This window comes from Kitasatospora atroaurantiaca (assembly GCF_007828955.1).
Taxonomy (GTDB): Bacteria; Actinomycetota; Actinomycetes; order Streptomycetales; family Streptomycetaceae; genus Kitasatospora; species Kitasatospora atroaurantiaca.
The window spans coordinates 1,941,133-2,165,498 of record NZ_VIVR01000001.1 but is presented as its reverse complement, the minus strand read 5'-3'; the positions used below and the strand labels follow the sequence as shown (position 1 = coordinate 2,165,498).

217 protein-coding genes, 1 tRNA gene, 1 other RNA gene, 2 pseudogenes and 1 riboswitch (2 of these 222 only partly in view) are annotated in these 224,366 nt (G+C 70.4%); of the genes and pseudogenes, 147 read left to right on the top strand and 74 right to left on the bottom strand.

Features of this window, described 5'->3' with window-relative positions; all coding sequences use genetic code 11:
• From FB465_RS09805 to FB465_RS09785, 7 genes are all read left to right on the top strand, one after another.
• Positions 1 to 514, top strand: the 3' portion of a protein-coding gene (locus FB465_RS09805; protein WP_170290542.1) for a ParB/RepB/Spo0J family partition protein. Its footprint begins 563 nt before the window's first position; only the last 514 of its 1,077 coding nucleotides appear in the window; the start codon falls outside the window, past its left edge; its stop codon occupies positions 512 to 514.
• 182 nt (positions 515 to 696) lie between these two features.
• On the top strand, positions 697 to 1,113 hold the full coding sequence (locus tag FB465_RS09800) for a DUF488 family protein (RefSeq protein ID WP_145789513.1): 417 nt from the start codon (positions 697 to 699) through the stop codon (positions 1,111 to 1,113).
• On the top strand, positions 1,110 to 1,262 hold the full coding sequence (locus FB465_RS35690; protein WP_170290541.1) for a hypothetical protein: 153 nt from the start codon (positions 1,110 to 1,112) through the stop codon (positions 1,260 to 1,262). The genes FB465_RS09800 and FB465_RS35690 overlap by 4 nt, the downstream gene beginning before the upstream one ends.
• 121 nt (positions 1,263 to 1,383) lie before the next feature.
• Complete coding sequence (locus FB465_RS09795) at positions 1,384 to 2,724, top strand: GAF domain-containing protein (RefSeq protein ID WP_145789511.1); 1,341 nt, start codon at positions 1,384 to 1,386, stop codon at positions 2,722 to 2,724.
• Complete coding sequence (locus FB465_RS09790) at positions 2,721 to 3,632, top strand: ParB N-terminal domain-containing protein (protein ID WP_145789509.1); 912 nt, start codon at positions 2,721 to 2,723, stop codon at positions 3,630 to 3,632. Before FB465_RS09795 ends, FB465_RS09790 begins: the two co-directional genes overlap by 4 nt.
• Before the next feature lie 19 nt (positions 3,633 to 3,651).
• Positions 3,652 to 4,191, top strand: a complete 540-nt coding sequence (locus FB465_RS35685; RefSeq protein WP_170290540.1) for a hypothetical protein — start codon at positions 3,652 to 3,654, stop codon at positions 4,189 to 4,191.
• Positions 4,188 to 5,711 carry a phage terminase large subunit family protein gene (locus tag FB465_RS09785; protein WP_170290539.1) on the top strand — a complete coding sequence of 508 codons (1,524 nt, stop codon included), beginning with the start codon at positions 4,188 to 4,190 and terminating at the stop codon, positions 5,709 to 5,711. Before FB465_RS35685 ends, FB465_RS09785 begins: the two co-directional genes overlap by 4 nt.
• 7 nt (positions 5,712 to 5,718) lie before the next feature.
• On the opposite strand, the gene FB465_RS09780 is transcribed toward FB465_RS09785, so the two are convergent.
• From FB465_RS09780 to rplD, 4 genes and pseudogenes are all read right to left on the bottom strand, one after another.
• Positions 5,719 to 6,195 (bottom strand): hypothetical protein, encoded by a 477-nt coding sequence (locus tag FB465_RS09780; RefSeq protein ID WP_145789506.1) that lies wholly within the window; start codon positions 6,193 to 6,195, stop codon positions 5,719 to 5,721.
• Complete coding sequence (locus FB465_RS09775; RefSeq protein WP_145789504.1) at positions 6,192 to 6,587, bottom strand: hypothetical protein; 396 nt, start codon at positions 6,585 to 6,587, stop codon at positions 6,192 to 6,194. The genes FB465_RS09780 and FB465_RS09775 overlap by 4 nt, the downstream gene beginning before the upstream one ends.
• Before the next feature lie 623 nt (positions 6,588 to 7,210).
• A pseudogene (gene rplW, locus FB465_RS09770) lies at positions 7,211 to 7,528 on the bottom strand (50S ribosomal protein L23); the annotation flags it as partial.
• Positions 7,528 to 8,046 (bottom strand): 50S ribosomal protein L4, encoded by a 519-nt coding sequence (gene rplD / locus FB465_RS09765; protein WP_145789502.1) that lies wholly within the window; start codon positions 8,044 to 8,046, stop codon positions 7,528 to 7,530. The pseudogene rplW and the gene rplD, both read right to left, overlap by 1 nt.
• A gap of 252 nt (positions 8,047 to 8,298) precedes the next feature.
• On the opposite strand from rplD, the gene FB465_RS09760 reads away from it, so the two are divergent.
• On the top strand, positions 8,299 to 10,068 hold the full coding sequence (locus tag FB465_RS09760; RefSeq protein WP_145789501.1) for a hypothetical protein: 1,770 nt from the start codon (positions 8,299 to 8,301) through the stop codon (positions 10,066 to 10,068).
• A gap of 71 nt (positions 10,069 to 10,139) precedes the next feature.
• Here the strand turns inward: FB465_RS09760 and FB465_RS09755 are convergent, their stop codons facing one another.
• The gene (locus tag FB465_RS09755; protein WP_145789499.1) at positions 10,140 to 10,820 is read right to left on the bottom strand and encodes a hypothetical protein; all 681 of its coding nucleotides are present in this window, start codon (positions 10,818 to 10,820) and stop codon (positions 10,140 to 10,142) included.
• 671 nt (positions 10,821 to 11,491) lie between these two features.
• On the opposite strand from FB465_RS09755, the gene FB465_RS09750 reads away from it, so the two are divergent.
• From FB465_RS09750 to FB465_RS09715, 8 genes are all read left to right on the top strand, one after another.
• Entirely contained in the window at positions 11,492 to 12,925 is a 1,434-nt protein-coding gene (locus tag FB465_RS09750) for a serine/threonine-protein kinase (protein WP_145789497.1), read from the top strand.
• A 109-nt stretch (positions 12,926 to 13,034) separates the two neighbouring features.
• Positions 13,035 to 13,697: a hypothetical protein gene (locus tag FB465_RS09745; RefSeq protein WP_145789495.1), complete on the top strand. Its 663-nt coding sequence runs from the start codon at positions 13,035 to 13,037 to the stop codon at positions 13,695 to 13,697.
• A 120-nt stretch (positions 13,698 to 13,817) separates the two neighbouring features.
• Positions 13,818 to 14,237 (top strand): head decoration protein, encoded by a 420-nt coding sequence (locus FB465_RS09740; protein ID WP_145789494.1) that lies wholly within the window; start codon positions 13,818 to 13,820, stop codon positions 14,235 to 14,237.
• A gap of 13 nt (positions 14,238 to 14,250) precedes the next feature.
• Positions 14,251 to 15,300, top strand: coding sequence for a major capsid protein (locus FB465_RS09735; protein ID WP_145789492.1), 1,050 nt, complete (start codon positions 14,251 to 14,253; stop codon positions 15,298 to 15,300).
• A complete protein-coding gene (locus tag FB465_RS09730; RefSeq protein ID WP_145789490.1) occupies positions 15,300 to 15,506 on the top strand; it encodes a hypothetical protein in 207 nt (68 codons plus the stop codon). The genes FB465_RS09735 and FB465_RS09730 overlap by 1 nt, the downstream gene beginning before the upstream one ends.
• Positions 15,499 to 15,711: a hypothetical protein gene (locus FB465_RS09725; RefSeq protein WP_246192594.1), complete on the top strand. Its 213-nt coding sequence runs from the start codon at positions 15,499 to 15,501 to the stop codon at positions 15,709 to 15,711. Before FB465_RS09730 ends, FB465_RS09725 begins: the two co-directional genes overlap by 8 nt.
• 65 nt (positions 15,712 to 15,776) lie before the next feature.
• Positions 15,777 to 16,100 (top strand): hypothetical protein, encoded by a 324-nt coding sequence (locus tag FB465_RS09720; RefSeq protein ID WP_145789488.1) that lies wholly within the window; start codon positions 15,777 to 15,779, stop codon positions 16,098 to 16,100.
• Between the two features lie 51 nt (positions 16,101 to 16,151).
• Positions 16,152 to 16,922, top strand: coding sequence for a phage minor capsid protein (locus tag FB465_RS09715; RefSeq protein ID WP_246192593.1), 771 nt, complete (start codon positions 16,152 to 16,154; stop codon positions 16,920 to 16,922).
• Here the strand turns inward: FB465_RS09715 and FB465_RS09710 are convergent.
• Together FB465_RS09710 and FB465_RS09705 are read right to left on the bottom strand one after the other, a co-directional pair.
• Positions 16,906 to 17,466, bottom strand: a complete 561-nt coding sequence (locus FB465_RS09710; protein ID WP_145789484.1) for a GNAT family N-acetyltransferase — start codon at positions 17,464 to 17,466, stop codon at positions 16,906 to 16,908. The genes FB465_RS09715 and FB465_RS09710 overlap by 17 nt on opposite strands.
• A 22-nt stretch (positions 17,467 to 17,488) precedes the next feature.
• Positions 17,489 to 18,799, bottom strand: coding sequence for an NsdA family TPR-like regulatory protein (locus FB465_RS09705; RefSeq protein WP_484140824.1), 1,311 nt, complete (start codon positions 18,797 to 18,799; stop codon positions 17,489 to 17,491).
• A gap of 272 nt (positions 18,800 to 19,071) precedes the next feature.
• Here FB465_RS09705 and FB465_RS09700 point away from each other — a divergent pair, with 272 nt between their 5' ends.
• From FB465_RS09700 to FB465_RS09565, 28 genes are all read left to right on the top strand, one after another.
• Entirely contained in the window at positions 19,072 to 19,470 is a 399-nt protein-coding gene (locus FB465_RS09700) for an ATP-binding protein (protein ID WP_170290538.1), read from the top strand.
• A gap of 628 nt (positions 19,471 to 20,098) precedes the next feature.
• Positions 20,099 to 20,422, top strand: coding sequence for a hypothetical protein (locus FB465_RS09695; protein WP_145789479.1), 324 nt, complete (start codon positions 20,099 to 20,101; stop codon positions 20,420 to 20,422).
• 193 nt (positions 20,423 to 20,615) lie between these two features.
• A complete protein-coding gene (locus tag FB465_RS09690; protein WP_246192592.1) occupies positions 20,616 to 21,617 on the top strand; it encodes a thymidylate synthase in 1,002 nt (333 codons plus the stop codon).
• Positions 21,614 to 22,201: a nucleoside-diphosphate kinase gene (locus tag FB465_RS09685; RefSeq protein ID WP_170290537.1), complete on the top strand. Its 588-nt coding sequence runs from the start codon at positions 21,614 to 21,616 to the stop codon at positions 22,199 to 22,201. The genes FB465_RS09690 and FB465_RS09685 overlap by 4 nt, the downstream gene beginning before the upstream one ends.
• Positions 22,202 to 22,261: 60 nt before the next feature.
• Positions 22,262 to 23,437, top strand: coding sequence for a radical SAM protein (locus tag FB465_RS09680; protein ID WP_246192591.1), 1,176 nt, complete (start codon positions 22,262 to 22,264; stop codon positions 23,435 to 23,437).
• 7 nt (positions 23,438 to 23,444) lie between these two features.
• Entirely contained in the window at positions 23,445 to 24,059 is a 615-nt protein-coding gene (locus tag FB465_RS09675) for a 3'-5' exonuclease (RefSeq protein WP_145789476.1), read from the top strand.
• Positions 24,053 to 24,655 (top strand): P-loop NTPase family protein, encoded by a 603-nt coding sequence (locus tag FB465_RS09670; RefSeq protein WP_145789474.1) that lies wholly within the window; start codon positions 24,053 to 24,055, stop codon positions 24,653 to 24,655. The genes FB465_RS09675 and FB465_RS09670 overlap by 7 nt, the downstream gene beginning before the upstream one ends.
• On the top strand, positions 24,652 to 25,443 hold the full coding sequence (locus FB465_RS09665; protein ID WP_145789472.1) for an aldo/keto reductase: 792 nt from the start codon (positions 24,652 to 24,654) through the stop codon (positions 25,441 to 25,443). The genes FB465_RS09670 and FB465_RS09665 overlap by 4 nt, the downstream gene beginning before the upstream one ends.
• On the top strand, positions 25,443 to 26,459 hold the full coding sequence (locus tag FB465_RS09660) for a hypothetical protein (protein ID WP_145789470.1): 1,017 nt from the start codon (positions 25,443 to 25,445) through the stop codon (positions 26,457 to 26,459). Before FB465_RS09665 ends, FB465_RS09660 begins: the two co-directional genes overlap by 1 nt.
• Positions 26,460 to 26,532: 73 nt before the next feature.
• On the top strand, positions 26,533 to 27,024 hold the full coding sequence (locus FB465_RS09655) for an NUDIX domain-containing protein (protein ID WP_145789468.1): 492 nt from the start codon (positions 26,533 to 26,535) through the stop codon (positions 27,022 to 27,024).
• A 105-nt stretch (positions 27,025 to 27,129) separates the two neighbouring features.
• Positions 27,130 to 27,576 (top strand): DUF6093 family protein, encoded by a 447-nt coding sequence (locus FB465_RS09650; protein ID WP_145789467.1) that lies wholly within the window; start codon positions 27,130 to 27,132, stop codon positions 27,574 to 27,576.
• Positions 27,573 to 27,995: a DUF6093 family protein gene (locus tag FB465_RS09645; protein WP_145789465.1), complete on the top strand. Its 423-nt coding sequence runs from the start codon at positions 27,573 to 27,575 to the stop codon at positions 27,993 to 27,995. The genes FB465_RS09650 and FB465_RS09645 overlap by 4 nt, the downstream gene beginning before the upstream one ends.
• A 41-nt stretch (positions 27,996 to 28,036) precedes the next feature.
• On the top strand, positions 28,037 to 28,435 hold the full coding sequence (locus FB465_RS09640; protein ID WP_145789463.1) for a hypothetical protein: 399 nt from the start codon (positions 28,037 to 28,039) through the stop codon (positions 28,433 to 28,435).
• On the top strand, positions 28,435 to 28,866 hold the full coding sequence (locus FB465_RS09635; protein ID WP_145789461.1) for an HK97 gp10 family phage protein: 432 nt from the start codon (positions 28,435 to 28,437) through the stop codon (positions 28,864 to 28,866). The genes FB465_RS09640 and FB465_RS09635 overlap by 1 nt, the downstream gene beginning before the upstream one ends.
• Positions 28,863 to 29,129 (top strand): hypothetical protein, encoded by a 267-nt coding sequence (locus FB465_RS09630; protein WP_145789459.1) that lies wholly within the window; start codon positions 28,863 to 28,865, stop codon positions 29,127 to 29,129. Before FB465_RS09635 ends, FB465_RS09630 begins: the two co-directional genes overlap by 4 nt.
• 2 nt (positions 29,130 to 29,131) lie before the next feature.
• The gene (locus tag FB465_RS09625) at positions 29,132 to 29,569 is read left to right on the top strand and encodes a hypothetical protein (protein WP_145789458.1); all 438 of its coding nucleotides are present in this window, start codon (positions 29,132 to 29,134) and stop codon (positions 29,567 to 29,569) included.
• Between the two features lie 150 nt (positions 29,570 to 29,719).
• Complete coding sequence (locus FB465_RS09620) at positions 29,720 to 30,214, top strand: phage tail tube protein (RefSeq protein ID WP_145789456.1); 495 nt, start codon at positions 29,720 to 29,722, stop codon at positions 30,212 to 30,214.
• A gap of 11 nt (positions 30,215 to 30,225) precedes the next feature.
• A complete protein-coding gene (locus FB465_RS09615) occupies positions 30,226 to 30,834 on the top strand; it encodes a hypothetical protein (protein WP_145789454.1) in 609 nt (202 codons plus the stop codon).
• A 23-nt stretch (positions 30,835 to 30,857) separates the two neighbouring features.
• Positions 30,858 to 31,160, top strand: a complete 303-nt coding sequence (locus FB465_RS09610; protein ID WP_246192590.1) for a hypothetical protein — start codon at positions 30,858 to 30,860, stop codon at positions 31,158 to 31,160.
• 6 nt (positions 31,161 to 31,166) lie between these two features.
• Positions 31,167 to 35,366, top strand: a complete 4,200-nt coding sequence (locus FB465_RS09605) for a phage tail tape measure protein (protein ID WP_145789451.1) — start codon at positions 31,167 to 31,169, stop codon at positions 35,364 to 35,366.
• Positions 35,366 to 36,265, top strand: a complete 900-nt coding sequence (locus FB465_RS09600; protein ID WP_145789449.1) for a phage distal tail protein — start codon at positions 35,366 to 35,368, stop codon at positions 36,263 to 36,265. Before FB465_RS09605 ends, FB465_RS09600 begins: the two co-directional genes overlap by 1 nt.
• A gap of 10 nt (positions 36,266 to 36,275) precedes the next feature.
• Positions 36,276 to 37,205, top strand: coding sequence for a hypothetical protein (locus tag FB465_RS09595; protein ID WP_145789447.1), 930 nt, complete (start codon positions 36,276 to 36,278; stop codon positions 37,203 to 37,205).
• Complete coding sequence (locus tag FB465_RS09590; protein WP_145789446.1) at positions 37,205 to 38,275, top strand: hypothetical protein; 1,071 nt, start codon at positions 37,205 to 37,207, stop codon at positions 38,273 to 38,275. Before FB465_RS09595 ends, FB465_RS09590 begins: the two co-directional genes overlap by 1 nt.
• 14 nt (positions 38,276 to 38,289) lie before the next feature.
• On the top strand, positions 38,290 to 40,809 hold the full coding sequence (locus FB465_RS09585; protein ID WP_145789444.1) for a phage tail protein: 2,520 nt from the start codon (positions 38,290 to 38,292) through the stop codon (positions 40,807 to 40,809).
• A 64-nt stretch (positions 40,810 to 40,873) separates the two neighbouring features.
• Positions 40,874 to 41,233, top strand: coding sequence for a hypothetical protein (locus tag FB465_RS09580; protein ID WP_145789442.1), 360 nt, complete (start codon positions 40,874 to 40,876; stop codon positions 41,231 to 41,233).
• Positions 41,234 to 41,296: 63 nt separating this feature from the next.
• Positions 41,297 to 42,085, top strand: a complete 789-nt coding sequence (locus FB465_RS09575; protein WP_145789440.1) for a peptidoglycan recognition protein family protein — start codon at positions 41,297 to 41,299, stop codon at positions 42,083 to 42,085.
• A 44-nt stretch (positions 42,086 to 42,129) separates the two neighbouring features.
• Positions 42,130 to 43,176, top strand: a complete 1,047-nt coding sequence (locus FB465_RS09570; protein ID WP_170290536.1) for a peptidoglycan-binding protein — start codon at positions 42,130 to 42,132, stop codon at positions 43,174 to 43,176.
• 32 nt (positions 43,177 to 43,208) lie between these two features.
• The gene (locus FB465_RS09565) at positions 43,209 to 43,466 is read left to right on the top strand and encodes a hypothetical protein (RefSeq protein ID WP_211785747.1); all 258 of its coding nucleotides are present in this window, start codon (positions 43,209 to 43,211) and stop codon (positions 43,464 to 43,466) included.
• A 570-nt stretch (positions 43,467 to 44,036) separates the two neighbouring features.
• Here FB465_RS09565 and FB465_RS09560 read toward each other — a convergent pair.
• Positions 44,037 to 45,536: a hypothetical protein gene (locus tag FB465_RS09560; RefSeq protein ID WP_145789438.1), complete on the bottom strand. Its 1,500-nt coding sequence runs from the start codon at positions 45,534 to 45,536 to the stop codon at positions 44,037 to 44,039.
• A 277-nt stretch (positions 45,537 to 45,813) separates the two neighbouring features.
• Between FB465_RS09560 and FB465_RS09555 the strand changes: the two genes are divergently transcribed.
• From FB465_RS09555 to FB465_RS09490, 15 genes are all read left to right on the top strand, one after another.
• Positions 45,814 to 46,374, top strand: a complete 561-nt coding sequence (locus tag FB465_RS09555) for a hypothetical protein (RefSeq protein WP_145789436.1) — start codon at positions 45,814 to 45,816, stop codon at positions 46,372 to 46,374.
• Between the two features lie 95 nt (positions 46,375 to 46,469).
• Positions 46,470 to 46,685, top strand: a complete 216-nt coding sequence (locus FB465_RS09550; RefSeq protein ID WP_145789434.1) for a hypothetical protein — start codon at positions 46,470 to 46,472, stop codon at positions 46,683 to 46,685.
• Between the two features lie 75 nt (positions 46,686 to 46,760).
• Positions 46,761 to 47,108 (top strand): hypothetical protein, encoded by a 348-nt coding sequence (locus FB465_RS09545; protein ID WP_145789433.1) that lies wholly within the window; start codon positions 46,761 to 46,763, stop codon positions 47,106 to 47,108.
• Between the two features lie 25 nt (positions 47,109 to 47,133).
• Entirely contained in the window at positions 47,134 to 48,261 is a 1,128-nt protein-coding gene (locus FB465_RS09540) for an AAA family ATPase (RefSeq protein WP_145789431.1), read from the top strand.
• Positions 48,258 to 49,385 (top strand): hypothetical protein, encoded by a 1,128-nt coding sequence (locus FB465_RS09535; RefSeq protein WP_145789429.1) that lies wholly within the window; start codon positions 48,258 to 48,260, stop codon positions 49,383 to 49,385. The genes FB465_RS09540 and FB465_RS09535 overlap by 4 nt, the downstream gene beginning before the upstream one ends.
• A gap of 77 nt (positions 49,386 to 49,462) precedes the next feature.
• Positions 49,463 to 50,452: a helix-turn-helix domain-containing protein gene (locus FB465_RS09530; protein ID WP_145789427.1), complete on the top strand. Its 990-nt coding sequence runs from the start codon at positions 49,463 to 49,465 to the stop codon at positions 50,450 to 50,452.
• Between the two features lie 83 nt (positions 50,453 to 50,535).
• Positions 50,536 to 50,823 carry a hypothetical protein gene (locus tag FB465_RS09525; protein WP_145789425.1) on the top strand — a complete coding sequence of 96 codons (288 nt, stop codon included), beginning with the start codon at positions 50,536 to 50,538 and terminating at the stop codon, positions 50,821 to 50,823.
• 46 nt (positions 50,824 to 50,869) lie between these two features.
• Positions 50,870 to 51,523 (top strand): hypothetical protein, encoded by a 654-nt coding sequence (locus FB465_RS09520; protein ID WP_145789423.1) that lies wholly within the window; start codon positions 50,870 to 50,872, stop codon positions 51,521 to 51,523.
• A gap of 50 nt (positions 51,524 to 51,573) precedes the next feature.
• On the top strand, positions 51,574 to 52,266 hold the full coding sequence (locus tag FB465_RS09515; RefSeq protein ID WP_145789422.1) for a hypothetical protein: 693 nt from the start codon (positions 51,574 to 51,576) through the stop codon (positions 52,264 to 52,266).
• Positions 52,263 to 52,388 (top strand): hypothetical protein, encoded by a 126-nt coding sequence (locus FB465_RS37465; protein ID WP_281292332.1) that lies wholly within the window; start codon positions 52,263 to 52,265, stop codon positions 52,386 to 52,388. The genes FB465_RS09515 and FB465_RS37465 overlap by 4 nt, the downstream gene beginning before the upstream one ends.
• 52 nt (positions 52,389 to 52,440) lie before the next feature.
• Positions 52,441 to 52,812, top strand: coding sequence for a hypothetical protein (locus FB465_RS09510; RefSeq protein ID WP_145789420.1), 372 nt, complete (start codon positions 52,441 to 52,443; stop codon positions 52,810 to 52,812).
• Positions 52,813 to 52,872: 60 nt separating this feature from the next.
• Positions 52,873 to 54,354, top strand: coding sequence for a DNA cytosine methyltransferase (locus FB465_RS09505; protein WP_145789418.1), 1,482 nt, complete (start codon positions 52,873 to 52,875; stop codon positions 54,352 to 54,354).
• Positions 54,355 to 55,102: 748 nt separating this feature from the next.
• Positions 55,103 to 55,741, top strand: coding sequence for a hypothetical protein (locus FB465_RS09500; RefSeq protein WP_145789416.1), 639 nt, complete (start codon positions 55,103 to 55,105; stop codon positions 55,739 to 55,741).
• A 90-nt stretch (positions 55,742 to 55,831) separates the two neighbouring features.
• Positions 55,832 to 56,854, top strand: a complete 1,023-nt coding sequence (locus tag FB465_RS09495; RefSeq protein WP_145789415.1) for an N-6 DNA methylase — start codon at positions 55,832 to 55,834, stop codon at positions 56,852 to 56,854.
• A complete protein-coding gene (locus FB465_RS09490) occupies positions 56,851 to 57,330 on the top strand; it encodes a hypothetical protein (protein WP_145789413.1) in 480 nt (159 codons plus the stop codon). Before FB465_RS09495 ends, FB465_RS09490 begins: the two co-directional genes overlap by 4 nt.
• Before the next feature lie 554 nt (positions 57,331 to 57,884).
• Here the strand turns inward: FB465_RS09490 and FB465_RS09485 are convergent.
• Positions 57,885 to 58,724, bottom strand: coding sequence for a polysaccharide deacetylase family protein (locus tag FB465_RS09485; protein WP_145789412.1), 840 nt, complete (start codon positions 58,722 to 58,724; stop codon positions 57,885 to 57,887).
• A gap of 220 nt (positions 58,725 to 58,944) precedes the next feature.
• Between FB465_RS09485 and FB465_RS09480 the strand changes: the two genes are divergently transcribed.
• From FB465_RS09480 to FB465_RS09470, 3 genes are all read left to right on the top strand, one after another.
• Positions 58,945 to 59,499: a hypothetical protein gene (locus tag FB465_RS09480; RefSeq protein ID WP_145789410.1), complete on the top strand. Its 555-nt coding sequence runs from the start codon at positions 58,945 to 58,947 to the stop codon at positions 59,497 to 59,499.
• 105 nt (positions 59,500 to 59,604) lie between these two features.
• Positions 59,605 to 60,309: a class F sortase gene (locus FB465_RS09475; protein ID WP_145789408.1), complete on the top strand. Its 705-nt coding sequence runs from the start codon at positions 59,605 to 59,607 to the stop codon at positions 60,307 to 60,309.
• Between the two features lie 25 nt (positions 60,310 to 60,334).
• Entirely contained in the window at positions 60,335 to 61,228 is an 894-nt protein-coding gene (locus tag FB465_RS09470; RefSeq protein WP_145789406.1) for a 1-aminocyclopropane-1-carboxylate deaminase/D-cysteine desulfhydrase, read from the top strand.
• A gap of 20 nt (positions 61,229 to 61,248) precedes the next feature.
• Here the strand turns inward: FB465_RS09470 and FB465_RS09465 are convergent, their stop codons facing one another.
• Both FB465_RS09465 and FB465_RS09460 read right to left on the bottom strand, forming a co-directional pair.
• Positions 61,249 to 62,712 carry an LCP family protein gene (locus FB465_RS09465; RefSeq protein ID WP_145797244.1) on the bottom strand — a complete coding sequence of 488 codons (1,464 nt, stop codon included), beginning with the start codon at positions 62,710 to 62,712 and terminating at the stop codon, positions 61,249 to 61,251.
• Positions 62,713 to 62,869: 157 nt separating this feature from the next.
• A complete protein-coding gene (locus tag FB465_RS09460; RefSeq protein WP_211785746.1) occupies positions 62,870 to 63,340 on the bottom strand; it encodes a MarR family winged helix-turn-helix transcriptional regulator in 471 nt (156 codons plus the stop codon).
• A gap of 125 nt (positions 63,341 to 63,465) precedes the next feature.
• Between FB465_RS09460 and FB465_RS09455 the strand changes: the two genes are divergently transcribed.
• From FB465_RS09455 to FB465_RS09445, 3 genes are all read left to right on the top strand, one after another.
• Positions 63,466 to 64,491 carry an NADP-dependent oxidoreductase gene (locus FB465_RS09455; protein WP_145789405.1) on the top strand — a complete coding sequence of 342 codons (1,026 nt, stop codon included), beginning with the start codon at positions 63,466 to 63,468 and terminating at the stop codon, positions 64,489 to 64,491.
• Positions 64,492 to 64,532: 41 nt separating this feature from the next.
• Complete coding sequence (locus tag FB465_RS09450) at positions 64,533 to 64,961, top strand: organic hydroperoxide resistance protein (RefSeq protein WP_145789403.1); 429 nt, start codon at positions 64,533 to 64,535, stop codon at positions 64,959 to 64,961.
• A 388-nt stretch (positions 64,962 to 65,349) separates the two neighbouring features.
• Positions 65,350 to 65,844, top strand: coding sequence for a DUF3145 domain-containing protein (locus tag FB465_RS09445; RefSeq protein WP_145789401.1), 495 nt, complete (start codon positions 65,350 to 65,352; stop codon positions 65,842 to 65,844).
• Between the two features lie 115 nt (positions 65,845 to 65,959).
• Here FB465_RS09445 and fabF read toward each other — a convergent pair whose 3' ends face one another.
• The 5 genes from fabF to FB465_RS09420 form a co-directional block, all read right to left on the bottom strand.
• The gene (fabF, locus tag FB465_RS09440; protein WP_145789399.1) at positions 65,960 to 67,225 is read right to left on the bottom strand and encodes a beta-ketoacyl-ACP synthase II; all 1,266 of its coding nucleotides are present in this window, start codon (positions 67,223 to 67,225) and stop codon (positions 65,960 to 65,962) included.
• Positions 67,226 to 67,340: 115 nt separating this feature from the next.
• Positions 67,341 to 67,583 (bottom strand): acyl carrier protein, encoded by a 243-nt coding sequence (locus FB465_RS09435; RefSeq protein WP_100890366.1) that lies wholly within the window; start codon positions 67,581 to 67,583, stop codon positions 67,341 to 67,343.
• Between the two features lie 110 nt (positions 67,584 to 67,693).
• Complete coding sequence (locus FB465_RS09430; RefSeq protein ID WP_145789398.1) at positions 67,694 to 68,725, bottom strand: beta-ketoacyl-ACP synthase III; 1,032 nt, start codon at positions 68,723 to 68,725, stop codon at positions 67,694 to 67,696.
• Entirely contained in the window at positions 68,722 to 69,666 is a 945-nt protein-coding gene (locus FB465_RS09425; RefSeq protein WP_145789396.1) for an ACP S-malonyltransferase, read from the bottom strand. Before FB465_RS09425 ends, FB465_RS09430 begins: the two co-directional genes overlap by 4 nt.
• 90 nt (positions 69,667 to 69,756) lie before the next feature.
• A complete protein-coding gene (locus FB465_RS09420) occupies positions 69,757 to 70,953 on the bottom strand; it encodes a PucR family transcriptional regulator (RefSeq protein ID WP_145797242.1) in 1,197 nt (398 codons plus the stop codon).
• A 264-nt stretch (positions 70,954 to 71,217) separates the two neighbouring features.
• Between FB465_RS09420 and FB465_RS09415 the strand changes: the two genes are divergently transcribed.
• Positions 71,218 to 71,994, top strand: coding sequence for a pirin family protein (locus tag FB465_RS09415; RefSeq protein WP_145789394.1), 777 nt, complete (start codon positions 71,218 to 71,220; stop codon positions 71,992 to 71,994).
• A 187-nt stretch (positions 71,995 to 72,181) separates the two neighbouring features.
• Here FB465_RS09415 and FB465_RS09410 read toward each other — a convergent pair whose 3' ends face one another.
• Positions 72,182 to 73,015 (bottom strand): serine hydrolase domain-containing protein, encoded by an 834-nt coding sequence (locus FB465_RS09410; RefSeq protein WP_145789392.1) that lies wholly within the window; start codon positions 73,013 to 73,015, stop codon positions 72,182 to 72,184.
• Positions 73,016 to 73,122: 107 nt separating this feature from the next.
• Here FB465_RS09410 and FB465_RS09405 point away from each other — a divergent pair, with 107 nt between their 5' ends.
• Together FB465_RS09405 and FB465_RS09400 are read left to right on the top strand one after the other, a co-directional pair.
• Positions 73,123 to 73,587, top strand: a complete 465-nt coding sequence (locus FB465_RS09405; RefSeq protein ID WP_145789390.1) for a MerR family transcriptional regulator — start codon at positions 73,123 to 73,125, stop codon at positions 73,585 to 73,587.
• Positions 73,584 to 74,588 (top strand): aldo/keto reductase, encoded by a 1,005-nt coding sequence (locus FB465_RS09400; RefSeq protein WP_145789389.1) that lies wholly within the window; start codon positions 73,584 to 73,586, stop codon positions 74,586 to 74,588. The genes FB465_RS09405 and FB465_RS09400 overlap by 4 nt, the downstream gene beginning before the upstream one ends.
• Before the next feature lie 196 nt (positions 74,589 to 74,784).
• Here FB465_RS09400 and FB465_RS09395 read toward each other — a convergent pair whose 3' ends face one another.
• On the bottom strand, positions 74,785 to 75,363 hold the full coding sequence (locus FB465_RS09395; RefSeq protein WP_145789387.1) for a TIGR03086 family metal-binding protein: 579 nt from the start codon (positions 75,361 to 75,363) through the stop codon (positions 74,785 to 74,787).
• 92 nt (positions 75,364 to 75,455) lie between these two features.
• On the opposite strand from FB465_RS09395, the gene FB465_RS09390 reads away from it, so the two are divergent.
• Positions 75,456 to 76,454 carry a helix-turn-helix transcriptional regulator gene (locus tag FB465_RS09390; RefSeq protein ID WP_145789385.1) on the top strand — a complete coding sequence of 333 codons (999 nt, stop codon included), beginning with the start codon at positions 75,456 to 75,458 and terminating at the stop codon, positions 76,452 to 76,454.
• A 72-nt stretch (positions 76,455 to 76,526) separates the two neighbouring features.
• Here FB465_RS09390 and FB465_RS09385 read toward each other — a convergent pair whose 3' ends face one another.
• From FB465_RS09385 to FB465_RS09375, 3 genes are all read right to left on the bottom strand, one after another.
• Positions 76,527 to 77,714, bottom strand: coding sequence for an alpha/beta hydrolase (locus tag FB465_RS09385; protein WP_145789383.1), 1,188 nt, complete (start codon positions 77,712 to 77,714; stop codon positions 76,527 to 76,529).
• A gap of 130 nt (positions 77,715 to 77,844) precedes the next feature.
• On the bottom strand, positions 77,845 to 78,210 hold the full coding sequence (locus FB465_RS09380; RefSeq protein ID WP_145789381.1) for an MmcQ/YjbR family DNA-binding protein: 366 nt from the start codon (positions 78,208 to 78,210) through the stop codon (positions 77,845 to 77,847).
• A gap of 109 nt (positions 78,211 to 78,319) precedes the next feature.
• Positions 78,320 to 79,003, bottom strand: coding sequence for a TetR/AcrR family transcriptional regulator (locus FB465_RS09375; RefSeq protein WP_145789380.1), 684 nt, complete (start codon positions 79,001 to 79,003; stop codon positions 78,320 to 78,322).
• Positions 79,004 to 79,213: 210 nt separating this feature from the next.
• Here FB465_RS09375 and FB465_RS09370 point away from each other — a divergent pair, with 210 nt between their 5' ends.
• Positions 79,214 to 80,824, top strand: a complete 1,611-nt coding sequence (locus tag FB465_RS09370) for an MFS transporter (protein WP_145789378.1) — start codon at positions 79,214 to 79,216, stop codon at positions 80,822 to 80,824.
• Between the two features lie 154 nt (positions 80,825 to 80,978).
• Here FB465_RS09370 and FB465_RS35680 read toward each other — a convergent pair whose 3' ends face one another.
• Together FB465_RS35680 and aceE are read right to left on the bottom strand one after the other, a co-directional pair.
• A complete protein-coding gene (locus tag FB465_RS35680; protein WP_170290535.1) occupies positions 80,979 to 81,143 on the bottom strand; it encodes a hypothetical protein in 165 nt (54 codons plus the stop codon).
• 115 nt (positions 81,144 to 81,258) lie between these two features.
• The gene (aceE, locus tag FB465_RS09365) at positions 81,259 to 84,009 is read right to left on the bottom strand and encodes a pyruvate dehydrogenase (acetyl-transferring), homodimeric type (protein WP_145789376.1); all 2,751 of its coding nucleotides are present in this window, start codon (positions 84,007 to 84,009) and stop codon (positions 81,259 to 81,261) included.
• A gap of 526 nt (positions 84,010 to 84,535) precedes the next feature.
• Here aceE and FB465_RS09360 point away from each other — a divergent pair.
• The 5 genes from FB465_RS09360 to FB465_RS09340 all read left to right on the top strand — a co-directional run bounded on the left by FB465_RS09360 (position 84,536) and on the right by FB465_RS09340 (position 88,464).
• Entirely contained in the window at positions 84,536 to 84,976 is a 441-nt protein-coding gene (locus FB465_RS09360) for a DUF3052 domain-containing protein (protein ID WP_145789374.1), read from the top strand.
• A gap of 235 nt (positions 84,977 to 85,211) precedes the next feature.
• Positions 85,212 to 85,670: a peroxiredoxin gene (locus FB465_RS09355; RefSeq protein ID WP_145789372.1), complete on the top strand. Its 459-nt coding sequence runs from the start codon at positions 85,212 to 85,214 to the stop codon at positions 85,668 to 85,670.
• Positions 85,671 to 85,903: 233 nt separating this feature from the next.
• Positions 85,904 to 86,479, top strand: a complete 576-nt coding sequence (locus tag FB465_RS09350) for a TerD family protein (RefSeq protein WP_145789371.1) — start codon at positions 85,904 to 85,906, stop codon at positions 86,477 to 86,479.
• Between the two features lie 267 nt (positions 86,480 to 86,746).
• Positions 86,747 to 87,322: a TerD family protein gene (locus FB465_RS09345; protein WP_145789369.1), complete on the top strand. Its 576-nt coding sequence runs from the start codon at positions 86,747 to 86,749 to the stop codon at positions 87,320 to 87,322.
• 41 nt (positions 87,323 to 87,363) lie between these two features.
• The gene (locus tag FB465_RS09340; protein WP_145789368.1) at positions 87,364 to 88,464 is read left to right on the top strand and encodes a DUF475 domain-containing protein; all 1,101 of its coding nucleotides are present in this window, start codon (positions 87,364 to 87,366) and stop codon (positions 88,462 to 88,464) included.
• Between the two features lie 67 nt (positions 88,465 to 88,531).
• On the opposite strand, the gene FB465_RS09335 is transcribed toward FB465_RS09340, so the two are convergent.
• Complete coding sequence (locus FB465_RS09335) at positions 88,532 to 89,599, bottom strand: DUF2637 domain-containing protein (RefSeq protein WP_145789366.1); 1,068 nt, start codon at positions 89,597 to 89,599, stop codon at positions 88,532 to 88,534.
• Between the two features lie 446 nt (positions 89,600 to 90,045).
• Here FB465_RS09335 and FB465_RS09330 point away from each other — a divergent pair, with 446 nt between their 5' ends.
• Positions 90,046 to 90,789: a TerD family protein gene (locus FB465_RS09330; RefSeq protein WP_145797241.1), complete on the top strand. Its 744-nt coding sequence runs from the start codon at positions 90,046 to 90,048 to the stop codon at positions 90,787 to 90,789.
• Positions 90,790 to 90,937: 148 nt separating this feature from the next.
• Here the strand turns inward: FB465_RS09330 and FB465_RS09325 are convergent, their stop codons facing one another.
• The gene (locus FB465_RS09325) at positions 90,938 to 91,954 is read right to left on the bottom strand and encodes a TerD family protein (RefSeq protein ID WP_145789364.1); all 1,017 of its coding nucleotides are present in this window, start codon (positions 91,952 to 91,954) and stop codon (positions 90,938 to 90,940) included.
• A 369-nt stretch (positions 91,955 to 92,323) separates the two neighbouring features.
• Here FB465_RS09325 and FB465_RS09320 point away from each other — a divergent pair, with 369 nt between their 5' ends.
• The 3 genes and pseudogenes from FB465_RS09320 to FB465_RS09310 all read left to right on the top strand — a co-directional run bounded on the left by FB465_RS09320 (position 92,324) and on the right by FB465_RS09310 (position 96,978).
• On the top strand, positions 92,324 to 93,499 hold the full coding sequence (locus FB465_RS09320) for an HpcH/HpaI aldolase/citrate lyase family protein (RefSeq protein ID WP_145789363.1): 1,176 nt from the start codon (positions 92,324 to 92,326) through the stop codon (positions 93,497 to 93,499).
• Positions 93,500 to 93,593: 94 nt separating this feature from the next.
• A pseudogene (locus FB465_RS09315) lies at positions 93,594 to 96,133 on the top strand (phosphoribosyltransferase).
• Positions 96,133 to 96,978 (top strand): HAD family hydrolase, encoded by an 846-nt coding sequence (locus FB465_RS09310; RefSeq protein WP_145789361.1) that lies wholly within the window; start codon positions 96,133 to 96,135, stop codon positions 96,976 to 96,978. Before FB465_RS09315 ends, FB465_RS09310 begins: the two are co-directional and overlap by 1 nt.
• A 129-nt stretch (positions 96,979 to 97,107) precedes the next feature.
• On the opposite strand, the gene FB465_RS09305 is transcribed toward FB465_RS09310, so the two are convergent.
• The 3 genes from FB465_RS09305 to FB465_RS09295 form a co-directional block, all read right to left on the bottom strand.
• Positions 97,108 to 97,329 (bottom strand): FmdB family zinc ribbon protein, encoded by a 222-nt coding sequence (locus FB465_RS09305; protein ID WP_145789359.1) that lies wholly within the window; start codon positions 97,327 to 97,329, stop codon positions 97,108 to 97,110.
• A gap of 38 nt (positions 97,330 to 97,367) precedes the next feature.
• Positions 97,368 to 97,847 (bottom strand): DUF4442 domain-containing protein, encoded by a 480-nt coding sequence (locus FB465_RS09300; RefSeq protein WP_246192589.1) that lies wholly within the window; start codon positions 97,845 to 97,847, stop codon positions 97,368 to 97,370.
• An 87-nt stretch (positions 97,848 to 97,934) separates the two neighbouring features.
• Entirely contained in the window at positions 97,935 to 99,233 is a 1,299-nt protein-coding gene (locus FB465_RS09295; protein WP_145789358.1) for a coiled-coil domain-containing protein, read from the bottom strand.
• 133 nt (positions 99,234 to 99,366) lie between these two features.
• Between FB465_RS09295 and FB465_RS09290 the strand changes: the two genes are divergently transcribed.
• The 3 genes from FB465_RS09290 (at position 99,367) to FB465_RS37895 (ending at position 101,465) form a co-directional block, all read left to right on the top strand.
• Positions 99,367 to 99,441: transfer RNA gene (locus FB465_RS09290), tRNA-Val, on the top strand.
• Between the two features lie 550 nt (positions 99,442 to 99,991).
• Entirely contained in the window at positions 99,992 to 100,315 is a 324-nt protein-coding gene (locus FB465_RS09285) for a hypothetical protein (RefSeq protein WP_145789356.1), read from the top strand.
• A gap of 71 nt (positions 100,316 to 100,386) precedes the next feature.
• Positions 100,387 to 101,465, top strand: a protein-coding gene (locus FB465_RS37895; RefSeq protein ID WP_425461155.1) for an IS630 family transposase whose coding sequence is annotated in 2 segments (ribosomal slippage) — positions 100,387 to 100,888 and positions 100,888 to 101,465 — 1,080 coding nt in all. Because the reading frame shifts where the segments join, the coding sequence is not laid out codon by codon here.
• A 397-nt stretch (positions 101,466 to 101,862) separates the two neighbouring features.
• Here the strand turns inward: FB465_RS37895 and FB465_RS09270 are convergent.
• Both FB465_RS09270 and FB465_RS09265 read right to left on the bottom strand, forming a co-directional pair.
• Positions 101,863 to 102,093, bottom strand: coding sequence for a hypothetical protein (locus tag FB465_RS09270; RefSeq protein ID WP_145789352.1), 231 nt, complete (start codon positions 102,091 to 102,093; stop codon positions 101,863 to 101,865).
• Entirely contained in the window at positions 102,090 to 102,275 is a 186-nt protein-coding gene (locus FB465_RS09265; protein WP_145789350.1) for a hypothetical protein, read from the bottom strand. Before FB465_RS09265 ends, FB465_RS09270 begins: the two co-directional genes overlap by 4 nt.
• Before the next feature lie 208 nt (positions 102,276 to 102,483).
• Between FB465_RS09265 and FB465_RS09260 the strand changes: the two genes are divergently transcribed.
• Positions 102,484 to 103,761, top strand: a complete 1,278-nt coding sequence (locus tag FB465_RS09260) for an NsdA family TPR-like regulatory protein (protein WP_145789348.1) — start codon at positions 102,484 to 102,486, stop codon at positions 103,759 to 103,761.
• Here the strand turns inward: FB465_RS09260 and FB465_RS09255 are convergent.
• Positions 103,742 to 104,404 (bottom strand): HAD family hydrolase, encoded by a 663-nt coding sequence (locus tag FB465_RS09255; protein ID WP_145789346.1) that lies wholly within the window; start codon positions 104,402 to 104,404, stop codon positions 103,742 to 103,744. The two genes, FB465_RS09260 and FB465_RS09255, sit on opposite strands and share 20 nt — an antisense overlap.
• A 562-nt stretch (positions 104,405 to 104,966) precedes the next feature.
• Here FB465_RS09255 and FB465_RS09250 point away from each other — a divergent pair.
• Positions 104,967 to 105,737 carry a helix-turn-helix domain-containing protein gene (locus FB465_RS09250; protein ID WP_145789344.1) on the top strand — a complete coding sequence of 257 codons (771 nt, stop codon included), beginning with the start codon at positions 104,967 to 104,969 and terminating at the stop codon, positions 105,735 to 105,737.
• Positions 105,734 to 106,207, top strand: a complete 474-nt coding sequence (locus tag FB465_RS09245) for an NUDIX domain-containing protein (RefSeq protein WP_145789342.1) — start codon at positions 105,734 to 105,736, stop codon at positions 106,205 to 106,207. Before FB465_RS09250 ends, FB465_RS09245 begins: the two co-directional genes overlap by 4 nt.
• Here FB465_RS09245 and FB465_RS09240 read toward each other — a convergent pair.
• Together FB465_RS09240 and FB465_RS09235 are read right to left on the bottom strand one after the other, a co-directional pair.
• Positions 106,204 to 106,764: an HD domain-containing protein gene (locus FB465_RS09240; RefSeq protein WP_145789340.1), complete on the bottom strand. Its 561-nt coding sequence runs from the start codon at positions 106,762 to 106,764 to the stop codon at positions 106,204 to 106,206. The two genes, FB465_RS09245 and FB465_RS09240, sit on opposite strands and share 4 nt — an antisense overlap.
• Positions 106,765 to 106,766: 2 nt before the next feature.
• Positions 106,767 to 107,216 carry a GntR family transcriptional regulator gene (locus FB465_RS09235; RefSeq protein WP_145789338.1) on the bottom strand — a complete coding sequence of 150 codons (450 nt, stop codon included), beginning with the start codon at positions 107,214 to 107,216 and terminating at the stop codon, positions 106,767 to 106,769.
• Positions 107,217 to 107,640: 424 nt separating this feature from the next.
• On the opposite strand from FB465_RS09235, the gene FB465_RS09230 reads away from it, so the two are divergent.
• Together FB465_RS09230 and FB465_RS09225 are read left to right on the top strand one after the other, a co-directional pair.
• A complete protein-coding gene (locus FB465_RS09230) occupies positions 107,641 to 108,921 on the top strand; it encodes a hypothetical protein (RefSeq protein ID WP_211785745.1) in 1,281 nt (426 codons plus the stop codon).
• 116 nt (positions 108,922 to 109,037) lie between these two features.
• Positions 109,038 to 110,297 (top strand): SNIPE associated domain-containing protein, encoded by a 1,260-nt coding sequence (locus FB465_RS09225; protein WP_211785744.1) that lies wholly within the window; start codon positions 109,038 to 109,040, stop codon positions 110,295 to 110,297.
• A gap of 337 nt (positions 110,298 to 110,634) precedes the next feature.
• Here FB465_RS09225 and FB465_RS09220 read toward each other — a convergent pair whose 3' ends face one another.
• Together FB465_RS09220 and FB465_RS36820 are read right to left on the bottom strand one after the other, a co-directional pair.
• Positions 110,635 to 112,443, bottom strand: a complete 1,809-nt coding sequence (locus tag FB465_RS09220) for a tetratricopeptide repeat protein (protein ID WP_342791878.1) — start codon at positions 112,441 to 112,443, stop codon at positions 110,635 to 110,637.
• Positions 112,444 to 112,591: 148 nt separating this feature from the next.
• The gene (locus FB465_RS36820) at positions 112,592 to 113,866 is read right to left on the bottom strand and encodes a hypothetical protein (RefSeq protein WP_246192587.1); all 1,275 of its coding nucleotides are present in this window, start codon (positions 113,864 to 113,866) and stop codon (positions 112,592 to 112,594) included.
• A 342-nt stretch (positions 113,867 to 114,208) separates the two neighbouring features.
• Here FB465_RS36820 and FB465_RS09215 point away from each other — a divergent pair, with 342 nt between their 5' ends.
• From FB465_RS09215 to FB465_RS09170, 10 genes are all read left to right on the top strand, one after another.
• Positions 114,209 to 114,604: a hypothetical protein gene (locus FB465_RS09215; protein WP_145789335.1), complete on the top strand. Its 396-nt coding sequence runs from the start codon at positions 114,209 to 114,211 to the stop codon at positions 114,602 to 114,604.
• A 196-nt stretch (positions 114,605 to 114,800) separates the two neighbouring features.
• Positions 114,801 to 116,045: an IS701 family transposase gene (locus FB465_RS09210; protein ID WP_145797236.1), complete on the top strand. Its 1,245-nt coding sequence runs from the start codon at positions 114,801 to 114,803 to the stop codon at positions 116,043 to 116,045.
• A 149-nt stretch (positions 116,046 to 116,194) separates the two neighbouring features.
• The gene (locus FB465_RS09205; protein WP_145789333.1) at positions 116,195 to 117,601 is read left to right on the top strand and encodes an IS1380 family transposase; all 1,407 of its coding nucleotides are present in this window, start codon (positions 116,195 to 116,197) and stop codon (positions 117,599 to 117,601) included.
• A gap of 62 nt (positions 117,602 to 117,663) precedes the next feature.
• Positions 117,664 to 118,916, top strand: a protein-coding gene (locus FB465_RS09200) for an IS3 family transposase (protein WP_145786662.1) whose coding sequence is annotated in 2 segments (ribosomal slippage) — positions 117,664 to 117,946 and positions 117,946 to 118,916 — 1,254 coding nt in all. Because the reading frame shifts where the segments join, the coding sequence is not laid out codon by codon here.
• A gap of 1,594 nt (positions 118,917 to 120,510) precedes the next feature.
• The gene (locus tag FB465_RS09190) at positions 120,511 to 121,326 is read left to right on the top strand and encodes an uL30 family ribosomal protein (RefSeq protein WP_211785743.1); all 816 of its coding nucleotides are present in this window, start codon (positions 120,511 to 120,513) and stop codon (positions 121,324 to 121,326) included.
• A 29-nt stretch (positions 121,327 to 121,355) separates the two neighbouring features.
• A complete protein-coding gene (locus FB465_RS09185) occupies positions 121,356 to 121,787 on the top strand; it encodes a hypothetical protein (RefSeq protein WP_145789331.1) in 432 nt (143 codons plus the stop codon).
• A 1,448-nt stretch (positions 121,788 to 123,235) separates the two neighbouring features.
• On the top strand, positions 123,236 to 123,394 hold the full coding sequence (locus FB465_RS35675) for a hypothetical protein (RefSeq protein WP_170290534.1): 159 nt from the start codon (positions 123,236 to 123,238) through the stop codon (positions 123,392 to 123,394).
• Between the two features lie 111 nt (positions 123,395 to 123,505).
• Positions 123,506 to 124,246, top strand: a complete 741-nt coding sequence (locus FB465_RS09180; protein ID WP_246192586.1) for a GntR family transcriptional regulator — start codon at positions 123,506 to 123,508, stop codon at positions 124,244 to 124,246.
• A gap of 121 nt (positions 124,247 to 124,367) precedes the next feature.
• Positions 124,368 to 124,826, top strand: coding sequence for a glycine-rich domain-containing protein (locus tag FB465_RS09175; protein WP_145789328.1), 459 nt, complete (start codon positions 124,368 to 124,370; stop codon positions 124,824 to 124,826).
• 75 nt (positions 124,827 to 124,901) lie between these two features.
• Positions 124,902 to 125,540 carry a class I SAM-dependent methyltransferase gene (locus tag FB465_RS09170; protein ID WP_145789326.1) on the top strand — a complete coding sequence of 213 codons (639 nt, stop codon included), beginning with the start codon at positions 124,902 to 124,904 and terminating at the stop codon, positions 125,538 to 125,540.
• 166 nt (positions 125,541 to 125,706) lie between these two features.
• On the opposite strand, the gene FB465_RS09165 is transcribed toward FB465_RS09170, so the two are convergent.
• On the bottom strand, positions 125,707 to 126,471 hold the full coding sequence (locus FB465_RS09165; protein WP_145789324.1) for a LysR family substrate-binding domain-containing protein: 765 nt from the start codon (positions 126,469 to 126,471) through the stop codon (positions 125,707 to 125,709).
• Positions 126,472 to 126,529: 58 nt separating this feature from the next.
• Here FB465_RS09165 and FB465_RS09160 point away from each other — a divergent pair, with 58 nt between their 5' ends.
• From FB465_RS09160 to FB465_RS09150, 3 genes are all read left to right on the top strand, one after another.
• Entirely contained in the window at positions 126,530 to 126,934 is a 405-nt protein-coding gene (locus tag FB465_RS09160; RefSeq protein ID WP_145789322.1) for a DUF5997 family protein, read from the top strand.
• A gap of 274 nt (positions 126,935 to 127,208) precedes the next feature.
• Positions 127,209 to 127,559, top strand: a complete 351-nt coding sequence (locus FB465_RS09155) for a hypothetical protein (protein WP_246192585.1) — start codon at positions 127,209 to 127,211, stop codon at positions 127,557 to 127,559.
• Positions 127,556 to 127,816, top strand: coding sequence for a hypothetical protein (locus FB465_RS09150; protein ID WP_145789320.1), 261 nt, complete (start codon positions 127,556 to 127,558; stop codon positions 127,814 to 127,816). The genes FB465_RS09155 and FB465_RS09150 overlap by 4 nt, the downstream gene beginning before the upstream one ends.
• Here the strand turns inward: FB465_RS09150 and FB465_RS37890 are convergent.
• From FB465_RS37890 to FB465_RS09140, 3 genes are all read right to left on the bottom strand, one after another.
• Positions 127,753 to 128,166: a DUF6234 family protein gene (locus FB465_RS37890; RefSeq protein WP_425461154.1), complete on the bottom strand. Its 414-nt coding sequence runs from the start codon at positions 128,164 to 128,166 to the stop codon at positions 127,753 to 127,755. The genes FB465_RS09150 and FB465_RS37890 overlap by 64 nt on opposite strands.
• A 124-nt stretch (positions 128,167 to 128,290) precedes the next feature.
• Complete coding sequence (locus FB465_RS09145) at positions 128,291 to 129,262, bottom strand: 2-hydroxyacid dehydrogenase (protein ID WP_145789318.1); 972 nt, start codon at positions 129,260 to 129,262, stop codon at positions 128,291 to 128,293.
• On the bottom strand, positions 129,259 to 130,464 hold the full coding sequence (locus FB465_RS09140; RefSeq protein ID WP_145789316.1) for a lactate 2-monooxygenase: 1,206 nt from the start codon (positions 130,462 to 130,464) through the stop codon (positions 129,259 to 129,261). Before FB465_RS09140 ends, FB465_RS09145 begins: the two co-directional genes overlap by 4 nt.
• 165 nt (positions 130,465 to 130,629) lie before the next feature.
• On the opposite strand from FB465_RS09140, the gene FB465_RS09135 reads away from it, so the two are divergent.
• Together FB465_RS09135 and gcl are read left to right on the top strand one after the other, a co-directional pair.
• Entirely contained in the window at positions 130,630 to 131,838 is a 1,209-nt protein-coding gene (locus FB465_RS09135; protein ID WP_145789314.1) for a PucR family transcriptional regulator, read from the top strand.
• A 511-nt stretch (positions 131,839 to 132,349) separates the two neighbouring features.
• On the top strand, positions 132,350 to 134,137 hold the full coding sequence (gene gcl / locus FB465_RS09130; RefSeq protein WP_145789313.1) for a glyoxylate carboligase: 1,788 nt from the start codon (positions 132,350 to 132,352) through the stop codon (positions 134,135 to 134,137).
• Positions 134,138 to 134,203: 66 nt separating this feature from the next.
• Here gcl and FB465_RS09125 read toward each other — a convergent pair whose 3' ends face one another.
• From FB465_RS09125 to FB465_RS09115, 3 genes are read right to left on the bottom strand one after another with little or no spacing between them, the layout of a single operon-like run.
• A complete protein-coding gene (locus FB465_RS09125) occupies positions 134,204 to 134,467 on the bottom strand; it encodes a hypothetical protein (protein WP_145789311.1) in 264 nt (87 codons plus the stop codon).
• A 37-nt stretch (positions 134,468 to 134,504) separates the two neighbouring features.
• Positions 134,505 to 135,698, bottom strand: coding sequence for an alginate lyase family protein (locus FB465_RS09120; RefSeq protein WP_145789310.1), 1,194 nt, complete (start codon positions 135,696 to 135,698; stop codon positions 134,505 to 134,507).
• 19 nt (positions 135,699 to 135,717) lie between these two features.
• Positions 135,718 to 137,124 (bottom strand): chitinase, encoded by a 1,407-nt coding sequence (locus FB465_RS09115; RefSeq protein WP_145789308.1) that lies wholly within the window; start codon positions 137,122 to 137,124, stop codon positions 135,718 to 135,720.
• Positions 137,125 to 137,438: 314 nt separating this feature from the next.
• Here FB465_RS09115 and FB465_RS09110 point away from each other — a divergent pair, with 314 nt between their 5' ends.
• Complete coding sequence (locus FB465_RS09110; protein WP_145789306.1) at positions 137,439 to 139,331, top strand: ricin-type beta-trefoil lectin domain protein; 1,893 nt, start codon at positions 137,439 to 137,441, stop codon at positions 139,329 to 139,331.
• A 9-nt stretch (positions 139,332 to 139,340) separates the two neighbouring features.
• Here the strand turns inward: FB465_RS09110 and FB465_RS09105 are convergent, their stop codons facing one another.
• Both FB465_RS09105 and FB465_RS35670 read right to left on the bottom strand, forming a co-directional pair.
• The gene (locus tag FB465_RS09105) at positions 139,341 to 139,595 is read right to left on the bottom strand and encodes a DUF4190 domain-containing protein (protein ID WP_342791792.1); all 255 of its coding nucleotides are present in this window, start codon (positions 139,593 to 139,595) and stop codon (positions 139,341 to 139,343) included.
• Between the two features lie 27 nt (positions 139,596 to 139,622).
• The gene (locus tag FB465_RS35670; RefSeq protein ID WP_170290533.1) at positions 139,623 to 139,775 is read right to left on the bottom strand and encodes a hypothetical protein; all 153 of its coding nucleotides are present in this window, start codon (positions 139,773 to 139,775) and stop codon (positions 139,623 to 139,625) included.
• A gap of 114 nt (positions 139,776 to 139,889) precedes the next feature.
• On the opposite strand from FB465_RS35670, the gene FB465_RS09100 reads away from it, so the two are divergent.
• The 5 genes from FB465_RS09100 (at position 139,890) to FB465_RS09080 (ending at position 144,676) form a co-directional block, all read left to right on the top strand.
• A complete protein-coding gene (locus FB465_RS09100) occupies positions 139,890 to 140,510 on the top strand; it encodes a TetR family transcriptional regulator (protein ID WP_145789303.1) in 621 nt (206 codons plus the stop codon).
• 89 nt (positions 140,511 to 140,599) lie between these two features.
• On the top strand, positions 140,600 to 141,448 hold the full coding sequence (locus FB465_RS09095) for a S1 family peptidase (RefSeq protein ID WP_145789300.1): 849 nt from the start codon (positions 140,600 to 140,602) through the stop codon (positions 141,446 to 141,448).
• A 114-nt stretch (positions 141,449 to 141,562) separates the two neighbouring features.
• Positions 141,563 to 142,174, top strand: coding sequence for a TetR/AcrR family transcriptional regulator (locus FB465_RS09090; RefSeq protein ID WP_145789298.1), 612 nt, complete (start codon positions 141,563 to 141,565; stop codon positions 142,172 to 142,174).
• Positions 142,174 to 143,802, top strand: a complete 1,629-nt coding sequence (locus FB465_RS09085; protein WP_145789296.1) for an acyl-CoA dehydrogenase family protein — start codon at positions 142,174 to 142,176, stop codon at positions 143,800 to 143,802. Before FB465_RS09090 ends, FB465_RS09085 begins: the two co-directional genes overlap by 1 nt.
• Positions 143,795 to 144,676: an amidohydrolase family protein gene (locus FB465_RS09080; protein ID WP_145789294.1), complete on the top strand. Its 882-nt coding sequence runs from the start codon at positions 143,795 to 143,797 to the stop codon at positions 144,674 to 144,676. Before FB465_RS09085 ends, FB465_RS09080 begins: the two co-directional genes overlap by 8 nt.
• Before the next feature lie 155 nt (positions 144,677 to 144,831).
• On the opposite strand, the gene FB465_RS09075 is transcribed toward FB465_RS09080, so the two are convergent.
• Entirely contained in the window at positions 144,832 to 145,332 is a 501-nt protein-coding gene (locus FB465_RS09075; protein ID WP_145789293.1) for a DUF2269 family protein, read from the bottom strand.
• Between the two features lie 126 nt (positions 145,333 to 145,458).
• Complete coding sequence (locus tag FB465_RS09070) at positions 145,459 to 145,953, bottom strand: F0F1 ATP synthase subunit B family protein (RefSeq protein ID WP_145789291.1); 495 nt, start codon at positions 145,951 to 145,953, stop codon at positions 145,459 to 145,461.
• 168 nt (positions 145,954 to 146,121) lie between these two features.
• Between FB465_RS09070 and FB465_RS09065 the strand changes: the two genes are divergently transcribed.
• From FB465_RS09065 to FB465_RS09050, 4 genes are read left to right on the top strand one after another with little or no spacing between them, the layout of a single operon-like run.
• Positions 146,122 to 146,484: a CU044_2847 family protein gene (locus tag FB465_RS09065; RefSeq protein WP_145789289.1), complete on the top strand. Its 363-nt coding sequence runs from the start codon at positions 146,122 to 146,124 to the stop codon at positions 146,482 to 146,484.
• A 14-nt stretch (positions 146,485 to 146,498) separates the two neighbouring features.
• Positions 146,499 to 148,304, top strand: coding sequence for a VMAP-C domain-containing protein (locus tag FB465_RS09060; protein ID WP_145789287.1), 1,806 nt, complete (start codon positions 146,499 to 146,501; stop codon positions 148,302 to 148,304).
• A gap of 16 nt (positions 148,305 to 148,320) precedes the next feature.
• Positions 148,321 to 149,328, top strand: a complete 1,008-nt coding sequence (locus FB465_RS09055; RefSeq protein WP_145789285.1) for an AAA family ATPase — start codon at positions 148,321 to 148,323, stop codon at positions 149,326 to 149,328.
• Entirely contained in the window at positions 149,318 to 152,338 is a 3,021-nt protein-coding gene (locus FB465_RS09050) for a TIR-like protein FxsC (RefSeq protein ID WP_145789283.1), read from the top strand. Before FB465_RS09055 ends, FB465_RS09050 begins: the two co-directional genes overlap by 11 nt.
• A gap of 40 nt (positions 152,339 to 152,378) precedes the next feature.
• On the opposite strand, the gene kynU is transcribed toward FB465_RS09050, so the two are convergent.
• Both kynU and FB465_RS09040 read right to left on the bottom strand, forming a co-directional pair.
• Positions 152,379 to 153,611: a kynureninase gene (gene kynU, locus FB465_RS09045; RefSeq protein ID WP_145789281.1), complete on the bottom strand. Its 1,233-nt coding sequence runs from the start codon at positions 153,609 to 153,611 to the stop codon at positions 152,379 to 152,381.
• Complete coding sequence (locus FB465_RS09040) at positions 153,608 to 154,441, bottom strand: tryptophan 2,3-dioxygenase (RefSeq protein WP_145789279.1); 834 nt, start codon at positions 154,439 to 154,441, stop codon at positions 153,608 to 153,610. Before FB465_RS09040 ends, kynU begins: the two co-directional genes overlap by 4 nt.
• Before the next feature lie 187 nt (positions 154,442 to 154,628).
• Here FB465_RS09040 and FB465_RS09035 point away from each other — a divergent pair, with 187 nt between their 5' ends.
• Positions 154,629 to 155,063, top strand: a complete 435-nt coding sequence (locus tag FB465_RS09035) for an Lrp/AsnC family transcriptional regulator (protein ID WP_145789277.1) — start codon at positions 154,629 to 154,631, stop codon at positions 155,061 to 155,063.
• A 28-nt stretch (positions 155,064 to 155,091) separates the two neighbouring features.
• Here FB465_RS09035 and FB465_RS09030 read toward each other — a convergent pair whose 3' ends face one another.
• On the bottom strand, positions 155,092 to 155,418 hold the full coding sequence (locus FB465_RS09030) for a barstar family protein (protein ID WP_145789276.1): 327 nt from the start codon (positions 155,416 to 155,418) through the stop codon (positions 155,092 to 155,094).
• 114 nt (positions 155,419 to 155,532) lie between these two features.
• On the opposite strand from FB465_RS09030, the gene FB465_RS09025 reads away from it, so the two are divergent.
• Entirely contained in the window at positions 155,533 to 156,096 is a 564-nt protein-coding gene (locus FB465_RS09025) for a DoxX family protein (RefSeq protein WP_145797232.1), read from the top strand.
• 233 nt (positions 156,097 to 156,329) lie between these two features.
• Here the strand turns inward: FB465_RS09025 and FB465_RS09020 are convergent, their stop codons facing one another.
• Positions 156,330 to 157,085 (bottom strand): alpha/beta fold hydrolase, encoded by a 756-nt coding sequence (locus tag FB465_RS09020; protein WP_145789274.1) that lies wholly within the window; start codon positions 157,083 to 157,085, stop codon positions 156,330 to 156,332.
• A gap of 151 nt (positions 157,086 to 157,236) precedes the next feature.
• Here FB465_RS09020 and FB465_RS09015 point away from each other — a divergent pair, with 151 nt between their 5' ends.
• Positions 157,237 to 157,743, top strand: a complete 507-nt coding sequence (locus FB465_RS09015; RefSeq protein ID WP_145789272.1) for a hypothetical protein — start codon at positions 157,237 to 157,239, stop codon at positions 157,741 to 157,743.
• 364 nt (positions 157,744 to 158,107) lie between these two features.
• Entirely contained in the window at positions 158,108 to 159,877 is a 1,770-nt protein-coding gene (locus FB465_RS09010) for a glycosyl hydrolase family 18 protein (RefSeq protein ID WP_211785962.1), read from the top strand.
• A gap of 52 nt (positions 159,878 to 159,929) precedes the next feature.
• Here FB465_RS09010 and FB465_RS09005 read toward each other — a convergent pair whose 3' ends face one another.
• The gene (locus FB465_RS09005; RefSeq protein ID WP_145789269.1) at positions 159,930 to 160,490 is read right to left on the bottom strand and encodes a MarR family winged helix-turn-helix transcriptional regulator; all 561 of its coding nucleotides are present in this window, start codon (positions 160,488 to 160,490) and stop codon (positions 159,930 to 159,932) included.
• Between the two features lie 122 nt (positions 160,491 to 160,612).
• Here FB465_RS09005 and FB465_RS09000 point away from each other — a divergent pair, with 122 nt between their 5' ends.
• Positions 160,613 to 161,914, top strand: a complete 1,302-nt coding sequence (locus FB465_RS09000; RefSeq protein WP_246192583.1) for an MFS transporter — start codon at positions 160,613 to 160,615, stop codon at positions 161,912 to 161,914.
• Positions 161,915 to 161,999: 85 nt separating this feature from the next.
• Positions 162,000 to 163,379 (top strand): FAD-binding oxidoreductase, encoded by a 1,380-nt coding sequence (locus FB465_RS08995; protein ID WP_145789267.1) that lies wholly within the window; start codon positions 162,000 to 162,002, stop codon positions 163,377 to 163,379.
• A gap of 9 nt (positions 163,380 to 163,388) precedes the next feature.
• Here FB465_RS08995 and FB465_RS08990 read toward each other — a convergent pair whose 3' ends face one another.
• Positions 163,389 to 164,429 (bottom strand): DNA polymerase III subunit beta family protein, encoded by a 1,041-nt coding sequence (locus tag FB465_RS08990; protein WP_170290532.1) that lies wholly within the window; start codon positions 164,427 to 164,429, stop codon positions 163,389 to 163,391.
• 173 nt (positions 164,430 to 164,602) lie between these two features.
• On the opposite strand from FB465_RS08990, the gene FB465_RS08985 reads away from it, so the two are divergent.
• The 3 genes from FB465_RS08985 (at position 164,603) to FB465_RS08975 (ending at position 167,757) form a co-directional block, all read left to right on the top strand.
• Positions 164,603 to 166,219, top strand: coding sequence for a dolichyl-phosphate-mannose--protein mannosyltransferase (locus FB465_RS08985; protein WP_145789265.1), 1,617 nt, complete (start codon positions 164,603 to 164,605; stop codon positions 166,217 to 166,219).
• Positions 166,219 to 166,956, top strand: coding sequence for an ABC transporter permease (locus tag FB465_RS08980; protein WP_145797229.1), 738 nt, complete (start codon positions 166,219 to 166,221; stop codon positions 166,954 to 166,956). The genes FB465_RS08985 and FB465_RS08980 overlap by 1 nt, the downstream gene beginning before the upstream one ends.
• A gap of 216 nt (positions 166,957 to 167,172) precedes the next feature.
• Positions 167,173 to 167,757 (top strand): TMEM165/GDT1 family protein, encoded by a 585-nt coding sequence (locus tag FB465_RS08975; protein ID WP_145789264.1) that lies wholly within the window; start codon positions 167,173 to 167,175, stop codon positions 167,755 to 167,757.
• A gap of 7 nt (positions 167,758 to 167,764) precedes the next feature.
• Here FB465_RS08975 and FB465_RS08970 read toward each other — a convergent pair whose 3' ends face one another.
• Positions 167,765 to 168,649, bottom strand: coding sequence for a peptidoglycan-binding domain-containing protein (locus FB465_RS08970; protein ID WP_145789262.1), 885 nt, complete (start codon positions 168,647 to 168,649; stop codon positions 167,765 to 167,767).
• A gap of 269 nt (positions 168,650 to 168,918) precedes the next feature.
• Between FB465_RS08970 and FB465_RS08965 the strand changes: the two genes are divergently transcribed.
• Together FB465_RS08965 and FB465_RS08960 are read left to right on the top strand one after the other, a co-directional pair.
• Positions 168,919 to 170,985, top strand: coding sequence for an MFS transporter (locus FB465_RS08965; protein ID WP_145789260.1), 2,067 nt, complete (start codon positions 168,919 to 168,921; stop codon positions 170,983 to 170,985).
• A 69-nt stretch (positions 170,986 to 171,054) separates the two neighbouring features.
• A complete protein-coding gene (locus FB465_RS08960; RefSeq protein ID WP_145789259.1) occupies positions 171,055 to 171,744 on the top strand; it encodes a hypothetical protein in 690 nt (229 codons plus the stop codon).
• Here FB465_RS08960 and FB465_RS08955 read toward each other — a convergent pair.
• Entirely contained in the window at positions 171,741 to 172,646 is a 906-nt protein-coding gene (locus tag FB465_RS08955; protein WP_145789257.1) for a GNAT family N-acetyltransferase, read from the bottom strand. The two genes, FB465_RS08960 and FB465_RS08955, sit on opposite strands and share 4 nt — an antisense overlap.
• Positions 172,647 to 172,717: 71 nt before the next feature.
• On the opposite strand from FB465_RS08955, the gene FB465_RS08950 reads away from it, so the two are divergent.
• On the top strand, positions 172,718 to 173,071 hold the full coding sequence (locus FB465_RS08950) for an antibiotic biosynthesis monooxygenase family protein (RefSeq protein WP_145789256.1): 354 nt from the start codon (positions 172,718 to 172,720) through the stop codon (positions 173,069 to 173,071).
• Between the two features lie 31 nt (positions 173,072 to 173,102).
• On the opposite strand, the gene FB465_RS08945 is transcribed toward FB465_RS08950, so the two are convergent.
• The 6 genes from FB465_RS08945 to FB465_RS08920 form a co-directional block, all read right to left on the bottom strand.
• Complete coding sequence (locus FB465_RS08945; protein ID WP_145789255.1) at positions 173,103 to 173,951, bottom strand: ECF transporter S component; 849 nt, start codon at positions 173,949 to 173,951, stop codon at positions 173,103 to 173,105.
• Positions 173,948 to 175,558: an ABC transporter ATP-binding protein gene (locus FB465_RS08940; RefSeq protein WP_145789253.1), complete on the bottom strand. Its 1,611-nt coding sequence runs from the start codon at positions 175,556 to 175,558 to the stop codon at positions 173,948 to 173,950. Before FB465_RS08940 ends, FB465_RS08945 begins: the two co-directional genes overlap by 4 nt.
• Positions 175,555 to 176,652, bottom strand: a complete 1,098-nt coding sequence (locus FB465_RS08935; RefSeq protein ID WP_145789251.1) for a CbiQ family ECF transporter T component — start codon at positions 176,650 to 176,652, stop codon at positions 175,555 to 175,557. The genes FB465_RS08940 and FB465_RS08935 overlap by 4 nt, the downstream gene beginning before the upstream one ends.
• Before the next feature lie 16 nt (positions 176,653 to 176,668).
• Positions 176,669 to 177,316 (bottom strand): SCO2322 family protein, encoded by a 648-nt coding sequence (locus FB465_RS08930; protein WP_145789250.1) that lies wholly within the window; start codon positions 177,314 to 177,316, stop codon positions 176,669 to 176,671.
• The gene (locus tag FB465_RS08925; RefSeq protein WP_145789248.1) at positions 177,313 to 178,683 is read right to left on the bottom strand and encodes an SCO2321 family membrane protein; all 1,371 of its coding nucleotides are present in this window, start codon (positions 178,681 to 178,683) and stop codon (positions 177,313 to 177,315) included. The genes FB465_RS08930 and FB465_RS08925 overlap by 4 nt, the downstream gene beginning before the upstream one ends.
• Positions 178,684 to 178,769: 86 nt before the next feature.
• A riboswitch (cobalamin riboswitch) is annotated at positions 178,770 to 178,881 on the bottom strand.
• 119 nt (positions 178,882 to 179,000) lie between these two features.
• Positions 179,001 to 179,600, bottom strand: coding sequence for a TetR family transcriptional regulator (locus tag FB465_RS08920; RefSeq protein ID WP_145789246.1), 600 nt, complete (start codon positions 179,598 to 179,600; stop codon positions 179,001 to 179,003).
• 205 nt (positions 179,601 to 179,805) lie between these two features.
• On the opposite strand from FB465_RS08920, the gene FB465_RS08915 reads away from it, so the two are divergent.
• From FB465_RS08915 to FB465_RS08905, 3 genes are all read left to right on the top strand, one after another.
• The gene (locus FB465_RS08915; RefSeq protein WP_145789244.1) at positions 179,806 to 181,119 is read left to right on the top strand and encodes a glycosyltransferase family 4 protein; all 1,314 of its coding nucleotides are present in this window, start codon (positions 179,806 to 179,808) and stop codon (positions 181,117 to 181,119) included.
• 63 nt (positions 181,120 to 181,182) lie between these two features.
• Complete coding sequence (locus FB465_RS08910) at positions 181,183 to 181,917, top strand: class I SAM-dependent methyltransferase (RefSeq protein WP_145789242.1); 735 nt, start codon at positions 181,183 to 181,185, stop codon at positions 181,915 to 181,917.
• Complete coding sequence (locus FB465_RS08905) at positions 181,914 to 182,972, top strand: prenyltransferase (protein WP_246192582.1); 1,059 nt, start codon at positions 181,914 to 181,916, stop codon at positions 182,970 to 182,972. Before FB465_RS08910 ends, FB465_RS08905 begins: the two co-directional genes overlap by 4 nt.
• 71 nt (positions 182,973 to 183,043) lie before the next feature.
• On the opposite strand, the gene FB465_RS08900 is transcribed toward FB465_RS08905, so the two are convergent.
• From FB465_RS08900 to FB465_RS08880, 5 genes are all read right to left on the bottom strand, one after another.
• Positions 183,044 to 184,006, bottom strand: coding sequence for a DUF5336 domain-containing protein (locus FB465_RS08900; protein WP_145789241.1), 963 nt, complete (start codon positions 184,004 to 184,006; stop codon positions 183,044 to 183,046).
• A 131-nt stretch (positions 184,007 to 184,137) separates the two neighbouring features.
• The gene (locus FB465_RS08895) at positions 184,138 to 185,103 is read right to left on the bottom strand and encodes an N-acetylmuramoyl-L-alanine amidase (RefSeq protein ID WP_145789239.1); all 966 of its coding nucleotides are present in this window, start codon (positions 185,101 to 185,103) and stop codon (positions 184,138 to 184,140) included.
• A gap of 7 nt (positions 185,104 to 185,110) precedes the next feature.
• Entirely contained in the window at positions 185,111 to 186,418 is a 1,308-nt protein-coding gene (locus FB465_RS08890) for a hypothetical protein (RefSeq protein WP_145789237.1), read from the bottom strand.
• Between the two features lie 200 nt (positions 186,419 to 186,618).
• Positions 186,619 to 187,272 carry a class I SAM-dependent methyltransferase gene (locus tag FB465_RS08885; RefSeq protein WP_145789235.1) on the bottom strand — a complete coding sequence of 218 codons (654 nt, stop codon included), beginning with the start codon at positions 187,270 to 187,272 and terminating at the stop codon, positions 186,619 to 186,621.
• Positions 187,273 to 187,358: 86 nt separating this feature from the next.
• Positions 187,359 to 188,672 carry a M48 family metallopeptidase gene (locus tag FB465_RS08880; RefSeq protein WP_145789234.1) on the bottom strand — a complete coding sequence of 438 codons (1,314 nt, stop codon included), beginning with the start codon at positions 188,670 to 188,672 and terminating at the stop codon, positions 187,359 to 187,361.
• Between the two features lie 96 nt (positions 188,673 to 188,768).
• Here FB465_RS08880 and FB465_RS08875 point away from each other — a divergent pair, with 96 nt between their 5' ends.
• Positions 188,769 to 189,845 carry a Zn-dependent alcohol dehydrogenase gene (locus FB465_RS08875; protein ID WP_145789232.1) on the top strand — a complete coding sequence of 359 codons (1,077 nt, stop codon included), beginning with the start codon at positions 188,769 to 188,771 and terminating at the stop codon, positions 189,843 to 189,845.
• Positions 189,846 to 189,942: 97 nt separating this feature from the next.
• Here the strand turns inward: FB465_RS08875 and FB465_RS35665 are convergent, their stop codons facing one another.
• From FB465_RS35665 to lanL, 6 genes are all read right to left on the bottom strand, one after another.
• The gene (locus FB465_RS35665) at positions 189,943 to 190,098 is read right to left on the bottom strand and encodes a hypothetical protein (protein WP_170290531.1); all 156 of its coding nucleotides are present in this window, start codon (positions 190,096 to 190,098) and stop codon (positions 189,943 to 189,945) included.
• A gap of 164 nt (positions 190,099 to 190,262) precedes the next feature.
• A complete protein-coding gene (locus tag FB465_RS08870) occupies positions 190,263 to 192,071 on the bottom strand; it encodes an ATP-binding cassette domain-containing protein (protein WP_145789230.1) in 1,809 nt (602 codons plus the stop codon).
• Between the two features lie 95 nt (positions 192,072 to 192,166).
• Entirely contained in the window at positions 192,167 to 193,795 is a 1,629-nt protein-coding gene (locus tag FB465_RS08865) for an ATP-binding cassette domain-containing protein (protein ID WP_145789229.1), read from the bottom strand.
• 108 nt (positions 193,796 to 193,903) lie between these two features.
• On the bottom strand, positions 193,904 to 194,047 hold the full coding sequence (locus tag FB465_RS35660) for a VenA family class IV lanthipeptide (RefSeq protein ID WP_170290433.1): 144 nt from the start codon (positions 194,045 to 194,047) through the stop codon (positions 193,904 to 193,906).
• Positions 194,048 to 194,186: 139 nt separating this feature from the next.
• The gene (locus FB465_RS08860; protein WP_145789227.1) at positions 194,187 to 196,220 is read right to left on the bottom strand and encodes an alpha/beta hydrolase family protein; all 2,034 of its coding nucleotides are present in this window, start codon (positions 196,218 to 196,220) and stop codon (positions 194,187 to 194,189) included.
• Positions 196,221 to 196,270: 50 nt separating this feature from the next.
• The gene (lanL, locus tag FB465_RS08855) at positions 196,271 to 199,033 is read right to left on the bottom strand and encodes a class IV lanthionine synthetase LanL (RefSeq protein ID WP_170290530.1); all 2,763 of its coding nucleotides are present in this window, start codon (positions 199,031 to 199,033) and stop codon (positions 196,271 to 196,273) included.
• A gap of 487 nt (positions 199,034 to 199,520) precedes the next feature.
• Between lanL and FB465_RS08850 the strand changes: the two genes are divergently transcribed.
• The 3 genes from FB465_RS08850 (at position 199,521) to FB465_RS08840 (ending at position 202,345) form a co-directional block, all read left to right on the top strand.
• Complete coding sequence (locus tag FB465_RS08850; RefSeq protein ID WP_145789223.1) at positions 199,521 to 200,363, top strand: Nif3-like dinuclear metal center hexameric protein; 843 nt, start codon at positions 199,521 to 199,523, stop codon at positions 200,361 to 200,363.
• Positions 200,364 to 200,451: 88 nt separating this feature from the next.
• A complete protein-coding gene (locus FB465_RS08845) occupies positions 200,452 to 201,195 on the top strand; it encodes a zinc ribbon domain-containing protein (RefSeq protein ID WP_145789221.1) in 744 nt (247 codons plus the stop codon).
• 4 nt (positions 201,196 to 201,199) lie between these two features.
• Positions 201,200 to 202,345 carry a bifunctional RNase H/acid phosphatase gene (locus tag FB465_RS08840; protein WP_145789219.1) on the top strand — a complete coding sequence of 382 codons (1,146 nt, stop codon included), beginning with the start codon at positions 201,200 to 201,202 and terminating at the stop codon, positions 202,343 to 202,345.
• A gap of 164 nt (positions 202,346 to 202,509) precedes the next feature.
• On the opposite strand, the gene yaaA is transcribed toward FB465_RS08840, so the two are convergent.
• The 3 genes from yaaA to FB465_RS08825 form a co-directional block, all read right to left on the bottom strand.
• Positions 202,510 to 203,307 (bottom strand): peroxide stress protein YaaA, encoded by a 798-nt coding sequence (gene yaaA / locus FB465_RS08835; RefSeq protein ID WP_145789218.1) that lies wholly within the window; start codon positions 203,305 to 203,307, stop codon positions 202,510 to 202,512.
• A 90-nt stretch (positions 203,308 to 203,397) separates the two neighbouring features.
• A complete protein-coding gene (locus tag FB465_RS08830; protein WP_145789216.1) occupies positions 203,398 to 204,060 on the bottom strand; it encodes a class I SAM-dependent DNA methyltransferase in 663 nt (220 codons plus the stop codon).
• Positions 204,061 to 204,124: 64 nt separating this feature from the next.
• Entirely contained in the window at positions 204,125 to 204,667 is a 543-nt protein-coding gene (locus tag FB465_RS08825) for a DUF3995 domain-containing protein (RefSeq protein ID WP_145789214.1), read from the bottom strand.
• 94 nt (positions 204,668 to 204,761) lie between these two features.
• On the opposite strand from FB465_RS08825, the gene FB465_RS08820 reads away from it, so the two are divergent.
• From FB465_RS08820 to FB465_RS08745, 16 genes are all read left to right on the top strand, one after another.
• Positions 204,762 to 206,207, top strand: a complete 1,446-nt coding sequence (locus FB465_RS08820; protein WP_145789213.1) for an RNB domain-containing ribonuclease — start codon at positions 204,762 to 204,764, stop codon at positions 206,205 to 206,207.
• Between the two features lie 12 nt (positions 206,208 to 206,219).
• On the top strand, positions 206,220 to 207,668 hold the full coding sequence (locus FB465_RS08815; protein WP_211785742.1) for an MFS transporter: 1,449 nt from the start codon (positions 206,220 to 206,222) through the stop codon (positions 207,666 to 207,668).
• A 49-nt stretch (positions 207,669 to 207,717) separates the two neighbouring features.
• Positions 207,718 to 208,119: RNase P RNA component class A (gene rnpB, locus FB465_RS08810), an RNA gene on the top strand.
• A gap of 194 nt (positions 208,120 to 208,313) precedes the next feature.
• Complete coding sequence (locus FB465_RS08805) at positions 208,314 to 208,634, top strand: hypothetical protein (RefSeq protein WP_145789211.1); 321 nt, start codon at positions 208,314 to 208,316, stop codon at positions 208,632 to 208,634.
• Entirely contained in the window at positions 208,625 to 209,407 is a 783-nt protein-coding gene (locus FB465_RS08800; RefSeq protein ID WP_145789209.1) for a serine/threonine-protein kinase, read from the top strand. Before FB465_RS08805 ends, FB465_RS08800 begins: the two co-directional genes overlap by 10 nt.
• Positions 209,408 to 209,925: 518 nt before the next feature.
• Positions 209,926 to 210,468, top strand: a complete 543-nt coding sequence (locus tag FB465_RS08795) for a GNAT family N-acetyltransferase (RefSeq protein WP_145789207.1) — start codon at positions 209,926 to 209,928, stop codon at positions 210,466 to 210,468.
• Between the two features lie 823 nt (positions 210,469 to 211,291).
• The gene (locus FB465_RS08790) at positions 211,292 to 211,528 is read left to right on the top strand and encodes a hypothetical protein (RefSeq protein WP_145789205.1); all 237 of its coding nucleotides are present in this window, start codon (positions 211,292 to 211,294) and stop codon (positions 211,526 to 211,528) included.
• 291 nt (positions 211,529 to 211,819) lie between these two features.
• Positions 211,820 to 212,626, top strand: a complete 807-nt coding sequence (locus FB465_RS08785) for an HlyD family efflux transporter periplasmic adaptor subunit (protein WP_145797226.1) — start codon at positions 211,820 to 211,822, stop codon at positions 212,624 to 212,626.
• Positions 212,623 to 214,908 (top strand): NHLP family bacteriocin export ABC transporter peptidase/permease/ATPase subunit, encoded by a 2,286-nt coding sequence (locus FB465_RS08780; protein ID WP_145789203.1) that lies wholly within the window; start codon positions 212,623 to 212,625, stop codon positions 214,906 to 214,908. The genes FB465_RS08785 and FB465_RS08780 overlap by 4 nt, the downstream gene beginning before the upstream one ends.
• Before the next feature lies 1 nt (position 214,909).
• The gene (locus tag FB465_RS08775; protein WP_425461153.1) at positions 214,910 to 217,798 is read left to right on the top strand and encodes an NHLP bacteriocin export ABC transporter permease/ATPase subunit; all 2,889 of its coding nucleotides are present in this window, start codon (positions 214,910 to 214,912) and stop codon (positions 217,796 to 217,798) included.
• 135 nt (positions 217,799 to 217,933) lie between these two features.
• Complete coding sequence (locus FB465_RS08770) at positions 217,934 to 218,929, top strand: ABC transporter permease (protein WP_145789202.1); 996 nt, start codon at positions 217,934 to 217,936, stop codon at positions 218,927 to 218,929.
• Between the two features lie 43 nt (positions 218,930 to 218,972).
• Entirely contained in the window at positions 218,973 to 220,745 is a 1,773-nt protein-coding gene (locus FB465_RS08765) for an ABC transporter substrate-binding protein (RefSeq protein ID WP_145789200.1), read from the top strand.
• 89 nt (positions 220,746 to 220,834) lie between these two features.
• Complete coding sequence (locus FB465_RS08760) at positions 220,835 to 221,845, top strand: ABC transporter permease (protein WP_145789198.1); 1,011 nt, start codon at positions 220,835 to 220,837, stop codon at positions 221,843 to 221,845.
• On the top strand, positions 221,842 to 222,906 hold the full coding sequence (locus FB465_RS08755) for an ABC transporter ATP-binding protein (protein ID WP_145789196.1): 1,065 nt from the start codon (positions 221,842 to 221,844) through the stop codon (positions 222,904 to 222,906). The genes FB465_RS08760 and FB465_RS08755 overlap by 4 nt, the downstream gene beginning before the upstream one ends.
• 39 nt (positions 222,907 to 222,945) lie before the next feature.
• Entirely contained in the window at positions 222,946 to 223,941 is a 996-nt protein-coding gene (locus FB465_RS08750) for an ABC transporter ATP-binding protein (protein WP_145789194.1), read from the top strand.
• 166 nt (positions 223,942 to 224,107) lie between these two features.
• A protein-coding gene (locus tag FB465_RS08745; protein WP_145789192.1) for a hypothetical protein crosses the window boundary here: on the top strand, positions 224,108 to 224,366 show its beginning. It continues 1,163 nt past the right edge of the window; 259 of the gene's 1,422 nt are visible here — the first part of the coding sequence; the start codon lies at positions 224,108 to 224,110; the stop codon falls past the right edge of the window.

Below are 224,366 nucleotides of genomic sequence, written 5' to 3'. Positions count from 1 at the left end.
CGACGCAGCCAACTTTGCCCAGGGGCTGCGCATGGCCGAGCAGCAGACCTCGCTGATCACCGAGGAGGCCCCGTCGGTCGAGGATCAGGAGAAGAGGAAGAAGGAGAAGGCGAAGGCGGCGGACAAGCTCACCAGGGTCGAGGCGATCCTGCCCCTCCTGGAGGAGCTGACCAAGCACAAGCCGGAGGACCTGGCGACGATCCTCGGGACCGAGCTCGGCCGGTACGTGCGCGAGATCGACAGGCTGGTCAACCGGGCCACCCTCGCGCGCCGGATCCTGCGCCAGGCGAACGGTCTCGCCGAAGCCAGGGAGACGGTGGCGGCGACGGCCCGTAAGGCCACTGCGGCCGACATCGCCAAGCAGGAGCCTGAGGCCCCCGCGCAGGCTGCGGCCAGGGCCAACGCTCCCAAGTCCGTGGCGCCTCGGGTCCGCAAGCTGGCAGCTCCGGCCCCGAAGCCGCAGGCGCCTGGCACCAAGGCGCCCGCCAAGCCCGCTGAGCCGGTCAAGGCGTGACATCGGGAGGGCGGGCGGCTGCTGGCCGCCCGCCCTCCCCGGCTGTGACGGTTCGAAAATGCCAGGGAATTCCCGCAGGACTCGCTGGCGAATATTGCATGTGTGGGATGGCTGATTGAGTCGGCCGCCCATATGGCGGCGGGACTCCACCTCCCACGGGCCAGAAAGGAAGGGTCGGCGAGATGCTGACATTGTTCACCGCGCGGTTCCAGATGTTCCGCCCCGTTCAGGGGACTCCAGTGCGGATCACCAGGGGGGCGCCGAGGTTCAAGCTCCCCTACCAGCTCACTCACACCGTGCCGGAGCTGGCTCCGGCAGCGGCGTACTTCAACAGCCCTCGGCCCGCGTTCGCGGCGGCCTACCGGGCGGACCTCACCAGGCTGGGTGCTGGCCAGATCGCCGAACGCCTTGGGGGCATCGCCCAGCAGGCCGGCGATCACCGCCTGGTGCTCCTGTGCTTCGAAGACCTCGCCAAGCCGGAGCTGTGGTGCCACCGCCGGATCTTCGCCGACTGGTGGAGCGAGACCACCGGCGACCCGGTAAGGGAACTGGGCCCGATGGCCGGGCCGAGCCCGTACGAGCAGGGGACGCTCCTGTGAGCGAGCAGCCGAACTGGCTGCGGATGACGCCCGAGGACTTCGGCTACGAGCCCGAGGTGGCGGCGCGGCAGGAGTCGTTCCTGGTCGCCTCCGACGTGGATCGGTTCGGGACCATGCCGCTCCCTGAAGTAGCCCCTGAGGCTGCTTGAAGATAGGTTGCACGCTTCGATGTTGAATCGATGAAGTGTGCTAGGTTCCAGCACAGCGCCCGGTCCGGACCCGCCCTCCCGGACCGGGCGCTTTCACGTCCACCCACCCAGGAGGCTCGGCATGTTCCAGGGCACCATCCCCGGCCCGATGCGCTCCATCGTCCGCGAGACCGCGCAGCAGTGGCCGCAGGGGCCGGTCTACATCCCCTGCTGCGGCAACTTCACCATCGAACGGTCGCTGGCGAGCATGGGCTTCGCGCTCCACTCGTCCGACGTGTCCATCTACACCACTGCGATCGGACGATGGCTCACCGGCCAGCCCGCCGGCATCCGACTGCGCGAGGAGTCCCACGACCAGCTCGGGTGGCTCGCAGAGTCCATGGACGATGGCGTGGGCACCGTCGCAACCCTCATGCTCGGCACACGCTTCCTCGCGTCCGTTGACCGCGACGGCCTCTGGCATCAGCGCGTCGTGCGTTCCTACCGCGACCAATGGGAGACCAAGCACACCGAGACCATCGAGAAGCTGTCTCGCACCGAACTCCAACTTGCCTCCTACCAGGCCGAAGACGTCCGGTCCTGGCTCCAGACGGTCCCCAGCGACGCCCCCGTGTGCAGCTTCCCTCCCTTCTACGGCGGAGGCTACGAAAAGCTGTACGAGCCGCTCAACACCCACTTCGACTGGGATGCCCCCGAGTACGCGCCCCTGTCCGACGACGACGTGGTGAGCGTGCTCGGCGCCATCACCGACCGGCCGTACTGGCTCACCGCGTCCAACCACGACGTCGAGGAGCTGCGCCCACACCTGCGGGGAGTCATCAAGGCGACTCCTCGCGCTGCACCGTTCTACGTCTATGCCTCGAAGGCCCGGACCCGGATCGTCGCTCCCCGCCAGCCGATCGAGCCGGTCACAGTCCCCCGCCTTCGTCAGGGCGAGCAGATCGAAAGCCCCCTGACCCTCTCACTCCTCAAGCCGGGTCAGTTCAACGCGCTCCGGTCCCGGTACCTCAACCCTCACATCGCTCCAGGCGCCGCGAACCTCGCGGTCGCGGTCAAGGCCGGCGGCCGAGTCATCGGCGTGTTCGCGATGTCGCCCAGCAGCTACACGCCCGACGAGGTCTACCTTCTCTCGGACTTTGCCGTGGCACCCACCAGCTACCCCCGTCTGTCCAAGCTGATCGTCCTAGCCGCCACCAGCCAGGAAGCACAGCTCCTGTGCCAGCGCGCCTTCTCCCGCCGGGTCCGCGCCGTCGCCACCACCGCGTTCAGCAACAACCCCGTGTCTATGAAGTACCGCGGTCTCCTCAAGCTCACCAAGCGCAGCCCCGCGACCGACGACGCCTGGAAGTTCCAACTCCAATACCAGGGCCCGATGGGCGGCCACGACCTCGCCACCGCCTTCGCCACCTGGACCAAGAAGTGGGGCACCCCCACCACCAACACCCCGGAGACCGCGCCGTGACGGACCATCTCACCCCGCCCACCTACGTCGAGGGCGACCCCCGAGAGCTGACCCTTCTCGACATCAACGCCCGCTTCATGCCGCACGAGCAGTTCCGGCAGCTGGTCGAGAACATCAAGAGGGACGGCTGCCTCACCTCCACCCCGCTCGTGTGGAACGACGCCACCAGCGGGCGACGAATCGTCCTGTCCGGCAACCACCGCACGCTCGCGAGCATCGAAGCCGACCTGCGAACGATCGGCTGGTTGGAGATCACCGAGCCGTTGCCCAGGCAGCGCCAGATCGCCCTACAGCTGTCCCACAACGCGATCACCGGCCAGGACGACCCGGCGATCCTCAAGGAGCTGTACGACGAGCTGGAGTCCGTCGAGTGGCGGCAGTACACCGGCCTGGACGACAAGGCGCTCGACCTCCTGGAGAAGGTGGACGTCACGGGGCTCGGCGAAGCGAACCTGGACTTCGCGAGTGTCCAGATCATGTTCCTGCCCGATGAGCTGGAGCGCGCCGAAGCCGCCTTCGACGCGGCCCGCTCAACAGCCAGCGCCGACGCCCGCTGGCTGGCCGGCCTCACCCAGTACGAGCCGATGCTCGACGCCCTGGAGACCTCCCGCGCCGCCTACAAGATCGGCAACAGCGCGACCGCCCTCGGCGTCATCCTCGCCGTGTTCGAACGCCACCTGGCAGAGCTGGCCGACGGCTGGTTCGACGCCACCACGGGGGAGCCGACGCGGGGCGGCACCGCACCTGTCGAGAGCGTCCTCGGAGTCCGTGACCTGCCGGTGGAGACCGCCGCCGCGCTACGCCGCGCGATCAACCGCCTCGTCAAGGACGGCAGCGTGCCCGAAGCCGAGCCATGGCGAGCCCTCGACATCCTCGCCGCCGACCCCGGCGCAGCCGAACCCCAGTAGAGCGACCAGGAGGTGAGCGGTGGCCGCGAACACGGCCGAGCCCTGGGAGCGGCAGGAAGGCGAGTCGGCCCAGGCGTTCGAGGCGTTCGCCAAATATCGCGACATGGGGCCCGCGCGGAGTACAGCGAAAGTAGCGCGGGAGTTGGGTAAGTCCGGCAGCCTCATGGACCGCTGGTCACGCTCGTACGCCTGGGTGCTCCGAGCCACCTCATGGGACCGCGAGCAGGACCGCGTCTTCCTCGCCGAGCAGCGCCAGGCTCGCCGCGACCTGGCCCGCCGGCACGCCCGCCTCGCGCAGGCGTTCCTCTCCAAGGCCGTCGCCCGCCTCCAGACCCTCAGCCCCAGCGAGCTGTCACCCAGCGACCTCCTGCGCTACTTCCAGGTGGCCGCCGACATCGAACGCCGTGCCGTCGGAGAGGAACCAGCCTGGCTGCCGGACGACCCCGACACCGAAGCCCTCGATGTCGCCGAGCTCACCGACGAGGAGCGCCGCGCCCGCATGGACCAGCTGCGCCGCGAACTCGAGCGCCGCATCACCACGGAGGAGGACACCCCATGAGCCCCCGCCCCCGGAAGCCCACCGGTGGGCGGACCGGCTGGTCCCGTCGTCGAGGAGTCGAGGCCTTCGCCAACCCGTCGGTGATGAGCCTCCAACAGTTGCAAGCCGAAGTTGCAGCCCTGGTTCGCGCCGACGACATGTCGCGGCGTCGCTGGGCATGTGACCGGCCCGACTGCGATGGTCTTCCCCACGCCGGTTGGCTCCACAACCACGCCCGCGACTCCCAGCGCGTTCCGGTGTGGGCGTGGACGGTCTGGATGCTGCTGACCGGCCGAGGCTGGGGCAAGACCCGCACGGCCGCCGAGACGGTGAAGGAGTGGGCCAAGACCCCCGGACTGCAGATCGCCGTGGTCGCCAAGAACGCGACGCTCGTGAGGGACATCTGCTTCGACTCCCCGAAGTCGGGCCTACTGGCGATCATCCCGGCCGAGGACATCGCCCGGTACAACTCCAGCCTCGGCGAGACCACGATCCGACTGCGCAACGGCACCGTTATCAGGGGATTCGGCGCGGAGACGCCGGACAACCTGCGCGGCTGGGCGTTCGACAAGGCATGGTGCGACGAGTACGCAGCCTGGTCTCGGAACACCGCGCAGGACGTCTACGACATGCTGTGGTTCTGCCTGCGCGAGGCGGACACCCCGCAGATGCTGATCTCGACCACGCCCAAGCCGCTGCCGCACATCAAGCGCCTGGTCGAGCGTGGCCGACGCCAGGAGCAGCGCCACCAGGAGGGCGGAGACGCCCCGCGCGTCGTGCTCACCCGAGGGCACATGCGCGACAACGACGCCAACCTGTCCCCGGCCGCCCGAGCAGAGCTGGACGAGCAGTACGCCGGCACGCGACTCGGCCGACAGGAGCTGTCCGGCGAGCTGCTCGAAGACGTCGAAGGCGCGCTGTGGCAGGGCTGGATGCTGGAGGTCGAAGGGTTCCGGCAGCACAGGGAGAACCTTCCCGACATGGAACGGGTCGTTGTCGCCGTGGACCCGGCCACCAAGAGCCACGAGAACGCCGACCACACCGCCTTCACCGTGGCTGGCCGGGGCTGGCCGCTCACCACCGCCTACGGCGACAACCGGCCCCGCGGGTACGTCCTGCACGCCGAGCAGGACCGGTTCACGCCCACCGCCGCGATGCGCCGTGCCGCCGAGCTGTACCACGAGTACCAGGCCGACTGCGTCGTGATCGAGGCCAACAACGGCGGCGACTACCTCCCTGCCCTCCTACAGGAAGTCGACCCGCGCGTCAGCTGGCGGATCGTTCACGCCACCCGAGGCAAGCGAGCCCGAGCCGCCCCGGTGGCGCAGCTCTACGAGCAGTCCCGCGTCCACCATGTCGGTGCCGCCCGGCTGTTCGCCGAACTCGAGGAGCAGATGACGACGTTCGTCGGCCAAGGCGAGACCGAGGACTCGCCGGACCAGCTCGACTCGATGGTCTGGGCGCTGTGGGACCTGTTCCTCGACCCGACTATGCCGGTGCCGCGCTCTCAGGATGACAAGCGGCTCGCCGGCCGGCGTTAAGCAGAGGTCAAATACCCTGGATCGCGAAGTAGACAACGCCGACTAGATTAGCGAGAGATCCGACAACCAAGATAATATCCTTTCCGCGCTTCTGCTTTTGGGCTTCATATTGGCTGGGGTTGCCCCGGAAGTAAACCCAAAGAAATAGCAGCAGGCCGATAATGAGCGAGAAGCTGCAAACAAAGGCGGAGCGCCACGTGAAGGTAAAGGCAGAGACGGCGAATCCGATGATGGGGGAAACTACTACCCCGAAGGCTGTGGCCATATCGATGCCCCAGCCAACTAGATGCTTGAGTGATGGCGGCTGAAGGCTAACGGGAAGTTTTGAGATGTCATCGTCAGACAGCTGAGAAAGTCGCTGCCGCTCCCACCCAGAAGCCCGCGTGCTTGCTATCCCCGACCAAACAGATCCGCTGATGTTTAGGGCTAAACCGGCTGCGAAAGATGCAGCTGCGGCTAATGATGAGGTGTCCTCCGGGCTCATGTACATTCCACTCGCAGGATAAGATCTGCATAAATTTCGCTAAATATCTGCGCCGCAGGTGTAGAAACTTTAACCTTGACCTTTTGATACCCGGAGGGGGCTGCCGGGGCTCCGCCGTGGCTGATCTCCTCCTTAACGTGCACCGGCGGACGGTTGCCCACATATGGCGGGATGTCCAATCCCTTGCCCCATTGCTTTCCGGCTGTAAAGTGAAGTGGCCCAACGCCGTCACATAGGGCACTGAGCGTCACGCCCACCTCGATTGCGGCGTAGTTTGTCAAGAATACATGATGCAGGCATGTATTCCCGGCTTTCATCGACGTTCCGCTGCAGTCGATCTCGGTTGCGGTCTGAACTTCATAGAGCTTCGACGACTTTGCAGTTACCGTCATGTGAACCAACCCTCAGTGTTCAGCAGTCTTACGCGAGGGAATCGTTGCAGCAGTTTTGCGGCGTCATCGGTAATTAGCTCGGCAAACTGTGAAATTGCCTTGGTGCCTGTGCGAAATAAAAGGCTCTTTAGGCTCGACGCATCAAATGCTTCTGCAATTATCCCCAGTTGGCTCGGAATCCTGCCCCCGCCCTCTAGGTGCCTTGAGGTTTCCCAGGTGATTGCCAGCCGGGGGAAATTGAGCCGGGCAAATAGGATAGATTCAGGGTTCTTTTTGGTGAGGTCAAGTAGTGTTTCGGGGTTTAGCTGCCTGTGTTCATCGGCCCCGACAAGTAAAACAATGGCGGAGCTGGGGCGCACTCTTGCTTCGCCAATAATTGTTTGGTCGATAATGTGCGCGATCAGTTCGGTGCCGTAGCTCGTTGACCATAGGAATGAATAGCAATCCTCAAATCTCCCAACCGATACGAAATCGCCGTCGGATTTCTTTGAAGAATATGCGGTAGTTCGAGGAGTAAGTGACTGTTTCTTGAGTGTGGCGGGCATGGTGCTCTCCTCGATCTCGATTCTCCCCTCGAGCTCGCCCACAGCGGCAACAGCCTTGGCGGATGGTGACGGACCGGCCGAGACCGGACCACCGAAGATGTCGATGCGGTTACCCTCGGCCAGCGTCACGATGGCGCGCTTGGTGTCCATGCGCTTGCCAAAGCCCGTCTTGGACCGCTTGCGCTTGCCCCGACGGTTGAGCGTGTTGACAGCCTCGACCTTGACCGAGAAGACCGCCTCGACGGCCTGCTTGATCTGGGTCTTGTTGGCACCCGGCGACACGACGAACGTGTACTTGTTCTCGTCGAGAAGGCTGTAGCTCTTCTCGGAGATGACCGGCTTGATCAGGACGTCACGGGGGTCCATGAACGTCTTGCTCGTGATCTCTGCAGCCATCAGGCGGCGCTCCCTTCGAGCTCGCCCTCAGCGGCCACAGCCTTGGCGGACGCGGCGGGACCCGCCACGAAACGCTCGAAAGCAGCCTGGGTGAAGACCACGTCGTCGGAGACGAGCACGTCGGTGAGCGCACCGCGCAGGGCGGCGGCGATCATCTTCTTCGGGGTTCGCTGCGAGTAGTCGCGCGGCACGGGACCGTGCACGACGCCACCACCGGCGAACTGCGGCGCACGGGTCGAGCCCTGACGGGCGCGGCCGGTGCCCTTCTGGCGGTACGGCTTCTTGCCGCCGCCGCGGACCTCGCTGCGGGTCTTGGTCTTGTGGGTGCCCTGGCGGGCGGCAGCGAGCTGAGCGACGACGACCTGGTGCATCAGCGGGATGCTGACCTTGGCGTCGAAGATCTCAGCGGGCAGCGTAACGCTGCCGGCCTTGTCGCCCGAGGGCGACAGGATGTCAACAGCCGTAGTGCCCGCCTTCTTCGAAGCTTGATCCGCCGCGAACCGGGTGCTGGTGCCCATCTATGGGTAAGTCCTTCCGCTGAGCCGCCACTCACGCCAAGGGATATCGCTGCTCGTCGGTAGCAGCGCGGAGCCACACGTCGCGGCGTGGCGAGCCAGCAACGCACCATTTCCATCTTCACCTCGCATCACATCCAGTCGCACGTTGGAGGACCGCGATGGGCTTAGCGAGTGGGCAATTCCACCCAGACAGAGGCACTTGCGAGCCGTAAGCTACTGGCCGGCGTGGGGCCGACTGTCTGGAGGAGCACTGTGGGCCTGCACTCCCTCGTGATCGACGCCTGGAGCTGGCTGAACTACAAGGGCGCGATGAACGACCCCCGGCGCCCAGGTGTCGGCGCCTTCCCTGAGCTGGCTGCCGCCTGGCTGCCCGAGGATGACCTCCGTCGGCTCGCCGCATACAAGCTGCTCGCAGCCTACGACTCGAACCAGGCCGGCCAGCTCACTGCAGCCGCTGGCGACGACTCCGCGCTGGAGCGGCGCGAGCTCGGCGACGCGGCAAAGTTGGTGGACACCGCGCTTGGCTACCTGCTTGGCTCCGAGCAGCACATCGTCGTACCTGGCGCCGAGCACGCGGAAGACGATCAGCCGCCGCAGGGAGCAGCCGAGGCAGCCGCCGCGCAGGCCCGGTTGAGGCAGTGGGCGGAGGACGAGCTACTGGCCCTTCGCATGCAGCAAGCGGAACGCACAGCAGTTCTTAGCGGCGACGCGGTGTACGTGCTGGCGTGGGAGCCTGCCAAGGGGCGGCCGACGCTGCGCAGCTACGACCCAGGCTTCTACTTCCCGCAGTGGGACGACGACGAGGACACCGAGTTCCCGGCCCGTGTCCACCTCGCATGGGAACTCCCGGAGGTACCAGAGCAGGGCCTGAAGGCCAGGGTGCGACGGATCACCTGGGAGATCGGTCCAATTGAGGCCGCCGACCCTGGAACGGGCGGCCATCTGGTCCCGGCTGCTGGCGACATGATCGACCAGAGCGGTCGGCTCGTGCGTGCCTACCTGTGGGATCAGGAGCGGCTGTCGGCGGTGACCTGCTACCTGACCGACGCCGAGTGGAACCTGGACGATCTGCGGCGCGGCCAGTCCGTCTACAACCTGCCTCGGGCCAAGGCTCGGTTTCGTACCCGCCCCGACGGGCAAGTCCTCGACCGGCTGGACCTGCGGATCGACTTCATCCCGGTTATCCACCTGACCAACTCCATCCCGCACGCCGGTGACCGCTGGGGTCAGTCCATCCTTGGGAAGGTTCTCCAGGGGCTGGACGAGCTGGCGGCTACGGACTCAGATGCCGCGTCGGCGAGCGCCACGACGGGCACGCCGATCATCGGCCTGGCCGGTGCGCAGCTGCCCCGGGACCGTACGACGGGCCTCCCAGTACCGGTTGAGGTGCGCGCCGGTGCGGTGTGGCAGCTCGGCGAGAGCGGCCGGATGGATGCGCTCGACACCTCGCCCCAGCTGGCCGAACTTCGTGCACGCAGTGAGCACTTGATGGACCGTATCGCGTCATCGTCCAGGCTTACGGCCGCTGGCCTCGGCACGCTCGACCCGTCCAACGTGCCGTCGGGCTACACGCTCCAGCTTGCCCTTGGTCCGCTGGACTCCCTTGTTGCGTCGATGCGGCTCGCCCGCGAGCACAAGTACAAGCTGCTGCTTCGCTTCGTTCAGCGGCTGTTCCAGGCGGGGCAGGCCGAGGGCTGGCCGGGTGGCGAGACTGCTGTCGCCCGCATTGCCTGGGGCCCGCACACGCCGACGGACAGAGCGGCCGTACTGGACGAGGTGGTCAAGGCTACCGAGGCCGGAGTGCTCTCCCTGGAGACCGGCGTCCGGATGCTCATGGACGCCGGCTACCCAATCGAGGACGCCGCGGAGGAAGTACCGCGCATCCAGGCCCGCTCCTTTGACGCTGCGGCCCGGCTCGCCGACGCTACTGGCGACAATGGCGCGGTGCGGAGGTACCTAGGCATGCCGGACGCGGGGACGGAGATCCCCATGGTGTCGGGCCCAGGTAGGGCTGAGCCGTAGATTCTGCCTGCCGGGTTGGCGGGCTTAGCACCCAGTGGTGATGGTGACATACCGCTGGAGTACTAGTCCGATCATCTTTGCCGGCCGAACCAATACCCAAGTACTGTTCCCGCAATGCCGGTTATGGGTGCGATATACTGAGCGAATTCCTGAGGAGATACCCCAGCTGTACTCATGGCGTAGACCGGCATTAGGACAAGGGCTGCGACGACCAAGTAAAGCACGATGCCACGTGTTCGGTTGTCGGTATACTTGATCCTAGCCTCAAACTCCGCCCGCTTCAGGTCCAAATTGAACATCATTTCCCGGTGTTCTTGATCTGCCCTAGCTATACTTGCCTGGCGCTCTTGATCCGCCTTGGCGATATCCGCCTTCTGTTCGAGCTCCCGACGCTTGAGCTCAAACTCAGTTTCGGCTTGCTGTCTGCCTCGATCGATTAGGGCGCGAGCCTGCTTGCTCTCGTCTCGGCGCTGGCTCCAAGTGAGGAGAGTGTCGCTTGCGGCCCGGCCGGCGCCGGCGAGACTGGCAAGAAATTCACGGAATTCTGTATCGGCAAGTAGCTGGCGGAATCCGGCTTCTTCCATCGTAGACAACGGAGTGACCTCTTCGACCTGACCCGCCCCTGGGGACTCATCGGGGGCCGTGGTGCCATCCGGGCTGGAACTCATCGGGATGGCTGGGGAGTCAGGTTGCGACTCTGGAGGAGGCTCATGTTGGTCATTTTTTTCGATATCGTCCGTCATCTCAGCCACTTCCCTAATTCATTGGGCTGGGCGGTCGACGCGTCGTGTGTCCACGGCCTGAGCTTCTAAATTGGAGGAGGGCTGCTGCAATCCTCTGGGGGCTTCGAAGCATCTAGGTTATTCCCTGGGGTGCTTGATTGAGAATGGCAGGTGCTCCTCAGGATGGACGGTGTCGACCTGGAAGAAATGCTCAGGCACCAAATCAGCTCCTCTGGCGACTAGGTCAAATTCACTGGGGGAGGATCCTTCTCTGTCGAAACCGCCGACTTCTCCAGTAGCCCTCTTTGTGGCGTCGACGGCAACTCGGCACTGGTAGGGCCATGGGTGAGATAGGACCGCATACGGTGACAGACCACGCTGCCGCACTGGAGAAGGTGGTGCAGGCATCACAGCCGGGGTGCACCCGCTGGAGACCGGCGTGCGGGTGCTGATGGACGCCGGGTACCCAATCGAGGATGCCGCCGAAGAGGTGCGGCGCATCCAAGCCCGGTCATTCGACGCTGCGGCCAGGCTGGCTGACGCTACGGGTGACAACGGCCTGGTTCGGGACTACCTCGGGCTTCCCAAGCCTAGCCCGGAGATTCCAAGGCTGCCGCTCTATGCTGAGGTGGCTGAGTAGCGGCTTCCCGTGATCACGGGCCCAGGGCGCGAGCCGTCGGAAATCTTGGGACTCTTGAGTCATGGTCTCATTCCAAGGTCTGAGCGGCGCGCAGTGGTCGTACGATCCAAGGGCGCAGATCGGGGATCCCGGCGGGTTTGGGGAGGTATTCTGCGGTGCCAGCGCGGATGGTCTAGCGGTAGCCGTGAAGCGGGTCAAGCTGGTGTTGGGTAGCGAGGAAGAGCGGCGCCTCCGCGAGCGGGAGGTTGAGATCGACAAGCGGCTCGCCGTCACCCCTTCGGAGCATTTGATTCACCTGCTTGACATCGGGAGGGTAGATCAAGACCTGCTCCTGGTGATGCCTCTTGCGGCCCGTTCCCTGCGCGCAGCGATTCGGGCCGACAGTCTTGATCTTGAGGAGCGTATAGAGGCGATTCGCCAGGTCGCGCAAGGGCTGGTCGAGTTGGCCGCAGCCTCGGTAGTGCATCGAGATTTGAAGCCTGCGAATGTGCTGGAAGTTGATGGCGTATGGAAGCTGGCTGACTTTGGTATCGCTCGTGACCTCCTTGAGTCGACTGGTACGTATACGTGGGCTGGCGTGGGGACGTCGCCCTACAAGGCGCCAGAGCTTTGGCTGGGCGAACCTGCCGCCGTGAAAAGTGATTTGTACGCGTTAGGTATTCTGGCATTTGAAGTCTTGACCGGTGATCAGCCGTTCCGTGGAGCGGATGAAGCGGCGCTGAAGCGCGAGCACCTTCGGGAGGCGCCACCACCATTGCCTGACAGTGTTCCCGCTGCGATCGGTCGGCTGGTCTTGAGACTGCTTTCGAAGGAGCCCACAGGTCGACCGCAGGATGCGCGTGCCGTGATTGAGGCAATTGATGCTGGTGCGAGACGGCTACTTCCAGAACAAGAGCGGCTGCGAGAGGCTGCGTATGACGTGCAGCGGAAGTTCTCACAGGAGGATGCGGCTCGTGCCGCGCGGTCAGCCGCACAAGCACGTCAGGACGAGCACGTTGCACAGGGTCGGTCTGATCTTCGTCATCTTCTTGAAGATGCCGCAGAACTGGCGCGTGAAGCAGTGCCCGACGTGGAGTTCAGCATGTCGGAGGGCACGTGGAAGTTGCACCTTGGCCGAGCTCTGGTAGTAGGGGCCCTGTGGCCGCTAACTCGGGAGGTGCGGGCTGATGATCCACTCATTCTCATGGGTACTGTCTATGTCGCCCAGTCAGGCCAATATCCCACGTTTCACGGAAATCGGCTTCCAGCGGCAAATATCGTCTGCGAACTTATCGGGGAGAGGCTGCGATGGTCGCTACTTCGCTTCACTGCGACTGGGATGGCCCCCTACGCGTATGGCCCAACTGATCGTGCGCACGGTTTCGAGCCGGGTACCTTCGAAGCCCAGAGAGTCCACATGATTCATCCGGGTCCGCACGTCTGGCGGTTAGATCAGAAGCAGCTGACGCCTGAGGTGCTAGTTGAGCTCTTGTATGAGGCAATCAGCGACACGTGATTGTTGGGCATGGCTCCGGGTCAGCTCTTCGACTAGAGGAAGACGGGGCGAGGCAGGGCGTGGTTACACTGACCATTGGCGCGGGGGCGCTGCTTCGGAGGACGTCCGCATGGCCCACCACCCCCTGCCGCCTGTCGCGCCCGTTGGCGACCGCCGCGATGGACGCCCGATCTTCCCCATCCTCGGTGCCTCGCCTGACGACCCGTCGAACGAGCAGGACCCGACCGATCAGCCGCCGGCCGTGACGCAGGAGGCGCTGAGCAAGCTGCTCGCGCGCGAGAAGTCGCAGGGCGGCAGGGCGGCCCTCAAGAAGCTGGCCGGCGACCTCGGGTTCGCGGACACGGAGGCCCTGAGTGCCTACATCTCCGAGCGGCGTGCGGCCGACGACGCGGCGCTGACTGAGGTCCAGCGACGGGAGCAGGCTGCCGACCAGGCGCTTGCCGCCGCGAAGACGCGCGAGCAGGCAGCCGAGGCCGCTCTTTGCTCTGCTCGGCTGCGCGCTGCCCTCGCCGGGCAGGGCGCCACCGGTGACGACCTGGCGGACGCTGAGCGGCTGATCAGCCTGCCGGACGACGCCGACGACCAGGCCGTGTCGGACGCGGTCGCCGTACTGAAGGAGCGCCGCAAGGAGCTGTTCGGCCAGCCAGCCGCAGCGCCGCCCGCCCCCGGCGGTGCACCCGCCGGAGGCCCGCCCCCGCGGGGCGCTGGCGCGGCCACGCCCGGCTCGGTCGGACTGGCCATGGCCAAGCGGCGCGGCTACGTCACCGAGTAACTCGTCCTCCTGACCCGGCAGTTACCGGGACCGTCGGGACCACGCCCCTCCTTCGTGGACGGCACCACCGGCTGGTGAGTGCGAGACGTGCCATTCCGTCTTCCGTCCCGAGGAGGGGCTTTGACCATCCAGCCGATCAGCAGCTCGGCCAGCTACACGGCTGACCGCAGCTGGCTCGCGAGCCTGCACGGCACCGACAGCATCGAGACGATCACCCTCGATATGTCGAAGTTCAGCGCAGGCACCCACTACCAGGTGTCCACCGACACCACGCAGCCGTACAGCCGCGTCCTGTCCGGCGTGCCCGTCGGGAAGATCACCGCGTCCGGCCTGTACGGGCCGTTCAACCCGGCCGCCACCGACGGCACCCAGAACCTCGCCGGCCTCGTCTTCGCCGAGAGCCTGTTCGCCCCCGGCCAGCCGAGGGTGCCCGCCGCGCTGCTCTGGCACGGCGTGGTCAAGGCCGCCCGCGTGCCCGGCGGCATCGACACCACCAAGGTCACCGCCTCGGTGACCGGCCCGCAGATCCGCTTCATCTGAGAGGAGTTGACCGATGACCATCCAGGACCTCATCAAGGACGTGTCGGCTCACGACCTGACCGCCTTCGCCCGCGCCATCCCCAGCCCGCAGGACTTCCTCCTCACCCAGCAGGTGTTCCCGACGCTGGTCTCCCGCGAGGTGAAGTGGCGGATCAAGAACTCCGGCCGGTACGTCAGCACCGCGAAGTACCGCGCCTACGACGCGTCCGTGCCGTTCGCCGACCGCCAGGCGTGGGAGAACGCCCGCGAGGGCTTCCTTCCGCCCCTCGGCCAGAAGCTCGTGGTGGGCGAGCAGGAGCAGATCCTGCTGGAGCAGTCTCACGGCGCAGACCAGGACCGGCTGATCAACCTGCTGTACGACGACGTCGAGCGGCACGTCGAGGCGATCCGCTCCCGCCTGGAGCTCGCAGCTGGCGATGTCCTCCTGGACGGGAAGTTCACGCTGGCCGGTGAGAACGGACTGACGCTGGAGGTCGACTTCGGCGTGCCGGCGGGCAACATGCCGGTCGCACCGAAGCCGTGGTCCGATCCGACCAGCGATCCGATCGCCGACGAGCTCGCTTGGATCCAGTACCTGGACGACCTGGGCGCGCCCGAGCCGGAGATGGTGCTGACCTCCCGCAAGGCGTTCAGCTTCCTCGCGAAGAACAACAGCTACAGGGCCGCCTACTACGGCTCGGTGAATCCCTCCAACACCCCCACCGCGACCCTGACGCCCCAGCAGGTCAACACCGTCCGAGGCAACTACGGGCTCCCGCCGATCACCTTCTACAAGGCGCAGGTCCGGGTCGACGGAACCCCGACCAAGGTTCTGCCCGAGGACCGGTGGATCCTCCTGCCGCCGGACCGCACGAAATGGGGCCAGATGCAGTTCGGCATCACGGCCGAAGCCCTCGTTCTGTCGCGCGGCACCAACCCGGAGATCGACCGCGAGGACGCACCGGGCGTGATCATCACTCGAGGCGTGCAGGACGACCCGGTGCAGATCTGGACCAAGGGGTCGGCTGTCGGCATGCCCGTGCTGCACACCCCGGACGCCCACATCGTCGCGAAGGTCCTGTGATGGGCGCCCGCCTGGCCGCCGCGGTCCACCTCGACCACCCGGTCACCCACGAGCGGATCACCCTCCAGCCAGGAGATGAACCCGAGCCCAAGGTGGCCGCACTGATCACCCACCCCGACGCCTGGGAACCTGGCGGCGCGCTGGGGGAGCAGGAGCAGGGGGAGAGCACGGGCACTGCGGATGAGGAGCCTGCCGCCGATGCGTAGGTTCGTCCTGGACCGAGCGGTCGACGTATCCGGTGTCTCCGGCACCGGGCTGGTAGCCGAGGGCGTGCTCTTCAGCGCCGGAACCGCCGTGGTGCAGTGGCTCGGCGACCGGCCGTCCACGGTCGTGTGGCCGTCCCTGGAAATGGCCGAGTCCATCCACGGGCACGGCGGAGCCACCACTATCCGGTGGGTCGACCCCGAGTAGCCCGAATCAACGAGGCCCGGCACCCTGCGGTGCCGGGCTTCAGACACACCCGACAGGAGACACCCGTGGACGACACCGTTCGGGCCTGGCTGCTCGCCCAGCTCGGCCCCACCGACCTGACCGAACTCAGTGGCCGGTACGAGCGCCTGCGCAGCGCCCGCGCTGTCGCCCTGGAGGTGCTGTCCGAGCGCCGCGCGAGGCTGCTCGCCGAGCCGCTGCGCCTGGTGGTTGACGGTGTGGTCACCATGGACCAGACCGGCAACCTGACCGGCCTGGAGAGGCAGCTTGCCGGCATTCAGGCCAACCCCGGCCCGGACGATGCGGTGAACGGTGACACAGCGCCGCACCTGGCCGTCGCCGCCCTTGTGCCGACTCGCCGCGTTCGGTAGGCGGCCGTGCCCTACGACTGGCCGCCTCTGGTGCCCGGCGAGGCTGACCAGGTGGCCCGCCGAGTCGCCGCGGTCCTGGAGGACGCCTGGCAGCGCCTCAGCGCCCGCCAAGCCGCTGTGATCGCCGCCTTCGCCGACAACTGGCGGACGCCTCACGTCCTGGCAACTCTGGAGGAGTTCAAACAGGCGATCGAGGCTTTCCACAGGGCTGTGGACGACGAAGCGGTGCAGTTCGTCGGCCGCCAGCTGCCGCACCTGTACGAGCAGGGCGCGACGGCGGCTGCCTCAGTCTCCGGTAGCCGCTTTGTCTGGACACTGATCCACCGTGACGCCCTTCAGGCACTGGCCGCCGACTCCTACGGCGACTTCCTGCGTCGAAGCCAGGAGACTGGGCGGATGGCCGATGCCTTATACCGTGCTGCCCGCGCGGCCGCCCGACGCGAGGTCCCCCTTCTCGCGGCCGGGAACGTGACCGCGAGGCAGGCCGCCCGCGCGCTCGCCGACCGGCTGGCCGCCAGCAGCCACCTCGAGTACGTCATCTACCGCAACGGTGCCAGGGTGCCGGTCCGGGCTTGGGCCGAGGCCGCCACGCTTGCGAAAAGCGCGGTGGCCTACAACGCGGGCACTCTCAACCAGGCGCGGGAGAGCGGCGTCAAGTACGTCGAGGTCTTCGACGGGCCCGATTGCGGCTGGACGTCCCACACCGACCCGGATAAGGCGGCCCGGACGCTGCGCACCGTGGACGAGGCGGCCGAGTGGCCGATCTCTCATCCGCGGTGCCGCCGGGCATTCGGGCCGAGGCCTGCTATCGACTCGGAGTAGGTCGCAGGATCATGGCGTCGTACTCCGGGGATTCAGGAGCGTGCTTGATGCGCCCGCCGATCACCTCGTAGCCCCACCTGGGGTAGGCACTCCGGGCAGGCTCGTTGTCGAAGATGCACGTCAGTGCAGTCCACGGTTCTTCGCGGCCGGCGACCACCTCGTCATGCAGCTGTCGGCCGATCCCCTGGCCGGTGTACTTGGGGAGGACCATGAGCTCCCGGAGCCAGAAGACCTGGTCGGCCTCGGCCGCTGCGAGGACCTCCGCCGGCCTGGCCTCGCCGAGGCTGGTCCACCACGCCCGGTCGGCGGGAAGGGTGACCCCGTGCACGAGGCCCACCATCTCACCGGCCAGCCGAGCGGTGACGGTCTCGAAGCCGTTCATCTCCAGCGCGCCCTGGAGGCGCTCGGCGAAGGACTCGACGGAGAAGAACGGGTCGCCGATGTATGGGGGAACGTCGTAGACCACGGTGTAGACCGCCACGAGCTCATCGAGCACCTCCTTAGCTGCGGTACCCCGGTAGTGGTGCAGTTCAAGATCGGTCACGGGTAACTCTCCTTCGCATGAGTCAGGCGATGTTCGCGGTGAGAAGTTCTGCGGTGTGCCGCACCTCGGGGCTCTTGTGGAACGGGGCGAGGCTGTCCCGGACGAGTACGAGTTGTTGCCTGTTCCTGGTCGAAGTCATGCCTCCCTGGATGAGGCGCAGTGACTCCTGAGCAGCTGCCACTGTCCGATCGAGATCCCGGTCCTGCACGGCTGCGTAGGACAGGCGTGCCAGGCACATGCCCCGGTTCCGCGAGTGCTCAATGTCCTGGAGCGCGGAAGATCGTTCGAGCAGGCGTACCGACCGTTTGTGCTGCCCGAGGTCCAGGCGGCACATTCCCTCAAGGCACGTCAGCTCGGCTTCGTTGAGGAAACCCACCCAGTCCGGGTCGCGATCACTGGTGCCTCGGCCGAAGTGCTTCCAGGCACGCTTGATGGCGGTTGAGCAAGCCACCTCGTTGCCCATGTGCGCGTAGCCCTGGGCCTCGCGGATGGCCAGCAGTGCTGACACCCGGGCCGGGGCCTGCCACTCGGCGGCGTGACCCTGCGCGATCTGAGCGAATCGCACGGCCTCACGTGGCTTGCCCAGGTCGACGCTTTGTCTGGCCATGTTCGAGAGCGTCCGAGTGGCAAGGGTCGCGTTGCCTGCGAGCATCGCGGTGTTGAGGGCTTCGGAGAAGTAGACCCGTGCCTCGGCCTGCTGGTTCGCGTCGTAGCAGAACCAGCCCAGAGACGTTGTCAGTTCGCCAGCGAGACCCTGGAGCTCCTGTCCGACCGCATCGGTGTATGAGCCTTGGTCTATCAGGTGGTGAACCCACGAAAGGTGCGAGCGGGCAGACCGCCACAGCCGATCGCCGCCGAACCGCTGGTCGATGGCGTCGAGGTCGAGTGCTGTGGCGCGGAGGTCGTTGATCTCCTCGTGGCCGATCCGTAATTCTTGGTGGCCGGTCGGAGCGGAGTTGGTGGAGGACAGCCAGGGCAGGCCGAGAGCGGCGGCGCCGGCGGCGAGTGCTTCGCGACGGTTCACAGGCGGGATCATGACTTCTGAGTCGAGTGTTGGTCCACTCGGCTCGGCGCTGGAACCTCCTGGAAGCACGAAGCCCAGGTGCTCTGGCCCGCGGTTGAATGCGGCGCGTAGCGCCGTGGCGTAGTCGGGGCGAGGCCACGGGGGTGTGGGGGTCTCCCACCGCCGGTAAGTCCGGACACCGACCGTGAAGCTCTCGTCCTTGAGTGCGTCCTGACCTGCCAGGCTGATGCCTTCTGCGGCCTTCTCTTGGGAAAACCATCCCCGGGACACCCGTGCCGCATACAGGTGCTCGTTACCGGGCGCTCTCATCGTGACCCCCTGATGGCTCGTGAGATCTCCCACGGTAGAGGGATCGTGACGGGAAGTGGCCAGTTCACGGTGGGAACGTCATCGTCAGGGGGCCGTTGGGCCACTGAATGGCCGCTGAGTGGCCGCTTCGTGTCCTCGCCCGGCCGTCACCGGTCCGCAACCCTTAGGCCCTGCAAGCGAACCAGCCGGGGCGCGCCACGCCGCTCCTGACGATGGGAGCGACGCGCATGGTGGCCGTGAGACAGAGGCGGCAGTGTCTTCGGGTCTGGGAGATGACGTTTACCGCGTGGCCGGCCTCTGTCGGACTTGCTCGTCGTCAGGTGATGGCCCGGCTGGCCGATTGGGGACTTCAGGGCTCCAGAGCAGATGACCTGCTGATCATCTGCTCGGAGCTAGTGACGAACGCGATCGAACACGCCAGCGAGCCGGGGGGTGATGTCCAGGTTCGGCTACAGGAGGTCGACGGTGATTGCCGCCTCGAAGTGAGCGACCCGCGCCCGGACCTGCTGCCTCCCAGGCACCTCGTCGTGCGAGGTGAGAACGGCCGGGGCCTGCTACTGGTCCGGAGCCTGGCGGACGACATGGACGTGGCTACGACGAAGGGACGCAAGACGGTGTGGGCGAGGGTGCTGCTGCCCGCGGGCAGCGGCAGGCCGGAGGTGGCCGCGTGAAGGGCTTAGTGAGGAAGGCGCTGGGTCTGGGAGGTGGGCGTCGGCGGGCGCGGCCCGGAACCCGACCTCCAGGTCGGCCAGCGAGCAAGCCGCCAGCGAGTGCGCCCGCTGGCGGCCTGCCTCTCGGCCCTCCTTCCTCCAGACTCCGGACGCCAGAGCGGACGCGGACGGCCTTCTGGTGCCACGCGGTCGCCTACGGGTACGGTGCTGGTCGGCCGACCCTCTTTGGTTCGCAGCCCATGGCTGACGCTCGGCTGGCCGTTCGCTGGATGCAGATGCGCGTAACGCACCTCACCGAGCAGTTGGACCCTGATCACGCCGCCACGCCGGTCCTCTGGCTGACTGATCAGGATGGTCCGGAGATCGCGATGGACGCGCTTCGCTGGGGGGAGTCGTACTCGTTGGCTTTCTCGGACGACCAGGCGGTCTACGTGTTCACCGTGCAGCCTGGTACGGGTTCGGAGCCCGTGCTCCCAGGACGGGAGTCAGCGTGGCCGATGTAGTTCGGCGCGAAGCTGCGGCCGAGGTCCGCCTACGGGCCCAGTCCCTGCCAGGTGCGTACGAGTGGCCCGTTCCCACCACGACGACTGGCCTGCCGAGGTTCTGCCGGGCGCGGGCCGTGATGTACGTGGCGGCCGAACTCGACTGGTGGGGCGCCCTGGTGGAGGAGGATCCCGGCATCGGCGAGCTGGCCAGAGAGTGCAATGCCATGGCGCAGAGGGTGACTGATCGGCACGGCCACCGTCCTGAGGCTCTTGCCGCCAGCCAGCTTCTCGCGCGATGTGCCTCGTTCCTGGATTCAGCGGGCCGACTGCGCGGCGCTCTCCCGGCTGTGCAGCTTCAGCACCTTCGCGCAACATGCGCCGGGCTGGTCGTTGCACGGCTTCTTTTGACGGATGCCAATCCGGAAACCTTGTCCAACCGCCTCGCGGCTGCGCCGGCCGGTCCGTAGACCATCAGATGTCCCCGCCCCGATGCGTTCACCAGCAAGCTCGGCGCTCGCGTTGGCGGGTCTGAGGCGGGGCCGTCACTGGCCGTCGGCCTCACCCAGACGCCACCCCCGATCTGTGAAAGGCACACCGGCCGGGGGTGGCCCACCTTCCACCTCAACCCATCCCAGCAGCTCGAACGCCCAAGGAGGCATCGTGCTTGCGCCACCCATGTTCCCTTCGTTCGAACGGGCCTACATCGAGGTCCTGCGTCACGTCAGTGAGGACTACGAGTTCAGGAATGCCCCCCGTGGCAACACGAGCAGGGAGAGTCTGGGGCTCAGCTTCCAGCTGTCGGACCCCCGATCTCGGACCCCCTTCCTCAACTCGCGGAAGATCAACCCGATCTACCACTTCGCTGAGGCGCTGTGGTATCTCGGCGGGCGCAGCGACCTCGCCATGATCGGCTACTACGCACCGCGCCGGCACCGGGATTCCCACGATGGTGTGACCATCGACGGCTCGGCGTACGGCGCCCGGATCTTTCAGCAGCCCTACGAGCAAGCCGTGGAGCTACTGCAAGGAGAGAAGGACTCTAAGCGCGCGGTGCTCCCGGTGTTCCGCGCCGGAGAGCTGGCTGATCCGCAGAGCCCGGATGTGCCGTGCCTCCTCGCCCTACATCTGCTGCTCCGCGAAGGCCGCCTGCACATGGTCTGCTATATGCGGGCCAACGACGCGGACCGTGGGCTGATCGCCGACGTTTTCTCCTTCACGCTCATCCAGGAGTTCACCGCCTGCGTGCTCGGCGTCGACTTGGGCACCTACACCCACCACGTTGGGTCGATGCACATCGGTGAGCCCGACATGCCGCGCGTCGAGCAGGTCATCGCCGAAAGCATTGGGCGGAGGTCGGAGCTGCCGCGGTTCGCCCCGCCGGTGATGCCCACGGACACCGGGTGGCCGCAGATTCTCCAGGTCCTGGAACACGAGGAGGCGCTGCGTCTTAACCGGATCCAGTACACGCCCGAGGACATTGCCGTACTGGGGCTCGCCCCGTATTGGCAGCAGGTGGTCCTTCTGTTCGAGGTGCAGCGGCAGCTCGTCCACTGTGCGGCCGATCCCGTGGATCTGGCGCTGATCGCCGCGCTCTCCCCGGCGCTCCGCTGGCAGGTCACCCGCCGGTGGCCGGGACGCATGCCCGTGGAGGTGAGGCTGTGAAGCGGCGCCCTGCGCAGGCCGGCCAGGTCCTCGACGGCGTCGACTGGACCCGCTGGAGCGTGATCCTCCTCAAGCCCGACTGCGTGCGGCGGAACCTGACCGACACGGTGCTCAAGCGCATCGGAAGGTTCGCCGAGATCGTCCACACGCAGCTCGTAGTCGTCGAGGACTGGCAGGTCTTCGTCCACTACTGGGACATGCTTGTGGACCAGGATTGGTTCGACGTTGACGTGCCGGCGTGCCTGCGCCGCGCGTATGTGGGCCAGACGGTGATGGTGGCACTCGCCCGCGGTCCGGAGGGAATCGATACTCCAACCCGGCTGCGTGGCCTGCTCGGCCACTTCGATCCGGCCCAGGCCGCCAAGGGCACCATCCGCGCCGACTTCGGCGTGGACAGCCTTGAGGCAGCCCGCGCAGACCACCGCCTGATCGAGAACCTTGTGCACACCTCGGACGACGGCGCTGCGACGTGCCGCGACTTCGGAACATGGTTCGGCGCTGACCAGTTCGAGCGCCTGTTCCCGCGCGATGACACGGGCGCAGTCGGGCGCGCGCTCGTGCCGCAGCCCTCCCAGCCGACCTGACCGACAGCACGCAACGCGCTGGCACCACTTCACGACCCCACCCAGAGGAGACCGAAGACCGTGACCGCCGTCATCAGGGCCCGCCGGCCGCTCCCCATCCTGACCACCGAGCAGATCGCCACGCTCAAGCCGGAGCTGGCCGAGGTCATCGAGTACCGCAAGTCCGGCCTGTCGCTCAACCACATCATCGGCTGCCCGCTGGAATGCGGCTACTGCGTGCGGCACCTCTTCGACAACTTCGGCCTCAAGACGCCACGGGCGCTCATGAGCGACGAGGATGCCGTGCAGCTCCTCACCGGGCACCACTACTTCCGGGCGCACAAGACGCCGATCCAGCTGTTCAACCGGGCCACCGACCCGATGCTGCCCGTCGTCAAGCCGCACACCTTCAACGTCCTGCGGCTCCTGGACGAGCAGGGCCTGACCAACCACGTCTTGGTGATCACCAGGTGGCGGGTGACACCGGAGGACTGCGCGGTCCTCAACTCCTACCGCCACATCAAGCTGACCGTGCTGGTCACCCACTCCGGCATCGACCACCCCGGCATCGAGCCGGTGGACTCGGCGATCGCCGCCGCCAGCCTCAAGACGCTGTTCGAGCACGCCAAGACGTACCGGACCGTGCTGTACTGGCGGCCGATCGTGCCCGGTCTCAACGACTCGGACGCCCACATCGCACGCGCGCTGGAGCTGTCCCAGCACGCCCACGCCACCGTGTTCACCGGGCTGTTCTTCCGCGACGAGATCGCCGCGTACTACCGCGAGAACGGCCTGCCCGAGCCCTACCAGGACACCGCCCGGCGCAAGATCATGCCGGAGGAGTCCGAGCAGCGCATCCTCCGGGCGTTCCACCGGCCCGAGAACGCCGAACTGCCCTGGGGACCGCTCTTCCGCAAGACCAGCTGCGGTGTTGCCTACGCCCACGGAGAGGCGGACTACAACGGCCACTACGGCATCCGCGAGCTGTGCGACATCTGCCCCCTCGCGCAACTCAAGCTGTGCAAGGACGCCTGGCAGGCACCGGACTTGGCCACCGTCACCCGCGAGGCTCGTGCACTCGGCGCCGTCGGCGACATTGAGGTGACCGATCGCGCCATCATCGTGGAGGGCCTGAACGAACCGCCGCGCTACTCCCTCCAGCACGCGTTCGGCTACCAGGTCCACGACCGCACCAAGCCGCACCACTACCGCCGGCACGGCCGGGCCGACCTCGGGTGGCCCGCCCCTGCCGCCTAGGAGACCCGTGAACCTCAGCACCTGGCCCCGCCTGCTCGTAGTTGACGTTGAGGGCAACGGTGCCAACCCGCCCGACCTGGTCGAGATCGCCGTCGTCCCCATCGACGGCGGTCTCGTCCGGCCCGAGCAGATCAGGGCGACGCTGGTCCGCCCGCCGCAGCCCATCACCCGGTTCGCCACCGGCGTCCATCACCTCACCAACCAGGACGTGGCCAACGCGCCCACGTGGGACGGCATCGCGGCATCCGTCCAGGCCGACCTGGACGGGGTGTGGATCGCGGCGCACAACGCCAGCGTCGAGTACAGCGTCCTCACCCGGCACCTGCCCACCTGGCAGCCCGCCGGAGTGATCGACACCCTGCGCCTGGCCCGTGCGGCCCTGTCAGACGCCCCCGGTTACGGCCTGGACGCGCTGCTCCTCCACACCGGCCTGGACGTCAGCACCGTGCAGGGCAAGCGCCACCGCGCGGCCTACGACGCCCACGTGACCGCCCTGCTCCTCATGACCCTCGCAGACCACTACGCCACCTGGGACGACCTGATCCAGGTCGCCGTCCCGCCCAAGATGCCCGGAGCGCCCGCCGCCCCGGCTCCCGACCACGAGGAGCAAACCCTATGGTGAACCGACCTCCCGTCATGATCGGCTTCGCCGGTACCCACCACACCGGCAAGACGACCATCGCCCGCCGTGTCGAGATGGAGCTGCGCGCTGTCGGCCTCACGGTCACCCGAACCGGTGGCCTGGCCCGGCGCGCGGCCGAACTCGGCTTCCCCAAGATGCAGCGCCACACCGCCCACTCCACCGAGTGGATCATTGCCGCCAGCGCGGCCGCCGCCCTGGAGGCCAGCCACACCGCCGACGTGGTCCTCGTCGACCGCACTCCGCACGACGCCCTCGCCTACTACATCGCCGCCCAGCACCACCGCGGGGAGCAGCCCGAAGACGACGAGGTCCAGCCCTTGGCGGGCCTGGCCGACCTGCACGCCCGCCACCACGCCCTGCTACTCGCCACGGTTCTGGATCCGTCGATCCCGCTCGGTGAGCACCCCCGCAAGGACCCCGCCTACCTCGACACCGACTACCGGGCCGCCGTCGACCGCCACCTCCACGAGCTCCTGGCCGACAGGATGCTCCACCACATGCCCGTGCCCTCCACCGGCCACGACGCCGCAGTCCAGGCCGCCGTGACCGCCGCCCTCCAGGCGGCCGACGCATGAGCGGCAACCGCCCGGGCGGAACCATCACCATCGCGGGCAAGCAGGTCGCCCGGCTTGGCTTCGGCACCATGCGACTCACGGGCTCCGGAACGTGGGGAACCCCCGCCGACCAGACCACCGCGCTACGCCTCCTGCGTACCTGCGTCGCCGAGTTCGGCATCAACCACATCGACACCGCCGACGCCTACGGCCCCCACACCGTCGAAGAGCTCATCCGATGGGCCCTGCACCCCTACGACGACGACCTGCTGCTGGCCACCAAGGTCGGCATGGTCCGGCCCGCTCCGAACATCTGGAGCCCCCTAGGCCGACCCGACTACCTACGCGCAGCCGTGGAGGGATCTCTGCGCCGGCTGGCGACCGAACGCCTCGACCTCTGCTACCTCCACCGCATCGACCCCACCGTTCCCCTCGCCGACCAGGTCGCCGTACTCGACGCCCTCCGGGAGGAGGGCAAGATCGGAGCAATCGGCCTGTCCAAGGTCACGCCAAGGCAGATTGCCGAAGCCTCCACCTTCGTCCCGATCGCCGCTGTACAGAACGTCCTCAACATCGACGAGCCGGATGACCCCGCCGTGGCGTACTGCGCGCAGCACGGCATCCCCTACATCCCCTACCGACCCCTGAACGCTGGTCGGCATGCCGGGGACAGCGCGGGCAAGGCCCTGCGTTGGCTACTCGACCTCGGCGAGCACGTCGCCCCGATCCCAGGAACCAGCAACCCCGAACACCTGGCCGCTCTCGTCGCCGCAGTCACGGCTGATCACCCCGAAAGTGAGCAACGGTGATGCGGCTCGGGTTCAGCTTCTGGGGGTTCATCGGGCCCGGCATCACCGACACCCCGGACGGCGGCCGGTCCTGGCGCAAGACCCTCCTGAACGGACTTGCCACCAAGTTCCAGCTGACACTGCTCCAAGAGAACCGGGACCTGACCGAAGCGGCCGACGATCTGACCGGGCAATTCAGCTGGGATGCCGGGCTCCCGAACATCGACGCGCTGTTCCTGGAGTGGCGATGGCCGTTGCCCGGCCGCAATACCACCGCCTGCGGCAGCCCCGGACACACCTGCGACCTGCACCGCCAACAGGAACTCCTCGACCACTACACCCACAAGCTCGGCGTCCCCACCCTGATCTGGGACCTGGACCGCACGCTCGCCCCGAACGACCCGCTGCGCCGACACCCCGCCGTCCAGATCCTCGACGTAGCCCAACACCCGGCCGACGGTGCCCGAACGCTTCTCGTACCCGTCGCCGATCAAGCACTCGACCGCGCCGATCCCCGCGAGCTCGTGGCCGGGGAGCGCATTTGGCCACTCGTCTACGTCGGCAACCAGTACGGCCGCGACGCCGCGTTCGACCGCTACTTCGCGCCCGCCGCACGGATCCACCTGCACCAGGTCGTCGGGAAGTGGACTCACACGGAGGCATGGCCGCACGTCCACTTCGCCGGACGGAAGGGCTTCCCGGAGTCTCAGCGGGTCCACCGTCAAGCACTCACCACCGTGCTCCTGGCCCCAGAGCGATACGCCCGTACCGGAGCCATCAGCCAGCGCCTCTTCGAGGCTGTGCTGGCCGGATGCCTCCCATTCGGCCCAACGGAGATCCGCTCCATCGATCGATTCGTCCCGTCGGCGCTCCTGGTCTCCACCTCGGACGACGTCACCCGGCGGGTCGCCGATCTACGGGTCTCCTCGCTCGACTACAAGGCCGAGCTCCTTCACGACTGCATCCGCAGGCTCGATCCCTACCGCGCCTCCAAGCAGGTGGCCACAGTGGTCGACTGCCTGGAGACCGCACTCTGAGCAGCCGACCACAACCGAGTCCCGACCCTGTAGCGCCGAGCCGCACACTTCCAACCCCGAGAACGGACACCTGATGGCCGATCGCGTCCTCACCTCCACCGCCGCCGGCGTCTACATCCCTCGCACCGACGGCAAGGTCCTCCTGGTTCACCACGCCCGGTCCAACACGTGGGTAGTCCCTGGCGGGAAAGGCGAGAAGGAGACACCTTGGCAGTGTGCCGATCGTGAGGCCCGAGAGGAACTCGGCATCCCGGTTGCAATCGCGCGCCTGCTCACCGTCCACCACGTCACCGGCCGCAAGCCCCTGTACCGGGGAGCTGAGATGAACCCCGGCGCGTACCCGTGCCACATCTTCACCTTTCTCGGCAGCCTTCATCCCGGCGACGAGCACCAGATCAAGCTGCCAGCCGATGAGCTCCTTGCCTGGACCTGGTACGACCCTCAGGAGGCGGCGAACACGCCTGGCCTGATGGAAGAGACGAACGCCGCCAACCTCCTGGCCTGTCATAAGGCTTGGGCGGCAGGGGACGGCGGGGCCTACCTCGAGGACGGCCTTGCGCTGTAGCGCCTCCCCGTGGGCAGCAGTTCCCGTGGGCCGTCTACTCGCGGCCCACGGGAGTCTGACTCCGCTGTCCGCAAGGGTGTCGGACACCCTGCCTAGGCTCGAACCATGAGCACCCCCACCGACACTTCCGCTCAGAGCGGCATCCTGCCCAACTCCGTGATAGCCCTTGTTGAACGCAAGCTCCTGACCGACACCGTGCGCATCTTCCGGCCGGGGCCCATGGTCCTCGACCCCACAACGGGCCAGTACGTGCCTGGGCCGGACGTCATCGTGTACGAGGGCCCAGGGGCGCACCGGCCCGCAAGCGGCCCAGGGATCGTGCTGCGCCTGGAAGGACAGCCATACCGAGACGACGGTGACGCGCGCTACACCTTGTTCACACCGCTGTCAGCGCCCGTCGCAGCCATCGGCGACCGAGTGACGGTCGTCCACAGCGAGGACACGGCTGCCGTTGGGCGCGTCTGGAGGGTCCTCGACCCAGGTGAGACCGCCACCGTCGAAGTCGTGCGCGCGACCTGGATGCGTATCGACAAGGCGGGTGGGACGGCATGACCACTCCCGTTGACCTTGATGCCGTCCGCCAGCACCTGGAAAACACTGTGATGGTCGACCGCGTGCGGATCTCGCGCCCGACCGGGACTCCACAGCTGGATGTTGAGACCGGACTGTTGGGGCCGATTCCGGCTGACGTGGTCTGGGAGGGCAACGGGGCGGTGCTGTCCGCTCACGGACTGGCTGCGGTCGAGAACCTGGTTGGCGGCAAGTGGCTTGATGACACGGCTAGTTGGTACGGGCTCATCACGCCGCTGCATGCTCCCCTCCCGCAGCGCGGTGACCGTGTGGAGGTGGCAGTGTCGTCATCCAGTACCGGCGGGACGGCCGGTCGCGTGTGGCAGGCCCTCGATCCTGCCGAGGCGAGCACGGTCGAGGTTGCCCGCATCACCAGGCTCGATGAGATCACCCCGCCCTGACCTGCGCCGGGCCTGTCTGACACGGCTCCTAGGGTCGGATCATGACCCCCACCCTTTCCAATGACCCGAGCCCCGTCCGGATCGTGGCCGACGGACCAACCGCCCACCTGGAGATCGACGGCCGCGACTTGGCGTCGCAGGTTCAGGCATACACCCTGAGCCACCGTGCCGGACAGCTCCCGGAGTTGGCCCTCCTGCTCAAGCCGACCGCCTCCGACGAGTGGGCGGGTCTGGCACGCGTCAGCATCGGTGAGCCGCCGGACCCAGGTCCGGCGGCTGCCGCCTTCCTGAGCGCCATCGATGCGACGGAGTTGGAGCGTGCGGTCCTCAACCGGCATGACCTGATGGACGGCGGGCCAAGCGAGTACACGCGTGCCCTGCTCGTGCAGCTCCAGGAGTGGGCGGCAGGCAAGTGGGCGGCCCTGGATGAGGTCGGCTGATGACCACCAACCCGCACCCCAACGCACACCCTGCGGCCAGCGCGTACAGCAACGGTGCCGAGATCGCCGCACAGCTCGAAGGGCGAGCAGCCTCGCTGCTGCCTGCGGCCGTCTCCGTGGTGCGTCACCATGCGATGCTGCTGGAGACGGCCATCAAGGCCAACGCTTCCGGCAGGCCGGGCCCGAACGCACCGACGGGCGACTACCGGCGCAGCTGGACCAACGACGTGCGTGTCACCGCTGCCGGGGTCGAGGCGGTCGTCGGCACGAACAAGCCGCAGGCGCGCCGCCTCGAGTACGGCTTCGTGGGGCCCGACATCCTCGGCCGCATCTACCACCAGCCGCCGTACCCGCACGTGGGCCCGGCCGTTGAGCGGATCACGTCGCTGTTTGTCGCCGCGATGGGGCAGATCGCGGAGGGAAGTCGATGAGCCGGCTCACGGACGACATCCACGAGGCGGTCGCCCGAGTCCTCCAAGCACACGGCGCAGGCCTGCTCTCCCGTGCGGTGCTCGTGATCGAAGTCCTCGGTGAGCACGACGGGCAGCTCGGCCTCTACGTGGAGGCATCGCCGGCCGACATGCCTCTCTGGGACCGGGCTGGCATGATCCGCTACGCCGACATGGACCTGGCGAGCCGGATCACCGCTGACCGGCTGACGACGGGCGACGAAGTCGAAGAGGAGGACGAGTAACCATGCCTGTGCAGGGACGAGTTGTCTCTCTGGCCGTTCAGGCCGCACTCTCGGCAGCCACCGGCCGGAGCTGCGGATACGGCACCGCACCCACAGCCAGCGACAAGCCCACCGGCGTGACGATCCCGTACTGCGTCCTGTACCCGCTGGGCGGCACCAGCTCGGGGCCGCCGTTCGGCGATGGCGACGGTGACGGGCGGATGCTCTACCAGGTGACCAGCATCGGCACGACCGCCGAGCAGGCCGAGTGGATGAGCGACAAGGTCCGCACTGCGCTGCTCGCCCGGACGAAGAGCGGAGCGTTCGCCATCCCGATCCCGGTAGCCGGACACACTGTCATCGGCCGCGAGGTCGACAAGGAGGACGGCGTCACAGTCGTCAGCGGCGTATACAGTTACGTGCAGCGGATCATCCTGCACGTCACTACCCCAGACAGCTGATCTGCTGCTCACCATCTCACCGTGGAGACCCAAGCACGGACGCCCGGCCGCCGGCACGGGCTGACTCCTGACCGCCCCGACGGGCGGTGTCTCAGGGGACGGGTCTCCGGTGATTCCGGGTGGTCTGCGTCCCCGGATTGAGAGTCGAGCGTGGCATCCACGCAGCAGCGGTTCATGCGCCGGGGCATCACCCGGATCTACTTCCTCAAGACCATCGCGGCGCCCACCAACGTCCCGACCCGCGCCGAGCTCACCACCGGACCGGGCTCGACCGATCTGTCCAAGCAGGTCTCCGACGTTGAAGGCTGGAGCCTGGAGAACTCCCCGATCGAAACCCCAGACCTCGGCTCGAAGTTCAGCACCAGCATCCCCGGCGAGGACAAGGCCGCGAGCTCCAGCCTCACCTTCTACGAGGACCTGGTCAGCGAGGCCGTCGAGACCCTGCTGTCCAAGGACGTCACCGGCTACGTCGTCATCCTGCGCAAGGGCGACGTCCCGGCCAGCAAGAGCATGGACATCTTCCCCGTGCGCGTCGGCTCCCGAGCCCCGAGCTACAGCACCGGCACCGAGCCCGCGAAGTTCAAGGTGAGCTTCGCGATCACCGACGTACCCACTCTCGACGCTGCCGTTCCGGCCGCGAGCTGAGGGGCGAAGCGATGACGACCACGCACGAACCCCCGGCCGCCGCAGTGGCGCGGGACGCGCACTGGCGGGCCAAGATGGACCGGTTGCGGGCCCGTCGCCTGCCGGAGCGCGCCGTCAGCTTCTGCGACAACGACGACGCGAAGCGGGCCGTGTCGGAAGCGACGCTCAGCCTGGTGAAGGCTCGCTCCGACGCCCGCACCTCCGCGACCGTCGCCGGGATTCCGGAGACGAAGCAGGACGCCTGGCTGGAGTCGCAGCCGCAGGTCGTCATCGCTCAGTCCCTTCTCGCGACGGCCGAACACGCTCTCGCCGAGGCCACGTTCACCCTGACGTTCCGAGCCCTTCCCAGGCCGGCCTGGGAGCAGCTGCTGCGCGAGCACGCGCCCAGCGAGGACCAGGCCGACAAGGGCATGGAGTACGACGTCAACACCTTCCCGGCCGCACTGATCGCCGCGTGCCACGTCGAGCGGGACGAGACCGGCGCCGAGGTCGACGGGATGAGCGTGCAGGACGCCCAGGAACTGCTCGACGAGTGGTCGGACACGGACGCCAAGGTCCTGTTCACCGCCGCTCTGCTGCCCAACCAGACGATTCGGGCCGACCTGGGAAAAGGCTCGTAGCCGACCCGCAGTTCAGGTCGGAGATGGAACTGTGCGCGGCCTACGGCATCCCGCACTCCCAGCTAATGGGTGCCGGAACCGGCCGCTGGACGGCACTCGACCGGGCGAAAGCCCTCGCGTACCTCCACTTCACACGGGCGGTATGCGAGGGCTGCGGCACCCGGCCGTCGGAGTGGGACGAGGCCGCGGGCGGTGACCGGTTCGCGTACGTGGCGGAGTCGCATCGCTGCTCCGGCTGCGAGCTGATCGAGATGGAGCAGGAGCAGGTCCCCCAGGGGCCTGAGGCGCGCGGGGTGAAGATCGGGCTGCGGCCCAGAACGGAGTGATCAGGCGTGGCCAGCGCCTACACCCTGTACGTCCAGCTCCAGGCCGGATTGTCGGGCCTGACCACGGGCCTGCGCGGCGGAGCCCAGCAGCTCCGCCAGTTCGACGGGCAACTGTCGAATACCCGCGCCGAGTTGCAGCGCGTCGAGGCAGCTGCCGAGCGACTCGGCCAGGCCCAGGTCGCGGCAGCGGCGGCCGCCGTGCGATCCCAAGCAGAGGTGCAGGCAGCCGTCGAACGGTCGGCAGCTACGCAGACCACCGCCACAGCGGCGGCCGAGCGCGCAGGGCGTGCGCAGGCTGTCGCCGCATCGGCTGCCGCCCGCGCCCAGACTGAGCAGACCGCTGCCGTGGAGGCCACCACACGCGCTACCCGCGCGCAGGAGATCGCCCAGACCATGGCTGCTCGTGCCCAGGCCACCGCCGGAGCCGGAGCGGCAGCCGCCCAGCGGACCGCCGAAGCGGCCGCCGCCTCCGCCACCCGCGCGGCGGAAGCTCAGACCGCACAGGCGGCGCGGGCCGCCGCCGCACAGGAGACCGCCGCGCGTGCCGCCGTGCTCGCCGAACGAACCAACGTGAGCGCGGCTTCAGCCGCCGTCGCTGCGAGCCAGGCCCGAGCTGGCCAGGTCGCCGCCGAGGAGCAGGCAGCGCAGCGAACGGTCGCCGCCACAGCCGCCGTCACCCGCGCGCAGAACGAGGCGACCGCCGCCGCGCAGGCCGCCACGGCCGCGCGGATCTCCGGGTACCTGAAGGGCGGCCTGGTCCTCGGGGCGATCCTGGCCGCCGGCGTCGCGGGTTCCATCTCCTTGGAGAAGGAGATGGCCAACGTCCTGACCATCTCGCGGCAGATCGACGGCCGGAGCGTCGGCGCGTTCACGGACCAGATCATCCGCCTGTCCACTGAACTGCCTCAGAGCGCAAGGCAGTTGGCGGAGGGCCTGTACCAGATCGTCAGTACGGGCTTCGATGGCGCTGAGGCGATGACCATCCTGCGGGTGGCCGCGCAGGGCGCTTCGGCCGGACTCACGACTACCGAGGTCGCCGCTCGGGCCCTGCTCGGTGTCCTGAAGGCGTACGGCCTTCCGGCGTCGGCGGCGGCGGACGTCATGGACATCATGTTCCAGACGGTCAACAAGGGCGTGGTCTCGTTCGAGGAGCTCGCGCAGCAGCTCGGCGATGTGGTGCCTATGGCCGCTGCCGCCGGTGTGAGCTTCGCCGATCTGTCGTCGGCGCTTGCCGCGATCACCCTGGCGGGCATCCCCGCGGCGGAGTCCGCGACCGCGCTGAACATGTTGATGACCAGGCTCATGCGGCCGACAAAGGAGCTCAGTGACCTGACCAAGTCGCTGGGCTACGAGTCGGCGGCCAGCGCCGTCCAGCAGGACGGCCTGTACGTCGTCATGAACCGGATCAACGCTGTGACGCACGGCCAGGCCGAGGCGACCGCCGTTCTGTTCAAGGACATTCGGGCGGTGAGGGCCGCGCTCGCGCTGGCCGCCGCCGACGGCAAGAACTATGCGGATACCTACCAGGCCATCAACTTCGAGATCGAGCGCGCCGGAGCCACACAGCGGGCCTACGCGATCCAGATGGACACCACCAGCGGCCAGTGGGACCTGTTCAAGAACAAGGCTTCGGCGCTCGGTATGGACATCGCCCGCGTCCTGCTGCCGGTCCTCCAGGAACTGGCGCAGTACGCCGGGATCGTCGCCGGGGCGATCGGCGATCTGCCCGGCCCGGTGAAGGAGGCCGCCGGAGTCCTCATCGCGCTGTCCGCTGCCGCCATGATCGGGCGTGCCGGCCTCGCCCAGATCACCTCTCAGCTGGCCGCGTTCCGCGCTGCTTCCGCCGATGCAGCTGCTGGCGGCTCCGTGCTTCCCGCCGTGCTGCGCGGCACGAGCCTGGCCGTGTCCGGTCTGACCGGGCTGCTCGCGATTGGCGTGCTCGGCTACGCCGCCTACTCCGCCAGCAAGCAGAAGGCCAAGGCCGTCACGGACGACCTGGTCGCGGCCCTGCGGCGCGAGAAGGAGGAGCACGACACCGGCGCGGGTCTGCGGGCCCTTGCCGAGAGCCTGGCCAACTCGGACGACATGAAGAAGCTGAAGTCGGTCGGCCTTGAGCTCAACGAGGTCGTTGACGGGCTGGTGAGCGGCGGCGACAAGCTGGCCGCGCTCAACGAGAAGCTGGACATCGGCAAGGCCAAGTCGTGGGATCCGAACCTGGGGGCGTACGACACCAACTTCGACCAGGCGAAGAAGGTCCTCCAGGACCGCTCGAAGTCGTGGTCCGACGCGGTGAAGGCCGCAGCGGAGTACGCCGACGCGATGAACATCGTGAAGGCGAAGGTCGACGGTGCCGTGCAGGGTGCCGGGGGGCCGTGGTCCTTGGAGAAGCTGCTGCCGACCGACAAGGACGGTGCGCCGAAGTACTCCGAGAGCATGAAGGCGCTGGGCAAGGCGATCGGCGATATCGTCCAGCCGACCGAGGCATGGAAGGCGGCGCAGGATCGGGTCGCGGCGAGCAGCCGCACTGAAGCCCTTCAGATCGACCTGACCAAGACCAGCATCACGGGGTACATCGACAAGCTCGCCGAGCAGGCCAAGGCACACAAGTCTTTCGAGCAGGACCTGAACGAGCTGGCCACCCGCGGGTACGGGCCACTCGCCGAGCACTTCGCCAAGCTCGGGGATGCCTCGGCCGACATGGTGCACGACCTCGTGGGCAACCTGAAGGCCGGCAAGAAGGGCGCCGCCGAGCAGCTCACTGGGCTGGTCGATGTCACCCGCGCCGGTCTGGATGACTACCTCGCCGAGCTGCGCCGTCAGCTCCAGGCGCAGCGGGACTTCCAGCACAACCTGTCCGAGCTCGCCCTTGCCGGGTACGGCGACCTGACCAGCCACTTCGCGGAGCTGGGAGTCTCAGCCGCCCCGATGCTCGATGAGCTGGTGCGTCAGCTCAAGGACGGCAAGAGGAAGGTCGCGGACGAACTCCAGTCGATCGTGGTGGAGGACGCGGCCCGCAGCCAGAACACCTTCCAAGCCGGCCTGGAGCAGCTGCCAGGGATCGCCGCGAGGTACGGGGAGGCAACCGCCCGCGCGTGGGCAACGGCCGCTCAGACCAACGACGTGGCAGCGTTCGGGAAGATCCTCCAGCAGATGGCGGTCACCGACATGACCAAGGCCGTCCAGGACGGTACCGCTGCGTCGAAGACAGAGATGGCGACGGGCCTGGACCTGGTGACGCAGGTGGCGCAGGCCAAGGGCGTGGACGCCGCGCAGGGGTTCGCCCGGTCGCTGCTCGCGGGTGACATCGAGGGCGCGATGACGACCCTGCAGACGATCTGGGGCAGCAAGCAGCCGATCAACGCGCCGGACCTCAGCGCGGTCATCGGCGCGTTCAAGCAGGCCGGCACGAGCGCCAACGAGCAGTGGGCGGCGATGTTGAGCCTGATCGCCCAGGTCAGCAAGGAGAAGGGTGCGGCCGCTGCCCAGGCACTCACTCAGGCGCTTTTGAGTGGCGACATGGGCAAAGTCCAGGCCGCGCTGGACAGTATCGGCGCGTCCGTGCGGGCCATCCCCGGTTCGAAGACGATCTCGGTGAACATCGACGCTCCCAAGCGCGTGGATATCCCGCTGGTGCTGACTCCGCAGGGCGCAGCGAACTGGGGCCAGTCGGACAGTCCGTTCGCGGCGCGCAAGGCGGACGGAGGAATCCTGGAGTTCTTCGCCAGCGGCGGCATCCGTGGGCCCCGGATTCCGGAGAGCCACATCGCGGAGATCGTTCCGGGCGGAACCTGGCGGGTCTGGGCCGAACCGGAGACTCAGGGCGAGGCCTACGTGCCCCTGGCCGCCTCAAAGCGGGCTCGCTCCAAGGCGGTCTTGGCCGAGGTCGCGCACAGGTTCGGCGGCCAGGTCATCTACGGGCCGGACAAGGGCCGCCTTGGTACGACTCAGGCCTTCGCCGACGGTGGCGTGATCCGTCCGGCCGCCGACACGCATGCCGTCCGGCGCAGCGTCCCAACCGGCGGCGTGGTCAAGCTCGTTCCCGCGCGCCCGGCCGGGCCAGCCGTCGTGGTCGTCAAGGAGACCGGCCGCCCGCCGCTGGTCGGCTCCATGCCCGTGACCGTGACGGGCGCCGATGCCAGGCCCGAGGCGTTCGCAGACGCCGTGATGCGACGGCTTCGCGCCGTTCAACGAGGAGGGCAGCTCTGATGGCCGCCGTACTGGCCGATTGGCAGCTCGATGTGGCAGGTGTGGTCATCGGTCACGGCACCGACGTGCTGATCGAGGACATTCAGGGCCTCGGAACCGCACCGCTGCGCACCGGCGATGTGCCGATCCCCGGAGAGGATGGTGTGTTCGCCGGGGTCGATCTCCAGGAGGCCCGCACGGTGCGGATCCTCGCCGGGATCCGGGCTGCCGCGAATCCGGCTCTCGTGCTGGACCGCCTTGGTGCGCTCGTGCGCGCAGGGTCCGACGAAGCGATTCGCCTGACTGCAGGCCGCCTGGCCGTGCTGCGGGCCAAGCGGCCCGGCCAGGCTGCGCGCTGCCTGTTCGGGCGCGTGCGCCGCGTCGAGGCGTCCACAGTCGCCCGCGCCGTGCACGGTTGGATCCCGATCGAGATCGAGTTTCAGGCGACAGATCCGCTGTGGCAGGCCGACGCCGTCTCCGGCGTCACCCTGCCCCTCGACGTGTCCAGCGCGAAGGGCGGGTTCTCGGCGCCCCTCGTCGCACCGATCACCACCGGTGTCGCCAACCCGTCCGCCCGGCCCGGATGGCTGATCAGCGCCGGCGACCGGCCCGCGTGGCCGAGCATCCGCATCACCGGCCCGGTCACCAACGCACGCCTGTGGATCGTCGAGACCGGCCGCGCCCTGGAGCTGGCCCTCAGCCTCGGCGACGGCGAGTACGTCCAGATCGAGACCCGGCCGGGAACCCGGACCGTGCTGCGCAACGGCACGGGCAACGTTGCCGGCGCCCTCACATCGACCTCGCGGCTCGACCGGTTCCGTATTCCGCCCGGCCGCTCGGAGCTGCGCTGGACCGCCACGGACTACACCAACACCGCCCGTCTCGCTGTGACTTGGCGAGACGCCTACACCGCTCTGTGAGGAGAGAAGCATGACGCTCATCCAGCCGCCCATGATGGTCAACGGCGGCACCCACCCCGCCAGGGCCTTCCGAATGATGGTGCGGGACCTGGCTCGGGGCAGCCAGGGCGTGACCGAAGGCGGAGACCTCAAGGTCCGGCAGACATCGACGCCGGGCGCAGCCGTACGGATCGGCGACGGCTCGGCGATCGTGCGCGGAGCCACCTGGGGCCAGGGCTCCTACACGCAGTACAACGTCGGCGACCAGGTCGTGCCGATCGCCTCCACCGCCGGGGTCGGACGCAGCGACCTGGTGGTGCTGCGTGTCGAAGACCCCGAGTACGAGGGCAACCGCAACCCTGCGACCCAGGACATCGGCTACGTCCACGTCATCCCGAACGTCAGCGCCGGCACGACCACGCCCCCGGTCGGCATGACCGCGATCCCCCTGGCCAGGATCGACATCCCGCCGAACTGCGCGACGATCACCGACGCGATGGTGAGGGACCTGCGGCAGATCGCCAACCCGCGGCGCGACCGCAAGCTCTACACCATCAACGGCTTCCCGTACTCGCAGCTCCCGTCGCAGTCCGGGGTGTGGCAGGACGACTGGCCGCCGGGCGGCCGCGTGCTCACGGACGTTCCGGCATGGGCCACCAAGGCAAACCTCGTCGCCACCCTCACGGGCATCCGGGTGTTCGGCGAGACGTTCTTCGGGGTCCGCCTGGTGTGGGGCGGCTGGATCGGTACCGAGTACCAGGTCGACACCGACACGATCACCTACGTCTCGCGGACCTCCGTCATGGCCAGCGATTCCCCAGACCTCGCCCCGTGGTTCCGCGGCAAGACCCAGGAGCTGCGCCTGCAGGCGGGCCGCTACAACAACGCCAACGGCGGCGGTGACGTGTCCGGTTCGACGGCGCTGATCTTCGACGTCGAGTTCATCGAGGGCGTGGTCTGATGCCTTCCTACCGGTACATCCTTCAGCACGCGCTGACCGGCCAGATCCTCTCCTGGGACCTGCCGGTCACCGGAGTCGAGTTCGGGCCCGAGCTGAACGGACCCGGCGCGTTCCGAGGTGTCCTGGAACCGCGCCTCACCCAGCTGATCGCCCCGGACGCCGGCAACACGCTGCTGTTCGCCGAGCGGGACGACCAGCTGATGTGGGGCGGCATCGTCTGGCGGGCCGAACCGGCCGGGAGCCGGTACCCGATCGAGGCCGCCGGATTCAGCTCGTACCTGACCCGCCGCCGCGACCTGCACGGCGACCTGGCCGGGCGCGGCCCGTACATCGGCGCGGACCCGTCCAACGTGATCCGCGATGTGTGGGCGTACTGCCAGGAGCAGCCGGACGGCAACCTCGGTGTCAAGGTCGACACCGTCGCGACGCAGGTCAGCGTCGGCACCAGCGAGCAGCCGTACAGCACCAAGGCATGGGAAGCCCCCGCTCTGGCCGGTGTACTGCGGGACATGACGGCGCTCGACCAGGGCCCCGAGTTCACCGAGCGAGTCGCCTGGGCGGACGGGTTGCCGCAGCGCCGCGTGACCGTGGGCTGGCCCCGCCTCGGCACCCGCCGCAGCGACATCACCTTCGCCAGCGGCGTCAACGTGGTCTCGGCGGTGCCCGTGCTGTTCGACGCCGACACCTACGCCCAGGTCGTCGTCGGCCTTGGTGCGGGCGAGGGAAGTGCGAAGGTCCGCACCACCGATGCCGCCCGCAACAGCAGGCTGCGCCTCGAACAGGTCCTCGACGCCCCCGGCGAGAAGTCGGCGGACCGGCTCGCCGCCCGCGTCCGCACCGAGCGGGCCGGCCGCCAGCGCCTCGGCGAAGTCACCGAGATCACCGTCATGGACCATCCGGCCGCGCCGATCGGCTCCTGGCAGATCGGCGACGACGTCCGCGTGACCGTCCACGACCAGTGGGGCGACTGGGACGGCTGGTGCCGCATCACCTCCTGGACCCTTCGCCCGGCCAGCGACGGCGGCCAGGAAACCGCCACGCTGCGCCTGGCCCGCCCCTACACCACCTGACTTGGAGGACACCTATGCCCGACCCGATCGACCAGCTCGCCCAGCGAATCGCCGACATCGAACGCCTCAGCCAGGACACATCGCGCAGCTCCCGCCTCGCGTACTCGAGCATCGATGACGGGGCGCTGACCGTCACCGCTGACGGCAAGCTGCGGGCCATCATCGGCCAGCAGCCGGACGGCACCACCGCTGTCACCGTGGTCAACGGCCCGCCGCCGCCGACGCCCACCACCCCGGCCGCCATCTCCACACTGGGCGGTGTCTCCGTCATGTGGGACGGCACGTTCGCCGACCAGGGGGTGTGTCCGCTCGACTTCGCCCGCGTTGAGGTCCACGCCGCCCGGACCGCCGACGTCGCCCCGGACGCGACGACGCTGATCGGCACGATCGAGTCCCCGCAGGGCGGGCGGATCCTCGTCCCCACCACCGTGCCGGTAACGGTCATGCTGGTTGCCCGTTCCACCTCCGGCAAGGCGTCCGCGCCGTCCGGTACAGCCACCGCAGGCCCGGCCAAGGTGGTAGCCGAGGAGGTGATTGCCGGAATCATTGGCGAACTCCAGCTCGCCACCAACGCCGTGACGGACGCCAAGGTCGCCGTCGGGGCGATCAACAGCAAGGCCATCGCCGACGCGGCCATCACCGCCACCAAGATCGGCGCCGCCGCCGTGGTCGCAGGCAAGCTCGCCAGCAACGCGGTGACCGCAGGAACCATCGCCGCCGACGCGATCACCGCGCGGGAGATCGCCGCCGGAGCCATCACCGCTGCCGAGCTCGCGGTCGGCGCGGTCACAACGGCCAGCCTCGCCGCTGGGGCGGTGACCGCCGGAGAGATCGCCGCCGGAAGCATCACCGGCGACCGGCTCACCGCGAGCACGATCACCGCCAGCAGGATCGCCTCCAACGCCGTCGTCGCGGGGAAAATCGCCGCAGACGCTGTCACCGGCCGCGAGATCAAGGCCCTCTCGGTCACCGGGGACAAGATCGCCGCGAACACGATCACCGCCGGGCAGATCGCGGCGGGCGCGATCACCGCCGATGCCCTCGCGGTCGGCGTCGTGAACAACTACATCCCTGACGGGAGCTTCGAAGGCCCCGCCGGTGCGGCCCTCGCCGCCGGCGGCGGAGCGTCGTGGTCCATCGCCGCGACCGGTAGCGGCTCGGCGAAGTCCCTCAAGGTCGATGCCACCGCCGCGACCACCACCACCAAGTCCCTCGCCCTGGCCACGGTGCCCGCTCGGCCGGGCGACCAGCTGTTCCTGCGCTACGACTACCAGGCGTCCAGTGACTGGAAGGGCGGCGCGGTGAAGCTGTACGCCCGCTGGATGGACGCCGGTGGCGCCACCCTGGGCTACAGCGCCGCGCAGAGCACCACCCCGGTCCTCGGCGCGACCTGGCAGACCCTCGCCGCCACCGTCACCGCCCCCGCAGGCACCACCACGTGCCGCCTCTTCGTCGAGAGCTGGCAGGCCACCGCAGGCAGCATCCTCTTCGACAACGCCGAGGCCCGGCCCGTCCTCGGACAGGTACAGATCGCCGACGGCACAATCACCGCCGCCAAGCTCTCCGCCGACGCCATCACCGGCAAGACCATCACTGGCGGAACCATCACCGGCACCACGATCACCGGCGTCAACATCTCCGGCGCGACACTGGCCACCGCCGCCACCGGCAACCGAGTCGAGACCACCTCGGTGACCACAGGCGGCAGCGCCGTGGGCATGGTCCGGCTCTACTCCGGATCCGCCCAGGAACTCAACCCAGCCACCATCTCCAGCATCTACGACCCCACGCAGAACAGCAGCCTGCTCACTCTCCAGTCCGCCAAGCTCACCGACCCGCCCAAGACCGGCCTCATCGCGCCGCGGTCCGTGGTCATGTGGCCCCAGGCCGACATCAAGCTGTACTCCACCCCCGGCAAAGCGGTCGTCGACATCGACGCCGGCGAGACCAATGTCAACGGCCAGCTGTCGGTGCGGTACACCGTCGACGCCAACTCGCTGTACGCGCGCGGAACCAGCGGTCCGATGCGCCCGGACCTGCCGAACGGCAACGTGTACGCGGGCAGCAGCGAGTACGACCACATCCGGATCGGCAACGCCGAGATCATCGCCTGCAACAAGAATCAGTGGGCCGATCTCAAGCTGAACCAGAAGCTGACTGTCTCCCAGAGCAGCATCACCGCCGACGTGCCGATCTCGGTCACCGGATCGGGATGGCAGGACATCAACTTCCTCAACGGATGCTCGCAGCTGCTCGGCTGGCAGAACGTCTCCTATCGGCGCATGCCCGACGGCACCGTGGTGCTGCGCGGCATCGTCTTGGTTCCGTCCACCTTCACCAGCGGCGTCATCGGCACCATCGGTGACTCCAGTTGCCGGCCCAAGCTCGGCGAGGTCTTCCCTGCCGCCACCGACCGGAACGTGGGCGCGAACCTGTTCATCCAGCCCAACGGCAACATCGAACTGTGGAACGCGACAGGGGCGCTGGGAGACTGGGTCTCCCTCGCCCACACCCGCTGGTCATGCATCGACTGAGCATCCTGCGGCGCGGGGGCCGTAGGATGATCCCTGGCGCGGGGACGCCTACGTGGAGCTGCCCATGAGCGTCCCGCCGACCGCCGAGCCCACCCTGTGGGAGCTCCAGCGTGCGCTCACTCAGCTCCGCGAGGACCAGCGCGACGGCATCGCCCAGCTCAAGGACGATCTGCGGGCCGATCTTCAAGCACTGGCTGTCCGCCTCGAACAGGTCGTCACCAAGGACGTCTACCAGTCGGACCAGCGGCTCCTGGTCCAGCGCATCGAGGTCGTTGAGCGCGACCTCGAAGCGGAAGCGCGGGCCCGCGCGGACGCGGAAGCGAAGGCCGCGGTAACGCGAAGGTGGCTGATCGGTGTCTTCGTCGCGCCGATCGTCGTTGCAGCCCTCCAGCTGTGGCTCTTGTCCAGGGGCAACGGGCCGTAGCGCACCACCAGCAGCAAGGTTTCACCAACAGGCAGGCGCGGGGGAGAAGCAGGACGCGCAGCCTTGCAGTTCGTAACGCGTGAACAGTGGGGCGCCCGCGCCCCGAAGTCCGACTTCACCTACATCGACTCGACCCAGGGAGTGAAGGTCCACTACGAGGGCACCGAGGTGCCCTCCGGCCTCGCCGCGCCGGACCAGCACGGCCGCTGCCCCGGCCGCATGCGGGACCTCCAGGCGTCCCACCAGGCCAACACCACCGAGGGCTACATCGACATCGCGTACTCCGCGGTCGTCTGCCCTCACGGCACGGTGTTCGAGGGCCGAGGCGCGCACCACCTCCAGGCCGCCAACGGGCCCGGCCTGAACCGCCAGCACTACTCGGTGTGCGCGATGCTCGGCGACGAAGGCCTGACCGAGCCAACCGACGCGCAGCTCAACGGTATCCGCGACGCGATCGACTGGCTGCGCAGCGCCGGAAACGCCGGCGTCGAGATCCGGGGCCACCGCGACGGGTACGCCACGTCGTGCCCCGGCGAGCCGCTGTACCGGTGGGTGCAGGCCAGCGCGCCCCGCCCCGGCGGCACCGATCCGACTCCGGCCCCGGCCCCCTCGCCGGTCCAGGGGTACCCGACCTGGCCCGGCCGGTACCTGCGCAACTACTGCGAGGGCTCTGACGTGCGGACCTGGCAGCAGCGCATGGCCGAGCGCGGTTGGCGGATCACCGTGGACGGCGAGTACGGCCCCCAGTCGGAGCGCATCTGCCGGGCATTCCAGGCCGACAAGCAGCTCGACCAGGACGGCGTGGTCGGGCCAGCCACTTGGGCCGCCGCCTGGACCACCCCGATCACCTGAACCGTCCGACAGCAACAGGCGCGGGGGAGAAGCAGGAAGCGCCAATGCAACTCGTTACTCGGGACCAGCTCGGCTGGCCCTCGTCGGCCGCCCCTGACCAGGCGACCACCCTCGGAGTCAAAGTGCACTACGAGGGCACACCCGTCTCCACCGATCTCCAGGCCGACCACAGCCAGTGCGTGCAGGAGGTCAAGGACATCCGGGAGAGTCACCTCGCCAACCGGCAGGAGAACTACTCCGACATCGCCTACAACTACCTCGCGTGCGTCCACGGCGTGCTCTTTGAGGGCCGTGGCATTGGCAAGCGCACCGGCGCGAACGGCAACCAGGACCTCAACAGGGCGCACTACGCCATCTGCGGCCTCGTCGGCAGCGACGGCCTGACCGAGCCGACCCCCGAACTGCTCAGCGCGATCCGCGACGGCATCGACCTGCTCCAGGCGAATGGTGCGGGCGGTGAGATCAGGGGTCACCGCGACGGGTACGCCACGGACTGCCCCGGTGAGCCGCTGTACCGGTGGGTGCAGGCAGGAGCACCACGCCCCGGCAGCACCAGCACGCCGCAGCCGAGCGAGCCGCCCGCCGACCACCCGGCCCGCTACCAGGTGACCATCAACGGCCTCCAGTACGGGAACGGGGCGCACGGCGACCACGTCACCGCCGTCGGTCAGGCCCTCGTCTCGCAGGGCTTCGGCAGCCACTACCAGGTCGGGCCGAGCCCGGACTGGTCGGATGCCGACACCCTGAACTACCGCGACTTCCAGCTCAGCCTCGGCTACCAGGGCCAAGACGCCGACGGTGTGCCCGGAGAAAGCTCGCTGCGGCAGCTCCTCGGTTACCTGCCGGGCGGCGTCCCTGCCTTCCCCGGCCGCCAGTGGTTCCAGCCCGGAGCCCACAACGACTACGTCGCCCAGCTCGGCCGACAGCTGGTCGCCAGGGGATACGGCCAGCACTACCGCGTCGGCGCCGGCCCGGACTGGGGCGAAGCCGACCGTGCGAACGTCGCGGACTTCCAGCGCGCCCAGGGCTGGAGCGGCAGCGACGCCGACGGCTACCCCGGCCCGGAGACATGGCGCCGGCTCTGGTCCTGACCCCCACCAACACCCAGAAGGAGAACCCTCGCGTGAACGTGTACGTCTCCCTGCTGCGCACCGGCCTGCCGGCCCTGGTCGGCTGGCTCGTGTCGCTCGCCGCGCAGCACGGACTCGACCTCGATCCGTCCGCCCTGTCCGGCGTCCTCACCCCGCTCGTCGGCTTCGCCTACTACGCCGTCTTCCGCCTCGCCGAGGAGCACGTGAGCCCCCAGTTCGGCTGGCTGCTCGGCTACGCCCGGCCGCCGCAGTACGGGGTCGCCAAGGCGCAGCTGCCCGCCGCCCGCTGATCTCTGCTCGCGCCGCCGTCGCTGCTGCTCGAACGGTCGCCGCTCGGCACAGGCAGAACCGAGGGCTTCATCGCCCACGAGTAACCCGGCCTCCACGAGGACGTGCCGAAAGGGGTCGTAAGCCCACGTGGCCTCGGCGCCTGGAAAGAGTGAGGCCCCCGATCCTGCACTGGACGGGGGCCTCACGGGCCTCTTGGAAGACCACCGCTCACACTAGCAGCGGCTGTTGATGAGGATCCTTGGTTTCCCCACCCCGCACTCAGGTGCTCCCCAGACCTACTCACGCGATTCCCCACCGGCAGCGCACTGGGCTGCGGCCGAACGCCGCTCGGGAGGGGCCGCGCCCGATAGTCGGCCTGCTACATACGCTCTTGACTGGTCGGCGCGGCCCGCACACTGCCGCTGGCTCGACGGAGGGTCGTTCCGCCCCACACTGAACCTCCAAGAGGTGGACTGGGCGGAACGACCTTGGCGGAGGGTTCGCACTCCAGGGCGCGGGCCCTCCGCCGTACTCATACAGAGGTCCGCCGCCCAGAGGCGGGCCATGACCGCTCCGCTCGCCGCATCGCGTCAGGACTGCGGATGACCTGGGAAGGGGATGGCATTCCAGCCCTTCTCCAGGATCGGATTGTGCTCCAGAAACTCGTGCCGCGCGAGCAGTTGGAGCAGCGTCAGGGCGCCGTTCGGCGGGTTGTTGAGCAGGAGCTGGGACAAGCTGGTGTCGGTGATGGTGACGGCGTGCTCCAGCTCGAAGATGGAGGCCGTGGTGATGGGGATCGACTCGCCCGTTACCGGGTTCGGGGTGCGCTGGATCCCGGCGCGGAGCTCGGCAGTGTTGAGCAGGTGGAACGGCTCCATCGTGATCACCATGCCCCGCCGCGGCAGGTGAGCCGGGATCTGCTCGAACGCGGGGTTGCCCTCGGAGATGAGCTGGTCGGTCCTCTCGATCTGGGGGAACGCCTCGCCGGGCGTCTTGGCCAGCTTCTCGGCGTAGTTCTCCGCGCCGAGGCGTAGGCCGGCGTCGGGTCGGGCGGACTTGACCTCCACCAGCAGCACCAGGTCGGGGAAGACCACGATCCAGTCGACGGACTTGCCGCCGCTTCCCTTCGTCTCGCCCTCCCACTTGATCTCGGGGTGGACCGTCACGTTGTCGAGCAGGCCCAGCTGGCGCCCGACGTACGCCTCGAAGAGGTGTCCGAGGTCGGCGGTGAACTGCTTGCCGCGCGGCGTGCGCCCGCCTTCGCCGCCGGTGTAGTAGATGCCGAGCATGCTCGCCTTGGACAGGACGGCGGCCGGCACCGGGACCAGGTAGCCGTTGCCGAACCCGGCGACCAGCGGGGTCGTCCGCAGGGGATTGTGGCCGTAGCGGCGCAGGAGCGGATCCGGGGCGGCGCGGTGGGCTGCCCGGAGCCGGGCGGTGTCAGTCACAAAGTGGCGCTCCAGGATCGCGGTCGCGTCAGCGGATGACTGAAGGGAGGTGAAGGGCGAGTAGTCCGCCCAGGTGAGCATCAGGTCCGGGTTGAAGCGGCCGTTGAGCGCGGGGACACCGGTGACGGTCGCCCAGACGTAGCGGGCGAGGCCGACGTAGTCGGCCACCGAACACCCGAGCACGTCCTGCGCCCAGCCGGGGCCGATCGCCTTGAGGGGCTCCGGAGTGTCGGTCTGGGTGAAGATGGCGACCGTTCGGCTCAGCTCGGAGTACTCGTCCACCTGCCAGGTGAACTGCTGTCCGGACACCCGCAGCAGCAGGCGCGTCAGCTTCTCCTCCGGCGACTCCTGGTAGTAGGGGTCGTCCAGGGCGAGGTAGAAGCCGAGGATCTGCCCCAGGTCGCGGGGCTGCGCCGGAGCCCGGTTGATCTCTTGGCCGAGGGCGAGGGAGATCCAGGCGGCGTCGGCGAGGGCCCAGGGGCCGTATACGCCGAGCCCCTCGTACTCGCGAAGGTCACGAGGGTGCGGGAGGCGGGTACTGGTAGAGGCGATGAGCTCCACGAGCGAGCTCTGCGAGTGGCGTTGGATGCGCCGGATGTACTGGGAGTCCGGGACGCCGGACGCGGGGACAGACTGCGGCATAACCGATGATTCTTCCGGTTGGCCGGGCCGCCCGGCACCCGGTTTCTCCGGACCGGCCGAAAGCTTGCCCTCAGCGGCGCGGAGGCCGGCGGCGAGCTCGCGGCCCGGGAAGTCAGCCGCACCCGGGCCGCAGAGCAGGTGGCGGTCGTCTCCCCGGAGACCGGGTACCACTTCGACTTCCTGGACACGAGGCGCGATGCTCGCTGAATCTCCCCACTCAGTTTCGATGTCAGACACATAAGGTGGCTATCTCGTCTGGCACCCCAGGAGGACAGCGGTGGAGCGCGGTAAGCCGTACATCGTCGGCATGCAGGAGTTCGCGGCCATCTACGACGTTCAGTCGCAGATGATCCGCCAGTGGCTGCACCGCGGTGCGCTCGACGCCGAGACCGCGATCGTGGTGTCAGGACAGCTGTACTGGCCGCTTGGTTTCGCCGCCGGCTACGGCGAGACCACGCCCCGCCGGAAGACCCTCAACGAGGCGGCTCTGCAGGAGCTGGTGGAGCAGCAGGAACCCGGTTGGATGCCGCAGACCAAGGCAGAGTTGCCGGCCATCGTGGGACAGCAAGAGATCGTCGCTATGTTCGACCTGCCGTCACAGCCGACCCTGGTCATGGCGGTCGAAACGGGAAGATTCGTCGCCGCAGACTGGCGACTTGGGGGCTCCGGCGGCCTCTGGCTGCTCGACACCGTGCTGGAGACTGTGCCGGATTTGCAGGCCTCGGCGCGCACGCTGTCCTGGGTGCCGAACCCCGACGTTGTGGCGGCGCTCCGTGCCGGGCGCTACGAGGGCCCTGGGTCGGTCGTACTGTCCCGAGGGCGGGCTGCCAAGAAGTAGGACATTAGTGCCGTTAGTGTACTTAAGCCTTCTTTGCGACTAAGATATAAGTATCCCAATCGGGGCATTTAGATCAAATCGAGAGGAAGTGCTGAATGGCCGACATCGCGATCGAGGGTGCCGAGGCGGTGGTGGTGGTGAGCGCCTTTGAGCTCGACGCCATCGCCCATGCACTCAAGAGCCTCCTGTGTGCAGTTGGCGAGAATGCTCACCTGGCGCGCCTGACGGGGGAGATGGGGCTTGCTGCTGCCGCGCTGCCTGTCGCGCCTTGCCTGTGCGGGGATCTCCATCCCCTGTCCGACCCCTGCTGATTGGGATTGATCTTACGCACACTGTGGCCTCAAGATAGGTTGCACGTTTGATGGCGACCATCGAGGGGGTGGGGTGTGCGCGTTGCCCAGGACGAGATTCCGGGTCTGTGGATCGAAGAGATCCAGCAGCCCGAGGAGCAGTCCGACGCGTCAATCCAGCAGCAGTTCGAGGCCTTCCATGGCCTGAATCCATGGGTTCTGGATGCCCTGGAGGCGTTGACCGCCGACTGCGTGAACAACGGCTTCGCGCACGTCGGCATCGGGATGCTCTTCGAACTCCTGCGCTGGCGCTATGGCCTGCACACCCATGGCGACCCCTTCAAGCTCAACAACAACTTCCGCTCCCGGTATGCACGCCTCCTCATCGAGAGGCACCCGGAGTGGATCTCCGTGTTCGAGGTCCGCGCCCTGCGCGCCGCCTGAACACCAAACTCTTGGAGACCAACTCATGAGCGCAGCTGCGCCCAAAACGCCGGACAAGTCCGGCACCAGGCTCAAAACACGAAAGCCAACCGGCATCGTCCCCTGGCCGCTCGTCCTCATCGAGGGCGAGGAAGGGGCGGGCAAGACGTTCTCGGCCGCCGAGTTCAGCGCATCCGAGAAGATCGGCCAGATGTACTGGATCGACCTCGATGAGGGCTCGGCGGACGAGTACGCCGCGATCCCCGGTGCCGACTACCTGATCATCGAGCACGACGGCAGCTACCGGGACATCCTGGAGCAGATCGAGGCCGTGCACGCTGAGGCCCGGCGGGCGGCGCTCGCCGGGGAGCCGCCCGTCGTCCTGACCATCGACAGCGGGTCCGCCCTGTGGCGGATGCTGACCAACTGGACCCATGAGCGGGCACGGCGCACCCGCAAGAACAAGGCGCTGCTGCTGGCCGACCCAGACGCTGCGGTCGACATCGGCATGAACCTCTGGAACGACAGTGTGGAACGCTGGGCGCGGGTGATGTGGCTGCTGCGGACACTGCCGGGCATCGCCATCGTCCTCGCCCGCGGGAAGCAGATCAGCGCGCTGGACGATAACGGCACCCCGATCAAGGGGAAGACGGAATGGCGTGTCCAGGGCCACAAGGACCTCGGGTTCGACTCCACGGTTTGGGTCCGGCTGCGCCGGGACGAAGAGCCGCAGATCATCAAGGCCCGCTCGCTGCGGCTGAGGGTCGAGAAGAAGCGCCCGCTGCGCCTGCCGGAGTTCGCCATCGAGACCCTGGTCTTCGACATGCTCGGCTGCTCCCAGGACTCCCAGCCCAGGGTGATGCCCGCGCTCGCAGGCGACCGTGTGCAGCCGTGGCTGGAGAGGATCGCCATCGTCTCCGACCGCGACGAACTCGCGGGCATGTGGAGGTACATCGGTGGGTCGGATGTGAACCTGTCGAGGGACGAGGTCCTGACCGTGCGGGCCGAGATCGAGCGGCGAGCAGCCGAGATCGAGAACCCGCAGGAAGAGATGGGCGGTTCGCCGCGCACCGACGCGGAGAAGCTGCGCGCCGCCGCTGACCGGAAGTCGGCGGCGGACGCCGACCGCGACGCGCGGGCAGACGCCGCGTTCTCCGAGGCGGTGTCCGGATGAGCGTCCAGGACATCGAAGCCCCCTCCATCTGGAAGGCGGCCCACGGCGCCGACCGGCGCCGGCCTCGGTCGCGCCAGACCGAGCTGGGGGCGTCCGACACGGTGTGCTCCCGCCGTGCGGCGTACATCGTCACCGGAACGCCGCGCACCGACACCCACGAGGGCAAGGCCGCCATCCTCGGAACCTACATCCACGCCGGGCTGCTGGAGGACGCGCGGAAGGAGTTTGGCTGGCAGGTGGAGCGGACCGTGGTGGGCGACAACGTGCGAGGCCACGTGGATGTCGTCCAGTTGGACCAGGCAACCGCTGCCCGGCTGCCGAAGGCAATGCGCCCCATCGTTCCCGCACAAGTTGTCACGGTCGAGGACGTGAAGACGAAGTCCGTGCGCAAGTGGGACCAGGTGCTGAGGTACGGCGCCTCCAAGGCCGAGCTCCGGCAGGTCTACCTGTACGCCAGCATCCTGCGCGCGCACGGTTTCGCGGACGTGCAGGGGCAGAAGGCCCTGGCCAGGCTCGGGCCGATCGACGTCCAGCGCATCCGGTTCCGGTTCATCTGCCGGGACAACGGCGAGGAGCACGTGCAGGAGTTCGCCTTCGACGAGCTGGAGGCGAGTGCGGCACTGTGGTGGGTGGATCGCGTCCTCGAGGTCGGAGACCCGGACGAACTGTCGCGCGACCACGACGGGCCCGGCCTGTCGGCGGTGTGCGACTACTGCTCGTGGCTCACCGCGTGCTGGGGACAGGCCGCGCCGGGCGTCCCGGTCCAGACTCTGCTGGTCAGGGACGATGACGATCGGGCCCAGGCGCTGGCCGAGTACGTGAGCGGGCACGCGCAGGAGAGTGCGGGCGCGAAGGTGAAGAAGTTCGCGCGGGCCAAGCTCGACCAGACAGCGGCCGGCACCTACGGTCCCAACTCGTTGTCGTGGAGCGGAAAGAACCCGGTCAAGAAGCCCGACGTGCAGGCCATGGTCGACCTGTACGACGACGCCCGTGTGCCCGTGCCGATGGTGCCCGACGTGGACCAGATGATCGCCTTCCTCAAGCAAGAGGGGATCGGCATCCCGATGAAGGCGACGGGCGCCCTGACCGCCAGGTCCATCAACGTCCGTCCCGCCCGCACCTGACCTGACCCAGCGCATGACTCTGGGGCCCGCGCCGTGCGGGCCCCAGGGCTGCCCTGGATGCCATCCGAGAGGAACCTGTGAGCATCCACCTGCTTGTCGTTGCCGGATACCTGCCGAAGGAAGTGGTGAACCAGACACAGAAGCTGATCCTCATGAAGCTGGCCGACTCGGCGGACGACCAGACCCGCATTGCCGCGCCGGGCCTGGTCCGTCTGATGGCGTGGTCCGGCGTCGGCGAGAAGACGGTGGTGTCCGTCATCACCGAGCTGGTCGGCCTCGGCCTGGTCGAGCGCGTCAAGATCGGCAGGGCGGGCCAGCGCGCCGAGTACCGGATCTTCCCGCTCGGCGTTCCGCCGATCCCGAGCACGGAGGAGCTGGAGCAGTGGCGGGAAGAGGCAGCGAACGCGCCGAGGAACCCCCGGCTTGCCCGAGCGTCGGGCAACCGAAGCAGGCCGGCCGTACCAGCGCGGACACACCTCGACGTCCAGGCGCGAGCGACCAACCGAGTGGCTCCGGCTGCCCCGAAGCCGGGTAGCGAGCCAGGGTCGCCCGAAGGGAACCCTGCTTCGGGCGGATCGGGGAGGCGTCGGCGGCAACCTGCCGGGTTGCCGCAGGGGAACCCTGGAGATTCGGGCCGGGTTCCCGACGGGGAACCCGAGGGGTTCCCACAGGGAGACCCCGGGGGTTCCCCCAGGGAAACCCCTGTTCTTCCTGTTCCTTCCCTTTCTCTTCCTTACCCCCCTACCCCCGCAGCTGACGCCGCAGCTGACGCCGCAGGGGAGCCCGCTTCGCAGCCCGAGCAGCAGGAGGCGTCCGGCTGCCCGAAGCACCCGAGCCCGGCCGCCAACTGCCGTGGCTGCGGGACGAACGCTCGGGCCGAACGCGAGCGGAATCGCCGTGCGCTGGCCGACGCCGACCGGCGCAACGACGAGGAGTGGGTGCGGGCGTTCATGCGGGACCAGAGGGATCGTCGCCAGAGGATCGAGTCCGAGCCGACGCGGGTGGCCGAGGCCCTGGAGGAGGCCAAGAGGGTTGCTCGGGCCGCGCGAACCCGAGCCAATCCTTGATCCACAAACATTGACCCAGGTCGCTATGCGACTAAGATATAAGTAACGGATTCAACCGAATCCCCAACTCGCAGGAGGAAGATATGAGTTCCATTCGAGCTGCCGCCCGATACTGCGTGGAGGTGAAGACGGTCAGCTGTCCGTGCGGCGACTGCAAACCGGCCCTGCTGGCCAAGTCGCTGCCCCTGGCCGAAGCGGCGGCCGAACTCGCCCGAGCGGCCTACTCTCTGGCTGCCCTGCCGACCGACACCGTCTCGCTCGCCACCCGCGAGGGCCTGCCGGTGGCGACCTGCTCGCTCGGGGCGGACGTCATCGAAATCGGCTTGCTGGAGGCCGTCCGCACCTCCAGGGCCGTGATTACCTCGCTCTAAAGATAGGTGACACGGTTCAAGACGTTCTGACACTCTTGGAGACCTTATGGCGATCACCATGAACCTCGCCCCCCTACCCGACCACAACGGCGTCACCGATCCGCTGTGGCAGACCCTCTACGCCAACTACGCCCACGTGATCACCCCGCTGCGCCAGCGCGGCTGGGTCACCGACGTGGAGCTGTGCGGCGGGGCCTACTTCATACGCGTCACCCTCGGCGACGGCACCGAGCTGCACATCGGTAGCGCCGACGCCCTGCCCACCGACCCCCGCCGCGTCGACGAGTGGCTGGTCACCCGTCAGCCCGAGAACGAGGACAACAACGGCCCGATCACCGTCCTGTACGACTCCACTCCCGAGGGCGCGCACCGTCACCACGGTGGGCATGTCCGGCCGATGTTGGAGCGCGTCACCAGGCTGCAGGCCGCTCCCGCCGTGGACGAGGAGTACCAGCTCGTCACCACCGAGATCGGGCCCACCGGCAGCCGCACCGAGCACGGCCCGCGCGAGCCGCTGACCGCTGCCACCACGCGCTTCACCACCCGAGCCGAAGAGCTGTCCGCCCTGCTCTGGTCGCCCGTGTGGTCGCCCACTTGGTCCCCGGCATCGGAGCCGAAGCCGCAGCCCACGCAGCTCCTCACCGTGTGGGCCCTCGGCCCGGAGATCACCGTCCTGCAGATCGCCAGCGCCCGCCGCTGACACACCTCGCGCCGGGCCGCACGCGGCCCGGCGCACCTCTTGGAGACCTGATGAACCTCGCACCCATCCCCACCGGTCGGATCCACGACCCGACCTGGCGGCTCGTCCATGACCGGTACGACCGCCTGATCACACCACTGCGCGCCCGTGGCTACGTGGTGGACATCAAGAACGCTGCAAAGGCCAGCCGCCGGATCACAGCCGCCCTGCCCGACCGCAGCCGACTGACCATCACCGCCGGGACCGGGCTTCCGCTCCGCGCCGAGAACGTCATCAGCTGGCTCGTACAGCACGAACCGAAGGGCGAGCTCGCCACAGTCCTGGTCTACGACTCGACGCCGAGCGGGCTGGCCCATGCGGCCCAGTCCATCCTGTCGCCGCTGCTGATCGAGGTGGACGAGTACCTGGCCCGGTCCGGCATCGCCGAAGCCCCGCCCGCCGGACACCCGGTCTCGGTCTTCACCAGCGAGGCCGCCGACGCGCGGTTCGGCGCGACCGAACACCTCGGCCAGTACGCGGACTCCAGCGCCGCGGTCCTCGCGCACCAGCAGCACCAGGACAGCCTGAGTCGCGCCGGATGGGTCCGGCTGTGGACCCACCCCAGCGCCGACTGGCCCCGGAGCCTGTGGAGCCGAAACGCGAAGGTCCTTCACACCTGGATCGACTTGGCCGAGCTGAACCGGCCACGGCCCACCGAGCCCGCCACCCAGGCTGCCCACGACGTGGCCGAGGTGGCGCCGTGATCTCCCTCGGCTTACTCGCCGCTGGCGTCGTCGCGCTCGGCCTGCTCACCGCAGCGGCCATCGAACAGCTCGCATGGGAGCGCCGGACCGCCCGACCCGCCGCCCACCGCCGCCGCCCCTGAACAGTCCCCGGCCCGCCACACGGCGGGCCGGGGCCGACCTCGGAGACAGACCATGACCAACAGCACCCCATCCTGGGCGCTGGACCTGATCCGGCCGACCCCGACCCCTGCCGCGAACCCCCGGCTCGTGCGCCGCCGACTCGGCACGAAGACTCCGGCCAGCCCCGCAGCAGCCACGCCGCTCGCCCGCCACATGCAGGCCGCACAGCAGGCGCTGGCCGGCGCCATCAGCCGCGAGCGCGGCGCAGCCGAGCCCGGCCCCGCGTCGCAGGGATGCCCCTGCGCCTTCCCGCACCCCGACACCCGCGAGGCCCGGAATGACCTCGCCGCCGCCATCAGCGAGGCGCAGTGCCTCGGGAAGAGCGGACTGCACAGGCAACTCCTGCTGCTCGCCCGCGCCGACGGCTGCCCGTCGCTGCGCTGACCACCCTTCACGGCAGGCCGCCTTCAACCGGCGGGCCCGTCCAGCCTCTTGGAGCCCTTTGTGATCACCTTCACCGACCTGTTCTGCGGAGCAGGCGGCAGCAGTACCGGCCTGGTCGAGGCCGGATTCGAACTCGTCGTCGCCGTCAACCACTGGCGCACCGCCCTGGAGACCCACGCCGCGAACCACCGCCAGGCTGACCACCTTCTCGCCAACCTCGACGGCTTCGACATGCGGCGTCTGCCGAAGACCAACGTGCTGTGGGCGTCGCCGATCTGCACCGAGATTTCGCCCGCCGGCGGGCGCCGCCGGGTTCCCGAAGGCCAGCTGTCCCTTCTGGAGGATGGCCCCGTGGACCCCGAGGCGTTCATCCGGACGCGGGTGACGGCCACCGACGTGATTCGCGCCGTCGAGATCCACCGGTACGACGCAGTCCTGGTCGAGAACGTGGTCGAGTTCGCCACTGACTGGAGCCTGTTCGCCTGGTGGCTGGACGGCATGACGCTGCTCGGCTACAACCACCAGATCGTCTCGGCGAGTTCGGCGCACCTCGGCGGGCCGGGCAACATGCCGGCGCCGCAGTGGCGCGACCGGCTGTACATTTGCTTCACCCGCAAGGGCATCCCCATGCCCAATCTCCGGATCACTCCGCGCGCCCACTGCTTCGACTGCGGCACCGACGTGGACGCCGTCCAGACCTGGCGCAACGGCCGGACCATCGGCAAGTACCGCGTCCAGTACGACTACCGCTGCCCGAACACCACGTGCCGCCACGCGGTGGTGGAGCCGTACGTCCGTCCGGCCGCCGACGTCATCGACTGGTCCAACCTCGGACAGCGGATCGGTGACAGGCCCAAGCCGCTCGCCGACAAGACGATCGAGCGCATCCGCCGGGGCCTGGAGCTCTTCCCGGACCGGGCCTCGGTGCTCACCCTCAACCACGCCGGTCACGACGGCCGGGCGATGGCCGCTGGCGAACTCCCGATGCCCGTGCGCTGCGCCAAGCAGGGCGAGGGCTTGCTCGTCCCCGTCGGCGGCACCTGGGCCGACAGTCCCGAGAGTACGACGGCGCCCATGCGCACCCGGATGACGCGCGAGACCGAGGCACTGGTGACGGTACCGCCTTTCGTCGTGGACATGCGGCGCAACGGGTCGGCACGCTCCCTGGCCGAGCCGCTGTCCACGATCGCCACCGCCCGTCACCACGGCCTGACCGTTCCCGGCGCTACACGGCGAATCGCCCGCGAGCGGGCCCGGCACACCCTGGTGATTCCTTACCGCCGTGCCGCAGTCAGGACGGCTGCCGAGCCCGTGCACACGCTCTCCACCCGCGACTCCGTCGGGATCGCTTCCTTCGCGGAGGCGATAGAGGACTGCTACTTCCGGATGCTCCAGCCGGAGGAGCAGCTCGGGGCACAACGCTTCCCCGGCGAGTACATCGTCAAGGGCACCAAGGGTGAGCGCACCAAGCAGGCCGGGAACGCCGTGTCCGTCAACGCCGCAGCCCTCCTCGGCAGCCGCCTGATGGAGGTCCTGAGCTGACATCGGTGACCGCCGCCCGAAACGGCCGGACGGAACGCGCCCCGTGCTTCGGCGACCTGCGGTTCGCACCCGCAGATGGGCCAGCCACCGGCCGATTCGCCCTGCTCTCTGGCGTCTTCGAGCTGCTGGCCCTCTGTCAGGACTGCCCGTTCCGCGCTGAGTGCGTAGCTGAGGTCAAGCCGAGCCGGAGCGGATTCGACGGGGTCTGCGGCGGTCACCTGTGGCATGACGGCCGGGCTGTTGCCTCTGCGGCCGGCGTCGGCCCGGCGCCGGACGAGCCCCCGATGCGGGCTTCGTGCGGTCTCCCCGCAGGGGCCCGCGCGCACTCCCGGTACGGCGAGCGAGCCTGCACCGCCTGCCGCCAGGCGCAGCGCGACTACCAGCGTGGACGCCGCCGTCGCCTGGCAAGAGAAGCAGCGGAATCCCAGCGCGGGGAATAGCCAGAAATTCAGTTATAAAATTTCTCGGCATTTCTTGAATTGGAGGTAATTGCGACTAAGATATAAGTAAGGAATTCGACAGGATTCAGAAATCGACGAAAGGAAACGGAAATGGCCTGCCCGTGCGAGTGCAACCGAGGCGGATTCTGCGGCGGCTGCGGCCACGCCGGATGCGGCGGACGGCGTCCCCGCCCCCGCAAGCGCCGCTGACCAACCGGGTGGTGGCCCGGCCACGGCCGGGCCACCACCCACCTCCCTCCGCCCCGGCCAACCGGCCGGGGCGGAGCTATGAGCGAAGGAAGAACAACATGATCGACCGGATCAGCGCCGTCCAGCGCCTCGCTGAACAGCTCGACCTCCCCGCCGAAGCCGTCGCCATCGGCTACCGAATGGTTCGCGAAGCCCTCAAGGCTCACCGCCAGCACCACCACCCCAGCCTCAGCGTCGAGGCCTACCTGCGCCTGGCCTTCGCCGACGGCTACGCCGTCAACCTCATCGCCGCCGCATCCTTCCGGCTCCTGCGCCGCGACACCGACGCCGAAATCGTGGAAGCCATCCACCGCGCCGCGCACCCGAAGCCCGGCGCCCCGCACGTCGCGCCGTCTGCGGGGTGCGCCCCCCAGGACGCCAACTACCTCGAGGTCCGGACCGCAATCGCCATCCTCACCGCTGCCGGGCTGCCCGCGATCGAGGCACCGCGCGCAGGCGGCTTCCAGGTCGTCCCCGCAGGGCCCGAGCTGCCCCGCTGGGTCTTCATCGCCCGCGACCAAGAGCACGCAGCACGGACTGGCTTCGCTGGCGGCGCCGACGGCTACGAGCGGGTCCTGCGTTTCGCCGGATGGTTCACGCGGCCCGAGCCGGACACGGGCCTCCTCGGCGCCTGCCCACCAGAGCACATCCAGGCCGCACTGGACGCCCGCAACGAGGACCAGCACCGCCCCGCGTGATCCACCGCACCGCCACCCCGGCAGCCGGGGGACTGCGCGCTCGCAGCCCCCCGGCCGGCCGCCATGCCTGAACGCCAGAAAGGACCCACGATGAGCCTCCTGCCCGGCAGTGCACCGGTCGTCGTTCCCCGCCCTCTGCCCGCATGGGTCGAGGCGGCGCAGGAAGCCGCCGCCGCACCACCCAAGCCCAAGATTCGAACCGGCCAGCACCGCCGCGCCCCGTTCGCCGACCACCGACGCGCCGCCTCCCAAGTCGGGGAGCACGTCACCTCCGCCTGGTTCAGTGCCCGCGGCGGTTCCGACATCGGCATACCCATTGGCATCGTCGGAGCCCTCGCCATGATGGCCCCGGCAGACGAACACGGCCCCGACCTCGGGGACCAGGTCCTCGCACTCAACCCGGCAGAACTCACGGACCTGCTGCGCCACATTTGGCGCTCCTACTGGCTGCGCCGCCCCGACCTCATCGAACGCGCACTACCGCTCCACGACTGGCTCAACCACGGGGAAGCCGACAGCGATCTCCTGTACGCCGCCCACAAGACCGCGCACGCCGCGATCAACAGCGGACTGCTCGACATCACCGGGCACAAGGACCCCAGTCTCCGGTCCGACGCCGACGTTCTGTCCCGCCTCGTCATGGAAATGCGATCCAAGGCGCAGAGATCCGGGAGCGGCGAGTTCCACACACCCAACGCCGTATGCGACTTCATGGCCCGCATCCTGCTCGGCTCCCCGGAAGACCTCCGCCCCGGTCTGAGCATCCACGACCCTGCTGCTGGCAGCGGCAGCATGCTCCGCGCCGCAGCTCAGCACATCCGCGACGCCGGCCACCAGCCAGCCGACTTCCACTGGTTTGCCAACGACATCGACCCCATCGCCGTCGCCTGCTGTGCGGTCAACGCCATCGTGTGGGACCTCGGACCCAATGTCGTCATCGCCAAGGCCGACTCCCTCGCCGAGCCCAACTGGCCCTCCCGAGCCCGCGCCGAACGCGCCGAGATCATCGCCCACCGCAACCGCACTGTCGAACGGGCCGCCACCGAAGCCGCCTGGCGCCGTGCTGCCCGCCTCCTCGACACCCTCACCCAACCCCTGGAAAGGACCGCATGAGCACGACCACCGCCGACGAATTCGCGGCACAACTCGCCACCCAGCTGCCCGACTGGGTCAGGAGCACCGAGAACGCCGGACCGCCCGGCGCGACCTACCTCACCCACCCCGACGGACACCGCCTCGGACTGCGCCTCCAGCCCCACGGCCTCAGCCTCCAGACATGGATCACCGCAGGCCCGCTGCCCGACCTGCCCGCCAGCACCACCCCCGCCGAGGCCGCCAAGGCCCAGACCGCCCTCGACGCCCGGCTCCAGCCGGGCCGTACCTGGCACGCCGTCCTCCACCTCAAGTCGACCAAGGACCCGCACAAGACCCTGGCCACGCTCGCCACCAAGCACCTCCTCCGAGTGCTTGCGGTCAAGCCCCGGCGCGCCGCCAGCAGGCCCAATTGGCTCGAAGGTGAACCGCTCGCCCGAATTCAGCTCACCCGCGCCACGAAGCGCACCATCACCAAGAGGGAAGCTGCCCAGTGACCGACAACGCGTGACCTGACGGGCGACTAGACAGTAGGATCATCGGTCGACAAGCTCCTTGTCGCGGCCTCATCCCTTCGGGGGTGGGGCCGCGGCTCATTCGGTATGAAATTCCCTTGGTCGGCGGATTGGTTCGCAAGGTCGCTGCAGGTGGAGCGAGCCGGAGATTTCGCCAGGGGTGGTTTCAGGGTCCCGCTGGGAACATTCTGGGAACACGGCGATCGTGAGTGACCGTGACAAGTAGGAAGGAGGCGTGATGCTGGAAGAGCCCACATGCCCTTTGACCTGCGAAGAACGTGACAGATCGGGATGGCCGGGGTTGCATGGGGTCGCTGTCCCAAGGACTCATAATCCCTTGGTCGTGGGTTCGAGTCCCACCCGCCCCACCTATGAAAACAGGGGCTCACCTGCGAGAACTTTAGGGCAGGCAGAGCGCGGCGAAGCGCCGACACGCCGAGGTTCACCCGTCCGGGAACGCCCTGCGGACGTCCCGTTGACGAGTCCTTCGCGGGCGGTCGTCGAGGTGGCGGACCGCCCGGGACGTACGGCTCGGATCACCTGGGGGCGGTGAACTGGTAGCCGTCGTCGATGAGCATCGGCAGGTACGTCTGCAGGGCCGCGATGGTCTGCGAGCGGTCGCCGCCGCCGTCGTGGTTGAGGACGATCGAGCCGGGCCTGATGGCCTCCAGGACGCGTGTGGTGATCTTGGACGTGCCGGGGCGTGCCCAGTCCCGAGGGTCCACGGACCACCCCATCGGCCGCATGCCCAGCTCCGAGCAGGTGCGCAGGGTCACGGACGAGAAGTCGCCGCCGGGTGCCCGGAACCAGGTCAGCGGCTTGCCGGTGGCCTTCTGCAGGACCTCGGAGGTGCGCTCCAGCTCGTCGCGGACCTGGGCGTCCGGGAGGTTCCTGAGGTCCGGGTGGGTCCAGGTGTGGTTGGCGAGGTGGTGGCCCTCCTGGGCGATCTCGCGTACCAGGGCGGGGTGCTCGGCGGCGTTCTCGCCGACCAGGAAGAAGGTGGCCCTGACCCCGTGCTTCCGCAGGATCGCCAGCACGGCGGGCGTGTGGGTGGGGTCGGGTCCGTCGTCCAGGGTGAGGGCGACGAGCTTGTCGTGGGAGGCGAGGGAGTAGAGCGGATTGCTGATCCGGCGCTCAGCCGCGGGGGAGCTGAGGGCGGGGCTCGGCACGTTGACCGCCGGCGGCGATCCGGCGCGGGTGCCCGCAGGGGGCCCGGACGGGGTCGTGGCAGGGGGGACGGGACCGGGGGAGGGGGCCGCGCCCGGGCCGCCGGCACCGCCGGCGCCGGCATCGCCCTTGCTGGTGGACGGGGCGCCGCAGGCCGTGGCGGACAGCAGGGTCACCCCGGCCACGCTCAGTAGCAGCCTGCGGGACATGATCTGATGGCGTGACAGCATGACGTATCTGTCCCCGGAAGTGCGGCACCGGGCGATGTCGCGGGGAATCCTCCACCCGAAAGGCCCGGGGCCTCACCCGGATGGGATCCGAGCGGTGGCGGGTGAGCGGCCTCTGACCCACGGTGAGGGAGGCGCGTCCACGATCCGCGAGCTGACGATGGGTCGGCACTCGACCGGAGGCGCCGGAAGGATCACCCTCATGCGTGTTGAACGCTCTCTTCTCACCGGCGCCGCTGTCGCCGCCGTCCTGGCCCTCGGGGCCCCCGCCGCCTACGCGGACACCCCTCCCGCTCCGGCAGCTCCGGCAGCTCCGGCACCCGCCACCGACCAGCAGGTGTGGCAGGAGAACTCGGCCCCGACCGTCGACCAGCAGAAGGCGACGGACGACAAGGTGACCGACCAGAAGGTGACCGAGGAGAAGGTGACGGCGGAGAAGGAGGTCAAGAAGGAGGAGAAGCCCGCCGCGAAGAAGGAGGACAAGCCCGCCAAGGCCGAGGACAAGCCCGCGGCCAAGAGCGAGGAGAAGACCGCCAAGGCCGAGGACAAGCCCGCGGCCAAGAGCGAGGAGAAGACGGACGAGGCGGAGTCGTCCTGGCAGGACAACAAGAAGCCGCACGGTGGCGTCCACACCGGCGGTGGCGGCCTCGCCGTCTCCGGCGGCGGTCTGGCCAGCGGTGCGGCCCTGCTCGCGGGCGGCATCGGTGTCGGCGCGTACTCCCTCCGCCGTCGCCGGTCCGCGGACGGCGTGGCCTGAGTCCGGCCACCACTCATCGTCCTGTCGTGGCCGTCGCCCTCGGGCGCCGGCCACGGCGGGGTGTCCGGACAGCTGACCACCGTTCCGAGGAGAGGTATCGCCCCGATGAGCAATCAGACGTCGACACCGAGCGGGCCCGCGACCCAGGGGAGTCCGCGCATCTTCAAGTGGGCCATGGGGGCGGCGGCCCTGGGGCTGCTGGTGATGTACCAGTCCGTGGACGACTCCCCGGTGACGCCACCCCAGACCGCGGCCGTCGCCGGCGCGGCCGCCCCGGCGGCTCCGGCTGCTCCGGGGGTGACTCCCACCCGGCCCTCCCACTCCGCTCCGGCCGTCCCCACGCTGCCCCGGTCGAAGCCGACCCGGCTGAGGATCCCCCAGCTCTTCCTGGACGCGCCGTTCATGGAGCTCGGTCTCAATGCCGCCGGCTCGCTGGACGCCCCGCCGGCGGACAACCACAACCTCGTGGGCTGGTACCGGGGCGGCGCCTCGCCCGGTGAGCGCGGCAGCGCCGTCGTGGCCGGTCACGTCGACACCAAGACCGGCCCGGCCGTCTTCCTGATGCTCCACCTGCTGGCCCCGGGGAGCACCGTCGACATCACCCGCGCCGACGGCATCGTCGCGACCTTCGTGGTCGACTCGGTCCAGACCTTCCCCAAGAACAGCTTCCCGGACGCCCAGGTGTACGCCGACACGTCCGACGCCCAGCTGCGCCTGATCACCTGCGGCGGCGCGTACGACAAGAAGCTCAAGGACTACACGGACAACATCGTGGTCTTCGCCCACCTCCAGTCCTCCAAGGAGGCCTGACTCCCGGCTTCCGTATGCTGGACCGGTGCTCGTGCCCGCCGATCTGCCGACCCCGCTGGTGGCCGTCGCCGATCCCGTACTGGCGCGGGCCGGGGTCGAGCTGCGGCTGAAGCGGGACGATCTGGCGCATCCGACGGTGCCCGGGAACAAGTGGCGCAAGCTGGCGCCCAACCTGGAACGGGCCCTCGCCGAGGGGTGCACCCGGCTGGTCACCTTCGGCGGGGCGTACTCCACCCACGTCCGCGCGACGGCGGCGGCCGCGCAGGCGCTGGGGCTGGCCTGCGTCGGGGTGATCCGGGGCGAGGAGTTGGCGACGGCGCCGCGCAACTGGTCGCTGCGGGCGGCCGAGGCGGCCGGGATGGAGCTGGAGTTCGTCTCCCGCGCGGAGTTCCGGGCCGTCGCGACGGGGGAGTACCACGATCTGGAGCGGCGCTGGGGCCGCTGCCTGGTCCTGCCCGAGGGCGGCTCCAACGCGCTCGCCGTGGCCGGCGCGGCGGAGATCCCGCGCGAGATCCCGGACCTGGGCGAGCGCGACGTGGTCTGCTGCCCGGTCGGCACCGGCGGCACCCTGGCGGGGATCGCGGCGGGCCTGCCACCCGGCGGGCGGGCCATGGGGGTGGCCGTGCTGCGGGGTGAGGGCTACCTGGAAACCGAGGTGACGAAGCTTCACCACTCCGCGTACGGAAGGGAGTTCGCCAACTGGCGGATCCACCACGGGTACCACGGTGGCGGTTACGGGCGTGTGCCCGCCGAACTCGACTCCTTCGCCGCGGAGTTCGAGCAGCGCCACGGCATCGCCGTCGAGCGCCGGTACGTGGCGAAGATGCTGCACGCCGTGTACGGGCTGGCCGGGACGGCCGCCCTGCCGCCGGGCAGCCGGGCCACCGCCGTGGTCACCGGACTGCCCGACCCGGTGTGACCCCTGGGATCGGTCGCCGGTCAGCCGAAGGTCAGGTTGGAGCAGAGGTCGGTGTCGGCCTTGCGGGTGTTCTCCGCGATCGCGGTGGGGACGCCGGTGGGGAGGGCCGTGGGGGCGGGGGTGGAGCTCTCGTCCGAGGCGTAGTCCCGGCCCAGGGTGATGGTGACGCCGTCGCTGTTCGCGTCGGCCCGGACGTCTGCGCCCGGGAAGTACTGGGCGAGTTGCGCGGCGGCCGCCTGCAGGCCGGAGGCGTACCCGATCACGGTGGTGCGGCGGCTCGCGGTGTCGGTGCCGACGGTGACGTCCTCGTAGCCCTTGGCCCTGAGGGTCTCGGCGGCCTGCTTGGCGAGGCCGCCGGACCGGCTGCCGTTGACGACCAGAACGGGGACGGCGGTGGCGGGCGAGGCGGTGGCTGAGGGCGTCGGGCTCGTGGTCACCTGGCCGGTGCTCTGGCCGTCGAGCGTGCGGTCCCTGCGCAGCAGGTCCCACAGGGAGTCCACGTCGGGGTGGACCAGGGCGACCCGCTCGCCCGCGTAGCGCCAGGGCACGGTGACGAAGCTGATGTCGCCGAGCTTGATGTTCTGCAGCGACTGGGCGAAGTCGGCGAGCTTCAACGCGGTGCCCAGACCCGGGTCCACCGTCAGCGACTTGGTGGCCGCGTCGGCCAGCGGCAGCAGGGTGGTGGGGTTGAAGCCCTGGCCCTGGACCTTCTTGATGAGGGAGGAGAGGAAGGCCTGCTGGCGCTTGACCCGCCCGATGTCCGAACCGTCACCGAAGCCGTGGCGGGCTCGGACGTAGTCCAGCGCCTGCTGCCCGGAGAGGGTCTGCCGGCCCTTGGCGAGCTTTATGCCGTACGAGTCGACGTCGTTGGGGACGCAGACGTCCACGCCGTGTACGGCGTCCGTCATCGCCGCGAAGCCCTTGAAGTCGACCACGATGGTGTGGTCGACCCGCAGGCCGGTGAGCGCCTCGACGGTGTTCTGGGTGCAGGCGGGGTTGCCCTGGGGGTACTCGCCGATGGTGAAGGCGGAGTTGAACATCTGGCCGGTGTGCGGGCTGGTCCACTTGCCGCTGGGCAGCCTGCAGGCGGGGATGGTGACCAGGGTGTCGCGCGGGATCGAGACGCCGACGGCGTGCCGGTGGTCGCCGTACACGTGCAGCAGGATGGCGGTGTCGGAGTGGCCGACGCCCTCCTCGCCGCCGCCGAGGCTGCTGTTGCCGTTCTCCCGGGTGTCCGAGCCGAGCAGCAGGACGTTGACCGGGCGTCCACCGCCGGCGACGGGCGGGGCGGCCGGCGGGCGGCTGGTGGCGATGCCGCCGGGGTCGAAGATGCTGATGTTGCTGTCGAGGTGCCGGTAGAACCAGGCACCGGCACCGGCGGTGGCCAGCACCAGGACGGCGGCGGTCGCACCGGCGGCCCGGGCGAGGCGCGCCCGGCGGGGCGCGCGGGCACCCCTCGGGGGCCGGCGTTTCACGTCGGTCATCATCAGCGCTCTCTGTACGGCCGCCCGGAGATCCGGCTGGCTGGTGTGGCTCTCACCAGATAGACGGTTCGGCGAGGCGTACGGTTACACGCTTGCGTGATCCGGCAAGGGTGATCCTTGCCGCACTGACCGCGGCATGCGGCGAGCGGTGCTCGCGTCAGGCGTCGACGGCCTCCGAGCCCGCGCCCTCGAGCATCCGGCGCAGCAGGTCGCGCAGCTGCGTCCGCTCGTCCTCGGCGAGGGCGGCCAGCGGCTCGCGGGCGAAGTTCAGCGACTCGCGGAGCTCCTCAGTGGCGGCCTGGCCGGCGTCCGTGGGGGCGACCAGCTTGACCCTGCGGTCCTGCGGGTCGGCCTCCCGGGTGACGAAGCCGCGGGCCTCCAGGCGGTCGACGATGCCGGTGATGTTGGACGGCTCGCAGCTCAGCGTCTGGGCGATGTGCCGCATCGGCATCGGGCCGCGCCGCAGCAGCGCCAGCACCTTGGCCTGGGCCCCGGTGAGCGAGCGGGCGGCGGCCGCCTCCTCGTACTCGCGGTGGAACAGTGCGACCAGGCCCGCCATGAGGTCCACGACCTCGCGGGTGATCGCGTCGGCGGGCGGCGGGGCGATCGGGGTCGTCTGGGTCTCCATGCCAACCAGTCTAGCTGAACATTTGACAACGTGAACCTTTCATGTCCACGATTGCTTTAAAGGGTCAACCTTTCAGGTCGACCGGTAACCGTGGGGGACAGTCCCAGCCCCAGAGGAGCGCATCGATGTCAGAGCAGGCAACGCCCACCACCGCCCGCGAGTGGCACCTGGCCGCCAGGCCGGAGGGCTGGCCGAAGCCGGAGGACTTCGCCCTGGTCGCGGCCCCGGTCAGGCAGCCGGGCCCGGGCGAGATCCTGGTCCGCAATGAGTACCTGTCGGTGGACCCGTACATGCGGGGCCGGATGAACGACGTGAAGTCGTACGTCCCGCCGTTCCAGCTCGGTGCGGCGATGGACGGCGGCGCGGTCGGCTATGTGGTCGCCTCGCAGGCCGACGGATTCGAGGTCGGCGACGCCGTGCTGCACGGGCTCGGCTGGCGCGAGTACGCCACCCTCGACGCCAAGCACGCGGTGAAGGTCGACCCGAAGCTCGCCCCGCTCTCCTACTACCTGGGCGTTCTCGGCATGCCCGGCCTGACCGCGTACGCCGGTCTGCTGGAGGTCGCGAGCTTCAAGGAGGGCGACACCGTCTTCGTCTCCGGCGCGGCCGGTGCGGTCGGCTCGCTGGTCGGCCAGATCGCCAAGCTCAAGGGTGCCGCCCGGGTGATCGGCTCGGCCGGCTCGGCCGAGAAGGTGGCCAAGCTCGTCGAGGACTACGGCTTCGACGCCGCGTTCAACTACAAGGACGGACCGGTCCGCGAGCAGCTCGCCAAGGCCGCGCCGGAGGGCATCGACGTCTACTTCGACAACGTCGGCGGTGACCACCTCGAGGCCGCCATCGGTGCGCTCAACGTCCACGGCCGGGTGACCCTGTGCGGCGCCATCGCCCAGTACAACGACACCTCCGCCCCGGCCGGACCGCGCAACCTGGCGCTCGCCATCGGCAAGCGGCTGCGCCTGCAGGGCCTGCTGGTCCGCGACCACGCGGCGCTCCAGCCGCAGTTCGTGGCCGAGGTGGCCGGCTGGCTGAAGGACGGCAGCCTCCGCTACGACGAGACCGTCGTGGACGGCGTGGAGAACACCGCCGAGGCCTTCCTGGGCCTGCTGCGCGGCGACAACACCGGCAAGATGGTCGTCCGGCTCGCCTCCTGACCCTGCCTTCCAATTCCCTCACCACAGCCAGGAGTTACCTCATGTCGGGCAAGCCCACCAAGATCGCCTACACCGCCATAGCCACCGCCGAGGGAGGCCGCGACGGCCGCGTCGCCTCCTCCGACGGCCTGCTGGACGTCACCGTCCGCCCGCCCAGGGAGCTCGGCGGCAGCGGTGAGGGCACCAACCCCGAGCAGCTCTTCGCGGCCGGGTATGCGGCCTGCTTCCAGAGCGCGCTCTTCGTGGTCGCCCGTCGGGCGAAGGCGGACGTCACCGGCGCCGAGGTGACCGCCAAGGTCGGCATCGGCCCGAACGCGGCCGGCGGCTACGGCCTCGCGGTCGACCTCGCCGTCACGCTGCCCGCGCTGGACGCGGCGACGGCGCAGCAGCTGGTCGAGCAGGCGCACCAGGTCTGCCCGTACTCCAACGCCACCCGCGGCAACATCGACGTCGCACTCAGCCTGGTCTGACGCACCGTCGGATCGCACCGCTCCCATGGACTCCGGTCCGTGGGAGCGGTTTGCGTACGGGCGCGTGGCGGCGTGAACGCACCGGGTTCCGACGGGCCGTCACGCGGAGTCCGAGTGCGGGCGCTACCGTTGATCCCTCCCGGATGGGGCCGTTCGGGGGAGAGATCCGGGCGAGGGGTAGACCCCGCCTGGGATCCGGCTAGCATGGGGTGAAAGGTTGTCCGTTTTGCTCAACTTGATGACCTAATGTCGAATAAGTTGAGCTCCGCGGGGGCAGTAAGCCAGCAGACATTCAGGCAGGCAGTAGACAGCAGGCAGCAGGACACGACCGGCGACGGGCACGAGGCAGCTGGGGAAGGCGACCCTCGTCCACAGCCTGGAGGTCCCGGTGACGACACGTGGAGTCCTGTACATCCACTCCGCGCCCCGCGCGCTCTGCCCGCACGTCGAGTGGGCGGTGTCGGGCGTGCTCGGCGTGCGGGTCAGCCTCGACTGGATCCGCCAGCCGGCCGCGCCCGGCCACTGGCGGGCCGAGCTCTCCTGGCAGGGGGAGCCCGGTACCGCGTCCAAGCTCGCATCCGCCCTGCGCGGCTGGCAGTTGATCCGCTACGAGGTCACCAGCGAGCCCTGCGCCATCGCCGAGGGCGAGCGTTACAGCAGCACGCCCGCGCTCGGCATCTTCCACGCCGTGACCGGAATGCACGGCGACATCCTGATCCCGGAGGACCGGCTGCGGGCCGTACTGCTCCGGGCCAAGACCGAGGGCAGCGACCTGGAGGCCGACCTGGCCCGGCTGCTGGGCAAGCCGTGGGACGACGAGCTGGAGCCCTTCCGCTACGCGGGCGAGGGCGCGCCCGTCCGCTGGCTGCATCAGGTGGTCTGAGAACTCTGGCGCAACCGGCCAACCAGTAGGGGCGCGAGGAACTGTGCGATTCGGAAGGCTACGGCGCCGTGTCTTCCGTTTCGCGCAGTTCCCCGCGCCCCTACTGGTTCAACCGTCAGACGCTGCGGAACGCGAGCACCACGTTGTGGCCGCCGAAGCCGAACGAGTTGTTCAGCGCCGCGATCCGGCCCTCGGGCAGCTTGCGCGGCTCGCCGGTCACGATGTCGGCGTCCACCTCGTCGTCCAGGTCGTCGACGTTGATGGTCGGCGGGGCGAGGCGGTGGTGCAGGGCCAGCACGGTGGCCACGGTCTCGATGCCGCCCGCGCCGCCCAGCAGGTGGCCGGTCATCGACTTGGTGGCGGAGACCGCGATGTGATCCAGGTGCTCGCCGAGCTCCTTGCGGAGCGCCTTCAGTTCCGCGACGTCGCCCTGCGGGGTCGAGGTGGCGTGCGCGTTGACGTGCACCACCTCGGCCTTGTCCAGCTCGTTGAACTCGAAGAGGTGGGAGATGGCGCGGGCCACACCGGCGCCGGTCGGCTCCGGCTGGGCGATGTGGTGGGCGTCCGAGGACAGGCCCTGGCCGATGGCCTCGCAGTAGACGCGGGCGCCGCGGGCCGCGGCGTGCTCCGCCGACTCCAGCACGACCACGCCGGCGCCCTCGCCGAGCACGAAGCCGTCCCGGCCCTTGTCGTACGGGCGGGAGGCGCGCTCGGGCTCGTCGTTGTTCTTGGACATCGCCATCATGTTGGCGAAGGCGACGATCGGCAGCGGGTGGATCGCCGCCTCGGTGCCGCCGGCCACCACGACGTCGGCGCGGCCGGTACGGATCATCTCGATCGCGTAGCCGATCGCCTCGGCGCCGGAGGCACAGGCGGAGACGGGGGTGTGCACGCCCGCGCGAGCGCCGACCTCCAGGCCGACGTTGGCCGCCGGGGAGTTGGGCATCAGCATCGGGACGGTGTGCGGGGAGACCTTGCGGACGCCCTTCTCCTTCAGCACGTCGTACTGGTCGAGAAGAGTCGTCACCCCGCCGATGCCGGAGGCGATCACGGCGCCCAGGCGCTCGGGGGCGAGCTTGGAGGACTCGTCGGTGGCCGGGGTCTCGTACCCGGCGTCGGCCCAGGCCTCGCGGGCCGCGATCAGCGCGAACTGCGCCGAGCGGTCCAGCTTGCGGGCCAGCGGGCGGGGCAGGACGTCGCCCGGCTCCACGGCGGTGCGCGCGGCGATCCGGACGGGCAGGTCGGCGGCCCACTCCTCGGTCAGCGCGGCCACGCCGGAGCGGCCCTCGAGCAGGCCCTCCCAGAACGAGGCGGCGTCGCCGCCCAGCGGCGTGAAGGCGCCGATACCCGTGACGACCACGGTGCGGTTTTCAGCGGTCACTGGTTCTTCTTCTCTCACGTGTGGCAGGGAGGGTGCGGAGGGGCCGGAGGGGTTGGGCGGCCGGGGTACGGGAGGTACCCCGGCCGACCGGTCAGTCGGAGCGACTGACGAAGGGTCAGGCGTTGGCGAGGATGTAGTCCACGGCGTCGCCGACGGTCTTGAGGTTCTTGACCTCGTCGTCCGGGATCTTCACGTCGAAGCGCTCCTCGGCGGCCACGACGACCTCGACCATGGAGAGCGAGTCGACATCCAGGTCGTCGGTGAAGGACTTGTCGAGCTCGACGTCCTCGGCCGGGATACCGGCGATCTCGTTGACGATCTCAGCGAGACCTTCCAGGACCTCGTCCTTGGTAGCCATAGTGGCTGCTCCTCTTCACTGTGGGTTACCCACTGCCCGGCGGGCAGTCGGCAGGTTTTCTGTGCCGCGCCCGCGGGTGCGGGGCACGGTGGTGCAACGGGGGGTGATGCCTAGGGGAGAGTAACGACTGCTGCTGCGTAGACCAGACCCGCCCCGAAGCCGATGATCAGCGCGAGGTCCCCGCTCTTCGCTTCCCCGCTCTCCAGCATGCGCTCCATCGCCAGTGGGATGGAGGCGGCCGAGGTGTTGCCGGTCTCGGCGATGTCGCGTGCGACCGGCACCGAATCGGGCAGCTGCAGCTTCTTGATCATGGCATCGGTGATGCGCATGTTGGCCTGGTGCGGGATGAACGCACCGAGCTGGTCCGCGGTGATCCCGGCGGCGTCCAGCGCCTGCTGGGCCACCTTGGCCATCTCCCACACGGCCCAGCGGAAGACCGCCTGGCCCTCCATCCGCAGCGCGGGCCACTTGATCTCGCCGCCGACGCCGTTGACGGCGTCCTCCTTGGCGAAGGCGGTGTCCCAGGCCTGGGTCTGCGAGATGACGTCCTTCTGCGAACCGTCCGAGCCCCAGATCACCTTGCCGATGCCGGGGGTGTCCGACGGGCCGACCACGGCCGCGCCCGCGCCGTCGCCGAAGATGAAGGCCGTCGAACGGTCCGTCACATCGGTCAGGTCGCTGAGCCGCTCCACGCCGATCACCAGCACGTAGTCGGCGCTGCCGCCGCGCACCATGCCGTCCGCCAGGCTCAGGCCGTAGCCGAAGCCCGCGCAGGCGGCGGAGATGTCGAAGGCCGGGGCGGTCCCGCAGCCGAGCCGCTGGCCGATCTCGGTGGCGATGGCGGGGGTCTGCTTGAGGTGCGAGACGGTCGCGACGATCACGCCGCCGATCTGCTCCGGAGCGATGCCGGCCTGCGCGATCGCCTTGCCGGCCGCCTGCACCGACATCTCGGCGACGGTCTCCTCCGGTCCCGCCCAGCGGCGCTCGGCGATGCCGCTGCGCGTGCGGATCCACTCGTCGGAGGAGTCGATCCAGTTCAGCACCTCGGCGTTCGGGATCACCCGGACCGGGCGGTAGCCGCCCACGCCGTGGATCCGCGAGTACTGGGCACCGGAGGCAGGCCGGATCTGAGGAGTGCTCATACGTTCTGCTCCTGACCGCCGTGCTCCTCGACCAGCGCGCGCGCCTTGTCGAGGTCGGCGGGGGTCTTGAGGGCCAGCGTCGCCACACCCTTGAGGTTGCGCTTGACCAGGTTGGTGAGGGTGCCGGCCGGAGCCAGCTCGATCACGGCCGTCGCGCCGAGCTGCTGCAGCGTCTCCATGCACAGGTCCCAGCGGACCGGGTTGGACACCTGCGACACCAGACGGTCGAGCACCTCGGCGCCCGAGGCCACGACCTCGCCGTCCTTGTTGGAGACGTACGCGACCTGCGGGTCGGCCACGGTCAGGGTGGGCGCCAGCTTGGCGAGCCGCTCCACGCCCGGGGCCATGTGCTCGGTGTGGAACGCACCGGCCACCTTGAGCGGGATCACCCGGGAACCGGCCGGCGGGTCGGCCTTGAGCGCCGCCAGCTGCTCCAGGGTGCCGGCCGCGACGATCTGGCCACCGCCGTTGTTGTTGGCGGCCGTCAGACCGTGTTCGGCGAGCTTGGCCGCGACGACCTCGGGTTCCCCGCCGAGTACGGCGGTCATCCCGGTCGCGGTCACGGCGGCGGCCTCGGCCATCGCCAGGCTCCGCTCGCGGACGAAGGTCAGTGCCTCGTGTGCGCTGAGCACACCCGCACCGGCGGCCGCGGTGATCTCACCGACGCTGTGGCCGGCGACCGCGCCGACCAGCTTGCGGGCCGTGGCCTCGTCGGGGAACAGGGCCCGGGCGGTGAGCAGGCCCGCGGCGACCAGCAGCGGCTGGGCGACGGCGGTGTCCTTGATCTCCTCCTCGGACGCCTCGGTGCCGTAGTGGACCAGGTCGAGCCCGGCCACGGCGGACCAGCGCTTCAACCGGTCGGCGGCGCCGTCCAGCTCAAGCCAAGGGCTGAGGAATCCGGGGGTCTGGGCACCCTGTCCAGGGGCGACGATTACGAGCACGGTTCAACCCTCTCTCGCCGGACGCCCGGGGGCGGGTAGGCGACGGTAACGAAGAAAAGCACGCCGGATTGTGGAGTCCCTACAGGCCGGTCAACTCTGATCGGCGACCGATCCGAGACGGCCCAGCGCAAGCGCGATGCGCAGGGTGAAGGCCGAACGTACGTCGGATGGAGCATAGCCCGTGACGTCAGTCACACGTCGCAGCCGGTAGCGCACGGTGTTCGGGTGGACGAAGAGCATGCGCGCGGCGCCCTCCAGCGAGGAGGCCTGCTCCAGGTAGACACTCAGCGTCTCCAGGAGTGCCGACCCGGCCTCGTCGAGCGGTGTGTAGATCTCCTCCACCAGCTGACGCCGGGCCGCCTGGTCGCCGGCCAGGGCGCGCTCGGGCAGCAGATCGTCCGCCAGTACGGGGCGCGGGGCGTCCGGCCAGGCCGCGCAGGCCCTCAGGCCGGCCGCGGCGGCGTGTGCGGACCTGGTCGCCGAGAGCAGGTCGCCGACCGTCGGGCCGACCACCACCGGGCCTGGCGCGAACTGGCCGATCAGGGCGCGGGCCGCGTGCACCGGCTCCTTGTCGCCACCGACCACCACGACCAGACGCTTGCCCAGCACCCCGGTCAGCACGTGCAGCTTGGCGTACCTGGCGGCCCGTCGGATCGCCTCGACCACCAGCTCGCTGTCCCCGTCGGGGGCGCTGCCCATCACCACCCGGACCTGGCTCGGCTGGCCCCAGCCCAGGGCGGCGGCCCGGGAGAGCACTCCCTCGTCCGCGTCGCCCGAGAGCAGGCTGTTGACGACCAGCGCCTCCAGGCGGGCGTCCCAGGCGCCGCGCGCCTCGGCCGCCTGGGCGTACACCTGGGCGGTCGCGAAGGCGATCTCCCGGGCGTAGACCAGCACCGACTCGCGCATCCCGGCCTCGTCGCCCGGGGCGGCCACCTCCTCGATGGCCTCCTCCATCACCTCGATGGTGGTGCGGATCAGCTCGACCGTCTGACGCAGCGTGATGGCCCTGGTCAGCTCGCGCGGCGCGGTGCCGAAGACGTCCGTGCTGATCGCCTGCGGAGCCTCCGGGTGCCGGTACCACTCGGTGAAGGCGGCGATGCCGGCCTGCGCGACCAGGCCGATCCAGGAGCGGTGCTCCGGTGGCATCCGCCGGTACCAGCCCAGTTGGTCGTCCATCCGGGCGATCGCGGCCGAGGCCAGCTTGCCCGAGGACCTCTCCAGCCGCTTGAGCGTCGCGGCCCGCAGCTCGGCCCGCTCGGCAACGAGCTTGCGCTCCTGCGCCGTCAGGCGGCCGCCCCGGCTGGGGCGTGTCGCGTCCGGGGTCTTGCCCTCCCCTGTCGTCGCGGGCGCAGCCTTCGCGGGCGCAGGCTTAGCGGGCGCCGCCTTGGCAGGGGCGGCCTTCCCGGCTGCGGTCCTCTTGGCCGGGGTCTTCTTGTCGGGATTCGCTGAAGCGGCTGGCACAGGACAAGACTGCCTCACCGCGACGGGTGCTCGCGCACACCCCCGCCGGATCGGCCCGGTGGCCCCGGTCACACCGGCTACCGTGGAGCCGTGACCGACGCCGCCACCCGACCTCGCGCCGACCTGCGCCGAGCCCCCGAGCGTTACCGCTCCACCCCGGCCGAAGGCATCGAGACCAGACACGCCTTCTCCTTCTCGGGGCACTACGACCCCAAGAACACCCACTTCGGCGCGCTGCTCGCCTGCAACGAGGAGACCCTGGCGCCCGGCGCCGGCTTCGACGAGCACCGCCACCGGGACACCGAGATCCTCACCTGGGTCGTCGAGGGAGCCCTGGCCCACCGCGACAGCGACGGCCATGCGGGCGTGGTCAGGCCCGGGATGATCCAGCACCTCGGCGCGGGCTCCGGCGTAACCCACACGGAGCGCAACGTCGGCGGAGCCGAGGTGCCGGTCCGCTTCGTCCAGATGTGGCTGCAGCCGGACACCTTCGACGCCCCGCCCGTGTACGGGCTGCGCCGCGTCGAGCCCTCGGCCGACGGTCTGACACTGCTGGCCTCGGGCATGGAGCGTGACAGCGGGTCAGCGGCGCTGCGGCTGCGCCGGAGCGACGCCGCCCTGTACCTGGTCACGGCCGGCCCGTGGCAGCCGCTGCCCGCCCTGCCGGAGGCCCCGTACCGCTACGCCCACCTGGTGGCCGGATCGCTCGGCTACCGCACTGTCCCCGGCCCGCAGGGCGGCGGCCGCTCGATGGAGCCGGGCGACAGCGTCCGCGCCACCGGCCCGGCCTTCGCGGACCCGACGGCGGGGCCGGACGGCGCGGAGCTGCTGCTCTGGGAGATGCACTCGCCGGTCTCGTACGGCTGAGGGCCCCCGGTCTCGTACGGCTGAGGGCAACCACAGGAGGGGCGCGGGGAACTGCGCGATCAACCGTGCACCTACGTTGTGCCCTGGTCGCGCAGTTCCCCGCGCCCCGGGGGGTGCCCATGTGCGTACGGTGCGCCCCTGGGGGTGCCCATGTGCGTAGGGTGCGCCCCCATGGGCGTACGGTGCGTCAGCCGTGCAGTTCGGCGAGCACCGCGTCGGTGAAGAGGGGCCAGGCCTCGGCCGCCCAGGGGCCGAAGTCACGGTCCGTCAGGGCGATGCAGGCCGCGCCCGCCGCCGGGTCGACCCAGAGGAAGGTGCCGGACTGCCCGAAGTGGCCGAAGGTCTCCGGCGAGCTCCCGGCGCCCGTCCAGTGCGGGGACTTGTCGCCGCGGATCTCGAAGCCCAGGCCCCAGTCGTTCGGCCTGCGGTGGCCGAAGCCGGGCAGGACGCCGCTCAGGCCCGGGTACGCGACCTCGCGGGTGGCGGCGTGCACCGTGGACGGGTCCAGCAGCTTGGGAGCCTGGAGCTCCGCCGCGAACAGGGCCAGGTCGGCCACCGTGGAGAGGCCGCCCGCGCCCGCCGGGGAGCGGTGCGCGGTGTTGATCAGCGTCGCCCGCATCCTGAGCGGTTCGAACACCGCCTCCGCCGCGTACTGCGCGAAGTTGATGCCGGAGGCCTTGGTCAGGGTGTCGGCCAGCACGTCGAACCCGGCGTTGGAGTACAGCCGCCGGTTGCCGGGAGGCGCCATCACCCGGTGCTCGTCGAAGGCCAGCCCCGAGGTGTGCGCCAGGAGGTGCCGCACCGTCGAACCCTCCGGGCCCGCCGGGTCGTCCAGCTCGAAGACGCCCTCCTCGACCGCGACCAGCACGGCGTACGAGGTGAGCAGCTTGGTCACCGACGCCAGCGGGAACAGCCGCTCCTGCGGCCCGTTCTCACCCAGCAGGGCGCCGTCAGCCCCGCGCACCACGGCGGTCGCCGCGTTGGGCACCGGCCAGTCCTCGATCATCCGCAAGCTCTGCATGGGCCGACTCTAACGACTCCGGCCCGTCCGACCCGCGTGGGAGGCTTGCTTGGAGTGCGCTCTAACTCAGTAGCTTCGTAGTCGTCGCCGACCACCGGGGGTCCACCATGGCAACGCTCGCACCGATCTCAGTCGACCTGCTCACCTGCGGCGAGGCGTACCAAGCAGCGAGTTCGGACGCCGACCGGACCCCGCGGCACACCATCAGCGAGGTCGCCGCCGCGAGCGGTCTGACGGCCCACACGCTGCGCTGGTACGAACGGATCGGTCTGCTCGACCCGATCGACCGCTCCTACTCCGGCCAGCGCCGCTACAGCGACGCGGACCTGACCCGGCTGGCCTTCCTCGGCCGGCTGCGGCTGACCGGCATGCCGGTGGCCGACATGCTCCGGTACGTGGAGCTGGCCCGGGCCGGCGAGCAGACCTACGGCGACCGGCGCGACATCCTCGTCGCCCACCGCGAGGAGGTCCGGCAGAAGATCGCCGATCTGCACGCGACCCTCGCCGTCCTCGACTACAAGATCGACCTGTACTCACGAACCGCGAACGACAGGAAGAAGCAGAGCGCATGAGCCTCCCCACCGCCGTCCTCGGCAGCAACGGCCCCACCGTCGGCATCCAGGGCCTCGGCTGCATGGGCATGAGCGAGTTCTACGGCCCGACCGACACCGCCGAGGCGCTCGCCACCCTGGACGCCGCCCTCGACCTCGGCGTCACCCTCTTCGACACCGCTGACGTCTACGGCTCCGGCCACAACGAGGAGCTGATCGGCCCGTTCGTCCGGGCCAACCGCGACAAGGTCGTCCTGGCCACCAAGTTCGCCATCGAGCGCCGCGCCGACGACCCGGCCTACCGGGGCGTTCGCAACGACCCGGCGTACATCCGCAGCGCCGTGGACGCCTCGCTGCGCCGGCTCGGCGTGGACGTCATCGACCTGTACTACATGCACCGCCGCGACCCGGCCGTCCCGCTCGCCGACTCGGTCGGCGCGATGGCCGAACTGGTCCAGGCCGGCAAGGTGCGTCACCTCGGGCTCTCCGAGGTCACCGGGGACGAGCTGCGCGAGGCGTACGCGGTGCACCCGATCGCCGCGCTGCAGTCCGAGTGGTCGATCTTCTCCCGCGACGTCGAGCGCACCGCCGTCCCGGCCGCCGCCGAGCTCGGGGTCGCCTTCGTGCCGTACTCGCCGCTCGGGCGGGGCTTCCTGACGGGGTCGTTCGCGGCCGCCGAGGAGCTGACCGAGGGCGACTACCGGCGCAACCACCCGCAGTTCAGCGGGGCCAACGCGGCCGAGAACGCGGCGCTGGTCGCCCCGATCCAGAAGATCGCCGCCGGACGGGGCGCCACCGCAGCGCAGGTCGCGCTCGCCTGGGTGCAGCAGCGGGCCGAGGTGCACGGGCTGACGGTGGTGCCGATCCCGGGCACCCGTAAGCGCAGTCGGCTTGCCGAGAACACCGCTGCGGCGAGCCTGCGGCTGACCGCCGAGGAGCTGGCGGAGCTGGAGCCGATCGCCGGCCAGGTGGCGGGCACCCGGTACGCCGACATGAGCTTCACCTCGGCGGGCCGCGAGTAGCTCCGCAGGGGCGCGACCGTACCTGGTGCGCCGGCGCGAGTTGCACCCCGAAGCGCCGTGCGCAACGGGGTGCAACTGTTCGCCGCGAGGCGGTGACGGCGGCGTACCTTCCGTTTTCGCGCACGCAGTTGATCAGTAGAGCCCCGCGCCCTTATCGGCTCGCCCTCAGAATCGGCTCGTCAGAACTGGCTCGCCCTCAGACCTCGCGGCCGAGCCAGGCGGCGAGCCGGGTGTAGACATCGGCGTCCGCCGGGGCCGGCTGCACCGGGCCGAAGGGGACCTCTCCGCCCCGCGGGTCGGTCGGGAGGGTCTGCTCGGCGATGGCCAGCGCGACCTGGGCCAGGTGCTCGTCCAGCGCGGCCTCGGGGGCCACGACCTGGGCGATGTCCCACGAGTGGGTGGTCGCCTCCATGACGTAGCCACCCAGCGCGAAGCGGCCCGGCAGCTCGCCCCACGGCACCGAGGCGATCCGCTCCAGCTTCTCGTCATCGCTCCACGCGGTGGTGACGCGTACCCGGGCCCGGCCGAGCGCGGCCGGCCAGGCGTCGTCGGCGACGGGCTCGATCCAGGCCGGCACGTCCTCGCTGCGGCCGCCCTCGCCGACGTACGCGATCCGGTGGATCCCGCCCACGGTGTGGCTGAGCAGCGCCCGCAGGTCGTACTCGGTGCACGCGGTCGGCCGGGTCATCCGGTCCGGGGTGACGGCGGCGAACAGCTTCTCCAGCTGGTCGAGGGCGCGCTGGTAGACCGGGCGGGGGTCGAGGGTGGTGTCCATGGGAGCAACTCCTTGGCTGCGGAGGGGAATCCGTACGAGGAGCACTCTCCCGGCAATACCTGACATCCAGCGTCAGGATTTATTCTTCGGTGGTGAAAGCCGACCGTCTGCTCTCGATCCTGCTGCTGCTCCAGACCCGGGGTCAGGTCTCGGCCGTCGAACTCGCCGAGCGCCTTGAGGTCTCCGTCCGCACCATCTACCGGGACGTCGACGCCCTGTCGGCCGCCGGGGTGCCGGTCTGGGCCGAGCGCGGGCGGCACGGTGGGATCAACCTGCTGCCCGGCTACCGCACCGACGTCACCGGGCTGACCAGCGACGAGGCCCGTGCACTGTTCGTCCTCTCCTCCCAGGGGGCCCACGACGCTCTGGGTCTGGGCGGCGCCCTCGGCTCGGCGCTGCGCAAGGTGATGGCGGCCCTGCCGGCCCCGCACCGCCCGGCCGCCGAGCGAACCAGCGAACGCATCCTGGTCGACCCGGCCCGCTGGATGCGGGTGGAGGCCGATGCGGTGGACCTCGGCGAGCTGCAGCGCGCGGTCTTCGCCGACCAGCGGCTACGGCTGCGCTACCGGCACAGCGGCGCGGACGGGCCGAGCGAGTACACCGTCGACCCGTACGGGCTGGTGAGCAAGGCGGGCGTCTGGTACCTGGTGGCCGACCTCGAGGCCGAGCCCCGGCTGTTCCGGGTGGACCGCGTGCTGGCGGCGGTGGCCGAGGAGGAGCTGGTCAGACGCCGTGCGGGCCTGACGCTCGCGGAGGTCTGGACGGTCCTGCGGGAGCAGGTCGAGCGGCGGCCGGCAGAGGTGAGGGTCGTGGCCCGGGTGCGCCGGGGGCGGCTGGACATGTTCCTGCGCATCCATGCGGCCCTGCTGATCGAGACGCCGACGACCGTCGACGCCGAGTGGACGGAGGTGACGCTGGGCTTCCGCGCGGTTGCCGCGGCCCGGGCGCTGCTCGCTTTCGGCGCGGACGTGGAGGTGCTGTCGCCCGAGGAGGCCCGTACGGAGCTGGCCCGCGCCGCAGCAGAGGTTGGCAAGCTCTACCGTCGGCCAGTTGCACTGTCCAGGGGCGCGGGGAACTGCGCGCAGCGGTAGGGCACAGGTCAGTGCCTTCCGATCTCGCGCAGTTCCCCGCGCCCCTGTGTGGTTGCTCAGCTGCGCGGACTCTCAGGCCGTGGCCGGCGGGTGGCTCACGCTCTGGTAGCGGCCGAGGGCGATCGCGCCGAAGTTGTGCAGGCTGGAGGTGTTGGCCGCCAGGTAGCCGGTGTGGCCGACGGCGCCGGCCGAGGAGATCTCGACCGCGCCGAAGTCCGTCGTGGTCGGGTCGGCGCCGTGGCCGAGGCCGCCGACCTCCAGGTACGGGACGTTGCCGATCCAGTCGGTGGGGTTGCGGGTGGCCCAGACCCGGACGCCGTCGCCCAGCTCGCCCGTGCTCTGCACGCCCATGCCCGGGCTGCCGAAGACCACCACGTCGGTGGCCTGGCCGTCGTGGATCTCCGGTGCGGCGGTGCCGCACACCACCGAGCCGTACGAGTGGCAGAACAGGGCCGGCGGCGCCTCGGGGGCACTGGTGACGGCCAGCCCGGCGAGCAGTCGCTCCAGGCGTGGGGCGGCGACCTCGGCGAGGCGGGAGGTGACGGCGTCCGGGCCGAGGCCGGAGGGGGTGACGTACCCCGTCCAGGCGATCACGGCGGTGCGGGTGCCGGGGGACTGGCGGTGCTCCTCGGCGACCAGGGCGCGGGCCATCCCGGCGGGGGAGCGCAGGGGGTCGGCGGCCTGGTCGAAGTGGCCGAGGTCGGCGTCGGAGCCGGGTACCAGGACGGAGACGCGGTCGGCCTTCGCAAGGTCGCCGTACACCTCGCTGACCAGGCCCCGGCCGCGCGGGTCGAAGGCCAGGATCTGGCGGCCGCGGGCGAGCAGGTGCTCACTGTCGTCGGCGCGGGAGGTGGCCTCGGCGCGGGTGGTGGCGTCCAGCTTCTGGTCCGCCGCGCGGGCCCTGGCCCGGTCGCGCTCGGCGGCGATGGCCACCCGGTTGGCGCGGTAGCGGAGGTCGAGCGGCGCGCCGTCGAGGTTGCCGACCACCAGCGGGTACTCGGCGATCAGCTGCTCGGTCTGCTCGGGGGTGAGCGAGGTGAAGAAGGCCGCGACGGTACGGGCGTCGGCGGTGGCCGGGTCGGGCAGGCTGCGGCCGAGGGAGTGGTCCGCCACCCACTCGGCGCTGCCGGCGGGCGGCGTGGAGATGGCGACCTGTTCGTTGGCGGCGGCGGCCTGGGCGGCGGCGGCACCGGCGTCCACCAGCACCGCACCGGCAGCGAAGGCACCTATCAGCATGCGCTTGACCCGCCTGCGCTGCATGGCGTCAACTCCCTCGGACCCGTGACCGTCACAGCGGGCGCGGCCCGATGGTGGTACGACTGCCAACTACTCGTCAGCCAGCGTAGGCGCTCCGAGCAGGGGGCGTGCAGAGTCTAAACTGTGGGATGGCTCACACGGGGCCGGACCCCTTGATCTCGGCCGCGTCGAACTCCCTGACCAGCTTCTTCGGGGCGATGCTACGCCAGGCCTCGACCAGTAGATCATGAAGCTCGTCCGGATCGACCTTGGCCAGACTGACCAGCACCCAGCCGTGCCGGCCGACGTACGGGGCCACCGAGAAGATCTCCGGGGCGGCGGCGAGCAGCTCCGCCTGGTCCTCCTTCGAGGCCTTGACGCAGACCGCGCCGCTGTCGGGGGTGCCCATGGCGAAGATCTTCTCGCCGACCCGGAGTGTCACCTCCGTCTCCCAGGTGAGCCGCTCGGTGGCTCGGGGGAGGGCCAGGCCCATGGTCAGGAACTGATCGAACGTCACCATGGCGCCAGCGTAGGACCGCGCACTGACATTTGCGTCTGCCGGTAGGCGCACCGATCAGGATCGGGCGTCCCTGTGGTTGGCCCACTGCCGCACCTACTGGCGGAGCCCCTCAGCGCCAATCGCCCGCCAGGGCCGGGCCGAGCTGGTCGAAGTGTGACTCGATGATGGTGATCATGCCCTCCGGGCCGGCGTCGCCGACCGGGGCGTCGCCCGCGCTCCAGGAGAGGTGGGCCGAGCGCAGCACCCCGCCGAAGACCGCGGCCAGCACCTTGGGCCGCAGGTCCGCCGCCGGGTCCAGGCCCTCCCGTTCGGCGAGGATCCCGGCCACGATCCGCTCCTGCTCGGTGATCCGGCGCAGGTGGGCGGCCAGCAGTGTCGGGGTGTCCTCGATCAGCTGGAGGAGTTCCAGCGCGGCTGTGATGCTGCTGGAGCCGGTGGTCTCCCTGGCGGTGCCGAGCTCCCGCCAGGTCTGGACGATCGCGTTGCGCAGGGCCTGCAGCGGGTTCTCGGTGGCGGGGCGGGCGCCCAGGTTGGCGACGAAGTGGTCCTCGGCGTCGGCCAGGATCGCGAGCGCGACCTCGTCCTTGTTCGCGAAGTACCGGAAGAAGGTCCGCTGCGAGACGTCCACCGCGGCGGCGATCTCGTCGACCGTGGTGCGGGCGTAGCCCTGGCTGAGGAAGAGCTGGTGGGCGGCGTCCACCAGGGCGTCGCGGGTGCGCTGCTTCTTGCGCTCGCGCAGGCCGAGCACCCGGCAGCTCGGATCTGTGGCGGGGCGGGTGAGCTGCGCGGCCATGGTGGTGGGCCTTCCGACTGCCGGGGTTCCTGACCCCCTAACGATAGCGCTCTGACAAATGTCAGACATGGCCAGAAGTCAGAGTTTGCCGAATGTCAGCGACTGACATAATGTCCCTCGGTAGTGGCGCCCGTCAGGCCGGACGACTCGTGGGGACGGGTGGGCCGGGGCGCCACGACCACGTTCCCGAGCTCCCGGAAGGCCCTCCAGATGAGCCAGTCCGTCGTCAACAGCGAGAAGGCGGACGTACCGCCGCAGCGCAGCGCGCCGCCCACCGGCCGGCGCAGCCTGCAGGGCCACCCCTGGCTCACCCTGCTCACCGTCGCCGTGGGCGTGATGATGGTGGCGCTCGACGGCACCGTCGTGGCCATCGCGAACCCGGCCATCCAGACCGACCTCGGTGCCTCGCCCGCCGACATCCAGTGGGTGACCAGCGGCTACCTGCTGGCGCTCGCGGTGTTCCTGATCACCGCCGGCAAGATCGGCGACCGCTTCGGCCACAAGGCGACCTTCCTGGTCGGCGCGGCCGGGTTCGCCGCCACCTCGGCCGCGATCGGTTTTGCGACCAACATCCAGACCGTGATCGCCTTCCGCGTGCTGCAGGGTCTCTTCGGCGCGCTGCTGCAGCCCGCTGCGCTCGGTCTGCTGCGCGGCGCCTTCCCGGTCGAGAAGCTGAACATGGCGATCGGCATCTGGGCCGGCGTGATCGGCGCGTCCACGGCGGCCGGGCCGATCGTCGGCGGCCTGCTGGTCGAGCACGTCAGCTGGCAGTCGGTCTTCTTCATCAACGTGCCCGTCGGCCTGATCGCCCTGGCCCTGGGCCTGTGGATCCTGCGGGACGTACGGGCCGAGAACGCCGCCAAGTCCTTCGACATCCCCGGCATCGTGCTGCTGTCGGCCGCGATGTTCATGCTGGTCTGGGGCATCATCAAGGCTCCGGCCTGGGGCTGGGGCGACACCAGCACGCTGCTCTTCCTCGGCGGCGCGGTGGTCGCCATGGTGCTCTTCGCGCTCTGGCAGGGCAGGGCGAAGGAGCCGCTGGTCCCGCTCGGCCTGTTCCGCTCGGTGCCGCTCTCCGCGGGCACGCTGCTGATGGTGCTGATGGCCTTCGCGTTCTTCGGCGCGATCTTCTTCGTCACCTTCTACCTGCAGAACGTGCACGGGATGACGCCCGTCCAGGCCGGCGTCCACCTGCTGCCGATGACCGGCATGATGATCGTCGGCGCACCGGCGGCCGGTGCCGCGATCGGCAAGGTCGGCCCGCGCATCCCGATCGTGGTGGGCATGCTGCTCACCACCGTGGCGATGTACGGCATGTCCACCCTGGACACCGGCTCGGGCACCGGCGTGATGTCGCTCTGGTTCGTCCTGATGGGCCTGGGCATCAGCCCGGTCATGGTCGGTGCGACCGAGGTGATCGTCGGCAACGCCCCGCTGGAGCTCGCCGGGGTGGCCGGCGGTCTGCAGCAGGCCGCGATGCAGGTCGGCGGCAGCCTGGGCACCGCCGTGCTGGGCGCGGTGATGGCCGCCAAGGTCACCGACGTCCTGCCTGGCAACTGGGCCAAGGCGGGCCTGCCGCCGGTCGAGGGCGCCCAAGCCGAGGGCCTGAAGCAGGCCGCCCAGCTCGGCATCACCCCGCCCGCCCGGCCCGGCACCCCCGAACAGGTCGTCCACGGCATGGCCACGGCGGTGCACGACTCCTTCGTCAGCGGCATGTCGCTGGCCTTCGGAGTCGCCGCGGTGGTCGCCTTCGCCGCCGCCGTGCTCGCCCTGCTCACCAAGAAGGGCGAGACCGAGGCCGGCCCGGCCGTACACATCTGACCGGAGACCCGTAACGCCACTGCGACGGGCCGGCCACAGGGGCGCGGGGAACTGCGCGCAGCGGAAGGGCACTACTCGTACTCTCCGCCTCGCGCAGTTCCCCGCGCCCCTTGGGGTACCCGATCCCGATCGGTGCACCTACCGGCGGAGCCTCTCAGGTGTTCTGGCCCTGGTACTCCGTGGCCTCCTGCACGTAGCGGACCCGCTCCTCCAGCTCCAGGTCGGGGAAGTAGTCCTTGAGCCGGACTCCGGCCTCGACCGGGGGCAGGTGGAGCTCGGTGAGCAGGAACCTGGCCCTGGCGATGATCTCTTCCTTCATAGGGCGATCCTCGCCGCGAACAGACGCCAGGGCGCCCCGAGTTAGGCCGCTGGTAGGAAACAACGCGAAGGGCCGGACCCCCGATCGGGAGTCCGGCCCTTCGTCGTGCCTCAGGTCAGGCGTCGCCGCCGGCGGCGCCCGGGTCGGCCGCGGCCACGTCCAGCAGCTGGTAGCGGTCGATCGCGTCCTTCAGGGCGCTGCGGTCGATCTTGCCCTGCTTGGCGAGCTCGGTGAGCACGCCCAGGACCACCGACTGCGCGTCGATGTGGAAGAAGCGACGCGCGGCGCCACGGGTGTCGGCGAAGCCGAAGCCGTCCGCACCCAGCGACTGGTAGACGCCCGGCACCCAGCGCGAGATCTGGTCCGGCACCGCACGCATCCAGTCGGAGACGGCGACGAACGGGCCCTCGGCGCCCTGGAGCTTGGCAGTCACGTACGGGACGCGCTGCGGCTCCTCCGGGTGCAGCAGGTTGAACTCCTCGGCCTCCACCGCGTCGCGGCGCAGCTCGTTCCAGGAGGTCGCCGACCACACGTCGGCCTTGACGTTCCACTCCTCGGCGAGGATGCGCTGGGCCTCCAGGGCCCACGGCACCGCCACGCCCGAGGCGAGGATCTGGGCCGGGATCTGGCCCGCGGTGGCCGGCGCGTACCGGTGCAGACCCTTGAGGATGCCCTCGACGTCGACGTTCTCCGGCTCGGCCGGCATCTTGATCGGCTCGTTGTAGACCGTCATGTAGTAGAAGACGTCCTCGCCGTGCGGGTGCTCCGCCGTCGAGCCGTACATCCGCCGCAGACCGTCCTGGACGATGTGCGCGATCTCGAAGCCGTACGCGGGGTCGTACGCGACGACGCCCGGGTTGGTCGACGCGAGCAGCTGCGAGTGGCCGTCCGCGTGCTGCAGACCCTCACCGGTCAGCGTGGTGCGGCCGGCGGTGGCGCCGATCACGAAGCCGCGGGCCAGCTGGTCGGCCATCTGCCAGAACTGGTCGCCGGTGCGCTGGAACCCGAACATCGAGTAGAAGACGTAGACCGGGATCAGCGGCTCGCCGTGCGTCGCGTAGGACGAACCGGCGGCGATCAGCGAGGCGGTGCAGCCGGCCTCGGAGATGCCGTCGTGCAGCATCTGGCCGGTCGGGGACTCCTTGTAGGCGAGGAGCAGCTCGCGGTCGACCGACTCGTAGGTCTGGCCGAGCGGGTTGTAGATCTTCGCCGACGGGAACAGCGAGTCCATACCGAAGGTGCGGTACTCGTCGGGCGCGATCGGCACGAAGCGGTTGCCGATGCCCTTGTCCCGCATCAGGTCCTTGAGCACCCGGACGAACGCCATGGTGGTGGCGATGGTCTGGTTGCCGGAACCCTTCTTGACCGCCTTGTACGCGTCGTCGCCCGGGAGGACGAGCTGACGCGGCCGCACCTTGCGGGTCGGCACGTAGCCGCCCAGCTCCTTGCGGCGGTCGTGCATGTACTGGATCTCTTCGGAGTCGCGGCCCGGGTGGTAGTAGGGCGGGTAGCCCTCTTCGAGCTGCTTGTCCGTGATCGGGATGTGCAGGCGGTCGCGGAAGCGCTTCAGGTCCTCGACCGTCAGCTTCTTCATCTGGTGCGTCGCGTTGCGGCCCTCGAAGTTCGGGCCCAGCGTCCAGCCCTTGACGGTCTGCGCGAGGATGACGGTCGGCTGGCCCTTGTGCTCGCGGGCCGCCTTGAACGCCGCGTACACCTTGCGGTGGTCGTGGCCGCCGCGACCCAGGTGCTGGATCTGCTGGTCGGTCATGTCCTCGACCATCTTGCGCAGCCGCAGGTCGTCACCGAAGAAGTGCTCGCGGATGTACGCGCCGGTCTCGGTGGCGTAGGTCTGGAACTGGCCGTCCACCGTGGTGTTCAGCTTGTTGACCAGCACGCCGTCGCGGTCCTGGGCGAGCAGCGGGTCCCAGCTGCGGTCCCAGACCAGCTTGATGACGTTCCAGCCGGCGCCGCGGAACTGCGACTCCAGCTCCTGGATGATCTTGCCGTTGCCGCGGACCGGGCCGTCGAGGCGCTGCAGGTTGCAGTTGACGACGAAGGTCAGGTTGTCCAGGCCCTCGCGGGCGGCCAGGGAGAGCTGGCCGAGCGACTCGGGCTCGTCCATCTCGCCGTCGCCGAGGAAGGCGTACACGTGCGAGGACGAGGTGTCCTTGATGCCGCGGTGCTCCAGGTAGCGGTTCATCCGGGCCTGGTAGATCGCGCCGAGCGGGCCGAGGCCCATCGAGACGGTCGGGAACTCCCAGAAGTCCGGCATCAGCCGCGGGTGCGGGTAGCTGGAGAGGCCGTACGGGGCCTTCGACTTCTCCTGGCGGAACGCGTCGAGCTGCTGCTCGGACAGTCGGTCCAGGAGGAAGGCGCGGGCGTAGATACCGGGGGAGGCGTGGCCCTGGAAGAAGATCTGGTCGCCGGACTCGCCCTCGGCGTCCTTGCCCCGGAAGAAGTAGTTGAAGCCCACGTCGTAGAGCGACGCGGAGGATGCGAAGGTGGCGATGTGGCCACCGACGCCGATGCCGGGGCGCTGAGCCCGGGAGACCATCACGGCCGCGTTCCAGCGGGTCGCGTTGAGGACCTTGCGCTCGATCTCCTCGTTGCCGGGGAAGAAGGGCTCGTCCTTGGTGGCGATGGTGTTGACGTAGTCCGTGCTGCGCATCTCGGGCACGGCGACACGCTTCTCGCGGGCACGCTCGATCAGGCGGAGCATCAGGTAGCGGGCACGCTCGCGCCCCCGCTCGTCGATGGCCGCGTCAAGCGACTCCAGCCATTCCGCGGTCTCCTCGGGATCGAAGTCCGGGACCTGACTCGGAAGGCCGCCAATGATGATCGGGTTGCGATCGGATCCGGAAGCCACGCTGTTCCTTCACTGTCGGTCTAACTGAGGTGTGTCGCGCCGCCTCCATCGTGTACCGAAACTCGGAGAGCCGTCATCTCTACCGATGGGTAACCGTTCCGCCTGGTGGGCGGGCCGGTCAGGTGGCGTGCGACAGGCTCCGTTGCCTGGGCTGCGCACCACCGGGTGGTACGAAGAGGTGGTCCGACCTGTACCTGAATGTTTCAGGCTCCCTGCCGTCCGATTGCGGGCGGCCGGGTGAGGGCCAACAGGAGACTCTACGCCCGCCCTGGTGCCTGGTCCGAATGCCGTTCGTATCTCGGTCAGGTGTATGGCCTGGATATTCGTCGGCGCCACAGCATCATGGGGTCTTGCAGAAAAGGGCAAATCGGTGTGAGGTGTGACACATCGGTCGGCGTGTCCTCCTGCGACACGTCAACCTTTGGGTGGGATCGGGGGTCGGGTACTTGCGCGAACCGCCGGTCCCGTGTGGACTACGGCCACAGCCTCGGCATGGATGCCGAGCCGAATACTGGAGGTTATTCCCGTGAGCGCGACCGCGGACCCCGCGGACAAGTCCAACAACCCGGCGCACCGTCTCGGTTTCGAGAAGGACCAGATCGTCCAGGAGCTCGGGTTCGACGAAGACTGTGACCAGGACCTCCGCGAGGGCATCGAGGAGATCACCGGCACCGAGCTCGTCGACGAGGACTACGACGACGTCGCCGACGCCGTCCTGCTGTGGCACCGCGAGGAGGACGGGGATCTCACCGACGCTCTGGTCGACGCCCTGGAGTACCTGGCGGACGGCGGCCTGGTGTGGCTGCTGACCCCCAAGACGGGCCGTGACGGGCACGTCGAGGCGCACGAGATCGCCGACGCCGCCCGGACGGCCGGCCTCTCCCAGACCAGCTCGGTGGCCATCGCCAAGGACTGGGCGGGCACCCGCCTGGCCTCCCCGAAGGCGGCGAAGACCGGCAAGCGCTGAGCCGCCCACCGCTCTCTCCCCGGACCCCGCTGGAGCTTCCTCCAGCGGGGTCCGGCCGTTTCTCCACCCGGCCTGTAGGTGCCGCCGGGGAGACTGTTCACCCAGGGCGAAACCGGGCGGGTACGGGCCAGCCGGGCTCACCCGTACGGCGGAATCGCCCCGAACGGATGTAAGGATGCCCTCTAGTCGCGCGGCGCAGCGTGGGCCGCGGCACCCGGTTTAGGAAGGTCCCACCATGGCCATCGAGGTCGGCACCCAGGCTCCGGATTTCGAGCTCAAGAACCAGCACGGCGAGCTGGTCAAGCTCTCCGACTTCCAGGGCGAGAAGAACGTCGTCCTGGTCTTCTACCCGTTCGCCTTCACCGGTGTCTGCACCGGCGAGGTCTGCGCGATCCAGAAGGAGCTGCCCCGCCTCCAGAACGACTCGGTGCAGATCCTCGCGGTCTCCAACGACTCGCCCTTCACCCTCCGCGTCTTCGCCGACCAGGAGAACCTCGAGTACCCGCTGCTCTCCGACTTCTGGCCGCACGGCGAGGTCTCCAAGGCGTACGGCGTCTTCGACGAGGAGAAGGGCTGCGCGGTGCGCGGCACCTTCGTGATCGACAAGACCGGCGTGGTCCGCTGGTCGGTCGTCAACGGCCTCCCGGACGCGCGCGACGAGCAGGCCTACCTCGAGGCCGTCGAGGCGCTCTGAGCCCCGGTTGACGGCTTCCCTCGGCCCGGTGTGGGGCCAATCGCCGCGAGCCCCTTGTGGCTCGCAGCGAGCGGCGAATAGCAGCCACGCCGGGCCGAGTCACTGCCCGATGGGGGAACCCGGCACTACGATCGGGCCGTTGGCAGGAGACAGGAGTCCTTCCAAATGCGGAAGGCGACTGGGACCGCACCACCGGGGGCACCACGACGTGCCTCCCGAATCTTGGAGGACAAGTGGGTGTCAGCCTGAGCAAGGGCGGCAATGTCTCGCTCACCAAGGAGGCTCCCGGCCTGACCGCCGTGATCGTCGGCCTTGGCTGGGACGTCCGCACCACCACCGGCTCCGATTTCGACCTCGATGCCAGCGCCCTGCTCTGCAACGAGGCCGGCAAGGTCGGGTCGGACGGCAACTTCGTCTTCTTCAACAACCTCAAGAGCCCGGACGGTTCCGTCGAGCACACCGGTGACAACCTCACCGGTGAGGGCGAGGGCGACGACGAGCAGATCAAGGTCAACCTGGTCGGCGTGCCGGCCGAGGTGACCAAGATCGTCTTCCCGGTCTCGATCTACGACGCCGAGAACCGCCAGCAGAACTTCGGCCAGGTCCGCAACGCCTTCATCCGCGTGGTGAACCAGGCGGGCGGCGCCGAGATCGCCCGCTACGACCTCTCCGAGGACGCCTCCACCGAGACGGCGATGGTCTTCGGCGAGCTCTACCGCAACGGCGAGGAGTGGAAGTTCCGTGCCATCGGCCAGGGGTACGCCTCCGGCCTGCGCGGGATCGCCCAGGACTTCGGGGTCAATGTCTGACCCGATGCCCGGGTGAATAGTCTTGGGGCCGGGGCCGGCGGGAGCGTACAGCGCTCCCGCCGGCCCCGGTCTCTGCTGTGCTGCGGCACGGCCGGACACGCCGGCACGGAGTTCAGCAAGTTCAGCGGGTCAGTAGGGCCCGCAAGGGGCTGCGGGGGCATACACCTGTGGTGCGCCTGACCGCGGCACCGTGCGGTGCGCAGGAGACGCGTACCGCACCGACGCAGACGGAGCCCCGGCGACGGGGGAACTGGGAGGAAGTACAGCATGAGTGTCACGCTCGCGAAGGGCGGCAACGTCTCGCTCACCAAGGCCGCGCCGAACCTGACGCAGGTGCAGATCGGCCTGGGCTGGGACGCCCGCTCCACCACCGGAGCGCCCTTCGACCTCGACGCGAGCGCCCTGCTCTGCGGCGGGGGCCGGGTGCTGGGTGACGAGTACTTCGTGTTCTACAACAACCTCAAGAGCCCCGAGGGTTCGGTCGAGCACCAGGGTGACAACCTCACCGGTGACGGTGACGGTGACGACGAGGTGGTCGTGGTCAACCTCGACCTGGTGCCGGTGCAGGTCGACAAGGTCGTGTTCGCGGTCTCCATCTACGACGCCGAGGCCCGACTGCAGAACTTCGGCCAGGTCAGCAACGCCTACATCCGCGTGGTGAATCTCGGTGACAACCAGGAGATCGCCCGCTACGACCTCACCGAGGACGCCTCCACCGAGACGGCCATGATCTTCGGTGAGCTCTACCGCTACCAGGGCGAGTGGAAGTTCCGCGCGGTGGGCCAGGGTTACGCCTCCGGCCTGCGCGGCATCGCCCTGGACTTCGGGGTAAATGTACAGTAAAGCCCCGGCTATTCTCCTGAACTCGAAAGGTAACTGACTCCGTGTTCCTCCGCACATTCGGATGGTCCTTCGCCATCACGATAGTCGGCCTGATCGCCGCCGCCCTGATCTGGGGGGCCGAAGGTTTCGGCGTGGTGCTGATCCTGTCGATCCTTGAGATCTCCCTGTCGTTCGACAACGCGGTCGTCAACGCCACCGTCCTGAAGCGGATGAACGCGTTCTGGCAGAAGATCTTCCTCACCGTGGGCGTGCTGATCGCCGTCTTCGGTATGCGGCTGATCTTCCCGCTGCTGGTGGTCGGTCTGACGGCTCATCTCAACCCGGGCACCGTGATCGAGCTGGCCCTGGACTCCACCAAGACCTACAACGGTCACACCTACGGCGAGTACCTGGAGATGGCCAACCCGGCCATCGCGGCCTTCGGTGGCATCTTCCTCCTGATGATCTTCCTCGACTTCATATTCGAGGAGAAGGACTTCAACTGGCTGCGCTGGCTGGAGAAGCCGCTCGAGAAGATCGGCAAGCTCGACGCGCTCTCCTCGGTGATCGCCCTGGTCTCGCTGGCCCTGGCGGCCAACTTCTTCGCCGGTGAGCACGCCGAGACGGTGCTGCTGGCGGGTCTGATGGGCCTGGCCACCTACCTGGCCGTGAACGGTCTCTCCGGTGTCTTCGAGTCGGGTCTGGAGGAGCAGGAGGAGGCCGAGGAAGAGGCCCAGAAGACCGGCAAGTCCATCGTCCAGGTGGGCGGGAAGGCCGCGTTCTTCCTCTTCCTCTACTTGGAGGTGCTGGACGCCTCGTTCTCCTTCGACGGTGTGGTCGGCGCCTTCGCCATCTCCCAGGACATCTTCATGATCACCCTGGGTCTGGGCATCGGCGCGATGTACATCCGCTCGCTGACGGTCTACCTGGTCCGCAAGGGCACCCTGGACGACTACGTCTACCTGGAGCACGGCGCGCACTACGCGATCGGCGCGCTGGCGGTCATCCTGCTGGTCTCCATCAAGTACCACATCCCGGAGATCGTCACCGGCCTGATCGGGGTCGCCTTCATCGGCGCCGCGCTGGCCTCCTCGGTGGTCCGCAACAAGCGCGAGCAGGCGATCGAGGGCGAACCCGAGCTCGAAGCCAGCAACGTGAGCTGACGCGGCAACGCAGACGGCCCCTCCGCACTCGTGCGGAGGGGCCGTTGCCGTTCGGGGGCGCCGGTGGTCAGCCGAGCTGCTGCTCGATGGCGCGCAGCTTGCGCTCCAGCGAGTCCAGCTTGGGCATCGCCAGGGTGTCGTCGTCCGAGGACAGGTCGATGGTGGAGCTCATCGAGCTGCCCACGGCCGCACGGGGGCGGCGGCCGGCGTTCAGGGCGGCGGGTTCGAGCGCGGACGGGCCGACCTTGGCCATCGGATCCTCGGCTAGTGCAGGCTCCGTAGCGGACTGTCCGTCGCCGGAGCCGGCTGCGGTCAGCGCGGGCACCTGACGGCCACCGCGGGCCCGGGCCAGCATGCCGCCCTGGCGGGAGATCGCCTTCAGCTCGGCCCGCTCGCGGCGGTCGGCGCTGCGGGCGCGCATCTTGGCGTCCAGCTTGGCCTGCCGCTCGTCGCGCACCTCGTCCACCGCCTCGTCCAGGCTGCGCACGTTCTCCAGCAGCATCAGCGACCAGGCCGCGTACGTCTCACGGGGCGCGCGGATCCAGCGGACGATGCGGATCTGCGGCAGCGGGCGGGGGACCAGGCCCTGCTCGCGCAGGGCGGCCCGGCGGGTCTGCTTGAGCGCGCGGTCGAAGAGGATCGCGGCCGAGATCGACATGCCGGAGAAGAACTGCGGGGCGCCGTCGTGCGCACCGCCGCGCGGGGCGTGCACCCAGTTGAACCAGGCCGAGGCGACGGCGAAGACCCAGACCAGCAGACGGGAGCCGAGCGCCGCGTCACCGTGGCTGGCCTCGCGCACCGCGAGCACCGAGCAGAACATCGCCGCGCCGTCCAGGCCGAACGGGACGAGGTACTCCCAGCCGCCGGAGAGGCCCAGGTTCTCCGTGCCGAAACCGACCAGGCCGTGGAAGGAGAGCGCGGCCGCGACGCCCGCACACAGGAACAGCAGCACGTAGGAGGCGATCCCGTAGATCATCTCCTTGCGGCGCCGGCGCTCCTCGGTGCGCTCCCAGGAGTCGCCGGACTCTTCGGACTTGTTGTTCTTGAAGCGCAGGGTGGCCACCAGGATGGCGGTGAACAGCAGGGCTGCGCCGCCGATGACGGCCCAGACCAGCTGTATGGAGGAGAGGTTCATTGCGGGTTGGGCCTCGGCTTTCCGCAGTTCGGGGCAGCGGCGCGGGGCCGGAGGCCGGCCGGCGCCCGGGGCGCCGCCGTCGTCCACCTCGGCCGTTTGTACGGGCAGGGGGTGTGGTCGCAGTGCGGCACAGGGGTCAGTTCCCGCAGGATGCGTCGGGCCTGACGGTGCGTCGTTGCCACCGTGGGCGCCCGAGCGTACCCGTACGTGACGGAAGGTACACCTGTGCGGCTAGACGATATCGCGTCCGAGGGGACCGCATCGTACGGGAGGTGACTCTTGTTCTGCCACTACGACACGTAGGACCTCTGACGGCGCCTCGGTCGCCCGCTGACTGGGTATGGGGTTTTATGGCCCCCGGAGGTCCCTTGCCGGGCACGATGGGGCATGGCCGGCGGATCATGGGCCGTCGGTTCGGTGGGCAGGCTGCTTTGGGGGAGGACGCGATGGTCTCGGTCTGGGAGTTCCTGCGGGGGGAGCGGAACACCGTCGACTCGGGCGGTCAGCACAAGATCACGCTGACCAAGTCGCAGCCGCAGCACGCCATAACGGGCCACGCCGCCACCACCGGCTACCTGTACGTCAACCTGCACTGGACGACCCGGACGGCCGAGCAGTCCGGCCGCGGATCGCTCCGCCGGCTCCTCGACCCGCGGATCCTGCGGCCGATGGAGCCCGACTCCTACCAGCGCCCGCAGCTGAACGTCGACCTCGACCTGGCCTGCATGTACGAACTCACCGACGGCACGCGCGGGGTGGTGCAGCCGCTCGGGAAGTACTTCGGCGACCTGCAGCGCCCGCCGTACATCAAGCTCAGCGGTGACGACGTGTACGGAGCGCCCTCCGGCGAGACGATGTACATCAACCTGGAGAAGAAGGACCAGTTCAAGCGGCTGCTGATCTTCGTGTACATCTACGACGACACGCCCGCCTTCGACCGGACCCACGCGACGGTCACCATCGTGCCGCAGAGCGGCCCGCGGATCGAGATCCGGCTGGACGAGCGGGCGGCGGCGGCCCGTTCGTGTGCGGTGGTGCTGATCGAGAACACCGGGGACGGGCAGCTGACGGTGCGTCGCGAGGTGCGGTACGTACACGGGTTCCAGTCGGACCTGGACCGGCTGTACGGCTTCGGGATGCAGTGGCAGCGCGGCTACAAGACGCCGGCCGGGCCGGGCTCCGGCGACTAGCGGAGGCTCCGCCGGGGCGCAAGGCGCGTGATTGGGCATCCCAGGGGCGCGGGGAACTGCGCGAAGCGGGAGGCTGCAAGCCGTTGCCTTCCGGTCTCGCGCAGTTCCCCGCGCCCCTGTGGTGGGCCCTACCTACCGGCGGAGCCTCTCAGCGGGGCTGGAACTGCGGGCCCTGCGGGGGCAGCGCGAAGGGCGTCTGCTCGGGCTGCGGCTGCTGCGGGGGCCGGGCCGGCGGCGGGGGCGCCACGGGGGGCTGGGCGGGCTGCTGCGGGTAGCCGTAGCCCGTCGGGTACTGCTGCTGGGGCGGGTAGCCGTAGCCCTGCGGCTGCGGCGCCTGCGGGTAGCCGTACCCGGTCGGCTGCGGCTGCGGGTAGCCGTAGGTGGGTTGCGGGGCCTGCGGGGCCTGGGGGTAGCCGTACCCAGGCTGGGCCTGGGGCTGCGCGGGCACCGGCGGGGCGGTCGGCGGCGGCGGGGGCGGCGTCGTGGGCATCGGGACGGCGGGCGCCAGGGTGTACGTGCCCGGCTCCTCGCGCGGGTCGGGCCGGGCTGGTGCGGCCGGTGCGGGCTCGGCCTGGGCTTCGGCCGCGGGCTCGGAGCGCTCCGGTGCGGTGGCGGCCTCGTCCTCCACGGTGATGCCGAAGTCGGTGGCCAGCCCGACCAGACCGCTGGCGTAGCCCTGGCCGACCGCGCGGAACTTCCAGACCCCGCCCCTGCGGTACAGCTCCGCGGCGACCAGGGCGCTGACGTCGCCGGTGTCCGTGACGGTGAACTCGGCGATCGCCTCCGCCCCTTCGGCCGCGCCGACGTCGTGGAGCAGCACGCGCAGATCGGTGACGGCCGGGAACGAACCACCCTCCGCCGAACCGGCCACCACGACCCGGTCGACCTCGGGCGGCAGCTTGGCGAGGTCCACCTCGACCGCGTCGGAGACCAGGCCGCCGTCCGGCGTCCGCTGCTTGGGCAGATGGCGGACGACCCCCGAGGGGTGACGCGGCTGGTTGTAGAAGACGAAGTCGGCATCCGAACGGACCTTGCCGTCGGCGCCGACGAGCAGCGCCGAGGCGTCCACGTCCGGTGAGCCCGGAGCCGCGCTCCAGCGCAGCACGGCGCGCACGGCGGCGGCCGTCAGCGAGATGTTGGCGCCTTTGGCCATCACGTGCGTCATAGTGCATCATCCTGCCCGTTCGCCACCGCTTCGGACAATGCGGGTGGTCGCGGCCACTGCGCGGGGTGGGAAAGGACTGCTGCCGGACCCCGCGCACGGTTGTGTGACACGGGCGGTAACCTTCCGAGAATTCGATGTTTCAGGGCTTTGCCTGGCCGGATCCGACCGTACGATGGGCGGCCAACGGCTCAGAGAATCCGCCTCCCTCGGCGAACCGGCGTGCGACGCGACCCGGGGGGAGTCGCGGCCACCTTGCCGTTCGACCTCTCTCACCGGCCGTCCCCGTATTCCGCGAACCTTCGGGCCGGTTGGTCCGTCTATCCAGATGTCAGAAACCGCCGACTCCGCACCGACCCAAGGGAGAGCATCTTGCGCCACTTCGGCCACCTTGCCGACGACGTACGCGGCCGGCTCTTCCTTGAACAGCCCGCCGCCTTCGACCGGAACAGCGAGGCGGCCGTGCTCTCCACCGCCCTCGGCGCGACCCTCTACAGCCCCGCCACCAGGACCACCCTGCAGGCGGACATCCGGAAGCAGGCCGCGCGCGGCGTCGTCTCGATGGTCCTCTGCCTGGAGGACGCGATAGCCGACCACGAGGTGCCGGGCGGCGAGGCCAACCTGGTCGCGCAGCTCACCGAGCTGAACGCGGGGTCCGGCACGGAGGGCATCCCGCTGCTCTTCATCCGGGTCCGGACCCCCGGGCAGATCACCGACCTCACCCGGCGGCTCGGGCCCGCCGTCCGTCTGCTCACCGGCTTCGTCGTCCCCAAGTTCACCGAGGAGAGCGGCGGTTCCTTCCTGGAGGCGCTCACCGACGCCGAGGCCGCCTGCGGGCAGCGGCTGTTCGCGATGCCGGTGCTGGAGTCCCCCGAACTCGCCCACCTGGAGACCCGCCGGGAGCAGCTCTTCGGCATCTCCCGCCTGCTGGAGAAGTACCGCGAGCGGATCCTGGCCGTCCGACTGGGCGTCACCGACCTGTGCTCCGCGTACGGACTGCGCCGTTCGCCCGACCTGACCGCGTACGACGTGGCGCTGGTCGCGGGTGTCATCGGTGACGTGGTGAACGTGCTCGGCCGGGCCGACGGCAGCGGATACACCGTCACCGGGCCGGTCTGGGAGTACTTCCCCGTCCAGGAGCGGATGTTCAAGCCCCAGCTCCGCCGTACCCCCTTCATCGAGGCGCACCCGCCGGCCGAGGGCGTCCGCCGGAGGATCATCGAGCACGACCTCGACGGGCTGATCCGCGAGATCGAACTCGACCGCGCCAACGGGCTGCTCGGCAAGACCTGCATCCACCCCAGCCACGTCCCGGCCGTGCACGCCCTCTCGGTGGTCACGCACGAGGAGTACTCCGACGCCCGCGACATCCTGAACCAGCACCAGGGCGGCGGCGGGGTGCTGCGCTCCGCGTACACGAACAAGATGAACGAGGCCAAGCCGCACCGGGCCTGGGCGGAGCGCGTACTGCTGCGGGCCGAGGTGTTCGGCGTCGCGCGCGAGGAGGTCAGCTTCGCCGAGCTGCTGGGCGCCTGCCTGTGCGGGTGAGCTGCGGCGGTCCCGTACGGTCGTTCGAGGATGATGTAGTGCCGCACCAGCCGCACCGGCTGCCGCACCAGTCGCACCACCGAAAGCAGGAATCTTGACAGCTCAGCACGCTGAACCGACAGCCGACCGGGCGCCGGTACCGGCGCCCTGGACCGGCCAGTGGGTCACCGACCGGCTCGGGATACGGCTCACCGGCTCACCCGAGCTGCCGGAGCTGATCGGACTCGCGCTGCGCGAGAACAAGAAGCGCGCCCATCTGCTCGTCTCCCACGTGCTCGGCAAGCACATACCGCAGCTCCCGGTGGTGGTGCACGGCGCCGGGCTGGAGCTCGGCCGCCGGGTCCGCGAGCTGCTCGGCGCGGCGGACGCCGACCGGGCGGTCGTCCTCGGTTACGCGGAGACGGCCACTGCGCTCGGCCACAGCGTCGCCGACGGCCTCGGCGCGCCCTACCTGCACTCCACCCGCCGGCCGGTCGACGGGGTCTCCCCGGTCGGCGGCTTCGAGGAGGAGCACTCGCACGCCACCTCGCACCTGCTGCTCCCCGAGGACCCGGAGTTCCTGGCGGGCGACGGGCCGCTGGTGCTGGTCGACGACGAGTTCTCCACCGGCACCACCGTGCTCAACACCATCCGCGCCCTGCACGCCGACCACCCGCGCCCGCACTACGTGGTGGTCGCGCTGGTCGACCTGCGCACCGACGCAGACCGGGAGCGGCTGGCCAAGGCGGCCGCCGAACTCGGCGCCCGGGTGGACCTGATAGCCACCGCCGTCGGCGGAGTCGAGCTGCCCGCCGACGTACTGGCCCAGGCCCAGGAACTGATCGCGGCCGCCGAGCCCGCGCCCGCACTGCCCGACGGCCCGCTCGCGCCCGTGGCGCGTACCGGGGCGGCTTGGCCCGACGGCCTGCCCGACGGCGGCCGGCACGGCTTCACCGCCGACCACCGGGCCCGGCTCGAAGCGGCACTTCCCGAGCAGGCCGCGGAGCTGGCCGAGCTGCTGTCCGGCCGCCGCCGGGTGCTGGTGCTCGGCTTCGAGGAGCTGATGTACGCCCCGCTGCGGCTCGCCGGTGCGCTGGCCGAGGTGCTGGGTGAGGACCGGGTCCGCTTCTCCACCACCACGCGCTCGCCCGTGCTGGCGGTCGACCACCCCGGCTACGCGATCCGCACCCGGCTGGCCTTCCCGGCGCACGACGACCCGGCCGACGGCTCGACCGACCGCTTCGCCTACAACGTGGCACCCGGGGCCGACCCCGCCCGCCGCTTCGACGCCGTCGTCCTGGTGGTCGACGCTCTCGGGGACACCCCGTCCCTCCATGAGGGCGAGCAGGCACTGCTCCAGCAGCTGCGCCGGGTCACCGACCAGGTGGTGCTTGCCGTCCTCCCCTCGTACCGACCACGTTTCCCTCGCTGACGCCTGCCCGTTCGACCATTGGCTGCACCCCACCGAAGGCGATCATGACCACGAAGCCCAGCACTGCGACGACACCGCGCCCACTGCACGGCCCCGACTTCTCCTCCTACCGTGCGGACGACGTCACCTGGCTGCTCACCGACCTCTCCGGCGTCGAGCTGGAGGCCCCGACCGAGGAGCGCGAGGAGGCCGTCCAGTCCGGCGGCGCCCACTACGCCGAGTCGCTGCCGGTCGAGTACCAGCCGAGCCCCGAGTACCAGGAGCTGTTCCAGCAGGCGCTGACCGCCTCCGCCCGGCGGATCGCACTGGCCGTCGGCACGGTCGCGGAGACGCTGCGGCTCGAGCGCCTCGGGGACGGCGGTGAGCTGGTGCTCGCCTCGCTGGCGCGGGCCGGAACGCCGGTCGGCATCCTGATCCGCCGCTGGTTCGCCTTCGCGTACGGCGTCGACACCCCGCACTACGCGGTCTCGATCATCCGGGGCCGGGGCATCGACCCGGTCGCGCTGCGCCACCTGGCCGCCCACCACGACCCGGCCCAGGTGGTCTTCGTGGACGGCTGGACGGGCAAGGGCGCGATCACCCGCGAGCTGGCCGAGGCGCTGGCCGGTACGCCGTTCAACCCCGAGCTCGCGGTGCTCGCCGACCCGGGCGGCTGCGTGCGCACCTACGGCACCCGGGACGACTTCCTGATCCCCTCCGCCTGCCTCAACTCCACGGTCTCCGGCCTGATTTCGCGGACGGTGCTGCGGGCCGACCTGATCGGCCCGGACGACTTCCACGGCGCCAAGTTCTACCGCGAGCTGGCCGGGGCCGATGTCTCCGACGCCTTCGTCTCGGCCGTCGCCGGCCAGTTCGAGGCCGTCCGGGAGGAGGCGCTGGCCGCCGCTGCCGCGCTCGTCGCCCAGGACCGCACCCCGGACTGGGCCGGCTGGGCCGCGGTGGAGCGGATCAGCGCCGAGTACGGCATCGACAGCGTCAACCTGGTCAAGCCGGGTGTCGGCGAGACGACCCGGGTGATGCTCCGCCGCGTCCCCTGGCGCGTGCTGGCCCGACGCGGCGCGGGGGCCGACCTGGACCACGTCCGGCTGCTCGCGGCCCAGCGCGGGGTCCCCGTCGAGGAGGTGGACGATCTGCCGTACTCCTGCGTGGGCCTGATCCACCCCCGTTACAGCCGTGGCGCAACGGGCGCCGACGGCACCGCAGTGAAGGTGGAGGACAACTGATGACAGGTCAGTTCCTGGTCGCCAGCGACCTCGACCGCACGCTGATCTACTCCAACCGGGCACTCGCCCTGGACGTCCCCGACCGGCTGGCGCCCCGGCTGCTCTCGGTCGAGGTGCACGACGGCAAGGCGCTCTCCTTCATGACCGAGCAGGCCGCCGAACTCCTCGTCGAGCTGGTCGAGTCGGCGGTCTTCGTGCCCGCCACCACCCGGACCAGATCGCAGTACGAGCGGGTCAACCTGCCCGGCCCGACGGCCGGTTGGATACCCCGGTACGCGATCTGCGCCAACGGCGGCCAGCTGCTGGTGGACGGCGTGCCCGACCGGGACTGGCAGGCCGAGGTGCGGTCCCGCCTGACGGCCGGCAGCGTGCCGCTGGACGAGGTGGTCGAGCACCTGGCGATCACCGCGGACCCGGAGTGGACCCACAAGCGCCGCGTCGCCGACAGCCTCTTCGCCTACCTGGTGGTGGAGCGCGCCGAGCTGCCCGAGGGCTGGATCGAGGAGCTCACCGGCTGGTGCGCCGAGCGCGGCTGGACGGTCTCGCTGCAGGGCCGCAAGGTGTACGCGGTGCCCGCCCCGCTCAGCAAGAGCGCGGCCCTCGCCGAGGTCGAGCGCCGGACGGGCGCGGCGACGGTGTTCTCGGCGGGGGACTCGCTCCTCGACGCCGAGCTGCTGCTCGCCGCCGACCACGGCTGGCGCCCCGGCCACGGGGAGCTCGCGGACACCGACTGGAACGGGCCCGGGGTCACCGCGCTCACCCAGGTCGGGGTCGCGGCGGGGGAGGAGATCGTCCGTCAGATCCTGGAGCGGGTCCGGGCCGGGGTCCCCGCCCTCCGGAGCTAGAGGCTCCGATCAGGCTCGGGTACCCCAGGGGCGCGGGGAACTGCGCGACGCGGAAGGCTACGGCCTATTGTCTTCCGCGTCGCGCAGGTCCCCGCGCCCCTGGGGTTGGCCACCGACCTGGCGGACGCCTCAGCCGCAGCAGCCGCCCCCGCAGCACCCTCCGCCGCCTCCCGCGGCGGGCCGCGGGGCGGCCGCTGCGGAGGCGCCGCCCGTCACGGCGACGGTGGAGAGCAGCTTGACCGTGTCGGAGTGCCCCTCGGGGCAGACGGCCGGGTCGTTGGCCTGCGCCATGGCGCGGCGGAGCTCGAAGGTGGCGCCGCAGGAGCGGCAGCGGAAGTCGTAGCGTGGCATACCCGCAGCGTACCGAGCGGACGGCCCGGACGGCAGGATCAGGTGGCAGGCTGAGCCGGCCGCTTCTCCCGCACGTACACCTGCTTGCGCACCCGGGCGACCACGGAGCCGTCCGCCGCCAGCACCTCGGTGTCGAACCAGATCAGCGCCTTCTTGCCCTCCTGGGTCAGCTCGCGGATCTCGGCGAGCCGGTCGTCGGTCAGGACGAACTCCGCGAAGATGTCGCCGCGGCCCGGTGAGACGAACTCGATCTCGGCTGCCGCGTCCCAGACGACGTAGCCGCGGCCGAGGTTCTGCATGACCAGCAGCATCCAGAACGGGTCGGTCATCGCGAAGATCGAGCCGCCGAAGTGGGTCCCCACGTAGTTGCGGTTGAGGCGGCCGAGGCGCAGCCGCACCTTTGCCGAGCGGAAGTCGTCGGAGACGGCCAGGACGCGGATGCCCGCGAACAGGAACGGCGGCCAGAAGTTGATCCCGCGCCGGAAGGTGGAGGCGCTCATGGTGCGCTTACGTGCCATGAGAGGACTCTAGCAAGGTAGTTACTCGCCAGTAATGTAATGCGGGTCACATGCTCGGGTCGGCCCTGGGGGCGCCGGCGGGTGGCGTCAGTGGGTCCCGCGGATCATCGCCACCACCTGTGCCGCGGTCTCGCGGACCGCCGCCAGCTCGGTGAGGAAGTGCCAGTAGTCGGGGTGGCGGCCCGCCTCCTCCAGCGAGGCGACCGCCCGGTCCAGCCGGCCCACCGCGGCGTCCAACGGCGCGGCATGCCGGGGGTCCGGAGCCTGCCGTCCGGCCATCGCCAGCCGCTGGGCGTCGCGCAGTGCGAAGCGGGTCCGCTCGATCTCCCGGTGGGGGTCGTGCTCGACCTCGTTCAGCTGCCGCAGCCGCTCGTGCACCGCGGCCACCGAGCCGTCGGCGGTCTCCAGCAGCGCGCGTACGGTGCCGATGGCGGCCGTGGCATCCGGCCAGCGCTGCCCGTCGCGGGCCTTCGCCGCCTCGGTCAGCTTCTCCTGGGCGGCCCGTACGGCCTCGGCGGTCTGAGTCGGCACCCGCTGCAGGTCCTGCCAGCAGGCGGCGCTGAACCGGCGGCGCAGCTCGCTGAGGGCGGGCTCGACGGTGCCGGCGCGCGTCTCCAGGGCCTGGATCCTGGTCCGCAGACTGGCCACCCGGCGGTCGATCTCCCGCGCCTTCTCCGGGAGCTGCTCCGCCTGGGTCCGGATCGTGTCCGCGCGCTGCGCCACGTCCTCGGCGCGCCTGAGCGTCGCCGCGACGCCGTGGCGGCCCGCGCCCTCGTTGAGCCGGGTCAGTTCGGGCGCAAGCTCGGCGAGGCGGGCCGCCAGGTCGTCCGCCTGCAGCCCGGCCGCCCGGACGGCATCGAGCGCGGTGGTCGCGCCCAGCAGCGCGCGCTTCGCCTTCTCCACGGCCGGGGTGACGCGGATCAGCTGCGCCTCCGCGTGCTGCAGCAGCGGCTGCAGCCGGGTGAGGAAACCGTTCAGCTCGGCCTGCGCGGCCGCCAGCTGCCGCTGCGCCTGCTCAAGCTGCTGCCGCGCCTTGCCGGCCGTACCGGCGTCCAGCTCCAAGGCGTCCAGGTCATGCGCGTCCAGGGCCGCCAGATAGCCGACGCTCACCTCGTCGACCCGGGCCGAGATCTGCTGGAAGTCGGTGAGCGCCTGACGGGCGGTCCGGTCGTCCTCGGCCGCCCGCACGGTCTCCACCGCCAGCTGGACCTCGCGCTGGGCGGAGTCCAGCTCGTAGAACGCCTGCTGCGCGGCATCCCGGGCAGCCTTGGCCTCCGCCCGCAGGGTGTCGCTCCGCCGCCACCAGCCGCCCCGCCCGCCGCCACCGCCGGCCACCCTCACGCCACGCTCCCTGCTCAGCTCCCGCACGCCTGATCCACCGCCCATTCTTGCCGATCTCCCCACCCTCCCGGCACCCCTCCCACCCCACCGCCCGAAAGCCTGCGGCGGACCACCCACAGGACCAGGTAGTCTTGGCTCTCGTCGTACGCCGCCGGGGCTCTCCGGCGCGCCACGACGGGGGCGCATAGCTCAGCGGTAGAGCGCTGCCCTTACAAGGCAGATGTCGGCGGTTCGAAACCGTCTGCGCCCACCATCTGAACAGCTAGTTTCCGTGCAAAGGCCCAGGTCAGGGGATGATCCCCGGTCTGGGCCTTTGTCGTTCCTACGGTCTGCCTACGGTCTCGCTCGGTCTGCCTACGGGCCGCCCACAGAAGTTGATCTCCCGGATATCCCCCGGATGATCATGGAGTCTTCCCAGGTCAGTGCCCGCATGAACCCTGGTGGCCAACCGCGGGAGCGGATAGCCGCTGATGCTCGCTGGCCGGCCGTATCGATGGAGCCCGGCCAGTCGTTCGAAGGGGCGAGGGCGGAGCATAGGGGCTAACCCTGACTAACTGTCAGATTCTAGTAACTACTGGCTGAAGTCGGGCCTCTGTGGCATATTCAGTGATCCGCCTGGGGCGATGATCAACCCAGCGCCATGCTCACGTATTCGAACGTACAGCCGAATCGTGACGTGGCGCACGCGCTGGAGGGATTCCATGTCAGACATACGACGCATCCGATTCCAGGCCGTGCCGACCGAGTTCGTGGGGGACGGGACACTGCTCCGGGGTCGCCCTCGAGGGGATGAGCTCCTCGTCATGCTGCACGAGCGCCACATCTCCAAGGATCTCTGCGAGCAACTCAGCGAGTACCACAAGGACATCATCGGCAAGACTCTGACGCATGAGGACGAGGCCGCCGACGGGCTGAACCCCAGCGAGGGGCGGGTGATCACTAACGGCCGGTATGAGTTCGTCCCCGCTGTTGCCCTCCCCGCTGGCCGAAAGTGCTGGCCCGTCCACGGCGGGGAGGAGTTCATCTGGCAGATCCAGGCCGGCGAGATGACCGAGCAGCTCCGCCAGGCGCTCAACGCGTACATCGCTGAGTCCCTCGCCACGCGCCAGTGGGTGCAGCACTACTGACTTCGGCGCGTCAGGGTGAACTGTCCCGAAGCCCCTCATGGGCGTGGCTTGGTGGCTGTATCTGATGGTGTGTGAGGTATGCGGATGGGGGCGGGCTGACCGCTGAGGGACGGCTGCGCCGGGAGTCGGTGCGGATGCAGGCGGCCGAGCTGTTCGAGCAGAGGATCAAACCGTCGGAAGTGGCACGGCGTCTGCGGGTGAGCCGGAAGTCGGTCTACCACTGGCATGAGTTGTGGCGGGGCGGCGGTGTGCAGGCTCTGGCCTCTCGCGGCCCGGGCGGGTCGAGGTGCCGCTTGTCCCCGCGGTGCCTGGAGAAACTGGCCGCGTACCTGGAGGAGGGGCCGGCCGCGCACGGCTGGGTGGAGGACCAGGTGTGGACCGCGGCGCGGGTGGCCACGCTGATCGGCAGGAAGTTCCACGTCTCCTACAGCGTCTCCGGAACGACCAGGCTGATGCACCGGCTCGGCTTCAGCCCGCAGGTCCCCGGGCGTCGGGTCGCCGAGCGGGACGAGCAGGCCGTCACCGCGTGGAAGGAGGCGACCTGGGCGGAGGTAAAAGCGCGCGGGCGGCCTGCGGGGGTTACATCTGCTTCGAGGACGAGGCAGGCTTCACCCGCCGGCCGCCCAAAGGCCGCACCTGGGGCCGGCGAGGCCGCACCCCGGTCGTGACCGTCAGCGGCCGCCGCTCGGGACGCCTGTCCGTGGCCGGGCTGATCGCCATGCGGCCCGGCTCCCGCACCCGACTGTGCCACCGCCTGCGCACCCACCCCGCGGGCCAAGGCAAGCGCCGCAGCATGGGCGAGCGCGACTTCATCGCACTGATCGACGGCGTCCACCAGCTCGTCAAGGCACCGATCGTGCTGGTCTGGGACCGCCTGAACACCCACGTCTCCCACGCCATGCACGACTTGATCGTCGAGCGGAACTGGCTGACGGTGTTCCTGCTGCCCGCCTACTCGCCCGACCTCAACCCCGTCGAGTGGGTCTGGGCACACGTCAAACACAGCCTGGCCAACCTCGCCGTCATGGCCCTCGACCGACTCGAGGCCCTCGTACGCAACCGACTCAAGCGCCTGCAGTACCGGCCCGAAACCCTCGACGGCTTCATAGCCGGCACCGGCCTAACCCTCGACACCCCAACGTCACCCTGACAAGCCGAAGTCAGTAACCACGCCCGAGGTGTAGCACCGAGCCCCCGGCCGCCGAAATCGGCTCGGGGGCTCGGCTCATCCCCGCCATCCGCCTGGGAACGGTGCTGACGGGGAGCCGGGGCGGCCGCGCAGTACTTCGCTGTGCGGCTGGAACAAGGAGCGACTGGCCAGGCGCCCGGACTAGGCCGGACCACCATCGGCCGCATCGAGACCTCAGGACTGGGACTGCCTATCGACGCCTACAGCCGATGCCCTGTCGGGGCATGGCGGCTGTTCTGCGGCTAGCGGGCATCCCCGGTGCTGGGTGATGGCTTCGGCCCGGTCCTCGATCATCGCGACGAACTGGCCCAGGCCGTAGTCGCGGCAGTCGATGCAGTAGCCCCACGTCAGCTCGGGCTCAGGGGCGGTCACTGTCGCCCCTCGTCACGTACCTGTTGTTGCTGATCCATGCGAGGGCACTGTCGTCCATGCTGAAGAGGACGACGGCCGCTCGGCCTCTCTCGTCGGGCTGCTCGACCAGCTTGCCGGTCGCGGTGTCTCTGATCGCCCACGGGCCGGGGATCGGCGTTTTGCCGGGCCGCTCGCGCGGGGGCAGCCGCTCGATCTGGTACCGCTTGTCGGTGCTCACCGGTCGGTCACCAGGCAGGGTGTGCACAGCGCGGTGACGGTGTCCCGGACGACGCCGACGGACACCCGGGTGGTGATGGTCTCGCCGGGGTGCAGTGGCGCCTCGGTGGACTCGCAGTGGAGGCAGGCTCTGCCCTCGCGCTGGTCGTCTGTGAGCGTGTCGGCTTGCGCCTGGTGAGACATGAGGGTCCCCCGCTGTGAGTAGTCTGGTGGGCACCTTTCGCGGTGATGGGTTCATGGTCGACCTCGGCGCGGACGTCCTGAAGGTCTCGCAGAGGACGTTTACCGGACTTCTTGCGGACTTCTCTCGGAGTCATATGCCTGTGGGGTCCCTCAAAGGTCCGCTCTGGCACTACCGTTGAGGCAACGTCGGATCCTCTCGGAGGTCAATGTGCCTCGTCCCACCGGCAACACCGCACTGAAGGCCGCCCGGCAGACAGCCGGCCTCTCCTCTCAGCAGGCGTTCGCTGACGCCCTGAGCGCCGCGGCTCGCCAGCTCGGGATGGGTGAGGTCGTCGTCAGCACACGCCAGATCAGGCGGTGGGAGTCCGACAGTCCGCCCTGGCCGCAGGATGACTACCAGCGGCTCCTCACCCAGGTTCTGCACCTGCCGGTTGAGGAGCTCGGGTTCCGCGCCCCGTGGGACCGCACGCCGCCGGCGCCAGCTGCCCCGCGTCCTAGCGCGCGCGCCTCCCACATGCCGTCAGCTCTACGTTCTGCGCTGCCTCGGCCTGCTCAGTCATCACCGCTTCAGCCTGCAACCATCGGGGCCGACTACGCCATAGTCACGGAGGCTCACCGGCGCCTGTACTGGAGCGTCGCCCCCGCGACACTCGTCCAGGCCGTGGCGGAGCACGCCAACCTCGGCACCGCGCTCCTCGGCGAGACGTCCGGCGTCGCCCGACGCGTCCTCGCAGCAGCCCTCGCCGAAAGTCTGCTGCTGGCCGGCCGAATCCAGTTCTTCGACCTAAGGCAACCGGAGCAGGCCGACGCCACCTACCTTCGTGCACTCCAGGCAGCGGGCGAAGCCGACGACTCCCTGCTCGGCGCCGCCGTCCTCGCGCACACCGCGTTCATCCCCGGCTGGGCTGGACGCCGCGAGGACGCCACAGAGCGGATGGTGGCCGCCCGTACGTACGCGCGCCGAGGCCCTGCGAGTGCGGAGCTCCTGGCGTGGCTGGACGCCGTCGAAGCCGAGTGCCTCACGAGATGTGGCGACAACCGGGCGGCGCTAACCCTGCTCCGTCGCGCCGAGGACACGCTCACAGTCGGCAACGAGCACCGATCCCCCGACTGGCTCACCTGGTTCAGCCCAGTGCGTCTCGCGGCGTTCATGGGGAACACGGAGCTGAAAGCGGGCCACCTTCCGCAGGCCCGGGTAACCCTTCAGCGGGTGCTGGAGGAGATGCCAGGCACCGACGGCAAGCAGCGTGTTGTGGTCCTGGCCGATCTCGCGGCCGTTGAGGCCGCCTCCAGTCACCCTGCCGAGGCGTGCGAGCTGGCCGAGGCCGCCCTCGATCAGCTCGCCGCGACTTGGTACGCCACTGGGATGGAGCGCGTCCGGGATGTGCGTCGCGCGCTGGCCCAGTGGCAGAACTCGGAGGCTGTCCAGCGCCTCGACGACCGGCTGTACAGCTGGGGCGCTACCCTCAGCTCATTTCAGCGTTGAACTTGCCGATCAAGTCGGGCAGTTCGGCCAATGAGTCGATCCGGAAGGTGGCCAGCTCGTCAGCGGCCGGGTCCTGCTGCTGGATCCAGCCCCATGGGCCGCGGCGGATCAGCGCGGTGAGCATGCCCGCCTCGACGGCCGGGCGGATGTCATTGTCGAGGCGGTCGCCAACGTAGAGGATCTCTCCCGCAGCGGCCGGGGTGACCTCGGCGACGCGCTCGAAGAACAGCAGGTCGGGCTTGCTCGCGCCCCAATCGTCGGAGGTGCCGATCAGGTCCACGTCGCCCGTGAAGAGGTCTCGCAGCAGCCCGCCCGCGCGCACTGTCTGGTTGCCGGCGATGCCAAGCCACAGGCCCTCCGCGCGGAGCCGGGCGAACGCGGGACGGACGTCCGAGTACAGGTCGTCCTCGCCGAACCACTCCGGCTTCCCGGCGGCGGCTCGCCGCTCGCGCTCCTCGTAGAGATCGAACCCCGGCCGGAACACCTGGAAGGTCTCGCGGTAGTCCCGGCCCTCGGCGATGACGGCCCCGAACTGCGCCACGAAGGTGTGCCGGGGTACCCCGAGCCAGTCCGCCCAGGTCCCATACTCGCGGGTCTCATCCACCAGGCACTCGCCGACATCGAACACCACTGCACGAATCATGTCCGCAGCCTAGCGAGGTGGGGACGTCCTGTTGGCGGCCGCCCGCGCTTTGCATTGTTCGAACATTTGAGCGAGCCTGGAGGTGTGACCTACTACTCGCCGCCCGCCCGCGAGCCCGGCGACGCACAGCCGCCAGGCCGAGACGACATGGGCGTGCCCGGCAGCCGCTCGGTCACAACGCGGCGGTCCGTCGTCATCCGGATCGAGGGCCGCTGGCAGGCCGGCGTGCTCAGCGAGTGGCGCTGGCTGACAGCTGGGTACTGGGTCGCCAACGTGCGCTGGCGCGACGACCCTCAGCTCAGAGCAGCCCAAAGAAGGGCTGCCAGTTCGCCAGCCTCGCCATGCGAGACATGTTGAACATGTCTCTTATGATGGCGATGAACAGACGCCCCGTCAAGTCCTTCGTTGTCTTCGTCGGAGATCCGCCCCGACTGCGCATCACTAGATTCGCGCGTCGGGGCATGTCGAGATACGGCGCCAGTGGACGGCCTTGGGCCTGCTTCGCTACGGTCAAGTCGTCCCGCATCGTCCAAGCGCCACCGCATCGTCCAGGGAGGGCGGTATGGCCAATGAGCGGCTTCGAGGAGCGATCCTGGCAAGCGGCCTGACGGTCGAGCAGCTCGCAGAGCGTCTCGGCGTCAGTGCGCGAACAGTGGAGCGGTGGGTCGAGGCCAAGGATCAGCGCAGGCCGTACCGACGCTTCCAGTACGCCCTCGCGAACCTCCTGCAACGTGACCTGTCGGACCTCTGGTCGGACGAGCAGACCACCAGCCAGACGGCCGAGGCAGGTCGTGCCGAGTTGGTCAGGCTCTACCCACACCGTGCTGTGGTGCCGAAGGAGTTGTGGACCGGGCTCTACTCGGGCGCCTCTCGACACTTCGACCTGGTCGTCTATGCGGGCTTCTGGCTCTCCGAAGACCCGCTCTTCTTCCGTCTGATCAGGGAGAAGGCGGACGCAGGCGTGCCCGTCCGAATGATGCTCGGCGACCCGGACTCACCTCAGGTTGCGCAGCGCGGCGAGGACGAAGGGATCGGTCCGGCGATGGCCGGGAAGATCCGTAACGCGCTGGCCAACTACGCGCCGATCTTCGGCGTGCCAGGGGTTGAGTTCCGCCTCCACTCGACCACGCTCTACAACTCGCTCTACCGAGCCGATGACGAGATGCTCGTCAACGGGCACGTCCACGGCGTTGGTGCGTACCTGGCGCCCGTATTGCACCTCTCGCAGGTGCCTGGCGGCGAACTGTTCAGCACGTACGCGGAGAGTATTGAGCGGATCTGGGAGGGTTCCCGAAGGATTACTTCCCCGAGGCTTGAAGGTGAGGCGGCATGAGCCGGATCGACTACATCAACGACCCCGACGCGCCGGCGGCGAACTCGGTGGTCCCGTCGGTTGTCGCCGTCGTCCAAGACGACGCCGGTCGGGTGCTGCTGATCCACAAGACGGACAATGGGCTGTGGGCGCTCCCCGGTGGTGGCCACGACATCGGCGAGTTCGTCGCCGACACGGTGGTGCGCGAGGTGCGTGAGGAGACCGGTGTCGACGTCGAGGTCGTGACGGTCACCGGGCTCTACACCGATCCGGGGCACCTCATGGCGTACGACGACGGTGAGGTCCGGCAGCAGTTCTCCATCTGCTTCCGGGCAAGACTGATCGGCGGAGACCTTCGGACGAGCGAGGAATCGAAAGAGGTCCGCTGGATGGATCCGGCGGACCTCGACGGCCTCGATATTCATCCATCCATGCGGCTCCGGATCCAGCACGCGCTCGACCCGGATCGCAGTCAGCCGTACATCGGTTAGGCCGCGGGGTCGGCCAGCGTCAACCTGTGCTCGACTCGCTGAGCCGCCGCGTGGATCTCCGGTTCCGCCCGGCGGATGAATCGCCCGACGATGCTGTCTGGCCCATACCGGCCCACGATTTCGGCGATCCTCGCCGGCGTCGTGGTGGAGGTTCCGTCCGGGGTGGTGGTCATGTCGCAGTAGATCAGCGCATCGACCAACCCGGGCTCCTCAATCGGGAACTCGGCTTCCAACTGCTCGCGCAGGCCCCGTTCCTCCGCTTCCAGCAACGCGCAGGAGTGGTGGGCGACGAGCCGTACGATCCGCTCGTCCACCCGCTCCACGTTGCGAAGGAACCGCGCGCCGTCAAGAGGGTGAAAGCCGGTGTCGGTGATGCGTGGGGAGTACCCGACATCGTGCAGCACGGCGGCGGCTTCGAGCAGCTCGGCGTCCGGCCCGAGGATCGGAGCCAGCGCGCGAGCCCGCCCAGCCACTCCCTGAGAGTGAGCCCAGCGGCGGGGAAGGTCGTCGGAGAGGAGTTCTTCAGCGAGGTCGTAGGCCCACACAGTGGCGTCCATTCCTAGGCGGTGGGTGGTGTGGTGCTCGGCAACGCGCGGACAAAGCGACCCTTGCCCTGCCGCACTTCCAGCACGCCGGCCCCTTCAAGCTGTGCCAGCGCGCGGCGTACGGTGCCCCGGGACGCTCCGGTCAGGTTGCAGAGGTCGCTCTCCGACGGGAACCCGTCGCCCGGCGCCAGACCTTCCTTCGCGATAACACCCGCGATCCGGTCGTAGACCGTGGGCGCCGCTTCCGCAGCTGCGACGGTCCGACGGGCACCCTGCTGGGAGCGGATCACGCCTTCGTCCGTCAGAACCTTGAGCGCACGCCCGACCGTGCTCCGAGCCACGCCGTACTGGGCCATCAGCTCGGCCTCGGACGGCAATGCGGTCAGTCCGGAACTGTCGCCGATCTCGGCACGCAATGCCTCGGCGATCTGTAGGTACGTGCCACGCGGACTGCGCTCACTCACTGAGCACCCCTCCTTCGTCCTATGTCCCCAGCCACGATGCAGGATGCCGTAGATCCAGATCCACTACGAGGGCCTGGTCAGTATGGCTGAGGTATGCGGAAGCCCGCCGACCTCGAAGCAACGAGTGGTCCGCCCCTGGAGGGTCGACCCAAAACCACCGTCGTCGGACCCGACACGCGCCCCAACGGAACCGACGCGCATTGGCCGCCCTCGGTACAGGCGCCCGATGAGGCGGAAGACTGGACTATTGCCAGCCCGTTCCACGTCCGGGCACGGGCGGCGGCGGCCTGGGTGGGTTGGCTACCTGCGTGGACCTGCGGCGACCTCTGTCTTCTACCCGGGGTTAACTTTTCAGCGGCAGTGATCATGGATACGGTGAAACTCACAACGTTGATCCTCGGTACCGGATCTTGTGGGGGATGTCATGGGCAGACGTCGCGGCTTCTTTGCTGAGATGAACTACCAGGCGCAGCAGGCGGGGAAGCGTCAACGTCAGCAGCAGGCCGCCGCCCACCGTGCTCAACTTGCAGCGCAGCGCCAAGCTGAACGAGCAGTGAAGGCATACGAGCGCGCGCGGGTGGCGGCAGCGCGAGCCTCCGCGGCCGAGAAGAAGGCGGCGGACCGTGAGGCTGCACGGCTCCACGTGGAGTCCAGGCTCGCCGAAGTCGAGTCAATGAACACCGATCTAGCCAGCGATTTTGCTGACATCGATGGTCTGCTCGCGTGGACTCTGGGCATAGACGACTATGTCGATCTTGAATCGCTAAAGATATCGAAAGTTCAGCATCCTCCTTTCATGCCTGGCGGCCTGGCTGTCCCTACGCCCAAGGTTGCGGAGCCGAACTACCCGCCTGAGCCCGTGTACCAGGCACCGACTACACCCAGCGGACTCTCGGCCATGTTCGGCGGCAAGAAGCGGCATCAGCAGGCCATCGAGGCGACCCAGGCCGCCTTTGAGAACGCGCATCGCGACTGGGAGCGCATCAGGGACGATCTCCGTGCTGGCTGCATCAAGAAAGTGGCCCTGCGCGAAAAGTTGGAAGCCAAGCGTGCAGCAGGGCTGACTGCTGCCGAGAATAAATACAAGCAGGAATGCGAAAAGCGTGAAGCCGAGGCGTCGGCTCACAATGCCAAGGTCGCCAAGCTCATCAATGACCTCGCCTTCGATGTCGAATCTGCCATTCAGGAGTACGTCGGTATCGTCCTTTCTAATTCCGTCTACCCCGAGGTCTTTCCGGTTGAGCACGACTACGCTTTCAATCTCGCGTCCCGCGAGCTTGTGCTGACGGTCAGCGTTCCAGAGCCCTCAGCTGTACCCTCAGTGAAGGGATACCGGTACGTAAAGACGAAGGATGAGATTGCCTCAACTGCTCTGCCTGTTCGCGAAAAGAAGGAACGGTACGCGAACGCGGCCTGGCAGGTCGCAGTTCGTAGTTTGCACGAAGTCTTCGAGGCCGACCGCGCCGGCAAAATCCACTCGATCGCACTGACGGTCAACGTCAACACGGTCGACCCTGCCACTGGCAGGCCAATCACCGTTCCCCTTGTTGTTGTCGCTGCGGACCGTGAGACCTTCAACAGCTTCGATCTGTCCAAAGTGGTCCCTCAGGCCACGTTGCAGCACCTTGGTGCTGCGATGTCGAAGTCGCCATTCGACCTAGTCCCGGCAGACACCGGTCGGGGCATCCGCGTTCGAGGTCAGTGATGATGCGGTTCAACCCACCGCCGGGGTGGCCCACTCCGCCCGAAGGCTGGACTCCACCACCAGGATGGAAGCCCGATCCGGCCTGGCCGGCCCCACCACCTGGTTGGGACCTTTTCGTGCCCACCGACGAGTCCGAGTCGGACAACGACGTCGATGAGTCCGGGACCGCGCCCCCCACCGAGGCCCTCAAGGGCCCGATGCAAGGGGCGCTGGGAGTTGTGGCAGACCAAGCATCTGCTGTTCCGCCGACTCCGCCGTCGTGCCCCGGAGTCGACCCCGCGCCACTGTTGGCCCGTATCGCCGATCTCGAAGCCGCGCTTGCCACCGCGCAAAGTGGCGTCGACGTGATCGAACTTAGCGACCAGCGCGCCCTGCAGGACGTCGGCATCTATCGGTACCACCATCCTCTGGAGAGTGCGGCGGCCTACAAGGATCGGCTCCGCAGCCTCGATGACCAGATCGATGACGTCATTAAGAGCGGTCACGCGATCCTCGCCGCCGACATGTTCACCTTCAGCGGCTCTCTGGCCCGAGGTCGGAAACTTGTCGGTGATCTGTCCAAGCTGATGCTGCGGGCTTACAACGCGGAGGCCGATAACTGCGTTCGCTCGCTTAGGTCGGGCAACGTGCGCACCGCGAAGAAGCGGCTGGAGTCGGCGGTCGCCGCGATTGAGAAGCTGGGGGCGATCATGGAGATGCGGATCAACCCTGATTATCACGCTCTGCGAGTCGCTGAGCTCGAGCTGACCGCCGACTTTCAGATGAAGGTACAAGAGGAGCGTGAACGCGCCCGCGAGGAGCGCCATCTTCTCCGCGAACAGCGCCGGGCTGAGCAGGAGTTGGCAGCCGAGAAGGAACGGCTTGAGAAAGAGCGAGCGCACTACATCAGCGTCCTGGAATCTCTCCGTGTCAAGGGCGACGACGCCGCCGTCACCGAACTGTCCCGCCGCCTCGCTGACATCGAAAAGGCCATCGAAGCAAACGATTACCGCCTCGCGAACATCCGCGCTGGCTACGTATATGTCATCTCCAACATCGGTGCTTTCGGCCCAAACATCGTAAAGATCGGAATGACCCGCCGCCTCGAACCGATGGACCGTGTCCGAGAGCTCGGCGACGCATCAGTGCCGTTCCGGTACGACGTCCATGCCCTGTTCTTCTCCGAGGATGCCGTGACGCTGGAGTCCGATCTACATAAGGCGTTTGCTGACCGACGCGTCAACTTCGTCAACCAGCGGCGAGAGTTCTTCTTTGCCACGCCATCAGAGGTCCGAGCACTGTTGGCAGACAGGGTAGGCGGCCTGCTTGAATTCACGGAGGAACCGGTGGCTCTCGAGTACTTCCAGAGTCGCAACCGCTGGCCACAGCAGAGCTGAATGGCTGTGGTTGCAAAACGCTGCGATACGTTCAGTGGGCTCTAAGGCTGGCTGGTGCCAGCCCGGGGGCAGCCTCTGTGGTCTCAGGCCAGCCTCTCCGCTGCCGTCCGCCACTGTCTCGTGCAGTGTGCCGACCTGGGCGTTGGCCGTTGACGGACGGTGATCGCGCAAACGCGTAATGCGTAGGTCGCGGGTTCGAATCCCGCAGGCGGCTCAAAGGAAACCCCCAGGTCGGGCCTCTGACCTGGGGGTTTGAGTCTTTGCTTACCATGGAATGCGCATAGTCGGCGGTCGGCCGCCGACCGATCAGCACCATTTTCCCGGCCTCCTACGTGGCCTATTCAGCCGCGTTCATCCTGGCGCGGACCTGCGCGACGAGCGGGTTCTCCGGGCCCAGGGCGGGCTCGATCCGGTCGAGGGCCGCCTGGTAGAGCGCGATCGCCTTCCGGCGTGCGCCGGCCTCCTGGTGGGTGTCCGCCAGGGTGAGTTGGGCGATCAGGACGTTCGGGTGGTCGCCGAGGGTCTGCTGCCAGTGGGCGAGGGCGGCTTCGTACAGCGGCACGGCCCGATCGGGTCGGCCGTCGGCTCGGCCGTCGGCTCGGTAGATCTCGGCCATGTACTGCCGTTGCTCGAGGGTGTCCGGGTGGGTGGCGCCGAGCTCCGTCTCGGCGAGCGCGACGCTGTGTTCCAGCAGTTCGGTCGCCCGGGCGAGGCCGCCCGACCTGCCGTGGGCGCGGGCCAGCATGGCGGTGCAGTGGAGTGTTTGCGGGTGGGTGCTGCCGAGTTCGGCCTCCAGTTGCGCGCGGACGTCCTCCAGGACGGCGACCGCCTGTGACGCGTTGCCGGACTCGAGCTGGGCGGCGGCCAGGTTCGTCCGGCCGGTGATGGTGTGCGGGTGGGTGGCGCCGAAGATGCGGCTGGCGTCCCGCACGGTGGCTTCGAGGAGCTCGACGGCGCGCCGGGCGTCGCCGACTGTGAGGTGCGCGGTGGCCAGGTTGCTCCGGCACACCGCGGTGTGCGGGTGGTCCTTGCCGAGCGACCGGATGCACCGTTCCAGCGTCGTCTCCGCGAGGGTGACGGCACGCGCCGGATTATCGGTCAGGCGCATTGCGTCGGCCAAGCCGATGCAGTTGGCCAGGGTGTCGGGGTGGGACTCGCCGAAGACCTGCTCGCACTGGGCGACGACGGTCTCGAACAGCGGGACGGCGCGGGCCGGGTCGCCCGCCGCGAGGTGAGCCTTCGCGAGGCCGCTCCGGGTGGCGAGGGTGTGGGGGTGGGTCTCTCCGAGCAGCGCGGCACGGTGCTCGAGCACGGCGTCGTAGTGGGCGATCGCCCGTCCGGTGTCGCCAGCGGCCTGGTACGCCTGCGCCAGCCCGTTCCTGGTGGTCAGGGTATGCGGGTGAGCGTCGCCGAGGAGGTGGGCGCTCTGCGCGGCCGCGGTCTCCAGCAGCGCGAGCGAACGGGGCGCGTTCCCGGCGTCCCGGTAGGCGCAGCCGAGGTTCGCGCGGACGGCGATGGTCTCCGGGTGTGCCTCGCCGTACACCTCATCGCTCCGGACCAGGGCCGCTTCGAGGTGCTGCGCCGCCCGGTCGGGGCGTCCGGCGACCGCGTAAGCGTAGGCGAGGTTGTTCCGGCTGGTGATGGTTCCGGGATCGCTGTCGCCGAGCGCCTGCTGCCGTTGGGCGAGGACGGCGGTGTACATCGGGATGGCGCGGTCCAGGTCGCCCGCGGCGAGGCAGGCCGCGGCCATGTTGTTCCGGCTGCTCAGCGTGCGCGGATGAGCCGGTCCCAGGGACCGCTCGTACTGCGCGAGGGTCGCTTGGTGCAGTGGGATGGCGCGGTCCAGGTCGCCGGCGGCCTGGTAGGTCGAGGCCAGTTCCTCGCAGCTGTCGAGGGTGTCGGGGTGGTCGTCGCCGAGCGCCTGCCGACGGCGGGCCAGCGTGGCCTCGTGGAGCGCGACGGCGCGGGTCAGATCGCCGGACTCACGGTAGGAGTTGGCGAGGTTGGAGGTGACCGTGAGCGTCCCCGGGTGCGAGTCTCCGAAGACCTGCGCGCACTGGGCGACCATCGGTTCGAGGATCGCGATGGACCGGCCGAAGTCCCTGGCTCCGTGGTAAGCGTGGGCCAGGTTCGCGCGGACCGTCATGGTGAGTTCGTGCTCGGTCCCGGCGAGTTCCGCGCAGCGGGCGAGGGCCGCGGTGAGCAGCGGAACGGCGCGGGCGTCGTGGCCGCGGTCGGTGAGGTAGCTCGCAGCGCTCGCGTACCGTCCGGCGGGAAAGGTGTCGGGGTGGCCGTCAGGAGTGGTGGCCGCGAGCGCGACGAGGTGCGGGAGGAGCCGCTCCCAGGCGGGGGATCGGCCGGAGCTCGGTGGTTCTCCCAGCGGGACGACCGCGGCGCACAGCAGCTGTTCGGCTTCCAGCCGGCCAGCCGGCCAGCCGGCCAGCCGGCACCGCGCCACCGAGGGTTGGCTGGTTCCGGAGGGTGGTCTGGACCAGTCGGTGGACGCTCACCGTGTCCTGGGTGAGGGAGACCATGCAGTAGGCGCGGAGGAGCCCGAGGGCCTCGTGCACGTCGTCGGTGTCGTCGTCGGCGGTCGGGGCCAGCAGGTCCACCGGGATGTCGTCGGGCGCCAGCCACGCCAACGTGGACAGGACGGACACTGCCAGCGGGTTGCGCTCGGTCAGGGTACTGATCGTGTGGCGCCAGATCCGGGCGACGGTGCGCTCGGGGTCATGACCGTCCGAGGCCTTGTCCAACTTGGCCGTCAGCTTGCGGCGGTAGCTCTCGATGCCGATCGTCGGGTTCTGTGCGAGGTAGGCACCGGCCTGCTCTAGCGCGATGGGGAGCCGCCCGAGGTCGGCGGCGAGGGCCCGGGCCTCCTGCAGCTGACGGGGGGTCGGCGCAGTCTCGCCGAGCACGTGCTGGCAGAGGAGTTCGCTCGCCTCGGCCAGGTCGAGGACGCCCAGGGCGAGCACCGGGACGGCGGCCGGCCAGCCGACCGCCCGCCGACTGGTGGCGATGACGCAGCCGTCCGGTGCGCTGGCGTAGGGCCGCAGGTCAGCCGGGTCCTCGACGTTGTCGAAGAGCAGCAGCCAACCAGGGTGCCACTGCAGCCACATCATCGCCCAGGCGGCGCGTTCCTCGATGGCGGCACGGCCGGCCCACGCGGGGATCAGCCGCAGGGCGAGGGCGGCCAGCGACTGCTCGATGTGGGCGGGCGAAGCCGCGTTGATCCACCACGCCACAGTGTGGTCGCGACGGTGCCAGTGAGCGTACGCGAGCGCCACGGTGCTCTTGCCGACGCCGCCGAGGCCCTGGACGGTGGCGGTCCCGGTGGCCCACTGACCGGGCTCCGCCGCGAACGCGCCCCGCAGCCTGGCCAGCGCGTCCGCGCGGCCGAGGCACAGCGGGAGCGGCGGCAGATTGCTGAGCCCCGCGGGCGCCTGCACGTCGCGCGCCGAGTTCAGCAGCTCGGCAGGCAGAACGGTGACCGGGCCGGTGATCGCCGTGCCGATGCGGTGGGCGGCAACTGACCCGGGCCCGGTCGCCTCGAAGGCGAAGTTCGTCATCGTGCGGTCCGCCGACCCCGGCCGCCGACGGTGGCCGCTGGCTGCTCCAGGCCGCTTCTGGGTGCGGTCCGGCCCGGACGGGGCCACCCCACCGACGACCTCCTGCGCGCGCTCTGGCTTGTGTGGGGGGCGCCCCAGGTGGACTCGTTCGGAGAGCTGATTAGAGTGAGCTGGGCGTTGTCTCCGGTGATTGCTGTGTCGATGGTTCTAGTACTCCAGCTGTAGATCTTGATCTTTCCGTCCTGTGGCCGCGGATCTTGGACGTGCCAGCGAGATTGGAGCGAGGTATCGCTTGGCAGGAGGCTATGCAAGCCGGTGTCGGCACTGCCGTAGGGTGGTCTGATGTTCGATCAGCTTGAGATCAGGGTGCTGCCGCCCGGGCGCCGGTTCGCCGCCCAGGTGCGGTTCTGGGTCAACGGCGAGGACGTCGTGGAGTGCGCCGTCGGCGAGGGAGGCCGTGGCCCGTACGCGGTCGAAGTGCTGTCTGCCGATGGCAGTCCCCTGCGTGCGACCGGCGAGCCGCGACGCGTGGAGCTGGGAGAGCCCGAGTGCACAGGCGGCTGTTGCGGTTTCCTGTCCGTGGTCGTGCAGCGGTTCGGGGGCGTCGTGCAGTGGTCGGACTGGGAGATTCCGCACATGGAGACGACGCGGCCGCTGGAGCTTCACTTCGACGCCGACGAGTACGACGCTGAACTGGCTCGCGCTGAGGCAGACCGATGGTGGCAGATCCACACGTAGCTCAGCATCGGCGCCGCACCCGGCCCGGCCGGGTGCGGCTTGCGCTGTCACAGGACACTTGCTGGGTTGAGGCCGGCCTGCGGACCGAGACGGCCACCGTTGATCATCGTGAGTTGTGTGGACAAACGAAGATCATCCGGTGGCCGTGGGCCACAGCGTAGACCCTGCCCGGTGGCAGTCGGTATTCGAGGGCCTGATGGCGCGGGTGGCGGGCCGGTTCGCCCGGGTCGAGCCGCGCCGTTGGGCACGGGCGTTCGTGCTGGGCTTGCTCGCGGACCTGCCGAGGAAGAACTGCTGGACGATCGCCGAGCACGTCGGCAATGCGAGTCCGGCCGGTATGCAGCACCTGCTCAGCCGGGCGTCGTGGGACGCGGACCAAGTCCGCGACGACATGCGGACCTTCGTCGTCGACCATCTCGGCGACGAGGACGCCGTGCTGGTCGTGGACGAAACCGGTGACCTGAAGAAGGGCACCCACAGCGTCGGGGTGCAGCGCCAGTACACCGGAACCGCGGGCCGGATCGAGAACTCCCAGGTCGCCGTCTACCTCGTCTACTCCGCCACGGCCGGGCACGCCGCCATCGACCGCCGCCTCTACATTCCCCGGTCCTGGACCCAGGACCCCGATCGCTGCCGCGCGGCCGGTATCCCCGACGAGCTGAGGTTCGCGACCAAGCCCGCCCTGGCCACCGAGATGATCGCCCAGGCCCTGGATGCTGGTGTCCCGGCACGATGGGTGGCCGGTGACGAGGTCTACGGCGGTGACCCGCACCTGAGCGTCGAGCTGGAGAGTCGTCAGATCGGCTACGTCCTGGCCGTCTCCCGCAAGCGGCCGATCCCCACCCGGGCAGGCGTCTTTCGGGCCGGCGTCCTCGCGCACGGCCTTCCGAAACGGGCCTGGCAGCGGCTGTCCGCCGGGGCGGGAGCCAAGGGCCACCGCTTCTACGACTGGGCCCAGGTCGACATCGACGCGCCGACGGCCGGCTCCGGTTACCGGTGGCTGCTGATCCGGCGAAACCGGCGCACCGGTGAACTCGCGTTCTACCGCTGCTACTCGGCCCGTCCCGTCCCGTTGAGCTCGCTGGTCGAGGTCGCAGGACGGCGATGGACCGTGGAGGAGACCTTCCAGGCCGCCAAGGGCCTGGCCGGACTGGACGAGCACCAGGTCCGGCGCTGGACGTCCTGGCACCGCTGGACCACCCTGGCCATGCTCGCGCACGCCTTCCTCGCGGTCACCGCCGCCATCGAACGGGCCAGCGGCCCGTCATCACCCGACCTCGCCCCGCTCACCTGCGGCGAGATCCGACGGCTGTTCGCCGGCCTACTCGTCCAGCCCGTCCGCGACCTCGGACACCAACTGCGGTGGTCGGCATGGCGCCGCAGACACCAAGCCCGCGCCCGCACCAGCCACTACCAGCGACAAGCCGCCCTACACCCATGAAGATCACGATCTACAGCCGGAGTACTAGCCTGCGCGTTTCATCCGGGGTCGCGTCCGGATCATGATCGGAAAAGCGAAAGTGCCTTCTGAGCTGCAACGATGAGGCTTGTCTAAGGTCCCAGTCGTACCAGCAGGAAGGCACTTTCTGCGTGCACACTACCCGGTCACGCCCCAAGCTCGTTGTCAGCGCCGACGGGCACGGGGTGGTCAACCACGCCGGCTCACGTCTGCTGGCGGATCTGGCCGACGCCACCTCGCTGACCAGCGCCTTCAGTGACGCTCTGCACCGGCTGCGGCCGCGCGGGACCGGGCACGATCCCGGCCGCGTCGCGGTGGACCTGACGGTGATGCTCGCCGACGGAGGCGAGGCGATCCGGGACCTGACCGTGCTGCGCGACCAGCGCGACGTGTTCGGCCCCGTCGCCTCCACCCCCACCGCCTGGCGAGTGCTCGCCGGCATCGACACCGCAGCCCTGAACGCACTGCGGACAGCCAGGGCAAAGACCCGCGAGGTCGCCTGGCTGCAAGCGGACGAGACCGGACACCCCATACCCGCATCACACGCAGGAGGGCGTGAACTACCGGGCCTGGTCCTGGACATCGACGCCACCCTGGTCACCTGCCACTCCGAGAAAGAACAGTCCGCCGCCACCTACAAACGCGGCTTCGGCTACCACCCGATGCTCTGCTTCCTCGACAACACCGGCGAGGCCCTCGCCGGCCTCCTGCGACCGGGCAACGCCGGAGCGAACACCGCCGCCGACCACATCACCGTCCTCGACCACGCCCTCGCCCAGATCCCCGACGCCCACCGCCACGGCACCCCGGTCCTCATCCGAGCCGACAGCGCGGGCAGCGCGAAAGCCTTCCTCGCCCACCTACGCACCCTGCGACAGCGCGGAATCCAGACCACCTTCTCCGTCGGGCACGCCGTCACCGAACAGATCCGCAAGGCCATCCGGGTCCTACCCGACCAGGTCTGGCACCCCGCGCTGGAACAGGACGGGACCCTTCGCTCCGGCGCCGAAGTCGCCGAGCTGTCCGGCCTGGTCGACCTCACCGGATACCCGGACGGCACCCGCATCATCGTCCGTCGCGAGCGTCCCCACCCAGGCGCCCAGCCGTCCCTGTTCGACCAGGACGAAGGCATGCGCCACCAGGTCTTCCTCACCGACACGCCCGTCGCCGGCGGCGGCTCGATCCAGTACCTGGAGGTCCGCCACCGGGCTCACGCCCGGGTCGAGGACCACATCCGCTGCGGCAAGACCACCGGCTTCGGTCGCTTCCCCTCCCGCCACTTCGCCATCAACCAGGTCTGGCTGGAGCTGTCCCTGACCGCGATCGACCTGCTGGCCTGGACGCGAACCCTGCTGCTGGACGGCGAGTTGGCCACCGCCGAGCCCAAGAAGCTCCGCTACCGCCTCCTACACACTGCCGCCCGGATCACGCGCGGAGCCCGCCGTCTACGCCTGCGGATCGCGGCCACCTGGCCCTGGCGCCACGAACTGACCGCGGCGTTCAGCCGCCTGGTGGCACTGCCCCGACCGGCCACCTGACAGACGAAGCAGTGAACCGTTCCGGGTTCGGTAGGGACTCGATCATTTGAGAGGATCGAGTCATGGCACGTCCTTCCCAGTACCCGCTTGAGCTGCGCCGTCGTGCAGTGCGGATGGTCGCCGAGGTGCGGCCCGACTACGACACCGAGTGGGCCGCGATGAAGGCGGTCGCCGCGAAGCTCGGCATCGGCACGACCGAGACGCTGCGCAAGTGGGTCCGCCAGGACGAGATCGATGCCGGCACCCGGCCGGGGACGACGACGGAGGAGTCCGCGCAGGTCAAGGCGATGAAGAAGGAGATCGCCGAACTGAAGCGGGCGAACGAGATCCTGAAGGCGGCGGCGAGTTTCTTCGCGGCCGAGCTCGACCGGCCACACACACGCTCGTAGCGTTCATCGACGAGCACCGGGACCGCTTCGGCGGAGTCGAGCCGATCTGCCGTGTCCTCACCGAGCACGACTGCAAGATCGCCCCGTCCACCTACTACGCCCACCACAAGCGCCGGCAGGCACCCTCGACCCGCACCGTTCGCGACACCGAGCTGAAGACCCTGATCCAGGAGGCATACGACGCCAACTACCGCGTCTACGGCGCGAGGAAGATCTGGCGGCACCTGAACCGCCAGGGCCATGCCGTGGCCCGCTGCACCGTCGAACGGCTGATGCGCGAGCTCGGCATCACCGGCGCCGTCCGAGGAAAGAAGGTGATCACCACGATCCCGGATCCCTCCGAGCCCAGGGCGCCGGACCTGGTCGACCGCGACTTCGTTGCGTCCGCACCGAACCGCTGCTGGGTCGCCGACTTCACCCACGTCGCCACGTTCTGCGGCGTCGTCTACGTCGCCTTCGTCGTGGACACCTTCTCCCGCCGCATCGTCGGCTGGTCCGCCTCGACCACGAAGCAGACCCGGCTCGTCCTGGACGCCCTGGACATGGGACTGTGGCAACGCGACCGAGACCAACACCCGCCCCTGCCAGGCGAGTTGGTTCATCACTCGGACGCGGGTTCGCAATATACGTCCTTCACGCTGGCCGAGCACTTGGAGAAGGCCGGCATCGCCGCATCGATCGGATCGGTCGGCGACGCGTACGACAACGCGCTGATGGAGTCCACGATCGGCCTGTTCAAAACCGAGGTGATCAAACCGCAGCGACCCTGGCGATCCCTCGCCCAGGTCGAGCTGGCCACCGCCGAATGGACCGACTGGTACAACCACACCCGGCTCCACGGTGAGATAGGGCACATCCCGCCCGCCGAATACGAAGCCAACCACTACCTCAGCACCACGAAACCCCAGGTCACAACCAACATCTGAGGTCTCTACCGAACCCGGAACGGTTCACAGCCCCTGACCACCCACGACCCGAGGACCCAGGAGCACCCGGCCATCGCGCCGGGCCCTCGGCATGCCCAACGTCCGACGGCAGCCCCACACAGAGATCACCCCAGATCAGCCGACGTGAACCGAAACACGGAGGCTAGATGCCATCGATCGATCGCCGGAAGAAGATATCCCACTGTGCCCGCAATCGGTCATCTAGGCAGCCCTATACCTCAATTGAAATCCAGCGACTTTCTGCGAAATTAAACGCTGGGTCGATGTCCGTCGCCGGTGATTGCAGTGGCGATGGTATGGGCCGCAATCGATCGGTCCCCGGATGCGGTGATATTGATATTGCTCACCGGAGTCGGCAGTAGATCCGCAAACGCGCCGAGCAAATCGGCGTCATCCCGTAGGGCGCGCCGGATCTGGTAACGAAGGGCGGCGGCAGCATCTGGGTCGCCACAGTCCTGTGTGGCATCTTCAAGTGCAGCTTGCAGAGAGCCCTGGTCTGTCTCTGCTCGGCGGTGCCACACCAGCTGTAGTATGCGCCGGCCCAAGTTAGCGGTCGCGCCAGCCGCGGCATTTTCTGCCTGAGTCAGTACGGCCCTGCCGTAGGCTCCGAGGGCCGCCGTTATGTACGGTCCAGCGTCATCGACGAGCTGAACGAGGTCCGCGGCCAAGTTAGCCTCCTGCTGCATCGCACATCTGCCATCACGCAGACTGTCCATGCTGAGAGTAGGTGATCTCACGAGGCTGAGCGAGGCGTTCGTTCATCTCTGTCCCTCCGCCCAAGATTGCTGTGAAGCTGGCTGGGGCGGCATTGATCACTCGGGGGCAACCCTGGTGAGCAGGGGCTGCTTGACAGGAGCGCGGGTTCGTCGGCTGTCTGAGACGTTCGCGGGACTGATGTCGGCTTACGGCGCTGACCTGGATCGATACGCGACTACGCGGGCAGGAACCGGATCTAAGCGGGGAAGGAGTGGGCGTGGGTACGAGTCTTGAGGTCCGGCGGGAGGACTCCAAAGCTGCGCGGGATGCGGCGGGGCGGGCGGAGGCGGTCTCAGTTGTGGTCTCAGTCCAGCCCGTCCGCCGCCGTCCGTCATCGTCTCGTCCAGTGTGCGGACCTGGGCGGCAGACGTCGGCGTATGGTGGCGGACGAAGATCGCGCAAACTCGTAATGCGTAGGTTTGCGGACGGGAGCCCGCCGGGCGGCTCGTCGTTTACAGGTAGCTGCCTGAGGGCTTCAAACTGGTAGCTGAGACTTCGGGGCTCCGGGCCTGCGCTACGTGCTACGAGTTTCGCTACTTGACCAAGTGGTTCGACGCGAGCCTGGTCTCGACGGAGCGCTGTGCCTGTCTGAGGGATCACGGCCGGCGGTTGGTGCATGACGAGGCACTTTGGGCTGCCCAATCCGCGCGAAACAGCCTGGGCTCAAGGCTCAGACACGAGCAAGTATAGGCCCGTCCCTCAACGGCCGCACGCCGCTCATGTTCCACCCCGAGAGTCTTCTTAGCTCAGAAGGGTAGAGCCACACTTTAGGTGTCTCCGACTGGCAAGCTCGATCGTTCCGTCGTGCAATGGTGTTATGGCCAACCACAACCATCCCAGCTACCTCCTGACAACGCCGGTAGAGAACGGCGCATGGGTGGAAACCAAAGTCGGCTCACGCATATATGTGAAGAACCAAGAATACTTCCAGTTCACTGTGCACGTCAGCATAGGTCGCGAAGCAATGGTCATACAAAACCGGCGTCCGAAAACGGAACATCAGCGCCGAGTCCTGGCGGGCATGGGACTGAGGCGAATCGGTGCGCGTCGAACAATGGACCAGCACCAGCCAGCTATCCGAGGAATGCTTCGCGCAGTACATCATCTAGTCGAAATTGACCCCTCAGGCGGGCCAGAAATACTGGTTCCATTCAACTACATATATGAGGTCGAGGATGGGACACTCACCGAGAAATTGACCTTTCCAGCTGGTCAGTACATAAAGATTACGCAAGGGCCGAAGGCGAATGCCATTGCATGGTCCACTGAACTGTCCCCGCACAAGGCGCTAGCCCAGGGGCTTAAACTACTGCCATCGCACCATTTCTCTGCGGAATCTACAGGAGAAGTTACTTGGAAATCCTCTGGTGAAATGGTGGCAGACTTGGCGCCCAACGTACTACGGAAAGCCAGCAAAAAAACGTCCAGGACTGCTTTTATGTGGCTCGGATTTGAAGCCATGGCGATTACTTGGCTCGCGGAAGAGCTCAACCACCACCATGCGCGCCAGTTGGGCATTATCAGCGCCGATCGCAACCTTGAGCCCTATTCGGACTTCATCACATCAACAGCCCAGACGGTTGTATCCAGGGGAATTCAGAGCATGACCCTCCTTCGGGCCATGCACAAATAATTGGCCCTAATCCAGCAGGGAGGGCAGCGATGAGAGAGAAGAAGTTTGGCATCGCTTCAGGGGTCAGCCTTAAAACGCGCATCGAGCACAGCGGAGGGATACGGCGTGTCTACTTTCGAATTCTGAAAACAGAAATGGGCCGCCATTATATTGAAGTCGTGAACCGCCGCCCGGAAAGAATTAGGCTCGTGATTGAGTCACGCTGCGAGCCTCCCGGGCCGCTGCGATACACAAACATAGCAAATCCGCCGTGGCGGCAGGCGTTTACCATCGATCCTGCAGGATGGCGGGGATTTGAGATCTGCGAACCCGTAGACGAGGAAATTCAAAACAATGGGCGCTCGCATGCTCCAGGAGGATCCCAGAAGGTGATCATAGATGTAATAGAAATTTGGTCAGATAGTTGGCGCCTGGATTCATCCGAACCCTGCCACATCTCAGTCCGCACTTTGAGGAACTGATGATCTCTATCGCGACGGAGCGGCTCGATAATCCGCCATCAAATCTCGCACTAGCTTCACCCTTCATTGTAGTTGCGACAATAGCTCTTCTGTCTTGGGCCCTTTCTAAGCTGATCGATAGAAGGGTTGAAGAAAACTTCTCCAAGCAATTGAAGGCAAATCCGGCCGAAACAGTTGCTTTGGTGGATTGGGCAATCGATGCAAGTCAAGCGGCCGCCTGCATCGCAGTCCCAATATTGGCACTAGAAAACCTAATTAGGATCAAGTCGCCTCCCGGTTGGGTGCCAGTATTCTACTATGCGTCCTCGGTCAGCAGTCTACTGTTGGCAATTTGGACAATTAACCGCAAGAAGCCCTTGGACTACATGTCGCGACTGTGGTTCCACCTCCCCCCGGCCGCAAGCTTCGGTTTTATTCTAAATGGTGCGGCATGTATAGTAGTTCTGAGGTTTGCATAGGGCAGCCTGAGGCTGGGAATTCAGTAGGCTGGCAACGACTTGTTTTCTTGGCATTGCCGACTCGTATGAGCGAGCCCCGCAGCACTCGCTCTGATTCCTCCCCACCGAGCGAGCCGGCCCGCTCGTAGCTGTATCGTTCCCGCTCGGCAGGCAGGGTTGGATGCAAGGGCCGTTCCCCGCGATCGATCTCTGGAGAAAGCCTGGAGATGATCTTGGGATCCAAGCTCCAAGGCGCCGACAGAGACCAACGTTCGCCAACACTCTGAGCTGCACCTTTGAGCTAGCTCCCAGGTCGGCCAGGCTTGAGGGCCTAATTCGGGACGAAGAGACCGCGGGTTCACGTCCGGGGTTCACGTCCGTGATGCACCGACTGGGAGGCATCTGCCTTGTGGGGGAGCGAGAGCTGAGTGCGCGTTCCTGCTGGTGGTTGGTGTCCACTGTCGAGGGGCGTGCCTCCGAGCATGTCTGCCTGGCAGGGGCCGGATGAGGTCCGCCATCTGGAGGGATCATGAGCAAGCATGAGGAGACCGCGACTCAAGGGGGCAAGGAGGCATTTGGGGACTGGGTCCGCTTCCATGACGTGACTGTGCCCGGACAGCATCCAGGTTGCCGTGGCCGAGCCGTTCTCGCGCTGGCTCTGGGCCCACTCTGACGAAGTGATCGCTGCCATCGCGGAAGCGATAGCCAAGAACAGTTGACCATCCAGGTTCCCCCGTCAGGGAAGGGGACGTGAGGCGGGATTGGTCCGGACTGCGGGTTGGTGTTGCGGCTGACACCACCGGCTGACATCAACATGCGCGCACAGGCGGTCATCTCAAACCTCGGACTGAGCGGGCGGCCGGGCCTCCGGCGACGCCGCGCAGCTCGATCGAGACCCCGGTCGAACTTACAAGGCAGATGTCGGCGGTTCGAAACCGTCTGCGCCCACCCTCCGCTCGGCGGAGATGACAGTAATGGCCCAGGTCAGGGATGTAATCCCGATCTGGGCCTTTGTCGTTCCTGCGGTCTGCCCACGGTATCGACGGAACGGTCATCGAGCGGGAGACCATCGCGAAGATCGAGGACGACTTCCCGGCCGCGCCGGCCGTCGTCCGGACGGTCGTGGCGGGCCTCGGGATCACAGAGGCCGACTTGACCTCTGGGCTGTAGCCGACGCAGTGGCTGCGGTGCGATGAGTATCCGCCCGGCGTGGCCTGACGTCGCCCTGATGGCGCCGTATGGTTCCTCCCTAGGGATCTCGCCTTGCGACCTGGAGGAACCGTGCCGACGCCGCCATACCGTCAGATCGCCGACGAGCTCAGGCGGCAGATCCTCAGCGGCGAGCTCGGAGCCGGCGAGAAGGTGCCGAGTGAGAATGCGCTCGCGCTCCAGCATGGGGTCGCGCCGGAGACCGCCCGGGCGGCTCTTGGAGTTCTGGCCGCCGAGGGATTGACGGAGGCCCGGCGCGGATCGGGTACGAGAGTCCGAGACTTCAAGCCGATCCTTCGGCGAGGGACTAAGCGGCTGGCCCAGTCCGGCTGGGGAGAGGGCCGTTCCATCTGGGAGGCCGACCTCGACGGCCGGCCGCTCACCACGGACCGCGTGACCGTCGAGGAGCTACCGTGCCCGGCGCACATCGCGCGAGCCCTTGACCTGGAGGCCGATGCCCCTGTGTGGGTGCGCGACAGGCGCTACCTGGTCGAGGACCAGCCGGTGATGCTGGCCACGTCCTACCTTCCCGCCGTCATCGTCGCGGGCTCGCCGATTACCGAGCCCGACACCGGGCCGGGCGGGACCTACGCACGCCTGGCCGATCTCGGGCACAAGCCGGTCCACTTCCGAGAGGTGGCCCGAGCTCGGATGCCGCTGCCCGATGAGGCGGAGGCGCTCGCACTGGGAAAGGGCACGCCTGTCGTGCTGATCGTGCGGTACGCCTACGCGGCCGGCGGCCTTCCGGTCGAGGTCAACGAGATGACTCTGGACGCCTCCCGGTACTTGATGGAGTGGGAGTTTCCCGCGTGACGCAAGGGGTTTGACTGGTAGTCACATAGGCGTTGACTTCCCTAAGGAACTTGGGCGAAAGTTCCTTAGGGAAGTTAATCGGCTTCTCGACAGGTCACCTGATACCTCAGGAGGCACCGCCTTGACCGTCACCACTGAGCGCGCCGCGGGCCGCTCCCTCATCACGCCGGTTTTGTTCGACCGGCTCACCCAGCGCATCACCACGGACCACCCGGACATCACGCAGGCCGATGCCGAGCGGATCCTCGACCAGGCGCTGGCTTTCCTCGCCACCTGCGCCACCAGCACCATCCCGCTCGGCCCGTCCGACATCGTGGACATCGGCTGGCACACGTTCCTGCTCTACACCGGCGAGTACGCCGACTTCTGCACGAAGGTGGCCGGCCGGTACATTCACCACGCCCCGGACGACCTCCCCGGGGCCCAGGAGCAGGGTGCCTCGCCGGCCGCCACCGTCTCCGCCATCCGCGCCGCCGGATACCGGATCGAATCCGACCTGTGGCCCAGCACGGCCGAGGACCGGAGCGACTGCAGCCAGTGCCACGCCGGTTGCCACGACAGCCCGAAGGCCGGCAAGTAGGTACGCACGGCGCTGTGTCCGGCCCCTATCGTGATTAGGGCCGGACACAGCGCCGCGTTCATCGGAGGGAAGAACGTGTCGATCGCAGAGATCACAGTCGCGTGGGAGCGCTACGCGCGGGATCGCACCCCACGCCGCGACCGAAACGCGGCCGGCGCGGCCAGCTGGTTCAACTGGACGTCACATCCCGACCACGGACCGGACGAGGCGGTCCTTGGCGACCTGCGCGGCCGGAGCGTGCTCGAGCTCGGCTCGGGCACGGGCTGCAACCTCGCCCACCTCGCCACGCTCGGCGCCCGATGCGTGGGCCTCGACGTTGCCCCCAGCCAGACTGCGAAGGCGATCGCGCGCTGGGGCCACCTACCCGGCCTGGAGTTCACGACCGGTGAAGCAGTCGATACTCTCGCCACCACGCCGGATCTGTTCGACGTGGTGTACTCCGTGTTCGGCGCCGTATGGTTCACGGATCCCGATGTGCTCCTCCCTCTCATGCGGCACGCGCTCGCTCCGGGCGGAGTCATCGCCTTCTCCCACACCGCGCCAGCTGACGCTGCGTCGCCATCACCCGACGCCTGTGTCCGCCGGTATGACCTGGATGGCCGGCAGTGGGTTGACCTGTTGGTCCGGCACGGCTTCGCCCGTGCGGAGTGGGATGTGATCGAGGGGCCTGGCGGGCGCGGGCCGCGGACCCTGCTGGTCCGGGCATTCGCCTGAGAACGGATGTAGCGCCCCCTGCCCGGGGTCGCTGGAGTAAAGGGCATCCCAGTCGGCGAGGGCGGTCTGGACAGCGGGGGCGAGCGGCGGCCACGGCTGGTCGTGGTCAGGCAGCGGCACCGCTGGCCTCCTCGTACCGGATGGTCCCGGGGAACCGGCCCGTGGGCTACGAGCGGCGGCGGGGTTTGCCGCGCTTGGCGCCCTTGGGGCCGCCGGAACCGCTCCGGGGGCTCTTGCCGGCCGACTTGCCGGGTGCGGGCTTCCGCTGTGCGCCGGCCGGCTCGGGGCGCTTGCGCTTCGGCTGCTGCGCCGGGGGCGTCGGCTGGGTCCGTGAGCTGTTGACCGTCCGGCCGCGGACGATGCCGATGAACTGCTCCACCAGTTCGGTGGTCTCGTCCTGCGGCCACGACAGTGCGACGCGCGACTCGGGGGTGTCGGAGACCGGCCGGTAGGTGAGGTCCCGGCGGTGGTGCAGGCGGGCGAGTGACTGGGGGACCACGAGAACTCCGATTCCCGCCGCCACCAGTTCGATGGCGTCCGCCGTCGTGGCGGGGCGCTCGAATGCCGGCCGCCCCGGCGGGCTCTCCCAGTCGAGGGTGTCGTCGAGGGGGTGCAGCACGATCTCGTCGGCGAGATCCTCGGCGGAGACCTCGTCCACCGCCGCCACGACGTGGTCCTTCGGGATCACGACGACCGTCGTCTCGGTGTAGAGCGGGATCGCGCTGAGGTCCGTGCGGTCGACCGGCAGCCGTACGAAACCCGCGTCCGCGCCGCCGTCCCGCAGCACGCCGAACGCCTCGGCGGCGGACACCGGGACGAGGGTCAGCGGGACGTCGGGCAGCCGCTCGTTCCAGATCCGCACCCACTTCGTGGGCGTCACGCCGGGGACATACGCGAGCCGGAACGAAGGGGTTACATCCGAGCCTGTCACCCCGCCAGGTTACCGGTCGTGGTCAGAGGTGGCGCACATGCTCGATACCCTTGGCACCATGACGTCGCACAAGACCCCCCAGACGATGAAGCCCGCTACCGCGGCGAAGAAGCTGGGCGTGTACCTCGAGGCCACCCCCGCTGAGTTCCAGGAGGGTCTCGTCTCGCGCGCGGAGTTGAGTGCGCTGCAGGCCGACCCGCCCGAGTGGCTGCTGGAGCTGCGGCGCAACGGCCCGCACCCCAGGCCCGTCGTCGCGGCGAAGCTGGGCGTCTCCATCGCCGGCCTCGCGCGTGGCGGAGTCACCGAGGCGCTCACCACTGAGCAGATCGACGCGCTGAAGGCGGAGAGCCCCGAGTGGCTGCAGCGGGAGCGCGCCACCCAGGCCGAGGTCCGGAAGGAAACGGTGCGCATCAAGGAGAAGAAGGCGGAGCGGGTCGATCAGCCCCGCCGCCCGCGTTCCTGACCTGCAGCTCCCGACGGTGCCGAGCTCCTCGACGGAGGCATCCCTCGTCAGCGGCCTCGGACGACTTGTCCGAGGCCGTTTGCGTGAGCACGAGGCTGGTGGCGGCCGATGCCGGGCTGGGGGCCACCCGCAGGCGCTGGTGCATCGCCTGGGCACCGGCTGGTAGGGCTGGCAACGCTGCGGACCAGACGTGAGTCAACGGGCGACGTGGGTGGGCTGTGCGACTGGCGCGCTGATGACGAGTAGCCTCACCGGAGACGAGAGGAGCGCCACCATGAGTCAGCCGATGCACGACGGAACCGAGCTCATTCCCCGCCCCGAGAAGACCCCGGCCGCGCTCAAGGCCGCGCTCACCGTCGTCGCCGCAGATCGCCTTCCCGAGATGGTGGAAGGGCAGACCAAGGCCATGGCGGAGGCCATCAAGGTCGGCAGCATCGGCCCCATCCAAGCGTTCCTGACGCACTGGGCCACCGTGGTGGAGATCGAGCGTATGCCGGAGGTGGCGAAGGCATACCATCGCGCGAATTACCTCGCCAACCATGCCGAGACCGTGGAGGAGTGCCGCAGGCACGCCGTCGCCGTCGCCGAGCTCTACCGCAGGGCCTTCGCGGTGGTGAACGGGTGAGCTGGAGTTGGGAGTACATCCCGAGTGAGGAGTACGTCACCAGCGGTGCGCCGGCTGACTTCCTCAAGGCTGTCGAGGAGAAGGCCGGCGAACTCGTCCGAGCCGCTGAGGCACTCTTCCTGGACGGCACCACCTATGAGGGAAGCGGCGAGCCTATGCAGTACATCGATGTTGCCGGAGGCTTCTTCGCGTACTACGTCGTCCCGCGCTTGGAACTCGTATTCATCTGCCAGGTGACGCCGCCGCTGGGACGGTGAGAGTCAGCCCTGACGTAAGCACCAAACCCGATGGCCAGGGCGGAGAAGGCCAGCACTGCCGCGGCCAGGACCTGGCTTGCGGCGGTGATCGGTGCCCGAGCACGGAACAGGCCGACCGCTGCGATACCGGCCACCACGGCGAGTACACCGAGCGCGAGGGCATGGCTGCCCATCGAGGGCGTCGACGCCGACGACTCGTCGTGCGAGGCCCATCCCGCCATGAGTGCCGAGAACCCGACGGCTGCAAGGAAGGCGGTCTCCAGGGCCAGGACCGCGCATGCCCCCAGCAGATCAAGGAACCAGGGGGCCCGTGCCGTGCGCGGCCGGGTGGGAAGAGAAGCCGAAGTCATGTACGTCAGACTCGCTGACCGGGAGCTGCCGACACCTGAGTACGGATACTCAGAACTGCTGCTCCACAACACCAGTTCTGCACACGGCGGTCCGTTTCCCACCCGGCGGCGAGGCCACGGGGGATCAGTCGATGACGTCGCGCGGGGGCTTGCCGTCCAGGTGGTCGGCGACGTTCTGGACGGCGGCCAGGGCGATCCGGATCAGGGTCTCCCGGGTCACCCCGGCGACGTGGGGCGAGAGCACGACGTTCGGCGCACGGAGCAGGCGCAGCCCCGCAGTTGGCGGTTCGGGGTCGAAGACGTCGATGCCCGCTCCGGCGAGGACGCCCGCCTCCAGGGCGTCGGCGAGGGCCTCCTGGTCGATCAGGGCGCCGCGGGCGGTGTTGATGACGAAGGCGGTGGGCTTGAGCAGGGCGAGGCGCTCCGCGTTCAGGAGGTGCCGGGTGCTCTCGGTGAGCGGTGCGTGCAGGGAGATGTAGTCGCTGGTGCGAAGGAGTTCGTCGAGTTCCACCCGTCGGGCGCCGAGGCGCTGCTCGACCTCGGCCGGCGCCGCCTGGGGGCCGGTGTACAGGACGGTCATCTCGAACGCGGCGGCCCGGCGGGCGACTTCCTCTCCGATGTGGCCCAGGCCGACGATGCCCAGGGTCTTGCCGGACAGCTCGGTGATGGACTGCTGGAGCCGGGGCAGTGCCCAGTCGCCCTCGGTGAGTGCGGTGTGGGCGGGGACCAACTGCTTGGCGAGCGCCAGCATCAGGGCGAAGGTCTGCTCGGCGACGTTCTGCTTCTCGGCGCCGCTGGAGCCGATGTTGCAGACCGTCACACCCTGCCGCCGGGCGGCCTCCAGGTCGACGTAGTCGAAGCCGTGGCTCGCGCACTGGACCAGTTCCAGACCGGGTGCGGCGGCGAGGTGCTCGGCGGTGACCGGACCGAGCCCGGTGATGATCACCTGGGCCTCCCGGAGAGCCTGCGGATCCTCCTCGGCGGTCTCCACGACGGTGACCCGGGCCCGCTCCTCGAAGAGGGAGGCGAGCGCCGCGCCGACCGTACGGCCGCCGACGTGGGGGGAGACGACGGCGAGGACGTTCTTCGGGGTCACAGGAGCTCCTGGGGGAGGGCGGCTAGGGCGTCGGGGGTGAGCCGGCCCGGCGAGGTGTGGCCGGACAGGGCGAGGGTGAGGTCGAATTCGGCAAGCAGGGAGCGGATCACGTGCTCGACCCCGGCCTGTCCGTCCAGGCCCAGCCCGTACGCGTACGGGCGGCCGAGCAGGACGGTACGGGCGCCGAGGGCGAGTGCCTTGAAGACGTCGTCGCCGGTCCGGATGCCGCTGTCGAAGAGCACGTCGAGCCGGTCGCCGACCGCCTTGACCACGCCCGGGAGCGCGTCGGCGGCGCCGATCGAGCCGTTGACCTGACGCCCGCCGTGGTTGGAGACCACCACGCCGTCCATGCCCGCGTCGGCCGCACGGCGCGCGTCGTCGGGGTGCAGGATCCCCTTGAGGACGATCGGTCCGTCCCAGTTCTCCCGCAGGAAGGCCAGGTCCTCCCAGGTCTTCCCGGGGTCGGCGAACATCTGGACGAAGTGCAGGACGGCGGCGTTGAGATCCTCGTGCACCGGCTTGGCCAGCCCCGCCTGGAACGCGGGGTCGCTGAAGTAGTTGGCCGTCCCGACGCCGCGCAGGAAGGGGAGGTAGGCCTGGTCGAGGTCGCGGGGCCGCCAGGCCAGCAGGGGGGTGTCCAGGGTGACGAACAGAGCGGTGAATCCTGCGGTCCTGGCGCGCTGCAGGAAGCTCCTTGTGACCTCGCGGTCCTTGGCCCAGTACAGCTGGAACCACCGCTCGCCGTCTCCCATCGCCGCGGCGACCTGCTCCATCGGCGTACTGGAGGCCGAGGAGAGGATGAAGGGGACGCCCTGCGCGGCGGCGGCCCGGGCGGCCGCTGGCTCGGCGTCCGGGTGCATGATCGACAGCACGCCGACCGGGGCCAGCGCGAGCGGAGCCGGCAGCCGGGTGCCCAGCACCTCCACCGAGAGGTCCCGCCGCCGGACGTCGCGCAGCATCTGCGGCACGATCTGCCACCGGTCGAGCGCGGCCCGGTTGGCCCGCTCGGTGCGGCCGTTGCCGGCGCTGCCCGCGACATAGCCGACGGGCCCGGGGCCGAGCCGCCGTTCGGCCGCCTCCTCCAGCCGGGTCAGATCGGTGGGCATCCGGGGGACCGCGCCGGTCATGCCGTTCAGATAGATCTCGTACTGGAAGGCCGCCCAGTCCTTGGCCGCCCAGTCCTTCGCCGGTTCCGTACTCATCGCAGACCACTCCTTCGGGGTACTGCCGCCGATCGTCTGTCCCCCGCATCCTGTCGAGTGTGACAATCGCAGTCCACGGTGCTGCGCACATCGCACCGCTGGATTCATCACCCTGTGACAAAGAGCTGCGAGAGAGACCTGCGACGGAGGCGAGGCGGGCCCGGGATGGGAAGGCGCGAACGCGAGCGGGTCCGGCAGGAACTCGCCGGGGATCCCGGCGTGGTCACGGTCATGGTCGAGGCGGTGCACGCCCAGGTGCCCGCGTACGCCGCGCTGGACGACAGCCGGCTGCCGGAGATCGGGTCCATCGCCGGCTGGGCGCTCGGACGGATCCTGGACTTCTGGGTCACCGACTCCGCCCTGGACGAGGCGGACCTGCGGCGGCTGCGCGGCATCGCCGCCGCCCGCGCCGCCGACGGCCGCCCGCTGCAGGCTGTGCTGCGCGCGTACCGGGTGGCGGCCGCCGCGATCGCCGAGGTGATCGAGGAGTGCCGGGGCAGGCAGGGGGCCGGGCGGCAGCTCGACGGCGCCGACATCTTCGCGCTGACCCGGGTGCTGCTGACCACCCTCGACACCATCTCCGAGGTGATGACCACCGCCTATGCGGCCGCCAGCGAGAGCCTGACCGGGGACCGGGCCAGGGCCTTGCAGAGCCTGCTGGACGACCTGATCGCCGGGCGGCAGGCCTCGGCGGCGGCGCTCGCCGACCGTTCCGGCCGGCTCGGCATCCAACTCCCCGACCCTTACTGCCTGTTGGTCGCCGAACCGAGTACGCAGGAGTCGGCGCCGGAGCTCTCCGCAGCCGAGCTGCTCGAGGCCCTGGCGCCCGCCCGTACCGACGGTGGCGCGACGGCCCTCGCCACCGTCCGGGGGCCGCGCCTCGTCCTGCTGCTGCCCGCGGCCGCCGCCGACCTGGCCCCGGCGGCCCTCCGTGCCCGGGCCCTGCGGGGCTGTGCCATCACCGGCGAGAGCCTCGACCGCATCGCCGCGGCCCACCGCCTCGCGACCGACGCCCTGGACACCGCGCCCGCCCACGCCCACCACCCGGACCGCGTGCTCACCGATGCGGACGCGCACGTCCTCGGCCTGCTCGCCGGTCGCGCCACCCTCACCCCCGACCGGATCGCCCGCATCGTCCTGGGCCCGCTCGCGGACCCGGCCCGGCGACACCTCCTCGACGCTCTCGCCGCCTACCTCGACGCCGGCACCGCCAGCGCCGGCGCCCGGAGCCTGCATCTGCACCCGCAGTCCATGCGCTACCGGCTGCGGCGGGTCCGCGAGCTCACCGGACGCGACCCGAGGGACCCGTGGCAGCGCCTCACCCTCGACATCGCCCGCACGCTCGGCCATCGCCTCGGCCTGCCGGAGAGCTGATCCGGTAACGGCGCGTCAGGTATTCGCGGCCCGCGGTTTCCGCTGATCCGGGACCCTTTCCGGAATTCCACCACGAACGCTCGGACTCCCGCGTCCGGAGGCGTACGACCCCCGCCCGCCCGGGGCCTCCGACCTGGGAGGTTGGCGGGGGACGGGCGTGAACAGCGGTTCCGTCGAATTTGCCCCGGTCCGTCGCGCGATTCCTTGAAGGATCGTCCGGTAGTGGCCGCAGCCCCGGATCGCCAGAGTTGGTCGAGAATTCACGGCCCGAAATCTGCTCTTCGTTCACGGAGCACAACGGCCGTACTTCCCGCACCCCGGTCCTCGGTCCGGCGCGGGCTGCCGCTCCACCCCCACCGGTCCGGATCCCTCTTGACGGGTGCGCGGGCGTCGGCTTACTTTGCTTTCGCATACCAAAACTATTCTTCCGCATCGTGGAATCGCTCGCATACGGCGAATCCTCGGGCGGACGAAGCCCCCGACCATCACGGGCCGACGCAGGAGTACCCCGATGCCTCGAATGACAGCCGCCCGCGCGGCAGTGGAGATCCTCAAGCGCGAAGGTGTTGAGGTTGCGTTCGGCGTGCCGGGCGCAGCGATCAACCCGTTCTACCGGGCCCTCAAGGAGGGTGGCGGCATCAAGCACACGCTGGCCCGCCACGTCGAGGGCGCCTCGCACATGGCGGAGGGCTACACCCGCGCCAAGGCCGGCAACATCGGTGTCTGCATCGGCACCTCCGGCCCGGCCGGCACCGACATGATCACCGGTCTCTACTCGGCGATCGCCGACTCGATCCCGATCCTCTGCATCACGGGCCAGGCACCGGTCTCGAAGCTCCACAAGGAGGACTTCCAGGCCGTCGACATCGCCTCGATCGCCAAGCCGGTCACCAAGAAGGCCACCACCGTGCTGGAGGCCGCGCAGGTCCCGGGCGTCTTCCAGGAGGCCTTCCACCTGATGCGCTCCGGCCGTCCCGGCCCGGTCCTCATCGACCTGCCGATCGACGTCCAGCTGACCGAGATCGAGTTCGACCCCGAGACCTACGAGCCGCTGCCGGTCTACAAGCCGTTCGCGACCCGCGCCCAGATCGAGAAGGCGATCCAGTTCCTGCTGGAGTCCGAGCGCCCGCTGATCGTCTCCGGCGGCGGCATCATCAACGCCGACGCCTCCGACCTGCTGGTCGAGTTCGCCGAGCTGACCGGCGTTCCGGTCATCTCCACCCTGATGGGCTGGGGCACCATCCCGGACGACCACGAGCTGAGCGCCGGCATGGTCGGCGTGCAGACCTCGCACCGCTACGGCAACGCGACCTTCCTGGAGTCGGACTTCGTCCTCGGCATCGGCAACCGCTGGGCCAACCGCCACACCGGTTACAACCTGGAGGCGTACACCAAGGGCCGGAAGTTCGTCCACGTCGACATCGAGCCGACCCAGATCGGCAAGATCTTCGCCCCGGACTTCGGCATCGCCTCCGACGCCAAGGCCGCGCTGGAGCTCCTCATCGAGGTCGCCAAGGAGCTCAAGGCCGAGGGCAAGCTGCCGGACTTCAGCGCCTGGGCCGCCTCCGCCCAGGAGCGCAAGGCAACCCTGCTGCGCCGCACGCACTTCGACAACATCCCGATGAAGCCGCAGCGCGTCTACGAGGAGATGAACAAGGCCTTCGGCCCGGAGACGCGTTACGTCACCACCATCGGCCTCTCCCAGATCGCCGGCGCGCAGATGCTGCACGTCTACAAGCCGCGCCACTGGATCAACTGCGGCCAGGCCGGCCCGCTCGGCTGGACCATCCCGGCCGCGATCGGTGCCGCCACCGCCGACCCGGGGACGCCGATCGTCGCCCTCTCCGGCGACTACGACTTCCAGTTCATGATCGAGGAGCTGGCGGTCGCCGCCCAGCACAAGGTCCCCTACGTCCACGTTCTCGTGAACAACGCCTACCTGGGTCTGATCCGCCAGGCGCAGATCGGCCTGGACATCAACTTCCAGGTCAACCTGGAGTTCGAGAACATCAACACCCCGGAGATCGGCGTCTACGGCGTCGACCACGTCAAGGTCGCGGAGGGTCTGGGCGTCAAGGCCATCCGCGTCACCGACCCGAACGAGCTGGGTGCCGCCTTCGAGGAGGCCAAGAAGCTCGCCGCCGAGTTCCAGGTCCCGGTCGTCGTCGAGGCCATCCTGGAGCGCATCACCAACATCTCGATGAGCAAGACGGTCGACATGAGCAACGTCACCGAGTTCGAGGAGCTCGCGACCGAGCCGGGCCACGCCCCGACCGCGATCAAGGCTCTCAAGGTCTGATCGGCCGAGCGCCGGCTGTGGCCCGGTAGCGCTTCAGGCGCTACCGGGCCACAGTCCGTCAGGGGGTCAGTCCACGGAGGCGGCCAGGTGCGGATCCGTGAGGATCCAGCGGAACTGGATGTCCGGCTCGTCCCGGCGCTCGAGGACCTTGCCGTCGACCAGCTTCAGCAGTTGGGCGTAGAGCGCGTCCCCGAGTGGGTTGGCCGACCAGAACACGTACTTGAACTCCCGGACGCCCGCGTCCTTCGGGAAGATCCCGAGCGCCTGGCCGAGCGCGAGCTGGGCGACGTCGACGTCGGCCCAGTCCTCGAGTGCGATACGCAGTTCCATCCGCCTGATCCTTCCAGTCGCCGGGCCGGGGGACCACTCAATTCGGGTTGTCCGCGTGGGTGAGGGTCTCCCAGGCGGTGAAGAGGTTGTTGGCGCCAGCCGGGCGTTGCTGTTCGGTCAGCCTCTGGGTGTTGTCCATGCCGTAACCGAGGCGGTGGTGAAGGGCGTTGAAGCCCACCTCGGTGACCGGGCCGAGACCCTTGTGCAGCGCTCCGCCGCAGAGCCAGGACGGGACGGCCGCGCCCAGCTCGTACGTGGCCTGGAGGCCCAGTGCGTGACGCAGCCGGTCGGCGACCTCCGGGTAGAGGTCCTGGCCCTGGATCCGGCTGGTCTCCGCCACGTGCGAGATCGCCGAGAGGCCGTAGCCGGTGTGGGTGAAGTCCCGGCAGGTCTCCTGGGTGAGGCCGTCGACGAAAGTGCTCTGGCCCTGCCAGTAGTTGACGATCTCGGCGCGGGTGTCGAGCCCGCTGCCGGGCGCGGTCCTCGGCAGGGCGCCGTCCGAGGCGAGGTAGATGTACGCGGGCACCCGGCCGCGGAACTTGGTCACCGCCTTGTCGTAGACCGTACGGTCGTCGAGGAAGACCGCGATGCCGATGGTGGCCTCGGTCATGCTCAGCTCCCAGTTGCCGTTGCTGTTGGAGCCGTTGACCACCTTCGGGAGGTAGACGTTGCGCAGCATCGTGCCGAAGCGGTTGACCTTGTCGCTGGGCCAGCCGGTGTAGGTGTAGCGGATGATCTCGGCGGCGCGCGGCCAGCTGGAGGCCGACCAGGCGGTCTGCAACGGGCCGTTGCTGTTGGTGTGGTCGGTGATGGTGGCGGACCAGGCGTCCATGATCTGGATCGCCTTGGCGGCGTAGCGGCTGTCCCGGGTGACGTACCACTCCAGTGCCAAGGTGTACGCGGCCAGTGCGTCCTCACGCTCGTCGGTGCAGCCGTAGTTGGGGTTGGAGTACGAGCCGCACTCGACCACCGCCCGTGGCTTGGGCGTTCGGCTGAGCGAGGCGTACTTGCTCGCGTGCATCTGGTCGTAGGCAGCCTTCCAGGGCTGCGCCCCGGCCTGGACCTTTGCCCGGACCAAGTCGAGTTGGGCGCGGCTGACCAGGACTCCCGGATGGGTGAAGGCGGTCGGTGCGGTCAGAGCGGCCTGGGCGGTGGGCACGGCCGTGAGGCCGGAGGTGAGGAGGGCGAGGAGTCCGGTCAGGGCCGGCAGGCGCCAGGTGCGGCGGTTCATGGGATCCTTCCGCTCGTGGTCAGGAGGGCAGGGCCCACTGTTGGTTGGGGCTTCCCGCGCAGTCCCAGATCTGCAGCCGGGTGCCGTTGGCCGAGCTGGGCCCGGTGGCGTCGAGGCAGCGGCCGGATGCCGGGTTGACCAGGGTGCCGCCGCTGCCGGGCTGCCACTTCTGGGCGCCGGTGCCGTTGCAGTCCCAGAGCTGGGTCGGGGTGCCGTTGGCGGTGCCCGCGCTGGTGACATCCAGGCACTTGCCGAGCGCCTGCAGCGAACCGTCCGCCGCCACCGTCCAGTTCTGGGCAGCCGTGCCGTTGCAGTCGTACAGCTGGATCGCCGTGCCGTTGGCGGTGCCGGCGGCCGCGACGTCGACGCACTTGCCGCCGTAACCGGTGATCCGGCCGGTCGGGCGTCCGGAGGAGCCGCCGGTGAGGGTGTTGAAGGTGCGGGAGAACTGGTACGGGCTCTGCGAGGTGCCGCTGCAGCTGCTGGAGAGGGTGCCGTTGCTCGCACACGCCTTGTCGCGGCCCAGTGCCCAGAACGCGAGCAGTTGGATGCCCTTGCTCGCCGCGAAGTTGGTCAGGGTGGTGGCGTTGGCGGTGGTGAAGACCTCGTTGGTGGAGTCGTTGACCCCGATCATCGGGGTGTTGCCCTCCATCGCCCAGAGCTGCTGGGAGGTCCGGCCCGTCCAGATCTGGCCGAGCTGGGTGTGCAGGGCGTTGGCGGCGTCGATCGCGGCCTGGCCCATGTCGAGGTTCGGGCCGTAGTCCATCGTCATGATGTTGACGGCCCCGACGTCCAGCCCGCGGCTCTTGGCGTTGTTCAGCAGGCTCAGGGAGTTGGACTCCAGGCCGGTGGGGTTGACCGGCAGGGTGTAGTGGACGGCGAGGCTGCGGCCGGCCGCCGCGTAGTCCTGCTGGAGCGAGGCCAGCGCCTGGTTGCGGCGGTCGTTGGCGGCGGTGTCGTTCAGGGCACCGCCCTCGATGTCCAGGTCGATGCTGGTGAGGTTGAGGGTGTCGACCACTCGCTTGTACTGGGCCTTGAGGGTGCTCACCGAGCCGCAGGCCTGGGCGAGTTCGGTGCCCGCGGCGCCGCCGAAGGAGGCGATCACGTCGCCGCCTGCGCTGCGCAGGCTGTTGACGGCCGACTGCCAACCAGCGTCCGAGATCGGTGTGTTGCCGTTGAAGGTGGCGTTGCAGCTGCCGTCGGCGATGACGAAGGCGAGGGTGAAGTACTTCAGCCCGGTGGCGGCGCGCGCGTCGGCCATGGCCGAGGGGGAGTTCCAGGTCTCGACGTAGGGCGCGGCGTAGTGGGCGGGGAAGCCGGGGCCGGGGTTGGCGGCGGCGGAGGCCTGTGGGGCTGTGGCGAGCAGTGCGCCCGAGGCGAGGGCCAGGGATGCGGCGAGGGCCGCCGCGTGGGGGAGGCGGGGCATGGGTGTCCTCCTGAAGGAACCGGCGTGGGGGTGAGAGGGCCCGCTCGGCAACGGAGTCAACCGGAGTTGTCGACGAGGAGTCAAGCGTTTGGTCTAAACCTTTCGAGCCTGTCATTCCGTCAACTTCCGAAATCTGTCTTGGCGACCCATAGGCCTGCGCCTTCATGAGTTGATGATGCCGTGACTTTCTTCAAGCCTTGACGGAACTCTCTTCCGGGAGTTGAATCTCACCGCGCCGCAGACCAACGGCCTTTCAGCGCCGCCTGTTTCGCGCGCATCCCCCACCCGAGGCAGATCCGAAAGGCGGAGCCGCCATGTCCTGGCCCCCACCTGCCCAGAGTCGCCCGCCCCTTCGACGGTTCGCCGCAGCCCTGCTCTCCGGCACGCTCGCCGCCACCGGCCTGCTGGCCGCCGCGCCCGCCGCCCACGCGGCCGGCGAACCGGTGGCCGTCTGGCTCACCACCACCGACGACGCCGGCGGACGCCATGTGACGCGTGGTCTGCAGCAGCAGGCGTCCGTCGCGTTCACCGCCGGTACGGGCGGCAGCGGCCAGCAGATCACCGTGGACGAGAACACCCGCTACCAGCAGTTCACCGGCGGCGGCGCCTCCTTCACCGACACCGCCGCCTGGCTGCTGAACAGCAGCGGCGCCCTGTCGGCGGCCACCCGGGACGCGACCATGAGCAAGCTGTTCTCGCCGACCGACGGCATCGGCCTCTCCTTCGTCCGTAACCCGATGGGCTCCTCCGACCTGGCGCGCTACGGCTACACGTACGACGACCTGCCCGCCGGCCAGACCGACCCGGGCCAGGCCGCCTTCTCGATGGCGCACGACCTCGCGGACGTCCTGCCGCTCACCCGGCAGGCCAGGCAGCTCAACCCCGGCCTGACCACGATGGCCAGCCCCTGGACGGCACCCGCCTGGATGAAGGACAGCGGCAGCCTCAACGGCGGCTGGCTGAAGGCGGAGGACTACGGCGCGTACGCGCAGTACTTCGTGAAGTACCTTCAGGCATACCAGGCGCAGGGCGTACCGGTGAACTACGTGACCGTGCAGAACGAGCCGACCTGTTGCGCCGGGTACCCCTCGATGAGCTGGAACGGCTCCGGGCTGGCGTACTTCACCAAGAACAACCTGCTGCCGGCCCTCGCCGGTGCCGGCCTATCCACCAAGGTGCTCGCGCTGGACTGGAACTGGGACCAGTACGCCGGCTACGCCGCTCCCGTGGTGGACGACCCGGCCATCCGCGACCACCCCAACTTCGGCGGTGTGGCCTGGCACGGCTACGGCGGCGACGTCTCGGCGCAGACCACCGTGCACAACCAGTACCCGGGCCTGGACGCCTTCGACACCGAGCACTCCGGCGGCACCTGGATCGGCAACCAGCAGCAGGAGGACATGCGCAACATCATCGACTACACCCGGAACTGGGGTAAGTCGGTGACCAAGTGGAGCCTCGCGGTGGACCAGAACATGGGCCCGCACTACGGCGGTTGCGGCACCTGCACCGGTCTGGTCACGGTGCACAACGGGGACAGTCGCTCGGGCCAGGTGGACTTCACCGTCGAGTACTACACGATGGGCCACCTCACCAAGTTCGTGCGGCCGGGTGCGTACCGGATCGACTCCACGGCCAACTCTTCGGTGCCGAACGTCGCCTGGCGTAACCCGGACGGTTCGAAGGCGCTGATCGCCTACAACGACACCGGCAGCGCGCAGACCGTCCGGGTCAACTGGGGCGGCCAGAACTTCGGTTACAGCCTGCCGCCGAAGACCTCGGCGACCTTCACCTGGAGCGGTGGCCAGGGTTCGGGCGCCACGGGCCGGATCACCGGGCTCGCGGGCAAGTGCCTTGACGTGGCGGGTGCGAACAGCGCCAACGGCACCGCCGTCCAGCTCTACGACTGCAACGGCACCGGCGCCCAGAACTGGACGCTGGGCACCGACGGCACGGTGCGCGCGCTCGGCAAGTGCCTCGACGTCGCGGCCGCCGGTACCGCCGACGGCACCAAGGTGCAGCTCTACGACTGCAACGGGACGGGTGCCCAGCAGTGGTCCTACAGCGCGAGCTCGCACGATCTGGTGAACCCGGCGGCCGGCCGGTGCCTGGACGTCACCGGGAACAACTCCGCCAACGGGACGCCGACCCAGATCTGGACGTGCACCGGCGGTGCCAACCAGAAGTGGACCGCGCCCACCGCCTGAGCGGGCGGCTCAGGCCCCGAGCTGCCAGATGGTGCCGTGGCTGCCGAGGACGCTGACCGCGAGCACCGCCAGGTCGGCGACGCCGAGGGCGAGCCCGAGCAGGGCGCGCCCTCGGCGTCGGGTCTGCCGGACCAGCGCGAGGCCGCCCAGGGCCAGTGCGCAGGGGCCGAGCACGAGGTTGAAGACCAGCAGGCCGAGCAGGCCGATGACGAACGAGGCGACGGCCATCTGGTCGGCGTCCTCGATGGACTGACGCTTGGTCATGAAATTCATGGCAGGACTCCTGGGGTGTCAGTGCCGCTTCACGCGGGCGAGGCCCTCGCGTGCGCCGAAGAGGAGCAGCCAGGCGGCGATCGCGGCGCTTGCGGCGAGGAAGACCGGGAGTGAGGTGTGGATGGCGGCCCCCATCAGGAGGCCCATCGCGACGAGAACGACGAGGAGCATGGCTGACCCTTCGCAAGAGGTCGGAAAGTCGGCGAACACTTGTGATGACAACTGTTCGCTGACTTCTCCACTCTACGCTGGCGGAAGTCGGCAAACAGTTGTTTACTGAATGATGTGAGTCACACCTTGGGGGTCAGACAGGCCCAGAAGCAGCAGAGCCGGCGCGGGCTGATGGATGCGGGCCTGCGCCTGCTGGAGCACCAGAATCTGAGCAGCCTCGGGATGCGCGAGGTCACCCGGGAGGCGGGCATGTCGCCGGCCGGGTTCTACCGCCACTTTCGGGACATGGCCGAGCTCGGGGTCGCCCTGGTCGAGGAGTCCCTGGCGAGCCTGCACGCGATGATCCGGGCGGCGCTCGCCGAGGAGGGCGAGGCCGAGGAGGTCATCGACCGTACGATCGAGGTGATCGCCCGGCACGTCCGCGATCACCGGGCCCACGTGCGCTTCCTCGTCCGGGAGCGGCACGGGGGAGTGCAGCCCGTGCGCGAGGCGATCGCGGCCGAGCTGCAGCGCTTCGCCGACGAGGTGGCCCAGGCCCTCGCCGCGCAGCCGGTGTCGGAAGGCTGGAGCGCGGAGGACGTCCGGATGCTCGCCGAGCTGTACGTCGACCACATGGTGTCGACTGCCGCGGCCTTCCTGGACGCGGGACCCGAGGCGGAGCGGCGGATCGCCCGTACCGCACGGACCCAGCTGCGGCTGATCAGTGTCGGGCGCAGGCACTGGCGCAACGTCTGAGTGTGGTAACTGCCAAGTCGTGCAACCGTATTGACAACTAAACATGTCCACGTCAGGTTTGGAGGACCCCCACACCGAGAGGCCCTCTCATGAAGAAGCCGCTCATCGGCGCGTTCTCCGCACTCCTGCTGGCCGGGGCCACCGCCCTGGCCGGTGCCGCACCCGCCTCCGCATCTGCCCCCACGGGTACGGCGAAGGCCGCCGTCACCGTCGACTTCGCCGGCACGGTGGCGCTGAGCAACTGCTCCGGCTCGTTGGTCAGGATGCCCAACTCCGTTGCCACGGACCCGGCGCTGATCCTGACCAACGGCCACTGCCTCGAGACCGGCATGCCCGCGCCCGGCGAGGTGATCGTCAACCAGTCGTCCAGCCGTGGCTTCACGCTGCTCAGCTCGACCGCAGGCCGGCTCGGCACGCTCCGGGCGAACAAGGTCGTGTACAGCGCCATGACGGACACGGATGTGACGCTCTATCAGCTGAACACCACCTACTCCTCGATCCGGTCGCGCTACGGCATCAGTCCGCTGACCATGTCGGCGAGCCACCCGCTCGCCGGTGCCTCGATCAAGGTGGTCTCCGGGTACTGGAAGAAGACCTACTCCTGCAACATCGACGGCTTCGTCTACCGTCTCAAGGAGGGCGGCTGGACCTTCAAGGACGCGGTCCGGTACACCTCCAGCTGCAACACCATCGGCGGAACCTCCGGCTCGCCGGTGATCGACACGGCCACCGGCCAGGTCGTCGCCGTCAACAACACCGGTAACGAGGACGGCGAGACCTGCACCGAGAACAACCCGTGCGAGGTTGACGAGAACGGCAAGGTGACGGTCCGTCAGGGCATCAACTACGCCCAGGAGACGTACGGGATCCCCGCCTGCTTCGCGTCCGGCAACAAGCTGGACCTCACACTGGCCGGCTGCGCACTGCCCCGGCCGTAGCGGCCGCCGCGCCGCACTCCTGAACGGGCCGCCCTCCGGGGCGGCCCGTTCTGCTTGCCGCCGCTCCGGCGTGCTCCCTGTTCGAAGCTCTGAATCAGTGCTTCAATTCTTGTCATGGCTTACCGACGCACCCCGGCCGTGCAGGCCCGGCTCGACGCCCAGCGCGAGGCGGTGCTGCAGGCTGCCGTCGCGCTGCTCGCCGAGCGCGGCTACGGCGGCTGCTCGATGGCGGCGGTCGCACACCGTGCCGGGATCGCGACCGGCAGCATGTACCAGCACTTCGCCGGCAAGGCCGAGCTGTCCGTCGAGCTGTTCCGTACCGTGGTGGGCCGGGAGGTGGCGGCCGTCACCGAGGCCGCCGCCCGTGAGAGCACCCCGCACCGGCGGGTGACGGCGGTCGTCGAGACCTTCGCGGGGCGCGCCCTCAAGGCCCCCCGGCTGGCGTACGCGCTGCTCGCGGAGCCCGCGGACGCGGTGGTGGACGCCGAACGGCTGGTCTTCCGCCGGGCCTTCCGCGACCTGATCGCAGCCCAGATCGCCGACGCCATCGCCACCGGCCGGCTCCCGGACCAGAACGCCGTGCTGACCGCTGCCGCCCTCGTGGGCGCGGTCGGCGAGGCACTGGTCGGCCCGCTCGCGGCCGGCTCTCGTCCGGACGAGGTGATCCCCGCCCTGGTCTCCTTCACCCTGCGTGCCCTGGGAGACCCGACTCAAGGAGAAGCGTGATGTCGCCGACGCACGAGGTCACCAACCAGGTGCCCGACCTCCACGGCCACGACGTGGCGGCGGACCCCACCCTGCTCGCCGCCCTCGACCGGGCCGGCGCGGGCTGGGCCGCGCCCGAGCTGCACGAGCTCGGCCGGCTGGCGGGTACCGAACAGGCCGCCGAGTGGGGCAGGTTGGCCAACGAGTACGAGCCGGTGCTGCGCACCCACGACCGGTACGGACACCGGATCGACGAAGTCGAGTTCCACCCCGCCTGGCACGAGCTGATGCGCACCGCCGTCTCCCACGGTCTGCACGCCGCGCCCTGGCGCGACGACCGGCCCGGCGCGCACACCGCCCGGGCCGCCAAGTTCTACGTCTGGGGCCAGGTGGAGGCGGGCCACAGCTGTCCGATCTCCATGACGTACGCGTCCGTCCCCGCACTGCGGTCCGCGCCAGAGCTCGCCGAGCGGCTCGAACCACTTCTCGCGGCGTCGGAGTACGACTTCGGGCTGCGCGAGCCCGGCTCCAAGCGCGGCCTGATCGCCGGGATGTCGATGACGGAGAAGCAGGGCGGCTCCGACGTCCGGACCAACACCACGAGTGCCGTCCCGCAGGCCGACGGCACGTACCGGCTGACCGGCCACAAGTGGTTCACCTCGGCGCCGATGTCGGACCTCTTCCTGACGCTGGCCCAGGCGCCGGGCGGGCTGAGCTGCTTCATGCTGCCCCGCGTGCTGCCCGACGGCAGCCGGAACCGGATCCTGCTGCAGCGGCTCAAGGACAAGCTGGGCAACCGCTCCAACGCCTCCGCCGAGATCGAGTACGACGGCGCCGTCGGCTGGCTGGTCGGCGAGGAGGGCCGCGGGGTCCAGACCATCATCGAGATGGTCAACATGACGCGCCTGGACTGCACCCTCGGCGCGGCCTCCGGGATGCGCCTCGGCGCCGTCCGGGCGCTGCACCACGCCACCCACCGGCGGGCGTTCGGCGCCGCGCTGGTGGACCAGCCGCTGATGCGCAACGTGCTCGCCGACCTGGTGGTCGAGTCCGAGGCGGCCACCACCGTCGCGCTGCGGCTGGCCGCCGCCACCGATCTGGCACTGGCCGGGGACGAACAGGAGGCGCTGGTGCGGCGCCTCGGCCTGGCCGTCTCCAAGTACTGGGTCTGCAAGCGCGGCCCCGCGCACGCGGCCGAGGCGCTGGAGTGCCTGGGCGGCAACGGCTACGTCGAGGAGTCGGGCATGCCCCGGCTCTACCGGGAGGCCCCGCTGGTCTCCATCTGGGAGGGCTCGGGCAACGTCGCGGCGCTGGACGCGCTGCGGGCGATGGCCAAGCGGCCCGCCACCGTCGAGGCCTTCTTCGCCGAGCTCGACCAGGCCGCGGGCGCGGACCGCCGGCTGGACGCGGCCGTCGCCGGACTGCGCAAGCAGCTCGGCGACCTGACCGACCTCGAGTACCGGACGCGCCGAGTGGTCGAACAGCTGGCGCTGGCCTTCCAGGGCGCGTTGCTGGTCCGCCACGGTGACCCGGCGGTGGCCGAGGCGTTCTGCGCGTCCCGGCTCGGCGGCGACCACGGTGGTGCGTTCGGCACCCTGCCGACCGGGCTGGACACGGAGGCGATCCTGGTGCGGGCGCGGCATGAGTGAGACGGCGGAAGTCCGGGCGTTCTGGCAGGATTTGGGCCTGCCGGGGCTGGTGGACGTGCACACGCACTTCATGCCCGAGCGGGTTCTGGCCAAGGTGTGGGCCTACTTCGACGCGGCCGGTCCGCTGACCGGCCGCCCCTGGCCCATCACCTACCGCGAGGAGGAGCAGCAACGGCTCGCCCGCCTACGGGAGTTCGGCGTCCGGGCGTTCACGGCGATGCTCTACCCGCACAAGCCGGGGATGGCGGCCTGGCTCAACGCCTGGGCTGCCGACTTCGCGGCCCGCACCCCCGACTGCCTTCACACGGCGACCTTCTTCCCCGAGCCGGGCGCCGAGCGCTGTGTCGCCACGGCGCTCGAGCAGGGCGCGCGGGTCTTCAAGGCCCACCTGCAGGTCGGCGCGTACGACCCGGCCGACCCGCTGCTGGACGAGACCTGGGGCCTGCTCGCGGAGAGCGGCACGCCCGTGGTCACGCACTGCGGCTCGGGCCCGGTACCGGGCAAGCACACCGGCCCGGGCCCGATCGGGGCCGTCCTCCACCGTCACCCCCGGCTGCGACTGGTGGTGGCGCACATGGGCCTGCCGGAGTACGCGGAGTTCCTGGATCTCGCGGCGCAGTATGCGTACGTCCACCTCGACACCACGATGGCGTTCACCGGCTTCACCGAGCAGAAGGCGCCCTTCCCGCCCGGCCAACTCCCGCGCCTGCTGGACCTGCAGGACCGCATCCTGCTCGGCACGGACTTCCCCAACATCCCGTACCCGTACGCCGAGGCCCTGCACGCGCTGGCCGGGCTCGGGCTGGGGGACGACTGGCTGCGGGCGGTGTGCCACGACAACGCCGCTGGGCTGTTCGGGATCCGGGCTGCCTGAGCTCGTCCGCCGGTAGGTGAGGCAGGTGGCCAACCCCAGGGGCGCGGGGAGCTGCGCGAGATCGGAAGGTACCGGCCTGTAGCCTCCCGCCTCGCGCAGTTCACCGCGCCCCTGGGATGCCCAATCCTGACCGGATGGTCGCCTACTGCCGGAGCTCAGGCGCCGGTCGTCGACCCCGGGCGGACCACCATCAGGACGACGACCACGGCCCACAGCAGGTTGAACACGCCGGCCGTCATCGGCAGCAGCCGCAGCGCGCCGACGGCGCGGGTGTGCTCGGAGGCCTCCGGGTCCTTCCTTGCCGAGTCAGCGGCGTCGAGCGCGTCGATGGTGGCCTGCTGGGCGGGCAGGACGAAGAGCAGCAGGGCGCCCGCGGCCAGGACGGTCAGCACGATCGAGACGATCAGCCAGACCTGGCCCAGGATGTCCATCGCCTGCGCGGTGCCCACGCCCATCACGGGCACGGCGATCCCGAGCAGCGCGTAGACCTGGGTGATGCGGTGCAGCAGCCGGACCGAGGCGGCCGCCGAGGCCTGATCGGGGCCGGCGGCGAGCGCGGCCCTGGCCCGGGGCGGGAACATGCTGACCGCCACGGCCACCGGGCCGATGAACAGCACCGAGGCCAGGACGTGCAGGCTCAGCAGGAGCTTGGCCATGGGAGGAGAACCCTTCGCGGACGGCGGACGCTGCAGCAGCGGGGGCCGTGATCAGAGCCCCGGGCACGCTAACACCCGAGGCCGAAGCCCCGGCGGCCGGGTCGAGACCGCTGCTGCGCCCGCCGGTCAGCGCTCGGCGAAGAACCGCTCGACCGTGCCGCGCCGAGCGGCGAACTCGGTGAGCGGCTCGCCGACCACCCGTCCGGCCAGGTCCACGGCCAACATCCCGACGTTCTCGCGAAGTTCGACCTCGGCGAGCGCCCGGTCGACGGCGATCCGGCCACGTGCCGCGGCCAGCAGCTCGTCCCGTTCGCGCTGCCCCTCGGCGCGGGCCGCCGCGACCAGAGCGGCGCCCTGTTCGGCGGCCTCCTGGCGGATCCGGGCCGCCTCGTGGTGGGCGTCCAGGAGTTCGCGCCGGTACCGGGCGAGGGTCCGCTCGGCCTCGGCCCGGTCCTGCTCGGCGCGTTCGAGCCGGCCCTCGGTGGCGTCATGGCGTTCCGCGAGAACGCGTTCGACCCGGGGCAGCACCACTCGGCCAAGGACGCCGAAGGCCAGGAAGAACGCTGCGAGGCCGATCAGGAGTTGGACTTTGTTCGGATCCAGAGGTCCCAAGTCACCCATGCCGTCGACTCTACGGGCCGAGTCATGATTATGTGCAGACAATCGCACAGGTGGGGCCTGCTGCCCCTCGGTAGGCACTGCTGCGCGACCGCCAGGGCTGTGCGACCATCGCCTGAGGTTTCGTCAGAAAGTGTCCGGAAACAGTGTTGTGAGTGCAGTGGGGGAGTCTTGCCGGAGTACGCGGAGTTCCTGACCGCCGAGGGCGCCGTCGTGCGGGTCGAGGGCGCAGGCACGGACGTCGAGGAGCCGTACGGGATGCAGCCGGTGGGCCGCAGCTCGGCGGCGGCCGGGGTCCAGCGGGCGGCGGCCACCTTCGAGGAGGCGCTGTCGGGCGTGCGGGCCGCGGCGGAGTCGGCGCTCGCGGTGTTCCGCGACGGCCGACTGAGGCCCGACGAGGTGGAGATCGAGTTCGGGGTCAAGCTCTCCGCGGAAGCCGGGGCGCTGATCGCCAGGACCTCCGCCGACGCCCACCTGACCGTCAAACTCTCCTGGTCGTCCGAGAGAACCCCCGTCGGCCGTACGCAGTCCTGACGGCGGGCGCGCCGATGCAGGACGTACTCTGGCTCGCCCGGATCAGTACCGACGGGCCGGCCCCGACGACCGGCGCCGGCTCCCTGATCTCCGACCGGCAGGTGCTCACCTGCGCCCATGTGGTGCACGAGCGGAGCCGTGCCCTCGTCCGGCTGGTCAACCGCCCGGACCACCCCGCGCTCGGTGCCACCGTCGTGCGGCGCGGCCCCTGGCCGGACCGCCCGGGCGGGGCGGGCGACGTGGCCGTGCTGGAACTCGACCGTCCCGTGCCGGCGCACATCGCTGGGCCCGCGCCCTTCGCGCCGCTGCACAGCTGGGCCGGGCTGAAGGCGCCGCAGCTGGCTGCGTACGGGTTCCCGGCGGGGCACGACGGCGGGCTCAGCAGCGAGGTCCGGCTGACCAGGGGCGGGTTCCGGATCGGCGGCGAGCTCGTCCAGTTGGAGCACGACGGCACCGGCATGCCGCTCTCCCCGGGCTTCAGCGGCGGCCCGGTGGTGATCGCCGCGACCGGTGAGGTGGTCGGCATCGTCACGGCAGCGCAGGACACCCTGTGGCGCGGCTCGGGCGATCGCAGCCGCCCCGCCGTCAGGCTCGGGCAGATGCTGCCCGGCGAGGCGCTCGCGCGGTACGTCCCCGAGCTCGCCGAGCGCATCCCGGGCGCCGCTCTACCGCCGGAGGCCGTACGGGAGTTGCGCCTGCTGCTGGCCGGCGCCGCGACCGTCGCGGACCCGCTGGAGCTCTACCGGGCGGCCGTCGGCAGGCTCGGCTGCCCGGATCCGCCGACCCGGCCGGACAGCCTGTGGGAGGCCTGCTGGTACCTGCTCTCCGAGGTGCCGCAGCCGCCGGGGCAGCCGCACCCGGTGCTGGACTTCGCCGAGCGGGTGGCCGAGGTGAGCGGCGCGGGCGCACTGGCCGACGGTCTGCGCCGCTGGCGCGCCGCGCACCCCGGCGCGGCCGAACTCCCGCCCCTCAACTGCGAGAAGTGGCGTCCGATCCTGGTCGACATCACCCCCAGTGGCGCCGGGCCCGGGATGTTCCATGTCGCGATCTCCACCATCCGCGACGGTGTGCTGGGCCAGCCCCACGCGCACACCGTGCCGAAACCGAGGCTCAACACCTTCGTCCGGGACCGGATCGACCAGGAGCTCGGCCAACTGGATCCGGACGGCGCCGAGTTGATCATCTTCGCGCTGCCCCGGAAGCTGATCACCCTGCCCGTCCACAGCTGGACCCGGCGCCGGGCCGACTTCGGCCCCCTGGGTGCGGACCACGCCGTGGTCGTGGTGGACCAGCAGCGCCGCGGGGACCCGGCGGACCGCCGCCAGCTGGAGATCAAGTGGGCCGCGCTGCGCGGTGAGCGCGGCACGCTGCTGCACCGGATCCACTGCACCGACACCCTGGACGGCAGAAAGCTGTACCACCGCCTCCGCCCGGCCGAGCGCACCGAACTGCCCGCGCTGCCCGGCCCGCCGAAGGGCGCACCGTACGAGCCGCTGCTCGCCGCCGCCCTCAAGGCCGGGGCGCCCGTGGTGCTCTGGCCGCAGCGCGTCTGCACCACCGATCACACCCACTCCGACACCTGCCGCAGCACGCTTTTCCTTGCCAGACTGGCAGCCGAACTGGCCGACGTCCCGCCGGCCGATCTACCCGGCCGGATCAAGGAGTTGCGCCACCAGGCGGAGGAGAGCGAGGACCCGGCCGAGCACTGGGCCGACGGTCTCGTCCTGCTCTGGGAGGACCCACAGGTCCTGCCGAGCCCGCACCGGCCCTACCGGGTCGTCCCGACCGCCCGCCAACCCCGCCTGTCGGCGGGCCAGTAGCAGGAGAGTCAGCAGCATGCCGCTGAAGCGGATCTACCGGGGTGCCGACGAGCCCCACGACGGTCTCGCCGAGCTCCCGGCGCCCCCGCCCTGGCGCGCCTTCGACGGCGGGCCCGCTCTCGAGCCGCCCGACGGTCCGGCCGACCCCGGCACCGCCTCGGCGGGCCACCGCGCCGGCACCTTCCGCCCGACCCCGGAGACCGTCGAACTCGTCAACGCCGCCCTCTACCTGCGCCGCCCCCTGCTGGTCACCGGCCCGCCCGGCAGCGGCAAGTCCAGCCTGCCGTACGCGGTCGCCCGCGAACTCGGCCTCGGCCCGGTGCTGCGCTGGAACGTCACCAGCCGCAGCACCCTGCGGGACGGGCTCTACCAGTACGACCCGCTCTCCCGCCTGTACGCCGCCAACCAGGCAGGCCCCGACGCGCAGGGCGCAGGCCTGGACGAGCACCTGCGCCTCGGCCCGCTCGGCACCGCGCTGCTCCCGTACAGCAGACCGCGGGTGCTGCTGATCGACGAGATCGACAAGGGCGACCTGGACCTTCCCAACGACCTGCTGCACGTCCTGGAGGACGGCCAGTACGAGATCGACGAGCTGGTGCGCGCCGCGCCCCAGCAGCCCGATGCGCAGGTGCTCACCGCCGACGGGCGCGGCCGGGCGCCGATCCGCGGCGGCCGGGTGCGCTGCCGGTCCTTCCCGTTCACCGTGCTCACCAGCAACGCCGAGCGGGAGTTCCCCGCGGCCTTCCTGCGCCGCTGCGTGGTCCTGGAGCTGCGGCGCCCCGAGGGCGCGGAGCTGGAGGACATCGTCAAGGCCCATCTGCCCGGCTCCGACGCCGAGTTGGTGGACGAGATCCTGCGGGTCTTCCTGTCCCGCCGGGAGGACGGCGAACTCGCCACCGACCAGCTGCTCAACGCGATCTACCTGACCTCCCGGCCCGAGCTCACCGAGGCCGCCGACCGGGCCGCGCTGGCCGCCCAGGTGATGCCGTACCTCAGCCGGGGCCAGGACGACGATGTCTTCTGAGCCGTCGCCCGTACCCGCGCCGACCGCACTGGACCGGCTCTCGGCCCTGCTCACCGAGCTCGGGCTGGCCGAGCCGGGGCCGGTCGAACTGGCCGAACTGCTCTGGCTCGCCGCCCGCGGCGGGGAGGACGGCAGCGGGGCCGAGCCCGGCGGCGGTTCCCCGCGCGGCGCCCGCCGTCCCGGCAGCGGGGCGGCCGGTGGCGGCGCGAGGAACGGCAGTGCCAGGGGCAGGGGGCCGGCCGATGGCCAGTCGCTTCGGACCGCCCTCCATCTGCCCTCCGACGATCCGGCGGACGGAGTGGCCGCCGCGGCCCCGGTCCCCACGCCGAGCGCCCCCATGCTCGCCCGCCCGCTCGCCCTGCAGCGCGCACTGCGTCCGCTCAAGCGCCAGGTACCCGACCTCCAGAGGTCCCTGCTGGACGAGGCGGCGACCGCGCACCGCCTCGCCGAGGCGCTGCGCGGCCCCGGCCCGGTCCGCTGGCTGCCGGTGCTCCGGCCCAGCACGGAACGCTGGCTGGACCTGCACCTCGTCCTGGACTGCGGGCCGACCATGGCCCTCTGGCGGCCGCTCGCCCTGGAACTGCGCACGCTGCTGCTGCAGACCGGCGCCTTCCGCCAGGTCGCGCTCTCCTGCCTCGACGCTTCGGGCGACCTGCTCGGCCGCCGGTCGGCGGATGCGCGGACGGCGGTCCTCGTCCTCAGCGACTGCATGGGCCCGCAGTGGCGCCCCGGCGTACCCGGCGCCCGCTGGCACCGGACGCTCCACTCGCTCGCCCGTCGCGCCCCGGTCGCCGTGGTCCAGCCGCTCCCCGAACGCCTCTGGCCGCTGGCGGCTCTGCCCGCCGCCGCCGGGGTCCTCACCGTCTCCGAGGCCGGTGCGCCCAACTCCGCCTACGGGTTCGCGCCGTTCACCTCGGCGGCGCCGGGGTGGGGCGAGATAGCCGTCCCGGTGATGGAGCCGACCGCGGGCTGGCTCGCCAACTGGGCCCGACTGGTGGGCAGTCCGACGGGCGGCCAGGTGGTCGGCTCGGCCCTGCTGGTCGGTACGGCTCCGGCGGAGCCCACGGCGGACAGCGCCGTCGGCCCCGAACCGGCCGAACTCGCCGCCGAGGAGCTGGTGCTGAGATTCCGCGCGGTCGCCTCCCGGGAGGCCTTCGCGCTGGCCGGGCTCACCGCGCTGACCACCCCGGCCCTGCCGGTGATGCGGCTGCTGCAGCGCGCCAGCTTCGCCCGGCCGCAGCCCCAGCATCTCGCGGAGGTGGTGGTGAGCGGGCTGCTGCGCGAGCGCGAGGGCCGCCGTGACCACTTCGAATTCCGCTCGGGTGTCAGGGAGTTGCTGCTCCATACGCTGCCCCGCTCGACCACTCACCGGGCCGTCGGGCTGCTCGCTCGGGTGGGTGAGCAGATCGCGGCCCGGGCGGGCCGGGTGCCGAACGAGTTCGCCGCGCTCGCGGCCGTCGAGGCCGAGGAGTCGACCGCCACGGCGGAGCGGCAGGCCTTCGCCCTGATCAGCCCGGCCGCGCTGCGCATGCTCGACGGGCCGGCCGCACCACAGCTCCAGCCGGTGGCCGAACCGGGCAAGGGGCCGGTGAACGCGCCGGCCTCGGCGCCGAAGCTGCCCGACCCCGAACGCTCCCGGGCCGTCCTGCTGCTCACCACCTCCCGGGCCTTCCCCGGCGACCCCCTGGGCCAGGACGACCTCAGGGCCCAGAACGACCTCACCACCCTGGTCGCAGCGCTGTCCAGCCCCGCCCTGGTCGGGTTGGACCCGGACCACATCTGGGTCGGCCAGGACGATCCCCAGGGCTTCCTGACCGCGCTGCGCACCGCCGTGAGCGAGGCCGAGGACGCCCTGGTGGTCTACGTCGGCGGGGAGACGGTGCCGATCCCCGGCGAGGGGCCGGCGCTGGGTTCCCCGGCTCAGGGCGTGAATCCCTCGCTGAGCTGGAGTTCCCTGATGGCGCTCGTCGGTACGGAGAGCAGGGCCAGGAAGCGGCTGATGCTGTTCGACGGGTGGGTGGGAGCCGACTCCGCAGCCACCCTCTCCGAGGCCGTCCCGACGATGCTCACGGTGGACCAGCTGATCCGCGTCCGTCCGCAGGGTGGGCGCTCCCTGGCGAGCTGGCTCAACCAGACGCTTCGGGACGGGAAGCCGGGCGGCCCACCCGAACTGACGGTCCATGAGATCGTGGACGGACTCTGCGCGATCTGGGTCGAGGAGCGCGAGGCCGTCCCCGGGGTCCTCGACTTCAACCTGCCCGACAGGCCGTACGAACCGCCGTTTCTGCTCTCCCGGAATCCCGCCGTCACCGGTCTCACCTCGCCGGAGTCGCAGATGCAGCCGCAGACCCAGACCCAGACGCAGCCGCCGACGGTCAGGCGGCCGGCCGGGCCCTCGCACTCCAGGCCGCGCCGCCTCGAACCGGATGCCGTCGCGTCCACCCAGCCGTACTTCTTCCTCAGCCACGCGCCCAGCGAGAAGGAACGGGCGTTCGTGGAGCGGCTCTTCAACGACCTGTGCGAGGAAGTCCTGCAGCTGACCGATCTGCCCGCCGAGGTGCCGGCCGGCTATCTCGACTCCGGCGAGCAGCCGAACGCGGCGGCGGAACTGCGGAGCACCGAGGCCCTCGCCGTCTGCCGGGTGTTCGTCCCGCTCTACTCGCCCCGGTACTTCCTCAGCGAACGCTGCGGCCAGGAGTGGTCCGCATTCGCCCAACGCCCGCGCGGCTCAGGCCGGTTGAGCGGTGTCGTCCCCGCCCTGTGGGCCCCGGTACGCGGCGCCGAACTCCCGACGGTGGCCGGGCGGCTGAGGTACGTCGACAGCAGTCTCGGGCCCGAGTACGCGTCCGAGGGCCTGTACGGTCTCGCGACCCTCCGGCCCCTGCGCGCGCAGTACGAGCTGGCGGTGCACCGGCTGGCCACCCGGATCGTGGACGTCGCGCATGCGACCCGCATCCCGCCGGGGCGGCCCCTGAGCCGGGCCGCCCTCGGCAACGCCTTCACCACGTGACCGAGCGGCTATGTGACCGTGCGGCTGCGTAACGGGGCCGTCAGGTGACCGCTCCTCGTCGGCTGAAGCGCTCCGCCCGCCACTCGCCGGACTCCAGCACCTCCGCGAGGTGCCGCGCCGCGTCCCACACCTCCTGGTAGGACAGGTAGAGCGGGGTGAACCCGAAGCGCATCAGGTCCGGCGCCCGGAAGTCGCCGATGACCCCGCGCTCGATCAGCGCCTGCACCACCGGGTAGCCGTCCGGGTGCCGCAGCGCCACCTGGCTGCCCCGGCGGTCGACCTGACGCGGTGTCACCACTTCGAGGCCGAGCGGCTCCACCAGCTCGATGAAGAGACCGGTCAGCGCCAGGCTCTTGGCCCGGACCGCCTGCAGGTCGGCCTTCTCCCACACGTCCAGACTGGCCCCGAGCGCCGCCTGCCCGAGCAGCGAGGGCGAGCTGGTCAGGAACCGTCCGATCCCTGCCACCGGCTCGTACCCCGGCTCGAAGGCGAACGGCCGGGCATGCCCGAACCAGCCGCTCAACGGCTGCTCGGCCGCCGCCTGGTGGCGCTCCGCCACGTACAGAAAGGCCGGAGAGCCGGGGCCGCCGTTCAGGTACTTGTAGGTGCAGCCGACGGCGAAGTCCACGCCGCAGGCGTCCAGTTCGATCGGCAGGGCGCCGACCGAGTGGCAGACGTCCCAGATCATCAGGGCGCCGGCCTGCTGCACCCGCCGGGTGATCCCGGCCATGTCCAGCAACTCGCCGGTGCGGTAGTCCACATGGGAGAGCACGACGGCGGCGACGTCCTGGTCCAGCACCCGGTCCAGGTCTGCGGCGGAGGGCAGCAGCACGCTGCGCGCTCCCGCCGCCAGGCCGGTGACACCCTCGGCTATATAGAGGTCGGTCGGGAAGGCCGCCTCCTCGGCGAGGACCGTCCGGCGTCCCGGGCGCAGCCGCAGGGCGGCGGCGAGCACCTTGAAGAGGTTGACCGAGGTGGTGTCGCAGACCACGACCTGGCCGGGCGCGGCGCCGACCAGCGGGGCCAGCCGCCCGCCCAGGGTACGGGGGAGCTCGAACCAGCCGGCCTCGTTCCAGCTGCGGATCAGCTGCCGGCCCCACTCGACCTCGACCAGCTCGCGCACCCGCTCGGGGGTACGGGCGGGCAGCGCGCCGAGCGAGTTCCCGTCCAGGTAGATCACGCCCTCGGGCAGCGAGAACTCGGCCCGGAACCCGGCCAACGGGTCGGCGGCGTCGAGCGCCGCACACTCCTCGCGGGTACGCGTACGCGTCACAGCTGGTCCCTCACAGTCCACAGTTCCGGGAAGACATCCTGCTCGGCCGACTGCTTCAGCCAGCTCAGCCCGCTCGACCCGCCGGTCCCGGGCTTGGCGCCCATCGAGCGCTTGACCGCCGTGTAGTGCCGGTGCCGCCAACGGGTCACCCGCTCGGCGGTGTCCAGCAGCGCCTCGCCGAGCCGGGCCAGCTCGGCCTTCGCCGGGTCGCTGTACACCTGCCGCCAGGCCTCCTCGACCTCGGCGCTGGGGCGGTACCGGGCCGTGGTCGGCTCGACGCCGCCCACCGCCAGTCCGCGCCGGGCCAGCAGCGCCAGCACGTCGTCGTACAGGCTGGGCGCCTGCAGGGCCCCGGCCAGCTCGGCGTGCACGGACGGCACACCCTGGTACATCCGCAGCAGCGACTCGCTCTTGTTGCCGAGCAGGAACTCCAGTCTCAGGAAGGCCGAGGACTGGAAGCCGGAGGCCTCGCCGAGCACGGGGCGGAAGGCGTTGAACTCCAGCGGCGTCATGGTCGCCAGCAGGTCCCAGGAGCTGACCAGCACGTCCTGGACGTGGGTGCCCCGGCGCAGCGCGGCGTGGGCGGCGGTGAGGTCGTCCTCGCGCAGGGCGTACTGGGCGGCCGTCCACTCGTGCCGCAGCAGGTCGAAGAGCAGCTCCATCACCTGAGTGGTGATGATGAACGACAGCTCGGCGTCCACCTTGCTGCGCGGGTGCTGCAGGCTGTGCAGGGTCTCCAGCCGGACGTACCGGGAGTACGGCGTGCCGGTCTCCGGTTCCTCCTCCGGGCCGAACGACAGCCTCGGTGTGCTGACACTGTCCTGGCCCATCGCGATTCCTCCTGAAGCACCTGATTCAGCCCGCTCCGGCGCCGGTGGCGGAGCGGGACTATTGTGCGACCGGTCGGGTCGCCTCTTGAATGGGCGACGGGCACCGGATCGGGAAGGCCGCCTTCCGTTCAAGAGGTCTTTCGGCGATCCGGCCTCACGGATCGAAACCCGCCTGCTGGGAGCTGCCATGGACGCCGTCGACCGCCTTCTGCTCGCCGAGCTGCAGGGCGATGCCCGGCTCTCCTTCAACGAGCTTTCACGCCGGGTGAAGCTCTCGCCACCGGCCGTGGCGGAGCGGGTCCGCCGGCTGGAGGCGGAGGGGGTGATCAGCGGGTACCACGCGCACGTCGACCTGGCGAAGGCCGGGCTGGCGGTCACCGCGCTGGTGCAGATCCAGTGCTACGGGCCGCGGTGCGTGCTGCGCGACCCGGAGGTGGCCGGCTGGCCGGAGGTGCTTCAGCTGCACCGGGTGACGGGTGGGGCGTGCTGCGCGCTGCTGGTGGCGGTGGAGAGCATGGCCGACTTCGAGCGCCTGATCGACCGGCTTGCCGGGTACGGGCAGCCGGCCAGCTCGATGATCCTCTCCAGCCCGGTGCCGTGGCGGCCGGTGGTGGTGCCCTGAGGGGGCGGGTACGGAGCCTGTCCGCGGTTCACCGGAGGACGACCGTGACGCCGCCCTCGTGCAGGACCTCGAGGATCGCGTCGAAGTAGCTGTGCTCGCGGCCGTCGGTGAGCATGCGCCGGGTGAGGTGGCGGCGGGCCGAGGCGGAGTCGTGCCAGACCAGGGTGAACGGGGGTTCCGGGCCGAAGCCGCCGCGCAGGCAGTCGGCCAGGGCGTCCAGGTTGCTGCCGTAGTAGCCGTTGGGGGCTTGGACGGCCTCGCCGAGAGCAGCGTAGAAGGAGCGCTCGTCGGTGATCGCGTTGCTGTGGAGGTGGTATTCGGGGGGTGGGGGGTCCTGAGGTGGGGTGGCGGGCATGGCGTGCTCCGGGTGGGGGTGGGTTCGCTCGGATGGCGTTCCCGGGTCGAGCTGGGGGCCCGGATGGGCTGGGATGGAGCTGAAGCTTCTGTCGGCACGATCCAAGGGCTCATGATGACCTGTCTGAACCGCAAGGACCTAGGCCTTTTCGCCCTGCGCGCCGCGGTGGGGGGTGTGCTCGTCGCGCACGGTACCCAGAAGCTGTTCGGCTGGTTCGGCGGTGGCGGTCTGGAGGGCACCGCGCAGGCCATGGAGCACATGGGTTTCGAGCCGGGCCGGCAGAACGCGCTCGCGGCGGGCCTGGGTGAGGCGGGCGGTGGTGCGCTGCTGGTCGCAGGGCTGGCCACGCCGGCCGCCGGGGCGATCGTCGCGGGGACGATGGCGGGGGCGATCTCCGTCCATGCCCCGGCGGGCTTCTTCAGCATGGCGGGCGGGTACGAGTACCCGGCGCTTCTCGGGGCCTGCGGGCTCGCGCTGGGGCTCTCGGGTGCCGGCTGTTACTCGGTGGATCACCTGACCCGGCACGAGTTCGACCGTCCGGCGGTCGGGCTGTTGGCGTTCGCGGCGAGTGCGCTCGGGGCGGTGGTCGTGGTGGCGCGGCGGCAGGATGTGGTGCGGCGGCGGGAGGCGCGGGCGGCGGATGAGGCGGCGCTGCAGGAGGGTGTGGGGTTGTCGTGAGGGTGCTCTCGGGTGGGTGGGGGCGGGGGCGGCTACCGGGGTGGTCGTTCCGGGGGGCTGCATGATTTTCGTACTGCCGGGAGGTGGGGGTGGGTTCTCGCCGTTGGGCAGTACGAAAATCACGCACCACGCCCCCCTCCACGACCACCCCGTCCGCCGCCCCCTTGCGCAGCGCGACCCTCTCGCTGGGGTTGGGGTGGGTGGTGGGGTGGGTGGGGTGGTGGGGTTGGGTGTCAAGTGCAGTGGGTCAGGATGGTGTCGGCGACCAGGTCGGGGACGCGCAGGGGTGGGAGGTGGTCGACGCCGGGCATCGTGATGAGGTGGCAGCCGGGGATTCGTGCGGCCATCTCTTCGTTGCAGGCGATGAGCGCCGGCCGGTCGAGGTCGCCCACCATCAGGACGGAGGGTGTGTCCAGCTCGCCGAGCCGGTCGAAGGCGGGCGGGTCCGTCTGCTGGTACGGAGTGAGCCATGCCGGGGCGGCGGCCCGCAACTGGGCCACGGCGGCCTCGTCGGCACCGGCGGCCGCCGATTCGCGCAGCCCGAGCGCCACCAGTCCGTCGATGTCGCGCGTTTCGGCCAGCGCCTTGTACTCCGCCTGGAGTTGTGGCTCCTCGGGCCAGGGGTAGCCGGTGACGCTCGGACAGAGCAGGACGAGCCTGGTCACGCGGTTCGGGTCGGCCAGGGCGAGGCTGAGCGCCGTGGCTCCGCCCATGCTGCATCCGACCAGCGGGACCCCGTGCAGTCCGAAGTGGTCGAGTACGGCCACCAGGTCCTCGAGCAGCGAGTAGGGAACGGTCGGCTGCGGGGAGCGCCCGTAGCCGCGCACGTCGTAGCGGATCACCCGGTAGCGCGCGGCCAGCTTCGGCAGGACCGGGTCCCAGATGCGGGAATCCCCGACTCCCGGGTGCAGGAGCACCAGCGGGGGGCCGTCCCCTCCGGTGTCGTCCGCCCATACCTCGCCACCATCGACCGGCACTGTGAGTTCCATGGAGCTGAGCTTGTGGGCACAACGGCCGCGGCGCCAGTGGTTTCTGCGCCAGAGGGCATCGTGGTCACCCGGATGCCGCTCCCTGCTGGCATCGGTGGCCGGGGCCGCGAAGGGTGGGTGGGGCGAGTGCCGTCGAGTAGGGAGAAGTCTCATGGAGCGTCAGGTCCGCCGATACGCCGTTGCCGCTGTGGCCGTTCTGTTCGGGGCGGCCGGCTGTTCCTCGGGTGGCAGCGCGACCTCGGCTGCGTCGTCGGCGGTTTCGGCCGCCCAGTCGGAGGTCTCCGCACTGGCCTCGGCCGCGAGTGGTCTGGCCTCCTCGGCCTCTTCGGCGGTCGCCTCGGCGGCGTCGGAGGCGTCGTCGGCGTTGGCGAATGTGAAGGGCGGCCTGGATGCGAAGGGTGATGTCGCCCTGGGCACGGTGGTGACCGGCTCCGACGGTCGTGCGGACGTCCCGGTGACGGTGACCAACCACGCGTCGCAGGGGTATCAGTACACCGTCCAGGTCAACTTCGACGACCCGTCCGGCAATCTGCTCGACACCGTGGTGATCAGTGTTCCCGAGGTCGCCGCGGGTGGTACCGCGCAGGCGACGGCCAGCAGCCACCGGAAGCTTGCGGGCACGGTGACGGCGGCTGTCGGTAACGCCCTGCGGTACTGATTCGTCGCGCAGCCATGGCCGGTTCGCCATCGATGTCGACCTGACGGAGATCGACCGTCCTTGAGGTCTCCCGGTGCGGGCTTTGTGCTGCTCAGGCGGGGGTGAACCTTAACGGGGGCTCAAGGGGCAACGTCGGCTCTTGACTGCAGAGTTGGTCTAGTCCATTTTGGTGCCCAGGTGCAGGGAGCCCCTGGGCCGGCGCCGGTGGTCCAGACCTCCGGTGCCGGTTCGCCGCGCTCCCTGGCGTAGGACCACTCCGCTGTCCAACCCCTGGCCGCGCGGCCCCACCCGCGTGACTTCCCCCAAGGGGTACGGCAGTTCCCCCACGACCAGGAGTCACTCGCCCATGAATCGTGCAGTCCCCATGTCCCAGAAGCCGACGCGGAGGCGGCGGCCGAAGAGCCTGGCCGCGCTTGCGGCCGGTACCGCTGTCTCTTTGTTGGTCGGAGCGGGCCTCGCGCTCGGCTCGGGCGCCACGGCTCAGGCCGCGGCCACCAACTCCACCGGCGCCGCGGCGACCAGCGGTGGCATCAAGGTCGCCTACTTCGACCAGTGGTCGGTGTACGGCAACGCCTACTATGCGAAGACCGTTCAGGACACCGGCGTTGCGAGCAAGCTGGACTACCTGATCTACGACTTCGCGAACATCAACCCCACCTCGCTGAAGTGTTTCGAGGCGACCAAGGCCGCCTCGCAGGACGACAACGACCCGAACGCGGGTGACGGTGCGGCGGACGCGTTCGCCGACTACCAGAAGTCGTTCGGTGCGGACACCAGTGTCGACGGTGTCGCCGACGTCTGGAACCAGCCGATCGCCGGGAACTTCAACCAGCTGAAGAAGCTGAAGGCGAAGAACCCGAACCTCAAGGTGCTGCTGTCGATCGGTGGTTGGACGTACTCCAAGTACTTCTCCGACGTCGCCGCGACGGACGCGACGCGGAAGGCGTTCGTCTCGTCCTGCATCGACATGTTCATCAAGGGCAACCTGCCCGTGGACGGCGGCTTCGGCGGCCAGGGCTCGGCGGCCGGTGTCTTCGACGGCTTCGACATCGACTGGGAGTACCCGGGCGGTGGCGGCCACACGGGGAACCATGCGAGTGCGGCGGACAAGCAGAACAACACGGCTCTCTTCGCGGAGCTGCGGGCGCAGTTGAACGCTCAGGGCGCGGCGGACGGCAAGACGTATGCGCTGAGCGCGGCCGTCGGTGCGGGCCAGGACAAGATCAAGAACATCGAGACCGACAAGCTCGGCCAGTACCTGACGTTCCTGGATGTCATGACCTATGACATGCACGGTGCGTGGGACGCGACCGGTCCGACCAATCACCAGGCGCCGATCTACTCCGGACCGAACGACCCGATGACCCCGGTGGCGCCCGGGACCGGGAAGTACTCGATCGACGCGGCCATCAAGGCCTGGACGGTCGGGGACAGCCAGTACGGGATCGTGGGCGGCTTCCCCGCCAACAAGATCAATATGGGTGTGCCGTTCTACTACCGGGGGTGGACGGGTGTTCAGGCCGGTGCCAACCACGGTCTGTTCCAGAGTGCGACCGGTCCGGCGGCCGGTGCGGCCATGTCCGGCAACGTCAACGGCATCCGGATGTACAAGGAGCTGAACGGCTTCGTCGACAACGCGGCGTACACCTACTGGGACGACGCTGCGAAGGCCGCGTACTTCTACGACGGCACCACGTTCTGGACGGGTGAGAACGCCCAGTCGATCCAGGCCAAGATGGACTACGCGCACTGCAACGGGCTGGGTGGCTCGTTCGCCTTCTCGCTGTACGACCTGGGCACGCAGACCGCGCTGTTCGACAAGATGGTGAGCGCGACCAGCGGTTCCGCGGCCGGCTGCACGGCGCCGAGTTCCTCGCCGACTCAGAGCGCCTCGCCGACTCCGAGCTCCTCGGCTTCGCCGTCCTCGTCGCCGTCCTCGTCCCCGAGCACCTCGCCGTCCTCGTCGGCCGGTACCTGCACGGCGCCGAGCTGGAACGCCGCGACCGTCTACGCCACGGCCGGCGCCAAGGTCTCCTGGAAGGGTCACAACTACACCAACAAGTGGTGGACCCAGGGTGAGGACCCGACCGCCAGTGGCCAGTGGGGGGTGTGGGCCGACAACGGCGCCTGCTGAGTCCGAAGCGGACGGCCCCGGACGAGCTTGCTCGTCCGGGGCCGTCCTACGTCTAGGCCAGGTCGTCGGTGCGGCCGACGGCGTCGGGCTGGGTCTCCTCGATTCGGCGGAGCATCCGGCTGAGCATGTCGGAGAGAGCGGGGCGTTCGGCGGCGGTGATGTCCTGGAGGAGTTCCTCCTCGAAGACCGCGGCCATGCGCATCGACGCCAGCCACTTGTTGCGGCCGTTCTCGGTCAGCTCGATGATCACGCGGACCCGGTTCGCCTCGTCGCGGTCCCGGGTGACCAGGTCCTCGGCGACCATCCGGTCGATCCGGTGCGTCATGGCGGCCGGCGTCAGCCCCAGGCGCTTGGCGAGCTCGCCGGGCCCGAGCCGGTACGGGCTGCCCGCGACCACCAGGGCCTTGAGCACCTCCCACTCGGCGGAGGTGATTCCCAGCACAGTCAGCTGCCTGCTGTACGCCACCCCCATCCGCCGGGCGACCCGGGAGAGGGTGGACACGATGGTCTCCACCTGGGGGTCGACATCGGGGAATTCCCGCTGGTAGACGGCCACCTGCTCGGTGACGCCGAGCTCGCCGTCGGTCGGCGGCGCGGCTCTGCGTGCGCTCATGAGGCCCATTGTCCCACGCCGGGCTGCAGCCTTTAAGCCTTTGACGCTTGATGCTTCCGATGCTTAGAGTTTAGCTCTGAAATCTTCCGGGTTGAAAAGTATCCAGTGAAAGGGTGTGCACGGTGACCGGCACGGTGAAGCAGCAGAGGCAGCGGCGTCATGGGGCGGGCGGCCCGCTGCGCCGCGTCCAGATCGGCAATGCGCTGAGTGCGTTCGGCAGTGGGTTCACGATGCCGTACATGTTCGTCTACGTGGACCAGGTGCGGGGCCTCGGTTCGCCGGCCGCCGGGATGGTGTTCACCGTCTTTGCGCTGGCCGCGCTCGCGGTGCTGCCGTTCACGGGCCGGGGCATCGACCGGTACGGGCCGCGGCCGGTGCTGCTCGCGGGGGCCGGGTTGGCTGCCACGGGGGCCTTCGCGTTCGGGCATGCGAGCACCACGCCGTTGCTGCTGGTGTCGTCCTTCCTGTTCGGGGCGGGTGTGACCACCTGCCAGCCGGCGCTGGCCACCATGATCGTGCGCTGCTCGACCAGGGCGACCCGTTCGCGGGCGTTCGCCCTGCAGTTCACCCTGGTCAACCTGGGGATGGGCATCGGTGCGCTGGTCGGCGGGCAGATCGTCGACGTCGCGGACCCGGCCAGCCTGACGCGGCTGTTCACCATCGAGGCGCTGACCTTCCTGGGGCTCGCCGCCGTGACGGGTACGGCCAGGATTCCGGGGGCCGCGCCGGTGCTGCTGCGGGAGGTGGGCGGCCCGACGGGGCTGCGCGCGCTGGTCGCCGACAAGGCGATGCTGCGGCTCTGCCTGCTCGCCGGGCTGATCTTCTTCACCTGCTACGGCCAGTTCGAGTCCGGTGTCGCGGCCTTTGCCACGGACACCGTCGGCACCGCGCCCTCCACGCTCGGCTTCGCGATCGGCGCCAACGCGCTGACCATCGTGGTGCTGCAGATGTTCGTGGTGCGGATCACCGAGCGTCGTCGCCGGACCACGGCGATGGCCGCGGCCGGTGTGGTGTGGCTGGCCGCCTGGGGGATGGCGCTGGTCGCCGGGCTGATCCGCTCGGAGACGATGGCGGCGACGGTCGCGATCGTGGCGATCTACGCCCTCTTCGGCGTCGGTGAGTCGCTGCTGGCGCCCACCCTGGGCCCGATCGTCGCCGATCTGGCCCCGGCCAGGCTGCTCGGTACGTACAACTCGGGTTACGCCCTGGTGAAGCAGATCGCCATCGCGGTCGGCCCTGCCGTCGGCGTGCTGCTGGTCGGCTCCGGTACCTGGCCGCTCTATCTGGCGGCGATGGCCGGTTGCACCCTGCTGATCGTCACTCTCGCGCTGCGCCTGCGAGCTCACCTGACGCCGGCTCAGGACAACGCGGCCGTGGCCGTGCCGGTCCGGCTGCCGGTCCCGGAGCTGCAGACCGCGGCGTAGCCGGTCCGGCCGGGGTGCGGTGGCTCGGCGGCCGGAGTTACGCTCGGAGGGCGTGTCGCAGCAGTCCCTGAGAGGGGCGAACGCCATGGCTTCCGTGCTCGACAGCAGGCTGTTGACCGACCTACGGGCCGCATTGACGGGGGATGTGATCGCGCGGGGCGACGACGCCTACGACGAGGCCCGGACGGTCTTCAACGGGATGATCGACCGCAGGCCGAAGGTCATCGCCCAGTGCGTCAACGACCATGACGTGGCCGCCGCGATCGCCTTCGCCAGGGAGCACGGGCTGGAGATCGCCGTCCGGGGCGGCGGCCACGGTGTGGCGGGCACGGCCGTGAACGACGGCGGACTCGTGGTGGACCTACGCCGGATGAACGCCGTGACCGTCGACCCCGAGGCAGGCATTGCCCGGGTCGGCGGCGGGGCGACATTCAGCAACCTGGACCGGGCGACCCAGCCGTACGGGCTGGCGACCACGGGTGGTCGGGCGTCCACCACCGGGGTCGGCGGCTTCACCCTGGGCGGTGGCTCGGGCTGGGTGGAGCGCAAGTTCGGGCTCGCCTGCGACAACCTGCTGGCCGTCCGGCTGGTGACGGCCGACGGCCGTACCGTGCTGGCGGACGAGAACCGCAACAGCGAGCTCTTCTGGGCCCTGCACGGTGGCGGCGGCAACTTCGGGGTCGCCACCGAGTTCGACTTCCGGCTCCACTCGCTGCCGGTGATCTACATCGCGCTGCTGCTGTGGCCGGCCGAGGCCGGGCCGGATGTCGCGCGGGCGTACCGGGACTTCATGGCGGCGGCACCGGACGAGGTGGGCGGTGGCCTGCTCTACCTCACCGGGCCGCCGGAGGAGTTCGTCCCCGCCGAGCTGGTCGGCAAGCTGGCGGTGGGTGCCCTGTTCACGTACACCGGCGGGGAGGCCCAGGCCAAGCCGGTGATCCGGCCCATGCTGGAACTCGGCCACGCCGGAGGGATGCTCACCGAGCTGCCGTACGCCGAGCTGCAGTGCATGCTCGATGACCCATCGGGCTTCCGGAACTACTGGTCCGCCGAGTACCTGGACGGCTTCCCCGACCCTGCCGTGGACCTGTTCTGTGCGCGGGCGCACGACATGGTCGTGCCGTCGGGGTCGCAGCACGCGCTCCTCCCGATGGGCGGAGCGGTCGCCAGGGGGTCGGCCGACCTGCCGGTGCCGTGGCGGGCCGCGGCCTGGGGCGTCCACCCCTTCGGGATGTGGGAGGACCCGGCCGACGACGCGCGCGGCCGGCAGTGGGCCCGCGACCTCTGCGCCGACCTGAAGCCGTGGTCCATGGGCGCCGTCTACCTCAACTTCATCGGCGACGAGGGCGAGGAGCGGACCGTCGCCGGGCGCGGGGAGCGCAACGCCCGGCGCCTGGCGGCCGTGAAGACCGAGTACGACCCCGAGAACGTCTTCCACCTCAACCACAACATCGCGCCGGGCTGAGGGGTCGGTTCAGGAGAGGGCGGTCGGCATCAGCAGCGAGAAGGTGTCCTGGCGGTCGGGGAAGCGGATCGCCAGCGGTGCGACGGGGCCGCCGAGTTCGAGTACCAGCTGGTCCCGGCCGCCCGCGGCGAGGGCCTCCAGCAGGAACTCGCGGTTCACCCCGATGCGCGGTCCTTCGGTGTCCTCGTCGGCGATGCCGAGCGAACCGTCGGGGGTCACGGTGAGGACGGAGACCTCGCACGCGGTGCCGTCCTGGCTGCGCACCATGCTGCGGGTGGCGCCCGAGCCGAGGGTCCTGCGCAGCGCGGCGGTGTCCACGGGCAGCTGGTGGGTCGGCTCCAGCCGCAGCATCCGGCGGTAGTCGGGGTAGTCCTGGTCGATCCGCTCGCCGGTGACCCTGCGGCCTGCGGCCGTGGTGGCGGTCAGCCGGTCGCCGTCGATCACCAGCTCGGTGTCGCCGTCGCCGTCGAGCAGTGCGCGGAGCTCGTCCACGAAGGCCGTCGGCGCGATCGCACTCGCGGTGGGGCCGGTGAGACCGGTCGCCGGGGCCTGCGAGACGGCGAGGCGGTAGCGGTCGGTGGCGACCAGGCGCAGGGCGTCCGGCTCCAGCTCCAGCAGGACGCCGGCGAGCGCGGCCTCCGTGCTCGCGGCGAAACGCACCGCGTCCAGGGCGGCGGCCAGCTCGGGGGCCGGGACGGTCAGTCGGGTCGGGTTCATGGGGTTCTCCCTCTGGTCCAGTAGTGTCCGTACCGTGGAGAGTTCGCGGCGGGCGTCGGACAGGCCGTCCTCCAGACGCCGAAGGTGGCCGTCCAGCGTCCGGCGGGCCTGCGCCGGATCCGCCGTGAGCACCCGCGAGATGTCCGCCAGCGGCATCCCGACGCGGCGCAGCCGGGCGATCAGCCGGGCGTCCGCGAGCTGCTCCTGGGCGTACCAGCGGTAGCCGGTCTGCGGGTCCACCCGGGCGGGGCCGAAGACGCCCGCCCCGTCGTAGAACCGCAGCGCACTCACGCTGAGCCCGCTGTCCCGGGCCATCTCTCCGATGCTGCGCATCCCGCTCTCCACACCGAGGACTCTGGGGGCTCGACCAGGTCGAGGGTCAACCGCAGTCACGGTAGTACGGTTCCGGCGCGGCGCCGCGGGCTAGGATTTTGCGACAAAGGCGACATAGTGTCAGCCGGAGCTGTCACTCCATCAGTGATCCGGCACGATGAATCGGCGAGGTCATGGCGCACGCGGTAGTCACCGACACACCGGCCCCCGCGGGCGCGACCGCGGCACGGCCCCGCAGCGGCCTGCTGCCCTGGGCCGTCCGGCACTCCGGCTGGCTCGGGCCGATCGCCGTCGCGGTCTTCGCGGGCTTGCTGCGCTTCTGGGACCTCGACCACCCCAACGCCTTCGTCTTCGACGAGACCTACTACCCCAAGGACGCCTGGTCCCTGCTCAGACAGGGCTACGAGGGTGTCTGGCCGGACAGCGCCAACAGCGAGATCCTGGCCGTCCCGCAGTCCGTCCCGCTCACCCCGGCACCCGAGTTCATCGCCCACCCGCCGCTCGGCAAGTGGGTCATCGCGGTGGGGGAGTGGGCGTTCGGGCTGCACCCCTTCGGCTGGCGGGTGATGGTCGCTCTGCTCGGGACGGTGACCGTGCTGATGCTGGCCCGGATCGGACGGCGGCTCTTCTCCTCCACGCTGCTGGGGTGCACGGCTGCGCTGCTGATGGCCGTGGACGGGCTGCATTTCGTGATGAGCCGGGTCGGCCTGCTCGACGGTGTGGTGATGTTCTTCGTGCTGGCCGCCTTCGGCTGTCTGCTGGTCGACCGTGACCACACCCGGGGGCTGCTGCGCGCCGCCCGGGCGGAGGGCGGGCGGGCCGGTGACGAGGTACGGCTGGGGGTGCGCCCGTGGCGCCTGGCCGCAGGGGTGCTGCTCGGCGCCGCCTGCGCCACCAAGTGGAACGGCGTTCAGATCCTGGCCGCCTTCGGTCTGCTGACGGTGCTGTGGGACCAGGCCGGGCGGCGGTGGGCGGGGGCGTACCGGCCCTGGCGGAGCATGCTGCGCCGGGACGCGGTGCCGGCCTTCCTGTCGATGGTCGGCGTGGCGGCGGTGGTGTACGTGTCGTCGTGGGGCGGATGGTTCCTCACCGGCGGCGGCTTCGACCGGCAGTGGGCCGACGGGCGGGCCGGGCTCTCCCCGCCGCGTACCCCGGTGGTGGACATCCCCCTCCCGCAGGTCTCGATGAGCTGGGTGCCGGAGAGCCTGCGCAGCTGGTGGCACTACCAGGCGCAGATGTACGACTTCAACACCGGTCTCAGCACCCCGCACACCTACCAGTCCAACCCGTGGAGCTGGCTGGTCCAGGGCCGCCCCGTCAGCATGTACTGGCAGCAGGTGCCCGAGGGGCAGCAGGGCTGCACCGCACCCGGCGGCTGCGCGAGCCAGATCCTGGCACTCGGTACGCCGGTGCTCTGGTGGACGGCGTGCTTCGCGCTGCTGTACGTGCTGTGGAGGTGGTTCTTCCGCCGGGACTGGCGCTCGGGTGCGGTGCTGGCGGGCGTGGCCGGGATCTACCTGCCGTGGTTCGGGTACCAGGAGCGGACGATCTTCTCCTTCTACATGGTGGTGCTGGTGCCCTTCCTCTGCCTGGCGGTGGCCCAGATGCTGGGCGCGCTGCTCGGGCCGCCGGGGTGTTCGGTGGAGCGGAGAAGGTATGGCGGCATTGCGGCCGGGGTCATCGTGCTGGCGATCGTGGGCTGCTTCGCGTTCTTCTACCCGCTGTACACGGCGGAGGTGATCCCGATGTCGGACTGGCAGGACCGGATGTGGTTCACCAGCTGGATCTGATGGCCTCGCAGCTCCTCCCGGTGACCCCCGCACTGGGGGTGGTCACGGCGCTGCTGCTGGGCGCGGCCGTGGCGGTGGCGGGGTGGGGGCTGCTGGGGCACGGGCATGCCGTGCTGCGCGCCGGGCTGCGGGCGGTGGTGCAGCTCGGGGTGGTGGCGCTGGTGATCGCCTGGGTGGTCGGCTCGCTCTGGACGTCCGCCCTGTTCGTCCTGGTGATGTTCACGGTCGCCGTCCGGACGGCCGGGCGGCGGATGACGGCCGGGCCCGGGTGGGTCTGGGCGGCTGTCCCGATCGGCGTCGGCGTGCTGCCCGTGCTGGCCCTGCTGCTGGGGACCGGTCTGCTGCCACGGCAGGGCCTCTCGATCATCCCGGTGGCCGGGATCCTGATCGGCGGCGCACTCACCGCCACCTCGCTGGCCGGCCGCCGGGCACTCGACGAGCTGCGCCAGCGGCACGGCGAGGTGGAGGCGGCCCTGGCGCTCGGCTTCGAGGACCGTGACGCCCGGCTGGAGATCTGCCGTACGGCTGCCGCCACCTCGCTGGTGCCGGCCCTGGACCAGACCCGGACGGTGGGGCTGGTCACACTCCCCGGCGCGTTCGTCGGCATGCTGCTCGGCGGTGCGACGCCCGTACAGGCCGGGGCGGTGCAGCTGTTCGTGCTGATCGCGCTGCTCGCGGTGGAGGCGGTGGCGGTGGTGGCGGTGCTGGAGCTGGTCGGGAGGGGGCTGGTGACGTAGTCGGGTAGGCTGGTCGGCGTTGAAGGGGAGTAGCCCTCCACCGGACCGTCGACATACTGGCCCACCCGTGGGCCCGGCGCCCGGGACACCCGCTTCGCTCGGGGTGTCGGCGAGACCTTCGGCCGCAGTGCTGTGATCATGACCAGTGCTGTCGGGCCGAGGCGTCCCCTGACGGATCACCGGCCGGGCAGCGCCCGACCCAGGGAACCGACCCCGATGAGCTTTCTCCCCGTTGCCGCCGTCACCTTCGGCATCGTCTTCCTCGCCGAACTGCCCGACAAGACCGCCCTGGCCAGCCTGGTGCTCGGCACCCGCTACCGGGCGAGCCACGTCTTCGCCGGCATCGCCGCCGCCTTCGCCCTGCAGGTCGGCCTGGCTCTCGCGGCCGGCAGCCTGCTGGCCCTGCTGCCGCAGCGGTGGGTGGAGGGAATCACCGGCGTGCTCTTCCTGCTCGGCGCGGCGATGCTGCTCCTGCACCGGGACGAGGAGGAGGGCCATGCCGCCAGGGAACCGTCCTCGGGCAGCTTCCGGAAGGTCGCCGGCGCGAGCTTCCTGGTGGTCGCGGTCGCCGAGTTCGGCGACCTGACCCAGATCATGACGGCCAATCTGGCCGCCAAGTACGCCGTCCCGGTGGCCGTCGGCATCGGGGCCTGGCTTGCGCTCTGCGCGGTGAGCGGGATCGCGATCCTGGGCGGGCAGAAGCTGCTGCAGTACGTGCCGATGCGGGTGATCGTGCGGGTCGCTGCGGGCATCATGCTGCTGATGGCGGGGTTCAGCCTGGTCCGGGCCGTGGCCGGCTGACCTCGGCTCAGCAGCCGGTGCGCCCCTCCAGGGCGGCCCGGGTGCTGGGTCCGTACACGCCGTCAGGGTCGCCCTGGACGCCCTGGATCGACTGGAAGTAGCTGACGGCATCCTCCGTGCGCCGGTCGAAGGTGCCGGAGGTGGGCACGTACATCCAGCACAGCACCTCGGCGAGCTTCTCCTGCATCGCCAGCACGTCGGCGCCCTTGTCCTTGTACTTGAGCGTTCGTGGTGCGGCGGAGGCGGACGCGCTGGTTGAGGGGGCGCTCGTACTCGGCTTCGCGCTGGTTGTCGCCGTGCTCGGCGCCGCCGAGGGGCTGAGCTCGGTGGTCGGCGCCTGGCTGGTGGGGGTCTTGCCGGCCGTCCTGGAACGGGACGGCGAGGCGCTCGCGGAGGCCGAGGTCGACGCGGTGGGGGTGGGCAGCGTGCTGGTGTCCGCCTGGAGGGTGCCCGCCGCGGGCGGCAGCGCCCGGTCCTTGACGCTGCTGTCGGAGGGCGGCGTCAGCGCGAAGGCGATGCCCACGCCGAGGGCGGCGATGCCCGCGCCCGCGGCGAGGACGACGGCCCGTCTGCGGCCCGGCGCGGCCTGCCGGTGCGTGTGGCGCTGGACCTGGGGCGGCTCGGGTATCGGGCCGCCGGCCTGCGGCTGCGGCGGAACGGGGGGCATCAGCGTCGTGCTGAAGGCGTCCTGAGCGTGCGTCGGTGCGTAGGCGGGCTCGTACGGCGGCTCGTCGTACTGGACCGGCGCCGGCACGTACGGGCGCACCAGCGGCGGCCCCTCGATGTGCGGGAGGACCGCCGTCTCGGTGAGGTCCGGGTGCGCGTCCGGGGAGCAGGCGCAGCCGTCGGCGGTCCGTGCGGCGCCGCACTCGGGGCAGTGCTCTGCCGGCATGGGCCGGTCCTCCTCGGTCAGTGGCTCAGGTGACGAACGCGCCTGATTATGCAGGAGCTTGCTATGGGTGGACAGGGACGGTTGTCCGCTCCGGAGGAGCTTGTCCCGGTTGGTGGCGATAGCTCAGTCATGAACGGTTCGTGGCCGGATCGCGTACGGATGGCGCAATCCAACGCCATGAACCGGGGCAATCCTGACATCATGGTGAGGCTGGATGATCGTCAGCTCGGGCGCCCGGCGGCACCGGGCCACATCACCGAGGAGCTGGCATGGACCCGGCGGCCGAGCCCCAAGGAACCGAGGCGGGTGCCGCCGGACCTCCCGAGGTGACGGTCCAGAAGCTCTGGGTACCCATCAGCGCCCTGCTGCTGGCGATGCTGCTCGCCGCGCTCGACCAGACCATCGTCTCCACCGCGCTGCCCACCATCGTCAGCGACCTCGGCGGCCTCGAACACCTCTCCTGGGTCGTCACCGCCTACATGCTCGCCTCCACCGCGGCCACCCCGCTGTGGGGCAAGCTCGGCGACATGTACGGCCGGAAGCGCTTCTTCCAGGCCTCCATCGTGATCTTCCTGATCGGCTCGGCGCTCTGCGGACTCTCCCAGAACATGGGCGAGTTGATCGCCTTTCGCGCTCTGCAGGGGCTCGGCGGCGGCGGCCTGATGGTGCTCTCCCAGGCCATCGTCGGAGACCTGGTCGCGCCCCGGGACCGCGGCAAGTACCAGGGCCTGTTCGGGGCCGTCTTCGGCGTCACCAGCGTGCTCGGCCCGCTGCTCGGCGGCCTCTTCGTCGACAACCTGAGCTGGCGTTGGGTCTTCTACGTCAACCTGCCGGTCGGCGCCGTCGCGCTGGGCGTGATCGCCACCGTGCTGCACGGCATCGAGGTGAGGCGCAAGCACACGATCGACTACCTGGGCACCGCCCTGATCGCCTCCGTCGCGACCTGCCTGGTGCTGATGACCTCGCTCGGTGGCACCACCTGGTCGTGGGGCTCCTGGCAGATCATCGGGCTCGGCGTCCTCGGTGTGGTCCTGCTGGTCGCCTTCGTCGCCGTCGAGCGCGCGGCCGCCGAGCCCGTCCTGCCGCTGCGGCTGTTCCGCTCACGCACCTTCAGCCTGGTCGCGGTGATCTCCTTCGTGGTCGGCTTCGCGATGTTCGGCGCGCTCACCTATCTGCCGACCTTCCTCCAGGTCGTCATGCAGGTCTCGCCGACCATGTCCGGCATCCACATGCTGCCGATGGTGCTGGGCATGCTCGTCACCTCGATCGGCTCCGGCCAGATCGTCGCCCGTACCGGGCACTACCGGGTCTTCCCGATCGCGGGCACCGCCGTCACCACCGTGGGCCTGCTGCTCCTCTCCCGCCTCACGGAGAACAGCAGCACCACCGAGATGAGCCTCTACTTCCTGGTCTTCGGCCTGGGCCTCGGCCTGGTGATGCAGGTGCTGGTGCTCATCGTGCAGAACTCGGTCGGGTACGAGGACCTCGGCGTCGCCACCGCCGGGGCCACCTTCTTCCGCTCCATCGGCGCCTCGTTCGGCGTCTCGATCTTCGGCACCATCTTCGCCAGTGGCCTCAACCGGCGCCTGGAGGACGCGCTGGCCGGGCTCCCGCTGCCCGCGGGCTTCCGCCCCGAGGCCGTCACCGCAGACCCGCGCGTCATCGCGACCCTGCCGCCCGCCGCACAGTCCGCGATCTACCACGCGTACTCGGAGTCGATCACCAGCGTCTTCCTCTACGCGGTGCCGGTGGCGCTGGCCGCCTTCGTGCTCTCCCTCTTCATCCGGGAGGAGAAGCTGCGCTCCACCGTCACCGCGCCGGACCTCAGCGAGTCGATCGGCCTCAACCCCGTCGAGCGCTCCTCGCTGGACGAGATCGCGCGGGCCCTCTCGGTCCTGGGCACCCGCGACGCGCGGCGCGACCTCTTCCGCCGAATCACCGCCGAGGCAGGGCTGGACCTCAAACCGGCCTCCAGCTGGCTGATCCTCCACATGCACCATCAGGGCGGCGTCGAGCCCGCCGAGCTGGCGGAGCACCGGGTCGTACCGATCCAGGTGATCGAGGAGGCCGCCCGGGAGGTCGAGAGCCGGGGCCTCGGCGTACGCAACGGCCTGCCGCTGCGCCTCACCGAGGCGGGCGAGGAGGTGGCGCTCCGGCTGGTCGCCGCCCGGCGCAGCCAGCTCGCCGAACTCCTCGGCGACTACGACGAGAAGCAGTACGCCGACCTGGCGGACCTCCTCACCCGCCTCAGCTCCCAGCTCTGCAGCGACCCCCGCGACCGCCCGGACCGGATCGGTCCCGAGCACGTCCAGCACGGCGAGGGCCGCTCCTTCTGATCCGGGCCAGGCCTTGTGCGGAAGGTGTGCGCGGTTGGAGTATTCGCGCAACTGTTCTCGGGAGGGTCCATGGCTGCGCGGCGGTACTGCTTCGTGCTTGCGTTGTTCGGGGGACTGCTCGTGCTCTCGCTGCCGCTCTACCTCGCACCGGAGAGTGCGTGCCTGGTGGACTGCGGGGTGGGGGTGCGTTCGCCGGGGGGAGTTCTCGGGGTGCTCCAGCTGACCCGGCCCGGGTGGCTGGAGGTCTACTGGTCGGCGGCCCTGGTGGCCGCGGGCTGGGCCGTCCTGCGGCGCTACCGGCGGGCGGGGGCCCGGTGGCGGGCGGTGCCGTGTGTGGCGGTGGCCTGGCTGACGGGCGCGCTGACGACCTGGCTGACGGTGACCGGGTGGACGGGATTCCACTCGCCGTCCGCCGTCCTGGGGACGGCGCAGCTGCTGCGCTTCAACGGGGCCACACCGCTGGTGGTCTCGGCGCTCGCGCTGCTCGCGCTGGCGGCGGCCGAGCGCAGCACGGTGCTGCTGGCCGTCGGGGTGGCCTACGCCGGCGTGGCGTACGTGGCCGCCACGTACGACTCGCTCTACGTGCTGGACCGGTTGGGCCTGGACGTGGACGTGATCAGCGACCCGTGGGGTGTGCGGCAGCTGCTCAACATCGCGATACCCGCCGTGCTGCTGCTCGTTGCGGGCGGAGTGGCCAGGATCGCGGGCCGGGGAACCGGTGCTTCCCCGGCAGGGGCTCCCCGGCACCGGAAGGCCTAGCCGGCCGGGAGGGCGATGGAGCGGTTCTCCTCGACGACCCGGTAGCCGGCGCTGGTGTAGAGGTTCATCGCCACCTCGTTGCCGCCGAAGACGTTGAACATCAGCGCCGAGTCCCCGCCGTCCAGGGTGGCCTGCTCCCCGACCGTCATCGCGGCCCGCCCGTACCCCTTGCCGCGGTGCTCCCGGTGGATCTCCAGCGAGTACCCGAAGGTCACCCCGGGGAGGAAGTCGTGCTTCAGCCAGCCCGTCCCGATGGTCTCGCCGGCCGCCTCCAGCACCAGGAAGGAGTGGCCGGGCGTCGCCATGCCTTCGGGTATCAGCCGCGCGAAGTCCGCGTCGGACTTCTGCCGCGCCTGCTCGGGGTCGAGCGCACCCGCCCGGACGATGTCGGCGATGTAGGCGTCCTTCTCCGAGGCCAGCCAGGCCGGGTACTCGGCCTCGGTCATCGGCCGGGCAGTGACGCCGTCCAGCGGCTTCGGCGCGGAGGCGATGACGCGCATCCGGGTCTGCCCCCGGACCGGGTAGTCGGCGAACAGCTCGTCCGGCCTGGTGAGTTGGACGTTCAGGCGAAGCGCTCCGCGCTCGGCGCACCAGCGCTCGGCCCAGGTGCGGGCGGCCTGCTCGTGGCCCTGCCCGGCGTACTCCGGGTCCACCCGGAGGTCTCCGATGCGGCCCGCCGGCGTGCCCTGGTCCTCGGTCACCTTCACGGCGACGAAGCCGACCCGGGTGCCCGAGGTGGTGATCTCGGCGACGGTCCAGTCGCCGGGGTCGCCGAGCACCCGGCTGACGTTCTGTTCGGCGGCGGCGTCGACGCAGCCGGCGGCCGTGTACGCCTCGCGCAGCCGACGCTCGAAGCCGGACCGCCAGGGTGTGACGTCGGCAAGGGTGTTGAATTCGGTCATCGGGCCAGCCTAGGCAGATGCCGTGTGTGATTCACCCGGTTATCGTGTGCCCAGGTCAGGGGCCCCCGGCGATGAGAGGTGTCATTGTGCCCAGCGTGGTGAAGATCAACGTGTTGACGGTGCCTGCCGAGATGCGGGAGACCCTGGAGAAGCGGTTCGCCGCACGCGCCGGGGCGGTGGAGAACTCGGACGGCTTCGAGTGGTTCGAGCTGCTGCGCCCGGTGGAGGGGACGGAGCAGTACCTCGTCTACACCCGCTGGGCGAGCGAGGAGGCCTTCAAGGCGTGGATGGAGGGGCCGATGCAGGCCGCGCACCGCCAGGGCCCGCCGCCCGCCGAGGGGGAGGCGCCGCAGCGCCCGGCCGCTTCCGGGTCGACCCTGTGGTCCTTCGAGGTGGTGCAGTCGACCGGGCCGAAGGGCGCCTGACGGGCCGTACGGCAGGACGGGCTCCGGGGTCTCAGCTCCGGGGCCCGTCCTCGAAACTCGCCGGTGCGTCGAAGGCGGCCCGGCGGCTCGCCCGGCGCAGGGCGCGCAGGACGGGGCCGCCGACGGTGAGGCAGAGCACCGCGGTGAGGGCGGCGCGGGGGAGGTCCCAGCCGAGCGAGGTGGTGAGGCAGTAGGCGATGAACCGGGGAAGGTTCGCGGCGAGCGGTTCGCCGGGGACGAAGGAGATCGAGCTGCTGAGGCCGCCGATGTAGGGCCAGCCCTGCAGGTTCATGACGGTGCCGTACGCGACGGCGGCGAGCGCGCCGTAGCAGGCGAGCAGGCCGAGTTCGCGGCGACCGCGCAGGGTGGCCGGGCCGGGCAGCAGACCGGCGCCGAGGCAGACCCAGCCCATGCTGAGCATCTGGAACGGCAGCCAGGGCCCGACCCCGCCGGTGAGCAGCGCCGACGCGAACATCGAGACCGAGCCCAGCACGAATCCGAAGCCGGGCCCGAGCACCCGGCCCGCCAGCACCATCAGGAAGAACATCGGTTCCAGGCCCGCCGTCCCCGCACCGAGCGGCCGCAGCGCGGCCCCGGCGGCGGCCAGCACGCCCAGCAGGGCCACCGACTTGGCGTCCAGGCCGGCCTCACCGCCGCCTGCCGAGCGGCCCTCGGAGATCTGCGCGATCACCACGGCCAGCAGCAGCGGCAGCAGCAGGGCGAACAGCCAGGGCGCGTCGGCGGAGTGCCCCACCAGGGCCGAGGAGCCGCTCGCCAGCAACGGCCAGCCGAAGCCGGCCACGCCGACCGCGGAGATCAGCAGCAGGAGGGTGACGGAGCGTCGGCCCAGCGGGACCGGCCGGGCGGGCGGCGGCGTCACGGCGTGTCCCCCAGCGCCTGGGTGACCTGTCGCACCGTGAGGAAGGGCGAGGGCGTCAGCACCTTCGCGACCTGCGGGGCGAAGGCGGGGGAGGAGACCACCACCTCGGGCGTGGGCCCGTCGGCGACGATCTCGCCGTCGGCCAGGATGACCGTCCGGTGGGCGAGTTCGGCGGCCAGCTCCACGTCGTGGGTGGCGAGCAGGATGGCGTGCGAGTCGGCGGCGAGGGCGCGCAGGATCTCGATCAGGCGGCCCTTCGCGGCGTAGTCCAGACCCCGGGTCGGCTCGTCGAGCAGGATGACCCCCGGGCGGGAGGTGAGCACGACGGCGAGTGCCAGGGTCAGCCGCTGGCCCTCGGAGAGGTCGCGCGGGTGGAGGGCGTCGTCGATCCCCGGCAGGAGCCGGGAGACCAGTCCGCGACAGGTGCCGGCCTCGGCGCCCGCGTCCTCGTCGGCGGCCGCGCACTCGGCGGCGACCGTCTCCCCGTAGAGCAGGTCGCGCGGGTCCTGCGGGACGAGGCCGATCCGGCGGATCAGCTCCTTCGGCCGGGCCCGGTGGGGCGTCAGCCCGCTCACCCGTACGCTGCCCGCGGTGGGCTGGTGCAGGCCGACCAGTGAGCCGAGCAGGGTGGACTTGCCGGCGCCGTTGCGACCCATCAGAGCGGTGATCTCGCCCGGACACAGGGCGAGTTCGACCCCGCGCAGGGCGGGGACCGGCCCGCGCCGGACGGTCAGGCGGTCGACGGTGACGACGGGATCGCCGGTCACGGCGGGAGCCGCGGTGGGGGTACGGCCGTCCAGGCGGGCCCGGAGCGGGGCGGCCCGGCGCCGGGCGTCGCGTACCGAGAGCGGCAGCGGCGACCACCCGGCGGCCCGGCCGAGCGCCACCACGGGAGGGTGGACGGGCGAGTGGGCCATCACCTCGGCGGGTTCGCCGAGTACCGGCGGCTCACCGGGGGCGGGCAGCAGGAGCACCTGGTCGGCGTACTGGACGACGCGCTCGAGCCGGTGTTCGGCGAGCAGCACGGTGGTGCCCAGGTCGTGGACGAGCCGCTGGAGCACGGCCAGCACCTCCTCGGCCGCCCCGGGGTCGAGCGCGGAGGTGGGTTCGTCCAGGACCAGCACCCTGGGGTGCACGGTCAGCACCGAGCCGATCGCGACGCGCTGTTGCTGGCCGCCGGAGAGCGAGGTGAGCGCGCGGTCGCGGAGCTCGGCGAGGCCGAGCAGGTCGAGGGTCTCCTCGACCCGGCGGCGCATCACCTCGGGGGCGAGGCCCAGGGACTCCATACCGTAGGCGAGTTCGTCCTCGACGGTGTCGGTGACGAAGTGTGCGAGCGGGTCCTGGCCCACCGTGCCGACCAAGTCGGCGAGTTCGCGTGGCCGGTGCTCCCGGGTGTCGCGGCCGCCGACGGTGACCCGGCCGTGCAGCACACCGCCGGTGAAGTGCGGGACGAGCCCGCTGACGGTGCCCAGCAGCGTGGACTTGCCCGAGCCGGACGGGCCCACCAGCAGGCAGAGTTCGCCCTCGGGGACGGTGAGGTCGACACCGCTCAGCGCGGGGGTGGCGGAGTCGTGGTAGCGGACCGAGACCTGCTCGAAGGTGATCACGAGCTTCTCCGGGGCGGGGTGGGGGCGGCAACGGCGGGCAGCAGGCCGATCAGCACGGCCAGGGCGGGAAGGACCGGGAGCCGGGGAGCGGCGGGCGGCACGACGGTCGGGGTGAAGGCGGCCGGGTCGAGGCCCGAGAGCCACACCGTCAGCCCGGCGACCGTGATGCCCGAAAATGCGACCAGCCACTCGCGCAGCGCCCAAGGATCGGGCCGGTAGCGCGTTCTGACGGTGTGTCGGCTGCCGAGCAGCAGGCCGCCGGTGGCCGAGGCCAGGCCGAGCAGCAGCAGCGGCAGGGCCCAGCCCGCACCGTCCGCGGTGAGCAGGCCGTACGCCGCGCTGCAGACCCCGAGCAGGCCGGCCAGGGTGAGCGCGGCGGTGGTCCGGGCGATCCGGGGCGGTACGTCGGCGGTGCGGCCGAAGCCCCGGGTGTCCATGGCGGCGGCCAGGCTGACGGAGCGTTCGAGCGCGCCCTCCAGGACCGGCAGACCGACACTGAGCAGTGCCTTCACTCCCCGGTCGGTCCGGCCGCGCAGACGGCGGGCGGCCCGGAGGCGCTGGACGTCGGCCACCAGGTTGGGCGCGAAGGTCATTGCCACGACGGCGGCCACGCCCGCTTCGTAGAGGGCTCCGGGCAGGGCCCGCAGCAGCCGGGCCGGGCTGGCGAGGGCGTTGGCGGCGCCGACGCAGATCAGCAGGGTGGCCAGCTTGAGGCCGTCGTACAGCGCGAAGAGCAGGCCCTCCAGGGTCACCCGGCCGCCGATCCGTACGCCCTGCGCCCAGACGGGGAGGGGGAGTTGGGGCAGAGTGACGAGGACGTGGGTGCCGGGGACCGGTGAGCCGAGGAGGACCGCGAAGACCAGCCGGATGCCCAGGACCACCAGCCCGAGCTTGAGGAAGGCCCCGTACGAGCGGGACCAGGGTGCGTCCCCCCGGCGCGCCGCGACCACGTACCCGGCGACCGCGATGATCAGCAGGAGGAGCAGCGGGTTGGTGGTGCGGGAGGCCGCCGCGCCCAGGCCGAGCGCCCAGAGCCACCACGCGCCGGGGTGCAGCTGGCGCGGGCCGACGGCCGAGCGGGTGGTTCGGGGCACGGGAGAGTCCTCGGGGTCAGCGGCGGCGGGCTTGCCGGATCGCGGCGGCGGCCAGCAGGGCGACCAGCGCGGCTCCGGCGATCAGGCCGACGGACGGGCCGGAGCCCGGGTGGGAGCCGGAGGCCGGTGCGGCGGGCTTGGGGTCCGACACGGTGTCACCGCAGCCCGTGCGCGGGTAGCCGGCGATGGCGCAGAGGATGCCGTTGGTGTCGTAGCGCAGCGGCGGGACGACGGCGGCGAGCACCTCGGCGGAGCTTGCGGTGGCCGGAACGGCGGCGCAGGCGGCGCGGGGGGCGGGCGGCGCCTCGCCGGACGGGGCGTCGGCGGGGGTGCCGAAGTCCAGCACCACGGCCACCCGCTTCCTTCCCGGCTGGGCGGGCGTCGCGGCGCAGATGGTGGCGAAGTCGCCGCCGGTGCCGGGGCGGGCGGCGTTGCGGCCGCCGTCGGGGCTGACGGCGAAGCGCCAGCCGTCCACGCCGCCGTCCTGCGGGACGTACACGGCGGGCCCCTGCTGCTGGTACGCCCAGGCGGAGTCGGACCACTTCCAGAACGACCAGTAGCGGTAGCCGGTGGCCTGTGCGGGGGCGGCGGCGAGGAGGGGCAGCAGGATGGCCAGTACGGCGGCGGCCAGGACCGCGGCCGTACGGCGTGGAGCGAGGGTCACTTCTGCTCGTCGCCCTCGGGCTTGTCCTCCGTGCTGGAGGTGGCGGGCTTGCCGGCCGCCTGCTGGTGGGCACCGCGCTTGCGGTTGAGGCTGATCAGCAGCCCACCGCCGATGCCGACCAGCAGGCCGATGCCGACCAGCCAGATCGGCGAGAAGCCGCCGTTGTCGTCGGCCTCGGTGATGCCGGAGCCCGGAGCCTTGGTGCCGTCAGGGTTCGCCGAGGCGGCCGAGGCGGCGGCCGAGGGAACCGACTTGGGCGCGGGGCCGGCGTCGATCAGCAGCTGGACGAGGTTGGTCCCACCGAAGTTGTACGGGTCCAGCTTGGCCGCCTGCGCGACCAGCAGCAGGGTGGCGGCGGCGGACGCGTCGGTGCCCGACTTGCCCTTCGCGGCCCAGGCGTAGCCGTTGCCGGCCAGCCAGTCGGCGGCGCTGGCGGCCTGGTGCGGGTGGCCGGCCTGGATCAGGCTGAGCACGGCCCACGAGGTCGCGGCGAAGTCGGGCGTCGGGGTGGCGCCCGGCATGGTCTGCATCAGGTGCTGGCCGTTGGCGTTCAGCTGGGCGACCAGGTACGCCGAGGCGGCCTCGGCCGACTCGGCACGGGGCACGGTCTTCTCGGTGGCGCCGGCGGCGCAGGTCAGCGGCTTGGGCGCCGCGTCGACCCGGTTGGTGTTGGTGACCGGGAGCTTGCCGCCCGCGGCGCCGAGGGTCGCCTGGGAGGCGGCGAGCGCGTTGGCGGCGAGGGCGCCGTCGGGTGCCGGCTGGTAGGCGAAGGCGCCGCGCTGGTCGGCGGGGGAGGCGCAGCCGAGCTGGAAGCCCGCCAGGCCGTCGTACGCGCTCTTCCCGCTCCTGGCGACGCCTGCCGGGTCGGTGCCGGTGGCGAGCAGGGCGCTGACGGTCAGACCGGTGGAGTCGGCGTCGCCCGGGTTGCCGGGGTTGTAGGCCCAGCTGCCGTCGGCGTTCTGGTTGGCCTTGATCCACTGGAGACCCTTGGCGACCGCGTCCTGGTGCCCGCCGAGCGTGCTCAGCGCCTGGACCGCGACGGCGGTGGCATTGCTGTCCTCGGTCTTGGCGTCGCACGCGGCGGCGGTGTCGGCCCGGAACGAAGGCCAGCCGCCGTCCGCGCACTGCTGGCCCGCCAGCCAGCTCACCGTGGACTCCGCCGGGACGACCTTGGCGCCCGCCAGCGCGGTCAGTGCCAGCGACTGGCGCCAGACACCGTCGTACGTCGGGTCACCCTTGCCGTAGATCCCGGCGGGCGCGGCGGGGGCGGAGGGAGAGGGGGTGTCGGCCAGGGCCGGCGCAGCGGCGGTGCCGGCCAGCAGCAGGCCGGCCAGCGCGGTGGCGCCCAGGCGGGCGGCGGTCAGCATGAGAGAGGGTTTGCCTTTCGGTGAGCGGTGCAGCGGCCCGTGACGGGCCGCCCGTAGACCTCGACGGGGCCGGACCGCGGTCCGGCGTTGCCGCTCGCCTCTCCCCGGGTGCTCCGACTTGCCCGGTTGCGGGCTCACGGTTGCGGGTCAGCGCCGGATTCGCACCGGCTTCCCCCGGGTGAGAAGCGGATGAAGTTTTTCAGCGCTGACGACTCTATCCGCCCGCTCGGGTGCGACCGTGCCGAGGCGGTGTGGCCTGCCTCGCACGGCTGCGGGGTGACTCCGCGCGACGAGAACCGGTATCAGTCTTCGCGATCTCACGACCCCTGGCTGAGCGTGAGCAGGCGGGCCGCCGTGTGGAGGTCCGCGCGGACCTCGGCCAGGGAGGCGCGGCCGGAGAGCCAGGCCAGCAGCGTCGCGTGCCAGGTGTGGCCGATGACGCGCAGCGCCGCCTGCTGCTCGGCGGTCGGCGTGCCCAGCTGGGCGGCGTCCAGGATGATGGCCGAGGTCAGGCCGCCGACCTCGTCCACCTCGGCGCTCACCGAGCGGTCGGCGAAGGACAGCGCCCTGACCATGGCCTCCGCCAGCAGCGGCTCGCGCTGCAGGGCGTGGAAGGCCTGGGTGAGCGTCTCGGCGACCCTGGCGGCCGGGTCCTCACCCGTCGGCGGGTGGCGCCGGACCTGCTCGTGGAGCTGCTGCAGCTGCTCCTGCATCACCGCGACCAGTAGGTGCACCTTGGACGGGAAGTACCGGTACAGCGTCCCCAACGCGACATGAGCGGTCTCGGCGACCTCGCGCATCTGCACCGCCTCGTACCCGCCCCGGGCCGCCAGCGCCTTCGAAGCCCGGAGGATGCGCCGGCGGCGTTCGGCCTGGCGCGGGGTGAGCACGGCCACGGGTGCGGCGGAGGTGGTCAAGGAGGCTCCCGGAGCGCATCGTCAGGTGCGGGGTCGCAGCGTGGCGTGAATCACCAGCCCTGGCTCGGAGGAGCAAGCTACGGGCCGGTATCTTCGAGGTCTCTCATTGTTCACTTGCCCAACGATGAGCTCCACCATCATGAAACGTGATCTACTTTACCGCTGCGGCCGTCCGGGCTCGGGTGGGTAGGGATAGGGGCCCAGGATGACCGCGCTGCCGCCACCGCTGCGGATCGCCCTGCTGTCCTACCGCGGTGACCCGTTCTGCGGCGGCCAGGGCGTCTACGTCCGGCACCTCTCCCGCGAGCTGGCCCGCCTGGGCCACCACGTGGACGTGATCGGCTCCCAGCCCTTCCCGGTGCTGGACGAGGTCGAGGGCCCCGGCTCGGTCCGGCTGGTGGAGCTGCCCAGCCTGGACCTGTACCGCGCGGACGACCCCTTCCGTACGCCGAAGCTCGGCGAGTACCGGGGGCCGGTGGACGTGCTGGAGGTCGCGGGCATGCGGACCGGCGGGTTCCCCGAGCCGCTCACCTTCTCCCTGCGGGCCCGCCAGTACCTCGCCCGGCACAAGGGCCGCTACGACGTCGTGCACGACAACCAGACCCTTGGCTACGGCCTGCTCGGCCTCGAGCGGCACGGCTTCCCGCTGGTCACCACCATCCACCACCCGGTCACCGTCGACCGGCAGCTGGAGCTTGACGCGGCGCCGACCAGGCTGCGCCGGCTCTCGCTGCGCCGCTGGTACGCCTTCACCCGGATGCAGCGCCGGGTCACGCAGCGGCTGGCGCACATCATCACCGTCTCCGGCAGCTCGAAGACCGAGATCGCCCAGCACCTCGGCGCCGCGCCCGGTGCCATCTCGGTGGTGCCGATCGGCGCGGACACCCGGCTCTGGTCCCCCTCGGACGAGGTCGCGGTCGTCCCCGGCCGGATCGTCGCCACCTCCAGCGCGGACGTTCCGCTCAAGGGCCTGGTGTACCTGGTCGAGGCGCTGGCCAAGGTCCGCACCGAGCGCGAGGCGCACCTGGTGGTGGTCTGCAAGAAGCGCGCGGACGGCCCGGTGGCCGAGGCGGTCCGGCGGTTCGGTCTCGAGCCGTACATCGAGTTCCGCAGCGGGCTGACCGACCAGGAGCTGGTGGACCTCTACCGCTCGGCCGAGGTGGCCTGCGTGCCCTCGCTGTACGAGGGCTTCTCGCTGCCCGCCGCCGAGGCGATGGCCACCGGTACGCCGCTGGTGGCGACCACCGGCGGGGCGATCCCCGAGGTCGCGGGGCCGGACGGGGAGACCTGCCTCGCGGTGCCGCCGGGCGACGCCGGTGCACTGGCCACCGCCCTCGGCCGGCTGCTCGACGACCCGGAGCTGCGCGCCGCCCTCGGCGCCGCCGGGCGCGAGCGGGTCCTGGCGAACTTCACCTGGCAGCGGGCCGCCGAGCTCACCGCCGACCGGTACCGCACAGCCATCGCGACCGGAGCGGGGCAGCGCGCCCGGGCCGGAAGCGGCTGGCGCTATGTCGCCTGACGTTCCGCCAACTATTCGTAGTACAGCAGCAGTAGTACAGCACCAACGAATGGGAGCCCCGCAGTGCTGACCGTCGATTTCTCCCGCTTCCCGCTCGCCCCCGGCGACCGGGTGCTCGACCTGGGCTGTGGCGGGGGCCGGCACGCGTTCGAGTGCTACCGGCGCGGCGCCGACGTGGTCGCCCTCGACCAGAACGGCGACGAGATCGCCGAGGTGCAGAAGTGGTTCGCCGCGATGAAGGAGGCCGGCGAGGCCCCGGCCGGTGCCTCGGCGGTGGCCATGGAGGGCGACGCGCTCGCGCTGCCCTTCGAGGACGAGACCTTCGACAAGATCATCATCTCCGAGGTGATGGAGCACATCCCGGACGACAAGGGAGTGCTCGCCGAGATGGTGCGCGTCCTGAAGCCCGGCGGGCTGCTCGCCGTCACGGTGCCGCGCTACCTGCCCGAGAAGATCTGCTGGGCGCTCTCCGACGAGTACCACGAGGTCGAGGGCGGCCACATCCGGATCTACCGCGGCGACGAGCTGCTCGACAAGCTCCGCGAGGCCGGCCTGAACCCCTACGGCACCCACCACGCGCACGCGCTGCACTCGCCGTACTGGTGGATCAAGTGCGCCGTCGGCGTCAACAACGACAAGGCGCTGCCGGTCAAGGCGTACCACCAGCTGCTGGTCTGGGACATCGTCGGCACCCCGGTGATCAGCTCGATCACCAAGGCCGCCGAGAAGGCGCTCAACCCGGTGCTCGGCAAGAGCTTCGTCGCGTACGCCACCAAGCCCAACAAGGCCGGCGCGTGACCGCGGCCGTCCCGGCGACCCTGCTGCTGGACGGCGTGCTGGACGCCGAGCAGGCCGCCGCCACGGTGCGCAGCATCCTCGCCGACCAGCAGGCCGACGGCGCCATCCCGTGGTTCGGCGGCGGTCACCTGGACCCCTGGGACCACACCGAGGCCGCCATGGCCCTCGACACGGCGGGCGAGCACGCCGCCGCCGAGGCCGCGTACCGCTGGCTGGTGGAGCGGCAGAACGCGGACGGCTCCTGGTACTCCGCCTACACCGACGGCGAGGTCACCAACGCGTCGAAGGAGACCAACTTCTGCGCGTACATAGCCGTCGGCGCCTGGCACCACCACCTCAGCACCGGTGACGACGCCTTCCTGGAGTGGGTCTGGCCGGCCGTCCGCCGCGCGCTCGACTTCACCGTCGCCCTGCGGCTGCCCGGCGGCCCGATCGCCTGGCGGCAGGACGAGGACGGTACGGCGCCCGAGGAGGCGCTGCTCACCGGCTCCTCCAGCATCCTGCATGCCCTGCGCTGCGGCCTGGCCATCGCCGACCACCTCGAAGAGCCCCAGCCCGACTGGGAGTTGGCGGCCGGACGGCTGCGGCACGCGGTCGCCGAGCACCCCGAGCGCTTCCTCGACAAGGACCGCTACTCGATGGACTGGTACTACCCGGTCCTCGGCACCGCCCTGCGAGGCCCCGCGGCCGCGATGCGGATCGAACGGGACTGGGACCGCTTCGTGGTGCCCGGCCTCGGTGTCCGCTGCGTCAGTGACCGCCCCTGGGTGACGGGTGGCGAGAGCGCCGAACTCGCCCTCGCCCTCTGGGCGGTGGGCCAGTCCGACCGGGCGGTGGAGATCCTGCGCTGGATCCAGCACCTGCGGCACACCGACGGCTCGTACTGGACGGGGTACGTCTTCGAGGACGACGCCATCTGGCCGGAGGAGCGCACCACCTGGACAGCCGGTGCGCTGCTGCTGGCGGTGGCCGCGCTCGGTGGGGACCATGCCACGGTGGCGGTGTTCAGCGGCGAGCAGCTGCCGAGCGGACTGGTCGTCAACGACTGCTGCTGAGACGGGACACACAGAGGCGGGGCCGGGTTCGAGAACCCGGCCCCGCCTCTGTGTGTCCCGCCGAGCGGGAATCAGCCGCGCTGGATGCCCGAGGTGTCGCTGAGCAGACCGTGGCTGCCGTCCTGCAGCTGGGCGACCAGGGCCGCGCCGCGCTGCTCGACCGCGAGGTACCAGGTGCCCGGGACGAGCTCGCCCACCGGCGGGCCGGCCGGGTTGTCCTTGGAGGCGAGCTGGCGGGGCGCCGGCACGGCGAACCAGAACGGGGCGAAGTCCGCGGCGGGCGCCGCCGAGGCCGGGGTCGGCATGGGCGTCGTGGCCGCGGGCTGGTGGTCCTGTGGCTGGCCGGGCGTCGGGTAGCCGTAGCCGCCGGGCTGCGGCTGGCCGCCGTATGCCGGGGCGCCGCCCTGGCCGGCGGGCGCGCCCGGGTAGCCGTACTGCAGGGGCTGGGTGACGCCGGGGCCGCCCGGGGCCTGGTAGCCGGCCGGGGCGCCGGCGTAGCCCTGCGGGGCGGCGGGCCGGTCGGCCAGCAGCGGGGCCTGCAGCGCGGGCACCAGCGGGGTGGCCACGGCCGCCCCCGCCAGGACCAGCACCGCGATGAAGGCGAGCCAGGCGCCGAAACCGTGGTTGACCAGGTCCGACGGGTCGTAGCTGATCCGGCCGGAGCTCTGCTTCTCGCCCGCCGAGATGTAGCCGCCACCGTTGTTGAACAGGGACCACAGGCCCGCCCAGCCGGAGAGCACCGCGAGGGCGACACCCCACTGGCGGAGCTTCAGCCCGGCGATCAGCCGGGTCTCGGCCTCCGCGCCCTGGAAGCGCGCCAGCAGGATCAGCGCGGCGGACGCGATGCCCGTGAGGAAGACCGTGGCCAGAATCGTCAGGAAGCCGCTGTGCCACACGGTGAGTGAGCACTGCGAGGAGCATTCCCTGCCGTTCGAGGTGTTGGCCTCGTAGAACGGGATGAAGGAAGAGATGAGCAGCAGGACGGCCGCACCTGCGACGGCGGCGTCTCCCCTGGTGAGAGCGCGCAGATTCACTAACGTTCCCCTCGTCGGTGTGTCGTGGACGGCGATTGTCGGGCAAAAGCCTAGGGCCAAGCTCTTCGCGTCTGCACAGCGGCCTCCGGAACGGGGCCGAGTCGTGGCGAATCACCGGGATTCCCCGGGGATCACCCCGCCGGTGTGGTCAGATAGGCGGTCAGCGCATCGGCGATGCCCTGGGCGGCCTGCTGGCGCCACTGAGGGTCCGTCATCCGCTTGGCATCGCCCGAGTTTCGCATGTTGCCGCACTCGATGAACACCTTCGGGATCCGGGACAGGTTCAGACCGCCCAGGTCGCTGCGGGTGTCCAGGGCCTGCTCGCCGATGTAGTCCGCGTACGGCTCGCCCGTGGCGGCCTTGAAGCTGTCGCGCAGCAGCAGCCCCAGCCGGTGGGAGGGCGCGACGATCGCCGAGGTGTCGGCCTTACCCGCCGTCACCTTGGCCGGCATGATCACGTGGAAGCCGCTGCCCGAGGCCGGGGCGCCGTCGCCGTGCACCGAGACGGCGGCGTCGGCATGAGCGTCGTTGCCGATCCGGGCCCGCTCGTCGATGCAGGGGCCCCAGGCACGGTCACCGTCCTGGGTGAACACGACCTTGGCGCCACGCGCCTCCAGGAGCGCCCGTGCGCGGTGGGACACGTCCAGGGTGTACTCGGCCTCGCTGTACCCGGAGTCGGTCGAGGTACCGGTGGTGTCGCACTCCTTGCGGCTGTTGCCGATGTCCACCTGACGGTTGATCTCGGTGGTGTGGCGGCCGTTGCCGGTGTTGTGGCCGGGGTCGAGCAGGACCGTCCGGCCGGTCAGGGGGTGACCGGCTGTGCCCGGCGCGGTGGTGGCGGGTGACGCGGTGCCGCCTGGTGAAGGGGTGGCCGAGGCGAGGGCGGTCGGCCAGGCGGTCGGCGCGTCGAAGGTGACGTCGGAGGTCGGGGGCACGGCTGACGAGGTGTCCGCGGCCCTCGCGGGCCCGTCACCCGCCAGGGCCTGCCAGCCCAGCCAGCCGGCGAAGCACAGCGGCAGGACGGCGCAGCCGAGGACGGTCAGGCGGAAGCGGGTGGAGCGACGGGGTGCGGGCCGCTCGTCGGTGGTGCCGGTCACGGGTGGTTCAGATCCTGTCCCAGGTACGCGGTGCCAGGTTGAAGGTGCCGGCCAATGAGTTCCACTTCGCCACGAAGTCCTTCTTCGACTGGGTGGCCTGCGGGTTGAGCTCGTTGGCGCGCTTCAGGTCGGCGGTGCTCGGAGCGGTGTCGTTGGTGCAGCCCTGGCTGCTGACGGTACGGGCCCAGGCGGCGTAGGCCCGGTCGATGTCGCCGGACTGCTGCCAGGCGGTGCGCAGGGTCTGCGCGGTCTCGGTGCCGCCCGGCAGGTCGCCCAGGTCGAGCTTGACCAGGTCGGCGATCAGTTGGTCGCGCTGCTTGGCCCCGGCGTCGAAGACCTCGGCGGCGCTGTTCACCTCGTCCTTCCCGGGGCAGCTGGTCACCTTGGCGACCGCATTGCCGATCGGCGCCTTCGCGCTCTCGCCCCGGCTGAGCAGGTCGTCCAGCGCCTTGGCCTGGGCGGCGGCGTTCGGGCCGGTGCCGGGGGCGGCCGAGGTGCTCGGGGAGCCGCTCGCGGTGGGGTCGGCCCCACCGGTCGTCTGCCCGGGCGCGGGAGCGGGCGCGGACTGCGGGGCGGTGGTGGCCGGGGCGGGTGCAGCCTGGTCCTTCGAACCGTCGGTGTCCTGGACGACCCACACCACGCCCACACCGAGCATCACGGCCATCGCCACGCCGAGCGCGATGTACAGCGGCGTACGGCTGCGGCGCGGCTCGTCGTCGTACGGGGCGACCTCCTCGTAGTCGCCGTACTCGGCCGGGCCCGGGTAGCCGACGGGCTGCGGGGGCTGCGGCGGGTACGGCTGCTGGTACGGCTGCGGGGAGTGCGGCTGCTGTGGTGGCTGCTGCGGCTGCGGGAACGGTGGCCGGCCGGGCGGGGGGAACGGTGGCTGCGCGGCGGCGGGGAAGCCGGGCTGCGTGGCGGGGGCCGGTCCGGCGTTCGGGAAGGCCGGGTGCGGGGCCTGGCCCACGGCGTGGCCCGGGAAGCCGCCGGGCGGGGCGGGCGGCGCGGCGGGGGCGGCCGGAGGAGCCGGGGCGGTCTGCGGGTGCGGCGGCGGGTACCCGTAACCGGCGGGCGGGGCCGGAGGTGGCGGGGCCGTCGGCGGCAGGTACGGGCGGGCCGCGAGCGGCGGGCCCTGGTCGTCGGCCGAGCCGGGGGGAGGCGGGGGCGGCGCCTGAGGGGGTACGTGCGGCGGCGGGACCATCGGCTGGTGCACCGTCGCCGCGTCCTGCGACGGCTTGCGCCGCACCCACCCACCGGCGCCTCCGCGCGCGGTGGGATCCCAGACCGCCGGCGCGGTGTTGTCCTGGTCGGTCATGCCCTCGCCCTCGCCCCCGCTGTCGTCTCGCGCGTCGTCGGTGACCGCACGTGTGAGTGCCGCATCGTCCGGGTGTTCGCCGACACCGTACCGGCCGTTCCCGGCGGAGGGTACGGCGGCACCCGGTGGATCCGGCCTGTGGGATGACGTTAAAGCATGGACGATCGTGCCCGCAGGAGCCTGAGGATCTTCGGGTGGGGCTATGCCTTCGTCCGGCGGAGCACCCGGAGTGAACCGGTGACCGAGACCTCTTCGAAGCCCTCGGCGAGCGCCCGCAGGAAGACCCGGTACGGGGCCTGGCCGCCGTCGGCCGGGTCCGGGAACACGTCGTGCACCACGAGCAGCCCGTCCTCGGCGAGGTGCTGCACCCAGCCCTCGTAGTCGCCCGTGGCGTGCTCGTCGGTGTGCCCGCCGTCGATGAAGACCAGCGCCAGCCTGCCGCCCCACACGGCGGCTACCTGCGGCGACCGGCCCACCAGGGCGATCACGTACTCCTCGAGACCGGCGCGGTGCAGCGTGCGGCGGAAGCTCGGCAGGGTGTCCATCAGACCGACCTCGGGGTCGACCAGGGTCGGGTCGTGGTACTCCCAGCCCGGCTGCTGCTCCTCCGAGCCCCGGTGGTGGTCCACCGTCAGCGCCACCGTCCCGGCCGCCCGGGCGGCGTCGGCCAGCAGGATCGCCGACCGCCCGCAGTACGTACCGATCTCCAGCACCGGCAGGCCCGTCCGCCCGGCCGCCTCGACCGCCGCCGCATACAGCGCCAGCCCCTCGTCCACCGGCATGAACCCGGTCGCCGCCTCGAAGGCCGCAAGCACCTCGGGCGCCGGTCGGCTGCTCTCCCGGAGGTCGGTCATGGCGCTGCTCCTTGCTGCTGTGCGGGTGGGTTCCTGGACCCTACTCGACGGTAGGGCGTCGGCTGTCGGCTGCCCCGGGTCGGTCCTCAGATCGCCAGCAGGCCCCTGACCACCCGTTCACGGGCCGCCGCCAGCTCGGCCTCGATCGCCGCGGACTCCCCGGCGGTGACGGTCACGGTCGGTTCCCGGGCCGGAAGGCGGTCGACCATGCTGATCCGCAGATGGGTCGGCGGGTGGGTACTGTCCACGGCGCCCAGGTCGAGCGCGGAGAGCCGGAGGCGGCGTTCGCGTTCCAGCGGTGGCAGAGAGGCCAGCTGTTCGGTCAGCTCGGTCCAGAGGTCCACGGCCGGCCGCCGGTCGGTCGGCACCGGACCGCGGCGCGTGCGGGGCAGCGTGCGGAAGCGCATCATCACCGTCTCGGCGCTCTGCTTCAGCAACAGCATCTCCAGCAGACCCTTGGCGGCGGCGGTCGAGCCCACCTCGGCGGCGAGGCCATCGGCACGGTACTCGGCGCCCTGTCCGGAGCGGGTGGTCAGCCGGTCGAGCAGGAGCAGGACCCCGAGGACCAGCCGGTTGACCACCCACAGCAGCGGGGCGGTGACCAAGGACGCGACGCCCCCGATGAAGCCGCCGCCGGACCAGGCGTCGCTCCGGTCGGGGGTGGTGAGGTGGTACCACTCGATGAGGGCATCGAGCGCGGTGCGCAGCCACAGGCGGCTGCGGTGGTCACCGTTGACGTCGTGTCCGAACTCGTGCCCCAGCAGGGCGACGCGCTGCTGCGGGGTCAGCGGTACCCAGAGCGGCAGCCCGAGGCGCAGCACGCTGCGACGGCGCAGCCCGAACCTGCCGAAGCCCGCGTTGAAGTCGTCGGTCACTCGGATCATGTCCACCGGCCTGGTGCCGACGGCTGCGGCCACCCGGTCGGCCAGACCGTAGAGCGCGGGGGCGTCGCTGCGGCGCAGGCTCGTCTCGTCGTGGCGCAACCGGCCGAACCGGGGGCGAAGCATGAAGGCGACGGCCAGGCCGAGCAGGCCGATGACGCGCAATGGCCAGGTCCCCGTGGAGAGCAATGCAACCGATCCGGCGAGCACGCAGAGCGTCACCAGGTGGATCAGCCCGGCGATCGCGACGGCGGCGAGCCAGGCGCCGTCGGAGCGACGCGGCGCGTCGCTCACCAGCGACTCGTACACCTTCTCGACACGGGCCCGGACGGCGCGCTTGCGGGCGGCCTCGCGGCGTTGGCGGCGCTTCTCACCCCGCTTCCGCTGCGCGACGGGCGCGGCTTCGGTGGACAGGTTCCACTCGCAGGCCGGGCACCAGGCCGGGAAACGCTCGTCGACGTCGAGAACGGCTGCGCAGTCCGGGCAGGTGTGAGGGGTGGCGACCTCGGTGGCGGGCATGAACGGAGATCATGCCAGGGTCCTTTCTGGAACTGGTTCCAGAAAGCTCCGTCTCGTAGGCTTCCCTCACCAGAGGGCGAACCCGGGAGCAGCCACATGCGCGCAGCGATCCTGCACGAGATCGGCCAGGACAAGCTGGAGGTCCGCGACGACGTCGAGGCGGTCGGCTTCGGGGCGGGGAAGGTGCGGGTACGGCTCCGTGCGACCAGTCTGTGCCACTCGGACCTGTCGGCGATGAGCGGGGTCCTGCCGCAGCCGGCGCCGTTCGTGCCGGGGCACGAGGGAGCGGGGGACGTGACCGAGGTCGGCGAGGGTGTGGCCGGCGTCGCGGTCGGGGACCGGGTGGTGCTCTGCTGGATGCCGCCCTGCGGTGCCTGCCCGCACTGTCTGCGCGGCCAGGCCCACCTCTGCGTCAGCAGCCTGCGGCGGCTCGGCACCCCGGGCTTCCGCTTCGGCGGCACCGACGCCTCCGGCTTCTACAGCACCGGCACCTTCGCCGAGGAGGTGGTGGTCACCGCCGACAGCGTGATCAAGGTGCCCGCCGACATGCCGTACGAGCTGGCGGCACTGATCGGCTGCGGTGTGACCACCGGACTGGGCGCGGCCGTCAACACCGCGCGGGTGGAGCCGGGCTCCTCGGTCGCCGTGATCGGCGCGGGCGGGGTCGGCATCGCGGCCGTGCAGGGCGCGCGGATCTGCGGGGCTGCGCAGATCACCGTGGTCGACCCGGTGGAGTCGCGGCGCGAGCGGGCGCTCGGGTTCGGGGCCACCGAGGCCATCGCTCCCGAGGGGCTCAAGGCCGCCGCGAAGAGCCAGGAGGCGGGCGGCTACGACTACGTCTTCGAGGCGGTCGGCCGCGCGAGCACCGTCCGTGCCGCCTACGACGCCGCGCGGCGCGGTGGTGCGGTGGTCGTGATCGGGGCCGGGCCGAAGGAGGACCTGGTCCAGTTCAGCATGGGCGAGCTGTTCTTCAACGAGAAGCGCATCCTGCCCTCGATGTACGGGGGCGACGACGTCCGGCGGACGGCCGCGCGGGCGGTCGAGCTCTGGCGGGCAGGGCGCCTCGACCTGGCGGGGATGATCACCCACCGGGTCGGGCTGGCCGAGGTGAACGAGGCGATCGCGCAGATGCGCAGCGGCGAGGCGCTGCGGACGGTCATCACGCTGGACTGACCGGTCCGGCCGACCGGCAACCTCAGGGGGCGCGGGGAACTGTTTGATCAACTGCCCGAGCCCCCTGTTCGTCCCTCTCGGCCGGAGGGACGGAGGCTCAGCGGCGGTGGCGGCCGTGCGGGTCGGCGTCGGCGGTGTCGTCGGGCGCGGTCACGCCCCGGTGCCGACCGTGCGCGGTGTCCGCGGCCGTGGCCTCGTCGGCGCCGGGCGCGGTGCTGTCGTGCTCGGTGGTGTCGGTGAGGGTTTCGGACATCAGCTTCGTCTTCTCCGTGCGGGGTTGCGGGTCTGTGGTGCCACGTGGCACCGGTCATCGGGCCGAGGCGCTTCGCCGACGGCGCGAGACGTGCCTGTGCCGGAAGCGTCACGGCCTGTACGGGGGCCACCATATCGGCCGGATCGGACGGGGACGTAGCGAGATCACCATCGGCCCGGCATGGTCGACGCCGGTCCGGTGGCCTGCGGTTCCGCCGTCCGCTCACCGCCGGAACCGCCGGACGGGGCCGATCCCAGCCAGTGGCCGACCAGTTCGCGGTAGAGCGGGGAGAGTACCTGGAGGTCGCCGTGGCGGGCGGTCAGGCAGTGGCCGGAATCCAGCAGAAGCACCCGATCGGCCCGCAGTGCCGAGCCGATCCGGTGGGCGATCACCACCAGGGTGCCCGGCCGCGCGGCGAAGGCCTCCTCGGCCCGGGCCTCGGCCGCCGGGTCCAGGTGGCAGGTCGCCTCGTCGAGCACCACCACGGGGGCGGGGGAGAGATACGTCCGGACCAGCGCGAGGAGTTGGCGCTCGCCGGCCGAGAGGGCGGCCGGGTCGGGCAGCACACCGTCCGGCCCGCCGAGCCGGGCCACCAACTCCTCTGCTCCCAGCAGAGCGACCGCGCGGGCGAGTTGGGCGTCATCGGCCTCCGGATTCAGCCAGCCGAGGTTCTCGCGCACGGTACCCGCGAAGACGTACGCCTCCTGCGGGACCAGCGCCAGCCGGCTTGCGCGGAGTGGGCCGGGGAGCAGATGCGGCTGGACGCCGCCGACCGACACCTCGCCGCGCTGCGGCGGGAGCAGGCCCGCCAGCAGGGCGGCGAGCGTCGATTTGCCCGCGCCGCTGGGGCCGACCACGGCGAGGTGCTCGCCCGGCGCCAGCTCCAGATCGAGGCCCGCGAGGACGGGCCGGGCGAGCGGCCCGTGGGCGTGGTGCAGGCCGGTGACGCGTACGGCGGGGCCGCCGGCGTCGGGGGCTTCGAGGGCTTCGGCGGCCTGGTCGGAGGCCGGGGCCGGGACCTGGACAGCGGCCAGGCGGTCGAGGACGACGGCGAGCTCCAGCACCCATCCGCCGGCCATCCCGGCCAAGGTCCTTACCGCGGGCTCCAGTTGCTGCAGCAGATAGGCCGCCACGCCGAGCACCTGGCCGGCCGTCAGCCAGTGCCGGTCGACCAGCCACGGGGTAGCCGCCACCACGGCGAGGACGGGGAGCCGGCCGCCGAGTGCCACGGTGAGCGAGCGGAGTGCGGCGGCCCGGCCGAGCGAACGGACCGCGTCCCCCTGGGCCTCGATGGTGGCTCCGACGGCCTCGCCGATGCGCTGCTGTGCGCCGCAGGCGGTGAGGTCGCGGAGCCCTTCGAAGGCGAGGCCGGCTTCGGCGGCCACCCGTTCGTCGGCGATCACCACCGCGCGCCGGCGTGCCACCAGCGGGCCGAGCAGCCGGACGAAGAGCCAGCCGGCGACGATCAGCGGCGGCAGGACCAGCGGCAGGGTGACGGGCGCGAGCAGGGTGAGCCCGAGCAGCGCTGCCACCAGCGTCACCCCGACGCCGCGCAGGGTCCGCAGCAGGGTGGCGGTCAACTGGCGGGCGGATTCGACCTGTTCGGTCAGCCTGGCGACCTCCGCCGGGCCCGCCTCGGGCCGGGCGAGCGCGCCGTGCACGACCCGGACGACCAGGGCGTCGCGCAGCGGCTCCACCACGGCGGCGACGTACGGGAACACCGCGCGGGCGGCGTACGCCCGGACGGCGGCGGCCGCCCCGAGCGCGGCCAGCCAGAGGCAGCCGACGCCGAGCCGGCCGGCCAGGAAGCCCTGGTCGGCCGCGGCCGAGAGCAGGATGCCGGAGAGCAGCGCGGGCAGCGCCTCCACCGTGGACCAGGCCAGCACCCGCACCAACGCGGGCCGGGTGGTGGCCAGTTGGCCGGCGAGCAGGGCGCGCCCGGAGGCGGCGCGAACCTCGCGATGGCGGCCCATCAGCGTCCCCCCGCGCGGGCCGTACGGAGCTCACGACGACGATCCATCAACGGACCTCCTTCCGTACGGATCCGAGCGGTCGCCCGCGGTGGGTATCACCGGGCGGCGGGGTCGAGGGCGGCCCCGGACAGGGCGGCGCGGTAGTCGGGGTCGGCGAGGAGGTCCGCGTGCGGGGCGAGCGCGCGCAGTCGGCCGCCGTCCAGCCAGGCCACCAGGTCGGCCCGGGCGGCGGCCTGGGCGCGATGGGCCACCACGAGCCGGGTGCGGCCCCGGGTGGAGTCCGCGAGGGCCTCGGTGACCTGGTGCTCGGTCGCCATGTCGAGGCTGGAGGTGGCGTCGTCGAGCACCACGATGCGCGGTTGCTGGGCCAACAGGCGTGCCAGGCCGAGGCGTTGCAGCTCGCCGCCGGACAGGCGCAGTTCCGCGAGTGGTGTCCGGTACCCCTGCGGCAGGCGCTCCAGGAAGCTGTCGGCGCGGGCGGCGCGCGCCTGTGCCGGGCCCGCGCCCTCCAGCGCGTCCCCGACCGTGGCGCCGACCAGGACCGGCCGCTCGAAGGCGTACCCGACCGCTCTGCGCAGCTCCGTGCCGGTCAGCTCGTCCACCGGCACCCCGTCGATCAGCACCCGCCCGGAGTCGGGTTCACGCAGGCGGCCGACCAGCGCCGTGAGCAGTGACTTGCCCGAGCCGGAGCGGCCCACCAAGGCGACCGTGCTGCCGCCGGGAACGGTGAGGTCCAGGGGCCCGAGCAGCACGTCCTCGCCGTCCCTCACCACCACCCCGCTGAAGGTCAACTCGCCCGGCCCGTCGGGAAGGAGCCGCGTGCCGTGGCGCGGCGCGGCCGTCGCCAGCACCTCGTCGACCCGGGCGCGGCCGGCCCGTGCGTGGGCGACCCCGACCAGCGCCTCGACCTGCTCGAAGAAGCCCACGCCGAGCGCCGCCCACCCGGCGGCCGCGGCCAGGGCTCCGGGGGGCAGCGCGCCCGCCGCCACCTGCCACCCGGCGGTGGCCAGCACGGCCAGCTCCACCACGGCGACGAGCAGGGTCGCCTGCCAGACCGTACGGCGCTGGGCGGACCACAGGGCATGGCCGGCGGCCGAGAGCCGGGGCAGTGGACGGAGCACCCGCCGGGCCTCCCGGTCCTCGGCCCCGGCCGCGTGGATGCTGCGCAAGCCGGCCAGCGCACCGGTGAGCCGGGCGGCCAGTTCGGACTGCACCTCCTGGTACCGGGTGAAGACCTGCCCGGCCTCGCGCAGGAAGAGGCGGATCAGGACGACGCCGGGCAGCACCCCGGCGAAGAAGGCCAGGGCCAGCCAGGGCGAGAGCAGGCCGAGCCCGATCACCGCGCCCAGCGAGGTCAGCAGCGCGGTGGCCGCGCCGAGCCGGGCCGGGAGCGCCCCGCCGGCGTCCGCCGCCGAGCCGACCAGCCGAGAGGTCAGATCGCCGCTGGGCGGCCCCTGCGGCGCGGGTCCGATCGCCAGGACGTGCCGTAGCAGCCAGCCGCGAAGGGCGACGGTGGCCTGGGCGGTGCAGGCGGGGCCGGCCGCGGCGGCCAGTGCACCGGCGGCCGCGCCGATCAACAGGACGCCGCCGAGCAGGGTGACGGGAGCGGCGGCCGGCCCGCCGAGCACGGCGTCGACCGCCCCGGCGACCGTGCCGGGCAGTGCGAGTGTCGCGGCCGCCTCCATGGGGACGGCCAGTGCGAGGACCAGGGCCCAGCCGCGCATCCTGCAACCCCTCGGTGAGTGTGGGAAGTGCTCCGTGAGTGTGGGAGGGCCGCGCCACCCCCCTGAAGGGCGTGGCGCGGCCCGGTCGACCGGTCTGTCCGCCTGCTACTAGCTGATGGTGAAGATCAGGCAGGTCAGGATCAGACAGGTGTACTGGCAGCCGCCGCCGTGGCCGGTCAGCTCGACGGACTCGGTCTCGGGCAGCTCCTGCAGGGCCGCGAGGTCGGTCTCGAAGTCCAGCATGTTCTCCATGATTGGGTCCTCCCCTTGGTGGTCACCGGCCGCGCGGTGCGACCGGCGGTGCGTTGCCACTCGGTGGTGGCAGCTGCGGCGGAACCCCTCCGCCGCAGGTCTGTCTCCCGGGCCCGCCGCTCGTCGGGCCCGGGAAGTCTCAGGTGGGCCGCCCGGTCCGCAGGAAGGCGGCCAGCAGCTCGTGCAGCACGGCGGCGCCCTCCTCGGCCAGCACCTCGTGCCCGGCCCCGGCGGCCTCCACGTAGCGGAAGTCGGATCCCTCCGCCCGGCCGATCCGCAGCAACTCGTGGCGCAGCGAACGGGACTGGCTGACGGGCACCACTTCGTCCCGGTCGCCGTGCAGGATCAGCAGCGGCGCGGTGATCCGGTGGACGAGCTGGAGCGCGTCGCGGGGGCCGCGGGCGTCCTCGATCGGATCGCCCCCGCCGAGCCGGGTGGTCAGCGCCCGGACCGGCGCGGCCGCCTCGGCCAGCAGCCGGGCACCGGACAGGAAGGGAGCGACCACGGCACAGCGGGCGATGTGTTCATCCGGGGTGTGGGCGGCCGCGAGCAGGGCGAGGAAGGCTCCGTAGCTCACGCCGAACAGGGACGGCGGCTCGAGTCCGAGCGCTGCCCGCTGCCCTGACAGCCCCTCGATCAGGTGCAGGATGTCCTCGAGGTCGGGGCCGCCCCAGGCGCCGCGGATGGTCATCGCGTGCTCCAGGCCGTAGCCGGTGCTGCCGCGCTGGTTGGGCGCGACCACCGCCAGGCCCTCGGCCGCCATCCGCTGAAGCGCCGGGTCGAACTCCAGCCGCCAGGCGTCCGCCGGGCCGCCGTGCAGGGCGATCACCAGGTGCGGGGTGCTCAGCCAGGCGTCGCCGCCGTACACCACGGCCTCGATCGGGCCGGCCGGGCCGGCCAGCTCCAGGCTCTGCGCGGAGTGCCAGCGGGTGCCGTCGCCGGGCTTGGCGCTGGCGTCCAGCCGCCAGCCGGGCGGCGAGGTGGGCGAGGTGCGGGAGACGCGGGCGGGTGAGGCCCAGGGCAGCGCCGCCTCCCGTCCGGCGCCGGCCGGCCCGCCGTGGGCGAGCGGCGCCAGCTGGAGCGGCAGGGCCATGGCCGAGGGCGCGCCCGTCGCACCGAGGCCGAGCAGGGTGTCGACGTCGAGGGTGGCCAGCCCGGCCGGGTGGTCCGGTGCCGAGTACGGCATCCGCAGGCCCGCCGCCGACCAGTGGCCGACCGCGCCCAGCCGCCCGGGCGGTACCGGCAGCGGATCGAGGTGCCCGCCCGCCGACTGCCAGAGGGCGAGCGCCGAGGCGGCGCCGCGGTCGATCTGCAGCACGACCCGGGGACCGTCCGCGAGGTCCTGGGAAGGTGCTTCGGTGCCCATGGCAGGGGAGGGCGACTGGGCGATCGGCCGCAGGAACATCCCCGGGACGTGCAGGCACTCCGGGAAGCGCAGCGGCTCCGCGCCGCCCAGGACGCCCCAGCCGAGCCGGTCGGTGCCGGGGGCGTCGCTGCGCACCATCGCGAAGCGGGTGTCCGGGTCGAACAGCACCAGTCGGTCGTTGCTGCGCTCGGCGATCTCCAACAGGGGTGTGACCCGGCCGAGTTCGAGGTCCAGCGCGACGGACTTGACGACGCCGGAGGTGACCCGGTCGAGGGCGAGCAGCCGCCCGGCGCGGTCGAGCCAGACGCCGCCGCCGTGCAGCCCGGGGAGCTCGGCCACCTGCTCGGGCTCCGAACCGTCGGCGGCCACCAGCCACACCGTGGTGACCGGCCGGGTGTCGGTGCCGAGCGCGACGGCCACCGGCGCGTCGGCCGCCCGCGCGCCGCCGGGCAGCGGCAGCAGGCGCAGGCCGGGCATCCGGAGGGTGGTCAACTGCTGCTCGGTGACCGGGTGTTCGGGGCTCGGCGGCGACACCAGGATCAGGCTGTGCCGGTCTCCGTCATGCCGGCAGACCAGGACCCGGCCGTCTGGCAGCGAGACCAACTGCGAGCGAAGACTCTCCGAGCGGTTTCCGGGCAGCGGCAGTGCGGTCGGTTCGGCCGGTCCGTCGGCGGGCAGCCGCCAGCTCTCGGCGTACCAGCCGCCGTCGGCGCCGGCCGCCAGACAGGCGGCGTGGGAGCCGTCGGGGGCGAAGGTGAAGCTCAGTCGGCGCAACGCCTGGGCTGTGGTGCGGGTGGCGATGCTCATCGTGGGCTCACCTCCGGTTGAGTGGTCGAGTGGAGTGGTCGGACGGGGTGTCAAGGCCGGCTCATGGTCAGGCCTGCGCCGAGCGGTTGCGGATCGAGCCAGATCCGCGGGCCGCCGTGCCGCAGCCGTAGCAGGAAGGCGAGGGCGCCCGAGGTGCCCGTGCCGTAGGCCGGGGTGCAGCCCGTACCGGTCTCGTCGGGGAGGATGAGCCGGCCGTCCCGCAGTGCCGCGCGGGCCGCGATCAGCCGGGCCAACTCCTCGGCGCCGGAGCGGAACCGGCGCTCGCCGGTGGCCTCGGCCAGGTCGAGCAGGTACTCGCCGTTGCCGGCCAGGCCGTGGCAGGCGCAGACCCCGCTGTGCCAGCGGCCGTCCAGCACCGCCTGCCCGGCCGCGAGCGCCAGCTCGTACGCGTCGCTGTCCCCGGTCGCCTGCCAGAGGCGGACCAGGAAGCTGCCCACACCGGACGAACCGCTGCACCAGTGCGCCAGCCGGACGCTCTCCGGGTCGCCTTCGCTCTGCGGCCACCAGCCGGCCGCGCCCTCGCGCCGGACGGTCGCGGCCAGCGTCCCGGCGGCCTGCCGGGCCGAGGTGAGCAGCTCGTCGTCGCCGGTGGCCTCGGCGGCCGCGAGCAGGAAGGCACCGACTCCCGCCACCCCGTGGGCGTACCCGAGATGCGTGACCCCGGCCAGGCTGGAGTCGAAGCTCCTCGGCACGGGCCAGACCGTGCCGTACGGCTCGCGCTGCGCGGCGGCCAGCAGGCCATGGGCGCACGCGGCCGCTCGGTCGAGGAACTCGCTCGATCCGGTGGAGCGGTACAGCCGCAGCTGCAGGAAGCCGGCGCCGGCCGCGCCGTGGCAGACGTCGGGGTTGGGCCAGGTGAGCTGGACGCGCCGCGCCAGCGCGGCGGCCCGGTCGGCGAGCGCCGGGTCGGCCAGCGCCTCGGCGGCGTCCAGCAGGGCCCAGGCGGTACCGGACCGGCCGAAGTGCAGGCCTGGCAGCACGACGGGCTCGGCGGCGCAGCGCCGTTCGATCCACTCGGCCGCCAACTTCGCGGTGTCGCGGGCCGATTCACGGACGGGCCCGGGCAGTGGCGCACAGGCCGCGCGGGCGAGCACCGCGAGCACGCCGGCCGCGCCGTGCTGGACGTTGCAGGGGTCGGTGAGCTGCCCGGCCGGGACGGTGGGCCAGAGCCGGTCGCGGCGCTGCGGGGTGGCGGTCAGGGCCAGGTGCCGCAGGCCGTCATGGAGCAGCCGGTCGAGCAGGGGCTCGCCTGCGGGCGGGGCGGTCTGCAGCGGTACCGAGTCCGCCAGTGCAGCCCGGACCCGGGCCAGACTCCAGCGCTGCCCGGGCTCCTCGGCGCGCAGCCCGAGCACGATCGGGGCCAGCCGGCGCGCCGTGCCGCCCTCACGTGCGGCCAGCGCCAGCCAGCGGCCGAGCCGCTCGGCGACCGGGCGGGCCCGGGGCAGATCCTCGGGCAGCAGCGGGTCGTGCCCGGTGGCCAGCAGGAAGAACAGTCCGCCCATTGCGTACAGGTCGGCGCTGAACTCGGCGGGGGAGCAGAGCCGGACGGGGCCCTGCTCGGGCGCGCGGTACCCGGGGGTGCCGGCCGAACCCGCGGTGGTTCCGACGGGGGCCGCGAGCTCCAGGTCGATCAGCCGGAGCCGGCCGTCGGGCCGGACCATCACATTGCCCGGTGCCAGGTCGCGCAGCACCAGCCCCTCGGCGTGCACCCGCTCCAGCAGCTCGACCAGGGCGAGCGCCATCGGACCGGCCTCCGCCCAGGCGACATCCGGTGCGCCGTCCCGCCGTAACCGCCCGGCGACCCAACTGCCCAGCGGCTGGCCGGGGATGCGTTCCTGCACCAGAAAGAGCGAGTCGCCCTGCTCGAGCAGCTGGACCGGGCGGGGCGTGAGCTCCTGGCCGTCGAGCCGGGCCAGCAGCCGTGCCTCGTGGCGCAGGGCGGCCCTGGCCTCGGTACCGGAGCGGTCCACCTCGATGTGCGCCCGGGCCTGCTTGACCACGACCTCGGCGCCGCTCGCGGTGTCCCGGCCCAGGAAGACGCCCCCCTTGGCGCCGTGGCGTACGGCGGCCGTCAGCGCGTACCGGCCGCCCAGCAGCACCCCGCCCGGGCCGGGCCTGGCCCCGCTCGGTTTGGTCGACCCCCTCCCCTCGACGGGGTCGACCGCCCAGGGCGGACATCGGTAGCTCGCGGTGCGGACGTCCTCGATGCGGGCGCCGTCCGGTCCGTACAGCATCGAGCGGTACGCGCCGTCGTTGCCGAGCTCGGCGCGGCCCGCGAAGGCGCCGTACCGGTAGTGCACCCGGCTGCCCGGCGCGTACGGCCGGTCGGAGAGCACGGTCGGGCCCGGCAGGCTCTCCGTCGCGCGGTGTAATTCCTCGGCGATCCGCCGGAATTGCTCTTCGTCGGCCGGGTAAACGGTGATGAATTTCCCGGCCGAGCCGCGCTCGCTGTTCCGGGAATTCAGTTCATGGAGCTTTTCCCGGTCCGCGGCGAACTTGAATGCGCAGGGGTCCTCGGCGATGACGGCGGCGACGGCCGCGAGTACCTCCACCGCCACCTCGGAGGCTGCGCTGACATGCAGTTTCCAGCCTTGCTCGGGTATCTCCGGCGCGGCCGGCCGGGCCGTGCACCAGAAGCCCTCGACGGTGAACCCCCAGTCACCGCCCCCTCCCCGGCTCCCGGTACCGGCCACGGCCGCCCGCGCCACCTCCAGCAACGTGCCGTCCGCGTCCGGCGCGTCGCCGACCGATCCCGGCCCCCCAGCCGTACGCAGCGGTGTGCCCGCCCCCATCTGCTTCACACCCCTTCGTCGCGTCGCCGATGGTGCCCACTGCTCCGGCACCTCGGCCTGATCGGTCTTCGGAAGTACGGGAATCACCCCGGCCGCGTCCGCCGTCCGGAGCATCTCGCCGCCGCCCGCGAGATCGGCTGATCTGCGGAATGCAATGATCCGGAATTCGGTGGAGCGCCCTTTCGACCCCCCTGGTCGAGGCAACTCTCGTTCGCACCACTGAAGTTACTTTCGAGAAGGGTGTGGCTCAACGCTCAGCGGGTCACTTCACTCGTAAGGGTGATCTCGATTCGTTTTCGAATGCGTGCGACCCCGACGGTGTGACCAGAGCACGACGGGTGGGCGTCACTCGGGGCGTCCGGCGGGCCGGCCGTCTGCCCCTGAGCGCCGCTTCGCGCTGGTTGACGAGCAGCTGTACGGGCTGCGCACGCCCCGGCGGCCCGCTGCCGGGGCCCGGGCGGCCCTTCGCGCGCGGTAGTCTCAACAGGTGCCGAAACTGTCCGACGTCATCAGCGCGCTCGAAGAGCTCTACCCGCCGCAGTGGGCGGAGTCGTGGGACGCCGTCGGCCTGGTCTGCGGCGACCCCGAGGCCCAGGTCGGCCGCGTCCTGTTCGCCGTCGACCCCGTGCAGGCGGTGGTCGACGAGGCGGTGGAGTGGGGCGCCGATCTGGTGGTCACCCACCACCCCCTCTATCTGCGCGGCACCACCAGCGTTGCGGCGACCGGCTTCAAGGGCCGGGTCGTGCACACCCTGATCCGCGCCGGGATCGCCCTGCACGTCGCCCACACCAACGCGGACCACGCCGACCCGGGTGTCTCCGACGCCCTCGCCGAGGCGGTCGGTCTGCGCGTCCTCGCGCCGCTGATCCCGGACCCGACCGACCCGGCGGGCCGTCGCGGCACCGGCCGGATCGGCGTCCTGGAACCACCGCTGACCCTCTCCGCCTTCGCCGCCCAGGTCGCCGCCGGTCTTCCGGCCACCGCCACGGGCGTCCGGGTGGCGGGGAACGTGGACCGGCTGATCAGCAGGGTCGCGGTCTGCGGCGGCTCCGGTGACAGCTTCTTCGCCGAGGTCCGCGCCGCCGGCGTCGACGCGTACGTCACGGCCGACCTGCGCCACCACCCGGCCTCGGAGGCCACCGAGGCGGCGCCGGTCGCGCTGGTGGACGCCGCGCACTGGGCCACCGAGTGGCCCTGGCTGAACCTCGCCGCACGCAGCCTCGTCTCGCTCGCGGACAAGCACGGCTGGGACCTGGAGACCAAGGTGTCCCACCGGGTCACCGATCCGTGGACCGCCCATGCCCCGATGACCCCCGGCGCGAACCCGTGACTCCCGGCCCACCGTGACGCCGTGCCCACGTGCCGCCGCGCACCCCTGAACCCGACCTGAACCTGACCGATTCACAGGAGCTCTCCGCTTGAACGCCGCGCCCGCCGACCAGATCCGCCTGCTCGACCTGCAGGCCATCGACTCCCGCCTCGACCAGCTGGCCCACCGGCGCCGCAGCCTGCCCGAGCACGCCGAGATCGAGAAGGCCACCGCCGACCACACCGCCCTGAAGTCCCTGGTGGTCGCCGCCGACGCCCAGCTCGGTGACACCACCCGCGAGCTCACCAAGGCCGAGCAGGACGTCGAGCAGGTCCGTGCCCGCTCCGCCCGGAACCAGCAGCGGCTGGACTCCGGAGCGGTCACCTCGCCCAAGGACCTGGAGAACCTCCAGCACGAGATCGGCTCGCTGGCCAAGCGCCAGTCCGACCTGGAGGACGTCGTCCTGGAGGTCATGGAGCGCCTGGAGTCCGCCAACACCCGGGTCACCGAGCTGACGGCCCGTCTGGACCACTCCACCGTCGTGCTCAAGGAGGCCGAGGAGCGCCGCGCCGCGTCCTTCGCCGAGATCGACGCCGAGGTGGCGAAGGTCAAGCGCGACCGTGAGGCCGTCGTCGCCGTCATCCCGGCCGACCTGCTGAAGCTGTACACCCGCCTGCGCGAGCAGCAGGGCGGCGTCGGGGCGGCCCGCCTGTACCAGCGGCGCTGCGAGGGCTGCCAGGTGGAGTTCGCCATCACCGACCTGAACGCGATCAAGGCCGAGCCCAAGGACGCGGTCGTCCGCTGCGAGAACTGCGGGCGCATCCTCGTCCGCACCGCCGACTCGGGCGTCTGAGCCGATGGCGGGGCGGAGGTTCATCGTCGAGGCGGACGGGGGGTCCCGGGGCAACCCGGGGCCGGCCGGCTACGGCGCGGTGGTCCGTGACGGCGACACCGGCCAGATCATCGCCGAGGCCGCCGAGTTCATCGGGCACGCCACCAACAACGTGGCCGAGTACAAGGGTCTGATCGCGGGACTGCGGGCGGCCCACGAGCTGGACCCGGACGCCGGTGTCGACGTGCGGATGGACTCCAAGCTGGTCGTCGAGCAGATGTCGGGCCGCTGGAAGATCAAGCACCCCGACATGCAGCCGCTGGCCGCCGAGGCGCGCACCGTCCTCCCGCGCTCCCAGGTGACGTACACCTGGATCCCGCGCGAGAAGAACAAGGACGCGGACCGGCTGGCCAACGAGGCGATGGACGCCGGCAAGGCGGGCAGGCAGTGGGAGCCGAAGGCCCGTCCCGTCCCGGCCGCCCCCGTCGAGGAGGCCTTGCTCGAGCCGGCCGCGCCCAAGGCCGGCTGGGCCGCGCCCGCCGACCTGGGCACGCCCACCACCTTCGTCCTCCTCCGCCACGGTGAGACCCCGCTGACACCGGAGAAGCGTTTCTCCGGCAGCGGCGGAACCGACCCGGCGCTGTCGGAGAAGGGGAAGTGGCAGGCGGCCCGGGCCGCCGAGGCGCTCGCCGCGCGCGGCACCGTGCAGGCCATCGTCAGCTCCCCGATGCAGCGCACCCGGCAGACCGCCGAGGCGGTGGCGATCAGGCTCGGCCTGGAGGTGCGGATCGAGGAGGGGCTGCGCGAGCTGGACTTCGGCGACTGGGAGGGGCTGACCTTCGCCGAGGTGCAGGAGCGCCACCCGGACGACCTGGCGGCCTGGCTCCGTTCGGCCAAGGCCAAGCCGACCGGCGGGAGCGAGAGCTTCACCACCCTCACGCACCGGATCGGCGTCGCCCGCGACAAGATCCTCGCCAGGCATCCGGGCAAGACGGTGCTGGTGGTCTCGCACGTCAGCCCGATCAAGACGCTGGTCCGGCTGGCGCTCGGGGCTCCGCCGGACTCGCTGTACCGGATGGAGCTGTCGGCCGCGTCCTTCTGCGCCGTCCAGTACTACGCGGACGGGAACGCCTCGCTGCGGTTGCTCAACGACACGAGCCACTTGCGCTGACGGCTTCTGGCGTACGGCTGAGAGCTGACGGTTGACAGTTGACGGCGGGTCGGGGATTCCCGGCCCGCCGTCAGATGTCGGATATCAACTGACAGATTTCAGATTCTGTCAGCGCGCTCGGCGTCAGTGAACGACGTCAGCTGAACGGGGTCAGCTGAACGACGTCAGTGAACGTCCGTCACCACAACATCCAGCTGCCAAGGCTTCCGCGCCGACCCCGCCGCCGAAACCTCCACCCGGTACCCCAGCCCCAGCAGCACATCCACCAGCTCACCCGGCGAACCCGGCTCCGCCCCCGCGATCAGCAGGTCACGCACCAGCCGCCCCTTCGTCGCCTTGTTGAAGTGGCTCACCACCGAGCGCTTCAGCACCCCGTCCACCTCGCGCTCCTGCAGCACCCGCACGGTCGCCGTACGCGCCGCCACCTCACCCGACGGCTTCCAGGCGGCCGCGTACGCGGAGCTCCGCAGATCCAGCACCAGCCCGTCGGCGATGCCCGGCAGCACCGACTCCATCTCCCGCCGCCAGTACGCCCCGAGCGCGCCCAGCGGCGGCAGCTTCACCCCCATCGAGCAGCGGTACGGCGGAATCCGGTCGCCGATCCGCACCGCACCCCACAGGCCCGAGAACACCAGCAGCGACCGCTCCGCCCGCTCGTACGCGGCCTCGTCCAGCTTTGCCAGCCCCAGCGCGTCGAACAGCACCCCGGTGTACACCTCGCCCGCCGGCAGCGCCCCGGCCGTCCGCAGCCCGGCGTTGCGGGCCACCTCGCCGCGCAGCCCCTTGCTCAGTCCGAGCACCTGCTGCGCCGTGTCCACGTCGCCCGAGCACAGCTCGACCAGCGTGCTCAGCACCGTCTCCCGAGCCGCGGACAGCCCGGGCAGCGAGAGCTCCCCGAGCGCCAGCGGCACCCCGGCCTCGGACGGGGCCTTGCCCTCCGACGGCGGCAACAGCACCAGCACAGCGCACTCCTCAACACTTTGTGGCAGCGAACGCTGCCACTTTACGCGCCCCCTCCCGCACCCCCGCCCTCACGCACCCCCCGCCCGGGGTCACCGAGGCTGCTTGCGCGCCAGCAGAAAGGCCTGCGGCGTCCTCTCCGGAAACTCGCCGTCGACGTCGCGCTCGCGCAGCAGCCGAGCCCGCACGGCCAGCCCGGCCTCGCTCAGCAGCTCGGCGACCCGGTCCGGCTGCCGCCGATGGAAGTCGAGCGAGATCGCGTGACCGAACGCCTCCGTCACGTGCCACGGCTCCTCGCCGACCTGGAAGGCGAGCTGCACGTAGCCGCCCGGAGCCAGCACCCGGTGGAATTCGGCGAAGACCTCCGGCAGCCGCTCGTCCGGGACATGGATGATCGAGTACCAGGCCATGAGGCCGCCGAGGGAGCCGTCCGGCAGGTCCAGTGCCAGCATCGAACCCACGTCGAACCGCAGACCCGGGTGCGCCTGCCGGGCCACCGCGATCATCTGCGGCGACAGGTCGATCCCGAACACCGACAGGCCCAGGCCGTCCAGATGCGCCGTCACTCGGCCGGTACCGCAGCCGACGTCGGCGACCGGTCCGGCACCGGCGGCCAGCACGAGTTCGGCGAACCCGGCGAGCATCGCCCGCTCCAGCGGCTTGGCCCCCAGTTCGTCACGGAAGCGTCCGGCGTAGTCGGCGGCCACGGCGTCGTAGGAGGCCCGGGTCATGCTCAGGAAGTCCGGTTCGGTCACGGTCGAGCACCCTACCCGCGACCGCCCGGTCCCGGGCCTGATCCGGCCACAGCCGCCGGAGCCCTCACTCGCCCCCGGCCGCCACCACCGCGGCCCCCGCCCCCAGGGCGAGGCACAGCGGCGAGTAGTACCGCCGGTCCAGCCGCGCGAAGCGCTCCGTCCGCGTGATCCGCCGCCCGGACCCCTCCGGGCCGAACAGCAGCAGACCGCCCACACCCCGCGCCAGCAGCACCCCCGCCACCGCGCCCGTACCCACTGCTCGCAGGCGACGCGGTCCGGCTGCCGGCAGCACCCCCGCGCGGGCACCCACCAGGTACGAGGCCGCGCCCAGCGCCACCGCCACCTCCGCACACATCGCCGGTGTCGGCAGCCGGTCCACGCCGACCCCGACCACGGCGTCCGCGAACTCCGCCGGGCTGCTCAACGGCCACTGCGTCCGCATCCACGCCGCGTGCAGCACCCCGATCGCCCCCAGAGCCCCCGCCACCACCGCGCCGGTCGCCCTGAGCGCACTCGCCCCGACCGGACTCGTCCTGACCGCACTCGCGTTGACCGCACCGGCCCTGACCGCACTCGTGCCGATCACGCTCACGTCGATCGCACTCATGGTCAACCCCCCTCCGCAGAAACCCGGTTCGCCACGATCACCCTACGGCCCGGCCCAGCAGGCCACCCGCCCCGCCCCGCCGTACGCTGCGACCATGCCGCGCCGACACCTGAGCGTCAGAGCCGCCGACACCGCCCGGATCAACGCCGAGCTCGCCGAGCTGCGCACCCGTCTGGAACTCCGGGCCGACTGGCCCGACGAGGTGCTCGCCGAGGCCGACCGGGCGGCCGGCGTGCCCAGGCTGCCCGAGTTCGATGCCACCGACCTGCCGCTGTTCACCCTCGACCCGCCCGGTTCCATGGACCTCGACCAGGCCATGCACCTCACCCGGCGCGACAGCGGCTACCGGGTCCACTACGCCATCGCCGACGTGGCCGCCTTCGTCCGCCCCGGCGGCGCGATCGACACCGAGTCCCACCGCCGGGTCCAGACCCTCTACTTCCCGGACACCCGCATCCCGCTCCACCCCGCCCGGCTGTCCGAGGCCGCCGCCAGCCTGCTCCCGGGCGAGCTGCGCCCGGCCCTGCTCTGGCAGATCGACCTGGATGCGGACGGTGCCGTCGTGCTCGCCGACGTCCGGCGCGCCCAGGTCCGATCGCGCCGCCGCCTCGACTACGAGGGCGTCCAGGGCGTACTCGACGCCGGTGCGGCCGACGAGCAGCTCCGGCTCCTCGCCGAGATCGGCCGACTGCGCGAGGCCCAGGAACAGGCCCGCGGCGGCGTCAGCCTGCCCATCCCCGAGCAGGAGGTCGAGCCCGTCGACGGCGGCTACCGGCTCGCCTACCGCGCCCCGCGTCCCGCCGACGGCTGGAACGCCCAGATCTCCCTGCTCACCGGCATGGCCGCGGCCGACCTGATGCTCGACGCCGGAGTCGGTCTGCTCCGCACCCTCCCCGGCGCACCCGAGTCCGCGTACGCCCGGCTGCGCCGCGTCGCCCGGGCGCTGGAGGTGGACTGGCCGGACGCCATGCCGTACCCGGAGTTGATCCGCTCGCTCGACCCCGCGCGCGCCAACAACGCCGCCTTCCTCAACGAGTGCACCGGCCTGCTGCGCGGCGCCGGCTACCACGCCTTCGACACCGCCCGGGGCGTGCTGCCCCCGGCCGACCCCGGGCACGCCGCCCTCGCCGCGCCGTACGCGCACTGCACCGCGCCGCTGCGCCGGCTGGCCGACCGGTACGCGCAGGAGATCTGTGTGGCGATCGCCGGGGGAGCCGACATCCCGCTGTGGGTGAGCGAGGCGCTGCTGGGTGTCCCCGCGCTGATGGAGAGCGGTGACCGCCGGGCGCACGAGGTCGAGCGGGCCTGCGTCGACCTGGTCGAGGCCGAGCTGCTGCGCGGACGCGAGGGCGAGCGCTTCGACGCCGTGGTGATCGACATCGACGAGCGCAAGCCCGTCAACGGCACTGTCCAGCTGCGCGAGCCGGCCGTGGTCGCCAAGTGCGACGGCACCACCGAACTCCCGCTCGGCGAACGGATCCGCGTCCGCCTGACCAAAGCGGACCCGGCCACCCGGACGGTCCGCTTCGCGCCCGTCTGAGATGATCTGTCGGTGAGCGAACCGACAGCACCGTCCACCCGCCGGCGGCGGCTGCTGGTCCTCGCGATCTGCTGCCTCAGCCTGTTCATCGTCGGCCTGGACAACACCGTGGTGAACATCGCGCTGCCGTCGATCCAGCAGGAGCTCCACGCCCCCGCCTCCGGGCTGCAGTGGATCATCGACGCGTACACGCTGGTGCTCGCCTCGCTGCTGATCCTCTCCGGTTCGGTCGCCGACCGGATCGGCCGTCGGCGCGTGTTCCGGGCCGGGCTGCTGCTCTTCGTCCTCGGCTCGCTGCTGTGCAGCCTGGCGCCGAGCCTGGAGTGGCTGATCGCCTTCCGGGCGCTGCAGGCGGTGGGCGGATCGATGCTGAACCCCGTCGCGATGTCGATCATCACCAACACCTTCACCGACCCGCGTGAGCGCGCCCAGGCGATCGGCGTCTGGGGCGGCGTGGTCGGGATAAGCATGGCGCTCGGTCCGCTGATCGGCGGCTTCCTGGTGAACGGCGCGGGGTGGCCGTCGATCTTCCTGATCAACGTCCCGGTGGGCCTGGCCGCCTGCGCCCTGACGTTCCGTCACATTCCCGAGTCGCGCGCCCCCAGGCCCCGGCGGCTCGACCCGGTCGGCCAGGTACTGATGGTGCTGCTGCTCGGCGCCGGCACCGCCGTGATCATCGAGGGCCCGGGGCACGGCTGGACGTCGCCGGGGATCCTGCTGCTCGCGGGCGTCGCCGCGGCGGCCCTGCTCGCCCTTCCCTGGTGGGAGCTGCGCACCGCCGAGCCCCTCATCGACCCGAGGTTCTTCCGCAGCGTGCCGTTCACCGGCGCCACCCTCACCGCCGTCTGCGCTTTCGCCGCGCTCGGCGGCTTCCTCTTCCTCAACACCCTCTACCTGCAGGACGTCCGCCACTACAGCCCCGTCGAGGCCGGGCTCTGGACGTTGCCCATGGCGGGACTGACGCTGATCTGCGCCCCGCTGTCCGGGCGCATCGTCGGACGGCGCGGGCCGCGCGGGCCGCTGCTGGTCGCGGGCGCGGCGCTCGCCGCCAGCGGCCTCCTGCTCACCCGGCTCGCCACCGACTCCCCGGCCGGGCTGCTCCTGCTCGCGTACGCGCTCTTCGGGCTGGGCTTCGGGACGGTGAACGCGCCGATCACCAACGCGGCCGTCTCCGGGATGCCGAACTCCCGCGCCGGGGTGGCGGCCGCAGTGGCCTCGACGAGCCGTCAGGTCGGCCAGTCGCTCGGCGTCGCCGTGTTGGGCACCGTCGTCACCACGGCCGTGACCGGCCCGATGGCCACCGGCTTCGCGCAGGCGAGCCACGGCGGCTGGTGGATCATGACGGGCCTCGGCGTGGTCGTCCTGCTCCTCGGACTGGTCACCACCACGGCCTGGGCGGCCCGTACGGCCTTCGCGGTCGCCCTCCGCATCGACCCGGAGCGCAGCCGCCAGCCCGCCTAGCCGGTACGGGATGCACCCGCCGAGCGGCTACGATGACCAGTACGGCGGACGAGCCGGCCGGGCGGTCGCGTCGGGTCCCTTCGGGGGCTCGCCGAGGAACGTCCGGGCTCCACAGAGCAGGGTGGTGGGTAACGCCCACCCGGGGTGACCCGCGGGACAGTGCCACAGAAAACAGACCGCCGGCGGCTTCGGCCGCAGGTAAGGGTGAAACGGTGGTGTAAGAGACCACCAGCGACCGAGGTGACTCGGCCGGCTCGGTAAACCCCACTCGGAGCAAGGTCAAGATCGGCGCCCTCGGGCGCCGTGCGCGGATGTTCGAGGGCTGCTCGCCCGAGTCCGCGGGTAGACCGCACGAGGCTGTCGGCAACGGCAGCCCTAGATGGATGGCCGCCTCCCCGGGCCGCGCAAGCAACCCGGGAGACAGAACCCGGCGTACAGGCCGCCTCGTCCGCCCCCACCTGGGACTTCTTCCCGGAAAGGGCCTCCGACTGCGTCGGAGGCCCTTTCCGATCTTTCAGGGGCTCGTCCCGTCAGGTGGCAAGACCTCCCTCGAAAGTCCCTCGGACAGAGCCGAAGGTCCAATGGCTCCGGCCGGGGCGGGGGCCGGGGCTACGATCGGCGCCGGGGAACCGAGCGGGGGGCAGCATGGGGGTGTGGTCGCCGGGCAGGCACGGCGCGGAGCAGCGTGCCGTGTACGGCGCGATGGTGGTCGAGTGGGTCGCGTCGCTGATGCCGCCGGACCTGCGCTACCGGGCGTTCGCCGAGCTGGGCGACCTGCTCGCGGCCGCGGCCGACGTGCACCCGAAGATGCGCCGCCGCCGGACGGCGGACCCGGCCGACGGCGCGGAGGACCGGATCGGCGCGCTGCGCGCGGCCGGCCCGGTGCTGGACGGCGACGCGATCCTCCCGCCCGCGCGGCCGAGGGCGTGCTGCGGCTACCGGCCCGGGAGTACCCGGTGCACCTGATCCTCGACCGTCTCCAGCAGGCGGGCGTCCCACCGCGCGAGCTGTTCGCGGGCTGGGCGTTCCAGACCTTCCTCCGCACCGGCGCGGTCCGCGCCTGGCTGTACGGCCTGCACGAACGCCTCGACCGGGACACCGATCACTCGGCGCACCACGACGTCGGTCTGCGCCGTCTGCTCGCCCGCCACAGGCCGCCACGGCCCGCTTTGGCGGACCCGGTCGCCGCGCTGCGCCGCTGCCTTGGGCCGGTCGAGGCCCAGGCCGTCCTGGACGCTGCGTACGGCGACACCGCGGCGCCGCCCTGGCCCGAGCTGGTCCGCGCCCACGCGGCCGAGCCGCTGCCCGGGCCGGTCCTGTGCGCGCTGGCCGCCCGCCCCGGCTTCCCCGACGCCCTGGCCGGTGCGCTGCCGCCCGACCAGCTGTTCTGGCTGTCCGCCCAGAGCCCGGCGGCCGCCCGTACGGCGCTCGCGAGCATCGCCGACCCGGCGGTCCCGCGGATCGTGATCGACCGTGTCCGAACCGCGAAGGTCCTCGACGACAGGACGGTGCTCACCGCGATCCGCCCGGCCCATGAGGCCCTCGGCCACGGGCGCGGCCTGCCCGGGAGCTCCCCGGCCCGCGACGCCTGGGCCGACCTCTGCGCCGACCTGGCCGAGGAGGCCGCCGTGGGCGCGGCCCCGGGCTTCTGGCGCAGACTGGCCGAGCTCCTCCCGGAATTCGACGGCACGCTGCCCGAACTGCTCGCCGCCGCCGGGCCCGGCCCGGTGACGCCGTAGGGCCGCTTGGGCTCAGCCGTCGGGCGGTCGGGCTTGCTGGGCATTCGGCTGTGGTGCTCGACCGGGTTCTCGATACCGAGCGTCCAGAACTGAGAAGTCCCTGGCGGGCTGGACGGAGCGTCCAGACCTCATCGGGGCCGTGACGGTGAGGCGGCGCTCGTACATGCCGATGAAACGCGTGCCGGGTCAGGGCGCACGGCAGCTTGTGCCCCGCCTCGGTGCGCACTTCCTCCAGGCCCTTGGTCAGGGAGCCGAGTTGGTGCCGGAGCAGGGGGTGGACGGCCTGCTTGGACTCGGGCAGGGCGAAAACCTGCCACAGGTGGGAGTTCAGTGCTCCCGCGGAATCGGCGGTGGCCGCCGTCCGGTTGATGGGGTCGTGGTGGAGGTCGAGCTGGGGAACGGTGATGAACGTCCCGGTTATGGTCAGCAGGCTCAGGGAGCTTCTCCGGACTAAGACCCAACTGAGGCGACCGCATATTGGGTTGCCGCCGGCCAGTCCGGCCGGATAGGAAGCTCGCATGCTAAGAGGCAGCAAGGTCGGGCTCAGGGCCCGGTACGAGGACGACATCCCGATCCTGCGGGCCGAGCTCTATGACGACGTGGTCAACTCCTCGCGGGCCGAAGGCGGGCCGTGGCGGCCGATCACGCCCGGCGCGAAGGATCCGCGGCTCGTGGTGGACGACAAGGAGCAGGGGCGCGTCCCGTTCTCCGTGGTGGAGCTGGAGGGCGGCACGCTGGTCGGCACCGCGGTGCTGTGGGGCATCGACAACCACAACCGGTCCGCGCACATCGGGCTGGGGCTGCTGCCGTCCTCCCGCGGCAAGGGCTACGGCACCGACGTGGTCGCGGCGCTGTGCCACTACGGTTTCGTCGTGCGCGGCCTGCAGCGGCTGCAGATCGAGACGCTGTCGGACAACGCCGCGATGCTGCGCTCCGCCGAGCGCAACGGCTTCGTCCGCGAGGGCGTGCTGCGCTCCTCGGCCTGGGTGATGGGCGAGTTCCTGGACGAGGTGCTGCTCGGGCTCCTCGTCCAGGACTGGAAGCCGGACTCGAAGGTCTAGGTTGCCGTCCGACCGTCAAAGGCGGGCCCCCGAGCAGACATAGACGGCCCAGGGATGGCTGCCGCCGCCTCCACAGGCGCTACAAGCGCGCAGAGCTGAGCACTTCCTGGCCTTCGTCCGCATCGCCAGCGCGCCGGGCGAGGAATGCGCCCCGGCTCGGTGTGTCCTCCCGTGGTCCGGTCAACGACTCAGTGCCGGCTGCCGGCCGCCCGCGCAGGCGGGGGCGGTGATCTCCCTGCCCGCGCCGGGACACGGAGGAAGCGTCAGTTCCATGCTCACCGATCCAGGTTGGACGACGGGTCGGTCGGCGCGAGCGGGTAGGAGACGAGGGCGTGGCTGCCAGGGCTGTGGAGGCAGCGGGGCCGGCGGGGCGGGTGGCACGCGGGCCGGTCGGCCGTGTCACCCGGCGTGCTGCTTTCGGAAGTCCTGTACATGACGTATGCGCAGAAGGCGCACAGCACCTGACGGAATTTCCTTCGCGGGCCGCCCGCCGGGCCGCGGGCGCAGCTCTGTCCGTGCAGGTCAAAGGCATGATCTGCCCATGGGAATTGACCGCTGAGCCGTGCGAAGAAGTCGTCACCATCCGGTGGACGGGCGCTGCGCCTCGGCGCGTTGCCGCACCGAAACGTCCACCGAAACACCACGCGGGCCGGGTGGTCTGACGACCTGTCGGTGTGGTTTTATTTTCGACACACGGGAGTTGTAAAAAACAGGTTCCTGGCTTTCGGTCATCAGGCGACCGTTGAACCGGCCGGATCGGCTTCCCGTCGAGTCGGTCGACACCGCCCAGGAACACCCAAAGCAACGAAGGGAAACGCAATTCATGCGTAAGGACTTCACGTCTCAGGTCGAGACCCGCGAGATCTCCGACAGCGACCTGGACAACATTTCCGGCGGTATCGCCTCGGCCCGCGTCTCGGCCCTCGGCGTGGGCGCCGGCGCCGGTGTCGGCGACGTCGTCGGGACTGTCGAGTCCATTCTGCCTGTCGGCCAGGTCACCGGCCTCGTCGGCCAGGTCACCGGCCTTGCTTCGGTGCAGACCGTCGGTCTCGGTCTCTGACGAAGACATTTGCTACGAGGTGTCATAGCCGCGAGCAGTTCTCAACCTACCGGTACATATAAAAATAATCCCAAGTGGGTTGGGCCATGGGCCCCGGAACTCCTCCGTTCCGGGGTCCATGAAGGCATGCCAGGAAATGCCGTGGAATGCCGTGGCATACCATTCCCTGGCATGTCGTCAGTCCGAGGCTGCCGGTGGGCGGGTGTCTTCGCGCCTCGGCGCTTGTGTTACGGTCATGCACCGCTGTGCCCGACCGATGACGAATGCAGTTGAAGGAATAGTTCCGTGCAGTTGCAGTTCCGGCAGAAGGCGCTTTCCAAGCTGCAATCGCCTGAAGAGCTCGACGTGCCGGTGCGGTTCGCCCGGCCGCAGGGCCGGCTCGTGCTGGCTGTGACGGCCGTCGTCATGGCCGCCGCGTGCTTCTGGGCCGTGACCGGCTCGGTGGCGTCCGAGCTGAGCGCACCCGGGATCCTGACCCACGCGGAGGGCAGTTACGTCCTGCAGAGCCCGGTCGCGGGCCAGGTCACCGCGGTCCTCTCCAAGGAGGGTGAGCTACTGCCGGGCGGTGCACCGCTGTTGACCGTCCGTACGGAGCAGAGGACCGAGACCGTACGCACGGTGGCGGCGGGCCGGGTGACCGCTCTGCTCGCGAAGATCGGTGCCGTGGTCGCCACCGGCGCGGATCTGGCGACCGTGGAGCGAATCGACCGGCCCGATGACCCGCTGGTGGCGGTGCTGTACGCGCCGGGCGGCAACGGCTCGACGATCCCGGTGGGTTCGCCGGTGGATCTGACGGTCCAGTCGGTCCCGGCACAGCAGTTCGGTGTGCTGCGGGGCCACGTCCTGGCGGTCGGGCGGGTACCCGAGACGCGGCAGCAGATCGCCGGCTTCCTCGGGGACAGCCAGCTGGGCGAGCAGTTCTCCGCGCAGGGCCAACCGGTCGCGGTCGTGGTCCAGTTGGACAAGTCGGCCGGTACGAAGTCCGGGTACGCGTGGTCGTCGGCGAGCGGGCCGCCGTACGCGATCGGTTCCACGACCTTGGTCAGCGGCGCCATCCACCTGGCCGCGCAGCATCCGATCGATTGGGTCCTTCCGTGACCGCGCAACACGATCCCGCGGCCACAGGGCAGATACCCGGGCGTCGGCGGCACCGCCCGAGCCCGCCGGACGCCGGACGGCGCCGCGCGAGCCGGGCGAGGAGGCCCGAGCCGGCGAGGAAGGGAAAGAAGCAGAAGACCGTCCGCAGCCCCACCGTGCTCCAGATGGAAGCCGTGGAGTGCGGTGCCGCCGCACTGGCCATGGTGCTCGGCCACTACGGCCGGCACGTACCGCTCGAAGAGCTGCGGATCGCCTGCGGCGTGTCACGCGACGGCTCCAGGGCCAGCAACCTGCTCAAGGCGGCGCGCGGGTACGGCCTCACGGCCAAGGGCATGCAGATGGAGTCGGCAGCCCTGGCCGAGGTGCGGGCGCCGGCCATCCTGTTCTGGGAGTTCAACCACTACGTCGTCTTCGACGGGATGGGGCGGCGCTTCGGCCGTCGGGGCGCGTACGTCAACGATCCGGCCCGGGGCCGCCGATTCGTGTCGCCCGAGGACTTCGACTCCAGTTTCACGGGCGTGGTGCTGACCTTCGAGCCCGGCGACGGGTTCCGCCGAGGCGGCCGGAAGCCGGGGACGATGAGCGCCCTGCCGGCGCGGCTGCGCGGCACGACGGGGACGATGCTGGCGGCTCTGATCGCCAGCTTCCTCCTCGTCCTCGTCGGCGTGGCGGTACCGGCCGTGAACCGTACCTACATCGACTCCTTCCTCTTCGGCAGTCAGACGTCGCTGCTGCCGGTGCTCTTCGCCGCGATGGCCGCCACGGTGGTGCTGACCGGCGTGCTGACCGGGCTGCAGCAGGCGAATCTGCTGCGCGGGCGCATCATCGCGTCCACGCTGAGCAGTGCCCGGTTCCTGCGGCATCTGCTCAGGCTGCCGGTCGCGTTCTTCACCCAGCGCAGCCCGGCCGACCTCGTCCAGCGCCTGCAGTCCAACGAGACGGTGGCCGAGACCCTGGCCAGGGACCTCGCCGCGGCCGCCGTGGACGCGGTGGTCGTGATCCTGTACGCCGGCCTGCTGTGGACCTACGACCCGCAGTTGACCGTGATCGGGGTACTGATCGCGCTGCTCAACGTGGTGGCGCTGCGGGTGGTGGTCCGTATCCGCGGCACCGGTGTCCAGAAACTTCGCGCGGACAGCGCCCGGCTCACCAACACCTCCTACACCGGGCTCCAGCTGATCGAGACGATGAAGGCCACCGGAGGCGAGAACGGGTACTTCCGCCGCTGGGCCGGCCAGCACGCCGTCACCCTGGACGGACAGCAGCGACTTGGTGTGCCGAGCGCGGTGCTGGCCGTCGTCGCGCCCACGCTCGCGGTGCTCAACAGCGCGCTGATCCTCCTGATCGGCGGACTGCGGGCGGTGGAGGGCCATATCTCGATCGGCCTGCTCGTGGCCTTCCAGGCACTGGTGACCAGCTTCAGCGCTCCGGTCACCCGGCTGAACGGTGTGGCCGGCCGGATTCAGGACTTCGCGGCCGACGTGGCCCGGCTCAAGGACGTCGAGAGCTTCCCGGTGGACCAGCGCTACTCGCGGCGCGAGCCGGCCGCGAGCACGCGCCGACTCAGGGGGCATGTGACGCTGGACGGCGTCACCTTCGGCTACAGCCCGCTCGACCGACCACTGCTCACCGACTTCTCGCTCTCGGTCGGACCGGGCCGGCAGGTCGCGCTCGTGGGCGGATCCGGCAGCGGCAAGTCCACCGTGTCCCGGCTGATCTCGGGTCTCTACACGCCGTGGGAGGGAGAGATCCGCATCGACGGGCAGCGGCTCGACGAGATCTCCCGCAGCTCGCTGTCCGCCTCGGTCTCGTTCGTCGACCAGGACGTCTTCCTCTTCGAGGGCACGGTCCGCGACAACGTGGCCCTGTGGGATCCGTCGATACCGGACGAGGCCGTCGTCGCCGCCCTCAAGGACGCCGCCGTCCACGACGTGGTCGCCAGGCGTCCCGGCGGTATTCACAGCCGGGTGGAGCAGGACGGCCGGAACTTCTCCGGTGGTCAGCGCCAGCGGCTGGAGATCGCCCGGGCGCTGGTCCGCGGGCCGAGCGTCCTGGTCCTCGACGAGGTGACCAGTGCGCTGGACGCGGAGACCGAGCAGGTGATCATCGACAACCTGCGGCGCCGTGGCTGTGCGTGTGTGGTGATCGCGCACCGGCTGAGCACGGTCCGCGACAGCGACGAGATCGTCGTTCTGGACCACGGAACGGTCGTGGAGCGCGGGCGGCACGAGGACCTGGTCGCCGCCGGGGGGCCGTACGCCGAGCTGGTCAGGGAGCACTGACGTGACATCCGTTCACCCTCAGGCGGCCACCGGCGCCTGGCCCGGCGACCTGGTGGTCGGTGCCATGGGCGGCCTGGGCATGCCGGTCGACTGCGCGAGCACGCGCAGCCTGCCGCTGGAAGGGCCCCACGTGCTGTGGCTGGTCGTGGACGGCGCGATGGACCTGTTCGCGGTCGACGCCGTCAGCCAAGGGCGTTGGCACTTCCTCGGCCGGCTCGAGACGGGGACCGTGCTGCTCGGTCCCGTCGACGGCTCGCAGCACACGCTGGTCGGCAGGCCCCTGCAGGGGTGCGTGCTGCGCCGGATCCAGCTCCGCGAGCTCTTCAAGCCCGAGTACTCGTACGACAACCAGGCCGGCTACTACCAGGAGAGCTACCAGGCCGGCTACCACCACCAGGCCGGCTTCCACCAGCAGGAGGTGCTCAGCCCGCTGGAGGACGCCTTCGCCCGCGGCGTCGGACGCGGCCTGCGCGTCCTCTTCGAAACGCCCGTGGACGGCGGCCCGCTGGGGCAGGGCCGGGAAGCGGCCGACGACGACATCCCGTGGATGTCGGTGGCCCCCGGCAGCCTGCAGTACGGCGCCGCGTTCAGCCCGGAGTGGGCGAGCGAGCTGCTCATCGACGGCGCGCTGTGGCAGCGCATGGTCAACCAGCAGACCCGGCTGCTGTTCGCGCTCGACCGCTGGATCGAACAGCTCGAGCGTGCTCACGAGGACCGGACGGCAGCCGGCATCAAGGCCGGTGAGGCCGTCCGCGCCCAGGCGGACCAGGCGCTGCTGGCCTCCATCAGCAGGTCGGGGAGAGCCAGGGCCGGCCGGGCCACGGGGGACGACGACGCGACCCTCGCCGCCTGCCGCCTGGTGGCGGCCGCGGCCGGGATCACGGTCACGGCGCCCACCGAGAGCGGCACGGCGAACGACCGGTTGAGTGCGGTCGAGCGCGTCGCGCTGAGCTCGCGGTTCCGTACCCGCGAGGTCAAGCTCACAGGGCGCTGGTGGCGGGAGAACGCCGGCCCGCTGGTCGGCCACCGTGCCAGGACCGGAGCCCCGGTCGCGCTGCTGTGGCGCCGCGGCGGGTACGAGGCGGTGAGCCCCACCACCGGTGGACGGTCGAGAATCAGTGCGGAGAACGCCGAGGACTTCGAGCCCCGCGCCGTCATGTTCTACCGCCCGCTGCCCGAACAGCCGCTTCCCGTATGGCGGTTGCTCCGCTTCAGCCTGCGTGGCACCCGGACGGACCTGCGCAGCCTGATCCTGGGCGGCCTGGTCGCGGTCGTCCTCGGGGCGATGGTGCCGATCGCGACCGGCCAGGTCCTCGGGGTCTACGTGCCGAACGCCGAGAACAGTCTCATCGTCCAGACCTCGCTGGCGATCGTGGCCACCACCGTCGTGTCCGCCGCCTTCATGCTGCTGGAGAACGTCTCCATCCTGCGCATGGAGGGTCGCATCGAAGCCACCCTGCAGCCGGCCGTCTGGGACCGGCTGCTGCGGCTGCCGACGAAGTTCTTCGCCGAGCGCTCCACCGGAGAGCTGGCCACCGCGGCGATGGGCATCAGTGCCATCCGCCGCGTGCTGTCCGGCATCAGCTCGGTGGCCGTACAGGCCGGCACGGTCGGCCTGGTGAACCTCGTGCTGCTGCTGTGGTTCAGCGTGCCGCTGGCCATGACGGCCCTCGCCATGCTGGTCGTCATCGGCGCGGTGTTCCTCGTGCTGGGTCTCTGGCAGTTGCGCTGGCAGCGCCGGTTGATCGTGCTCGGCAACAAGCTCAACAACCAGGCCTTCCAGACGCTGCGCGGACTGCCCAAGCTGCGCGTCGCCGCCGCCGAGAGCTTCGCCTACGCGGCCTGGGCACGTGAGTTCGCCCGCAGTCGGGAGATGCACCGGAGGGTGGGCCGGATCAAGAACCTGATCACCGTCCTCAATGCGGTCTATCTGCCGTCCTGCACGCTCATCATGTTCATGCTGCTGGCCGGCCCGGCCCGCGGGACCTTGTCGGCGAGCAGCTTCCTCACCTTCAACACCGCCGTGACGATGGTGCTGACCTCGGTCACCCAGCTCACCGGTGCGCTGCTCTCCGCTGCCTCCGTCCTCCCTCTCTACGAGCAGATCAAGCCGGTGCTCGACGAGGTCCCCGAGGTTCGCGGGGGCAGCACGGCGCCCGGGACCCTCTCCGGTGAGATCGAGGTCAAGGACCTCTCCTTCCGGTACGCCGAGGACGGGCCGCTGGTGCTCGACAAGGTCTCGTTCCGCGCGCTGTCGGGCGAGTTCGTGGCGATCGTCGGAGCCAGCGGCTGCGGCAAGTCGACCCTGCTCCGTCTGCTCATCGGCTTCGACCGGCCGGCCTCGGGCGGTGTGTTCTACGACGGCCAGGATCTGGCGGCCCTCGACCAGGCGGCCGTCCGCCGTCAGTGCGGAGTCGTCCTGCAGAACGCGCAGCCGTTCACCGGCTCGATCCTGGACTGCATCTGCGGCGCCGAGATGTTCTCGCCGGAAGAGGCGTGGGAGGCCGCCGAGATGGCCGGCCTGGCCGAGGACATCAAGCGGATGCCGATGGGCATGCACACCGTCCTCTCCGACGGCGGCGGCACCGTCTCCGGCGGACAGCGGCAGCGTCTGATGATCGCCCAGGCCCTGATCCGCCACCCGCGCATCCTGTTCTTCGACGAGGCCACCAGTGCCCTGGACAACGAGACCCAGCGCATCGTGATCGAGAGCACCCGCAAGCTGCGCTCCACCCGCATCGTGATCGCCCACCGGCTGTCCACCGTCATGGACGCGGACCGGGTGATCGTCATGGCGGACGGCCGCGTCGTCCAGCAGGGCCCGCCCGCCGAGCTCCTCGCCGACACCGGCGGGCTGTTCCACGAGCTCGTCCGGCGTCAGATCCGGTGAGCCGCCCCGACGCAGGCGGCGGGGCGAGGAGCAGGGCCGCGAGTGGGAAATGGATTCTGGCGGAAATCGGACATTTAGGTATAATGAGTCGTTTCATTCGCTCGGGACCGGACCATTCGGCCGGGGGTGCACGACATGACGACGCCCTTGGATGTCACCGGCTCAGCTGCCGAGGCGCAGCCGGAGGCCGTTCTGTCCGGCATGGGGGAGGCGATCCAGGGCCGCTCGCTCGGCCAGATCGCCTGGATGCGCTTCAAGCGTGACAAGGTCGCCGTGGCGGGTGGGATCGTCGTCATCTGCCTGATGCTGCTGGCCGTGCTGTCGAAGCCGATCGAGTGGGTCTTCAACCTCGATCCGAACGCCTTCCACCAGAACCTCATCGATCCGATCCTGCTCCGCCCCAAGGGCGCCCTGGGCGGGATCAGTTGGGACCACCCGCTCGGCGTGGAGCCGCAGTTCGGACGTGATCTGCTGGCCCGGATCGTCGAGGGTGCCTGGGTGTCGCTGGCGGTGGCCTTCGGTGCGACGATCCTGTCGGTCGCCATCGGCACCGTGATGGGGGTGATCGCCGGCTACTACGGCGGCTGGATCGACACCGTGATCAGCCGGCTGATGGACATCTTCCTGGCCTTCCCGCTGCTGCTCTTCGCGATCGCACTCTCCGCCTCGCTGCAGGGCGGCGCCTTCGGACTGCACGGGCTGACCCTCCATATCAGCGTGCTGATCTTCGTGATCGGCTTCTTCAACTGGCCCTACATGGGCCGGATCATCCGCGGTCAGACGCTCTCGCTGCGCGAGCGCGAGTTCATCGACGCGGCCCGCAGCCTGGGCGCCCGGGGCCCGTACATTCTGTTCAAGGAGATGCTGCCCAACCTGGTCGCGCCGATCATCGTGTACTCCACGCTGCTGATCCCGACCAACATCCTGTTCGAGGCGGGCCTGAGCTTCCTGGGGGTGGGCATCCAGCCGCCGCAGGCGTCCTGGGGCGGCATGCTGAGCCAGGCGGTCGGCCTCTACCAGGCGGACCCGGAATTCATGATCGTCCCCGGTCTGGCGATCTTCATCACGGTCCTCGCCTTCAACCTGCTCGGCGACGGCCTCCGGGACGCCCTGGACCCGCGGAGCAACTGATGCGCGGGCCCGCTTCTCCGTCGCCGTGAGGGAGCGATCCACCATGAGGAGATCACGAACAACCTCCGTCCTCGCGGGCGCCGCAGCCCTGCTGCTCGCCGCCACCGCCTGTTCGTCCGGCAAGAGTTCGACGAGCGCCGCCGGCGTCCATGCCGTGGGCGCGACCTACAATGCCGGCCTCAACGGCGTGGTCAACGCCTCCACCCACCAGGGCGGGACGGTCACCTACCAGCTGTCCAGCACGCCGGACTCGATGGACCCGGGCAACACCTACTACGCCTTCATGTGGGACTTCTCCCGGCTGTACGCGCGTGCCCTGACCACCTTCCAGCCCGCGCCCGGACAGGACGGCCTCAAGCTGGTGCCCGACCTGGCGAGCGGCCTCGGTACGCCGAGCGACGGCGGCAAGATCTGGACGTACCACATCCGCCCCGGCCTGAAGTACTCCGACGGCTCGCCCATCACCACCAAGGACGTGAAGTACGCCATCGAGCGCAGCAACTTCGCGCCTGCGGTGCTGTCCAACGGGCCGACCTACTTCAGCCAGTACCTGGTCGACAACTCGCCCAAGTACCAAGGCCCTTACCAGGACAAGACCGGTGGGCTCAACTCCATCGAGACCCCGGACGACACCACCATCGTCTTCCATCTGAGCCAGCCGTTCGCCGACTTCGACTACCTGGTCGCGAACCCCCAGTCGGCTCCCGTCCCGCAGGCCAAGGACACCGGTGCGGACTACGTGAAGAACGTGGTCTCCTCCGGCTCGTACATGTTCCAGAGCTACCAGGACGGCGTCGGCGCCACGCTGGTCAGGAACCCGAACTGGAGCGCCGACAGCGACCCGATCCGCAAGCAGTACCCCGACAAGATCGTGGTCCAGTTCAACATCGCCCAGACCACCGTCGACCAGAACCTGATCGCCGGTAACGCCACGCTCGACCTCGCGGGCGCGGGGATCGCGGCCGCCACCCAGGCCACCGCCCTCAGCAACTCGACGCAGAAGGCCCACATCGACGACGCCCAGAGCGGTGCACTCGCCTATGTGGCGATCTCCACCGCCGTACCGCCGTTCGACAACCCGGCCTGCCGGAAGGCGGTCGAGTACGCGATCGACCGGCTGTCGGCCCAGACCGCGACCGGCGGCGACGTGCACGGCGACATCGCGACCACCATCCTGGTGCCCACCGTGAGCGGCTACGTCCCGTACGACCAGTACGCGACCACCGACCACAAGGGTGCCAACTCCCCGGACGGCCTCGCGGCAGCCAAGGCACAACTCGCCCAGTGCGGACAGCCGGGCGGTTTCTCCACCAACCTGTCCGCCCGGTCCGACCGGCCCAACGAGATCGCGCTGGCGCAGGCCGTACAGGCCTCGCTGAAGCTGGTCGGGATCAACGTCTCGATCCAGCAGTACCCGTCCGGCAAGTACTTCACCGACAACGCCGGTGCTCCGGCCTTCGTCCACTCGCACGGCATCGGCCTGATGATGATGGCCTGGGCCGCCGACTGGCCGACCGGCTACGGCTTCCTGGAGCAGATCATCGACGGCAAGACCATCAAGGCCTCGGGCAACAGCAACCTGTCCGAGCTGAACGACCCGGCGATCAACCAGATGCTGTCCGCGGCGATCGGCAACACCGACTCCGCGGCGCGGGTGAAGGCCTGGGGCGACATCGACAAGGCGGCCATGGAGAAGGCACCGCTGGTGCCGCTGCTGTACCGCAAGGACCCGCTGTACCGGCCGGACAGCGCCACCAACGTGTTCGTGACGCCGGCGTACGGCATGTACGACTACCTCAACATCGGCACCAAGTAAGGCACTGGGCAAGAACATCGGCACCGAGTGAGCCCGACAGGAGGTGAAGGCCGCAGCCCCCGCCCACGGGCGGGGGCCGGGCCGGCGTCGTGGGCGCGTACATCGTCCGCCGCCTCATCGCGGCGGTGCTGCTGCTGGTCATCGTGACGGCGATCACCTTTGCGATCTTCTTCCTGGTGCCCCGGCTGGCCGGCGAGAGCAGCACCCAGCTCGCCGCCCAGTACGTCGGCCGCGACCCCAGCCCGGAGGCGCTGGCCGCCGTGGAGAAGAACCTCGGCTTCGACCAGCCGCTCTACGTGCAGTACTGGCACTTCGTGCACGGCATCGTGGCCGGCCGTACCTTCCAGTTCGGCCCCGACGCCTCGCACTGCGACGTCCCCTGCTTCGGCTACTCCTTCAAGTCCCACCTGCCGGTCTGGCCGCAGATCACCTCGCGGATCCCGGTGACCCTCTCGCTGGCCATCGGCGCGGCGCTCCTCTGGCTCGTCACCGGAGTGGCGATCGGCGTGCTCTCCGCCCTCAAGCGCGGCTCGTTCTTCGACCGGTTCTCGATGGGCATCGCGCTGGCCGGCGTCTCCCTGCCGATCTTCTTCACGGCGCTGATCTCGCTGGCGCTGTTCAGCTACAAGTGGCCGATCTTCGCGAACCTGCACTACGTCGGCTTCAGCGAGAACCCGCTGGAGTGGGCGAAGAACCTCGTCCTGCCCTGGGTCACCCTCGCCTTCCTGTACTCGGCGCTCTACGCCCGGCTCACCCGTGCGGGCATGTTGGAGACGATGAGCGAGGACTACATCCGCACCGCACGGGCCAAGGGCCTGACCGAGCGCCAGGTGGTGGTCCGGCACGGCCTGCGCGCCGCGCTCACCCCGATCATCACCATCTTCGGCCTCGACCTCGGGCTGCTGCTCGGCGGCGCGGTGCTCACCGAGACCGCCTTCTCGCTGCCCGGCGTGGGCCAGTACGCGGTCCAGGCGATCACCGAGAACGACCTGCCCAAGATCATGGCGGTGACCACCCTGGCGGCCCTCTTCATCGTGGTCGCCAACCTGGTGGTGGACATCCTGTACGTCGCCCTCGACCCGCGGGTGAGGTACCGATGAAGCATCAACCTGCCGTCGAGCGGCACCCGGAGGTCGTCTCCGGCTTCCTGCGGGTGATCGGCCTGCGGATCCACTTCGACACCGACGACGGTCTGGTCAAGGCCGTGGACGGCGTGTCCTTCGCCCTGGAGCGCGGCCGGACGCTCGGCATCGTCGGCGAGTCCGGCTCCGGAAAGTCCGTCACCTCGCTCGGCATCATGGGCCTGACCTACTCCAAGCGCGCCAGGATCTCCGGCGAGATCTGGCTGGACGGCGAGGAGTTGCTGGCGGCAGGACCGGACCGGGTCCGGCGGCTGCGCGGCCACAAGATGGCCATGATCTTCCAGGACCCGCTGACCGCGATGCACCCCCTCTACAGCATCGGGCAGCAGATCATCGAGGCCTACCGGGTGCACCACCCGGACGCCTCGAAGAAGGACGCCCGCAGCCGCGCCGTCGAGATGCTCGACCGCGTCGGGATCCCGCAGCCCGACAAGCGGGTGGACGACTTCCCGCACCAGTTCTCCGGCGGCATGCGCCAGCGCGCGATGATCGCCATGGCTCTGGTCAACGACCCGTCCCTGCTGATCGCCGACGAGCCGACCACCGCCCTGGACGTCACCGTCCAGGCGCAGATCCTGGACCTCATCCGGGACCTCCAGCAGGAGTTCGGCTCGGCCGTCATCATCATCACCCACGACCTCGGCGTGGTCGCCGAACTCGCCGACGAGATCCTGGTGATGTACGCCGGGAAGTGCGTGGAGAAAGGCCCCGCCAAGCTGATCTTCACCGCGCCCGAGCACCCGTACACCTGGGGGCTGCTCGGCTCGATGCCGCGGCTCGACCGGGAGATCCAGGACCGGCTGATCCCGATCACGGGCAACCCCCCGAGCCTGATCCGGCTCCCCGCGGGCTGCGCCTTCAACCCGCGCTGCCCGTACGCGAGCCGCAACGGCGACCGGTCCTTCACCGAGGTGCCCGAGCTGACCGACGCCGCCGGCACCGCCCACCTGGTGGCCTGCCATCTGCTGCCCGGCGAGCGGCACCGGATCTTCACCGAAGAGATCGCACCGCGGCTGTAGGGCCGCTCTGCAGGAGCCGACCCGTAGGAGCTGACCACCATGACCACCGTGGAGAGCACCGAAGAGCTCCTCAAGGTGACCGGTCTGACCAAGCACTTCCCGATCACCCAGGGGCTGATGCGCCGCCAGGTGGCTGCCGTCCACGCCGTGGACGGGATCGACTTCACCGTGCACTCCGGGGAGACGCTGGGTGTCGTCGGCGAGTCCGGCTGCGGCAAGACCACCACCGGGCGGCTGATCGTCCGGCTGGAGGAGCCCACCGGGGGGCGGATCGAGTTCGAGGGCCGGGACATCACCCACCTCTCCCGGGGCGCGATGCGGCCGCTGCGCCGGGACATCCAGATGATCTTCCAGGACCCGTACTCCTCGCTGAACCCCCGGCACACCGTCGGGACCATCGTGGGTGCGCCGTTCCGGCTGCAGAAGGTGCAGACCGAGCACGGCGTCAAGAAGGCCGTGCAGGACCTGCTGGAGCTCTGCGGTCTGAGCCCCGAGCACTACAACCGCTACCCGCACGAGTTCTCCGGCGGCCAGCGGCAGCGGATCGGTGTGGCCCGCGCGCTGGCGCTGCGCCCGAAGATGATCGTGGCGGACGAGCCGGTCTCGGCACTGGACGTCTCGATCCAGGCGCAGGTGGTCAACCTGCTGGACGACCTGCAGAGCGAGCTCGGGCTGACGTACCTGATCATCGCGCACGACCTCTCGGTGGTCCGGCACGTGTCGGACCGGGTCGCGGTGATGTACCTCGGCAAGATCGTCGAGATCGGCGGGCGCGAGTCCGTCTACGCCGGTCCGATGCACCCCTACACGGTGGCCCTGATGTCGGCCGTCCCCGTGCCGGACCCCGAGCGCCGGGAGCGGCGCGAGCGGATCCTGCTGACGGGCGACGTCCCGTCACCGATCAAACCGCCGCCTGCCTGCCGCTTCCACACGCGCTGCTGGAAGGCCCAGCAGATCTGCCGTGAGGTCGAGCCGCCGCTGCGCGAACTCAAGCCGGGCCACAAGGTCGCCTGCCACTTCCCCGAGAACCTGTGAGCCCCGGACTTGCCGGACCGCCAGGCGAGGAATGTCGTATCGTAGGCCCCGTTCGTGACTCTCCGTATGATCATTCTGCCCGAACAGTAGACATGATCACGCAGGACCACGGGTGCCCGGCACGCATCGCTCGAGTCCGAAGGCTCACATCAGATGGATTCCATACATGTCTAACGCAGCCTCCACCAAGCGCCACAGGTTCAGCGGCGTGGAAGCCTCCGAGAAGTTTCCCGTCGAGTACCGGTTCTTCAACGCCAGGAATGGCAACCGGCACCTGGTGATAGTCTTCGCGAATTTCTCCGCACCCGAAGACTTCGGATGGTCGAACGGCGTTCTGGACAACCTTCGAGCGAATGTCCTGTGGATCCGCGACCGATTCGACGGGGAGAACAGCTACTACCTGTGCAAGGGGATGGATTTCTCCA

What these genes read in the sequence shown, in the direction of transcription:
- FB465_RS09600 (WP_145789449.1), top strand. Translation starts at nt 35,366, where the DNA reads ATGGCCGCCGTACTGGCCGATTGGCAGCTCGATGTGGCAGGTGTGGTC.
- FB465_RS08950 (WP_145789256.1), top strand. Translation starts at nt 172,718, where the DNA reads ATGAGAGGTGTCATTGTGCCCAGCGTGGTGAAGATCAACGTGTTGACG.
- FB465_RS09460 (WP_211785746.1), bottom strand. Translation starts at nt 63,340, where the DNA reads ATGGAGACCCAGACGACCCCGATCGCCCCGCCGCCCGCCGACGCGATC.
- FB465_RS08880 (WP_145789234.1), bottom strand. Translation starts at nt 188,672, where the DNA reads ATGCCCGCCACCGAGGTCGCCACCCCTCACACCTGCCCGGACTGCGCA.
- FB465_RS09650 (WP_145789467.1), top strand. Translation starts at nt 27,130, where the DNA reads ATGAGCACCCCCACCGACACTTCCGCTCAGAGCGGCATCCTGCCCAAC.
- FB465_RS09655 (WP_145789468.1), top strand. Translation starts at nt 26,533, where the DNA reads ATGGCCGATCGCGTCCTCACCTCCACCGCCGCCGGCGTCTACATCCCT.
- FB465_RS08825 (WP_145789214.1), bottom strand. Translation starts at nt 204,667, where the DNA reads ATGAGTGCGATCGACGTGAGCGTGATCGGCACGAGTGCGGTCAGGGCC.
- FB465_RS09670 (WP_145789474.1), top strand. Translation starts at nt 24,053, where the DNA reads ATGGTGAACCGACCTCCCGTCATGATCGGCTTCGCCGGTACCCACCAC.
- FB465_RS09405 (WP_145789390.1), top strand. Translation starts at nt 73,123, where the DNA reads ATGGCAACGCTCGCACCGATCTCAGTCGACCTGCTCACCTGCGGCGAG.
- FB465_RS09730 (WP_145789490.1), top strand. Translation starts at nt 15,300, where the DNA reads ATGGGCGCCCGCCTGGCCGCCGCGGTCCACCTCGACCACCCGGTCACC.
- FB465_RS09490 (WP_145789413.1), top strand. Translation starts at nt 56,851, where the DNA reads ATGAGCACGACCACCGCCGACGAATTCGCGGCACAACTCGCCACCCAG.
- FB465_RS09285 (WP_145789356.1), top strand. Translation starts at nt 99,992, where the DNA reads ATGCTGCACGAGCGCCACATCTCCAAGGATCTCTGCGAGCAACTCAGC.
- FB465_RS09495 (WP_145789415.1), top strand. Translation starts at nt 55,832, where the DNA reads ATGAGCCTCCTGCCCGGCAGTGCACCGGTCGTCGTTCCCCGCCCTCTG.
- FB465_RS09120 (WP_145789310.1), bottom strand. Translation starts at nt 135,698, where the DNA reads ATGAACCGCCGCACCTGGCGCCTGCCGGCCCTGACCGGACTCCTCGCC.
- FB465_RS08915 (WP_145789244.1), top strand. Translation starts at nt 179,806, where the DNA reads ATGACCGCGCTGCCGCCACCGCTGCGGATCGCCCTGCTGTCCTACCGC.
- FB465_RS09370 (WP_145789378.1), top strand. Translation starts at nt 79,214, where the DNA reads ATGAGCCAGTCCGTCGTCAACAGCGAGAAGGCGGACGTACCGCCGCAG.
- FB465_RS08795 (WP_145789207.1), top strand. Translation starts at nt 209,926, where the DNA reads ATGCTAAGAGGCAGCAAGGTCGGGCTCAGGGCCCGGTACGAGGACGAC.
- FB465_RS09500 (WP_145789416.1), top strand. Translation starts at nt 55,103, where the DNA reads ATGATCGACCGGATCAGCGCCGTCCAGCGCCTCGCTGAACAGCTCGAC.
- FB465_RS09090 (WP_145789298.1), top strand. Translation starts at nt 141,563, where the DNA reads ATGGCTTACCGACGCACCCCGGCCGTGCAGGCCCGGCTCGACGCCCAG.
- FB465_RS09375 (WP_145789380.1), bottom strand. Translation starts at nt 79,003, where the DNA reads ATGGCCGCGCAGCTCACCCGCCCCGCCACAGATCCGAGCTGCCGGGTG.
- FB465_RS08960 (WP_145789259.1), top strand. Translation starts at nt 171,055, where the DNA reads ATGGCTGCGCGGCGGTACTGCTTCGTGCTTGCGTTGTTCGGGGGACTG.
- FB465_RS09705 (WP_484140824.1), bottom strand. Translation starts at nt 18,799, where the DNA reads ATGAGAGCGCCCGGTAACGAGCACCTGTATGCGGCACGGGTGTCCCGG.
- FB465_RS08985 (WP_145789265.1), top strand. Translation starts at nt 164,603, where the DNA reads ATGGCGCACGCGGTAGTCACCGACACACCGGCCCCCGCGGGCGCGACC.
- FB465_RS09570 (WP_170290536.1), top strand. Translation starts at nt 42,130, where the DNA reads ATGCAACTCGTTACTCGGGACCAGCTCGGCTGGCCCTCGTCGGCCGCC.
- FB465_RS08890 (WP_145789237.1), bottom strand. Translation starts at nt 186,418, where the DNA reads ATGACCGACCAGGACAACACCGCGCCGGCGGTCTGGGATCCCACCGCG.
- FB465_RS09140 (WP_145789316.1), bottom strand. Translation starts at nt 130,464, where the DNA reads ATGAGTACGGAACCGGCGAAGGACTGGGCGGCCAAGGACTGGGCGGCC.
- FB465_RS09250 (WP_145789344.1), top strand. Translation starts at nt 104,967, where the DNA reads ATGGCCAATGAGCGGCTTCGAGGAGCGATCCTGGCAAGCGGCCTGACG.
- FB465_RS09525 (WP_145789425.1), top strand. Translation starts at nt 50,536, where the DNA reads ATGAGTTCCATTCGAGCTGCCGCCCGATACTGCGTGGAGGTGAAGACG.
- FB465_RS09700 (WP_170290538.1), top strand. Translation starts at nt 19,072, where the DNA reads ATGACGTTTACCGCGTGGCCGGCCTCTGTCGGACTTGCTCGTCGTCAG.
- FB465_RS09295 (WP_145789358.1), bottom strand. Translation starts at nt 99,233, where the DNA reads ATGGGCGGTGGATCAGGCGTGCGGGAGCTGAGCAGGGAGCGTGGCGTG.
- FB465_RS09435 (WP_100890366.1), bottom strand. Translation starts at nt 67,583, where the DNA reads ATGGCTACCAAGGACGAGGTCCTGGAAGGTCTCGCTGAGATCGTCAAC.
- FB465_RS09615 (WP_145789454.1), top strand. Translation starts at nt 30,226, where the DNA reads ATGACGACCACGCACGAACCCCCGGCCGCCGCAGTGGCGCGGGACGCG.
- FB465_RS08870 (WP_145789230.1), bottom strand. Translation starts at nt 192,071, where the DNA reads ATGGGCCGCCATCGCGAGGTTCGCGCCGCCTCCGGGCGCGCCCTGCTC.
- FB465_RS09230 (WP_211785745.1), top strand. Translation starts at nt 107,641, where the DNA reads ATGGGCAGACGTCGCGGCTTCTTTGCTGAGATGAACTACCAGGCGCAG.
- FB465_RS09800 (WP_145789513.1), top strand. Translation starts at nt 697, where the DNA reads ATGCTGACATTGTTCACCGCGCGGTTCCAGATGTTCCGCCCCGTTCAG.
- FB465_RS09480 (WP_145789410.1), top strand. Translation starts at nt 58,945, where the DNA reads ATGCGTGTTGAACGCTCTCTTCTCACCGGCGCCGCTGTCGCCGCCGTC.
- FB465_RS09380 (WP_145789381.1), bottom strand. Translation starts at nt 78,210, where the DNA reads ATGGTGACGTTCGATCAGTTCCTGACCATGGGCCTGGCCCTCCCCCGA.
- FB465_RS09190 (WP_211785743.1), top strand. Translation starts at nt 120,511, where the DNA reads ATGGCCAACCACAACCATCCCAGCTACCTCCTGACAACGCCGGTAGAG.
- FB465_RS09430 (WP_145789398.1), bottom strand. Translation starts at nt 68,725, where the DNA reads ATGAGCACTCCTCAGATCCGGCCTGCCTCCGGTGCCCAGTACTCGCGG.
- FB465_RS09795 (WP_145789511.1), top strand. Translation starts at nt 1,384, where the DNA reads ATGTTCCAGGGCACCATCCCCGGCCCGATGCGCTCCATCGTCCGCGAG.
- FB465_RS09135 (WP_145789314.1), top strand. Translation starts at nt 130,630, where the DNA reads ATGGGAAGGCGCGAACGCGAGCGGGTCCGGCAGGAACTCGCCGGGGAT.
- FB465_RS09660 (WP_145789470.1), top strand. Translation starts at nt 25,443, where the DNA reads ATGCGGCTCGGGTTCAGCTTCTGGGGGTTCATCGGGCCCGGCATCACC.
- FB465_RS08995 (WP_145789267.1), top strand. Translation starts at nt 162,000, where the DNA reads ATGGCTTCCGTGCTCGACAGCAGGCTGTTGACCGACCTACGGGCCGCA.
- FB465_RS09305 (WP_145789359.1), bottom strand. Translation starts at nt 97,329, where the DNA reads ATGCCACGCTACGACTTCCGCTGCCGCTCCTGCGGCGCCACCTTCGAG.
- FB465_RS08965 (WP_145789260.1), top strand. Translation starts at nt 168,919, where the DNA reads ATGGACCCGGCGGCCGAGCCCCAAGGAACCGAGGCGGGTGCCGCCGGA.
- FB465_RS09635 (WP_145789461.1), top strand. Translation starts at nt 28,435, where the DNA reads ATGACCACCAACCCGCACCCCAACGCACACCCTGCGGCCAGCGCGTAC.
- FB465_RS09725 (WP_246192594.1), top strand. Translation starts at nt 15,499, where the DNA reads ATGCGTAGGTTCGTCCTGGACCGAGCGGTCGACGTATCCGGTGTCTCC.
- lanL (WP_170290530.1), bottom strand. Translation starts at nt 199,033, where the DNA reads ATGGGGGCGGGCACACCGCTGCGTACGGCTGGGGGGCCGGGATCGGTC.
- FB465_RS08955 (WP_145789257.1), bottom strand. Translation starts at nt 172,646, where the DNA reads ATGACCGAATTCAACACCCTTGCCGACGTCACACCCTGGCGGTCCGGC.
- gcl (WP_145789313.1), top strand. Translation starts at nt 132,350, where the DNA reads ATGCCTCGAATGACAGCCGCCCGCGCGGCAGTGGAGATCCTCAAGCGC.
- FB465_RS09210 (WP_145797236.1), top strand. Translation starts at nt 114,801, where the DNA reads ATGGCGCGGGTGGCGGGCCGGTTCGCCCGGGTCGAGCCGCGCCGTTGG.
- FB465_RS08975 (WP_145789264.1), top strand. Translation starts at nt 167,173, where the DNA reads ATGAGCTTTCTCCCCGTTGCCGCCGTCACCTTCGGCATCGTCTTCCTC.
- FB465_RS08990 (WP_170290532.1), bottom strand. Translation starts at nt 164,429, where the DNA reads ATGCGCAGCATCGGAGAGATGGCCCGGGACAGCGGGCTCAGCGTGAGT.
- FB465_RS35660 (WP_170290433.1), bottom strand. Translation starts at nt 194,047, where the DNA reads ATGGAGAACATGCTGGACTTCGAGACCGACCTCGCGGCCCTGCAGGAG.
- FB465_RS08790 (WP_145789205.1), top strand. Translation starts at nt 211,292, where the DNA reads ATGCGTAAGGACTTCACGTCTCAGGTCGAGACCCGCGAGATCTCCGAC.
- FB465_RS09400 (WP_145789389.1), top strand. Translation starts at nt 73,584, where the DNA reads ATGAGCCTCCCCACCGCCGTCCTCGGCAGCAACGGCCCCACCGTCGGC.
- FB465_RS09330 (WP_145797241.1), top strand. Translation starts at nt 90,046, where the DNA reads ATGGTCTCGGTCTGGGAGTTCCTGCGGGGGGAGCGGAACACCGTCGAC.
- FB465_RS09625 (WP_145789458.1), top strand. Translation starts at nt 29,132, where the DNA reads ATGCCTGTGCAGGGACGAGTTGTCTCTCTGGCCGTTCAGGCCGCACTC.
- FB465_RS09345 (WP_145789369.1), top strand. Translation starts at nt 86,747, where the DNA reads ATGAGTGTCACGCTCGCGAAGGGCGGCAACGTCTCGCTCACCAAGGCC.
- FB465_RS09240 (WP_145789340.1), bottom strand. Translation starts at nt 106,764, where the DNA reads ATGGACGCCACTGTGTGGGCCTACGACCTCGCTGAAGAACTCCTCTCC.
- FB465_RS09585 (WP_145789444.1), top strand. Translation starts at nt 38,290, where the DNA reads ATGCCCGACCCGATCGACCAGCTCGCCCAGCGAATCGCCGACATCGAA.
- FB465_RS09025 (WP_145797232.1), top strand. Translation starts at nt 155,533, where the DNA reads ATGACCTGTCTGAACCGCAAGGACCTAGGCCTTTTCGCCCTGCGCGCC.
- FB465_RS09665 (WP_145789472.1), top strand. Translation starts at nt 24,652, where the DNA reads ATGAGCGGCAACCGCCCGGGCGGAACCATCACCATCGCGGGCAAGCAG.
- FB465_RS09750 (WP_145789497.1), top strand. Translation starts at nt 11,492, where the DNA reads ATGGTCTCATTCCAAGGTCTGAGCGGCGCGCAGTGGTCGTACGATCCA.
- FB465_RS09050 (WP_145789283.1), top strand. Translation starts at nt 149,318, where the DNA reads ATGTCTTCTGAGCCGTCGCCCGTACCCGCGCCGACCGCACTGGACCGG.
- FB465_RS09510 (WP_145789420.1), top strand. Translation starts at nt 52,441, where the DNA reads ATGACCAACAGCACCCCATCCTGGGCGCTGGACCTGATCCGGCCGACC.
- FB465_RS09085 (WP_145789296.1), top strand. Translation starts at nt 142,174, where the DNA reads ATGTCGCCGACGCACGAGGTCACCAACCAGGTGCCCGACCTCCACGGC.
- FB465_RS09310 (WP_145789361.1), top strand. Translation starts at nt 96,133, where the DNA reads ATGACAGGTCAGTTCCTGGTCGCCAGCGACCTCGACCGCACGCTGATC.
- FB465_RS08755 (WP_145789196.1), top strand. Translation starts at nt 221,842, where the DNA reads ATGAAGCATCAACCTGCCGTCGAGCGGCACCCGGAGGTCGTCTCCGGC.
- FB465_RS35680 (WP_170290535.1), bottom strand. Translation starts at nt 81,143, where the DNA reads ATGAAGGAAGAGATCATCGCCAGGGCCAGGTTCCTGCTCACCGAGCTC.
- FB465_RS09215 (WP_145789335.1), top strand. Translation starts at nt 114,209, where the DNA reads ATGTTCGATCAGCTTGAGATCAGGGTGCTGCCGCCCGGGCGCCGGTTC.
- FB465_RS09450 (WP_145789403.1), top strand. Translation starts at nt 64,533, where the DNA reads ATGTCGGGCAAGCCCACCAAGATCGCCTACACCGCCATAGCCACCGCC.
- FB465_RS09035 (WP_145789277.1), top strand. Translation starts at nt 154,629, where the DNA reads ATGGACGCCGTCGACCGCCTTCTGCTCGCCGAGCTGCAGGGCGATGCC.
- FB465_RS09220 (WP_342791878.1), bottom strand. Translation starts at nt 112,443, where the DNA reads ATGACGGTCCGCGCGAACCTGGCCCACGCTTACCACGGAGCCAGGGAC.
- FB465_RS37890 (WP_425461154.1), bottom strand. Translation starts at nt 128,166, where the DNA reads ATGACTTCGGCTTCTCTTCCCACCCGGCCGCGCACGGCACGGGCCCCC.
- FB465_RS09485 (WP_145789412.1), bottom strand. Translation starts at nt 58,724, where the DNA reads ATGTCCCGCAGGCTGCTACTGAGCGTGGCCGGGGTGACCCTGCTGTCC.
- FB465_RS08980 (WP_145797229.1), top strand. Translation starts at nt 166,219, where the DNA reads ATGGCCTCGCAGCTCCTCCCGGTGACCCCCGCACTGGGGGTGGTCACG.
- FB465_RS09010 (WP_211785962.1), top strand. Translation starts at nt 158,108, where the DNA reads ATGTCCCAGAAGCCGACGCGGAGGCGGCGGCCGAAGAGCCTGGCCGCG.
- FB465_RS09355 (WP_145789372.1), top strand. Translation starts at nt 85,212, where the DNA reads ATGGCCATCGAGGTCGGCACCCAGGCTCCGGATTTCGAGCTCAAGAAC.
- FB465_RS09735 (WP_145789492.1), top strand. Translation starts at nt 14,251, where the DNA reads ATGACCATCCAGGACCTCATCAAGGACGTGTCGGCTCACGACCTGACC.
- FB465_RS09610 (WP_246192590.1), top strand. Translation starts at nt 30,858, where the DNA reads ATGGAACTGTGCGCGGCCTACGGCATCCCGCACTCCCAGCTAATGGGT.
- FB465_RS09520 (WP_145789423.1), top strand. Translation starts at nt 50,870, where the DNA reads ATGGCGATCACCATGAACCTCGCCCCCCTACCCGACCACAACGGCGTC.
- FB465_RS09245 (WP_145789342.1), top strand. Translation starts at nt 105,734, where the DNA reads ATGAGCCGGATCGACTACATCAACGACCCCGACGCGCCGGCGGCGAAC.
- FB465_RS09580 (WP_145789442.1), top strand. Translation starts at nt 40,874, where the DNA reads ATGAGCGTCCCGCCGACCGCCGAGCCCACCCTGTGGGAGCTCCAGCGT.
- FB465_RS09745 (WP_145789495.1), top strand. Translation starts at nt 13,035, where the DNA reads ATGGCCCACCACCCCCTGCCGCCTGTCGCGCCCGTTGGCGACCGCCGC.
- FB465_RS08865 (WP_145789229.1), bottom strand. Translation starts at nt 193,795, where the DNA reads ATGCGCGGCTGGGCCCTGGTCCTCGCACTGGCCGTCCCCATGGAGGCG.
- FB465_RS09535 (WP_145789429.1), top strand. Translation starts at nt 48,258, where the DNA reads ATGAGCGTCCAGGACATCGAAGCCCCCTCCATCTGGAAGGCGGCCCAC.
- FB465_RS09540 (WP_145789431.1), top strand. Translation starts at nt 47,134, where the DNA reads ATGAGCGCAGCTGCGCCCAAAACGCCGGACAAGTCCGGCACCAGGCTC.
- FB465_RS08970 (WP_145789262.1), bottom strand. Translation starts at nt 168,649, where the DNA reads ATGCCGGCAGAGCACTGCCCCGAGTGCGGCGCCGCACGGACCGCCGAC.
- FB465_RS08925 (WP_145789248.1), bottom strand. Translation starts at nt 178,683, where the DNA reads ATGCTGACCGCCGCCCGCCTGGGCGCCACCGCGCTGGCCGGCCTGCTG.
- FB465_RS09080 (WP_145789294.1), top strand. Translation starts at nt 143,795, where the DNA reads ATGAGTGAGACGGCGGAAGTCCGGGCGTTCTGGCAGGATTTGGGCCTG.
- FB465_RS08770 (WP_145789202.1), top strand. Translation starts at nt 217,934, where the DNA reads ATGACGACGCCCTTGGATGTCACCGGCTCAGCTGCCGAGGCGCAGCCG.
- FB465_RS09385 (WP_145789383.1), bottom strand. Translation starts at nt 77,714, where the DNA reads ATGCAGCGCAGGCGGGTCAAGCGCATGCTGATAGGTGCCTTCGCTGCC.
- FB465_RS08820 (WP_145789213.1), top strand. Translation starts at nt 204,762, where the DNA reads ATGCCGCGCCGACACCTGAGCGTCAGAGCCGCCGACACCGCCCGGATC.
- FB465_RS09070 (WP_145789291.1), bottom strand. Translation starts at nt 145,953, where the DNA reads ATGGGTGACTTGGGACCTCTGGATCCGAACAAAGTCCAACTCCTGATC.
- FB465_RS09465 (WP_145797244.1), bottom strand. Translation starts at nt 62,712, where the DNA reads ATGACCGACGTGAAACGCCGGCCCCCGAGGGGTGCCCGCGCGCCCCGC.
- FB465_RS09015 (WP_145789272.1), top strand. Translation starts at nt 157,237, where the DNA reads ATGGAGCGTCAGGTCCGCCGATACGCCGTTGCCGCTGTGGCCGTTCTG.
- FB465_RS09125 (WP_145789311.1), bottom strand. Translation starts at nt 134,467, where the DNA reads ATGGAACTGCGTATCGCACTCGAGGACTGGGCCGACGTCGACGTCGCC.
- FB465_RS09185 (WP_145789331.1), top strand. Translation starts at nt 121,356, where the DNA reads ATGAGAGAGAAGAAGTTTGGCATCGCTTCAGGGGTCAGCCTTAAAACG.
- FB465_RS08885 (WP_145789235.1), bottom strand. Translation starts at nt 187,272, where the DNA reads ATGACCGACCTCCGGGAGAGCAGCCGACCGGCGCCCGAGGTGCTTGCG.
- FB465_RS09780 (WP_145789506.1), bottom strand. Translation starts at nt 6,195, where the DNA reads ATGAGCCCGGAGGACACCTCATCATTAGCCGCAGCTGCATCTTTCGCA.
- FB465_RS09455 (WP_145789405.1), top strand. Translation starts at nt 63,466, where the DNA reads ATGTCAGAGCAGGCAACGCCCACCACCGCCCGCGAGTGGCACCTGGCC.
- FB465_RS08840 (WP_145789219.1), top strand. Translation starts at nt 201,200, where the DNA reads ATGGCGGGGCGGAGGTTCATCGTCGAGGCGGACGGGGGGTCCCGGGGC.
- FB465_RS09515 (WP_145789422.1), top strand. Translation starts at nt 51,574, where the DNA reads ATGAACCTCGCACCCATCCCCACCGGTCGGATCCACGACCCGACCTGG.
- FB465_RS09410 (WP_145789392.1), bottom strand. Translation starts at nt 73,015, where the DNA reads ATGCAGAGCTTGCGGATGATCGAGGACTGGCCGGTGCCCAACGCGGCG.
- FB465_RS08750 (WP_145789194.1), top strand. Translation starts at nt 222,946, where the DNA reads ATGACCACCGTGGAGAGCACCGAAGAGCTCCTCAAGGTGACCGGTCTG.
- FB465_RS09060 (WP_145789287.1), top strand. Translation starts at nt 146,499, where the DNA reads ATGCAGGACGTACTCTGGCTCGCCCGGATCAGTACCGACGGGCCGGCC.
- FB465_RS09775 (WP_145789504.1), bottom strand. Translation starts at nt 6,587, where the DNA reads ATGACGGTAACTGCAAAGTCGTCGAAGCTCTATGAAGTTCAGACCGCA.
- FB465_RS09255 (WP_145789346.1), bottom strand. Translation starts at nt 104,404, where the DNA reads ATGATTCGTGCAGTGGTGTTCGATGTCGGCGAGTGCCTGGTGGATGAG.
- FB465_RS09075 (WP_145789293.1), bottom strand. Translation starts at nt 145,332, where the DNA reads ATGGCCAAGCTCCTGCTGAGCCTGCACGTCCTGGCCTCGGTGCTGTTC.
- FB465_RS09155 (WP_246192585.1), top strand. Translation starts at nt 127,209, where the DNA reads ATGAGTCAGCCGATGCACGACGGAACCGAGCTCATTCCCCGCCCCGAG.
- FB465_RS09785 (WP_170290539.1), top strand. Translation starts at nt 4,188, where the DNA reads ATGAGCCCCCGCCCCCGGAAGCCCACCGGTGGGCGGACCGGCTGGTCC.
- FB465_RS09645 (WP_145789465.1), top strand. Translation starts at nt 27,573, where the DNA reads ATGACCACTCCCGTTGACCTTGATGCCGTCCGCCAGCACCTGGAAAAC.
- FB465_RS09475 (WP_145789408.1), top strand. Translation starts at nt 59,605, where the DNA reads ATGAGCAATCAGACGTCGACACCGAGCGGGCCCGCGACCCAGGGGAGT.
- FB465_RS35670 (WP_170290533.1), bottom strand. Translation starts at nt 139,775, where the DNA reads ATGCTCCTCGTCGTTCTCGTCGCGATGGGCCTCCTGATGGGGGCCGCC.
- FB465_RS09110 (WP_145789306.1), top strand. Translation starts at nt 137,439, where the DNA reads ATGTCCTGGCCCCCACCTGCCCAGAGTCGCCCGCCCCTTCGACGGTTC.
- FB465_RS09550 (WP_145789434.1), top strand. Translation starts at nt 46,470, where the DNA reads ATGGCCGACATCGCGATCGAGGGTGCCGAGGCGGTGGTGGTGGTGAGC.
- FB465_RS09105 (WP_342791792.1), bottom strand. Translation starts at nt 139,595, where the DNA reads ATGACCAAGCGTCAGTCCATCGAGGACGCCGACCAGATGGCCGTCGCC.
- FB465_RS09325 (WP_145789364.1), bottom strand. Translation starts at nt 91,954, where the DNA reads ATGACGCACGTGATGGCCAAAGGCGCCAACATCTCGCTGACGGCCGCC.
- FB465_RS08765 (WP_145789200.1), top strand. Translation starts at nt 218,973, where the DNA reads ATGAGGAGATCACGAACAACCTCCGTCCTCGCGGGCGCCGCAGCCCTG.
- FB465_RS08875 (WP_145789232.1), top strand. Translation starts at nt 188,769, where the DNA reads ATGCGCGCAGCGATCCTGCACGAGATCGGCCAGGACAAGCTGGAGGTC.
- FB465_RS09020 (WP_145789274.1), bottom strand. Translation starts at nt 157,085, where the DNA reads ATGGAACTCACAGTGCCGGTCGATGGTGGCGAGGTATGGGCGGACGAC.
- FB465_RS09030 (WP_145789276.1), bottom strand. Translation starts at nt 155,418, where the DNA reads ATGCCCGCCACCCCACCTCAGGACCCCCCACCCCCCGAATACCACCTC.
- rplD (WP_145789502.1), bottom strand. Translation starts at nt 8,046, where the DNA reads ATGGGCACCAGCACCCGGTTCGCGGCGGATCAAGCTTCGAAGAAGGCG.
- FB465_RS09040 (WP_145789279.1), bottom strand. Translation starts at nt 154,441, where the DNA reads ATGGGCCAGGACAGTGTCAGCACACCGAGGCTGTCGTTCGGCCCGGAG.
- FB465_RS09335 (WP_145789366.1), bottom strand. Translation starts at nt 89,599, where the DNA reads ATGAACCTCTCCTCCATACAGCTGGTCTGGGCCGTCATCGGCGGCGCA.
- FB465_RS09300 (WP_246192589.1), bottom strand. Translation starts at nt 97,847, where the DNA reads ATGGCACGTAAGCGCACCATGAGCGCCTCCACCTTCCGGCGCGGGATC.
- FB465_RS09395 (WP_145789387.1), bottom strand. Translation starts at nt 75,363, where the DNA reads ATGGACACCACCCTCGACCCCCGCCCGGTCTACCAGCGCGCCCTCGAC.
- FB465_RS09005 (WP_145789269.1), bottom strand. Translation starts at nt 160,490, where the DNA reads ATGAGCGCACGCAGAGCCGCGCCGCCGACCGACGGCGAGCTCGGCGTC.
- FB465_RS35665 (WP_170290531.1), bottom strand. Translation starts at nt 190,098, where the DNA reads ATGTCCGAAACCCTCACCGACACCACCGAGCACGACAGCACCGCGCCC.
- FB465_RS36820 (WP_246192587.1), bottom strand. Translation starts at nt 113,866, where the DNA reads ATGACGAACTTCGCCTTCGAGGCGACCGGGCCCGGGTCAGTTGCCGCC.
- FB465_RS09095 (WP_145789300.1), top strand. Translation starts at nt 140,600, where the DNA reads ATGAAGAAGCCGCTCATCGGCGCGTTCTCCGCACTCCTGCTGGCCGGG.
- FB465_RS09595 (WP_145789447.1), top strand. Translation starts at nt 36,276, where the DNA reads ATGACGCTCATCCAGCCGCCCATGATGGTCAACGGCGGCACCCACCCC.
- FB465_RS09115 (WP_145789308.1), bottom strand. Translation starts at nt 137,124, where the DNA reads ATGCCCCGCCTCCCCCACGCGGCGGCCCTCGCCGCATCCCTGGCCCTC.
- FB465_RS09590 (WP_145789446.1), top strand. Translation starts at nt 37,205, where the DNA reads ATGCCTTCCTACCGGTACATCCTTCAGCACGCGCTGACCGGCCAGATC.
- FB465_RS09055 (WP_145789285.1), top strand. Translation starts at nt 148,321, where the DNA reads ATGCCGCTGAAGCGGATCTACCGGGGTGCCGACGAGCCCCACGACGGT.
- FB465_RS09560 (WP_145789438.1), bottom strand. Translation starts at nt 45,536, where the DNA reads ATGCCGCAGTCTGTCCCCGCGTCCGGCGTCCCGGACTCCCAGTACATC.
- FB465_RS09265 (WP_145789350.1), bottom strand. Translation starts at nt 102,275, where the DNA reads ATGTCTCACCAGGCGCAAGCCGACACGCTCACAGACGACCAGCGCGAG.
- FB465_RS09630 (WP_145789459.1), top strand. Translation starts at nt 28,863, where the DNA reads ATGAGCCGGCTCACGGACGACATCCACGAGGCGGTCGCCCGAGTCCTC.
- FB465_RS09160 (WP_145789322.1), top strand. Translation starts at nt 126,530, where the DNA reads ATGACGTCGCACAAGACCCCCCAGACGATGAAGCCCGCTACCGCGGCG.
- FB465_RS09640 (WP_145789463.1), top strand. Translation starts at nt 28,037, where the DNA reads ATGACCCCCACCCTTTCCAATGACCCGAGCCCCGTCCGGATCGTGGCC.
- FB465_RS08805 (WP_145789211.1), top strand. Translation starts at nt 208,314, where the DNA reads ATGGGGGTGTGGTCGCCGGGCAGGCACGGCGCGGAGCAGCGTGCCGTG.
- FB465_RS08860 (WP_145789227.1), bottom strand. Translation starts at nt 196,220, where the DNA reads ATGAGCATCGCCACCCGCACCACAGCCCAGGCGTTGCGCCGACTGAGC.